The following is a 230,686-nucleotide window of genomic DNA, read 5'->3' as shown; positions in this document are numbered from 1 at the left end:
TAATGCCGGCAATTTTCATATAAATCGTCCAAGGATAACGTTTGGATGACCTTTAACTCTTTCACCGCTCTACTCAAAACCGGCAATACTTGTGAAAGAGCCGTTTCTAACTCTGCTTCGTCCTTTTTTCCGTTATATATAAAGATTCCACTTTGATAACGAGGCATAGAATCCCTTCCTTCCTCTTATCATAATTGACTAAATGTCTTTCTTTGAAACCGGTCGTGCTTCAATTAATGTTTGTAAAAACCTTTCTGGTTCATCGACAGTCAGGAATATTTTCATCACTTTACGTTTGAAACCATATACACGATACCCCTCCACCGCTTCGCTCAACCGGATTTCGAACTGCGGGGGCACCTTTTCAAGCCCAGCAAGCATCAAAGTGAAGGAATGACGTTCCTCAGGCGAGGCTTCCCCTTCATACCGACGAACCTCCGCCACTTTTTCTAAGGGGACCCCCATGTGGAAACGAAGCCCTTTTTGAAAATGAAGATGGTTATTCTGGATGACGACAGGACTTTTACGAATCGCTTGATAATCAGCGATTAGGAAGACGAGTGCATACATATCAAGGAGGGTCGCAATCCATGCGATCGTGTGGCTGTACTGCATGAGCATGACGTGGACAGCAATGATTTCAATGAGCATCGCATGAACAAACATGAGAAAAACACCGAAGTATTCACTATTTTTGTGATAACTGAAGGTATGTTCACCAGCAAGCTTATCATCCAGATGCGGGAAAAAAACATAGCGGATGGCGGAAACATCTGTGGCTATCACTCCGATCAGCCGTTCCAACTTGGGATAACCTCCAAACGTCTGTTGGTTCGCTATGGAAATTCTTGAAAGTAAATGCGGAATTGTGTGTTTTGAAGCTTTGAAGTTATTTCTCCACGTCTTCAGATTCTTGATGAAAATAACAAGTAGGAAAAGTTCTAAGAGGATGAAACCTGCCTCAACGAGGATAATGGATACGTTCATGTATTGCAGATGTTCTTTAGCATATGCAGGAACAATCCAGTGGACGAATCCTGCTCCTAAAAGCCAGAGAGGAGCAAGCAATGACAATGTCGCCTTTCTCCGGAGGACAAATAAGAAAAGAACGACCGGGAGAATGATCATGACATCAAGGACGGTCGCCAACACAAGAATTGGTGGAACTTGGCCTGTCACTTCCATTTTCTGAATAAAAAAGTTTGAAAGCAGTAAGGCAGCAATGAAAAGCACGCCTCCGTAAAACGATTTCGGATGCGTTTTTACTATTTGAACCATAACGACCCACCCCTTCTTTTCCTTTATTTTACTATAAAGCAGCAGATGTGATTGAGCTTTGATGGTAAAAAGTTCATGTAACAGATAATAGTTCATAAGTTCGCCATAGCTCCTCTTATGTGAAACACTTTCGTTTACTTCTAAGCGAAGTCGTATTATACTATAATTTGTTTAGGGGGCTAAGTAAATATGAAACAAAACATAGATCAAAACTTAGGTTACAACATCAATATGGTCGCGCATTTTTTACAAAATATATATAACCAGCGATTAGGAGAGTACGGATTGACCCACTCACAGGCGAAAGTCATCTACTTCCTGGCAAAAGCGGGCGAGCAATCCCAAACGGACCTGCAAAAGCAGTTGCACATTAAAGCCTCATCGATGAACGGCTTGATTGAAACACTCTTAAAGCATGAACGTATCATGAAAAGGTCCTGCCAAAAAGACAAACGGACAAAGCTTGTGAAGCTAACGGATAAAGGACTAGAGTTGCATGCAACCATCCTTAAGATCATCGAGGATATTGAAGCAGAAGCGACTCAGGGGCTGTCAAAAGAAGAACAGCAAGTCATGGTGTCCTGGTTGAAAAAGATGCAAGACAACTTAAAACCTAAAACATCAAGGAGCGAAGCTAAATGAAACAACAAAGTCAGCGGTTAGGGACCGAACCCATCCCGAAATTGTTAACGAATTTATCAGTTCCCGCTATGATCGGCATGTTCGTCATGGCCCTTTACAATGTCGTTGACACGCTGTTCATCGCGCGAGGTGTCGGGATTTTAGGCGTTTCCGGTGTCAGTATCGGCTTCCCCGTGATGATGATTATCATGGCCATTGCCGCAGCCGTCGGTATTGGTGGTGCCTCCGTCATCTCAAGACGTTTAGGAGAAAATAAACAGGAAGAAGCCAACCAAGTTTTCGGAAACATCCTTTTTACGATCGTTGTCGTCTCAAGCTTCGGCTTCATCGGTGCCTTCACCTTTCTTGAGCCTTTGCTGAAACTGTTCGGAGCAACGGACAACATTATGCCTTATGCAACGGACTATTTGTTCCCGATCATGCTTGGATCGTTCTTCTTCTCTTTCGCCTTTACGACGAACAGTATCATCCGTTCAGAAGGAAACTCCAAGTTTGCGATGATGACGATGATCATCCCGGCTGTTTTGAACATGATCCTGGACCCGATCTTCATTTTCGGTTTGGATATGGGTGTGCAGGGTGCTTCCGTTGCCACCGTCATATCCCAGGCGACCGTAACGATCGTCGTCTTGAATTACTTCTTAAAAGGAAAATCATCACTCACGGTCAAAGCTACCTACTTGAAACCGCAGTGGTCTGTCATCCGTGAAGTGTTAACCATTGGTATGCCGGCTTTCATTCGACAAGTATCTGGAAGCGGGATGATGATCGCCATCAACCTGATGCTCATTAAATTCGGCGGTGAATTCGAAGTCGGCGTCTTCGGAATCGTCCAGAAGCTTGCGATGTTCACCATCATGCCGATGATCGGCGTCCTTCAAGGCATGCAGCCGATTATTGGCTATAATTACGGAGCCAATAATTACGACCGTTTGAAAGAAACGGTTATGCTCGGTATGAAAGTCGTTACGATCATATCCGCGGGCATTTTCATCCTGATGATGGCCTTCCCAGAGGGTTTGATGAACATCTTCACTGGAGATGAAGCGACCATTGAAACAGGGGCTTATGCTATCCGCATCATGTTTGCTCTTGCCATTCTAATCGGAGCTCAGGTGGTCAGCGGCGGCCTGTATCAGGCATTAGGAATGGCAAAGCCAGCGCTTATCTTGTCTATGGCGCGCCAAGTGCTATTCTTAATTCCGCTTGTATTGATTTTGCCGAATTTCTTCGGAGTGACAGGCGTGTGGCTCGCCTTCCCTCTTTCTGATCTGTTCGCTTTCGTTCTATCCATGATCTTCCTTTATAAAGATCGATCGCTATTTTTTAAAGAGAAGAATCAAGACCCGCCCTACCAAGCGGCGCCTTCTCAAGGCTAAATGAAACGCACGGTGCATCCAGCACCGTGCTTTATTTTTGGCTCTGCAAACGGTGACGTTAATGATTAATTATTAAAGAATATGGCAGGATTGTTGAAGAATCGATTTCGAGACTTTTGTGGAATTTTAGGGGCTGCGGGAAACAGTTCGCTTTCCATGGGGCGGGCGCTGAGCCTCCTCAGGCTACGCCTTCCGGGGTCTCAGCTGTCCCGCACACCCCATAGGAGTCTCACTGTTTCCCTCCGCCCCTTAACCATATTCAGTGACTCGAAACCATTTTTCGGATAAGTAGCTATCCCCCTTGATGTGAGTGTAAGGTTAAACTCCCCATTTCTAGGTTCATGAATCCAAGCTTGATACAGAGCGCTTTATGCTTCTAACAACCGGATAGTGGAAGACAATTCAACTTGGTAAAGGGGTTCGTGTCTCCTTACATGGAATGGGGTGGTTGGGAAGCAGCGAGACTCCCGTGGGAGAAGGAGATAGGCGAGATCCCGCAGGACGTAGTCCGAGGAAGCTCGGCGCTCCCCCACAGGAAAGCGAGTTGCTTCCCAGCCAGCCCTGATGCTCAACCAGGCAACGAACCCCGGAAACCGGAAACATCTCGAAACTGAGTCTTCCACAATCGAGAGCTTATATGAAAAACAACATCGGAATTTATCCACCTAACTTTTTCCAACTAGTTTGCAAGGTAATTATAGCAACAACTGACAATTTCCGTTAGAATAAGACAGAGAGTTTTATTTTCTATATTAAAGGATGGAACGCATGACATACTCGATTCATTTAATAAAGCTATTTACAAGCCGGGAAGACCATTTGTTCAAACTGAACGAAGCGGAACGGCTCAAAAACGTTTGGAATCTATTATTCTTTTTATTAGGTTTGACGATTCTTACATATGTCTGGACAGCGTGGCTTGGTCTCGGTACGGATGCGATTTCTGCCAACATGTCTGACCTGAACAGAGTCGAATATGAAATGAGGAAAGCCTGGTTCTTAATTGGACGCGCTGGTTTCGCGATCCTTTTATTCTTGTTCACGCTTTTCATTTCATCTTTCTTTTTCTGGTTGTTCAACAACGTGTCTTATAAAAAACTCTTTATTCTGCAGATGAATGTATTGCTGATCATGCTGATCGAACGGATCACCTGGATTCCGCTAATGGTTTATGCAGGTATTGATTGGTACGTCTCTCCCTTTTCTTTCGGAGTGATCGCCTCTTATTTCACTAGCATTGATTGGGTCATTTACTTATGCGGAGCCATCTCCATCTTCCAACTTTTCATCATTTGGTACCAGGTGAAGTGTATCTCCTGGCTTTCTAAAACGAAAATTGGCTGGATCTGGATCGGTGTTGTTTTTTGGCACATGTTGTTATGGGCAGGTACGGCCGCCCTATCTAAATTCGATTTGTATCTCCTTTATTTACTCAGATAAGAAAGCAGCAGGTGTAAAGATCTATGAAAAAAATCAATGTTAAAGGCAGAATCCTCGGAATCTTGATTGTCGCCTTCGTTACGACCAATGCTTTCCTCATCTTCCTTGATGAAGGAGAACAAGTGGATCGCAAGTCTTATATCAATGAATGGTCCAAGACAATCACCTATGATTTATTTGAAAAAATGGATACAAAAGCTGTGTTCACGTCTGAAGAAACAGAGCCTGTCTATTTCAATGAAGATGTTGGATCGTTCAATGAGTTCCTTGTTGAAGAAGGAGACACCGTCAGTGAGGGTGATGACCTCTACACGTACGATGTCTTGAACTATTATCAGGAGGAATCCCGTCTTGAGTCTGAAGTCAGCCGATTAGAAGAAGAAATTGACGCGATTGAAGATTTAATAGACGAAATTGAGAGCTATCGCGTACCTGATCCTCCCGACACAAACGATAACTCAAGTCTGTTCAACAATAATTCCGATACAAGTGACGCTACTCCCCCTTCCTACGTAGAAACCGAGTACATGAAAGAAGAGAAGATTGCCGAACAAGAAGCAGAACTCGCAAAACAAGAAGCCATGCTCGAAATGGTGGAAGACCAACTGGACCAGCTTCAGGACGAAGGTGATCGAATCACCGTTACAAGCGCTTTTTCAGGAACGGTCAGCGAAATTTCTGAAGACCTCGATGCCCCTCTTCTTACATTGGAATCTACGAACCTAGTATTAGAAGGAACCATACCTGAACAAGAACGGAAGGAAATCGAAGAAGAAATGGTCGTCGAAATCCATGTTCCCGAACTGGAATATGAAACGACAGGTACATTGACGTCTGTGGACGATTACCCAGAAGAAGTCGAGGTCCATCGCTCAAGCCGCTATCCTTTCAAAGTTTCCGTGGAAAACCCTTCAGAAGAATTGCTGGCTGGCTATCATGCGGATCTGAAAATCATTACTGATGATGCTTTAGGTGTAGTTACTGCTGTTGAAAAGGCGTTAGAGACTGAAGAAAACCTTTATGCATGGGTGATGAATGAGGAAGGAATTCTAGAGCGCCGTGACATTGAAACAGGAATTGAAGAACAAGGCCTCGTCGAAATCATATCAGGTCTTGAAGATGGCGAATGGCTCGCTGTAGAGCCGAAAGATGAATTTAGAAATGAAGCGATCTTCTTCACACCACTACATACCGATGATCTCAGAGTACGCCAGATGTTCAAGATGGAACGTCAGTCCATCCTGACTTACGGTTTACTAGGCATCCTATCCAGATAACTCTAAAGAAAAACCGGCTGTCCCCCAGACAGCCGGTTTTTCTTTGTTCCCCCAACAAATATCCTTTTAAGATATATTAAAGAATATGGCAGGATTGTGTAAGACTCAATTTCGAGACTTTTGTGGGTATTTAGGGGCTCCGGGAAAAGGTTCGCTTTCCGTGGGCGAGTGATGAGCCTCCCGCGGAAAGCGAGCTATTCCCCGCAGCCCCCATCCACTCAACAAAAGTGTCGAAACTGAGTCTTCCACAATCGGGAGCTATAGTTAAGATTCGTTTGGAGAAAAGAAGGAAAAGAATTGTTTTACATTTGCATCTGCACGTGGCACATGGGACGATAGTAGTTAGATAGAATGACAACGAACGAAGTAAATGGGGTATGAAAATGAAATTAAGTGTATTGGATCAATCCCCTATCTTAACAGGGACAGACCCAAAAGAAGCCTTACAACAAACAACAGACCTCGCAAAGTGGACGGATAAGCTGGGATATCACCGTTTCTGGGTGTCTGAACATCATAGTACAAGCAGTCTTGCAGGGTCTGCACCTGAGATACTCGCGGCCCACCTGGCTGCCCATACAAAAAACATCCGAATTGGCACAGGAGGCGTATTACTTCCCCACTACAGCTCCTATAAAGTCGCGGAAGCCTTTCGAATTCTCGAAACCCTCCACCCTGATCGCATTGATCTTGGAGTGGGCCGGGCTCCTGGTGGGATGCCTAACGTCAACTTAGCGTTAAACCGTGGAAAAGTGCCAAGTATCGAAGACTATCCATCCCAAGTGGAAGAGTTGATCGCTTATTTACATGGACAGGACCCACACGGTATGGACGTGTATGCAACACCAAAAGGAGAAACGGCACCACCCGTGTGGATGCTTGGCTCAAGCGGAACAAGCGCTCGCTTGGCTGCAGACTTAGGCGTCTCTTACTCCTTCGCCCACTTCATTAACGGACGTGGTGGAATTCGGGCAATGGATCGCTATCAAGATTATTTCACAACCTCTATGCAGCAAAATAAGCCCATAGGAAATGTCTCTGTTTTTGTCGTCTGTGCAGAAACTGATGAGCATGCGGAGTATTTGGCTTCAAGTCTGGATCTTGCTCTTTTACAAATTGAACAAGGCGGAAAGCGCACACACTTCCCCACTCCCGATGAAGCACTCAGCCATTCGTACACCATTTTTGAAGAAGAACGAATCCAGGACAACCGAAATCGGATGATTGTCGGTTCTGTTGAAAAAGTAAAGGAAGAGATTGAGCAGTTGGCGGAGAGCTACAACGTAGATGAAGTGATCGTCAACACGATCGTCACTCCATTCGAAGATCGATTACGCTCCTACGAACTACTCGCCGATGCTTTCCAATTAAGCCATTCCACAACCACGATGACCTAACGTCATCGTGGTTTTTTCTATTTCACCACTATTCAACATAATGGCAGGATTGTGTAAGACTCGATTTCGAGACTTTGGTTGAGTGAATTGGGGCTGCGGGGAATGACTCGCTTTCCGCGGGAGTCTCGCCATTCCCCTCCGCCCCTTTACCATATCAGTGTCTCGAAACCACTTCTCGGATAAGTAGCTATCCAGCTTGATGGAAGTGTAAGAATAAACTCCCATGTCCAGGTTCATGAATCCTGAAAGCTTGATACAGAGCGCTTTATGCTTCTAACAGTAGGGTAATGAAAGACAATTCAACTTGGCAAAGGAGTTCGTTTCTCACATTCAACGAATCGAATGGGGTGGTTGGGAAGCTGGGAGACTCCCGCGGAAATGGATTGGCTGGAGAGACCCCGCAGGAAAGCGAGCGGCTTCCCAACCACCCCTGATTCCCATACGGCAAACGAACCAATCCCGGTTATCTCAAAACTGCTTCTTCCACAATAGGGAGCTTTAGTGAGATAAAAGAGGATATTAAGTCTTCCTTCCTATTTAAATTGTCCTGGTTATTTCCGATATTTATAGATGTCAGACATCATAACAAGGAGTGGTGATTTTGCAACGTCTATACATACCTTTCGTCCTCCTTTCCTTACTTGTAGGATTGGTTGGATGTGCGAACAATGAAACGAAAGCGAATACAGAAGATCCGATAAGCGCTGGTCTTATTGTCACAGACAGCGGACTGGGGGATGATTCTTTCAGTGATTCTGCTTTTCAAGGCCTTGAAAAAGCTCGTGATGAGTTAGGCATCACTTTCGATTATCGGGAGCCGTTCGATCAGGATTATGAAAAGAATGCCCAAGAGCTGTTGGCCCAAGACCATGATGTCATAATAGGACTTGGATATAATTCTCAGGAAGCCATTGAGAAATTAGCGAAAGAAAACCCGGACCAGTCATTCGTGATGATTGATGCTGTTTCTGAACTTGAGAATGTAACATCCATCACCTTTAAGGAAGATGAGGGCAGTTACTTGATCGGGCTCATTGCTGGAATGAAGACGAAAACAGGTACCGTCGGATTTATTGGTGGCGAAAAAATCCCGGTCGTAGAACGTTTTGAGGAAGGATTCAAAGCAGGGGTAAAAGAAGCGAATCCAGACGCACAGGTCTTGTCTGTTTATGCAGGAACGTTTGATGATGATGAACTAGGAGCTTCTATCACGAACGACATGGTGACAGAAGGTGCTGACTTCGTATTTCCTGCCGCAGGTTTTACAGGCATCGGTGTTCTAAAAGAAGCTCAGAAACAAGAGATCTACGCGTTCGGTGTGGATAGCGACCAATTTTTCGTAGCTGAAGAAGCTGTCGTCTCTTCCATGCTTAAAAATGTCAACGTCGCCCTTTATGATGTGATGAAACTCTTGAGTGATGGACAAAAGCTCGATGGAGGTACACAAACGCTCGGCATTCAAGAAAATGGTGTAGGTCTTGCTCCGATCCGCTTGATTGAATTGAATTCAGAGGAACAAAATCTATTAAATGAAGCGACAGGAAAGTAAGGGGGAAACGTGATGACTATCGGAAAAAGATTGTATACAATGACTCTCATTCCATTACTTTTATGCCTGGCACTCATCAGTTTCATCGTTTTTCAAATGATGGACTTACAACGTTCATCCAATCAAGATGTCCAAATTTTACTTGAAGGTAAAGAATTGCATGGTCAACTCGTCAGTGTGGAACAGGCTTTGACCACCTACGGATACAACCCGTCAGAAGCTTCCCGCAGCGAAGCAGAAGTTCTAATCGAACAAACTGCCAGTATCTTCGGGGATATGGAACCTCTCATTGCAACGGAAGCTCAGGAACAATGGTACAACCAGGCACAATCGAAATTTGAAAATTGGACAGAGCTTGCTTCAGGGGCTCTGGCAAGCAACGATACCAATGAAGTACAACGTCAAGCCGCCCGTACTGGAGGAATCATCAACGATATCTATATGCTTCAGCAAGAAACCCAATCCTGGTATGACGCTCAAATGACGGACCAAAAACAGACGATTCAGAACTTGATCCTGTTCACCATCATCGCAGCTGCCGTCCTGGTAGTTTCTACGATTCTATCAACGACAAGACTTACGAAACTTATCGCGCGCCCGATTCGTGATCTTGCTGAAAAAGCATCTGAAGTAGCCAATGGAAACTTAAAAACTTCGATTGAAGTGAGTGATAAAGAGAAGGACGAAATTGGTCAATTGAAGCGATCGTTCCGTACGATGATCGGTAACTTAGAAGGAACCGTCCAATCCGTTCATCACATTGGACAAAATGTACAAGACTTCAGCTCCCGTCTTCACAATGAGATGGGTGGTCTTTCTGAAATATCGAGTCAAGTAGCCAATTCAACCGATGAACTTGCTCAAGGGAGCCAATCCATTTCTGAAGATGTTCAGGATGTGGCAAATCTAATGGATGATCTCCATCAAGGATTTGAATTGAACCGTGAACACGGACAATCCTCCAGGAAGGCCAGTCAGCAAGCCCTCACTTATGTGGATGAGGGGCAGACGAGCATTACAGACCAACGGGCGCTCATGGACCGAAGTGCGGCGTCGATTGCGAACGTAGAAAAGTCCGTTAATCACTTCATCCAATATACGGATCAAATTGAATCAACCGTCAAACTCGTCAATGATATCGCAGAACAGACGAACCTTCTTGCTCTGAATGCTGCCATTGAAGCAGCACGTGCTGGTGAACATGGAAAAGGCTTCGCTGTCGTCGCTGAAGAAGTTCGCAAACTTGCTGATCAGTCCACCTCAGCCACTGGACACATCACAGAAATGGTGACGCAGATCAGAGATGGCGTTCAAGTCATCGAACAGGAAATGCAGGAGACCATCCAAATTTCTGAACAGCAAAACCATTCTGTAGATACATCCAAGACAGCTTTTGAAAAGATAACAGCTCAAGTGAAGTCCATCGATGAACAGCTGGGAGCCCTAGTCACTGGCCTGGATGAATCTAAAGATAAGAGTGCGAATGTTTATGTTTCCATAGAAAATGTGAGCAGTATCGTTGAAGAGACAGCGGCAGGCACAGAAGAAATCTCTGCGTCTACCGTCGAGCAGCAAGCCGCCTTCCAACAGATGATCAAAGAAACCGATCACCTGGAAAATATGGTGGCCGACTTGAACGAGCAATTGCAACATTTTGAATGGAATCAACGAGTGGAAGAACAACAAATAGAAAAAGATCTTGAAGTAGATTTCGAAGATGATGATGAAGAACCATACACCGCTTCAGCTTAATGAAGCGGTGTTTTTTTACCTGCGTGTCGGTTTACCAGCTGGGCGTTCGAGGGAACGAAGATCTTCATCGACGTTCATAATCTTCTGTTCTACCATCTGTCTCGCGTCTGCTACTCCTTTGTTATAAAAGAAGGGGCCCATCTCTTCTGCTAGCTTATGTACCCATTGTTCAGCTGCAAGGTCACCGATCACCTCTCCCCGTTCTAGTTCAAAGTATTCTTTGACCTGATCCACCATATATTCTCTTTCACCTTTTTTTAATTTCATATGCTTTCCTCCCTTTTTCCTTATCCTATCATATCGTTTTTCATTCCTGTCACACAGACCGCATCGTTGGGTTTTTCTGATTTGTAATGGATCCATACATTTCGAAACCCTGCTTTCACAAGAAGGTTTTGCATTTGACCACCCAGCACTTCCGTTGTGTCATCAGTGGCTTCTTTTTCATGCGGAACAATCGTCAGGGCGATTTTCCCCTTTTCACTGAGCAACGTCCGCAAGTGGCGGAGAATTTCTACGGGCCGGTCCCAAAACGTGATATTGTTGACGGCATAGATTTTATCTAAAGGTTTGTGAAAATGAAGCAATTGACAGGCGTCGCCATGAAAAATACCAATCTGCTGTGAACACGCTTGATCATTTAACTTCTTTAATACCATTTCAACCATCGCCTCTGAAGGATCGATTCCATACAAAGCCTCCGGTTCCAAGGCAGCTATTTTTTTCAGAGCTGATCCAGAACCAAATCCGACCTCTAAAACGCGGTCATCCTTTTCTATATCCAGAAAAGACAAGGTCCAGTCGTTCAACTCCCTGTTCTCTCTTTCCATAAACATTCCGGCAAACTTGCCAGCTAGTCCTTCTGGTTTCGCGAATTGATTGTAAATCATATATCCGTCCTCCTTTTCCCTCCCTTTACCCGTATCTTTTTAGGTTCACGCATTACGAAAGTAGTATTAGTTTTTTTCTTTTCGGTTTGTTTGTATGATAAATGACAGAGGGATTTTTGTAGTACCCATATAATGAGAATCATAGGGGGAGATTCGGTTGAAGAAGTTTATACCATTTTTCCTGCTGGCGATTCTGTTTTTGACAGCCTGCAGTGAAACATCCACAAATAATAAAGATTGGACAGAAGCTTCGTGGGAAGAGATCGAAGCAGCGGCAGAAGGAACAGAAGTCCGCCTGTACATGTGGGGTGGGGATGAAGGAATCAATGCCTACATTGATGACTATGTCGCACCACAGCTGGATGACCAATACGGAGTCTCGCTGAAACGCGTCCCCCTCGACACGCCGGAGATTTTACAGAAGCTCCAAACAGAAAAACAAGCGAATAAACAAGACGGCTCCATTGATGTGATATGGATCAATGGAGAGAATTTCAAAAACGCGAAAGAAAACGAATTGCTGATGGGTTCTTTTACAGAAGTTCTGCCTAATTTCAATGATTACTACAATACGGAAGATCCAGCTTTCCAAACGGATTTCGGGACAAAAGTGGAAGGAATGGAAGCACCCTGGGGCAAAGTCCAGTTCGTGTTTCATTATGATTCAGAAAAAATCACCAATCCTCCCGCTACATTCGAAGAATTACAAACGTGGGTGGCTGAAAACCCTGGTAAGTTTACCTATCCGACAGCTGAAGAATTTACAGGCAATGCGTTCTTAAGACACGTCTTATACGCTCAAGCAGAAAAGCCTTCGGATATTTATGAGCAATCCTTGGAGGAGAACAACATCACTCCAACTGCTGAACGTACGTGGTCCTATCTTAATGAAATGGAAAACGACCTATGGCGCTCAGGAGAACATTACCCAAACAGCCTGACAGAATTAGACCGGTTGTACAGCCAGGGGGAAGTATGGATGACGATGGGATATAACGAATCACGGGCCGAATCATTGATTGAAGAAGGCGTATTCCCTGAATCTACACGTTCGTTCGTCATGGAACCAGGATCCATCGGAAATACGCATTTTCTCTCTATTCCTTTCAACAGCCCGAATCAACCTGGTGCGTTGGCGGCCATCAACTTCATGCTTTCGCCAGAAGCCCAACTGGAAAAATATAAACCGGATGACTGGGGAGAGAATACGCCGATCAGCTTTGACCAATTACCTGAAGACATAAAAGAGGAATTTAAAGCTGTCGAACGTGGGGAAAGCGTGTTATCAACAGAAGAACTTGAAGAGAGCTTCCTGCCGGAGTCAGAAGCCGCCTATGTCGACTGGATGAAGGAACAGTGGTTCAATGAAGTTGTTCAAAAATAGAACCTTCCTTCTCTTTCTTCCTGCGGGCATTTTTTTGATCATCCCTTTCTATGGATTCATCCACGCGGTCATCCAAAGCTTAGGTGGAGAAGGGCTCGCCCATTACGAAGAGATTTTAAACTCAGAACGGTTTCTTTCTTCAATGTGGTTTAGTATTCGAACAGCAGGAATAGCTACGATCGTTTCCATTATCCTTGGTCTTGGTTTCACAAAGTGGTTTCACCCATTGTTAACCAAAACCTCTCCCAGGCTGATGGTTTGGATCCCGATGCTTTTCCCACATTTCGTATGGGGGTACATGGTCATCCTCATACTCTCAGAAACAGGTTGGACGACCCAAGCCTTTATAGCTGCCGGCTGGCTTGAAGATACATCACACTTTCCCGTCTGGACCCGGGATCCGCAAGGCATAGGGATCATCATCACGTATGTATGGAAAGAAATCCCCCTTGTTATACTGCTGCTTCTTCCTGTGTATGCATCCATCCACCCTGAGTATTACGCTCTTGTAGACAGCCTTGGGGGAAACGCGTGGCATCGATTTACTACGGTCGATCTCCCAAACCTCCTCCCTGTTCTCGTGGAGTCATTTTTGATCATCTTCTCCTTTACTCTGGCAGCCTATGAGGTTCCAGCTCTGATCGGCACCACTTTCCCGGAGATGTTATCGGTGCTCGGGTATGAGTGGTTTTATGGAAGCTCTTGGGAAGACAGGCCATTGGCTTTTGCCGCCATGGTCCTGACTAGTTTATTTCTCCTGGTGCTGACCTTGATGAGCTACTATGGGTTAAGCAGGCCCAAATGGAGAGCGATGAGGAGGGATCGACCATGATTCGAAAAAAAATGTTGTTTTTTATTTTGACCTTGTTTTTTTTCATCATTCCGCTAACCGTTTTGCTATTGCAAAGCATAAGTGCTCCTTGGCGCTTCCATACGGGACAAGGCATAGACTGGGGATGGCAAGGGTACTCCACCCTCTTTCAGAATCCTCAATTGTGGGAAGCGACATTCATATCCATCGGGATTGGGTTTGCTGTACTGTTCATCAACGTCGCGATAGGTTTGTTTACAGGAAAAGCTCTAACCTCCTACGCTTATCGTGGAAAAGCCTGGCTGGAGGCTCTGCTTTTATCACCGATTTTGATTCCATCCTTAGCCATTGCGATGGGACTCCACCTGTTCATGATTCGAGTCGGTCTTGCAGACACTATTTGGGGCGTGATGCTCATCCATTTAGTTCCAACCGTGCCCTACAGCACCAAGATCTTTCATAACAGCTATCAGCAAATCGGAAAAGCGATGATGGAGCAGCCTCACATTCTTGGAGCAGGATTTTGGACACAGGTCTTTACGGTAGAACTCCCTTTACTCAGACCTGCAATCCGGAGTGTCACCTTTTTAACGATCGTGATCAGTTTGAGCCAATATGCCATCACCGCCATTATCGGTGGCGGCCGGGTGCTGACATTGCCATTGGTCTTTTTTCCGTTTCTCGAAAATGCCAACACGTCAATCATGGCTGCATTCTCGATCTGGTTCGCACTCATCCCAGTTTTCATGTACATCATCATTGAAGCTTTGATGATGTTTCTCCCCTACTCTCGATTGCCATGGAGGAATCATCGATGACACAGACGAAATTAGAAATGATAAACATTACAAAAACCTTTAATCATGACAAGATTTTGAATGAACTGACCTTCCACCTTGAGAAAGGTGAAATCATGAGCATTGTCGGACCTTCAGGCAGTGGAAAAACGACCCTGCTCCGTATACTTGCAGGGCTTGAGAAGCCGACCGATGGCGAAATTATCATGAATGGAAGAGACATTACGAAACAGAAAGCGAACCGGCGCAGCATCAGCCTTGTCTTTCAGCAGCCTTTGCTTTTCCCGCATATGACCGTAAAAGAGAATATCGTTTACGGAGCAAAAGTTTCAAAAAATTATAAAGAAGAAAAGATTGAATCTTTACTGGAAGCGATCGGGATGGCACGTTTCCGTGACCATTATCCTTCTGAGATTTCCGGCGGACAGCAGCAGCGGACAGCCCTCGCCCGTGCGATGGCTACGGAACCTGAAGTAATTCTGTTTGACGAACCCTTCAGTAGTCTGGATCCATCTTTAAGACAGGATCTTAGATACTGGGTGCGTGACTTCCTTGCATCGAGAGAAACGACCGCGGTTTTCGTTACACACGATATGGAAGAAGCGATGATCATGGGAGACCAAATCGCTGTCTTTGAAGACGGGAACTTCCAACAGATTGGCACAGCTGAAACGTTACACAAGTCGCCTGCCAACATGAGAGTCGCTACCTTTTTAGGGGGCCATCTCATTTTGAATGATCACGAATTCGCCCCTTTACATGCCGTACGAGTAGGGACTCAAAAAACATCAAAAAATGAGGTTAGCTTCCACGCAACTGTCGAGCACATCACTTACCAGCATGGGCGGCCGGTGGCACATTTATATGTCAACAATCTTGAGAAGAAAATATCAATACCTATCGACGAAACGTTCCCCACACGGGAAGTCCAGGTAACCATTCCGGCTGGTTCCATCCAGACCTTCAGCGGAGAAATTCTATGAACAAGAAAAACATATTACGGACCGCTTTGTTCCTTGGCCTATTTATTGCTCTTGCTTGGTTAGTTCGCTCCCGGTTTGACGTAAGTGCGGATAACATCCGCTCCTATATTCTATCTTTCGGCGCCATAGGACCACTCATTTTCATGGGGCTGTATGCCATCGGCCCCATCGTCGTGTTTCCTACCTCCGTTCTCTCGCTCGCCGCGGCTTTCGCCTATGGGATCTGGCCAGGAATGCTATATATCGTCATCGGAGCTACAGGAGCCGGTGTCACCGGGTATATCATGGGGAGATTTTTCGGAGACTCTGTACTCAAATTCCACCAGTCGAAATGGGCAGGGAACATATACGAGCGGATGCAGGGACAAGGTTTCCTTTATGTATTCATCCTGCGTCTTATTCCCCTTGTCGGATTCGATATATTAAGCTATCTAGCAGGAATGACGAGAGTGAAGTTTCTCTCTTTCGTCCTGGCTACGGTGATCGGGATGCTTCCCGGAACATTCGCTTACAGCCTGGTCGGAACAAGCCTTGCAAGCGGAGACCGTACACTGATTCTCGTCGCCTTCAGTGTCTTCACCCTCCTCCTCGTCACCACCTACCTCTTCCGCAACAAAGTACGAACCTGGCTAAAACTATAAGCATTATTCAACTATTTGGCAGGATTCTTGAAGACTCAGTTTCGAGATTTTTTTGAGTGGATGGGGCTGCGGGGAATGACTCGCTTTCCGCGGGAGCGCGGTGAGCCTCCTCGGACTGCGTCCTGTGGGGTCTCACCATGCACTTTTTTCCCGCAGGAGTCTCCCCATTCCCCTCCGCCCCTTTGCCATGGAAGATTCTCGAAACCACTTCTGGAAAAATCAGCTTGTATGATTGAGGGAAGTGGATAATATAACCCCCTCCACAGCGGGCATTCACAACGTAAATGCTTGATACAGGGCGCTTTTATTCCTGCTTAGGCGGGAAGAGTGGGAGAAACTCCTTCTCGGTATAGGGATTCGTTTCTCCCTTACATGGAATGGGGTTGTTGGGAAGCTGCGAGACTCCCGTAGGAGAAGGAGATAGGCGAGATCCTGCAGGACGAAGTCCGAGGAAGCTCGGCGCTCCCCCACAGGAAAGCGAGTGGCTTCCCAACAACCCCTGACTCCAAATATGGCAAACGAACCCCGGTTATCTCGAAACTGAGTCTTCCAGAAAAGGGAGCTTTAGTAAAAAAAGAAAGAGTCTTTGAGAGTATCCTGAGGGGACGGTTCAAAGACTCTTTTTACTTGTATTTAGCCATGAATTCACGATCAATTTTATTTTTCAACTGCCACGCCTTCTTATTGTGCGAACTGACCGGTCCATATACAAGAAACCCTTTCTTCCCGCCTGTTGATAGAATATAAAGGGCATTCTTTTGTGGAACGAACGAGTCCAGTGGTAAACCGGAAAGGTAGCTTTTCAAGTTCTGCCAAAGGACCGGCCCCTGTCTTACGGCATACACACCACTTTTCGGAAGGCTCGGGTAATCAATCATTGTGACACAATCACCAGCACCAAAGATGTAATCATAGTCACGAAATTGCAGGGTCGATCGTACAAGTGCGAAGGAACGTTCATCTATAGCGAGTGACGACTTTTCAAAAAGTGGATCACCAATGGCTCCCCCCAGCCATAATACACCCGTATGGCGAACTCGATTTCCGTTGTCCGTTTTGACGAATTCTTCAAAAACCTCTTCGACACGTTCGTTCTGCCAGACACGGACCCCTTTTTTCTCCAGTAACTTTTTCAATCTTGCTGAGACCCACTTCGGTCCATCAGCAAGTATTCGATCAGACGTGATTACACGAACTTGGCCGGGGGTTTTGTGTTTATCCTTATAAGCTTGGATCGACATGGCAAGCTCTGTTCCAGCCGCACCACCCCCAACAATCAACGGTTTTGTCGTCTCTCTCAACGTTCTAATCTGATCTGTAAATTCGTAATTCGGCTTAATTGTTCGTGCAGCTGAGTCCTCAAACGATAAGGGTAAACTTTTAGAACCAATATCGAAACTTACGACATCAAAGGGATAAACGGATCCATCTTCACACACGATCTTTTTTTGTTGCGGTTTTATAAAGGCTGCTTTCTTCGGAATCCAATGGACGTTGGCCACATTCGCTAACTGACGAATATCAACACGAATATCCTCTTCAGAATAAAGACCTTCTGTGTATCCTGAAAACATTCCTGAATAGTACTGATAAGGCGAAGGTGTAATCATACAAACATCGACCTGCCTCCAACTTTCATTCCGCAATCGATTTAATATTTCCAAGTGAGCATGACCTGCGCCAACGAGCAATAACCTTTTTGACAAGAGAGCACCTCCTTACAGAAAACGTCCACATGGCAGGACCATGTGGACGCGTACTTTAAAGACTTGCTTGTAAAAACTCCTCTACTTCTTCTGGAGTTTTAGCATTCGCACTATGAAGATGGGCTTTTTTGTTGCCATCTTTAAAAATGAGGATGCTTGGAATCCCCATCACTTCATACTTTTCTGCGATCTCTGGAAGTTCATCGCGATTGACATTATACCAATCGTATCCATTATATTCCTCTAGGATGTCTCCGATAAACATATCCATGCGTCGGCAATCCGGGCACCAGTCCGCTTCGAATTTCACGATGACCGGACGGTCGCTTGCAATTGTTTCGTTGAACTTATCCGTTGTATGAATGGCTTCCATCAAACTCAATCTCCTTTATAAATAACTACTTCTTATCATACCCAAAATGTATGCATTTGTCTTTCGTCAGGCTTACTTGTATTCCACCCTGCCCAATAGCCATGCAGCAAGCAGACCTCCAAGGAATGCAACGATACTGACAAGCATCATCACTCCCGTGCCAGGCACTCCAGGAAAAATAACGAATACAGAACCAATAACCAGACCAATAATGACCGCGAAGGTCCCAGACGTATAATTTTCAAGGAAAAACTTCACAATCTTACTCATCACAACGATACCACAGACGATTCCTGCACCTACAACGGCGATGATATCAATTCTGAAATCAGAAATTCCTGAAGTTACGGTCGTATATACTCCGATAATCAATAGAATAAATGAACCGCTGATTCCAGGTAGAATCATAGCACTGCTGGCAATCCATCCGGAGAAAAACAACAGAATATATCCGGCAAACGATAAGTTTTGCATTGGTTCAGACTCTGCTGTCTGGAAAAATGCCATGGAGGCAACTAAGACAGCTCCGATCAGTAGTAACAAAAAGTGTTTTGCTTTAAAATTATGCTTTACATCTGCTTTATGTGTTAAGTACGGCAACACTCCGATAATCAGGCCCAGGAAGAAAAACTGGGTCGGCCCCGGGTAGTGTTCAAATAACCACTCGATCAAGTTGGCCATCAAACCGATGGCGATAACCACTCCAATTCCAAGTGGCAATAAAAATTTCAGATGTGTTTTCCATTCTTTACTAAAAAAACCGTTAATGGCTTCAATCAGACGGTCGTAAATGCCGAGAACGACTGCAATCGTCCCTCCACTTACACCTGGAACGACATCACTCGCTCCCATCAGCATCCCACGATAAATATTTCTCCATTCCCACATATCTCTGGCTCCTTTTATATCTAACCCATTTCCTTTTTATTCTATCAGATTCCTCTAAGCTTTTATGATACATTTTCATGAAAAAAAACACAAAGAGTTCAAGCCTGGATCCATTCCTTTGTTATCGACACTTCTTAAATAAAAAGGCATCCAAGGAATCTACCACTCTTAAAATGTAATACGATATCTATCAATGAGGAGATTAATGGAAGAAGGAACTTCCGCTTCTTGACGCGAAAGTTCCTTCTGATTAGGCTGATGTTTTTTCTTCTTTATCCTTACCTCGATCAAGCGCGATTTTATCTGCTCGAATTGCCTTGTACAAGGATACGACCATCAAAATCATGATGAAAGAGAATGGAAAAGCAGCGGATATGAGCGCGTTCTGCAGCGCCTGTAGTCCACCGGAATATAATAGTACAGCGGCCATGGACGACTGGACAATTCCCCATACGAATTTAACCATCGTAGGTGGTGTTAGGGAACCATTTGTCGTCTGCATCCCCAATACAAAGGTTGCAGAGTCTGCGGATGTAATAAAGAATGTCCCGATCAATACCATCGCGATAATCGACAGGATCAAACCTAATGGGTAATTATCAAATGTTCCGAACATCACTTGTTCTGTAGCTAGATCGGAAAGCCCGCCTTGATCTTGTTGGACTTTGATCGCAGAAGATCCGAAAGTTGAGAACCATAGAAAACCTACAGCAGACGGCACGAGTAGAACACCTGATAAAAATTCCCGGATCGTACGTCCTTTGGACACACGCGCGATAAAGATTCCTACAAATGGGGACCATGCGATCCACCATGCCCAGTAGAAAACCGTCCAGTTGTTAATCCATGTACGGTTTTCTTCATTGTTCGGTGCAAGACGGAAACTCATGGTCGGCAAGTTTTGTAAGTAAGCACCGATCGTATCTGTAAACATGTTCATAATAAAAAGCGTCGGACCCACAATCAACATTATGGCAAGCAAGGCTAAAGCTAGAACCATATTTGTATTACTTAAATAACGAATCCCCTTACTCAATCCCGTATAAGCGGAAATCATAAACAAAACGGTAACGACGGCAATGATGAGCAACTGAATACCGAATGAATCTTCAAGCGGTGTTAAGAACGTCAACCCGCCATTGATCTGTGCTGCACCAAATCCAAGGGTCGTCGCTACACCGACAATGGTCGCAAACACGGCTATGACATCGACGACTTTCCCCCACGGCCCATTCATTTTATCTCCGAATAAGGGCTCAAGTGTTGAACTAATTAAAGCTGGTGCTCCTCGACGGAACTTGAAATAAGCGAGGACTAGAGCAACGATTGCGTAGATTCCCCATGCATGAACTCCCCAGTGGAAGTACACGAATCGCATGGATTCATTCAGAGCGGCTGCTGTCCCTGTCTCTGCGGTCGGGGCATTATTGGCATAAAAGTAGATCGGTTCTGCTGCTCCCCAGAAGACGAGCCCGATTCCCATTCCGGCACTGAAAAGCATCGCGAACCATGTTGCGTAGTTATAATCAGGCTGGTCCGTAGGCTTTCCAAGTTTCATTTTTCCATAAGGACTGAAAATCATATAAAGACAGAAAATCACAAAACCAGTAACGATCAGTAAGTAATACCATCCAAAGTGAACAGAGATATAAGATTGGATACTTCCTGTAATACTTTCAAGATTTTTGGGGGCAACCGAACCCCAAACGACTGCAAATAGTGCAATGGCTAATGTAACCCAAAAAACAGAAGTGACTTTTTTCATTGTTAACTCCTTTCCAGAACTTGTGCGTATTTTTGATACAAGGGGATGTTCATTCGAGGGGGTAGCGTTCGATGTATGTTTATCGAATACCCAAACCGAGAAAAAATAAACAATTCGTCGAATATTCCCTACATAAATATAGCCCAAAAGACGGATGTCTCCTGGGCTTTTATCATTTTATAAGTTTCTTAGAATGAACGTTCAATAGAGTAAAGCTTCCAGCCACGGGTGTTCAGGCTGGTGATGCATCAACGCCTGTTTCAACCACTCCTTCTGATGATCATTCATGAAAGGGAAGACGTGAAGAAAGTCCTCCTCGTCTTTCTCTGTTGTATAGGTTGATTTATAAAGAAGCACAATTTCAGGGTTCAAATACGAATGCCCATGTTCTGACTGCAGATGCATACGACTGATTTCGAATGTAATAGAGGGATCTCTTCTAAATTGCCAACGATGCTTGTTTTTTTCATTAAGGAGAATTTCTAATCGATGGCCCTCTTGAGAAAAGGCATGAATTTCATGGTCAGGAAGTGTAAGTGTCTCTCCTTCCCAACGCTTGATATCCTTCTTTTTGACGACATGTAAATCCCACGATTTCAATGCTTCGTATAATTCGTGTTGGTCTTCACGGAAAATGACGACTTCCACATCTTCGTGATGCCTCGTTTCTTCTCCGATATGAAGGTCAATGGCCCATCCTCCTGCAAACATCCATTCACTATCAAATTCACGTAACCATTGGCGGACTTCTGTACATTTTTCAAACATGCGAAACCTCCTCTTCATCATTTTGTCCGAGATTAAAATCTCATAACCACAATCCTGCGACAACTCTTTCTTTTGGAAAAGTTTTCTTATACGATGGAAAATAGATTAAAACATGGGGGAATGGATATGCTGAAAGGAAATCTTGTTGAACTCCGTCCTGTTTCAAAGGACGACTTGAAACATTTATTTAAGTGGGCGAATGATGAAGAAATAGCGAACCTTGCACATGGGAGCGACTCCGCCTATCAAAATAACAACCCGCAAGAAGATATAGAAGCTTCCTATGAAAAAAACCTCACCGCACAACCTCTTTGGGAAAATGGCCGTGTTTTTATTGTCTATACGATGAGTACAGGAGTGCCTATTGGAAAATGCAGCTACAGCAACCTCAATCCAGTGACAAGGGCAGCAGAAATCGGTTTGAGCCTCGGGGAAAGAGAATATTGGGGACGTGGATATGGCAGCGACATCATTCAAACATTGTTGAAACACCTCTTTTACACATTGAACCTTGAACGAGTTCAACTGGACACATGGAGCGGCAACACACAAGCGCTAAGACTTTATGAAAAAACAGGCCTCCAGACAGAAGGGCGACTCAGAAAAAATGAATATGTGGATGGCGCTTATTATGACACCATTCTCATGGGAATGCTTCGTTCCGAATTCAAGTTGTAAATGTTTTTCATAGAAAAATGTAGGGAATAACTAAATCGATCATTAAATTCTTGTTCATCTACTATCCATGTTTCAGGAAAGGAGTCCACGATGAAAGATCAACTTAAAAACCCTGTTTTTCTCATCTCCGCTACCGTCATCACCGTCCTAGTCATCGTAGGAGCGATCAACCCTGAAGGCTTCGGTACAGTCGCTGGTGCCTTATTTGAATTTACTACTGTTAATTTCGGCTGGTTTTATCTCATATCCGTCTTCGGCTTTGTCATATTCTTAGCTGCTCTCGGACTGAGTAAATACGGAAAAATCAAAATCGGGCCTCAAGATTCAAAACCTGAATTTCCTTTCTTTACGTGGATTGGAATGCTATTCTCCGCTGGATTCGGGGTAGGACTCGTATTCTGGGGAGTCGCAGAACCGATGAGCCACTTTTTCGAAACCCCCTTCTCAGATTTGGATGCCCAAACCGAGGATGCGGCGCGTGTGGCCATGGGCTATTCATTCTTCCACTGGGGGATTAACCAATGGTCCGTTTTCGCCATTGTCGGGCTGCTTATTGGCTTCTTGCAATTCAGAAAGGAAAAGAACGGGCTCGTATCTACAGCTCTTGAACCCGTGCTCGGGAAATCAAAGCCTGTGAAGTACACCATCGACTCATTAGCGGTCATCGCTACAGTGATGGGAATCGCGACTTCCCTTGGACTGGGAATCCTTCAAATGAACGGTGGATTAAACGCGGTATTCGGCATTCCGAATAGTACATCGATCCAGCTTATCATAACAGGCGTACTGCTCGTCTTATACTTAACTTCATCCAGTACTGGATTAGAAAAAGGGATTAAATGGCTTAGTAACTTGAACCTGGCCCTTTGCTTAGTTTTACTTTTATTCGTCTTCTTCGCCGGTCCGACTGTCTTTATTTTAAATAGTTTCACCTTAGGAATCGGGGATTATATTTCGAACTTTGTGGGGTATAGTCTAAGGTTGACCCCTTATGAAGGAGGAAGTTGGCTCCGGGATTGGACGATTTTCTATTGGGCGTGGGTTATTGCATGGTCTCCATTTGTCGGGGCCTTCGTTGCCCGCGTTTCCCGCGGCCGAACGATCAGGGAGTTCATATTCGGCGTCCTTGTCGTTCCACCGCTGATTGCTTGTCTATGGATCGCCGTTTTCGGTGGAACCGCCTTGAACAGTGACTTGAACAATGGAACAAAGATTGCTGAAGCCGTCAACAATGATGTGACGGTCGCCCTCTTTAAAGCCTATGAATACCTGCCTCTTACAGGGGTTTTATCCTTCTTATCGATTTTATTGATTGCAACGTTCTTAATCACATCTGCTGACTCAGCCACATACATTTTGGCAAGTATGACAACCAATGGCAGCCTAACCCCTGCCCTTGCCATTAAAGTGATTTGGGGTATCCTGATGGCAGCCATCGCGGGTGTGCTACTGGTCGCCGGTGGACTGGATGCCTTGCAGACGGCTTCCCTCGTTTCTGCTCTTCCATTTACAGTGATTATCATTCTCTTCGTTTATGCCTTTACAAAAATGATACGAAGAGAACCATTGCCCGAACAACGCAAAAGAAAGAATAATTGAGAACGAAAAAGGTGTCCTTTTCCAATAACGGAAGGACACCTTTTCTGTTTCATCCCAACTTTTAGATTTCTGGATTCTCTATACTCCAATAACCTCCGTCACCTGGGTCGTGGGTGGTCTTCATTTCTCCCATTCCCCATGCACCTGCGAGGGTCAAAAAAAGAACGAGAAATAATCCGGCTAACCTTTTCATAAAAGAAAACCTCCATTTATTTTTATATTCTTTCTAAATATGCTAGTGGAAGTTGGGCAAAGAAGTAATCCCCTTGTTCATGGATGAAACGATAATAGGAATGTTTGAGCATCTCCCTGTTTCCTTTAGCCAGACCCAAGTAACTTTCTTGAAAGGGCGTGAGTGATGGCAGGGAATGCAGAATATCCTGAGTCTTTTTATAATCTCCTCGTGCTAAAGCAAGGTGAGCTTGCTCTACTGGATCTGTGGTAGATATCCCTTCTGTTTCGTGATGAAAAGCAGATATGAAAGGAAGCGAGCGATTTTTCACTGTTTGCAAAAAACGTAAATGCCCATGTTTTTCAGCAATTTCCATAGACTTTAATAACGATTCCATAGAAGAATCATAGCCATTAAAAAGCTGGCATAACGCCAAATCATGATGCATGCGGCTTTTCCTTCTTGGAGATACTTCAGTGTTGATCATTTTATATGCATAACGACTCGCAAGAATGGAGTTATTGGTCTTCCAATAATGATAAAAAAGCAGCTCTTGATAACGTTGATTCAAGTAATAATACATCAAAGGCTCGTCTACTTGCTGAAGCGCCTGATCGCATTCATCCAAATACTTGTCCAAGGCTGTAAATACTTTCAAATCTTGATAAGAATAAACGAGGGTGAACAAATGAAGACACCGTAACGATGGATGCGTAAAATGGAGATCTTTTAATTCATCCAGATAATTTTTCTTTTTATCTCTACCCATCTGAGACAGGATCACCTGATACAAGTGCCCCGTCTCTTTATTTATGTAAGGGGAAGCAGTAATGACAGACAACTCTTCAAAAAAATCATTCATATAAAAAAATTCCATACAGACAATTTGTTCATCGATCGATGTGGGGAACTGGGAGAGGATGTGGTCTTTCGTCTGTAAGACAGCATCTTTTCGAGGGTACTTCCTTAAGTAACCCAGGTATACATCATATAAAGAGGAAGTGCGACTCATTTGAAGCTTTCGCAATGGGCTCGGTTCAATTAGTTGATAATCTGTCAAAACACTCGCCCTCCTTATCTATCTTTCTTCTATTTTATTGAATTTTCGAAAATATGTCTATACAAAACTTAAAGATATTGAAATATTTTTGGATTATATTTCCTTTTACCCACCTCTTCATATTCCATATCCGCTCCCGATTGTGGAAAACTCAGTTTCGAGATAACTGGGGTTCGTTTGCCGTATTTGGAGTCAGGGGTGGTTGGGAAGCTACTCGCTTTCCTGTGGGGGAACTGGCGAGCTTCCTCGGACTGCGTCCTGCGGGATCTCGCCTATCTCCTTCTCCCACGGGAGTCTCGCAGCTTCCCAACCACCCCTTTCGATGTATGTGAGAAACGAACCCCTATACATACCAAGATGGGGGTCTTCCACCCCAACGCAGGAGCAGGCATAAAGCGCTCTAAACCAAGCTTTCACGCTCGGAATGACCACTGCGGAAAATTTCATATTATCAACTTCGATTGAGAATACAAGCAGAGTTTCCGGGAAGTGGTTTCGAGTCACTCACATGGTAAAGGGGCGGAGGGGAATGGCGAGACTCCTGCGGGAAAAAAGTGCATGGTGAGACCCCGCAGGACGCAGTCCGAGGAGGCTCAACGCGCTCCCGCGGAAAGCGAGCCATTCCCCGCAGCCCCATTCACTCAACAAAAGTCTCGAAACTGAGTCTTAAACAATCCTGCCATATTGTTTAATAAGTGGGTATAGAAAAAAGACACTACTAGAATGTAGTGTCAGAAAATGTTTGAGGTGAGGTACCATACGTTCCATAAAAGCAGGCTGTAGACAATGAGACGCTCGCTGTTGGATCCTGTTCGGAAGGTAAAGATGAACTGTAAGTATTTCTTGGAAAAAGGATAAGCCAATGGGATGCCTTTTTTCGTTATGTAATCCCCGAACAAATGGGAAACCACTCCTATGATCAATCCTCCGATATACATACGGGGGATGGCGAAAGCTTGTTCAAGGATAATGCCGTATCCGATGAGCAAACCGACAAACAACACGGAGTGGGTCATTTTTCTATGTCCACGAATCATAATGAGGATGGGTAAAAGCAGCATGACGAATATTTTAAGTTGTTCTCGATATGTATCCAAATATTCTGGAACAAACAAATAACATAGAAATGCGACGGTAAAGACCGTCATAAGTCCTCGCCAAAACTTGTGGCCGAGGGTAGATGTCGGTGTGTCGATATCCGGCAAAAGCGAGCCGAAAAGGACGAACACAAAAAATAAAACCGTTTGGAGAGGCTGTTCAGGCATCCACTCGAACGTAGGAAGTAATGTCATTGCCCCCACTCCGAAAGTGAAGCCCACAACCTGGTGTCCTGATGCCATCATGATGTGTAGCGATCCCCTCTTTTCTTATGTATATTTCACCATGGAGAGTCCCATTTCCGGGTCGTTCTCCTATAAAAATAAACCCACAAAACTGTGGGCATCTATTCAACAGTCTTTTTCGGGAAGTCCAAGCAACTGAAACTTCGGTCCTTCCATTGTCTGCTTACCTTCAATTGTCAAAGTTTCCGTCATATGGGCAATTCTACTGTCTATGGCCACGGGAATAGAATTGATGTGATGAAGTTCATCATCCCCTTCCGGTTCACCAATCGTCATACCGATATCTGGCTCCCCACACCCGTAACCAGCAAAAAACAAGCGCAGGCATCCTGCATCTTCATCTTCTAAGATTTGATTCAACAAATCTCTCGCTTGGTCGGTGATCTTCATCGACTTCACCCCTTCGACTATAAAATACCATAATTACCAGCACGCCTGGTAGTGATACGAATCGCATCTCATACGCTTTAACTATTCTTCCCTTCAGCTAAATAAAAATCCCTGGTGGATTTTCCACCAGGGATGAAGAGGTTATTTATTATACCGCGCTCGCATTGATTTCAACGTCGATGTTTCCACTTGTCGCTTTAGAGTATGGGCATACTTTGTGAGCTTCCTCAGCAAGTGATTCCGCTTCTTCCTGAGAAACGCCTTTCACTTTCACATTAAGGACAACGCCTACTTTAAAACCATTGTCCGATTCATCTTTCAAAAGGCTGACGTCAGCAGTGATTTCAGATTCGATATCTTTCTTCTGTTTACTTGCAACCAAGTTTAATGCTCCATCGTAGCAAGCGGAATAACCAGCAGCAAACAATTGCTCTGGGTTCGATCCTTTTTCATCACCTTCACCAGGCATGGAAAGGTTCAAATCAATTAAACCGTCATCTGACTTAACATGGCCATTTCTTCCACCTTGTGCTGTTGCATGTGCGGTAAACATTACATTACTCATTATCCATCACTCCTTGACTAATAATTGGATCTACTACAGTTACATTCCTCATCTTGCCGTTGATTAAACATTTCTATTCATCATAGACGCGGTACTCCTTTTGCAAGTCCGCAGGTGCCATCTTCACCATCCATTGCATAATGTAAGTGAAAACAGCAAGGTCATCGACAAGACCGAAAAATACGAGGAAATCCGGGATGACGTCCCATGGGAACAGAAGATAAGCCACTAAAAGTATAACGGAAAACCCTTTTTTTCCGGTACTCACATCTTTTGATTTGAAAAATCGCACAAGAAACGGCACCGATTTTCTGACATTGAACAGAAACTTAACTCTTCGCCATAAACGGATCATCGCCTTCCCTCCTCCCCCTATTATACCCTTCTTATATCGACATAAAGCAAGCAGAATCCTCACAATTGCTTAAATAAGACGTATACTTTACCATAAAAAGAAAAGAGACTATTCCACATATACTCCAACCGTTACGGTGATTCACGCTTACCCGCCATGAAGGAAGACGGTTGAACTTCGAGCTGTTCCCGCCATGCAGAATTTCATAAGATAATCGGGCCATCTCAACACATACTACCATTAGCTACATAGCCCATTTTATTAATTTCTGCATACGATAACATAGCTCAAAGAAAATTGAAGGGGAGAAAGTTGTCATGAAGATCCTACTATTGAACGGAACCATCGTCGGGAAAAAGACCCGGACGCTCCTTGATGAAATCGAAAAATATATACAACAGCTGCCAACGGACCACACCACAAAAATCGTTGATCTCGAGGACTACGAGCTTCAATTCGTAGATGGCCGCCCAGCGGAAGAGTACAATGATGATATGAAGAAATTAATCCATGAAATTGAAGAAGCCGATGCTTATGTCCTGGCTACTCCCGTTTTTCAAGGATCGATCCCAGGTACTTTGAAAAACGTATTTGATGCAGTATCGCCCCTTGCCATGCGTTATAAACCCGTATCGATTGTCGCTAATGGGGGAACTTTGCAACATCACCTCGTTGTAGAAAATCAATTAAAACCGATCCTGAATTATTTCCGGTGCATGGTAACACCGAACTACGTATATACACACACGAATCACTTTTCAACACAAGGAGAGCTCATAGACGAAGACGTACGGAACCGCCTGAAAGAGATGACGGTCGTCTTTAATCAATACATGCAGATGAGTCGGGAACTTGAACCAGATAAGTAGGCAATACCGTTTTTAAGTTAATCAGGCTGATATTCCTTTCGATATAAAAAGGCGCGGGCTCTTTTATAAGACCCCGCGCTCCTTTATGCTCTTCCGAGTATTTTAGTTATGTAATTTTGCGTTTCCCGGAAAGGGGGTACACCCTCATACTTGTCTACATTGCCAGGACCAGCATTATAAGCAGCAAGCGCTAACTCGGTATTGCCATCATAACGATCGAGCATTTGCCTTAAATATTTTGTCCCGCCCATTAAGTTCTGCTCAGGGTCAAATGGATCTGTAACCCCAAGGCCCTTCGCTGTAGCGGGCATAAGCTGCATCAACCCTTGAGCTCCTGCATGACTGACAACACCAGCATCAAAGTTTGATTCAGCCTTCACCACGGACCTTACCAGTTTTTCATCGACGCCATAGCGCTCTGAGGCTTTCTTTATGAGCTGATCTACACCCGCGTTTCCACTAGTTACATCCGCAATGTTATTCCCTTCCTGGCTTTTCTCCACAGGGACTGGTACTTGCTGAGCTGTAAGGCTGCTCACTGGTTGTGTAAGGCGGTTTGGCACAGAAGGCCCGCTCGCACGAAACGATTGATCCATCGCTGCATTCAACAGGCTTTGAAACGTCATATCCTGCATTCCGCCTGAAAAAGTGTTCGAATTCCGATTCACTAACATAGACATGGCCTGCATTTGAATCATTAGTTGGATTTTACTGACATCCATGTGCTCCACTCCATATAGTTGATAGTTCAAGTGTACAAGATTCATGCTTTTTCAACAATCAATCTTCTGAATATATTTTACAATTTACCAATAGTAGACAAAACTTGAGAAAATCTTTTCTTAAAACCTCTATTCAGTTATCATTTTTGAACGTTTTTTTCCCAAAGCAGCAACAAGGGAAAAGGTGATACAATAAGGAATAGCAAAAGAGATACTGAATCGTGCTCGTGCGCTGTCGTGCTGGTTGTCCACGACTTTGCACATGGTTTATTTGTTTATTTGTATTCATTTCTTACTAAAGTACTCTCTTTTGTCTCTTACGTCGAATCACCCTATTATTTTTCCCCGCCAGGAAAAATAACCTGTAGATTTCATGGTCTGTCTCCCTTCAATGAAAAGACACGTACCATCACCCCCTTTTGCCCATTCAAAAGGGGGCTTTTTTTATCCTCTTTTATCTCACTAAAGCTCCCTATACTTGAAGACTCAGTTTCGAGATAATCCGGGGTTCGTTTGCCATATTAGGAGGCAGGGGTGGCTGGGAAGCAACTCGTCTAGCTCCATCGCCCAGACACTCGCGTCATAAGCAGAACAGCAAAGGAATGAAAAAACACATTCCTTTGCTGTTCTGCTTATGCCAGTCGTGTCTCCCAGGGCGATTCCGCATTTGAACACTTTCCTGTGGGGGAGCGCCGAGCTTCCTCGGGCTGTGCCCTGCGGGATCTCGCCTATCTCCTTCTCCCACGGGAGTCTCGCAGCTTCCCAACCACCCCATTTCATGGAGGAGAGAAACGAACCCCTATACCAAGATAAGAGGTTTTCCGTCCTCAATCAGAAGAAGGCATAAAGCGCTCGATATCAAGTTTTTGTGCTAGAAATGACTACTGTGAAGAGTTTTATATGAACCAATTTTCTTGAGCAATCACGCAAAGTTTTCAAGAAGTGGTTTCGAGGCACTCGCATGGCAAAGGGGCGGAGGGGAATGGCGAGACTCCTGTGGGAAAAAAGTGCATGGTGAGACCCCGCAGGATGCAGTCCGAGGAGGCTCACCGCGCTCCCGCGGAAAGCGAGCCATCCCCCGCAGCCCCCATCCACTCAACAAAAATCTCGAAACTGAGTCTTCAACAATCCTGCCAAATAGTTGAATAAGGACTTCATTTTAGACAGGATCCGTGCTTTGTGTGGACAAGCCGGCAAATTATTTTTTTAAAAGCTAAATATTCCACGTTTGTACATCATATATTGGAAGTACAAAGGAGGTGGAATAAAGATGGATTTCAACAACCGTGTGTTCTTGTTTTTAGCTGCTCTTCTTTCCGGGTATGCGCTTTACAGCATCGGTGACACTGCTGGGAACTTTTTCGATCAATTCTTGTTCTACGCCGGCTACATTGCAATGATACTTTTTTCTTTTGCTATTATTATCGTCGGGCTGGCAAGATTCTTGAATCAGTACAAATAAAATTGGCCTCTCTATGCTAGAGGGACGTGTGAAAAAAGGCTGCGGATATCCGCAGCCTTCCTTTTATTTTGATGGTTTAAAAAGAGACTTGAAAAAGTCTGTCCACCCGTTCTGCTCAGATGACTCTCCTACTTCCTTTTGTTCTTCAATCCTTATATGCTCTTTTTCAATCGCATAAGCCAATGTGAGGACAGCCCCGAATTCTGAATGTGTTTCCTGGTTCGAAACGGTCGAATGATGAATGTTATGCTTCTCGGCTAAATCCATGTAGGGAGATAAAAACCGGTAGCTCACATCTCCGTTCAAAAGCAGGTTGGCATCTTGATAGCTTTTCATCAGAGCCACCAACTCTTCCTGCCCCTTCTCCTGCATCACCTGACCCTTCGTCAGAGCGATCAAGACTCGTTCTCTTAACGTACCAAGGTATTGTTTTCTTTCTCCTGGTTTTGTTTGCCGGCTTCCATAAATGCCTTCCTGTAAGTAATCTTCCATATCTGGTTTCTTCATAGATGCACCTCATTCACTCCTAGTATGGCACAGAAAAAAGGCTGTACACATGACAGCCTTTACTTATTTTACAACGACGGATATATGAGATGGAAGAACGGACAACTCCACAGGAAGGGAATCTCCTTCTTCTCCATCGACGTTCGTGACCAGGTTTTCTTCCGATGTGATACGGATATGATCCGCTTTGAAGTATTCCACGTCCTGCTCATCCTTAAGTCCACCTCTAAGAATGGCTGAAACGATGGATGCAAGACGAATCATATTCACTTTAGGTACGATATACCCGTGAATTTTCCCGTCATTCACTTTCGCTTCCGGAGATAATTTTTCAAATCCACCTGCTGAATTCGTTAAAGCTGCTAGGAAAAGAAAAGATTCCCCTTCCCATGCCTTATCGTCATATTCAATCCGCATGGGATAACTGCTATGCTGGGTCAAGGTTTTCATCCCTTCCATCATATACGCAAGCGGACCAAATTTCGTTTTTTGTTCAGGTGTCACTTCATATGTCGCTTCAGCAAGGGCCCCCACTGCCACGATGTTAACAAAATACTGGTCATTAAACTTCCCAATATCCACAGATTTTGTCTGATCGGAACGGAGAACATCAATCGCCTCTTCAACCTTCAGTGGAATATCGAGGGCTCTTGCAAAATCGTTGACTGTCCCAAGTGGAATGATTCCCAAATGCGGGCGATGATTTTCGTCTACCATCCCATTGATTGTTTCATGGAGGGTGCCATCTCCCCCCATAGAAACGACGAGATCGAACTCACCTCTGCAGGCGTTCTGGCAGTACTTTGTCGCATCCAACTCTTTTTCTGTTTGAGCAACTTCCACTTCGTATCCTTTTTCCGATAAAATGTGCTCGATTTGTTCAACATGATCGACGGCTTCCTCTTTTCCTGAAGAAGGATTGACGATCAGCATAGCCTTTTTCATTCTCTATCTCCTCTCCAATACATCCTTTATCCTTCTGCTTGATATTCATAAAGGGTGCTGACAGAAGAAAAACCGATTTTGCGGATGAATTCACTCACCCCATTCTGATGAGGTCTAAGGCTTACCTGGATGACTTTTGCTTCCTGTTCATACATCCACTGGACTAGTTCATCACACAGTTCTGTACCAATGCCTTCCCGCCTGTAAAATTCATCCACAAATACTTCCCTGACATATCCATACACATCCTCTTCCCCATGGGACTCGATAATGCCAAGGACATATCCGATCATTCTTCCATTCATATCAGCAACCAGCAGCTTCTGTTTTGGGTTCTTTGCTAAAAATTGATCTGCCGCCCAATACTTACGATTCCTCACTTCTTCATTGGTCAGCCTTTCTGAGCTCGTCCCATGTAGAAAGTCGATGCTGTACCTTGTAAAGTGCATCAAATCCTTTTCCTCAGGTTCCCTGATTTTCACCATCAGAAACTCCCCCTCTAAGCTTTTAACACCACTTGATATTCCGGTGTTTTTTCAATAACTTCCCGGGCGAAGGAGCAGACCGGGTCTATTTTTAATTTATGTTTGCGTGCGTAGTTCACGGCATAATCAATTAATTCTGCACCCAAACCTTTTTCGCGCTCAGACGGGGCAACGAAAGTACTTGTAATGACCATTGTATTATCATTCTCTTCAAATAGAAGCTGAGCTTTCGGTTCCTGTTCTTCTCCTATATAAAATGTTCCTTGTTTCTCTTGGATTTCTTGTTCCACAACAATCTCTCCTTTCCCTATAAAGGATACCCTTTCATCTCCAAGAAAAACATGACCTTCCCATACGAGGGGAGAAGATAGTGATTGTATTAGTTGAGTATTCGGCAGAGATAATGAAGAATTCGACAACGCTATTTTAGAATTCGACACCGCTAATTGAGTATTCGACCATGCTATTTAGGAAATCGACATCGTTCATTGAGTATTCGACATAATAGAGATGCTCAACATTCAACTCTCCTTAATAAATGCCTATAGAAAAAAGAAGAACACCTACTTTTATAAAAGTAAGTGCTCTTTAACATTAGGCCGTTTGTTTCAAATCTTCTTCTAATGGAATATCCTTCTGTAATCCGCGGCGGGCGGCTATGATGAAGGCAGTGACAACAGCAACGGTGCCGATGGCTGCAACAACGTAGGAAACATTCAGAGCCAGGCCGAATCCGATCGGCGCGTTCAAGATATAGGTGAATGTGGCCATGGTCATGAACGTTGCAGGCACGGCGGCAATGAAGTAATTTTTACGGGATAGGAACAAGTACATCGCTCCTACCCAAAGCGCGATGACTGCTGTCGATTGGTTCGCCCAGGAGAAGTATCTCCATAGAAGTGTGAAATCGATCCGTGTCAATGCAAATGAGATGACGAACAATGGAAGTGCAATCCAAACACGACTCATGATTTTCTTTTGTGGAACTTTAATATAATCCGCAATAATCATACGGGCGCTTCGGAATGCTGTATCTCCGGATGTGATTGGCAGTATGATGACACCAAGGACAGCAAGTGTACCACCGACAGCGCCTAACATAGCGATGGAAACTTCACTGACAACAGCTGCTGGTCCTCCACTTGCAAGGATTTCATTCAGTCCTGCAGAACCGTTGAACAAGCTCATGGCTGCCGCTGCCCAGATCATGGCAATAATACCTTCGGCAATCATCATTCCGTAGAAAATACGACGTCCTTGTTTTTCCTTTTGTGTCGTTCTTGAGATAATAGGAGTTTGTGTCGCGTGAAAACCTGACAAGGCACCACAAGAAATCGTTAAGAATAACAGTGGGAAAATCGGTGCGTTATCCGGGTGCATATTTGTAAAAGTCAATTCTGGGATGGGTGCTCCTGTTACGATAAGAGATACTCCGACTCCAATTGCGCTGATGAGTAGAAGGGCACCGAAAATTGGATAAAACCGTCCGATGATTTTATCGATCGGAAGCATCGTCGCTAACAAATAGTAAGCGAAAATCACAAGCAGAATGACAGGAAGAGCAAGCCAGCTGCTCGTCATGTTGTGTAAAAGATCTGCAGGTGCTGTAACGAAGACAGTTCCTACAAGGACAAGCAAAAGAATCGCAAACGCATTGACTACGTGCTTCATGACTTTCCCTAAAAACTTCCCTGCAAGCTCAGGCAGGTGGGCGCCACGGTTACGTATGGAAATCATTCCCGTTAAATAATCATGGACAGCGCCCGCAAAAATGGCTCCAAACACAATCCACAGAAAAGCGACAGGTCCATATAAAGCTCCTAGAATAGGACCGAAAATAGGACCTACCCCCGCGATATTCAAGAGCTGGATTAACGCATTCTTTTTTTCTCCCATCGGCAGGTAATCGACACCGTCACCATGAGAATAAGCAGGCGTTTCACGACCTGTGTTGACGCCAAACGTTTTTTCAACATATTTACCGTACGTAAGATAACCGACAATTAAAAGTGCAATACTCACTAGAAAAGTAATCATTGTATTTCCTCCTTTTCGCGTTCGTCTGTAATCGCTTACATAAAATATATCAAGAGAACGCTTCCAGAAGAGGGTTTTCTGTTTAACATGTCAGGATTGATGTCCAAGATGTCGTATAAGAGGATTGAAATACAATGATAAATTACAACTCCAGCTTCTTTCGTAATTCCTTCACATAGTTCCGGCTGACGGAAAGCTTCTCCTCCGTCTCCTGCAGTTCCAACTGATAGGCCCCATTGAACCACGGAGTTAACCTGTGGACGTAATCCAAGTTCACGAGATAACTTTTATGAATTCGGAAGAAAGAGAAACCTTGGAGTCGCTTCTCCACATCTTTGAGCGCGTCTTTCGTTTCATAGACCTTCTGTTTGCCGACGATTTTTGTAATCCGATCCTCCCTGTGTACGTACATAATTTCAGAGGGGTCCAGATATTCAATCGTATCCTCCACTTCAACTGCCAACTTAGAAGGAGGTTTAACGACATTTTCTTCTACCGGCTTCAATTTCTTCTCTATTCTTTCCACGGTTTCACTCAACTGTTCCTCATCAAAAGGTTTGAGCAAGTAATCGATCGCCTTCTGACGAAAGGCTTCGACCGCAAAATCTGGATACGCGGTTGCAAAAACGATCTCTGGAACCTTCTTGAGCTCTTGAACTGCCTTCGCTACCGCCATCCCATCCATCTTCGGCATTTCCACATCTAGAAAAAGGACATCCGGCTGAAGCTTCAACGTCTGCATGACTGCTTCATCTCCTGATCCCGCTTCCCCTACAACTTCAATGCTCTCGTAAGGTTTTAGCAAAAAATTCAATTCTTCCCGACTGAAGCGCTCATCATCAACGATGAGCACCGTAATTTTTCCGTTCATGACCCTTTCTCCTTTTCATGAAGAGGGACCGTAAATGCAATGGTTGTCCCCTTTCCTTGCTCGCTCATAATTCTTAGCTTCGCACTCTTTCCGTGCATGTATTCTAAACGTTTGTTGACGTTATATAACCCGAACCCCGTCCCTCTTTCTGACGTGACTGATTGTTCTCCCAAGTTGCGTAACCTCATCGGTTCAATTCCTTTTCCGTTATCCGCTACGCTGATGTTGACGTTTTCTTTATCTCTACGGACACAAATCGTAATTTCCGCTCCCCCTTCCTGGTCTTTAATCCCATGTTTGATGCTGTTTTCGACCAGGGGCTGTAAGGTTAAAGGCGCGATTCGTGCTGATAATGCTGATTCATCAACATCATAGTGAACATGGAGGCGATCGACAAAACGCGTTTCTTCGATGAGAAGATAGGACTTTACATGTTTCAACTCTTCTTTTAAAGACGTCCAGGTTTTGGTGGTCGCCCCTAGGTTTTGCCTAAAGAACTTGGAAAGAGCAATAAGCAGCGCTCTTGCTCGATCAGGTTCCGTACGAGTCAATGAAACGATGACATTTAACGAATTAAATAAAAAATGTGGATTGACTTGTGCCTGCAGGGCCTTCACTTCCGCTTTACGAGCTAGTTCTTGTGCTTTTTCAGCATCAGCAAGCTCAAGCTGCTGACTAAGGAGGGCACTCAATCCCTGGATCAATTCCAATAGAACATTCGAGATTTCTTTTTGTGACGAAACGTAAAACTTCATGGTTCCGACCACTTCTTGACGCTTCTTCAATGGAACGATGACGGCTGCTCCAAGTGGACAGTCCGCCTGTTGGCATTGAATCTCTTCATGACTGACTACAACACGCTCTCCTGTCTCAATGACATCACGAGTGGCGTCCGTTTGAATCGGCTCTCCCGCCTTATGATGGTCATCGGCCTGTCCAACATGAGCAAGGATTCTTTGTTTATCCGTCATGGAAATCGCACTCACTTGAACTTCCCCATAAATGATCTGGCACGCCTTTTCTGCAGAATCCATCGTCAACCCTTTTCGCAGGTGAGAGACCGTCGATTCTGCCAATTTCAGTGCTTTTTGTGCCTGCAAAGCTCCGACTTTCTCTTCTTCATGAAGAACATTGCGGATGATTAATAAGAACAATGCGGAACCGACACCGTTCGCTACAATCATGGGGGCTCCGATCTCCTGGACAAGGGCCCACGCACGCGGAAATGGATCAGAGATAAGAAGGATGATCCCCATCTGCACCGTCTCTGCAAGGGCCCCAACAAATAAAGCTGTCTTCAGTTTTAAAGACTCCTCTTTTTTATGGAAGTAACCCGCAATGATTCCTGCTACCACAGCAGATATCCCGCAAGCGACCCCCGTGAATCCTCCAAGGGAAAAACGATGCAAACCAGCAATGACCCCGGCCCCTATGCCAATGCGGTAACCACCGAAAAGACCGGCTGCTACGATTCCAATCACTCTTGAGTTCGCCAGTGCTTCCGATTCGACAAGGTTATAAGCCCAGCGTCCATAATCAAGGGAACTTGTATTATAAGTGATACCTGTATATGTACCAATGATTCCGAACAACCCGAAAAAAGCGATCGCCATGTACCGCTGACGTTGGTCCAGCGTTTTTTGATCGATCAGCTCTCGGAAAAAACGGAAGCGAGTAATAATGAAAGCAACCGTTACGATAATTCCAAGCCTTTCAAGCATCGGAAGAAACAACTCAAACATAATCCCACTTCCTTTTTCATACCTCTTCGCTTTTTTTCATAAATGTTTTCGATTGTTGACGGCTCAGTTTCGAGACGTTTGTCTGAAGGGATGGTGGTTGGGAAAACGGCTCGCTTTCCGTGGGCGAGTCATTCCCCGCAGCCCCATCCACTCAAAAAACATCTAGAAATCGAGTCTTTCACAATCCTGCCATATCGTTGAATAGCGGTTTATGTTTATTGTAGCATGGGCGGTTTGTTTCGATACACAGAATGAAGGCAAGAGATGAAATCTCATCATCCAGGTAAAATCCTAATCGAAAATATTAGGGAAACGTCAGAATTTTTTGATACACTAAGAAGAAAATGAGGTGATAGGATGACAACAAAAATAGCAATTATTCAAATGGACATCGTCTTCGGTAACCCTGAAGAGAACCGTAAACTTGCAAAGGAGAAAATAAAAGAAGCTGCCGCACAAGGAAGCGAGGTCATCTTGTTGCCTGAATTGTGGACGACAGGCTATGATCTTTCCCGTTTTGAAGAAATAGCAGAAACACTCGAGGGTCCGACGCATCAGCTCTTGATTTCTTTAGCAAAGGCACTCAAGGTCACCATTGCAGGATCCATCGCTGAAGAAGAAAACGGTAAGTTTTACAACACCTTCGTTGCCTATAACGCTGAAGGTGATCGGCTGTTCAACTACCGGAAAGCCCATTTGTTCCGTTTGATGAATGAAGAAAAGTTTTTAGAATCAGGGAACCAAAAAGGGAATTTCAATCTTGGTGAGGTGCCTGTGGCCGGTGTCATTTGTTATGATATCCGTTTCCCTGAATGGATGAGAACACACATGCTGGATGGTTCGCGCGGGTTGTTTGTCGTTGCAGAGTGGCCAAAACCCCGGGTTGAGCATTGGCGGAATCTATTGATCAGCCGGGCGATTGAAAATCAATGCTTCGTCATCGCCTGCAACCGTGTAGGTGCTGATCAAAACAATGAGTTTGGAGGCCATTCAATCGTTGTAGACCCGTGGGGCAACGTATTGGCTGAAGGTGGTTTTGATGAAGAAATCGTGTATGCCGAAGTCGACTTCACAGCTGTCGAGGCAATTCGCGAGCAGATCCCTATTTTTCAAGACCGACGTCCGGACTTGTATGAATGAGTTCTTACTAGATCATCGAATGGATATTTATCATCTTTAGTTGATATATCTTGTATTTAATTGATTTATCGCATTTTTAATTGATATATCCGTTATTTGATTGATATATTTCATATTCAGTCGATACCACCCACAAATAAGACAAAAAATCCTTCCGAATCACTCGGAAGGATTTTTTTCATAGGCCGGAGTTTGGTAGAAATAGTTCGGTGTGTCCATCCGGTTTTCGTATGCCGAATGAAAGATGTGTGTCGCTGCTGGCGAAACGGGCGGGATGAGCCATGTCCAGTCACCCTTGACCTCACGTCCGCACGACTGTTCTTTTTTCTCAAACTGATGGAACTGTTGAGCAGCTGTATGATGGTCGACAAGACTTACCCCAGCGGATTGATAAGAAAACAGGACAGCCTGATTAAGCTCAATCAAAGCGCGGTCCTTCCACAAGGATGAATTCCGTTTCGTATCAAGCCCCATGGCTTCCGCTACGGCGGGCAAAAAATCATACCGAAAGTCATCAGCGAGGTTACGGGCCCCGATTTCTGTTTCCATATAAAAACCGTTGAACGGGGCGGCTGTATAATCAAGTCCACCGATTTCAAGTCGCATATCAGAAATCACCGGGACGGCATACCACTGCATGCCTAAGTCTTCAAACCAAGCATATTCGGGATGACGAAGTGGTACTTCTAACACCTTGTCTGAAGGGATTTCGAACCACATGGGTTCCCGTCCATCCATTTGGACGACAAGAGGCAATACATCAAACGACGTGCCTCCCCCTTTCCAGCCGAGTTCCTCACATTCCTTCGTAAACGCAACAGAAGCGGGGTCTCCAATTACACTTCCATTCTCTTCATAACCGGCGTAACGGACCAGTTGATGATTCCAAACCCGCACTTCTCGCTCCGAGGTTTTGGGTTTGAAAATAGTAATCGTCGAGCGGATACGCCCCCCGTTCGTGGCATAATCCAAGTGTTCAAAGAGTACATCGCGCATGTCTTCTTCTGTATCGACATGCCTGGCATCAAACACCTTCAAGCTGTTCCAAAAGAGACGTCCGATGCAGCGGTTGCTGTTCCGCCAGGCGACTTTGGCGCCATATTCAAGCTCGGGATAGGTGTGCGTATAGCTTCCCTTCTCACCAATTTCCTGCTCGATTTCCTTGAGCCTCTCATCTGTACCAGAAAGCTGTTGCTCCTGATGGTATTGGCGAACGAATGCTTCCGCCTTTTTATATAAATCTGTATTCACAGCATGAATCCTCCTGTATGGTGCTTCATTCCTATCCTACCATACACGAAGAACTTCCTACACGATTCAGTCTGCTTTACGGGCTGCTTGCTGCACAGGATCCCACACGCTGTTATAAGGAGGTGCATAAGCAAGATCCAAGTCTTCTAATTCATCGATCGACATTTCATGGAATAGAGCAGTGGCCAGGACATCGATCCGTTTATCAGCTCCCTGACCTCCAATGATTTGAGCCCCGAGCAACTGACCGGTTTGCTCATGATAAATGATTTTCAATGTCAGCAAATTTTGCTTGGAATAATAGCCGGCGGCATGTGTGGATTCAATCGTGATTTTTTTAAATGGAATCTTTTCGTTCTTAGCCTCCCGTTCAGAAAGACCTGTGCGGGCAAGCGTTAAATCAAAGAATTTCAATATCGACGTACCCACAATCCCTCGGAACGATCTTCTATGATCAATCATGTTCAGTCCTGCGATCTGCCCTTGTTTGTTGGCATGTGTGCCTAATGGAATATAATCATCCTTTTTCTTGATCCGGTGATACTGGGTGGCGCAATCCCCGGCAGCATAGATGTCCAGGATGCTTGTCTCCATAAAAGCATTCACGGCAATCGCGTCGTTTATCCCTTTGTACACGCCCGTATCTTTCATAAAGGAGGTGTTCGGCGTCACTCCTACGGCGACAAGGACAAGGTCGGATTCATATTCACCTTTATCCGTGATAACCGATTGAACATGCTGCTCCCCTTTGAATCCTTCGACCGATTCACCGAGGTGTAGTTCCACACCGTTCCGTTCGGCTTCTTCATGGACCATCTCCCCCATATCCTCATCGAAAATTTTCGCCAGTTGAGGTCCGCGGTCAATCAAACGTACTTTCTTTCCAATCGACACAAAGCTTTCCGCCATTTCAAGCCCTATGTACCCACCGCCGATAATGGTCACATGTTCCTTCTCCTTTGTAGTCGCTGTCATAATCTCCTTCATATCGGGAATGGTCTTTAGTGTGTAAATCCCTTCAAGCTCCCGTCCTTCCCATGGAGGCATGACCGGTGCTGCACCGGAAGCTACGAGCAGACGATCATAGGACAACTCAAATCCCTGATCCTCATGATCTTTTCCGTATACGACTTTATGATCGCAATCCACTTCCGTTACCGTGTGATAGGTGCGGACATCAATGCCATACTTTTCGCGAAACGTTTCAGGGTCACGCGCGATGAGGTCTTCTGTAGACTCGACATCCCCGCTTAATACATACGGCAGGCCACACTGTCCATAAGAGGTGATCCCTCCATGTTCCAACACGGTAATCGAATGCCCCTCACTATTCCTTACAATTTGCATCGCTGCACTCATCCCTGCAGCATCTCCTCCGATAATAACGAAATCCATCCCAATCACTCCTTTTACGTACCTTCTATTCTCTTATTCTTTGCCTATATGGTTCCCACTCAAACTTCTCTCATGTTAAACTAACGATATTATCTTTTTGTACGACTTTTCAAAAAAATCATTTGAGGTGAAGGACATGAAGCAATTCCAAACATCCAAAGCCATACAGAGGCTTCCGGACCAATTTTTCGCAACTATGATCGATAAATTAAATCTTTACAAAAATCGTGGTTATGACACCTTGAACTTAGGGCAGGGAAACCCTGACCAACCCACCCCCTCCCACATTGTGCAGTCCTTACAGGAGGCGGCTGAAAACCCGGATTTCCACAAATATCCCCCCTTCCACGGTTATGAGTTCTTAAAGGAAGCCGTAGCTGAATTTTACAAGCGCGAATACGACGTAGACATTGATCCTGAAACAGAAGTCGCCATTATGCCTGGAAGCAAAACAGGGCTCGTTGAGCTTAGCCAGTGTTTCCTTGATCCGGGGGATGTCGCGCTCGTTCCCGATCCCGGTTACCCGGATTACTGGTCCGGCATTGAAATGGTCGGCGCAGAAATGAAGTCGATGCCCCTTCGCGAAGAGAATGGCTTTTTGCCTGACTACAGTGAAATTGATAAAGAGAGCTGGGAAAAAGCAAAGCTCATGTTCCTAAACTATCCCAATAACCCGACAGGAGCTATGGCTGGTGAGGACTTTTTTGTAGAAACCATCCAGGAAGCAGAAAAGAACGATGTCTGTGTCGTTCACGACTTCGCCTATGGGGCCATAGGATTTGATGGGAACAAACCGCTCAGCTTTATGCAATTCGAAGGTGCGAAAAATGTCGGTGTTGAGGTTTATACAATGTCTAAAACTTACAATATGGCCGGCTGGCGTGTCGCTTTTGCTGTCGGTAACCCAAGCGTCATCCATGCGCTTGAGGTCATCCAGGATCACTACTTCTGCAGTATTTTCGGCGGATTGCAGAAAGCATCAGCCACCGCCTTATTGAGTTCCCAACAATGTGTCACAGATCTTGCCGAAACCTATGAAAAAAGACGTGACCTTCTCGTTCATGGTTTAGAAGAAGCAGGGTATCATGTCGCCCCCTGCCAAGGTTCCTTCTTTACATGGCTGCAAGTACCTGAAGGCTATACCTCCCAAGGCTTTGCGGATGATTTATTGGAATCGACAGGGTTGTTCGTTGCCCCTGGAATCGGCTTCGGTACGCACGGAGAAGGTTATGTGCGCATCGGGTTGAACAATTCGGAAGAAACATTGCGGGATGCCGTGAAACGATTCAAAGCATTTAAGCAGAAGTAAGATCAAGGGACCGTACTTTCCAACTCGAAAGTACTGTCTTTTTATTCTTTCACTATAACAAGTGCTTCCATAATTCAATCATAAAGCGCAAGCGTATACTAATCTCCTGCTTCTGTCGAAACAAGTCTGATCGTTGGATAATTTTTTTAAAAATAAAGATTGAATACTTGTTCAAAATGTATTTTAATTATCTTATACAAATATCCTACGCGGACTGTACAGGAGGGATTCACATGTATACGCTTATTAGAAAAGATGATCGTTTATTAGAAGTTTTAAAAGACCCCATTGATCGTAGAGACAAGGTTTTCCCTCAAGAAGAAGAAGCTGTGAAGTATGCTGAAAAATTGAATGGATATATACAATCCGGACCGAAATGGGAAGTACAGGAATATTTGATAAATGAACTTAAAAAAAGCAGAAGCTCCATTTCCTGAGCTTCTGCTTTTTCCTATTCGATTTAAAAAGGAAACTCGCGATAACCGTTCATCACGCCGATCCATTTTACGGTTGTGAACTTATCCAAAGCCCATTCGCCTCCGAAACGTCCGAGACCGGATTCTTTTTCACCACCAAAAGCGACGTGTGCTTCATCATTTACGGACTGATCATTCACATGAATCATCCCCGTCTCCACACGTTTGGCTACTTCCACCCCTCGATGGACATCACGAGTGAATACAGAACCGCTCAATCCGTATGGAGAGCTGTTCGCCGCTTTGATCGCTTCTTGTTCAGATGAAACTTGGATCACAGAAGCCACAGGGCCGAAGACTTCATTCTTTGCAATCGGCATATCGCTCGTTACACCCGTCAAAACGGTCGGCTGCATGACACTGCCATCTGTCTCCCCACCTGTGAGAATTTCAGCGCCTCGGCCAACACTTTCTTTTACATCTTCCTGAATCCGCTCTATGGCATCCTTGTTAATGAGTGGGCCAATGACAGTATCTTTCTCCGAAGGATCGCCAGCTTTCAGGCTCTCAACCTTCTCTTTGAATTTTTCGATGAACGAATCATGAACACTCTCTTCGACGATGATTCTGTTCAACGACATGCAAATCTGCCCTTGGTGCAGGAACTTTCCGAAAGCCGCCGCTTCCACTGCTTGATCAATATCCGCATCCTCAAGGACGATCATGGCATTGTTCCCGCCTAGCTCCAGGGCTGTCTCCTTAATATATTTCCCTGCGAGTTCACCAATATGGCTGCCGACTTCCGTCGAGCCTGTAAATGAAATCAGCTTCGCTGCCGGGTGTTTCACAAAAGCATCTCCGATTTCTGATCCTCGACCGACGACCACATTGATCACACCCTCTGGGAAACCTGCTTCTTCGAACAGATCGGCAATTAACAACCCTGATGTAACAGGTGCATCAGACGCCGGCTTAACGACGACGGTATTCCCGGTCGCTAAAGCTGGAGCAATTGACCTCATCGCTAGATGAAAAGGGAAATTCCAAGGGCCGATGACGCCGATGACACCTTTCGGAGAACGGTACACCCGGTTTTCCTTGCCTGGTGTGTTGGACGGTAAAATCTGGCCGCTCATCCGCGTCGGAAAACTGGCCGATTCCCGAATGATGCCGACAGCTGCCTGATATTCTACCTCTGCTTTGACAAGCGTGCTGCCCGCTTCTTTCACGAGCCAATCGATAATTTCATCTTTCCTCTCACGGACCACTTTCAATAGTTGATCAAAATACGTCTGCTTTTTAGCAGGAAGAGTCGTCATCCATGACTCCTGAGCATTTACAGCTGCCTCGTAGGCTTCGTTAAGATCATCTTCATTTGCAGAAGGGATCGAAGCAATCGTTTGCTGTGTATAAGGGTTGACATTATCTACATATTTCTCACTGGAACCGCTCTTCCACTGACCATTGATGTATTGTTTAGTAAATGTTTGCGGACTCATTTCAAAACCTCCATTCGGAAACTTTTCACAAAGTTATCATTCCCGGTTATAGAGGAATCGAAACGATTTAGACTTCCATCAGCATATCCACGTGCGGGATCCCATCTTCAAGGTAGACATCTGAAACCTCTTTGAATCCAAAAGAACCGTAGAAATGGCGCAAGTGCTCCTGGCCGTGGAGCCAAATGTGGTGGACCTTATAATCTTCCTTCAACACATGGATTGCACGGTCCATCACTTGACGGGCATAGCCACACCCTCGATGCCCTTCTTTAACGAGCACACGGCCTATACTATGGTACTGCTCATCTTCTTCTGGTGGGACAATGCGGCAGTAAGCTACCATCTCCTGTTCTTTTTCCATCCATATATGTAAACAACCTTCGTCTCTTCCATCGACTTCAGGATAAGGACATTCCTGTTCAACGACAAAAACCTCGACCCTTTTTTGCAAAATCTCATATAATTCCTGCTTTGAAAGTTCAGCGAACGTTTTATGTACCCAGTTCATGATGGATCCCCCTTTTCCATAATTATTCTCAATATACCTCACCGTTCTTGAGCTGACAAAAATTCAGTCTATGAAAGTGAACGAAATGACACCCTTCATGTCCATCTTTCTGATGATTGGATCGTAACAGCGGAATGGCTAATTCTTTTTAAATCAGAAAGTTTTTGTAGAAAAATATCCTATTCTCGTTTTATTGATTCTGACAAAGGGGAAACTACGATTATAATTCTTAGTCAGAAAGGAGGCCCCCTATGTTTTTAAAGTTGTTACCTGTATCGATACAAAAGTATGCGAAAATGTCTAAACGGCAGCGTAAGCATGAAATGCAGATGACCTTATGGTACATGCCTTTTTACTATATATTATTGTCCATATTTTTTGTTGTGGTCACCCTGTTGTTGGATATCGTTTTTCAAATCGAACAGTATACGTTTGAAGTGTTCAGAATCAACGCAGATATTACCCGGATGCTTGTCAGTACACTCATTGGTGGTATTCTGACTCTGAGCGCATTCACATTGAACTCCTTGCTCGTCGTCTTGACAACATTCAGTGGTCAGTTCTCACCAAGGATGCTTCTCAACTTCGTCGCAGACCGCAGGACACAGCACGCACTTGGGATATTCAATGGTAATTTTGTTTATGTTCTGCTCGTGTTCCTATTTATCGGAAATACAAGGCACGAATTCTTCGTAGCGGTGCCGATCGTCACAATTTTCCTTGCTTTCACATCTTCCGTTACATTCATTTATTTTATCAACCATGCAACAACTTGGATGCAAGTGCACAATATCACAGATACAATGAAACATTCTTCCGAGAAAATCATCAACCAGACGCTGAGGAAAGACCTTGAACAGTATCGAACGAAAGAACCAGGAGACTTGATGGAAGCAGAGCGCTCGAAGGCCGAACCTATTGGGGCTATTAAGTCTGGATATATCCAACTCGTCGATTATAAGAAAATGATTGAAGAAGCAAGAAAAGATGACATCATCATTCAATTTCATGCCCAAGTGGGCGATTATATTTTGAAAAGCAACAATATGATCAGCTACTGGGGACCTGGTGCTGAAAACATTGATGAAGAAAAATATTGCAAGATGGTCATTATTGATTACAAAGAAACAGAACTGCAAGATATTCAAATGGGTATGCACAAACTAGCCGAAATCGCGATTAAATCTCTTGGAAATGACGATCCGAAAACCGCTACCAACACCATCCACCAGATGGCCGAGTTGATGCTTACCGTAGAGGATTACATTACATTCACTCCTTACCTGATGGATAACGAAAAGCAGGTCCGAGTGGTTCTGCTTTCTGAATCCTTTGAGTCCTACATCTACCGCGGCTTTGGCTATATCCGGCACTATGCTCGTGACAATCATCTGATTATCACGGAGCTCGTCGACTCCATTGCGATGGTTGCCGAATCGATCGACAGCTCTAAGCACCAGATGCTATGGGAATTCGCCTGCAACACCATCGACCATATCGAAACAAAAGTCATCTACGAGTTGGACAAAACCTTCCTGTTGGAGGCACTGGAGAGGTTATCAACGGTTACAGGCAACAAGCTCGATTATTACTCGATCCATCGTAGGTTCTATCCTATCGATTAAAATCAATCCATTAAATAAAGTTCAGGGCTAGTGTCCCTGAACTTTATCATGAGCGATGAATGATCTAATGGAGGGTCATAGTCTTCCTTATGCAGGTAAAACCTAAAAGGATTGACAATACTCTTCATCTTTCATACGTTATATATATGAGCATATAATCATGTATTGAAAAAGGGTGAGCACTATGGGACATCATCATCACCACCATCATATCGATTCAACTACCGGTAAAATCAAAACCGCTTTTTTCCTGAATTTCTTTTTTACCATTATTGAATTTATCGGTGGTTTACTAACAAATAGTATGGCGATTCTTTCCGATGCTTTACACGACCTCGGGGACTCTCTTTCTCTCGGTCTCGCCTGGTTTTTACAGAAGTTTTCCCGAAAAGAACAATCGGATCATTTTTCTTTCGGGTATCGGCGTTTCTCTCTTTTAGCGGCCTTGATCAACAGCGTGGTCCTGATTGTCGGGTCCATTTTCATTTTGACAGAGGCCGTACCCAGACTCTTAAACCCCGAGCAGCCGAATGCAGGAGGAATGATCGCTCTTTCCATCTTAGGAATTCTCGTTAACGGCGCAGCCGTTTTCCGGCTTAAAGGCGGGGACTCCATGAACCAGAAGATCATGACATGGCATCTGCTTGAGGATGTCCTTGGTTGGATAGCCGTCCTTGGAGTCAGTATTGTTATGCTGTTTTTTGATGTGCCGATTTTGGATCCAATCGCTTCCATTGGAATCACATTATTCATCTTATATAATGTGGTGAAAAATCTCATCCAGACGATGCGTCTTTTCCTTGAAGGTGTCCCATCTGGGGTTGACCTTGAGGGGCTTTCACGAAAAATTAACAATTTGCCTGATGTTCAATCCACTCATCACACCCACCTGTGGTCAATGGATGGAGAAAATCATGCCTTTTCCACTCACATCGTTGTGCGTGCAGAAGCGACAAAGGAAGAGATATGTAAAGTGAAAGAGGAGGTCAAAGAAATCTTACATCCGATTTCACTCGAGCACATCACTCTGGAAATCGAATATGAAGACGAACCTTGTTCCCTCCAATAAAAAGAGTGGTCAGCCCTAGCAGCTGACCACTTTTTGCTTTTTACATATCAAGACGTTCAGGTGTTTCCTGACCCTGATTCATATAGCGTATATTTTCCGGCATGATTTCAAGTACCACATACTCAGGGTCATCTTTGCCATCAAACCAGCGGTCCATGTGATCGTTCCATAACTTATCTTTGATCTCCTGATCTTCACGAATCTTCGCCTGTCCCTCGACTTCTAAATACGAATCCCCATAGCCTTCCCCTTCGTATCCGAGAAGGATATGGACATGTGGGTTCGCTTCAATTTCATCCGCTTTATGAGTCTCTCTGTTTGTTGGGGTATAGAAAGTGAACTCATCATCATTCCAAAACGTCATATAACGCGAATGGGGTTTATTATTTTTCACTGTGGCAAGCGTACCAACTTTATGTTGCTCCATGACTTCGTGGATTTTCTTTTTCAATTCTTCTTGATTCAATGGAAAGCTCCTTTCCGTAATCCAATCTTTTTACAATTTCAGTTTTCCCCGAAAAATGGGAGATAAACCCTTCGATGTCCATTGACAGATCCGGGTATGCTAATGATATCTTCGACACATTGTCATTCTTTTTTCATAAATATACCAGGAAGCGACACGCGTTAGCCGTTACACTATTCATAGATCTGTTTTTCAGGAGGAAAACGTTATGCTATGGAAAAAATGGGCGCCGATTTTGATGGGCTCCCTTCTGATCGGCCTGCTCTTTTTTATGATCAACTCAAGACCCGGAAGCTCTGAACCCGTGGACCGCGAAGATCTTGTACCCACATTGTTCGTGCATGGCTTTAAAGGTGGCCCGCGAAGCTTCGAAACGATGATGGACCGGATGCAGAACTTACAATGGGGACAGAAACATATGACGGTTTATGTCTCCAGCCGTGGGCATGTCACCATCCGAGGTGGTTTTGCTGAAACACACAATCCATTCATCCAAGTGCTTTTCGAAAACAATCGTGCAAGTATCTATAACCAGACCCATTGGCTTTCTGAAATCATGCGGCGTTTAAAAGCCGATTACAACATTCAACAAGTGAACCTCGTCGGCCACTCGATGGGAGGGATCGCATCGGTCAATTACTTGCTGAGCGACCACCAATATTCTGTTCCTCGAGTAGAGAAATTGTCCGTCATTGCTAGCCCCTTTAAAGGCATTGAAAAAGAAGGCTACTTCGCATCCAATTACGGAGCGGCAACAACTGACCTGCGGCCGAAGTCTGAAGCTTTAAAGCAGATGGTGCAGAATAAGGATCAGTTCCCGAATGATGTGGAAGTGTTTGCTATAGCTGGTGTCATCAATGCCGATGACCCTGAAGCCGAGCATTGGGACGGTCTTGTCCATGCCTCGAGTGTGAGTGGATTGGAAAAAATCGTCCCCTTTGGACAGTATGAGGAAAAACGCCTCTACAACCCGCTAGCCACACATTCCGGCCTCCACGAACTCGAAGAAGTCGACCAATTACTCAAAGAATTCCTCTGGACCGAGGAAGGAGAATAAAGGAATGACCTGTTCATACATTTATTTACATCTATGTATTTATCTGGTGTACCAGGTCATACATTTATTCCCAAACAAAAAGCACCCGCTTATCGGGTGCTTTTGTTGTTTATTGTTTTTCAAAGATGAAGATCCACATGAAGGTTAAGGCTTGTTTTAATTCTTCATCCAGCTGCGCGATGTGATGGTCTTCCACCCCACGTTTATACACTCCTTGACCTTCTACATAGGTCCAGCCGGTTTCTTCTGCCATTTTTTGAAGTTCCCATGGCATCATCGTGTTACAAATGACCTCTTCCCCATATACCCTGCGATAACTATTGATACGCGGCATCGCTGTAGGTCCGAGTAGGCCGACACATAATCGGCCGCCCGGCTTCAAAATCCGCTTCATTTCTTCCAGGCCCTTGTACGGGACTTCTGTCCATTCTAATGAATTGATCGCCATCGCCGCGTCAAACGATTCATCTTTAAACGGCAGGTCTGTCAAATCTCCTTGAACAAATGAGATCCGCTCATCATTCACTCGTTCATTCGCTCGCGTGACCATGTCTTCTGACAAATCGAGTCCTGTAACATTATAGCCTGCTTTGTAAAGCAGATACGATCCATAACCATCTCCACACCCAAGATCAGCGATTTTCCCTTTAGTTACACGCTTTGTCAAAAAAGGGACAATCGTACACCGGCTCCCGTCGTCCCACATCTCACGACTTTTTGAGTTCCACATTTCCGCACGATCATTCCATTGCTTTTCCGCTTCCTTATGCCAATTAAATGTTTGAGCCACACCATCATCCCTTTCAAATATATTTCCTATCCTCCATTATAGCGGAACACAACAGAGATGATAGCTCTATTCTTGTCGAAGTTCGATAAAAAAGAGTTGCATGATTCCTTCTTCAGCGTTATGATAGAAACACAATATAAGCTAATATAAACTTAAATAAACACTATATATAGTATCTACGAACAGAAGATGCCACAAGGCTTAATAGGGAATCCGGTTAAAATCCGGAGCTGCCCCCGCAACTGTCATCACTCGCGAAATGGACATTCCACTGTGCTTTGCACGGGAAGGACCAGAGTAAGATCGAGTGTCAGCCAGGAGACCTGTCTTCGTTCGTCGCAGTTTCAACTTCTTCGGGGATTGAGAAGATGAAGCGATGGAACGAAGGCTCTCGTGTCTTCTCTTCGTTTCATGGTTTCATCCGCTCAATTTTCGTTGAGCGGATTTTTTTATTTTTCCGAACCCTGACTATTCATGATCGTACACCTTCATTTTCAAGGAGTGAAAAATAATGGAAACCTTAACAAGAAACACGTCCTGGCAAGAGAGAATTCAACAATGGCAAGCAGATTTTTCCCATTTAAATGTGCAACGACTCATTGATAAGTCCCCCACCCTCAAGAATGACAAAGATGCATTCATTTTAGAGTGTCTGGCGGAAATCGATGAATCGAATCCAGATTGGACGTATGTAGCAAGCCGCATCCACCTGGAAGACATGTACGAAAAATCTGCTCACAATCGATCCACACCTGGACCTTATGAAGACTTTTACGGGCTGATCCAAACATTGATTGAAAAGAACATTTACAGCAGGAATCTTCTAACATATTACACAAAAAAGGAAATAGAAGAATTAGAGGATTCTATCGCACCTGATCGCGATCATCTCTTCACTTATATTGGTTTGAAGACATTAAGCGACCGATATCTTGCGAAAAGCAAAGCGAAAGAGGTTTACGAACTCCCGCAAGAACGTTTCATGATCATCGCCATGGTGTTGATGGCGGAAGAAAAAGCATCGAAGCGCCTTCCTCTCGTCAAAGAAGCGTATTGGGCGCTCAGTCATTTGTATATGACTGTAGCTACTCCTACCCTCGCAAATGCAGGAAAACGGTATGGACAGCTGAGTTCCTGTTTCATCGACACCATCGATGATTCCTTACAGTCCATCTATGACAGCAATACCGACATCGCCAACCTGAGTAAGCACGGTGGGGGCATCGGAGTTTACTTAGGTAAAATCAGGAGCCGCGGCAGTGACATCCGTGGATTCAAAGGCGTCTCGTCAGGGATCCTCCCATGGATGAAACAACTCAACAACACCGCTGTCAGCGTGGACCAACTGGGGCAGCGCCAGGGAGCTGTCGCTGTATATTTAGATGTATGGCACAAAGATATCTTCCCTTTCCTCGACAGCCGATTGAACAACGGGGACGAACGCCAGCGGACTCATGACCTTTTCACTGGGGTATCCATCCCTGACCTCTTTATGGAGGCAGTGGAAAACCGTGAAGACTGGTACTTGTTCGACCCTCATGAAGTCCGCAGCATCATGGGCTACTCGCTGGAAGATCATTTTGATGAAAAAAGAGGGTCTGGATCCTTCCGGGAGAAATATGCCGCCTGTGTCGCCCATCCAGACCTTTCTAAAGAGAAAGTCCCAGCGATCGAAATTATGAAGCGCATCATGATCGGTCAGCTTGAAACAGGAACGCCGTATATGTTTTACAGGGATGAAGTCAACCGCATGAATCCGAACAGTCACGCGGGTATGGTTTATTGCAGCAATCTTTGTACAGAGATCACCCAGAATCAAAAACCGACCATCCAGGATGAACAATACGTGGAAGACGGTAAAATCATATCTGTGAAGACACCAGGAGATTTTGTTGTCTGTAACCTGTCGAGCATCAATCTCGGTCGTGCCGTCACGAACGGTGTTCTGAAGCGCTTGATTTCGATTCAAGTTCGTATGCTCGATAACGTCATCGACAGAAATACCATTCCCGTGTTACAAGCACAGCTCACGAACCAGTCTTACCGTGGCGTTGGGCTCGGCACCTTCGGATGGGCCCACCTTCTTGCCAAGAAGAAGATCGACTGGGAATCCCAGGAAGCGCTCGACTATACGGAGGAAGTGTATGAAGCCGTCGCCTATCACGCTATTGAGGCTAGTGCTGATTTGGCTGCCGAAAAAGGAAGCTATCCTCTATTCGAAGGATCAGACTGGCAAACAGGAGATTTTTTCATTAAACGAACGTTTGACCAAGAGGGCACATGGAACTGGAAAGCCTTGCAAGACAAGGTTTCCAAGAATGGAATGAGAAATGGATATTTGATGGCTGTAGCACCGAATTCAAGTACCTCCCTCATTGCAGGAAGTACGGCCAGTATTGATCCGATTTTCAAAAAGTTTTATTCCGAAGAGAAAAAAGATTACAAGATTCCTGTTACCGCACCTGATTTAACCCATGAAACCTATGGGTATTATCCATCCGCCTACGATGTAGACCAACACGCATCCATCAGGCAGAACAGCATCAGACAAAAATATATCGATCAATCCATCTCGTTTAATCTCTATGTACGGAACAACATCCAGGCGAAAGAGTTGTTGAATTTACACTTGTCTGCATGGAAACACGGATTGAAAACGACCTACTATACGCGATCAACATCCAGTCAGGAAGAATTTGATGATTGTGAAGTCTGCTCATCATAAAAAGGAGGAAGCCTAAATGACGGCATCGATACAAAAAAGAAAGCTCGTCGATTATGAAGCACCAAATGCCTCGACAGGTGTCATCAACGGAAGAAGTTCGAACATCTTAAATTGGGATAATACCCGCTATTCGTGGGCGTACCCGATGTACAAGACCATGCTTGCAAATTTCTGGATTCCTAATGAAATCAATATGAGCAACGACTTGAAGCAGTGGCCGGATCTTTCAGAGCAAGAACAGACCGCATTCAAGAAAATCATCGGTCTGCTCGCTTTTTTGGATTCTATACAAACCGATTATTCAGGAAAAATCGCGGACTATTTAACAGACTCGAGTCTATCTGCCTTAATGCAAGTGCTCGCCTTTCAGGAAGTCGTGCATAATCAATCTTACTCTTACGTTCTGTCCACGCTTGTCGATCAAGGAGAACAGGAAAAGATTTTTGATTACTGGAAGCATGATGAAGTGCTCAAAGAACGCAACACCTTTATTACTGATGGATATCAGGCATTCGCCGATGATCCTTCCGTGGACAGTTTTCTGAAGTCGATTGTTTATGATGTCGTGCTCGAGGGACTCTTCTTTTATGCCGGTTTCGCCTTTTTCTATAATCTTGCGAGAAATCAAAAGATGGTCTCCACAAGTACGATGATCAACTACATCAACCGTGATGAACAAATCCACGTCAGTTTGTTCGGGCATATATTTAACGAAACATTACATGAAAACCCCGCGTTGGATCACGATTACTACCGGACGTTCGTGACCGATACGTTCAAACAAGCGGCTGATTTAGAAATCAAATGGGCACGTAACCTAATCGGGAACCAATTCCCAGGCATTCCGATTCAGGACCTGGAAGACTATATCCGTTACATTGCCAACAAACGCTGCAGGCTTCTTGGAGCAGAAAAGCCGTTCCCTTCTTATACAGAAAATCCATTGAAATGGATCCGTGCTTACCAGGAAGTCGATGAAGGAAAGTCCGACTTTTTCGAACAAAAATCACGTCAGTACACCAAAGTGTCCGAAACCAACGGCTTCGACGACCTCTAATACAGTTTTATACCAATTATTACCTATTACCTGACCAGGTCATCCAGAATATGGATGACCTGGTCTTCTTTTTTAAACAAGAAAACGCTTTTATGTCAACTTTTCTAACATACTATCAAAAAGTGTATTGATTTTTCAGAATATTTATTTTATAGTTAGATTTAATTACTTACTCATTGTGTTAAGAAACCTTACACAATGTAAAAAGGAGGACTATAGTCATGAAAAAGGTGGAGGCAATCATCCGTCCCGAAGCATTCCAGGATTTGAGGCAGAGCCTGGATGAACTAGGCGTGAAAGGACTAACGGTATCAGAAGTTGCCGGATGCGGTCAGCAAAAAGGCCAGGAAGGAATCTTCAGAGGCAGTCGTTTTGAAATTAAGCTCTATCCAAAAGTAAAGGTAGAAATGGTCGTTGAGAACAGTGAACTAGGTTCAGTGATTGATGTCATCATCAATACCTGTGCTACAGATGAAGTCGGCGACGGAAAAATATTCGTTTCTACGATTGATGAAGTGTTCCGCATCCGAACAGGAGAAACTGGCAAACAAGCACTAATCTAATACTTTATTCGAAAGGAAGAATTCATTTATGAAAAAAATCGCCCCTCTGCTTCTATTTGCTCTTCTAGGATTCCCAGTTGTCGCAAGCGCCGAAACAGCAATCTCTGCAGAGTCCGTTCTGCAATCCGTCGACATGGTATGGGTCATGATTGCCGCTTTCTTAGTATTCTTCATGCACGCAGGCTTCGCCATGGTCGAAGCCGGATTCACCCGTTCAAAGAATGCACTGAACATCCTGATGAAGAACTTCATGACGATGTCCATCGCTGCAGTCCTTTATTTTGTCGTTGGTTACGGTATCATGTTTGGTACCTCCGGCGGTGGGATCATCGGAATTGACGGTTTCCTCTTAAGCGGCCAAGAAGATCAAATCGGGTTCTTCGTTTTCCAAGCGGTATTCGCAGCTACGTGTGCCACGATCATTTCCGGCGCCGTCGCTGAACGTATGAAACTAGGATCCTACCTTCTCCTTACTGTGGTTATGACCGGCTTCATTTACCCTGTCGTTGGACACTGGGTCTGGGGTGGAGGTTGGCTTTCCGAGCTAGGATTTGTTGATTTTGCCGGTTCGACAGTCGTCCACTTAACAGGCGCGCTCGGCGCCATCGTCACTGTCATGTTTCTGGGACCACGTCTTGGTAAATACAGTGGTAAGAAGGTAAACGTCATTCCAGGTCATAACATTCCTTTAGGCGCTCTTGGTGTCTTCATCCTATGGTTCGGGTGGTTCGGATTTAACGGCGGAAGTACACTAGCTGCCGATCCGTCTCTTGTTCCTTCTGTTATCGCAACCACTCTGTTGTCTGCATCAGCAGGAATTATCAGCTCTGCCTTTTATTCTTACGCTAAGTTCAAACGCATTGACGCTTCTCTTACGTTGAATGGTGCTCTCGCAGGCTTAGTAGGGATTACAGCAGGAACAGCAAACGTTTCTTTAGCCGGGGCTCTTGCCATCGGTTTAATCGCTGGTATTATTTTAGTAGAAGCCGTCCAGTTTCTTGATCGAGTCGTTCGCATTGATGATCCCGTCGGTGCCATCGCTGTTCACGGAATTTGCGGCATTTGGGGTACGATCGCTGTCGGTCTTTTCGCTGTGGAAGGTGGTCTCTTCTACGGTGGTGGCGCAAGCCTTCTAGGCATTCAGGCCATCGGTGTCCTATCTGTCATTGCCTGGACAATGCTAACAACCGCAGCCGTTGTCTTCATCGTTAAAAGCACTGTTGGCATCCGCGTTTCCAGACAAGAGGAAATATCCGGACTCGACTTCTCCGAACACGGATCCCAGGCCTACGAAACAAGCCGTGGAATCTTCAACGAGAACATCAATCCAAGCACAGGTAACGATTTCGGTGTCGGATTGCTCCACCGACTCGACGGTTTGAATTCTGAGTCTGAACAAAAAACAAAAACACCTTCAGAGACAAAGACAGCACAATAAAGTCCACCGCGGATTCACCTTGGTTCCCCCTACTATTCCAAGGTCAATCATATAAAAGACTCCGGCTCATCTTAAGGTGAGCCGGAGTTTTTAGTTCCTTCTGTCTATTTTACGAACACACGTTCTTATTTTTCGCAAAATATGGTATCCTTGTAGATAGATACCGTTCTCTATTTGAAGATAAAGACTGTGATAGAAAGGGTGTGAGGCCATCGATGAGCACATATGAATCTCTGATGATCATGTTAGCGTTCGGAACGTTCATCATTACGCTCCTTGCGCTCATCATAAAAATGAACAATAAAAAATAGACCTCCACACGTAGCGAAGGCCTAAAATCCATGATATACGAACGGTATCTTGGCGACAGTTGCAGCTGTCGCCGTTTCACTTTTATTATAGCATAAATCCATGATAACTGAAGAGGAAGCTTCAGCTATTCTTCATAGCAGAACATGGAAAATATCGACAGAATGATCCAAGTTCCACGTGAAACTTTTTCACCCCACTAATCACTCTCGGGCAGGATTCGCCGTGGTTTATTTACACCCCTCCACGCAAAAACAATCAGCCAAGAAAAGAGTAAGGCAGAAAAGAATCCATACGGCGGAATGGTCGCAAGCATCCCCACACTACTCAAACGGCCGATACTCAATCCCTTCCACAACGCACTGCCAACGATACTGAATCCCATAAAGCTCGTCAAAATTAACGCCGTCTGTACCCAAGGCTTAAACTCAACCGATAACCAGAACCACCACAGGCACATCCAAACGAGCAAAAATGAAAAAATAACAACCGAAAGAATAATGGCTTCCGTTTCATAAAAAAGACTGAAAAAACCGATGAATGGACTGACGAGAACCGTAATAACTAAAAAACGGTAAGGACGATCGACTTGCTTTTTCGGCTTAACTGCCATCTCTTTTCGGTACCGACCAAAGAAACCGGTGATCACCGCCAATAAAAAAACGACTCCATGAAAAAACAAAGCCAAAACAATCCATTCCCGTGTCGAAAATGAACCGAAATTTTTTACAGGGAGACGGGAGAAGAAAAGGAAAAGGCCAGCGAAAGCTAAATATAGAAAACCAGCATCAATGCTCAGCTCTTCCACTCTTGCCCCTTGACGCAACCGGAAACGCCAAACGCCTCCCACTGCCACGGATAATGTATAAATGAACCAAATCAATCCCCAAGCCGCCGCTTCCCATCCCGACGGCATGGATAAAGATAGAACACCTGATATGGAAAATGGGAGCAAACATACGAGACACTGCCACAACCAATGATCCGCTCGATTTTTCCGAGAATCTTTGACTGCTTCTTCAAGTAAAAGTGGAACAAGGACAAATAAACTAAAACCTATCGAAAATTCCAGCCACTCAATAGAAAAGGAGAATTTCCATATCAGCCATAAGAAAAACCCTACAACAGCAAGCCAACGTCCAGGTCTTTGCATTCCATACCCCTCCGATAATCGCAGAGGATCGCATACACTCACGATCCTCCCTCTTTATTTTATAAAGGAAAACGGTGATGTCTATCGAATACATAGATAAGATCATAAGAAATCAAGCAAAGCAAAAACTTATTCTCGGGGAGTGTCGTCTAAACAGATGAGGTGGGAAAAATTGATACACAACCAACGCTCACAATCTACATATGAACCCGAAGAACATGATGAGGAACGGCTGGAAGAATGGATTCAAGAATACGGCCATGATTTAAAATGGCTCGCTTATTCGTATGTAAAAGATTATGCGATTGCCGAAGATATCACTCAAGAAACATTTATTAAAGCATACCAGAAATATACCAGTTTCAAAAAAGAATCCACCATTAAAACGTGGTTGTACAAAATTACCATTAACTTGTGTAAGGATCATTTAAAAAGTTCTTACATGAAGAGGGTCGTCAAAAAAGGCACGGAACTATTCCGTTCCATCCCCTCAACAAAGGAGACGCCGGAAGAATTCGTGTTGCAGCAGGACGAGGATGAAACCCTGCTGGCACATGTCCTCAAGCTTGAAGATAAATACAGAGAAATCATCATTCTATATTACTTTGAAGAGTTCGACATCAATGAATTGGCGAACGTGCTGAATACAAGTCCGAACACAGTAAAGACTCGCTTAAGACGCGCACGCCAACTACTGCAAGAAAGGTTAACATCGGAAGGGAGTTCCCAGAGTGAGTGATTTGATTGATCGTAAATTGAAAAAAATGGACCAGAAAGTGAAATATGATCAGGTCCCCTTTGACGAAAGACATATGAAAAAAATGGTCTTGAAATCTTCCCAAAAAAAGATACAAAAGCAACCACACACGGGCACGAAGACTTTCCTCATCCCAACGGCAGCCCTTCTCCTTTTTACAGGCTGGCAACTTTCACAAAACCAACAACCACCGGAAACAGCTGGTTTGTTGATGACCAAAGACACCGTTCCCGAGCTGAAAACAGCAGCTGTAGAGCCACCATCTACTTTTGTAAAAGCAGATAATTCCAAAAAACATATGACGTCGATGATGGTCAGGGAAACGTACGTCATTCACGAGGATGAGCAGTTTTTCCAAACGGCAAAGAGAGTAACACCTAAGGAGCTCGGAGAAGTAATCGGAACCATCAACCACAAAAATCCCGGGGAGGAGTCTGACGCTTTAGAGAGCGTAACCGCTTTTCTCCCTGAAACGAAAATTTACAAAATCAAAGGAGAAGAAGACAAAAACCGAATCGCCATCCGCAGCTGGAGAAGCACAGGCATAGGATCTGTAACGGCCAGCACACAAGGCTACTTTGTATTTGAAAAAGTTCAGATGAACCACAAAGAAGACAGTTGATCCCTTATACGGAGGGCCACTGTTGCTTGCAGATCTCCTTTATATTAAAACTCACAATTGCTGAAGAATATGACTACCTATCACGCTCCAAATAATCTTTCAAACGATCAAGTGACCGATAGATATCCTCCTTGATTTTCGGATTATAAAAAACGGCCGCCGGATGATAGAGGGGAACAATGGTATATTCTTCCTTAGACTTTCTATATCCCCCTTCTTCTTCCTTCTGGACAGGGGTACGGATGGCTTCACCAACGACATCACTGATTTTCCCTTTGTCACCGGTCAACCGTTCATAAGCCACTCCTCCAAGAGCGATAATGATGTCAGGCTTCATTTGTTCTATTTGATAATCGAGAAGTTTGGCATGAGCATAGATTTCTTTTTGGTTTGGTTTGCGGTTAGCTTTCCGTTGGCCCCCCATCCCCTTCTTGGTCGTCTTCACCCATTTGTAGGGCCGGCTTCTTACTACACTCGTGATATAAACATCTTCTCTGGCCATACCGAGATAGTCGAGCTGTTTGTCCAATTCATCGCCCGCCCTTCCAATAAAGGGCTCCCCTTTAATCGCTTCATTTTCACCAGGCGCTTCACCGACAATCATGACCCTGCCACGATCATCCCCTTTGCCAAGAACGAAACCTTCTACATCATAAGGTTCCATCCTCTTTTTTGCTTCATTTACTAACCGTTCGGGCCACTCCATCCACTCCCCCACCTTTCGCTTCACATCTCCCTCTTCTATTTCGTTGGTCTAGAGTCGAAAAAATTCTAATCCAATGGACAAACAACTTCCTCTAATCCAGGGAGCCAATTCTTATCATTTCATTTGAAACGCTAGATACGTAGTGACAAAATAGCTCACAATAATTAAGAAGGAAGGAATCAAGTAATTCCATGCACGAACATTCTTGCGTGTAATACTGTAGATGATTAATAGAATGAACACGATGGACGTTATCCCTGTGATCATGTTTGCAGGAGACGATTGTTGTAAAAGATTCCCTTTAAAATAAATAAAATCTGTTATCGCAAGAATCATCAGGTTGAAGGCGTTACTTCCGAGCAACGAGCTGATTCCGAGATTGAAGTTCCTGAGCTTGAGCGCTGTCCCTACACTGACAGCATCAGGTAATGACGTGCTGATCGCCACTAAAAATGCACCGATAAAGGACGCACCGATCCCCGTTATGACGGATATCCGCTCAGCCGTAATGGTCAATACGCTGCCAATAACCATAATTAGAAAAGCATATAGAACAAAGCGCCAAAGCACCTGTTTGTATGAATAATCCTTGTATCGTTCATTTTGTCGTTTCACTTTTCTACCCTGGTATTCTGTCCGGTCATTGATGAATTTTGAACCAACAAAGTAAAGAACCACAATGACAATCGACGTGTAACTAATGTGGAAAACATGGGTCGGTAAGGTCAAACTCAAACCAGCCATGACGATAAGTGTCATAAAGATCACAAGCCAGCCATATAACTTACTTTCCACCGTTGCATGCGTCAATATTTGATAGCGGCGATAGACAATGTCAAAAATCGCAAGACCCATGATGTTGAACAGGTTGCTTCCGATCAAGTTTCCAACAGCCAAGTCAGGGCTGTCGATGACAATCGCCGTAACACTTGAGGTTAATTCAGGCAGCGAGATGGCTATACCAATGATCGCTCCCATGAAAGCGGAAGATGCTTTCGTTTTTTCTTTTACCGCATCCCCAAATATTGCAAGCCTTGAGGCTATGAAAAATGTTAAGATTCCTGATATAAAAAACAGAGCAAAAATCATCCAGTCGCTCATAAAAAAACTCCTTCAAATCAACTTCAATATGGCATTTTTCAACCATTCCCTTCCCTCTGCCCCGGTAAACAGTAAATGAATGGAACGCGAGAAGTCTTCCCCCTTTCTCATACAGAAAGCTCAGTGCCTCCGCGGCGCTGAGCTTTCTTTTACTGGTGAACGGGTTCTGTTTCTCTCTCTTTAATCAAGTCAGCAGTCAGCTGTCCCGACAATGTTACCATCGGTACACCTCCACCCGGGTGAGTAGAGCCACCGACAAAATAAAGGCCGTCGTAAATTTGACTCTTGGATGGTATCTTAAACCCACCATTGGACTTGCGGTCAGCCGCTATCCCGTAAATAGAGCCACCATTCGGGCCATATAAGGTCTCGAGATCTTCAGGAGTAAAACGATACTCAAACTCGATCGAATCACGCAACCCTTCCATGCCCATGCGCTCTAGCTTATCCAACACCGTTTCGCGGTACGCATCCCAGTCGATCGGTTTACGCTTTTTGTTTTCAAGCGGCGGAACGTGCGTCAGTACAAAAAGATTGTCTTTCCCTTCAGGCGCTTGCGTTTCATCAGACCTTGCCGAAATTCCGATATAGATTGTCGGATCATCCGCAGGCTTCCCTTCTTCAAAGATCTGTTTGAATTCTTTTTCCGGATCTTCGGAGAAAAGGAAGTTATGATGCTTTAAGTTCTCGAATTTACGATCCGTTCCAAGCAATAGCACAAGTCCTGATACGGTCGGGTCGAACTTTTTCTCGAGAGCTTTTGTTTCTTTCTTCACTTTGGATGTTTGTGGAGCCAGCTTCCGATATGCCGGGATGACCTCAAGGTTAGAGATGACAACATCCGCTTCGTGAATCGTTCCCTCAGCCGTTTCTACACCAATAACACGATCACCATCAACGACAAATCGCTGGACTGGAGTATTCAATTCCACATCGATACGCAGCTCTTCCATAAGACGTCCCATACCTTCAGCAATTTTGTACATGCCGCCTTTAACATAATGGATGCCAAGCCCAAGCTGAACATAGACAAGCTGATTCAAAATAGCCGGTGTAGCGTAAGGATTGGATCCTACATACATCACAAAATAATTGAACAACTGCTCCAAATATTTGTTATCAAAGTGCTTGTGCGTCGCTTTCGCTACCGTATTCATCGGATCCATCTGGAATAATTCACTTAATTTATGATGTTTCTTCAAATCTTTCAAGTCTTCGATACTATATTTATAAAAACTCTTCATACAGAGTTCATACATATCCTGACTGTAGGACAAGAAATCGGTCAGCTTTCGGTTCGGCCGTTCGGTAACCTTGGCCATCTCCTCAAGCATATTAGGTAGATCGCTCGTTACGTCGAGTTGTGTGCCATCTTCGAAAAATGTGCGCCACTGCGGTTCGACACGTTCTACAGTGATATAGTCCTCAAGACGGCGATGCACACTTTCAAAAAGCTGCTCAAGAACCCAAGGCATCGTCAATATAGATGGTCCAGTATCAAACGTGAATCCTTTCCCCTCTCTGCGGTTCAGCTTTCCACCTATGTTGCTGTTTTTTTCAATGATTTTCACATCATAACCATCTGCTGACAGTCGAATCGCTGCTGACATACCACCTAAACCTGCTCCCACTACAACCGCTGTTTTCTTTTTCAAAACCATCCACCTCCAAAATTAATAGACAAAAGGAATCAGCCGGTACCTCGAACGGCACCATTTCCTATACCTTTCTCCATGCTGCTCCACGAGCATCGCTTCTTCGAGCTTAATTCTATGTAGTAATGCGATCGTCATGAAAATTCCACATAGGAGTGCCGCATACAGGTTGCCGAGTCCTGAACAAAACCCAATAATGATGAATAAAAGCCCTGTATAAAGAGGGTGTCTGAGCAGACGATAAGGACCACTACTTACGAGGCGGTCGCCTTCTTGAACTGAGACATTGCGCGTAAACTGATCTTTCAGATGGAGAATCCCCCAATATCTCAGACCTACTCCAATCGCGTACACCACCAATCCTATCCACCAGACTCCTCGATAATAAATAATCCCAATGTCCCATTCCTGCATTAAGAGAGAAAATACGAGCGTCACGACCACGGCCGCGAGGATCAGCAGAAAAGAGCGGCGTTCATAAGAACCACTTTCACCCGACCGATCATTTCTGAAGATAAAAAACTCTGCCAGCCAAAAGACCGTCACTACTAAAAACAATCCATCAAACAGGGTCATGGAGCACCCATCCTCTCTGGATACTATCTTCCATTGTTCCCTTTCTAGCTTGCAGGTAAACCGCAGCTACCCACTCAATTCCAAACATTCCATCCTCTCCCTCGCATAATTGTCCCGTATCCATTACAATAGCAACAATAACCAAGAAAGGGGTTAAAGGAGTTGGGCATATTTTATAGTGTTTTTATCATTTCCGCTGTCATCGCCACTTTCTTCGTGGTCTTTAAAAAAATTACGAAGGGTACATACTGGACCATGGCGATTGTAGGCGTCTTATACATAACCATTCTATTATTCAGTGTTTTCTATGATTCCCCTTAAAGGTTCTTGTTTTGTTTATTGATGGCTTCACGGATATGATAGAGTTCCGCGTACATGGCCGTCGTATAAACACTGATGATACTCAAGAACATAGAAAGGACAAAAACAGAACCATCAAGACCGAATCCGAGAACAGAAGAAAAACCGATGATGGCACCGATAATAATACCGATTCCTGTAAGAAAGATTATTTTTTGTAACGTCACTGAATAAAACATCGTATCACCTCTTCCAAGTTATCTATCTGTTACTATACCCATCAGAGGCTTTGGATACACGTCACCCTCTCTCATTCTTCCTTACTTATATTCTGCTTTCTCAAACGAAACCCTTTGTGTCCAATCAACAAATCTAGTGGCATTCTATAAAAAAGTCCAGCTGCTTGAATCACACAGCCAGACACATCTGAATTTCATTTCCCTCCTCCTTCACAAACGCTCCCTATTGTTGGATACTCAGTTTCGAGACTTTTGTTGAGTGGATGGGGGCTGCTGGGAATGACTCGCTTTCCGCAGGAGTCTCGCCATCCCCCTCCGCCCCCTTGCCATATAAGTATCTCGAAACCACTTCCAGGAAAGGGAAGCTTTTACTCCTAAGGAAAGTGAAGCAACATGGATTCTCCAACCGCATTTTGAATGTATAAATCCTGTTATAGAACGCTTTATTACTATAGAATCAGGATTTGTGAAAGACACGCATACCAGGCAAAGGGGTCGTTTCTCACCTTTATTGTATGGGGTGGTTGGGAAGCTGCGAGACTCCCGTGGGAGAAAGGAGATCGGCGAGATCCCGCAGGGCGTAGCCCGAGGAAGCTCGCCACTCCCCCACAGGAAAGCGAGTTGCTTCCCATCCACCCCTGACTCCCATTTTGGCAAACGAACCCCGAAAACATCTCGAAACTGAGTCTTACACAATCCTGCCATTTAGTTTAATAACTTATATAAGGAAATGGATGATTGGGAGACTTCATTTTAAATAAAATAAAAAAAGTGCAACCAAAAAGGTTGCACTTTTGTTTATTATGCTTTATGCTTCCATACGTTTGGCATCCTCATCAATGCCGTGTTTTCGTTCAGATTCAGCGACTACGACGGCACATGCTGCGTCTCCCGTGATGTTCAAGGATGTACGTAACATATCAAGCAGTCGGTCGATACCGATGATTAGCGCGATCCCTTCGACTGGCAGAGATACTTGGTTAAGAACCATCGCAAGCATGATCAGCCCTACACCAGGAACTCCCGCGGTACCGATACTCGCAAGAACCGCCGTCAGAACGACCATTACAAGTTGCGCAAAAGAAAGATCAGAACCGTAAACTTGAGCGATGAAGATCGTCGCTACCCCTTGCATAATGGCTGTACCATCCATGTTGATGGTTGCACCCAATGGCTGGACGAAACTACTGACAGGCTTCGGCACATTCAAGTTTTCCTGAGCTGTTTTCATGGAAATCGGTAGCGTTGAACTACTGCTTGACGTACTAAAACCGACCGTCATCGCAGGGAAGAACCCTTTGACGAACTTGATTGGATTCATCTTTCCAAGGAAAGCGACCGCAGAACCGTACGTGACGACCCCATGGATAATCAATCCTAAGATGACGACAATCATGTACATAGCCATTCCTTTCATGCCGTCGATTCCCATCGTTCCTATTGCAGAAGCAAGGAGACCGAAGGCACCATAAGGAGCAAAGCGCATGATTAGATTTACAAGGAACATCATGATTTCATTTCCTTGTTCGACAAGCTTGTAAATACCTTCCGTCTTCTTACCAAGCATCGCTAGTGCGAAACCGATAAAGATAGCGAAGGCAATAATTTGAAGCATGTTCCCTTCTGTCATTGCCTGAATCGGGTTTGTTGGGATGATGTTCGTAAATGTTTCAACGACACCAGGTGCTTCTTGAGCTTCATACTCTGCACCTGCAGGGTTGATATCAACATTTCCCGGTTGGAAAAGGTAGGCTAGAGAAATCGCGATACTAATTGCAATCGTCGTTGTAACAAGGAAGAATGCAATGGTCTTCCCACCGATCCTACCTAATTTCTTAGGGTCGCCAAGAGAAGCGGTACCTAGGGTGATAGAAAAGAATACGATTGGTACAACTAGCATTTTAATAAGATTTAAGAATACCGTACCTAAAGGACCGAAAACATAAGCATCTAACGTACTGAACAGATCCGGTGCAGCTAAATGCAGACCCAAGCCTACAATCGCACCAAGAATCAAACCTATAAAAATCTTGGTTGTTAGTTTCATGAAGTAACCTCCTACAACATTATGAAAACGCTTACTTATTATTTTGTTTAAAAAGTGAAAAATTTCAAAGACGACATGTACCCAGTCATGTCAAAAAAGCATTAAAAAAAGACTTACTTACATTATGGGGTTCGGTACCTTTGAGCCTTGTTCAGGCTCGTCATAGATGGTTGCAACCAGCGCGTGTGGAAATGTGCTTTATAAATTATAACATAGAATGAGTGAAAATTGAATAGAATTTGCTGGTAGTTTCTAAAACAACTATGTACCATACGGTGTTGTACAACTTTCAGTGGCCACTGAAACCGCGAGATTCATAGTTATTTCTAGATTATGAGAATGTTTAGAATTTATTACATATTCATGGATTCCGCTTTTTCCATGCATATAATATTATTCCGTTGCATAAAAAAACGGCCGTCACACAGGCGGCCGTTCTTTATTAAGAATTCACTTTTTCCCACTTCTTCAATTCTCTTCGTAAAACTTTCCCACTGATTTGTGTTTTTGGTAGCTCTTCGATAAATTCAATTTCCTTTGGTGTGCAGTGGGCAGCAAGCTCTGTTTTCACAAAACGCTTGATGTCGATCAAAAGGTCTTCTCCCTTTTCGTACCCATCATTCACAACAATAAATGCTTTCACGATTTCTCCCCGCACCGGGTCGGGCTTCCCAACAACTCCCGATTCACGTACAGCAGGGTGTTCAAGTAGCTTGCTCTCCACTTCGAAAGGACCAATACGCTCTCCGGAAGAATTGATCATATCATCACTTCTCCCTTGAAAGAAAACGTAACCATCCTCATCCACGTAAGCTAAATCGCCAGCTAAATACCATTCTTCTCCAAACGGAAAGTACGAGTCGAATTTACTCGGATTCTTCCACACTTCTTTCATTAAGGACGGCCAGGCAGAACGAATGGCTAGATGCCCTGTTTCAAACGGGGGGAGGGGCTGTCCTTCTTCATTAAGGATCTCAATCTCAATTCCAGGAATCGGTCTTCCCATGGATCCGGGTTTGATCGGTCGTGTGGGAAGGTTGGCAATGAGCTGCGCCCCTGTTTCTGTCATCCACCATGTATCATGAATTCTCAAATTCCACGTTTGGTAGGCCCAGTGAATGACTTCCGGGTTGAGTGGTTCTCCGACACTTAAAATATGACGTAAAGAAGAAAGGTCATAGTTGAAGTGCATGTCTTCGGGCTGAGCCTTCAGCATCCTGAATGCCGTTGGAGCACTATACCATACTGAAACTTTAGCCTTCTCCAAAACTTCATACCACGCTTTTGCTGAAAAACGCCCTCCATGAATGACTGTAGTTACCCCGTTCAGTAAAGGAGCGAATACTCCATAGACCGTCCCTGTCACCCATCCCGGGTGTGCGGTACACCAGTACACATCATCGTCTTTAAGATCCAATACCCATCGGCCCGTCTGATACTGCTGGATCATGTTTCGGTGGGCATGGACGATTCCTTTCGGTTTGCCCGTCGATCCGCTCGTATAATGAATGTTCAGCCCGTCATCAAGGTCTACCCACACCGTTTCCAGTTCATCGCTCGCCTTCTCCGCTTCCCTGGTAATAGAAGGGTTCGCTCCCTCTGTTTTATTCGTGGTAAAAATGGTTGTCAGGCTTGGAATCTCTTCTCTATGCACTCGATTCAGAAACGAATCCTCTGTAATTAAGTATTTCCCTTCACAATCGTTGATGCGGTCCTTTACCGCATCTGCCATAAAAGCCTCAAATAACGGACCGACCACCGCCCCAATTTTGATCGCTGCAAACATAGCGATGTGACAATGCGGATGTTTCGGTAAAAAGACGAAAACGAAGTCGCCTTTTCTCACACCATGATCAAACAGCACATTCGCCCAGCGGTTCACTTCTTTTTTAAGTTCAGAAAAAGTGTAGGTGAATTCCTCTTCTTCTGAGATGTAATGTAAAGCAATCCGGTCCCCTTTCCCTTCATCAACGTGTCTGTCGATACTTTCATAAGCCATGTTCACTTCACCTGTCACATTCCATGTAAAACGAGCGTGTACAGTACTCCAGTCAAAAGGTTTCCCTTCCAGCCATTCTTTCTCAATGTTGTAATCTGCCGATTGTGGTGGGATGATCGTTGCTGCCATGATCCTTGATCCTCCTTATGATTTGGTGAAATCCAATTCCTTCAATACTTCTTCTTTCAACTCTGCAAGATGGGCATCTCCTCTTTTTCGAGGTTTCGGCCGGTTGATGAAAATTTCAGATTCGATCTGCCCCGGCTGCCCGCGCATGATTACGATACGGTCACATAAATAAAGCGCCTCATCAATATCGTGAGTGACGAGCAATGTCGTCGTCCTGCGCTTTTCCCATATCGCCAAAAGTAGATCCTGCAGCTGCATTTTTGTAAATGCATCGAGGGCGCTGAACGGTTCATCGAGGAGCAAGATATCCGGTTGACTGAGCAGAGATCTGGCAATCGCTGCCCGCTGGGCCATTCCGCCTGACAGGTCTTTCGGGTAATGTTTTTCAAACCCCTGCAGCCCTACCGTTTCAATCAACTCCAAAGCCTCTGATTTCTTTTCCTTCTTAGAAAAACCGAACGTCACATTATCCAAGACGGTTAACCAAGGCATGAGTCTCGGCTCCTGGAACATCATCCCGAAAGCTTCTTCCGGACGCTCCGCTTCTGTAAGAATGCTCCCTTCAAATTGTGTGTCCAGACCGGAGAGGACACGCAGCAGTGTACTTTTACCGCACCCACTGGTCCCTAAGACTCCGACAACCTCTCCTCTCCGTAACTGCAAATCAATATTTTTGAATCCTGCTTTTCCGTTTTGGAAGGTACGGGATACGTGATCGACAGCTAACATAGACACCCTCCTTTATGACGCATTTTCCAAATTATCCTGCCATTTCAATGTCTTCGATTGAATACGCTTTAAAATTTCATCTGTGATCTTACCGAAGATGGCAAACAGAATGATGCTTCCAATTACGAGTGATGGAGCTGATGTATTCTGTCCGTATACCATCAAATATCCAAGGCCCTGGCTAGCACCGAGCAATTCAGCTGCAACCACGAACATCCACCCAAGACTCAGTCCACTTCTTAATCCGACAATGAAAGAAGGCAAGGAGGCTGGTAGAATGATTTTCTTGATTTGCTGCAAACTCGAAAAGTTATAGATTCTACCCACTTCGATCAGTTTCCGATCAATCCCCTGTATGCCCGCAGTCAAATTCAAATACACTGGAAAGAAAACCCCCACAGCCACGAGCGTGATTTTGGAAGCTTCTCCAATGCCGATCCACAAGACGAATAAGGGAACCCAGGCCAGAGACGGAATGGCTCTTAGTGCTTGCAACATAGGATCAAGCAACTGATGGATCACTTTCACATAACCTGTCGCCGCACCGAGAATGACAGCAGCCAGGGCTCCTGCCAGAAAGCCAGCAAAGACTCTATAGAGAGTAATGGTGATATGCCCCAACAGCTCCCCTTCCTGGGCCATGGATGACATTTCATCCACGACGGTCGTTGGAGAAGGAAGCAAGTGGGGAGCCACCCACCCCGCCCTTGAAGCATACTCCCACAAAAGGATGATGAAAGCAGGCAGGATCAGACCCAGCCATGAACCGGATAGGCTCCCCTTCACGGAAACACGTGTTTTCTTCCCCTTGGATGCCGGACGGACGGTTGCTTCTGTACGACTGGACATAAACGTGTTTCCTCCTTCTATTCAATCACTTCTTCCGCGTATTTCGGATTGATGAGTTCTTCTGTAATTTTTTCAATATCCACGTCTGCCTTGATGACTTCTTCCTCCTGAAGCACTTGGCCCGCTCCGAGCACGGTTTCTCTCAATTCATCCCCTGGCACAGGATTCGATAGGTCATTCCTTTCCAGACTCTTCTTCGCTACTTCCAAATCCAGTCCCGCTTCTTCGGCAAGGATTTCAGCTGCTTTGTCCGGATTCTCAATTGTCCATTTTCTCGCTTTTTCATAAGCTTCAATCACTTGTTTAACGACTTCTGGATGATCTTTGGCATAGTCCGACCGTACGTTCAATGTTCCGTAAGTATTGAATTCCGGCTTCCGGTAGAAAAGTTCCGCCCCGCCTTCCAATTCATTACGAGCCATATGAGGATCCAGCCCTGCCCATGCATCGACGTTGCCATTCGTCAGTGCCGATGCTCCTTCAGGGTGCTGCAGATTCACAAGCTCAATGTCTTCTGTAGAAAGCCCGTGATCCTTCAGGGCGCGGACTAAGAAAATGTAAGGATCCGTCCCGAGCGTCGCCGCTACTTTTTTCCCTTTCAAATCTTCCACGGACGATATTCCGGAATCAGGATTCGTAACGAGCGCCGTCCATTCGGGCTTGGAATATAAATAAACAGATTCTACAGGGGCATTATTTGATTTCGCCATCAGAGCCGCTGCACCGGCGGTCGAACCGAAGTCTACACTGCTTGAATTCAAGAATTCGAGGGCTTTGTTACTCCCCTGGCTGAGGACCCACTCGACTTCTATCCCCTCATCTTCAAAAATTTCTTCAGCCAAACCCTGTTCTTTCAGTACAAGGCTCGTCGGGGAGTAATACGCATAGTCGAGCGTCACTTTTTCTGGTGATGCGCTCTCCCCTTCTGCATCCCCTGAACACCCCACCAAACCCAATGTCGCAAGTAACCCTAAAGTGATGAACGTTTTCTTTAGTCCCATGATACACTCTCCTCTTTTTTCGGTTTTTAGATTTCACATGCGTACGTATCGATGGTTCCTCGCAACCGCTGGGCCTCTTTATACGTACAACGGTTATGGACCACTTCAAGCCCTGCTTCACTTGCGATTTGGGCCGCCTTCGGTGCGATGACACCTTCTTGCAGCCAGAAAACGTCCGGCCGGATTTCCGCTGCTTCCTTAGCAATTTCAATGGCTGCTTCCGGACTGCGGAACACTTGCACGACATCAACTTTGAATGGGATCGATCTTAGGTCTGGATACGCCTTCTCTCCAAGCACTTCCGTTTCTCTTGGATTTACAGGGACGATTTGATAACCCAGCCTCTGCATTTTTCTCGCTAGACGATGGCTCGGACGTGAAGGCTTCCCGCTCAATCCGACGACCGCCAAACGTTTTGGACGCGTTTCCCCATCTTCTTCGGTTTTAGAGGAGCTTAAGGCCCACTTGATGACACCTTCATCATTTTCGGTGATCGCTGTTTGTTCCGGCGCTCTTCCTGTCGCTTTCGCAATGGCACGATCAAGATCATTAATCAAATCCTTGCTCGACTCAAGTCCAATGGATAAGCGGATTAATTCTTCCGTCACTCCACTTGCAGCAAGATCTTCGACAGACAATTGCTGGTGTGTCGTTGATGCAGGGTGGATGATCAATGATTTGGCATCTCCAACGTTTGCTACATGGGACCAGAGCGATATATTATTGATCACTTGTCTTCCGGCTTCCCGTCCACCTTTGATGCCAAAGTTTACGATCGAACCATACCCTCCATTAAGGTAACGGTTGGCTAGTTCATGGGCTGGATGTGTAGGGAGCCCTGGATACGATACCCATTTCACATCAGGATGACCTTGTAAGTATTCTGCAATTTCCTGGGCGTTGTCTCCGTGACGGGCGACACGCAAATGCAGCGTCTCTAACCCTTGTAACAACAAGAAAGCATTCTGCGGGCTCAAACACGATCCAAAATCCCGAAGCAGCTGGACACGCAGTTTCGTAATATAAGCAAGCGTTCCGAAGTCGGCGGTATAAACGATTCCGTTGTAACTACTATCAGGCTCTGTGAAAACCGGATACTTGCCGTTTCCCCAGTTAAACTGTCCTCCGTCTACGACCACTCCTCCAATGGCCGTCCCGTGGCCCCCGATCCACTTCGTCGCGGAGTGGATAACGATGTCGGCTCCGTGCTCAATCGGCCGGCATGTATAAGGGGTCGCGAATGTGTTGTCGATTAGAAGTGGAAGGTCATGATCATGCGCGATGGCCGCTACCTTTTCAATATCCAGCACGTGCAAGCTTGGATTTCCGATCGTTTCAGCGAAGACAGCTTTCGTTCGATCTGTAATCGCTTTTCGGAAGTTTTCCGGCTCCTCCGGGTCGACAAAATGGACTTTAATGCCATATCGCGGTAAAGTGTTAGCGAATAAATTATAGGTCCCGCCATAAAGGTTCGACGCGGCAACGACTTCGTCTCCAGATCCTGCGATGTTCAGAATGGATAGAGCAATGGCTGACATTCCGGAAGCTGTCGCAACAGAAGCGACTCCTCCCTCCAAGAGGGCCATCCTTTTTTCAAAAACATCGACGGTCGGATTTCCGATTCGGGAATAGATATTTCCCGGCTCGTCAAGCGCAAAAAGGCTCTGGGCATGTTCTGTGTCGTGGAAAACATAGGAAGTCGTTTGGTAAATCGGCACCGCACGAGATCCTGTGGTCGGATCCGGGGACTGCCCTCCGTGTAAAGAAATCGTATCTACATCATAGCTTTCAAATGAATTAGTCATGATTCGTTCCTCCTCGTAAAGGTTTCTATTCTTATAGATATAGTTGGCTTTGTGCATACAAAATGTCCATGGAACTTTCTTCCGAACAGCAAAAAACCCTCTTCCAAATAAGAAGAGGGTTTGTCATTTCGTTTCCTCCTCTTATCTACCAGACCTTTTAGATCTGTAGGACTTGGCACCTTTTCAAACCGATGTTTGAAGGTTGCCGGGCTTCACAGGGCCTATTCCCTCAGCCTCTCTTGATAAGAGATGTATGCAGTTAATTGATCATGTTGTGAATTATAACGGATAACAAACAGAAAAGTCAATCATTTTAGAAAATTCAACTTTTAGAATCTACAATCGCTTTTTTCAGCTGTTCTATGATATCTTCATGATCTTCGATTCCGATTGACAGTCGAATCACATAATCATTGATGCCGATCTTCTCGCGCTCCTCATCCGATAACGCACGATGGGACGTACGTACAGGATAAGAAACCGTCGTTTCGACTCCTGCCAACGTAGGGGCGATTTTCACCCAACCGAGCGATCGAAAAAACGCCTCTATGTCAATCGAATCATTAAGCTCGATGGTCACAATGGCACCGTTCCCTCTTTCCGATACCTTTTCGGGATAATAGACGGTACGGACGGCATCATGCTCATCCAGGACTTTTGCTACCTGCTTTGCATTGTATGATTGTTTCTTCATTCTAAGACCTAACGTTTTGGCCCCTCGTTGAGTCAGCCATGCTTCAAATGGGCTGAGATTTGCACCAAATGTGACAATCTTCTGGGTAGCAGCCTGAACCAATTCCTCACTCCCGACCAGCACACCACACGTCACGTCACTGTGCCCACCAATATACTTCGTCCCACTATGTACGACAAGGTCGACGCCACGCGTGTACGGCTGCAATAAGTATGGGGTCGCGAACGTATTATCAACCATCGATTTCACATTCTTTTTGCGAGCAAGAGCGACGAGGCCTTCAAGATCTTCCACCCGTAAAAAAGGATTTGAAATCGATTCCGTATAAAGCAGCTTCGTTTTGTCTGTGATCGCCTCTGAAACCTCCTCCAGATTTGAAAAAGAAACCATCGTTACATCAATCCCGAACGTGGGCAGCTCTTTGGTGATCAGCTTGTGTGAACCTCCGTAAACATCCTCTGCGGCAACGATATGATCCCCGGGTTTTGCAACTGCGAGAATGCCGGCAAGGATGGCTGACATTCCGGATGAAGACGCTACTCCGGCTGGTGCTTCTTCCAGTTCAGCAACGGTTCCAGCAAGTTCATCAGTATTGGGGTTACGCTCTCTCGTATATAAATAAGGGCTGTTTCCCTCATAATAACTTTCCAAGTGATCCAAATCTTTGAATGTAAAGGCGGACGTCTGGTAAATCGGTGTACTCTTGCTATTCGGTACAAGACTTTGATCCGCCTTATGGTGGACTATTTTCGTATCAAAAGATGTATTCGTCATCGTTCGTCTCCTCTCTCTATCACTTAATCAGAAATTATATAGAACAAGTTGGAATATTGTCAAAGTTTTGCGACATATTCTCGAATCGCTTGGAAAACATACCGCTCATATCCTTTTTCATGTGGGACAAGATTTTTACGATTCACTTCTTTTTCTTCACCATTAAGAATAGAGACCCCCTTCACGCTCCGTGGTATATCCATCAAACCTTCCATATCTTCCAGTGGCACAGAAACGATGTCCTTCACCTCTTCTCCAATCGTAAAGGTCTTGTCATTTGTCCATGGTAAGAGGTAAATACGGCAAATTTCCCGGTCTACGCGAACCCCTTCCTTCAGTTCCTCCTTGTAATCGCCTTGAGGGATTAAATCTCCAGGCACAACCGTCAAACCGACTTCCTCATCAATTTCCCGGACACCAGCCAGAAGTACATCCTCCCCCGCTTCTACATGTCCCGCAGCGGTAATATCAAACAAGCTCGGGAAGTCCTTCTTGTGATCAGCTCTTTGTTGAAGCAATAAATGGATCGTTTCACCTTCCTTGTGGAACATCCAACAATGGAACGTTTCGTGCCAATCCCCGTCCAAATGCACCTTCTCCCTTTCTTTTATTCCAATTGGCTGCTCATTTTCATTATAAATGGTTAGCATTTCTGCCATAAGAATCCCCCTATACTCCAAATCCATTTGAATCGCTCTTCCTTTAATAGAAAGCATACTTGAAATAGACCTTCCCTGCATAAAGAAAATGCTCAGAGCCTGATACTCTGAGCATGGGTCGACCGTATGCTTTCTTGCTAAAATGAATACCGTCCAAAAGAAGTCACGGATCATGGACGGTTTTTTAAGAATGGTAAATTTGATCACTCATGTTAATTGTGTACAAGACTTGCCGGTACAGGTTTACTGAAGTAATAGCCTTGATATTCATAACAGCCTTTTTGTTTTAAGTAAGCAATATGTTCACTTGTTTCCACACCTTCAGCAATGACTTGCAGGCCGAGACTTTTCGCCATACTGATGATGGCATTGACGATCGGCACCTCTTCCCCTCGTTCACCAATTTGATTAATGAAAGAACGATCGATTTTTATCGCATCCACAGGCAAACGGTTCAAATAACTGAGGGAAGAAAAACCGACACCGAAGTCATCCAGATGTACTTTAATCCCCTTTTCACGCAAACTGTTCAACGTGTCTGTGCTGCGGTCGAAATCTTGAAGGACCATCGTTTCCGTAATTTCGAGGATCAAGCTGTCAGGAGAAAGCCCTGAACTTTTGAGGGCTTCAAGCACTTTTCTCGGAAGATTTAAATCTTTGAACTGCTGGGCAGACAAATTCACCGATATTTTCAAATCCGGTCTACGATCTTCCACCTGCCATCTTTTTGTTTGCTGACAAGCTTCCTTCAATACCCACTCACCAATTTCTATGATCATCCCTGATTCTTCAGCAAGGCTGATGAAATAATGCGGAGATAACCTACCGTAATCCGGATGGTTCCAGCGGATGAGTGATTCATATCCGATCACCTGCGATGTTCTCCCGCACACTTGGGGTTGATAATAAAGCTCAAACTGATTGTTATCAAGAGCATGATGAAGGGATTGTTTCAAGTGAAGCTCTTCTCTCATCTGCTCACTCATCTTTTCTTCATAAACCGCATAGCGATTCTTTCCGCTTCTCTTCGCTTTATGCATCGCTGCATCCGCATGGCGTAAAAGAGTTTCTCCATTATAATGATTTCGAAGATGGGCCGGGGTGAACGTGACACCGATACTCACGGTATTGTAGAACTCTTTTTCTCCAATAAGAAAAGGGCGTCGCATTGAATGAATAACGTAGTCACTGACTTCCCTTAGTTCTTCAATGCTTCTGACATGTTTGAGGAGGACAATAAATTCATCACTGCTGATCCTGGAAATCACCGCATCATGCTGAGCGAATGTCTGCCTCAAGTAACGGGAGAACTGACGAAGCAGCTCATCCCCTTTCGTGTGCCCCCATGAATCATTGATCATTTTAAAATTATCAATGTCGATGAGTAAGAGCGCAATGTTGCTATCCTTTTCATTCATGGACTGAATTTCGTCTTCAAGGATTCCTGACAAATAGCTGCGCGTGACAAGCCCTGTCAAAGGGTCATACTGAGACAACATCTCCAGCTTCTTTTCCGCCTGCATCCGGGAAAGCTCATTCGCTGTCCGATCAGCAAAAATTTGAAAAAGAGCCTTGCTCAATGGCCCGCTCGTCTGTGTCCGGTTATCCATAATCGCAAGAATTCCGATCACTTCACCATCTGAATTAAGTAAAGCTTTCCCGTGATAACTCTCCACTCCATAATCGTTGATCGTGATATCTTCAGGGAAAAGTCTCCCTACATCATTAGGATAATAACATTCATGAGTCAACGTTACTTGCTCACAAGGCGTATCTTTTAACGCGTATTGCAGCCCTGAACTAATCTCCCCTTTGTGAGACAAGGAGATCGCTGTCACTTGATCTTTGGCTTCTCCAGTCAATTCTCCAACCAGTACGGTTTCTACACCAAGCACAGAAGATAAATATTTCACAAGAAAGTCAAAGAACTCCTGCCCATTGTAGGAAAGGAAAGCATCTCCGATTTCCACAATCGCTTTTTTAATCCGGCCCAATTCTTCAATGTAAGCAGAATCAGGAGCACCTATACCTGTGTATCCCATAATCTTTCCATTTTCATCAAAGAAAGGCGTGACGATATCCTTCCTCCATTCGTACTTTCCATTGTTCAACACACGATAATTCAAATAAAAAAAATGACGATCTTCTCTCGTCATCGCATGATGGTCCAAATATGCTAAATCATCCTTATGTATGAGTCGCATTAAATCATGCCGGTCCAAGATGGTTGAATCCAGCTTCCATTGATCTTGCAACTTTTCACTCACATAGATGTTCTCTTTTTCTATATCCAAGAACCATATAGGGATGGAAAGCTGCTTTAGTGTATCCCATGGATGTTCAATGATCCGAGCCATTCCGTTCACCTACTCCAAAAATTTTATTCCCTCTTCCTAAATATCGGAAAATTAGAACTAAAGTTTAATCCTTTTTTCACGAGGAAAACTACCTAAAAAGGAGGAAGTTTCTATGAAGCAGAAAAAACAAAGACGAGGTACTGTCGAGCAGACCAATGAAATGGCGCAAGTGTTCAACCGAAAGTTGAGCTACAACCAATCCTTCTCCCATCAGGCAGATGATTCGGAAGTCCATTCTGAAAGCGAAGCTCTCTACCACCACTATTCCGATGATGAAGATTAAGAAAGTGATCTCGAGTGCGAGATCACTTTTTTAGTGCTTCCCTCCCTTAATGACCGAAAATTCTGTTATCATATGATTGACACACCTACAAATTTTTACAAGAATCTCTAGAACCCTGTGATGTTTTATATAGTTTATTAAAGAATATGCCAGGATTGTGGAGACTCGATTTCGAGATGTTTTGAGGTTCGTTGCTGAGTTGCGCGTCAGGGTGGCTGGGGAGCAACTCGTCTAGCTCCATCGCCCACGGGAGTCTCGCAGCTTCCCAACCACCCCATTCGAGAGATGAGATAAACGAACCCATGTACACAAATGGAGCGTCTTCCATAATAACTGCTTTCTAGTTGAGAAGCGCTCTATAGCAAGCGTTAGGGTATAGTTTTCTGCTTGTTTGAGAGTTGAATACACCAACCCCCAATACGATGGAGGGCTGCTTATTCTGGAAGTGGTTTCGAGATACTCTTATGGTCAAAACGGTGAGACTCCTATGGGACGTGTGGGACAGCTGAGACCCCGGAAGGCGTAGCCTGAGGAGGCTCAGCGCCCGCCCCATGGAAAGCGAACTGTTTCCCGCAGCCCTAAACTCCAATAAACATCTCGAAACAAAGTATAGGGAGCTTATGCGAAAGAAGATAGAGATTTAATGAAGGAATTTAGAAACAAATAAAAAGAAAGGGTTATTTACATATGAAGAAAGGCACCAATAAGAGCAAGTGGATTTTAATCGTGGTTTCTTTGATGTTTTTTGCTATAGGGGCCTATTTTTTCACGGACAGCAGTGAGGAAAAATTGGCTGTGAGTACAGATTCTAAACCAATGCGAAAAGCAAAAGCGGTGGATCTAGAGGAATTCCCTCTTCAGTGGCGTGAAGTCGATACATTTGAACAGGTGAATGAGTTTTATGAAGAACGCATTCACGGTTTATCATTAGCCCGGGAAAAGGAGTTAACTGTCCGACCGCAGGAGTCTACACCAATTCCTGATAAAGATGGACGAATGCAGATCAACGAGGTGTGGCACAGCGGGCCTACCATCCATGTTTTATACAGCATCGACCTTTCTGCATTGACGAGAAAAGGTGGTGATGATAAAGAAACCAAGTACCTCGTTCAGCCTCCTTCTGTGGAGAGCATAAACATTGAGTCCATGAATGGGAGCGACAAACAATCGTTCCAGCACCATTCACAACCCCTTCACCCCCGGGATACAGTTGTGTTTGAAAATCGAGTGTACGGTCTCATCCAGCTCCCTCCCATTACGGAGAAATGGGGGTATAATTTTGACCCCCATGATATAAAGGATTATGATCAAGATTTTTTAACTTCCTTTAGTCTGCGGATCGATCACCGTACGATCGAAACTAAAGGAATGCCTGTCCGTTATTTCCATGACAAGGATGGACATGTGCTTCAAAGTTATATAACAGACGAGGTGTACTCAGATGACCTAGTCACAGTGGAACCGACATCCATCAATATCGGCGTTGCATCCAGTTACGTAAAAATGAAAATAGAGGCGGATGGGGAAGAAATTGGCCAATCTGTACATGCCGTTATAAAAACAGAGGAAGGATCCGAACACCCTGTCAGGCTTTATCTGAACGAGACGGAAGAAGAAAATGTGTATGAGGCCTGGTTCCAGCCGCCATCAGAACCACTTACAGAAGCAGTGAGCCTTGAACTTGAGTCTCTTCACATCCATGATGATACACCTTATTCGTTCACCATCGATATGACTCAGTTTAAAGATCATTCAAACGAATCTGTGGTGTTGAATGAAAAAGTGGGAGAAGCTTACAATACAGATATCATCCTTGAGCAGGTCGATTCATTTTCCGGAACCAATATGAATCTTCTACTCAAGTATGAACCCCATGAAGCGGATCAAGAAGAAAAATTGGTCGGTGCTCAACTCGCCCCGATGAACAGCCTCCAGGAAGAACGGGAGAAATTTGTAGAAGTCGTTACGAATGAAGGCGAAACCACAGAGGCTAATATTTGGGGGCATGATAATAGAGGAGACATCCACTTCCAGTCTCCTGCACTAAGAAACGCAAAGGAAATCACCGTTACTGTGAATAAGATGGTCTACGCCCACAAATTGGGCCATACCTTCGACTTGAACAAATAGGAAAAAGCAGAGGATTGCCGCTCCTCTGCTTTTTTATATTTCTTCATGAACAAAACGAGTTAATGCATCATTGAAACGATCATAGTGGGTGGCCGGCGTCTGGTGATAAGCATGCTCGATCACTTCCATCTTCACCTTCGGGCAAACATTGTAATATTTGGAGTGTTCATTGATCCAAAATTCTTTGTTGCCGTAAACGAGTAACAACGGTTGAGTAAGCTTGTCTAACCGCCCGCTGCAATCAAAAGACAGGGCTCGATTGTAATAGGTGTACCAGCATTCCGGATCGGACTTCGCCATATGTTCATTCAATTCACGTTTGATTTCGACATCTTTGAAATGGGAATGGCTGAGTAATTTGGAAAGCGTCTCCGGACTTTTATCCACCCAGTACATCCCTCCTAAAAACTCAAACCGCAGTCCACCTGTGGCCACCTTCGGGAAACCTCCTGCAAGAATAACCGCTTTCGTCCGTTCAGGAAAAGTGAGTGCGAATTCCTGGGCGATCATCCCTCCGCACGAATAGCCGACGACTACGATTTGGTCGAGGTTCAAATGATCAATAAGCTGGACGACTTCTCTTGCGTACATGGATACATCAGGCGCATGAGAAATCACTTCCGAATCCCCATTTCCACTGAGGTCAGGAAAAATGACACGAAACTCCCTGGCGAGGGAGTGCTGCATTTTAAATACTTTCCTCCCCATTCCAGGAGGGTGGATAAAAACAATGGCTTCCCCATTCCCTCGATCATCATAAAATAATTTCGCCCCGGATTTTTCTATAAAATAAGGCATGTCTCTTCATCCCCTAACCGATATTCATGGAACCTTAGCATTCCCATAGGGACTGAAAATATGTCCATTTACCGAATATATTAAGGTTCGATTGACCTTGCTCTCATGCAGGCGTAAACTAGACCTGTATCATAATGTCCGGAAGGGGAAACATAATGAAACGTTTTCTATTACTTAGCCTATTCGCAGGAATTGTCGTCTTTTTAGCTGCTTGCGGATCGAATGAACTTGAGAATACGCTGGATTGGGAAGTCCAGTCTTTTGAAGGAACAACACAAGAGGGAGAAAGCTTTTCCACCGATGATATGGAAGGAAAAGTTTGGCTTGCGAACTTCATCTTTACCAACTGCAATACGGTCTGTCCGCCCATGACCCGTAATATGGTGAAAATTCAAGAGCAGTTAAAAGAAGAAGGGGTCGATGCTGAAATTGTATCCTTCAGTGTAGATCCGACGGTAGATTCACCTGAAGTATTAAAAGAGTTTGGCAAAAAGTACGGTGTTGATCATAGCAACTGGTCCTTCATTACCGAATACACGCAGGAAGAAATTGCTAAGTTCGCTCAAGAGAGCTTCAAAACTTCTGCTGTAAAAACGGAAGGAAACGACCAGGTCATTCATGGAACAGCCTTTTACCTAATCAACGAAGAAGGAATGGTCATGAAGAAATATAAAGGGGACACAGAAGTCCCGTTTGAACAAATTGTGGAAGATACCAAAACCATCACTAACTAAAAGAATCTCCCCTCCACCAAAGGAGCGGGAGTTTTTTTAAAAAGAAAAACTAAACCAGATCATCCACGATGGATGACCTGGTTTGGCGATAATTATTAAAATTATTAAAACCTTTACTAGTTGAATAGTGAGTTGATGAAGTTACTCAGAGATTTGAAGAAGTCCTGCACGGCATTCCGCAAGCTGTTCCAAAATCCATCGTCATTAATTAAATCCTGGATACTTCCTGTCAGATCTTCCAACTGGTTTTGAACCTGATCGAAGTTGATATTCAAATTGCGCATTTGCTCAAACAAATCGATCAATCGCTGACGGTCTTCTTCACTCAGTTCAATATTCAAAGATTGCAGTTGATCTTGGACAATCTGCTCCACTTCTTCCCGTGTAGCTGGGTCCTGCTCAGCAATCTGCTTCTTGATTTCGGTCAAAAGTTCACTGATTTTATCCCGATCGACACCTTCCTTTTCAGCGATATCTGTTGCAATATCAAGCTCATCACTCGCGACTTTCATCCGTTCTTCATCAAGCTTCACACCTTTAGCATCGTATGCTTTATAGATACCTGTAAGCGCAGAGTGGCCACTGACTTTGACAGAAGAAGCCACCAGCACATCCGCATTCTCCACACCGGCGGTCAGCAAAGCATTTGTATACATTTCTTTCGTCACCTGTGTTATGTTATCAGGTGTTACGATTTCAATATTCAATCCTTCAGCATTATCCTGGTGAATGATTTTGACAGATGAGTACATATTCGAATTCGGGTTTCCCCCGATATAATTGGCAAGATCCTGGCCATTGACAGTAAACTCATCGACCTGGTCATGCTGGTTAACTTCAAGCAGCTCAGACACTTCAGCTTTCTGTGCTTCAGACAAGGCTTCTCCATAAACGACAATCGGCAGACCCAACTTTTCATTGATGCCCTGATCCCCTGTCGAAGCGGAAATGCTCGAAGGCAAAGCGAACGCTGTAAACAAAACGACGATCAACATCCATAGACTGACACGTGTTTTCATGTTCTCGACCCCTTGTAAAAATGGTAGATTCCCACTTACGTTATGCGGAACCTCCCATCTATTATACCCGACAAATAGATGCGCGGGTTGTCATAATAGACGTACGAGAGGGAGAAAAAGTTTCAAACTCAGCATACATTTCTTTTTTACAGATCTGAGTGAACTTTCATAAAAAGTTATTCAATAATATGGCAGGATTGTGGAAGACTCAGTTTCGAGATGTTCTTTGAGAATGGGGCTACGGGGAATGAGTCGCTTTCCTGTGGGGGAGCGAGCGGCTTCCCAACCACCCCTGACGCCCAACACGGCAACGAACCCCGAAAACATCTCGAAACTGAGCCTTCCACAATCGGGAGCTTTTACGCAACTATTTTATAGGATGGATAAACGAAAGAAAGGATGGACGTTGTTATGAAGATTGCACGCCAAATCGGACTTTATGTATTTGCTCTCGCACTGTTTTATGCAGGAATCACCCACTTCATGTATGATCATGGATTTGCCCGAATGCTGCCTTCCTGGGTACCGCTTAAATTAATTATCGTATATGTTACAGGAATTACGGAGTGGCTCCTTGCCCTTCTGCTTGTTTTCCCGCAAACGCGGAGAGCGGCTGGGTTCGCTACGGCTGCTTTTCTATTCATCGTCTGGCCTGCTAATTTTTATGCTGCCATTTATGGCATACCAGCTCCTTGGAGCGAAGAAACCAATCAGACCGCTTTATGGATACGCCTCCTCTTCCAACCTTTGCTTATTTGGTGGGTTCTCGTCGTTTCCAAAGATTCGAAAGAGGTGTAACCATCTGATAAAATGGGGATAGTGAAAAGGACAAGGAGGTTGTATATGCGATTAGAAGGAAAGAAAGTCATCCAATTGGTCAGTAAAGATTTTGAAGATCTTGAACTATGGTATCCGGTGCTTCGCCTCCAAGAGGAAGGAGCTACCGTCCACCTTGTGGGTGAAAAAGCAGGCGAAGAACATCCAGGGAAATATGGAGTTCCTGCAACGGCGGATTATGCATTCGAGGACATCAATCCAGCTGATTACGATGGAATTCTTGTACCAGGGGGATGGTCTCCCGATAAGCTCCGACGTTATGATAAAGTCATTGAAATGGTCCAGCACATGGACAACGAACGCAAACCGATCGGTCAAATTTGTCATGCGGGCTGGGTGCTTATTTCTGCCAACATCTTGAAAGGACGAAAAGTCACAAGTACTCCGGGAATAAAAGATGACATGATGAATGCTGGTGCAGAATGGTTCGACGAAGCGGTCGTCCAAGATGAACACATTGTTTCTGCCCGTCGTCCACCTGACCTGCCTCCATATGCAAAAGCGTTCGCAGACTTACTCGCTGATTAATCATAAATAAAAACCAGAGCTACTAAAGCTCTGGTTTTTTAATCGTCTTCGGCAATAGCTTGCTTAGCAAGCATCGACACAACCGCATCATCCATCGGTGGATTATGCAATCCAGCCCGTACATCACGGTAATATTTTTCAAAGGCATAGGTTTTGGATAACCCACGGCCCCCTGCAATCCTCATGGCTAGATCGACAACTTCATTAGCTGTGTTCGTCACCGCCAGCTTTACAGCAGCAAGTTCTGCTCCCATATGACCCCGTTGTTCAGGCTCTTCATCCCATTTTCTCGCAATTGAATATAAGAAAGAATGTGCTTGAAGCAGTTTCCACTCCATTTCCCCAATCTTATCTTGAATGTGCGCCACTTCAGAAATCGGAGTATCAATACTATTCGGTTGGAAGTCTTTTGCAAATGCAATCGCATCGTTTCGAGCGGCTACGGCAATTCCTAAATAACAGGCAGGAATGTGAAGCAGCCATCCCTTTGGCGAAGGTTTGCTCCCATTTTTCAGTTCTACAAGATCGGATTCCTGAAGCTCGACATCGTCCATCACAAGGTCATCACTCGCTGTCCCTCTCATTCCAAGCGTATCCCAAGTTTTATCAACCGATATCCCTGGCTGATGTCGGTCAATTAAAAACCAACCAACCGTATCCTTGTCTTCTACATAAGCAGACACAATGTAATAATCTAAATGTTCTGCCATGGAAGTGAACGATTTCCTTCCGTTCAAAATGTATTCATCTCCACTTCGAACCGCTTTGGTTTCCGGTATGCCTCCCCGTGTCGGACTTCCGGTTGCCGGTTCTGTCGCCGCTCTGTTTACCACTTTTTGTTCTGAAACAACTTCACTCACAAGGCGGTCATACGAATTTTTGTCCCACAATTGCTCCTGAGAAAGCTCCATCATGATCCCCATGTGCCATCCGATCGACAAAGCGACAGCACCATCACCTTCTGCAATCTTCTCCTGCATCAGTAAGAATTCGTATAAAGATAATCCTTCTCCACCTTCAGATTCTGGTAAAGACATCGACGGGTATTTCTCATCTTTAATGACTTTCAGCGTCTCATAAGAAAAAGATGCTTCACGATCCGTGTCTGTAATATGTTTGCGCGCCTCTTCCGCGATTCGATCCGCCTTTTCAAACAATTCCTGCTGTCGGACGTTTTTTATCCAACGTTTCCATACACCTGCCAAACCAACCACTCCCGATTCTTTATTATAACTAAATCATACCTGACAACTCGGGATGAAGCCAATGCCATGCTTGTCTGATTCACTCCCTTACAACATACCCTATGTACAAAAATTCATTCTGTATCAGCAAATGTCTTTTCGGATGTAACTTTTTGTCCGGTACACCCGCTTAACAAATCATTCCCACGACATTTCCCGGGAAATGTCGAAATACGGATCATCTGTTCACATAGACAAAGACCATAAAAACTAGGAAACGGCCGCTATTAAATTATCAGCTTTACCATTCCTTTTTTTGTTAAGGAGCACCTTTTACGATCTTTCTTAATAGACAAATAAACGAATGCAACACTGATAAGAAACATGAGCGTCCATTGAGTCACTCCTTTTTCAGTATCGCCTTGCTAAGATGACCATCGTTAAAAATACCGCCACAATGTTTAATGCTAATAGGACACTGAGTAAATAAACAGCGCTGAGCAAGACCACTTGCAACGAAATCATAAGGTGGAAGACCCCCATTACCCCCATTATAATAAAGAAAGAGTAAAACACAGCCTTATGCCTGATCCATTTCATGCGTTCATCCTTCTGTTTAAACTGAGGGTATAAGTAGCTCATACTGAAAGATAAAACTCCTAAAGAAACCATGGTCCAAATCATAGACGGCCATTCGCCCGCCCATCGTCCCCACAACAATTAAGAAAACTCCTATTAGAAAGAAGAATCCACCGATGACTTTAAAAGCGTTAGAAGTGTAATCCATCCTCATTCCCCCTCCTTTAATTCATAAATAAAAAGATCTTCAATTCGTACACCAAATACGCGCGCAATTTCAAATGCAAGCGGTAAGGAAGGGGAATATCTGTTCTTTTCAATCGAAATAATCGTCTGCCGTGATACCTGCAATTTTTCTGCTAATTTGTCCTGTGACAAACCATGCTTTTTTCTATATTCCGTAAGCCGGTTTCTCATACCACCCCTCCAATTACTTCCAGTATAATGTAAAGCAAACTTTACGTAAAGGTTGCTTTACATTATATATTTTATTGTTTTATTCGCTGTCCCCAGGGGAAGAAAAGGGATATGAATAAAAGGAGGATCTATCATGGTTGGAATAGCTTCGGAAAACAGTATTCATTGTGACACCGAATATTCGCCGCTGAAAAAAGTCGTAGTCGCCAAACCCTCTTATATGAAAATCACTGATATCATCAACGAAACTCAAAAACATTACAAAAACCAAAACATAAATGTCAAAACAGCTCTTCAGCAACATGAGTATTTCGTGAAGATTTTAGAGGATCATCAAATTGAAGTCATACAACTCCCAAGTCAGCCGGACCTTTATGAACAGGTGTTTACAAGAGATATCGGATTTACAATTGATCATCACCTGTTTATCGGCTCTATGAGTGAAAAGGTTCGTAAACAGGAAACGGATGTCCTGCGGAGATGGGCGAGAAGAAATAACATCGAGGTAGAAGAGGAACTTCCTTCATCGATTGAAGGCGGAGATATTGTGTTAGACGGGGCCACGGTGTGGGTCGGAGAAACTAAAAGGACATCCCGTCAAGCAATCCGTGAGCTCCAATCGCATCTTCCTGATCATCAGGTTGTACCTGTTCCTTTGAGAGGGGATATCCTTCATTTGGACTGCGTATTCAACATGATCGATGATTCTACTGCCATCCTTTATCCTCCTGCTTTTACAAAAAACAGCATGGAAGCCATCACCGCACGTTACAAGGTGATTGAAGTCACCGAGAAGGAACAGTTTACCATGGGACCGAACGTTCTTTCCATTGGAAACCGTAAAGTGATCAGCCTCCCTCAAAACGAGCGACTAAATACACAGTTAGAGAAATATGGGTTTCATGTGATTCCTGTCGACCTTTCAGAAATCATCAAATCCGGAGGGTCGTTCAGATGCTGTACTTTGCCATTAAAAAGAACATAAAAGCAGCCCGCTTCTTTTAGAAGGGGCTGCTTTTTTTTGAATGGAAGAAGTCCACACAACTATTATAAGACATCATCTAAAGTATGGGGTCTGTGGATTTGATTACTCGTTTTTAAAACATTAAGTATCTGTCATCTAAGCGCCGGTCTGCTTTTTCGATGTTCCCTCCTGGATGGAGCCGTTTCAAACAATCGTTTGTCTTCCTCTGTCTCGGGGGAGATGGGCGGTACCGGTGTCGGTTTCCCTTCAGCATCTACAGCGACCATCGTTAAAAATGATTCTGTCGTCATCACTTTTCGCCCTTGCAGTAAGTCATCAGCAAAGACTTTTACATAGACTTCCATGGATGTCCGCCCTGTGCTCGTCACACAAGCTTCTAACGTCAATGCGTCCCCCACCTTAGCAGAAGATAAAAAATCCACCGAGTCTATCGAAGCAGTAACAACAACACAGTTTGAATGCTTCATGGCGGTCAGTGCTGCAATTTCGTCGATATAAGAGAGAACTTTCCCTCCGAAAATGGTGTCCAGGTGATTCGTATCTGGTGGCAGCACTAATCTTGTTTGCGTCATTCTAGAATAATGGACAGGTAAAGGTTCCATGAATGGGTTCCTCCTCTTTGAAAATGATTAGCCCGCGAAGGGAGAAATACAAATAAGATTCTCCCTTTGATTCATGGAACCGAAAAAAGCTCTTGATAGATCCAATACACGTAACATCCTCCTATCTCCCGTAGGAAATCATGTTCTTCCTTATGGCAGGTCTCCTGGCTCAGGTTCATCAGCACACAGCCCTTCCCATTTATGAAACAGTGGGTCATCTATGCACCTCCCCATTACAGTGGCGGGACCGCGTTGGCATTTCACCAAACTTCCCTTTTCAGCTTCTATGACGAAGCCACCATAAGGCGATCATTTTTTCTATGGAAAAGAGAAACTCTCTTCCCATCCACTATCTCCTAAACATCCACCCCTGTCAACACGAACAAAACATCGAATATAGATCGATAAATTCTTAAAAAGGGGTTGATTACGAACAATAAACTGATATACTATCCATATCATTCGAATATAAGTTTTCATATAATCGCGGGGATATGGCCTGCAAGTTTCTACCGGTTTACCGCAAATGAACCGACTATGAAAAGCAGTACAAGACACCGGGACTTTCCTGTCCACGGTTTCATTGTTTTTGTCTTCGTCCAGCACGAAAAGACTTGCTTTCCATAGAGGAAACAAGCTTTTCGTGCTTTTTTGTTTCTAACGTTCCCTGAGCTCTAATTGTTCAACTAAATGGCAGGTTTGTGGAAGACTCAGTTTCGAGATGTTTATTGAGTGAATGGGGCTGCGGGGAATAGCTCGCTTTCCGCGGGAGCGCGGTGAGCCTCCTCGAGCTTCGCTCTGCGGGGTCTCACCTAGCACTTTTTTCCCGCAGGAGTCTCCCCATTCCCCTCCGCCTCTTTACCATGTAAGTGTCTCGAAACCACTTCTCAGAAACTCTGCTTGTTTGCTCAAGTGAATGGGATAATATAAACGATCCCCAGTGATCATTTCGATCATGAAAGCTTGATGTAGAGCGCTTTATACTTCTTAAAGTGGGAGGGTGGAAGACAATCCAACTTGGTAAAGGGGGGGCGTTACTCACATACATCGAATGGTGTGGTTGGGAAGCTGCGAGACTCCCGTGGGAGAAAGGAGATAGGCGAGATCCCACAGGGCGGTAGCCCGAGGAAGCTCGCCACTCCCCCACAGGAAAGCGAGTGGCTTCCCAACCACCCCTGCCTCCTAATATGGCAAACGAACCCCGGATTATCTTGAAACTGAGTTTTCCACAAACGGGAGCTTTTATTGAACAGCAGTAATTGAGCTTACATAAATACTTAACCTAGAAAGGTGTGTTGGATATGGATCAGTTGAAAAAGAAAATCGTAGAAGAGGGGAAAGTTTTATCTCCGTCCGTCATTAAAGTCGATGCTTTTTTGAATCATCAAATAGACCCTGTACTCATGAAAGAAATTGGAGAAGAGTTTGCGAGCCGCTTTAAAGAGTTGGGGATTACGAAGGTGCTGACATTAGAGTCCTCAGGTATCGCACCCGCTCAAATGACAGCACTCAGCCTAGGTGTTCCTGCAATTTTTGCAAGGAAGAAAAAATCATTGACCATGAAAGACCACCTTTACACATCAAAGGTGCATTCATTTACGAAGCAAGAAACAAATGAAATCTCCATATCGAAAGACTTCATGACTGAAGATGATCATGTCTTGATCCTTGATGATTTTCTAGCGAATGGTCAGGCTGCGAAAGGGCTGATTGACCTTATAGAACAATCAGGAGCATCCATCGCCGGTGTGGCGATCGTTATAGAGAAAGGGTTTCAAGATGGGGGCCGCCTTTTACGACGCCAAGGAATAAAAGTAGAATCACTTGCTACCCTTTCATCACTTGAGGGCAGTACGATTACGTTTGAAACACAGGAGGTATCCTCATGAAAACAACTGCTTTAGCCATTCAACATTTGTTGGCGATGTATGCAGGAGCGATTCTCGTTCCATTGATTGTCGGTGGAGCCCTTGGGCTGAATTCAGAACAACTCACTTACCTTGTCGCCATTGATATATTAATGTGCGGGGTGGCTACCATTTTGCAAGTCGTCCGCAACCGTTATTTCGGTATCGGTCTTCCTGTCGTCCTTGGCTGTACGTTTACCGCTGTCGGTCCGATGATCGCCATCGGGGGTCAGTATGGGGTTTCGGCGATTTACGGTTCTATTCTCGTTTCCGGATTGTTCGTCATCCTGATCAGCCGCTTCTTCGGGAAACTTGTCCGATTCTTTCCACCTGTCGTTACTGGGACCGTTGTAACGATTATCGGAATTACATTAATTCCTGTTGCGATTAATAACATGGGTGGTGGCCAAGGGGCTGAAGATTTTGGTTCACCTGCCAATCTTGCTCTTTCCTTTGGAACGCTTTTATTCATCATCCTTCTATATCGTTTCACAAAAGGATTCATGCGCTCCATAGCCATTCTGATCGGTATTTTAGGAGGCACCCTTGTGGCTGCTCTCTTTGGGAGGGTCGATTTCTCAGCTGTCCATGAATCTGCTGTCTTCCATATGATTGAGCCTTTCTACTTTGGGACACCGAGCTTTCATTGGTCTGCCATTTTGACAATGATTTTAGTGGCCATGGTGTCTCTCGTTGAATCTACTGGCGTTTACTTCGCATTAAGTGAAATGACAGAGAAGAAATTGAATGAAAAAGATCTAGCCAGTGGTTATCGTGCAGAAGGAATAGCGATTCTATTCGGAGGTGTGTTCAACGCTTTTCCTTACACCGCTTTTTCTCAAAATGTCGGTCTCATGCATATGACAGGAGTAAAATCCCGCCGCGTTATTTTCGTTATGGGCGCGATGTTGATAGCCCTTGGCTTCATTCCGAAAATTGCTGCCTTTACGACCATCATCCCTACCTCTGTGTTAGGGGGTGCGATGATCGCGATGTTCGGAATGGTCATCTCCCAAGGCATTAAAATGCTCAGCCGTGTCATGTCCGAATCTCATGAAAACTCCATGATTGTCGCTTGTTCTGTGGGCATGGGTTTAGGTGTCACAGTTGTACCTGAATTGTTTGCCAAACTGCCCGAAAGCATACAAATCCTTACTAGTAACGGCATCGTTGCAGGAAGCGTAACAGCCATCGTGCTCAACATCGTTTTCCACATGCTCCCCAAACGCACGACTAAAGAAGTTCACTTATTACACGAAAAGAGCGCTTAGTACCTGACCAGGTCATACAGATATTGGAAGACCCTTTTCACTGCTCAAACAAAAAAGCAGCACGGCCATTTAATCATTGGCCGCGCTGCTTTTACTTTTCTTTTAATATTGTTCCCTTAATACTTCCAAGGCTTGTTTCACTGTAGCGTATGTCTGAAGGGACAGTTCACTAAAGTCTGCGTAAGGGGCACTTTGAATGGCAAATGTTGGTTTGATTCCTGTGATAACGAGTTTTGTTCCCATTAAATCAAGAAGCTGATTCATCTGATAAATACCCATATGAACCGCTTCGTTATAAGAGTGCACAGCAGACATGTCCAGGATCAAGTAATCCTCTTTCGTTTCTTTCACATGGTGGCTGACCGCTTCAAGCATTTGCTGAAGCCTTTCATCATCAATGGTTCCGACAAGCGGGAGCACAGAGATGTTATCCTGTACGGGCACAATCGGCGTCGATAATCTTTTTACCTCTGACAAGTAATGCGCAATCAGTTCTTCCTGTTCCCGACGCTTTGTTACATCTTTTTGCACACCAACGAAATACATCTGATCCATCTGCTCGATGTACACCGGAAAAATATGTAGTTCATTCCAGAACATCGTACCGTCCTTACGATAGTTTCTTATTTCTACTTGCACAGGCGTTTGTTTGGAAAGACCTTCACGAAGCCGCTCCACATGGTTCGGGTTTGTTTCATCCCCTTGCAGGAAACGACAGTTACGTCCTAGAATCTCCCATCGTTCATAACCAGTCAGATCCAAAAACCCCTGGTTGCAATAAATCATCGGGTTATCCTCTTGCTCTGGATCCGTTATAACCACTCCAGCACCGACATGATCAATGGCCGCTTTTATAAATTCATTTTGTTGAATCTCTTCTAATCTAGCAAACATGAGCTCTTCCGACACGGTAGAACATCCCCTTCAAGATTGGAACGAATTACTTTAATAATAAAATGAATTCTACCCATCGTGCAAGTGCCACCCTTTTACCATGATAGAACCGTAAGCTCCGGCCAGCGCTTTTTCCATCTCTCAGCCTTATTCCAATAAACTTCTTCTGGTATTAAACGTTTATTCGGACGGATGATTCCTAGAAAAAGATCTTCTAAACCGAAAGGAGCATAAACTTCATACTCACCATTTTGCTTTCGTTTGACCCCGACAGAGGAAGCGGTCGTCGGCCACGTATTAATGGCATCTTGGACAGATGTGTACGGCTTGATCGTCTGATTGAACTTTTTCTCATACCACAGATGAACAAGGGCCTCGTTCGTTACATCAATTGAAAAAGGCAGGTCCATGCAGTCATCATTCCATTGTTTTTCGAGATTCTTTTCTTCCTCAAGCGTCCCGGAAGCGTCAAAATAAAGGATATCTGCATCCCTAATGCCATAGTCTGCGGAATAACCAAATTGATTGTTCCATACGCTTTGAGTGATCACACCAGCACCGATCCAATACTCGTTGCCAGACGAGGGGGAAGCGTCGAAAAGCGGACGGACATAAGGGGTCCACTCATCGATTACCTCGACCAATTGCTTTTCTCTCTTATTCATTCACTCACCCCGTTTCGAATGTGTTCAAGGAACGCTTCAACCTGGGGCAATGCTCTACCTCCCGGCTTCACACATGCCCAAGTTTCCCTGACGATCGCTTGCCCCTCCGTCTCTAATGGCAAACAACTGTAGGCGTCCTTTTCTTCTTTGATGATGCTTTCAGGAAGGACCGTCATTCCGAGCCCACGCTTCATCATTTGTTTGGCTGTTTCAAAATGATCAACCTTGATTGAACGTTTGACCAACACGCCAGGATCCCTTGCCATCCAAGTTTCAATGAGCTTCTGAAAACCTGGATCACTTTTGAATTCAATTAGAGGCCGCTCCCCTTTTCCCATAGGTACGGTATCTAAGAGAAAAAGAGGATCACTCAATAGATGGAAGGATTCGTAGTCTTCGATTGGTCCCCCTCTTACAATGGCAATATGAAAGGAGGAGGCAGATTGTCGTATTTCTTCACTTACTCCTGTGACAAGATCGATCGTCACTTCAGGGAATGCTTGTGTGAAAGATTGTAAGACATCAGGAAGAAAATGTTGGCTGTATAAGGAAGAAGCTCCGAGTGAAAGCGTACCGGCTACTTTTCCTTCCACTTGTGCCAATTTTTCTTTCAACACATCCTCTTGATAGAGCACATGCTTGGCATGAGCAAGGACAACTTCCCCGAAAGGCGTTGGAAGCAATCCTTTCGGTGTACGGAGGAAGATTTGCCCGCCCAGGTGTTCTTCTATGTATTTCAAACGGTGTGTAATCGCAGGTTGGGAGATTAAAATAGATTTTGCCGTTTTTCGGATGGTTCTAAATTGATTTAAATCGAGTAAAAGATGATAATCATTGACCTTCATCGACAGCCCCCCATAAAGATTCCTTATCACTTTTTATTATAATACAATATTATCCAAATCACTAAAAAAAGAGTACGATAAATGTAGATAGAGGAGGGAGAACATGGACAGAGCAAATACAAGAAAACTGATGAGTGGTTATTTTTTATATGAAAGTGGTCGCGCGATGTACTTCGTCCTTATTACGTGGTTTTTATATCAATGGACGGATGATGCTTTGTACACAGGGTTGTTCGTAAGCTTCGGATTCATTCCCGGACTTTTTTCAAATGTCATCTTCGGAGTTCTGGTCGATCGCAGCAACCGAAAAAAACTTGCGGTCCTGGCGGGTGTTATAAGCACCATCTGTTTGGTTTTGTTAACAGGAGCATTTTGGGGAGGGGTCGAACATCCATGGTTGATGATTACCGCCCATATGATCATGCAAACGGCTGGATCATTATTCCGCCCGTCATTACAAGCTCTTGTGGCTGAAGTATTTCCAAAAGACTCCCTTCCTCGAATCTTTTCCTGGTCAGGCTCCTCTACTGTTGCAGGAAGTTTAACAGGAGCGGCTGTCGGCGGGGTGTTGGCCGGACTTGCAGCCGTTGAAACCTCGTTGTCTGTTGTCATCCTTTTATATTTGGGTGCTACAGTAACGACCCAGATGATTCGTTACACGCCGGTCGAATGGAAAAATCGCAGTGACTCTTCCTCCTTTTGGGATGAGATGAAAGAAGGATTCGTTTATGTACATCAAAACCGGATACTTTATGGATTGTTCATCATGCTTATGCTCGGACAGCTCACCTTCCACACGACTCTAGGATTTTTAAGCGTCTATACGAGTTCACATTTAAAGCAGTCTGCGCTCGTCTACGGAATGCTCGACAGCACGTTCTCCATCGGCGGCATAATTGCTGGACTTATTGGAACATGGTGGTGGGCAAAGTGTCAGAACCGCATCGGGATATGGTCGCTCCTGCTGATCGCTGCAGGGCTTGCAATCGTCAGTTTTACTACCCTCGTTCCTATGGCTTTTCTCGGCTTTCTTTTCATCGGCATGGGTACATCATTTGTGCGTGCACTTTTGCAGTCTGTACAGCAAATGGCAACAGATTCCCGTTTTCATGGCCGCATGTCCAGCTTGCGCATGCTTTGCAATCAAACGTCAGTCGTGGTGGCCGGCCCCATCTTCGGTGTTCTTGCCTCTTCCCATGGAGCCCCTGCCGTTTTCCTCTGCCTGCTCATTCCGGTGACAGGCGGGGTCTTTTGGGCACATATCCAATCCAAACAGCCGATATTCAAACAGATAACGAAACCGGCTTAAAAACGCCCAGCAAAAAGGTATGCTTCTCTATGTAGGAGCATACCTCGAGTGGTGTTATTCAGCTCTGCTTATCTCGTCTCTTCCTTCGGTGCGCGGTATACCTTCTCGACTTCAACTCCCAGCGTCTTCAAATAGTCGACAATCTGGTCTAGTCTCTTCATTTTTTCACCTCAGTATTTGAAATAAGATTTGGCACAGAAACACATCCATCTTCATTACGAACGGGACTGTACAAACGTTTCAACTTTTTCTATAAAAGACGATACCCGTAGTTCCTACTACTTATGCACCTTTTTGAACATTTGCACATTTTTTATCGATATTCCTCGAATCCATTTCACCTGTTCCTTCTTAATGGCATATTCTCGCTTTTGAAAAAACGGTCTCGCGACGGCACTCGCTTCGGTCGTAAGCACCTTCACACCTTCTTTCATTGCCTGTTCCTCTAAAAGGTAGAGCATTTGAGTGGCCACACCCTCCCCCTGCCTTTCTGAGGCTACATACAAAAAATCGATGTGAGGACCAACAAGGCTGGCAAAACCTATAATGTTGTTGGAAGTGTCCTTTGCGACAAGTGCGTAGGCATTAAGAAAACGTTCATGAAAATGGGGATGATTTTTAACCACTTCCGCCCAAGCTATCAACTGCTCTTGGGTGTAAAACCGGGGAGAAATGTTTAAGATCGATGTTTTAACCATCCTAACCACATGACTAAGATCTTCGTTCTGTAATCGTTCGATGGACCAAACCAAACTTCCCTCTCCCTTCTATCATAACAAAGCCCCGTCCAAATGAATGTAATGTTTTATGACAATTCATATAAATCCATGACGTGCTGAATGAAAACTTGAGCATCTTCTGTGATTTCTTCTTCATTGGAAGGGGTGACGATGGAAAAGGATCGCGTTGTCGAGTGAATATATGGAAGGTTCATGATCAACTCAGCAGCATCCGTGTGTTCCACGACTGTTTTTGAAATAAAAGAAAGGCCCAGACCTTCCTTCACTCCTTGGACGACTCCATGGTTGCTTCCAATCGTAATCGTCTTTTTCGGTCGGATGTTCGATGATTCCAACATATAATCAAGCATAGCTCTTGTCCCCGATCCCCCTTCACGGGTGATCCACGTGTGGTCCTGTAGATCTTGAAAAGACACCTCTTTACACTTTCTTAAAGGATGGCTTTCAGGAACAATCACGACCATTTCATCTTCCACGAATGGAATGGAACTCAACCCCTGCTCCGTCACTTTTCCTTCCACAAGTCCTAAATCAAGCTCATGCTGCTGCACTTCCCTGTTGATTCGTTTAGAATTAGCAATTCGCACCTGCAATTCGAACGCTGGATACATGTCATCAAAAGCTTTTAAAATCGAAGGAATGATATATTCTCCCACTGTGTAACTCGCACCAATATGGATATTCCCGCCCACCTGCTCGTGGAATTGCTTCACTTCATTCTTGGCTTTGTCCAGCAACCCGAGCACCTGTCTCGCCCTCCGGTAAACCATCTCCCCTGTAGGCGTCACTTCAAAATGTTTCGGTGAACGATCAATCAGCGATGTTTGAAAAAAACGTTCCAGATTTTTGATATGCGCACTAACCGTAGGCTGCGACAAATTCAAAAGGGCAGATGCTTTCGTGAAACTTTTTTCGTCAATGGCTGTGATGTAGGTTTTCAATGCTTCTATATCCAACAGAACCGCTCCAATCATCAGTTTTTTCTATGATTAACATTATAAAGTTTTATTTTACGAATAACTAGCCGGAGCGTATGATAGATGAAGGAAACAAAGGAGGTACATCAATGAATCACACTTCTTATCAACCTCTTCTAAAAGGAATCGGATTTACAGCCATCGTTGCAGCTGTAGGATTTCTACTCGCAATGCTTCCTCTGTTGAATCAAGTCGGTCCTCTTGCGACAGCCATTCTCCTTGCTGTTTTGTACCGCCATTTTTTTGGTTATCCAGAAAGCATTCGCACAGGAATCCATTTTTCAGCAAAAAAATTATTGCGACTTGCGATTATTTTGTTCGGATTAAAATTAAATATCAATGTTATCCTTCAAGAGGGCTTTCCTCTTTTATTAAAAGGAACGGTTGTCATCGTGTTTGCGATCGGCCTTATGCTCTTTTTAGCAAAACTCTTTAATGCCGACCGCTCGATGATGGCACTGCTCGGAATCGGAACAGGTATATGCGGTGCATCAGCTATTGCTGCGGTCACTCCCATTTTGAAAGCCAAAGAAGAGGACACAGCCATCAGCGCAGGTGTCATATCCGTAGTCGGTACGTTATTCGCCATTGTATACACCCTCATCCGCCCCCTTCTCCCGGTAGATGCAGAAGCTTACGGCATGTGGGCGGGAATCAGTTTACACGAAGTAGCGAACGTTGCCCTTGCCGGAGAACCGGCTGGAGATGAAGGTCTAGGAATGGCGCTTGTCGCCAAGCTCAGTCGTGTCTTTCTTCTTGTACCGTTCAGTCTGCTTTTGATTTGGTTTATGAAAAAGAAAGGAACAGAAGAAAGCCGTTCATCCATTGTTTTCCCATGGTTCCTTGTTGGTTTTATCCTGATGAGCCTATTCGGAAGCTTTGTGAATGGATCCGTTTTTACGATGCCTTCAGAAGCCATGAATGCCATATCCACACTAACTTCTTTCATTTTGACGATGGCCATGGTTGGTCTCGGTCTCAGTGTAAGTTTACATGATGTTAGACACCGGGCTTTAAAGCCAATGCTCTTATTGATTGTGACATCCATTTTGCTCTCCGTTCTCACATACTGGATCATTTGAAAAAGTCTAAGGATTCCTTAGACTTTTTTTTATTGGCCGACACTTCCTGTCTAACGATCAGAATATTCGTCGAAAAAGTGTCACTCCACAATCGTTTTGTTACGATAGAATAGAGTCTCGGAGTCTCATGCTTGTCCTTTTCCCGCATATAGTGAAAGGAGACTATATGAGGAAAGGACACGGTCTATGAGTTCCCCATCGCGAATCGGCGCTTCTCTCTATGCATTTCTCTCCATTACCTTCTGGGGTGTGTCTTTCGTTTCCACCAAAGCCGTTTTAGGAAAATTGGATCCCTTTTCCCTGCTTGTCATCCGATTTGGAATTGGGTCGATCTTTTTATTGATGATGATACTTCTATTCCAATACCCCTTGAAAATACATATAAAGTATCTTCCGCATGTACTCATCTTTGGGGTCCTCGGAGTATTTGTTCATCAAGTGGTCCAGGCGACAGCCCTGCTGACCATACACGCATCGGATGCAGGATGGCTGATTTCGTTCTCCCCGGTGTTTACCGTCTTTCTGTCCTTCATATTCTTGCAGGAAAAGCTTACCCTGAAGAAAGCTTCCGGAATCACGATAGCCGTCACAGGCGTTTTGATTATCACAACCATCGGGAGCAGTCATGCTTTTAGTTTTTCCTTAAGCCTCGGCTATTTTCTTATGATTTTAAGCACTGTGAACTGGGCTGTCTATTCCGTGCTCCTAAAAAAATTATCTGTCCCTGTACCTTCTCTTGTCCTGACCTTTTATATGAGCACCACAGGGTTCTTTTTGACGCTTCCTTTCTTCATCAGGAACCATGGGCTGGACCAAATACGTTCACTCTCACCCGAACACTGGGCTCATCTACTTTTTCTCGGCATTTTCGTATCGGCCATCGCCTACTGGTATTGGGCGAAAGCATTAGAGGTGATGCAAGCAACACAGGTCTCTGTCTTTCTCTATTTTGAACCATTGGCTACACTAATCGCTGCCATCATTCTGCTGAATGAAAAGTTCATTGCCTCCTCTCTTTTTGGAGGCCTTTTGATCATTGCAGGTGTGATGCTCGTCCAGGGGAGATTTTCATTTAGGAAACATTTTTAATAAGGAGGATGTCTATGAGGATGATCAACCGTGTCGAGGAAGCGTTCAGAAATCTTGATGAATACTCACCCGAAATACTGAAAAAAACATTGATCGATCTTGGAGTTACGTTAGATGAGTTAGCCCCCTATTTGCAGGACCCTGAAGGCAAGCCCTATTACCGCCAAATGATATACGAGGATGATCACGTGGAAATGATCGTCATGAATTGGGCAGATATTGAGTGTGCGCCTCACGATCACGGTCATTCCACAGGTTGGATCCAAGTCATGAATGGTACGACTAAGCAAACGGTTTATCAGGCTCACGGCGAAGCATTGCCTTCTCCTCTCTTCACAGAATTCAAGGACAATGGGAGTCTTTTTTTCGCTCCTAAGAAAGGGATTCACAAAATGGGCAGAGAAGGTACAACACCACTTGTGACCTTGCACGTCTATTCTCCACCCATCCGTGGCATGCGCGTTTATGACCTCGAAACCTGTGCTGCCTGCGTCGTATCCAGTGACTGCGGGGCATGGTGGCCGGAAGAACAGAGGCAGCGTTTGAAAGAAATTAAATTACAAAAATAAAGAAGGAAGTGACTGAGCTCACTTCCTTCTTTATTGAATCTTATATTGATTCTCTTCCTCTACAAACCGGTTATACCGCTTTTGGAACCAGTAATAGAGGTGTGATACGACCACCTTCAAAATCGCGTAGCCAGGAATAGCTAAAATGATCCCGACGATTCCAAATAAATGACCTGCCGTCAATAAAACAAAGATGATGGTGACGGGATGAATGTGCAAACTTTTCCCCATGATTTGCGGGGATATGAACTTCCCTTCCAACAACTGTACAATCGTCCAAACGACGACAAGTTTCACAACCATAAAGGGTGAAGTCACAATAGATATAATCAACGCAGGTGTAATCGCTATGACAGGCCCTAAGTATGGAACAACACTTGTCACACTAGCGATAGCCGCGAGTAACAAAGCATACTCCAGTCCGATAATCAGAAAGCCGATGTACATCATAATACCGATGCAAAAGCTGACGATGATCTGTCCTTGAATATAAGCCGACAGTTGATGGTCAATGCCTTTAAATACACTGGATACTTCCGGACGGACCTTCGGCGGGAACATCCTTATGATAAATGACGGGAGACGATGCCCATCTTTCAACAAATAGAAGAGAATGAACGGCAATGTCACAAGCGCTACGACTACATTCGTCACGGTTGAAATGATATTCGTGATTCCTTCTACGGTCTCAGAGGCATAAGAAGAAATATAATCAGGAATCTGATTCAACATTCCATCCACGTCTTCAAATAGATTCGTATAATACGCTGAAAAAATTGAATTCCTCAACCACTCATCAATTGTATTAATCAAATCTTGTAAATAACGAGGCAACTCTTCAGCCAGACTGATCAACTGCTTTTCAAGAAAGGGAATAATAAGGACTACAAGCATGGTGATGATCCCCACCAGCGCTAGAAGGGTAATCAAAATCCCCCATATCCTTTTTATTCTCCATGATTCAAGCAAATTGATGATCGGCCGAAGTAAATAATAGACGACAATAGAAAGAATTAACGGCAAAGCTACCGTTTTAACAAAAACTAAGAAAGGATCGAAGATAAATCCTACACTTGAAAAGACGAGGATGTTCAACCCAATCAGCAAGAGTACTCCTAAGATGAATAAAAGTTTCCGACCTCCGAAAAAGCGGATGACCGGTGTGGAATCCCAACGGTTCATAAGCATTTCCCCTCAACTGCATCGTTAGTCACATTCTATCACACTCATAAAAAAACGAACCTTAACTTGCTTTCTTCCCTACAAATGAGCGACTCACACGTTTCTTCCTCGTAGACAGATATACACCTGCAAAAATCACACCAAGACCAATAATCAACTGACTTGTGACCGGCTCACCAAGAAGCAGGTGCCCCCAGAAAAGAGCGGTCACCGGAACAAGGTAAGTAACCATACTTGCAAACTCGGCACTCCCTCGATCGATCATATAATAGAAAAGTAGATGAGCGATTCCAGAACCCACACAACCTAAACCGATCACGCTGATTGTAAAGGTAACGTTCATATTTTGCCCGATAGAGATGAGCAGTGCAGGTTGTGTCCATAGAATACCTGTTAGACCAACCATCGCTCCTACGAGGAGGGCAATGCTCGTCAGAAGAATCACATCGAATCCACGTAAGTGCCTTCGTGTAAAGTGTGAAACAAACCCATAGCACGAGGTTGCAAGAATCATTGTCCCAATACCGATGAAGTTATCGGGGCGTATATTTCCAAACTCAAAACCGGTCAATACCAGGATGCCGATAAAACCGATAACAATTCCACTCCACTGCCATCTGTTTAACAAAACCGAAAATACAAGAAAACCAATCAAACCTGTCATAATTGGAGTCGTTGCATTGAGAACTGCCGCGGTATTACTGGTCACCACGGTCTGACTCAAAGCAATCAGACCCCAGGGAAGACCCGCATTGAATACACCGACAATAATCAATACGCCCCAAGGGATTGATTGGGGAAGCTGATGTTTCCTCCACTTAATAAAAACCAACGGAAGAAGAATCACAGCTCCAGCAAGACATCTTAAAAAAACAGTGCCCCACACCCCGGCTGTGCCGATCAGAGTTTCTATAAAAACAAAAGATAATCCCCATATCAAACTTAAGGAAAGTAGAGCTCCGTACAGTTTCATCGTTATCATCCCCTTCCGCTCATGTCAATATTTCTATACTTTACCAAATTCAAACGAAACGCACAATACAAAAATAACCCTTCAGGATTATTCCTGAAGGGTTACGAAATGATGTGGCGGCGTCCTACTCTCACGGGGGTAAACCCGACTACCATCGGCGCTGAAGAGCTTAACTGCTGTGTTCGGCATGGGAACAGGTGTGACCTCTTCGCCTTCACCACCACATCAATATAAAGTTTGAGGTGAACCCTCAAAACTGGATAAGGAAACATCTTGTTTGAAAAGGTACGCTTTTTTCACGAATGATTTTCATCAGATAGATAAGTCATCGATCCATTAGTATCCGTCAGCTCCACGTGTCACCACGCTTCCACCTCGGACCTATCAACCTCATCGTCTCTGAGGGATCTTATTTGCTTAAAGCAAAGGGAAATCTCATCTCAAGGGGGGCTTCATGCTTAGATGCTTTCAGCACTTATCCCGACCACACGTAGCTACCCAGCGATGCTCCTGGCGGAACAACTGGTACACCAGCGGTGTGTCCATCCCGGTCCTCTCGTACTAAGGACAGCTCCTTTCAAATTTCCAACGCCCACGACGGATAGGGACCGAACTGTCTCACGACGTTCTGAACCCAGCTCGCGTACCGCTTTAATGGGCGAACAGCCCAACCCTTGGGACCGACTACAGCCCCAGGATGCGATGAGCCGACATCGAGGTGCCAAACCTCCCCGTCGATGTGGACTCTTGGGGGAGATAAGCCTGTTATCCCCGGGGTAGCTTTTATCCGTTGAGCGACGGCCCTTCCATGCGGAACCGCCGGATCACTAAGCCCGACTTTCGTCCCTGCTCGACTTGTAGGTCTCGCAGTCAAGCTCCCTTGTGCCTTTACACTCTGCGAATGATTTCCAACCATTCTGAGGGAACCTTTGGGCGCCTCCGTTACCTTTTGGGAGGCGACCGCCCCAGTCAAACTGCCCACCTGACACTGTCTCCGGACCGGATCACGGTCCTGGGTTAGAATGTCCGTACAGCCAGGGTAGTATCCCACCAGCGCCTCCACCGAAGCTAGCGCTCCGGCTTCTAAGGCTCCTACCTATCCTGTACAAGCTGTACCAACATTCAATATCAGGCTACAGTAAAGCTCCACGGGGTCTTTCCGTCCTGTCGCGGGTAATGTGCATCTTCACACATAGTATAATTTCACCGGGTCTCTCGTTGAGACAGTGCCCAAGTCGTTGCACCTTTCGTGCGGGTCGGAACTTACCCGACAAGGAATTTCGCTACCTTAGGACCGTTATAGTTACGGCCGCCGTTTACTGGGGCTTCGGTTCAACGCTTCGCATAAGCTAACGCATCCCCTTAACCTTCCAGCACCGGGCAGGTGTCAGCCCCTATACTTCGCCTTACGGCTTCGCAGAGACCTGTGTTTTTGGTAAACAGTCGCTTGGGCCTTTTCACTGCGGCTCCTCGGCAGAGGAGCACCCCTTCTCCCGAAGTTACGGGGTCATTTTGCCGAGTTCCTTAACGAGAGTTCTCCCGCTCACCTTAGGATCCTCTCCTCGCCTACCTGTGTCGGTTTGCGGTACGGGCACCTCTTTCCTCACTAGAGGATTTTCTTGGCAGTGTGAACTCAGGAGCTTCGGTACTCTATTTCCCTCCCCATCACAGCTTGACGTTGCCGGACGGATTTGCCTATCCGACCGTCTCACTGCTTGGACGCGCACATCCAGTGGCGCGCTCTCCTTATCCTCCTGCGTCCCCCCGTCGTTCAAACGGAAAGGAGGTGGTACAGGAATATCAACCTGTTGTCCATCGCCTACGCCTTTCGGCCTCGGCTTAGGTCCCGACTAACCCTGAGAGGACGAGCCTTCCTCAGGAAACCTTAGGCATTCGGTGAAAGAGATTCTCACTCTTTTTTCGCTACTCATACCGGCATTCTCACTTCTAAGCGCTCCACCAGTCCTTACGGTCTGACTTCACGGCCCTTAGAACGCTCTCCTACCACTGATCATAAGATCAATCCGCAGCTTCGGTGGTGTGTTTAGCCCCGGTACATTTTCGGCGCAGAGTCACTCGACCAGTGAGCTATTACGCACTCTTTGAATGATGGCTGCTTCTAAGCCAACATCCTGGTTGTCTAAGCAACTCCACATCCTTTTCCACTTAACACACACTTTGGGACCTTAGCTGGCGGTCTGGGCTGTTTCCCTCTCGACCATGAACCTTATCACCCACGGTCTGACTCCCAGAACAAAGTCTATGGCATTCGGAGTTTGACTGAATTCGGTAACCCGATAGGGGCCCCTCGTCCAATCAGTGCTCTACCTCCATGACTTTCTATTCTGAGGCTAGCCCTAAAGCTATTTCGGAGAGAACCAGCTATCTCCGTGTTCGATTGGCATTTCACCCCTACCCACACCTCATCCCCGTAATTTTCAACTTACGTGGGTTCGGGCCTCCAGTCAGTGTTACCTGACCTTCACCCTGGACATGGGTAGATCACACGGTTTCGGGTCTACGACCGCATACTCACTCGCCCTATTCAGACTCGCTTTCGCTGCGGCTCCGCTTCTGCTGCTTAACCTCGCATACGGTCGTAACTCGCCGGTTCATTCTACAAAAGGCACGCCGTCACCCATTAACGGGCTCCGACTACTTGTAGGCACACGGTTTCAGGTTCTCTTTCACTCCCCTTCCGGGGTGCTTTTCACCTTTCCCTCACGGTACTGGTTCACTATCGGTCACTAGGGAGTATTTAGCCTTGGGAGATGGTCCTCCCGGATTCCGACGGAATTCCTCGTGTTCCGCCGTACTCAGGATCCACTCCGGAGAGAGAAAGATTTCGACTACAGGGCTGTTACCTGCTCTGGCTGACCTTTCCAGATCGATTCGCCTATCTTCCTCTTTGATAACTCCAATGGAGTGTCCTACAACCCCAGAAAGCAAGCTTTCTGGTTTGGGCTGATTCCGTTTCGCTCGCCGCTACTTGGGAAATCGCATTTGCTTTCTCTTCCTCCGGGTACTTAGATGTTTCAGTTCCCCGGGTGTGCCTGCCTATACCTATGTATTCAGTATAGGATACTGTTCCATTACGAACAGTGGGTTTCCCCATTCGGAAATCTCCGGGTCAAAGCCTACTTACGGCTCGCCGGAGCATATCGGTGTTAGTCCCGTCCTTCATCGGCTCCTAGTACCAAGGCATCCACCGTGCGCCCTTATTCACTTAACTATCTTCGTGAAAAGACGTTTACAATTTCAATTAGATGTCTTGTCATCAATTGTCTCATCGTTAGATGAAGACAATGATTCCTTATCCAGTTTTCAAGGTTCACAAGTTGAAAGATCGTTTGATCTCTCAAAACTGAACAACCAACACAGTACGTTTCCGATTGTCTAGCTCCAGCTCCTAGACCCAAGCGCTCTAAGCGATATCTCTCCAAGACTTTGACAAGTCTTTACGTGATCTCACTTAGTTCGTCGGGTCTGTACAGTCGCTTTCGCCTTTCAATATATCCTTAGAAAGGAGGTGATCCAGCCGCACCTTCCGATACGGCTACCTTGTTACGACTTCACCCCAATCATTGGCCCCACCTTCGGCGGCTGGCTCCAAAAAGGTTACCTCACCGACTTCGGGTGTTGCCAACTCTCGTGGTGTGACGGGCGGTGTGTACAAGGCCCGGGAACGTATTCACCGCGGCATGCTGATCCGCGATTACTAGCGATTCCGGCTTCATGCAGGCGAGTTGCAGCCTGCAATCCGAACTGAGAATGGTTTTATGGGATTTGCTACACCTCGCGGCTTCGCTGCCCTTTGTACCATCCATTGTAGCACGTGTGTAGCCCAGGTCATAAGGGGCATGATGATTTGACGTCATCCCCGCCTTCCTCCGGTTTGTCACCGGCAGTCACCTTAGAGTGCCCAACTGAATGCTGGCAACTAAGATTAGGGGTTGCGCTCGTTGCGGGACTTAACCCAACATCTCACGACACGAGCTGACGACAACCATGCACCACCTGTCACTTGGTCCCCGAAGGGAAAGCCCTATCTCTAGGGATGTCCAAGGATGTCAAGACCTGGTAAGGTTCTTCGCGTTGCTTCGAATTAAACCACATGCTCCACCGCTTGTGCGGGCCCCCGTCAATTCCTTTGAGTTTCAGCCTTGCGGCCGTACTCCCCAGGCGGAGTGCTTAATGCGTTAACTTCAGCACTAAGGGGTGGAAGCCCCCTAACACCTAGCACTCATCGTTTACGGCGTGGACTACCAGGGTATCTAATCCTGTTTGCTACCCACGCTTTCGCACCTCAGCGTCAGAAACAGACCAGAGAGTCGCCTTCGCCACTGGTGTTCCTCCACATATCTACGCATTTCACCGCTACACGTGGAATTCCACTCTCCTCTTCTGTCCTCAAGTTCCCCAGTTTCCAATGACCCTCCACGGTTGAGCCGTGGGCTTTCACATCAGACTTAAGGAACCGCCTGCGCGCGCTTTACGCCCAATAATTCCGGACAACGCTTGCCCCCTACGTATTACCGCGGCTGCTGGCACGTAGTTAGCCGGGGCTTCCTCGTTAGGTACCGTCAAGGTACCGCTCTATTCGCACGGTACTTGTTCTTCCCTAACAACAGAACTTTACGATCCGAAGACCTTCATCGTTCACGCGGCGTTGCTCCGTCAGACTTTCGTCCATTGCGGAAGATTCCCTACTGCTGCCTCCCGTAGGAGTCTGGGCCGTGTCTCAGTCCCAGTGTGGCCGATCACCCTCTCAGGTCGGCTACGCATCGTCGCCTTGGTGAGCCGTTACCTCACCAACTAGCTAATGCGCCGCGGGCCCATCTGTAAGTGATAGCAAGAAGCCATCTTTCAACTTTCCTTCATGCGAAAGAAAGTATTACCCGGCATTAGCCCCGGTTTCCCGGGGTTATTCCGATCTTACAGGCAGGTTGCCCACGTGTTACTCACCCGTCCGCCGCTCGTTCCACGAGCTTCACCTCAGATGAGGATCCACTCGCTTCCCGCGCTCGACTTGCATGTATTAGGCACGCCGCCAGCGTTCGTCCTGAGCCAGGATCAAACTCTCCATAAAAGTTAAGTTTGACTTGCTCATTTGCACACCGAATGTGCTTGTTTCAAATCTCTTCTATAAAGAAGAAATGTTTTGACGTACTGGTTGGTTCGTTCAGTTTTCAAAGATCAAATGTTTGTTTGCCGCTTCAAAACAGCGACTTAATTAATATATCATATGCAGTCGTTTTCGTCAACAACTTTTTATGATTTATTTTGTTAAGCCGTTTGCGGCTGGCCGCTCTGTTAATGCGACAAGTAATAATATATCATGGCATTTCGAATGACACAATAGGTTTTTCAATACTTTTTTTAGTTTTCTAGAACACTAGAATAGGATTGATCTTTTTCTTCCTTATTATATAGACGAGAAATAAAAAGCGAGCAGATCTCTGCTCACTTTTAGTACCGTCCTTTTCGTTTCCTCATGAATTTTTTTATGATCGGATATACCATCGGTCCATATTTGAACACTCGTTTTAGTAGTCGTCCCATGTTGCACTCTCCTTATTGGTTGTTGGTTTATGTATTCCCTTTTCTCTTCCTATACAAACTACATTAACCACCTACGATTTTATGATACAACGTTTTTGCTTCCTTTATATCTTTTGTCCCGTGAATCAACACGCGGCCATCCCGAAAGAAAACCATACGGTACAGCGAATTTTTATAGGATAACAAGAAAGGATTCTCCTGAATCTCTCCATTTGGAAGTCGATTTTTCAACTCCTCCAAATCTCTTTGTTCCTTATTATTTGGACGTATCTGCACGGTGTCCCTTCCGCATAGAACAGCAACCTTTGTCATTTCATTTCCAGATAGAAAAGGATAAGATGGTTCTTCCCCGCAAGATGGGCAGTCTTTTCTTTGAATGCGTCCGGTTTTAATCGATGTATAGTCGTTCGTCCAAAGATCGAAGGTTACCAGTCCTTTACGTATGGAATGAACATCTCCTACAAGGACTTTCAACGCCTCCGTCACCTGATGGGCGGCGACCATTTGAACAACCGGACTGATCACGCCTACCGTATCACAAGTGGCCGCACCGAGGGGAATGCTTCTCATCAAACATGACAAACAAGGGCTCGTGCCTGGTATAATCGTATAACTCATCCCATGACTCCCTACGCAACCACCATAAATCCAGGGGATTTGGTGTTTTTGTGTGAAATCGTTGATGAGCATACGTGTTTCGAAATTATCCGTTCCATCTATGATCAAATCGATGTCTTTTGAATATTTTTCAAGTTCTTCTACTTGTACATCATCCACTATTGCATGAATGTGCACCTCACTATTTACTTTTTCCAAACGTTCTTTGGCTGCCACCGCCTTAGGCATACGGTTTTCAGCATCTTTTTCTGTGAATAGTTGCTGTCTCTGCAAGTTACTGAATTCCACATAATCCCGGTCAATAACAGTTATTTTTCCGATTCCTGCCCGCACAAGCTGCTCTGAACTGCTTGTCCCTAGTGCACCAGCCCCTATGATGAGCACGTGCGATTCTTTCAGACGACGCTGCCCTTTTTCTCCTATTGGTTGGAAGAGCTGTTGTCTTGAATATCGTTCTCCTGTCAAAGGGTCTACCTCCTTTTTTCCTTAACGCATGACGCTTCCTCCGGATATTTTCAAAGATTCCCCGACAATATTGGTCGATCCCTCCGATAAAAGGTAGACAATGGACCTGGCCACTTCATCAGGTTCACTCAGTTTTCCAGAAGGAATCCCTTCTTCGGCTGCTTTTCTTTGTTCTTCATAATTTCTACCTTCACGCTTTCCTTTTGAACGAATGGCTTCCTGCCCCATAGCTGTGTCTACATAGCCTGGACATACGGCGTTGACACGGACACCATGCTCAATAGCTTCATGAGCAAAAGACTGCGTGAATCCTGTAATCGCAAACTTTGAAGCGCTGTAAGCCGTACCAGAATGCGTACCTCGCAATCCAGAGAGGGAAGATAAATTGACAATGCTTCCCCGCCCATTTGCTTTCATATCTTTATAGACTTCCTGAGTGAAAAAGACGGTAGAAAAATAGTTGAGCTCCATCACTTTACGCAAGTCTTCTTCTTTTAGATCTTCAAGGGGACCTCCACCGATGATCCCAGCCGAATTGACGAGTCCTGTCACAGAACCTATCGCCTTCCTGGCGTCCTGTACTACTTTTACACGATCCGATTCATCGTTCAAATCAGCAGCACTTATGAAAACTTTCATCTCTCCGTTTATCGTAGCACATTCCTCTTTTAACAAGGCGAGTTTCTCTTCGTTCCTGCCTGTGATGGTCACATGACCTCCAGCACGGACGATTTCCTTGGCCGTTTCATATCCAATCCCGCCTGTCGCCCCCGTAACGAGGATGTGTTCGCCTTTTAATGCTTCACCTGAAAAAATGTTCATGTTTTCGCCTCCTTAGCGAATACGATAACCGAACCCTTCTATATGTAAACCTTCTGGATATAAAAAATCAGCGCTTCATGACTGATCTTGTCAATGAAACGCTGATCCACGGGACAACTTGTTTTAAATAGTCGACCATGTTGATTCTTTTTTTGTTACTTCTCATAGCTACCTCCACGACTTCTAATGCTATTTCCGTTTGTTGGTCTGCTTACGGAAAGAGAATAGAACCTTTCCACTCCGTGTGCGCTTCACGCCTTTACCCTTTGATTGGACTTGGGCTTCCGGACTGTTTTTGTAATCCTGATCGAACAGCTCACGAGCTTTTGAGTATAGCAGAGTCATCGTGGTGTCCTCCCTTCTTTTTTAGTATAAAATACGATTCCCCTTGATATTATTAGTAAAACTTCGTAAACGCAAGAAAAAATTATGTTTTATACGTTTTTTTCTAACGATAGAGCTTATTTAAAGGATCATCGTTTCTGAACAATATCCGCGCGGGTTGATTTTCAAACCTATTTATGTAGAAAAATGTCGCTTTCTATACTTTTCCCACGATGGGCAACCAATACAAAAGATGAAACTTTTTAATAGATATCCTTTTTAAAAAGAATAGTTTTAAATTGCACACCAGCGAAAAAACAAAAAGAGACGACCCCTCAAAGGATCGTCTCGATCTATATTATTCATAAACTTTTACTTCTACACTTTTACGTCCGAAGTCAAGAGCATCAGAACGATCTGCCATGAATACATCGATGCGGTTGCCTTGGATGGCACCGCCGATATCGCCGGCGATCGCTTTACCATATCCTTCTACATAAACCTCAGAACCTAGTGGAATCACGTTCGGGTCTACGGCAATAACTTTTTGATCTGGATTTGCTCTCAAATCAATACCTGTATAAGTTGTACCGGAGCAACCTTCACAGAATGCTGTATACGCTGTCGCTTCCATATTCAATGTTTTAACGACACCATCTTCTGCTGGTTGGCTGGATGTTTGCTCTACTTCTGCTTCTTCATTGCTTGAGCTCTTTTCAGATGTGGACTGTTCAGCAACTGCTGCTCCATCAAGGGTTAATTTCTCTCCAGGATAGATGAGGTTGGAGTTAAGGTTGTTCCAAGCTTTCAGTTCTTGCACGCTTACGTTATTTGCTTGTCCAATGCTGTAAAGCGTGTCCCCGGATTGAACCGTGTGAACACTGCTAGACGTTTGCGCCTGAGCTTGTCCGTTCTGTCCCTCGTTAATAGAAAGTACTTGATTAGGGAAAATCAAATTAGAGTTCAAACCGTTCTCATCTTTTATATCATTCACAGATACTCCATTGTTTTGAGCAATGCTCCAAAGAGTATCTCCTTTTTTTACTTTAATTTCATCTGCACTTACTGCTGTTGCTGTTACTGCCGAAACCGATGCGACCGCCGCCAAAGAAACAATTGTTTTTTTCATCATGTTTAATTTCCTCCTTGGTAAACAGCTCTCGCTCAGCCCTCGGCTAAGCGCTGTCTCAAAATCACAATTCCTACTGTAACACGTACAGCTCATATGCCAATAACAGGAACACAACAATAACTTTTCAAACATTACATCATCTTTACTTCAGTGTAATAATCCGGTTGTAATGGATAAATGTACCTAAGAAATCATAAAATCTGTTTTGTTGAGGTTATATGTACAGACCACACATAGCCTTTTGGGAATATTTGTATGACCTGGTACACCAGATGATGTAAGACCTGGTCATACAAAAAAGGGTATTTCTAAAGAATGACTAACATTGTAAACGTTTACATAAACGGTTATAGTTGTACTAAATGATATGGAGAGGTGATCGATCCATGTTAGGAGAAGCTGTGGTCAAGGATTCAAGGATACCTAAGCCCTATAGTGAAGAGCATATGGGCGAAACGTTTTCCCATCCGCAATACCGTGTCGACCTTAGACGTTATTCAGAGAAAGAGTATAACAAGTTTGTTCGTTTAAACACGGTTTCTGATTGGTCCCATTTGTCATGGAAGGATGTAGGTAAACCTTTTGAGGTCACGAATTATTCGAAAGAACGAACTGAATGGGAGCGAGAGAATGATCAAATGATGGATCCGCACACTTCATGGACCTATTTCAACAAATCCTTTCATGAGTGGTTCATCAAAGATGTTCCTCAGGAAAAGAACCAGAGTAAAAAACAGTTCATGCGAAGCCTAGCTGCATTGAATCCTGGACAAGTAAAACAAGCGATTGGTAATCTTGTTCAATTGCAGTTATGGAATTATGTTCATAGAATCCAAGATGGAATTTGGGACCCTCGCGGAAAGAGAGCCCTTTTTGAAGGGTTGCATGTAGACCGCCCCCGTATTCTCTTTTTAGGAGCTGCGGAAGGTTATGAAGCCATGCAGCTTGGAGCCATGTACCCAGGAGCAGAGATTGTCATGGTCGATTATGATGAATTTTGCAAGACAACACGGTTCGGTGAATTCCCAGAACATTATCCATTCTTAGGTGAAAATCCTAAAACAGGACAGTGGAAAGTCATCTATAAAGATGACTTGAACATTGAATATGTGGTTGAGGATATTCGCAACCTTGATTTCGGAAAAGAATTCGATATTGTCCTCTCCGTCGGCCTGTTGGAACATTTTCCTGATGAATACAAAACGGAAGTCGCTGACTGGCACCGACGCTTTTTAAAAGAAGGGGGCTTTGCGATTCTGACCACCCCACGGAACCAGCTCCGATCCCGCCTCTACTATCATGTCATGGCCGATGTGATGAACCATACCTACCGGGAACTCATGACTGTTGAACAAATGGGACTCTATATGTATGAAGCAGGATTCGACATCCTGAGACACGGTTACATCAAAGTACACAATGGACTCATTTGCCAGCCACGTTAATATGGGAAAAACTGTATGACCTGGTAAGGAAGAAAAAGGAACAAAAGGTTTTATGTTTAATGGAAATAATTGTATGACCTGGTCATGCAGTTATTCCCTTCCTCTAAAAGAGTTTTAACTTTCTTCCTGTTGATCGCAGTAAATGTGCATGGCTCTTTTTAGGAACTCGGCGTATCCTTCTTTCCATTTGTCGATGTTTTTCGTAAAGCGAGGGTCGTTAACATACAGGTCCGCCAACCCTCTGAAAATTTGCAGATTGCACTCATAAAAGTGACCCGTGATGTGCTGACGTTTTTTATCAATCAACTGCTGAACATCTGGATCAGAAGGGTCACGATCCATTAATTTTACAAGCGCGCGGTCAATTTTGTCCCCCTCTTGTTGAATCTTCTTCCAATCTTCCTTCGTATATTGGGATGTTTTCTGTTTGGATTGTTTGTAAGCGTCCGTATTTCCCCAGCGTTCTTCCACCTCCTTCTCATACTTTTTCTGATGGGCTTCAATCTCGCTTTTATCAAACGGACGGAAACGGTCTTCATTTTTCATACGATCTTCTCCTTCCAACGTTTGGAGCGTCTGATCCACCGAACGAATTAATCGCTCCAACCGTTTTTTCTTTTCTCTTAATATCTCACGGTGGCGTTGCAATGCATCGGCTTCATCAAAATCAGGGTCATCCAGAATCTCCTTGATCTTCTTCAAAGAGAAATCCATCTCTTTAAAGAAAAGAATCTGCTGCAGACGGGCCAACTCTTTTTCACTGTATAAACGATAGCCTTTTTCACTTACATAGCTCGGTGACAACAGATCGATATGATCATAATGGTGCAGTGTGCGCACACTGACCCCTGTCATCTCCGCCATTTCTTTCACCTTATACATCGGTGATCACCTCACAATTAAAGATAATCTATAACGTAACGTCAGAGTCAACTCATCGTCTAAAAAATTCACTAAGCATCTTTGAATGTAGGTCTTTTTATGCGGGAGTCAAACCAAACCTTAGGGCGAATTTCGTCGTTTCATGTAGTTTTTCGCTTGGGAAAGGGATTTAGTCGAACGTCGGAGAATAAGAGGAGGAATAACAATTTTAATAAGGTTGTGTTCCTATGAATATGTACTGTCAGAGCGCTTTTCATCAATTAGAAATCGTTATTGCATCCATTTCCGAAATGGTCGGTCAGTTATCAGAAGAAGATTTGACCCTGAGACCGACGGAGGGAAAGTACTCCATCGGGGAATTGCTCGAACACATTGCAGCAATCCCTGCTGCTGATGGGCACATCACAGAAGGGGCTTCTAAAGCAGAGATGGAGCACTTCTATGAAACGGTATCAATGAAAACAAAAGATGAAATCTTAGAACGTCTATTTGACAACTTTGCGCAATTAAAAGCTCAATTTGAAAACTACACCGAAGAGCACTTATACACAGAAACCACGTCCTGGTGGGGTGTGACGAATACACGTTTTGAATGGCTCATCCAAACGGTCGCCCATATGTATCACCACCGCGGTCAATTGCACGCCATGTTGGTGCACACGTATAAAAAAGATCCGGAGATTCTGCTGTTTGAGTAAATCACCTCAAAAGAAGTCCCTTCTCAACATGTGAGAAGGGACTTCTTTTACAACGCTACATATTCTTTTTTCAATAAGTTTTTCACCATTTTCGCCGCTTTCACTTTTGTGTCGATGGCCGGGGATATGAACACGGCATAATCGCCTCTACGAATGACTCCCTTTAAATCCTGAATGGTTTCACAATCCGGAAACTCATTGACCACAGAACCATATTGCAACAATTGGTGGGTATCACTGCCGCCTACTGCCGAAGTACCGAATTGCTCAGCAAGTTCTTCGACACGCTGTTTCATAGCTAACCCATACTTATGCAAATCTTTTCCGTTTATATCAAAAGCATCAAATTGTGTAAGCACATCCTCCTCATGATGCGTCCACGGAGTTGATTCCCTGAACGGATGGGCCCCTATTTTCAGTACATCGTAAGGATGAAGCAGATCAATTAATTCACGAACAGGAAGGAAATCCGCTTCTTCCAGGTGATCACTTAACTTCCTCCGAATCGCTTTTATATCTTCACGATCCCCGACGACGAGAAAGTGACCTATTTCTTTCACGTCAATTTCAATGCCGGGGAATACTTTCACACCATTTACCATATAGTAATTTTTTCGATATTCGAAGTGACGGTCCAGCATCTCGTATAATTCAAAAAAGTTCATCGCATTAAAATGCTCAGTAAGAGCAATAGCTGTGAGCCCGTTCTGCTTTGCTTCTTCCATTTTCTCAATGAATTCTTCTACTGTGACGGGAATTTTCTTGGATAAATTTCCGTGCGTATGAAAATCTATGTTCATTGTGTTCCTCCTTAGAAATGGTAATAGTAGCCTAGTGTATGAATGGTAATAAGAATAACGGCGCTGAGCATGATAAATCGGTATTCTTTTGGACCGATCTTTAAATGCGATAGTTTTTGCTTTTTCGCTTCATCACTATGGATGGCATAGGAAAACCCTCTAACTTCCAGAGCTTCTACGGTTGTTCTTGTACGCTTAGCAATGTTCAACATCATCGGATAAAACGCTTTGACGATAATTTTGGTGTAATAGAGAACAAGCTTCCATTTTAACCACCCATGCTTTTGAGGGGCTTTCCCCCTCATCCGGTAAGACTGGATAATTTGTTGGTACTCATCCATCAAAATCGGCAGCATACGATAGCCATAAGATACGGCAAAGCTGAATTGGGCCGGCACACCGAAGCTGAGCAGAGCATCACTCAATTTTTCAGGATCCATACTCGCAAATGCTGCTATACTCGCAATCGACATAATGACGATTTTCATAGTCAGCGTGATTAGAGCTGAATACGCGGCAAGGTCTCCTCCCAGGAAAAAGGCGACAATAAAAATATAGCCAAGCTCACCGACAATACCAATGCTCAACAGAAAGATGATTAAGGGACTAACTCTTGTCACAAGGGCCATGATCGATGTATAAACAGCAAGGCCGATTAAAATTACGTAGTTAAAGGTGAACCACGGAAGTAAACTGACAATCAAGTACCAAACGATGATGACTCGAGGATCAAGCTTACCAAGATACGTTTCTTTCTTACCGTAAGCCGTCTTCAAAAGTTCCATCTTCACCCATTCCAGATTAATACTCCCTCTTAATTTTTCAACGAACTGCAAGAGTTTCCACCTCCTTGATACACCTTAAAAACTCTTCGACAGATAACGCTGCTGGAATCAGGCCAAGCGCTAAGGATAGTTGGACAATTTGAGGCGGAATAAGTCCTGCCTGCTTCCATACGTGTTCTTGACTAAACATCATCCTGGGCTTCCCATCATAGATGATTTCTCCCTGGTCCATGACAAGGACCCGGGTCGCCCATTCGGCAACCAGCTGCATGTCATGAGTGGCAATAAGGACGGTGGAGACACTCTCCATTTCTTTTAAAATTTTTGTCAGCTCTTTCCTGCTTTGAACATCCAAACTTGCTGTTGGTTCATCGAGCATAACGAGGCGGGGGTCTGTTGCAAGACCAATGGCCATAGACGCTCTACGCTGCTGACCTCCACTTAGGAGACGGCCATCTTTATGGAATACTTCCTGCAATCGAAAGGAAGAAACAAGCTGATCCAAAAATTCTTTGCGGTCGATTCCGCGTGAACGGTCGTAAAACTCAAGGTCATTTTTAATAGAATCCTGGATGAACATTTCTTCTGGATTTTGGAATATATAGGACACTCGCTCTGTCGTTTCTTCAAAGGTTAAATCCTTCGTCGATTCTCTATCTATGAATACCTCTCCAGCATCAGGCTTCACCATCCCAGTGAGACATTTCATCAAAGAAGTTTTCCCTGCTCCATTTGTTCCCACGAGGGCAATTCGCTCACCTTCAAAGAAACAGGTAGACACTTTATCCAATATTTTCTTTTTTCCACCGGAAATCGTGCGCCCTGTATATGTGATATTTTCTAAACTCACTACTTCTTTGCCAATTTCAAGGTCCTGATCTTTTCTTGTATCCATTAAAGAATAACCTTTAAAGTGGTTGGTCCCTTCTTTAATTGTCAAAGGATAGGGTGCGTCTATTTCTTCCCGCATCATCGCTGCTTGAGTCACTTGCGGAGGGAAAATATCCCGTTGAATGAGATCCTCCACTTTGTTCAAACCCTCCTTCACCGATTGTTTCCACGCTACTCTCCCGTGGTCTACGAGCAGTACATTCGTACAATACTCTGCAATGAATTCGGTATGATGTTCTATAACAATGATGGTTTTGCCGTAATTCTCCTGCAAATCTTTCAACCGTTCATAGATATCTTTCGCATGGTGGGGATCGAGTTGTGCCACAGGTTCATCTATAATCAATATTTTGGGATTCAGTGCAAGAACTCCAGCAATGGCAGTTAAATGCTTCTGACCTCCACTCAGCTGCCATATGCTATGATCTTTTATATCAGTGAGGCCTAGTACTCCAAGTGCCCATTCTGCTTTTTCATGAAAATCCGGCAGACCAAAATTCAAAGGGGCAAAAGCTACATCATCGAATACGGTCGGTCTCATCAATTGATTTTCAAAATCCTGATACACATAGCCGACTTCATGACTCATTTGTGATACCGTTGAAGCGGAGACATCTTGTCCATTCACCACAATATCTCCTGAAAACTCACCAGTATAATAATTCGGTATCAAACCATTAAACGTCTTACATAAGGTCGTTTTCCCACTTCCATTTCCACCGATGACAGCAAGAAATTCACCTTCATCGATCGTAAGGGAAGCCCCGTGCAATACTTTCTCTTTAGAGCCTGGATATTTGAAGTGAACATCTTCTAGTTGTATAAGTGGATTCATGCGGTTTTGTCATTCTTTCCGAGCCTGCGTGCACCTGTTACTTTCTTCGCTCCTGCAACGGCTACAATAAACAGGATGGCTGCAGCCGAGATTGGAAGCCAGATATACCCTTCGCCGAATTGCTCAAGAAATTCCGGTTCCCAAACAGCGAAATTAATGTCCATTTCGGCCATGAATTCAGATACCAATCCTACAAAGACAAGAAAGATCGAGGCAATCACAAACCTCACAGATACCCATTCAGTCATTGAGGCATTGACACGGCCTTCCCGAGGCTCAATGCCAAGCAAAGGTTCAATTTTTCCATACAAACGAGGAATTAAATAAAGAGCGGGGATCAAGCCAAATAAAACCCCGGAAATCACCATCTCTGTAAGGAAGCTGACTCCTTCAATAGCCAGGATGGACGCCGGGAGGCCTGAGACAGCTTCAAGTTCTTCAATCCCAAACCATACCTTTCCAACATCGACAATGGTACTTAACATCTGGTCAATCATAACCCCGACGAGAGCAGCGACAGCGATTTGTCTTCTACTATTCAAGTTCGTGACAAGTAAACCAGCAATATACATGGCAAGTGTAAACTGTATAAATCCTTCCAATTCACCAAGTCCACCAAAATCTCCTAGTAAAAGGTCTCCGAAAATGATCTCACCTACGGAGGCCCCAAACGCTGCATAAAGGGGATTAAATAACATAACCAATGTCAATGGGATGAAAGCCAAGTAAGAAATTGAAATTTCTACAGGACCTAAAGTGAACTCAGGTAGTAATTCTGTAAATAGATTGGCAAGCCCAAACAAAGACATCGATAAAATAAAGACCATCATCTTCTGCGACTGCGTGTACTCATTTCTCTTCATAGTGCTCATTCTCCATTTCCTCCTCGTGTGGTTTGTTCAATTTCATAGTAGAAAATGGAGATTAAGCACACATCTGTTTCATGTATAGATCGTGTAAACAAAATTAACTTTTTATAAAGAATGAAAAGAAATTTACATCTGTAAGAGAGAGGGTTTTATACTGAAAAACAAAGGAGGGAAAACATGCGAAGAAACCTACTGGATTTAGACAAAAAAAAGATGACCCGGAAACAAAGACAAATCGCCGATGTTATTGAAAAGAAGGATACGTCGGTTGTATATGCGACCGAACAGGAAATTGCAGACGAAGCGAAGGTGAGCATAGCGTCCGTGTCGAGATTCTGGTTATTCATGGGGTATAAAAACTTCAGGGAATATAAACAACTGGTTAAGAAAAAGATGGACCGGTCCCCTGAAAACAAAATGCGAAATACGGTCGAGCAATTTAATGATGACAACATCTTCAGTCAATTGACCGAACAACATTTTAAAAACCTTGTCCTCACCAGCAAACATTTCGACCAGGAATCCTTCCAGCACGCAATCCAAACGGTCATTGAATCGGAAAAGTTATTCATCCACGCCCCCGCATCGTCTGAAGGTCTTGGGGATTTATTGGAATATCGTCTAAAAAGGTTCGGGCTTAGAGTCGAACGGTTTGCCAAAAGTGGTTTTGAAATTTATGAATCCATGGTGCACATGGATGAACAATCGACCATCGTCATCTTCCAATTTGTCGATCTCCTCCCTGAAACAAAAGTTATATTCGATTATGCTGCAAACATAGGCGCACGTACGATTCTGATTACAGATCGACTTGTTACAGATATGAAAGAACTGGCTGATTATACACTGTACGCCCACAGGGGAGAGATGTGGGAATTTCACACCATGGTTTCACCAGTCGCTGTCCTTGAAGCTCTTGTAATGGGGGTCGGAAAACAGCTTGAAGAAGACTCGATCACTCATTTACAAAAACTATCAAACATCCGAAAAAAATATAAAGAAATCATCCCAAAATAACCCCACTACACCTTATGTAGTGGGGTTTGTTTACTTGCTTAAGTTCTCCATATCCAATTCATTCTCTTCGACTTCACCATCTTCTACTCTCACATAATAGCCCTTAGCCCCTTCACGGGAAATTACATATTTTACTGGTTCCGTATTTATAAAGTGAACGGCCGCTCCGTCATCGAGCGCATAACCTGGACGAATCGATCCATCCTTTATAAAAGATGTGTACGCAGGCTTCCGCTTTTCCTCCCCATCATAATGAGGGCAGCAGCTTCCCGGGAGAAATCCTAGGCATTCCAGTGGTTCCAACTGGTCACCGTAGGAATCCGTCACCCCTTCATCAAACCAGCAAATGGCCCCTGCACTGATGCCGGCAAGGACGACTCCTTGCTCCCATGCTTCTTTCATGATTTCATCCAAACCCCATTCCCGCCAAAGAGCGAGTAGGTTTTTCGTCGATCCTCCACCTACGTAAATGATGTCCTGTTCGAGCAAAAATTTTCTTAAATCTCTCGTTGGGAGCTTGAACAGGGATAAATGGGTCGTTTCCGCTTTCTCTTTGAACGCTTCATAAAAACGTTCGATGTAACTGTCCGCATCCCCACTAGCCGTGGGAACAAAACAGATTTTTGGTCTCTCCTTCTCCACTTGATCCAACACGTAAGCATCCAACAGAGGGTTTTCAGGCTCCATCGAGAAGCCTCCTCCCCCCATAGCTATGATTTGTTTCATCATCGTTCAGCCCCCTTCTTATTCTTTTTCCTTCCCAGGGAGGTTTGAATGTCCTCTTTGTAAGCATAAGAGAACAACAAGGATACTAAAATTGCTCCTCCAATCAGGTTTCCAATACTAGCAGGTACAAGGTTGAAAAAGATATATTCATACCACGTGTATTTATCAGAAGCTAAAATGCCCATACTGAAGTACCCCATATTTGCAGCACTGTGCTGGAAATTCCCTGCTACAAAAAGCACAACAGGTAAGGTTGTTCCGAGAATTTTACCTGTTAAATCACGGGCTGAGGTCGTCAGAAAGGCCGCCATTCCGATAAGCCAGTTTGCAAGTACACCAGATACCAGAACCTGAAACCATCCTTTGACTCCATGATCCATGAATTTCATTTTATGGTCCAAATACATGTCAAGCTCAGGATAGAATGTACTTGCAAATGAGCCTGACCACTGAATCAATACTGCGACAAGAAAGGCTCCAATGATATTCCCAACGTATGAGGACAGCCAGAATTTATAAATATTCTTCTTCATCAATCCTGCTTTGTTAAACAAGTAGGATGGTAAAAGTACATTGATTTCCGTAAACAGGACCGCCCCTGATATGAAGACCATCGAGTAACCTGCTGCGAACCCAAGACCTGATAAAAGGTGATAGATCCCTTTCGTCTCGACTCCGACAGCAAGCAGTACTGAAAAAACAGCTCCGAAAGTCATGAAGGAGCCTGCCGTGAGCGCAAGTAAGAATTGAGCGCGGAATGGTTTGTTTAAGTGATCCCTTCCCTTTTCACCAAATTCATCTACGATTTGGGACGGAATATAAAACTGCCGTCCAGGCCGATCTATTTTCTGATTTGAATTATTGTTTTCATTTACATCTGTTTCCTGATGATTTTCCTCATTTGCCACGGTTATCCCTCCAATGATTCTCACATTCCCGATTCTTTAAAAATATAATCTCCCCTGTATAACCTGAAGCGTTTGAGAAATGGTAAGAAAAACAAGGAAAAGAGGAATGAAGATGGCTAGAGATGAATTCTGCCTCGCTTGCGATGGAGAAGGTCTGCTGATGGATGATGAAGAGTGGCGCTATACTTGTAAGGTTTGCGGCGGCAGTGGTCTCCGCCCACAGGAAGGAAGTGTCTATGACCGTCAGAGTGCGGATGTGGATGCAATGAATCGATACTTGGATTAACCGCCGGAGTTTTATCTCCACTAAAAAGCGCTCAGCTTCAGCCGAGCGCTTTTTTACGTGTGTCCTCTCTCATTTCCTCTAAAAACAAATCCGAAAAATACGGATCCCACTGTGTTCCTTTTCCTTCTTCAATAATTGCCAGCGCTTTTGAAAACGGCATCCCCTGACGATAAGGGCGGTCTGATGTCATCGCATCAAAGGCGTCCGCCACGGCCATCAGTCGACCAAACACGGGGATGTCTTCTCTTGCAAGTCCATCGGGGTAACCGTTTCCGTCGTAACGCTCATGATGATGACGCACTCCAGTCAAAACAGGGGCGAGGGATTCCGGCAACTGAACTTGTCCAAGGATCTGAGCACCAATGACCGGGTGCTCCTTAATCTTCGCGAATTCTTCCTCGCTCAGGCGTCCATCTTTCAGCAGTACATCATCACCAATCCCGATTTTACCGATATCATGAAGAAGCGCTGATTTTTTCAACAAGTCCAATTGTTTCTCATCAAAACCTGCTTTCCGTGCAATAAGATCCGAGTATTCAGCCACACGCTTGGAATGACCAGCGGTATATGGATCCCGTGCATCAAGCGTCGCAGCAAAAACGGTGAAAAAGCTTTCGAGAAGTCGTTTGTTTTCTTCATCTCTTTCTTTGATGCCTGTGACCATATGGTTGAATCCTGCGACCAATTGCGAAAACTCATCCACATACAAGTTTTCCATCGGCTCCGTCTGCCCTTGACGCACATCAAGGAAACGCTCGCTCAGCTGCTCCATCGGCTTTTGGATACTTCTGTATAGTAAAAGCGCGGCGAGCGCTCCGATTCCCATGACAACCACACCGATAATAGATGCCCAGCTCCAATAACCATCCACCCCTCTCCCTTCGATCAAGCGTATTTGGGACGCCAACAAAAAGAGAACGACAGGGAAAACCGCCGTAAACATAGAGGTCACGAACAACTTCGTCTTAATACTGATTGATGTGTCCCTTTTGTAATCGATGAAACCGCCTTTCTCATAGATCGAAGGCAGCAATAATTGAACCGCCCGGTCTGTTAAAAAGAATTCAATCAATGCATGCATGACAGCGATCAAGACAGCGCCCATCCATGCAAAGCCTATGTAATACAGCGGAAGGTTTACAAGTCCGCGTTCGATCGCCCACCAAGCAAAGAGAGAAGCAGGAATCGAAAGGCCTAATAAATGCGGGCCTAGAATCCGCTTTACAGTTAACTGTGGGAATTGATGCGCTCTCAACAAAGCTTCCTTCACTTGCTTGGTAGAATGCAGTTCTTTAGTGAACAGTTGTTGAATGGGACGGACATGGTGCTTGTACATCATGATCTCACCGGTTAACATGACCCCAGCAGAGCTTATCATGATAAAAATTAAATACATGATTTCTGTCGGTTCAAGCTGCAGTGTGTAGAAAATAAACAAGCTGCCAACACCGCAAACAGCCACAGCCGATCCCCATATATAATTCATCAGCATCCGTCTTTGGAAAAAGGTGAATGGTTCCATCCGTTAAACTCCTTCAAATCATTCGTTTCTTTTATTCTTAATTATTCAACAAACTCCGACGAATTCCTACATGAGCAGCCTCTATTTTATGAACTTTTCGTTACAGAAGATTGTTAGTCACATGTCGTTTAAAAGCATGTCTACACTTTTGGTGGATGACAAAAAAAAGACGCGGCTTTAGAGCCACGCCTTTTCCCATCTAATAACTGATTGCTTCGTCGGTTGCGGTCTTCTTCGGTTTACGGACGAGCGCAACGATTCCGGCAATCAAATACGCCACACCTCCGAACAGCCCCATAAAGACCGTAGCAAACGTAAAGATAATGGCGGATATGATCAAAATGATTCCTGCTGCTTTCGGCTTCTTATTCCCTTTAAGGAAGACAGCTGCCAGAATACCTAACCCGATCGCAATCAATGAGGCGATCAAGACGAACATCGCGAATGACCCCATCATTTCGAACATCTGGGTCATATCTGTGGAACTCATTTCCCCTTCCATCTGCACTTCCGGCGAGTTCATGAAGTTTTCAATTTCTTGTTGTATTTGCGGATTATCTGCAGAGTTTAACAACACACCACTCAACAGAACGGGAAGTCCAAAAAGAACAATTCCAATAATGGTAAGAACGATTTCTACCGTACGTTTCATTTCCTTCTCCTCCTTTTTTATGCTCCTGCTACGTCACGTTTTGTAAAAAAGCCCCATGCTAAAGCCATGAATAGTACATAATATACCGCTAAAACTGCGATGGAAAACCCAAGAGAAGTTCCTGATACGAATGGTGTCCCGGACATGTATTGGCTCAAGTCCGTATTCGCAAACAAGATATATTTCGCCCACTCTTTTTCCATGAAGAAAACGATGATTGAGCTTCCAGCCATCATGAGGAAGATCGCCAACCCGATAGCAAGGGATGTATTCCTGAATACAGCAGCGATCATGAACGCGAACGTAGCCATCATAATTAATTCTACAAAACTCAATAAGTATTGTGAAACAGTAAATGAAAAGATACCGCCATCTTTGATTTCACCAGCCTGAGTATATACATACGTCTGCGAAAAGCTGCCCATTCCAAATAATAAAGATCCCACTAAAAAGGACAGGATGTATAAGGCAAGAAGCATAGTCAACGCATACATCACAACGGAGACATATTTCGCAAGCAAGATTTTCGACCTTGATATCGGGCGAATCAATAAGAGCTTGATTGTGCCCCAGCGAAATTCATTCGCTGTAATACCTGCTGCAACTATAATTGTGAATAAACTCACCAGCGCGACAAATGTCCGGTTGTCACGGACAAAATCCCAACTATTATAGGCCGTTGGTTTCAAGTCATTCTCAATGCGATATTGATTCATCTCAACATTTGTGTATGCCGGGTACTCGATCTCTGGCGGCTGTTCTCGCGCGGCCATCAATTGCTCATTCTGCTTCTGAAGTTCCTGTTTCCAATTGTCACCCGTCGGAGGTTCTCCACCCGTAATGGCTGCATCGACTTTAAGCAGAGCCCCTATGCCTACAATTGAAACCACTAACAGAATAGCCATGATCCACGTCGCCTTTTGATTATAGAGCTTCATATGTTCATTTTTGATCAGTTGAAAAAAGTTACTCAATGGCTCCCTCTCCAATCAAATCCAAGAATTTATCTTCTAGCGTTGAGCGGTTGACGTTCACACTGTAAATTTGGATTCCTTTTTGCACGAGATTCGCAACAACGGATGGAATCTTTTCTTTTTCTACTGTGAAGGTCAGAAGCTCTTCCTTTCGGCTCACTTCCTTGCCTGTCATCTCTTGAAGAGCGACCATTGTTTGATCTACAGGTGTCGCTTCAATGGACACTTCTTTTTCATCTGTTTGCTGAAGCGCATCGCGAACCGTCTGAATGGATATCAATTCTCCATTTTTGATAATGCCAATCCGATCACACATCATCTCCATTTCAGAAAGAATATGACTCGACACAATCACAGCTACCCCTTCCTCTTCCGCCAGCCTCCGGATGTAAGCACGTATTTCCCTGATTCCGGATGGATCCAACCCGTTCGTTGGTTCATCAAGAATAAGGACGGATGGTTTATGTAAAAGGGCTTGAGCAATTCCAAGACGCTGACGCATCCCAAGTGAATATTTGCCCACTTTTTCCTTCATCCGTTTTTCCAACCCAACAAGCTTGACGACTTCTTTTATCCGTTCCTCTGTAATCCCAGGCATCATACGGGCATAATGGACGAGATTTTTCCATCCGCTCATGAATGGGTACATTTCCGGGTTCTCTACGATTCCGCCTACATGACGAATCGCTCCTTTAAAGTTGTTCTGCACACTTTGCCCCTGGATGATCACATCCCCATCCGTCATCTCCATCAACCCGACCATCATCCGGATGGTTGTCGTTTTCCCAGCTCCGTTAGGCCCAAGAAAACCAAACACTTCACCGCCGTAAATATCGAAATTCAAACCTTTAATGATCGATTTATTGCCAATTGTCTTTTTGACATCCTTCAACTGCATAACAGGTTCCGACATTCTTCCCCCTCCTTTTTATCAACACACCTACTCTACGACACAAAACCAATCTGGTTTCATTATTTATGAAAAATTTTACAATGTTCAAATGTTTGGCAGAATTGCGAAAGACTCGATTTCAAGACTTTTGTTGGAGTTTAGGGGGCTCCGGGAAAAGGTTCGCTCTACCCCTTTACCAAATGAGGTTCTCGAAATCCCTCTTAAAGTACCCTGCCTAGTTCTGTTGTAAATTCCTGCTTAAGCCGCGTCGATATAGGGTTCTTAACCATAAAAGCTCTTATTACTGGAAGGTAGTTTCGAGAATCTCTTCCGGCAAGTGGGCGGAGGGGAATGGCGAGACTCCTGCGGAAAAAAAGTGCATGGTGAGACCCCACAGGACGCAGTCCGAGGAGGCTCACCGCGCTCCCGCGGAAAGCGAGCTATTCCCCGCAGCCCCATCCACTCATAAAGTCTCGAAACTGAGTCTTCAAGAATAGGGAGCTTTAGTAGAACAATGGAAGGCGGGGGCGGATACGTGGATGAGCTTGGGAATTTTTGATAAGATGGAAGCATGGAATGAGGGTAGATCCCTCGGAACCGGATGGAAAGATGATCAGACCGTTAGGGGGTTATACTCAGTGAAAATCGTATCCATTGAACCGACGCCTAGTCCGAATTCAATGAAAATCAATGTGAACGAAACTTTGCCGGACCGCGAAACTCACAATTATAAAAAAGATGATGAGCTTAAGGACGCGCCTGACTTTGTCCAACACCTCTTCGAAATCGAAGGTGTCAAAGGACTTTACCACGTGACTGATTTCATCGCTTTGGAAAGAAATGCACGTGTCTCCTGGGAAGCGATTCTTCCTGAAGTAAGGAAGGTTTTCGGATCGGAAGCAGCTGAAGAAGCACCTTCACACAAAAAGGAAGAACCGGATGAACACTTCGGGGAAGTCCGTGTGTTCGTGCAGATGTTCCGTGGCCTTCCGATGCAAGTAAAGCTTGAGGAAGGCGAAGAGGAAACACGCGTAGGGCTTCCTGAACGTTTCATGGAAGCGGCAATGAAAGCAGCTCCCGCATCTCCGAACATGATCATGGAGCGTAAGTGGATGGAGCAGAACCCACGCTATGGTGACGTCGCTGAAATCGGGGAACAAGTAAAAGAGGAACTTTCGGCAAGTTATGACGAAGAACGACTGGAATCCCTTGTTAAACAAGCGTTTGACCAAGAATCGGTTGATGTCGAACCGAAGGAAGAAAAGACGAAAATCAGCTTGGAAACGTTGGATCATGACGATTGGAAAGTTCGCTATGCGGCTTTAGACCGCATGGATCCGACGGCAGAGGATTATCGCCTGCTTGACAAAGCTCTGGATGATGAGAAGGCATCGATCCGACGTCTGGCAACGGCCTATCTTGGTATGATTGAAGAAATTGAAACACTGCCGTATCTCTACAAGGCGCTCAATGACAAATCAGTTACCGTACGTCGGACAGCCGGCGATTGCATTTCGGATCTCGGTTTCAAAGAAGCGATGCCGAGAATGATCGCGTCGCTTTCTGATTCCAACAAACTCGTTCGCTGGCGTGCAGCGATGTACTTGTATGAGCTTGGCGATGAAACAGCCCTTCCTGCATTGAAGGAAGCCGCTGATGATCCGGAATTCGAAGTTCGTCTGCAAATCAATATGGCAATCGAAAGAATTGAAGGCGGCGAGGAAGCGAAAGGATCTGTGTGGCATCAAATGACTCAAGCGACGAAGAAAAAACAACAATAGGAGGCTACGATTATGAACCCATATGAAGCATATATGAAAGAAATCTCTCAGCCGATGCGTGATGAATTGACGAACGCCGGCTTCACAGAATTGACGACCCCGGAGGAAGTGGACACGTTCATCAGCGAAGCGAAAGGCACGTCACTTGTGGTCATTAACTCCGTCTGTGGATGTGCTGCTGGACTTGCACGTCCTTCTGCCCGCGAATCGCTCGACAACGAAAAACGTCCCGATAATATTGTAACTGTTTTTGCTGGCCAGGATCGCGAAGCAACATCACGCATGCGTGACTATTTGGAAGGCTACGAGCCATCCTCCCCTTCCATGGCTCTTTTGAAAGATGGCCAGGTTCTCCACTTCATCCCTCGCGAAGAGATCGAGGATTATGAAGTAGAAGAAATTGTAGCCAATCTCACGAACGCTTATAACCAATACTGTTAACAAAAGCGCCTTCCATCTGATGGAAGGCGCTTTTTTCATGCGGTCTTGGTTTGATCCCCGTTTTTTTCCGGCTTAATCAATACGAGAACAATCAATAGGAGAAGTCCACCTAAGGCACCGCTAGCGATATAACTGATATTCAAATATTCTTTCATAAGCAGCGACATCAACGGAGGACCTGCGGCTACACCTATAAATCTTGAGGAGCTGTAAAACGATGTAATCGTTCCACGCTCTCCTTTTTCAATCCCTTCTGTAATGAGCGCATCAAGGGTCGGGAGCATTCCACCGATTGCCGTCCCTAATATGCTCGTCACGACTAGAAGCAGAAACAACTTCTCATTGACATAACCGACAAAAATAACGCTTGCCGACATCATGATCAATGCAATGACAAGTACCCATTTCATGACGGTCGTATCTCCTTTGATTTTCTTACCGGTCACAAAGGCCGCCACACATAACGTGAACAGCGGGATGGCAAGAACGAATCCTTTTTTCACCCCTTCGATGTTATGAGTCTTCTCTAAGATGTCGGACATAAAGAACAATACCGCAAACAAAACCAGCATCGCATAAGCCCCTAATAGAAAAACCGTATACAGCCATTTCCCTTCTTGTTTGAAAATCTTTTTCGTCTTTTTCAGAAATTGCTTGAACGGCTGTGGTTCTTCCTTTTTACCTTTAGGAACTTTTATAAAAAAGAAAACGAGAACAATGGAGATCAAACTGAAAAAAGAGATAGAAAAAAACGGCAAAAACCATAAGAACACAGCAAAGAGAGAACCCAGGATTGGACTGAGTACTTTTCCGAATGTATTTGATGTTTCAATGATGCCAAGGCATGAGCTCGCTTTTTCATCATCGTCTTTATATAAATCTCCGACGAGAGGTAGAATGATCGGGGTCGCCCCGGCTGCGCCCATCCCCTGCAGGATTCGTCCAATTGTAATCCAGAGAAAGGGGTCTTCTAATTTCCATGAAGAAAAACCGGCGACCAGCCCTCCAATGAAAGCCAGGACTAAACTCGGAAGGATGATTAACTTTCTGCCGAAACGATCGGATAAGTAGCCGGCAACAGGAATAAGGATAATGGCCGCTATGGAGTAGCTGGTGATGATTGTGCTTGATTGAAAAGATGTGATGCCTACCTTTTTTTCGAAAATCGGCAATACTGGAATCAGCATTGAATTTCCGAGCGTCATCACAAGGGGAATCGAAGCCATACTAACCAGGCACCAACGGCTTACTTTGTTTTCCAATGCAATTCCTCCTACGTATTCATAAACGTAGGATGCCCTTTTTCACTGGATTCACGATGAGAAAAATATGGATATACTCACGTCGCTTTTATGTAAACTTTTATGGACTCACCAGATATGCCAAAGGCTTCCCCTTCCTGTTTCCATCCATACTTTTCATAGTATCCTTCAAGGTCTGTAGCCAGATGCAGATCATCGTAACCTATCCTGCTCGCTTCCTCAATCGCATGGCTGAGCAACTGTTCCCCAATCTTTCGCCCTCGATGATCCGGGTGAACATAAAGGCACGCAAGCCATGGGCAAAGATCCTGGCGACTGTTCATATCATTTCTGAGCAGAGCATACGTGCCGATGATTTCGTCCTCATTCAACAGGATATAAAACAATGGGAGCTCATCTTCGTTTTTCAATGATTGACGGATGCAGTCTTCATACAGCTTGAAGTTATCCTCACTCCCCCACTGTTCCCAAAAAACGTCGATGGCAAGGTCAATCAAATCGGACCTCTCTTGCAAGCGTATGATTTTCATTCCTTTATCCCCCTCCTTTGACCAAATTTATCTGTTAGGAAAATAGCCATAATGATAGGCAGAACCACCGAAAGCGCAGGCATGGCTTTTACAAAAAATGAAGGGTCTTCCCCGCCATTTACGATCCATGGATCAGAGTCATGAAGAAAGGTCAAAACCAAACCTGTTCCCCAAGAAACGAGCCCATAGCTTAGAATCAACGTAAAAATGAACACGATAGATTTCTTCACAAAATCACCTCTATCTTTTATACGAAGACAATAGTCTCAAGTTTCAAACTTTCGTTTCATAGATGTCATCCCCGGGGATAAGGGTTACAAATAGGAAGGAGTTGGAAAAATGAAAAATTGGTTAATGGTACTGGGTATGGCCACTGTATTCACTTTAGCCGGCTGTGGTGGAGAGGACGGCGGGGACATGGAAGAAGATCAGAACGAAAACCAGGAAGAAATGGAAGACACAGAAGAGAATTCGAATGATACAGAGAGTGATATGAGTGAAGATGGTACAGAATCCGAGGATAACATGGGTGAAGAAGATGGAGGTACAGAAGGAGATGGTTCCACAGATACCGAAGACAATGGTCAAGATGATGATGCCATGGATGATGAAGAGCAATAACAGCTGATTTCATTACCATAAAATTACACTAGATTCACTTCCCCTTAACAAAGGACGGGTATCTTTTATACGTAACTCACTTTGGAAAGGGGATTTTTTACATGTTGAAGAAATGGATGTTAGCGTTAGGTTTGGTATCTGTTTTGACCCTTGCTGCTTGTGGTGGAGAAGAAGACGGTGAAATGGAAGAAGAACAAACAGAAGAGCAGGAACAAAGTGACACAGAGAGCGAAGACAGCGCAGAATAATACATGAAAGCAAAAGGCGGATCCTCTTTAGGATTCGCCTTTTTTATTTGATTCGCCATTTCGTCTTCACTTGCTGGCGCGGAGAGGGATTGGTTTCAAGTGAAGATGAACAATTCGGGCAGATGATCGCCTGAGTCGGAATCGGCATACAGCAATAAGGACACTCCTTTTTCGTCATTCCATGCAAAGGGTGCTGATGAGGCTTTTTCCAGCGGTTGATTTGGCGGACGACGAGAAAAACCGCAAACAAGATGATGATAAAACGGACAGAAGCTGTAACGAAAAGACCATAATTGATGGTAGCCGCTCCCGCTTCTTTAGCGGCTGCAAGCGAAGGGTAAACCGATCCATCCAGACTTAGAAACATGTTCTCAAAGTTCATTCTTGTATACAAAACACCCACGGGCGGAAGTAAAATATCAGTCACAAGTGAATCAATAAATCCACTGAAAGCGGCACCCAGGACCATCCCGACTCCCATATCGACAGCACTTCCACGGACGGTGAACTGTTTGAATTCATGCAACAATCCCAAAACCAAGCTCCTCCTCTCACCCATCATCCTATGAGCGAAAAGGACAAACTATGATTCAGAACAATGACCTCCATACCTGGCACTACTTTTCCTTTCTTTGGTACCAGGTACAGTTTTCTTCCTGATGGTACCCGGTACGGATGGGAAACATTGTGTACCGGGTACGTTTATTCAAAAGCTCGGTGCCAGGTACATGAAGGTCCTTAAATGCATTTACCGAACCACGGTTGGCTTGCGTAATCCACTCAAAAACAGGGCAAGTTTCTCCACCTGTTCACTGGTCTGATGATGACTGAAAGAAAGACGGATGAAGGACTTGGCCTCTTCAGCATCATAGCCCATGGCGAGCAATGTACCCGGCGGCTCGTGATTACCTGTACTGCAGGCACTGCCCGTGGAAAAATGAAACCCCCGTCGATTTCCTTCAAGCATGGCCCATTGTCCTTCTATTTCAGGTAAAAGCAGACCAATAATCGGCACAGCACTCGCTTTGTCTCCGATCAGATTCCACTCTCCGGCTTTCAGAAACGTTTGTTTCAGTTCCAGAATCTTCGACTCGACACTTTTCCTTTCTTTCATCATTTTCTCAGCGGCGACCGTAAATCCCGCAATACCGGGTGTGTTGACGGTCCCCGCTCTGACTCCCCCTTCATGCGTGCCTCCCGGAATTTTTGGTGGAAACGAAAGTGACGGCCGAATATAAACCGCTCCTACTCCCTTCGGTCCGTAAAGTTTGTGTGCACTGACCGAGAGACTATCGACGTAAGTAGCCACTTCCTCCACTGGCATTTTCCCAAAGGACTGGACACAATCACTGTGAAAAAGAATGCCGTGCGCGCGGCAAAGTTCAGAGAGATTCCGAATTGGCTGTACTGATCCGATATCGGGGTTCACGTGCTGGATTGCCATGAGGACAGTATCTTCTTGAATTGCTCTTTCAATATCTTCCACATTGATGATTCCTGCTTCATTCAGAGGCACCCTTGTCACCTTATAACCTTCTTTCTCGTATCTGCGAATAAGGTTCCGCACAGAAGAATGCTCAGCCTCCGTAGTAATGATGTGCTCCCCTTTCCCCGCTCTCAAAAGACCATCGATCGCAAGTTCATTACTTTCCGTGCCTCCGCTTGTAAAATAAACCCCTTCCTGTTCGACCCCCATCAGTCCTGCCATTGTATTACGGCAATGTTCAAGCAATTCATGAGCCTTTGTCCCAGGATCATGTAAGCTTTTCGTGTTGGCAAAATAGTTATGAGTCGCATGGATGTATGCCTCTATCACATCCTCATCCACTGGGCATGTCGCCGCATAATCAAAATATCCCTCCACATTTCTCTCTCCTTTTTGAACCAAATCTCTTGTCAATAGTTTAACAGTATGTAAATATAAGTGTAAATACACATGTATAGTTATGGAGAGTGAATTCATGATACGCACCGCAGATATCATCATCATCGGTAGTGGCGTAGCGGCCTTACAACTCGCCCGACAACTTGCTTCGGGCAAAAATGTGATTCTTATCACAAAGTCCTCGCTTGGTCACGGGAATTCTCGTTTAGCTCAAGGTGGAATTGCTGCAGCCATCGGTGACAGCGATCATCCCTTTTATCACTTTGTCGATTCAGTCATCGCTGGGCGTTCGATGAATAATCATCAAGCCACGCTCATGATGACTAAGGAAGCCCCTCAAATTATCAGGGAACTGGAAACGGATGGTTGCGCCTTTGATTATGATGAAAAAGGAAAACTTGCTCTTGGAAAAGAAGGCGCCCATACACAGAACCGCATCATCCACGGGGGTGGAGATCAAACAGGAAAAGTTCTTATGGATTACTTGACGCAATCCCTCCCCCCGCATGTTGAAATTTTTGAGAACCATTATGTATTTGAATTGATGACAAATGAGGAAGGTCGCTGTTTTGGAGCAAAAAGCAAGGATGCCTCGGGTATTCATGAATTCCATGCTCCCCATACCGTCCTTGCGACAGGAGGATGTGGACAATTGTTTGCATCCACATCCAACGATTCTTCTGTAACCGGCGATGGAATGGCACTCGCCTATCAGGCAGGCGCGGAACTTACAGACATGGAATTCATCCAGTTCCATCCCACCCTATTGTACATACAAGAAAGACCGGTCGGGTTGATCTCTGAAGCGGTGCGCGGTGAAGGTGCGGTTCTTGTTGATAAAAACGGAACGCCAATCATGGAAAACGTCCATCCTCTGAGAGACCTCGCCCCGAGGCATGTGGTTTCTCAAACGATTTATCAAAAAAGGAAAAACGGTGAAAACGTCTATTTGGATATAAGAGGCGTAGACGGATTTCAAAATAGATTCCCTCATATCACAAATCTATGCCTGGAGTACGGTGTGGATATGAATAAAGGACGGATTCCAGTAGCGCCTGGCTGCCATTTTTCTATGGGTGGAGTGAAGACGGATATGGTCGGAAGGTCAACGGTTGAAGGTTTGTATGCGATCGGAGAAGTCGCTTGTACGGGTGTGCACGGAGCCAACCGGCTGGCAAGCAACTCACTCCTTGAAGGACTCGTGTATGGAAAAAGGCTGGCCAAACATTTACAAAATGGTTCGGCCCTTTCCTTTCAATCAAAGGAAACGAGCGAGAAAAGGAATTCCCTCCCTTTCCACCTCCCCGCTAAAACCGAGATCCAGGAGCGAATGATGGAAAACGTCGGTATTGTGAGGGATGGACAAAAATTGGTCAACCATCTGCAGTGGTTGGAATCGTTCGTGCAACCTTCTGAATGGAGAGAGTATGACTTAAGTATGCTCACATTCGAGCAAATGGAGAAAATGTTCATGCTGCAAACGTGCTGGTTGATCACCCGATCCGCCCTGGAGCGCGAAGAAAGCCGCGGCGGTCATTACCGCAGCGATTTTCCTGAAGAACAGTTAGAGTGGCAAAACAAACAAATCATCAGACAAAGAATATTAGAAATGAGGGAACCTCATGAATCAGTGGAGACGTAAACAACAGTTAGAGGCCTTTTTCACGGAGGATATTGGTGAGCATGATTACAGTACCGACTTTTTATTCCCGAAAGATCACCATGGCAGACTGACCTTCACATCTAAAGCAGAGGGTGTTTTTTGCGGAGAGGACGTCATCACTGATGGCTACCAGCTGCTGGACCCTACCATTACGGTTGAACTCTATATTCATGACGGTGATCGGATGAGTGAAGGAGAAACGATCGCCACCATCGATGGACCTGTAGGTGAGCTATTAAAAGGAGAACGCGTCATCCTCAACCTTATTCAACGCATGAGCGGAATTGCAACGCTGACGAAAAAAGCCGTTAAAGCCTTAAATGATAAAAACATTAGAATTTGTGACACACGTAAAACCACCCCTGGATTACGCTCTTTTGAAAAGTATGCTGTTCGGACTGGAGGCGGCTACAACCATCGTTACGGACTTTACGATGCTGTCATGCTGAAGGATAACCATATAGCTTTCTTTGGTTCAGTCTATGAAGCAATCGCCCGAGCGAAAGCAGCGATTGGTCATACCGTCAAAATTGAAGTGGAAACAGAAACGGAAAGCCAGGTCGTGGAGGCTGTAGAAGCGGGTGCCGATATCATTATGTTCGATAACCAGACCCCCGCAGAAATCAAACACCTCGCCACATTGGTTCCTTCTTCGATCACAACAGAGGCATCCGGAGGAATCACGCTCGAAACCTTACCTGATTACCGCGGTCTTGAAATTGACTATATTTCCCTCGGATTTTTGACCCATTCCGCCAGAGCCCTTGATATAAGCGCCCGTGTAGCCACAACAAAGGAGGAAGTACGATGAACCTTTTTGAAACGATTGAAAAGAATACGCTGCCTGATCAGTATAAGACGATGGAAACGACAGAACTTGAGCAGAAAGTACTTCAGGTAAAGAGGGAAATGGGAGAGAAACTCTTCTTACCTGGACACCATTACCAAAAAGATGAAGTCATCCAATTTGCCGATGCACGTGGAGATTCTTTGAAACTCGCTCAGCTGTCCGCGTCCCAGCATGAAGCGGAAGCCATCGTTTTTTGCGGCGTCCATTTCATGGCAGAGACAGCAGACATACTGACGCGCGAGGACCAGCATGTCTACCTTCCTGACATGCGTGCAGGATGTTCGATGGCAGATATGGCGAATATCCAACAGACGGAGAAATCATGGGATCGCCTCATGGAGCTTTTCGATGATACCATCCTGCCTCTCACCTATGTGAATTCCACAGCGGCAATCAAAGCTTTCGTAGGAAAGAATGGCGGAGCAACCGTCACTTCTTCGAATGCCGCAGATATGCTGAAGTGGGCGTTTTCCCAAAAAGAACGGATTCTTTTCCTTCCCGATCAGCATTTAGGACGGAATACCGCGTACGACCTCGGCATCCCGCTCAATCAAATGGCGGTCTGGGACCCGATTGTAGAAGAACTCCTATATGACGGTCCTCTGGAAGCTGTCAAAGTGATTCTATGGAAAGGACACTGCTCCGTTCATGAAAACTTCAGGGTCGCCAATGTTGAACAAGTTCGTACGGACCACCCGAACATGAAAATCATTGTCCACCCGGAATGCAGCCGTGAAGTCGTGGAGCTTTCCGATCTCTCAGGATCAACGAATGCCATCATCCAGGCGATCGAAAACGCTCCGCCTGGAAGTGAATGGGCCATTGGAACCGAAATGAACCTCGTGAACCGAATCATCCAGGAACATCCAGAGCAGCACATCATTTCGTTGAACCCAAGGATGTGTCCGTGTCTGACGATGAACCGGATCGACCTTCCACACTTAGCCTGGTCGCTTGAATCATTAGCAGAAGATCGGCCACAGAACGTGATACGAGTGGAATCTTCCGTTGCTTCTGATGCGCGAAAAGCATTGGACCGGATGTTGGTGCGGGCGTAATAAGAGATGAAAGTGCCCTAAGGGACCGGAAAAGTGACTTAACGTTTTTTACGGAGAATACTGCACCCCTTTCTTGAGAATATTACGTTTAAAAGGAGGGGTTGCTGAGATGAACAAAGAACGCGCAAAAGAAATATTCAAATCTGAAGACATGATCCCGGTTATGCACGAAGATCGTGAAATTTACATCGAAGAGGTTATTGAACGTAACGAAATGGCGCGTATTCACCCGACAGATCAGCCGAATATCGTGCAAAAAGTTCCGTTATACGAATTGAAAGAGCAAGAATAAGTTAGAAGCCGCACTCAAAACTGAGGCGGCTTTTCTTTTTAAGGTATGTACATCCTTCTTCACTTGCACGATAATGGAAATATAAGGGAGTCAAATTACATAATAGGCAGGAGGATTATATGAAGAAATTATTGTGGTTGTTGTCCTTACTAATTGTAGCCGCTTGTTCTGAAGGGGAAACAGAAGAACCTTACACGGTTGAAGATGCAAGAGAAGATGGACATGTTATTGTTGAACATCAATCGGAGCAATTTGATCAAATAAAAAATGGGGCACTGGGGGTCGAAAATATTAAAGAGATGACCGCTTTCATTAAAAATGTAGAACAAGGAGCGGAAGACGATCTTGACGTCTCCATCTTCAATCCTGACGGTTCCCATTATCAAAACTCCTTTTCCTACGATGGAGAGGCCATCCGTTTCGTCAATAATTATGGTGCCTATCCGTCCTCCCCTGCTGGGACATTCAGTTGTGAATACATGACTCGACGCGGGCCTATGGTGTATGTGAGCAACTGCCAATCAGAGCAAGGGAAAGATTTTTCCACTTTGCTGAGCTTTGTCGCTACCGAAAAAGCGTTCCGAGAAACTGGGAATTAAAGAAAACCCGGATCAGCTCATTAGCATGATCCGGGTTTTCTTTAATTCTGGATATACTTCTCAAACACACCATCAAAGTCTTTGCGTGTATTCTCTTTGTATTTTTGTGTAAACCAATCATAAGCAAAAGCAGCCGCTTCACTGAACTCTTTCGAAATATCATTCTCATGAAACCGGTTGTCATGTATGAGATCCTGGGCCATTCCAATGCTGTCTTTCGCAAAAGCCGCCTGCCGCTGATTTTCTTCCTGGATTTGAGAAATGGATACTAGGGATTTATACAAATCCGCAATCGCTTCCCCTTCATCCTTGGCGATATCGATGCTCAAATACTGATCGCCGATGTAGAACTTGATTTCTAAGTCCAAATCAATCGTCCCCGCCGTTTCCACCGAGACCTTTCGGATGGGATGCTGATAATAGTCATAGCGGTGGATGTTGCGTTTACTGCTTGTCGCTTTTTCACCATCCAGGTGGATGAGCGCACGGTTCGTAAAGCAGTATTCATCACTTTTTGATTTAATTAGAAAATGAATTTTCTCCCCGTCTTCCGTCAATACAAAATCATCGGACTGGGCTTTATCAAAGTCTTCTTTTCTGATAATCTTTCCAATGTCACTTAACCCTAATGCATCACTTGCCATTTTCTTGAACATGGTTATACCTCCTGTATGATTCTATTCGTTGTTAATTTCTATACAACAACTACAAATCCTTCTTCTTTATGAAGTCTCAATAAACTAAGAAAAGCCTGAGCACAAGATGCTCAGGCTTTTCTTCTTTATTTTTGAAGCGCTAGTTTCAGCTGGTGGTCACCGACTGTGTACTCTTTCATCGCTTCTTTTTCACCGACCGTCAAATCATTCACAAGAACATTCTCACGGATCAGCTGTTCATTTTGCTGGATTGCTTCTTTTACGTCTGCGTCTCCATCAAGAGCAATGTCGACACGAAGATCGATTGGAAGATCCTGCTGTTTACGTTCATCCTGGATGACACGGATCACTTCACGCGCGAGGCCTTCAAGACGAAGCTCTTCAGTAATGTTCGTATCAAGCACAACGTGGAAGTCCTGGTTGGATCCCATAGAAAGTCCAGCATCCGCGACGCGTTCTACGTTCAAGAGATCCATCGTCACTTCGACTTCTCCGTCTCCTGTCGGTACAACGACTTTTTCGTCCTGGACGATTTTCGCTGCTTCTTCGTCTGAAAGCTTCTCAAGGTACGCTTTCACGACGCCGACGTTTTTCCCTAGGACAGGTCCTGCCGCACGGAAGTTCAGCTTCACTTCATAGCGGACAAGATCATCAGAAGATTGCTTCACGACAACTTCCTTAACATTGATCTCATCACGGATGATGCTGCTGTACTCTTCGAGTGCTTTCCCTTGATCAGGGTTGACCGGGATGACGACAAGCTCTGATAGTGGCTGTTTCGTCTTGATGGTTTCCGTATTACGGACACCACGAGCAAGCTCAACGACTTGCAGTACGGCATCCATATCTTTTTCAAGCTGTGTATTTACAACCGTATCGTCCACTTTCGGGAAGTACGCCAAGTGCACACTTTCACCCGTCAAGTTTTGATAGATGTCATCAGCTAGGAACGGTGTGTAAGGAGCCATCAGCTGACTGAGCTGTGCCAACACTTCATGAAGCGTGTGGTAAGCCGCTTTCTTGGACTCTGTCATGCCTTCTTCCCAGAAACGGTCACGTGAACGACGGATGTACCAGTTACTCACTTCATCGACATACTTCTCAAGGGCTTTCGCAGCCTTCGTGAAGTCATAGTCGTTCAACGCTTCTTCTACGACACCGGTCACACTGTTCAGGCGGGAAAGAACCCAGCGGTCAAGCAGTGTCTTTTCGCCTTCTTCATTCTTATCGAATGTGTAGCCATCGATATTGGCATACAACGTATAGAAACCGTGGGTGTTCACAAGGGTGTCGATTACTTTTGATTTCGCTTCGATAACGACACGTTCGGAGAAACGCTTGTTGTTCCATGGTGCACTGTCAGCAAGCAGCGCCCAACGGAAGGCGTCGGCACCGAATTTCGTTACAAGGTCTGTCGGGTTCAAGGCGTTCCCTTTACTCTTAGACATTTTGCGTCCTTCTTCATCAAGGATGTGACCTGTGGAAAGGACACGCTTGTATGGCGCTTTACCCGTGAACAATGTAGAAACAGCCAGCAAGCTGTAGAACCACCCACGCGTCTGGTCAATTCCTTCACAGATAACGTCCGCAGGGAACTGCTTCTCGAACTGATCTTTGTTTTCAAACGGATAGTGCTGCTGGGCAAACGGCATGGAACCAGAGTCGAACCATACGTCGATGACTTCTGGTACACGGTTCATCGTGCCATTACACTTCTCACACGTCACCTGGACACGGTCGACATAAGGCTTGTGAAGCTCGACATCACCAATATCGCCGATCGCTTTTTCTTGAAGATCCGCTTTGCTGTGAGGTGCGTACTGATGGTCACAAGAATCACACATCCAGATTGGGAGCGGTGTTCCCCAGAAACGGTTACGACCGATGTTCCAGTCAACCATGTTCTCAAGGAAATTACCGAAACGGCCATCTTTGATGTGGTTCGGGTGCCATGTGACTTCCTGGTTATTCTTGATGAACTGATCTTTCAGTTCTGTTGTCTTGATGAACCAGCTCTCGATCGCGTAGTAAAGCAACGGAGAATCACAACGCCAGCAATGCGGGTAGCTGTGCTCGTATTTTTCTTTATGGAAAAGCAATCCTTCGTTCGCAAGATATTTCACGATGTCAACGTCACAATCTTTGACAAAACGACCTTCAAATGGAGGGATATCCTCTGTATAACGGCCTTGACCATCTACGACGTTGAAGAAGGACAAGTTGTTTTCCTTCACCAGGTTGTAGTCATCTTCACCATAAGCCGGTGCGATGTGAACGACACCTGTACCGCTCTCTGCATTGACGAATTCTGCTTCGACAACAAAGTGACCACGCTCAGGCTTCACGAACGGGAACGGTGGTTGATATTCGACATCTTTGAATTCGCTCCCTTTATGCTTGGAAACGACTTCGTACTCTTCTCCAAGGTTCTTCTCAGCAAGAGCTTCCGCAACGATATATACTTCGCCATCTTTCTTCGCCTTGATGTAGTCAAGGTCCGGATGAACGGCTAGTGTTACGTTGGCAGGCAATGTCCAAGGCGTCGTCGTCCAGCCTAGGAAAAATTCATTTTCAGAACCCTTCACTTTGAACTTCGCTGTTGCAGAAAGATCTTTGACATCTTCATATCCCTGCGCCACTTCGTGTGAGCTTAGTGTCGTCTGACAACTCGGGCAGTATGGCGTAACACGGTGACCTTTGGAAAGCAGGTTACGCTTATGAAGGTCACTCAAGATATACCAGACACTTTCGATATAACGGTCCTGAAGCGTCACATACGGATCATCCATATCCAGCCAGTAACCGATGGATTCCGTAAATTCGCGCCATTCTTTTTCATAGTTGAAGACACTTTCCTTACATTTCTCGATGAACTTCTCTACTCCGTACTCTTCAATCTGCTGTTTTCCGGAGATGCCAAGCTGTTTCTCCACTTCAAGCTCTACCGGCAAACCGTGTGTATCCCAGCCGCCCTTACGGAGAACATGATAGCCCTGCATCGTTTTGTAACGTCCGACAAAATCCTTGATGACACGGCCAAGCACGTGACCGGCGTGAGGAAGGCCGTTGGCTGTCGGCGGTCCTTCATAAAAAACAAATGTTTCTGCACCTTCGCGCTCGTTCATAGAGCGACGGAAGACATTCTCTTTATTCCAGTAATCTTTGACACGATTTTCGCGGTCTAATGCCGCTTCTTTCGTATTGACACTGCGCATTTCTTCCACCTCTTACCCTTTGATTTTTTGTATAGAAAAGTATTACGAACATCCAATGACGGCAGGAACAAAATAAAAATCCGCCCCTGCTGTAAAAACAGGGACGGATTTGATTCCGCGGTACCACCCATATTCCGCACACGATGTGCACGGCTCTCGGTTCACATAACGGATAACGGCCGCCCACCGGTTCCACTTACTCTGTATCATTTCAGCAGAACTTCTCAGAGATGATCTTCAGCTATCACCCGTCATCGCTTCACACCTGCCAGCGACTCTCTTGAGATCGGAATAAAAGCCTACTCTTCTCGTCAACGAAACTATACGTATCTTCTCCATATCCTACAATGTAATCTTTTGTATGTCAAAGCTTTCTTACCCTCATCCTCGCCCATTTTTCAAAAGCTTATACGTATTCACTTTATCTTATCGCTTTCTATAAAAATCTCATATTATCACAAATCACCCCTTTTGCTTAAAATAAACATAAGCCCTGTTAAATATCGAAGATAAGCTCCAGATTGTGGAAGACTCAGTTTCGAGACTTTTGTTGAGTGGATCGGGGCTGCGGGGAATGGCTCGCTTTCCGCGGGAGCGCGGTGAGCCTCCTCGGACTGCGTCCTGCGGGGTCTCACCAAGCACTTTTATCCCGCAGGAGTCTCCCCATTCCCCTCCGCCCTTTTGCCATAAAAGTATCACGAAACCACTTTAACCACTTCCGGAATAAGCTGCTTTTATACCCATGGTAATTGGAGGGGAATAAACTCCTAAACACGCTATTCTGACATACGAAAAGCTTGTTATAGAGTGCTTTATGCTTATAACACCAGGATAGTGGAAGGCACCCTCCCACAGGAAAGGGGTTCGTTTCTCACCTTCATGGAATGGGGTGGTTGGGAAGCTGCGAGACTCCCGTGGGAGAAAGGAGATAGGCGAGATCCCACAGGACGAAGTCCGAGGAAGCTTGCCACTCCCCCACAGGAAAGCGAGTAGCTTCCCAGCCACCCCTAACGCTCAACACGGCAAACGAACCCCGAAAAGTCTCGAAATCGAGTCTTCAAGAATCCTGCCATATACTTTAATAACTGCAAAACACAAACAACATTTAACAGAAGCGGAATATTAGGAAAGAAGGGGTTATGGATGTCAGATGAAGCGAAGCGTCACGTGCAGGAAGTATTTTCGAAGAACAAACAGGCTTATGTCGATAGCTCGACACATAAGAAACAATCCGACCTTGATGCAATTACCGAGTGGTTGAAACCTTCCCCATCCGATAAAGCACTGGATATCGCTACAGGAGGTGGTCATGTTGCGAAAGCCTTAAGTCTTCATTGCGGTACTGTTTTTGCCACAGACCTTACAAAAGACATGCTGCAAAACACCGCCCGTCACTTGAATTCTCAACAAAATATTGAGTACGTGGTCGCTGATGCCGAGCAACTCCCTTTTATTGACGACAGTTTCGATCTCGTCACTTGCCGTATCGCTCCCCACCACTTCCCTTCCCCGCACCATTTCATAGAGGAAGTGGGTCGTGTATTAAAAGAACGGGGCAAATTTCTAATGATTGATAACGTGGCACCTGAAGAGGACGAACTGGATAAATTTTATAATCGCTTCGAAAAAATGAGAGATTACAGTCACGTCCGCGCTCTGAAAATCAGTGAGTGGGAGAAGCTTTTCCGCAACAATCGTTTGACCATCAAGAAACAAATGATCCGGAAAAAGGCCATGCCTTTTCCAGACTGGGTACGACGTACATTAGACCATGAAGCAGACCAAAAAGCTGTAGAAGAATTTTTCAAACAAGCTCCCGCTGAAGCTAAACACCACTTTTCCATCACAGAAGAAAACGGGCGCGTGCAATCTTTCGCGATTGATGAGTATATGGTATTCGTAGAAAAACATTCCTCCTGACGAATAATCCACCATCACATTGGAAAAATAAGCGAGGTATTGAATTCGTATGTGAGGTGGAGATCAATGGATATCGTCGTAATGGCCCGGGCTTTGTTCGGAACGTCGCTTGGGTTTCATATTATTTATGCAACGATCGGTGTTGGACTTCCAGTCATGATCATCATCGCGGAAGTCCTGCACTTTATAAAAAAAGACCCGGATTATGCATTGATGGCGAAACGATGGACGAAAGGTTTCGCTATTTTATTGGCCGTTTCGATTGCCTCGGGAACAATTGTCGGCGTCATGATCTCACTCTTATTCCCTGACTTCATGGAAATCGTCGGACAAGTCATCGCGCTCCCGTTCCAAATGGAGATCTTCGCTTTTCTTATCGAAGCGGTGTTCATGTCGATTTATTTGTATGCGGCCGACCGTCTGCCGCCGACATTGAGACTTGTCAGCATCATTTCCGTCGCGCTTGGAGCGACAGCCTCGGCAATCTTAATTACTGATGTTCACGCATGGATGAACACACCGGCAGGTTTCAACATTACCCCGGATGGTGAGGTCACAGATGTAAATACGTGGGCCGCCTTTTTCAATCCAAGTTTCGGAGTCACCGCCATTCACGTGACTTTGTCTGCTTACATGACGGTTGCCTTTCTTGTCGCATCGATTGCCGCTCTCAGGCTCATGAGAAGGAAAATTACTAAAGCTGAACGTGCTTACCATAAAAAGGCTCTCACAATTGCCCTTTACTTTGGTGCTCTCATGTCTCTTGCCACAGCGATCAACGGGCACGAAACAGCTCAGATGCTTCATGAATACAACCCGCGTAAATTGGCAGCTGCGGAAGGGTTGTTTGAAACTCAGCGCTACGCTCCATTATCCGTCGGCGGTTATACTTCTCTTGAAGATCAACGGGTGAAATATGCGGTAGAAATCCCCTACGGACTCAGCTTTCTTGCTGGTGATCGATTGGATACAGAAGTGATGGGACTCAATGAATGGCCCGAAGAATTATGGCCGCCGCTCTATGTCCACATCCTCTTCAATGTCATGGTCGGAATCGGCACGGTTCTCATTCTGATTGCGTTCATCGCTTTGTTCTGGAAACACGTCCTGAAAAAAGAATTTCCAAGCTGGCTCCTCGCTACACTCGTTGTCAGTGGACCGCTTGCAATGCTTGCCATTGAAGCAGGGTGGTGCTTCAGCTGTATCGGACGCCAGCCATGGACAATCAATGAAGTGCTGCGGACAGATGAGGCAGCGACCAAATCAAACAGTGTCGGCTTTCTTTTCTACCTGTTCATGACTCTTTACATCACGTTGCTCTTTGTAACCGGATTTGTCATGCGATACTACTTTAAGCGGAACCCGGTCCGTAAAGATTTGGATGCACGGGAAGCGTAAGAAAACATCATCCCAGAAAGGACGTACAACCTATGGAAGCATCAACATTAGCGATAACGATTTTGTGGAGCTTGCTTTTCGTCTATTCCATCCTCGGGTCTCTCGACTTCGGCGCCGGCTTCTGGGGCATGATTTACGGAAAGAATGAAGAGAAAAGCGCCTCCCAAATCGCCAACCGTTTTCTTTCTCCCACATGGGAAGTGACCAACGTCTTTCTCGTCATTTTCGTCGTATCTGTCGTCACCTTTTTTCCGTTCGCTACGACCCTGCTAAGTAATGTACTGCTCGTCCCTGTCGGACTCGGGGTTCTCCTTTTGACGATTCGGACAACGTTCATGGTTTTCCAGCATCACGCCGATCGATACAAAGACTTGCTCCGGTTGACTTCCGGTTTTACAGGATTGATCATTCCGGCACTTCTCGTCAGTATTTTACCGATTACTTTAGGCGGTTTCGTCAGTTTTGAAAATGACTATCCGCGCCTGCAGTACGGAGAATTGCTCACCCACCCGACCTTGTACATGCACATCTTATTCGGTTTATCGACCGAACTTTTCATCTCCGCCATTTTCCTGATGGACTATGCTAAGGAAGCGGAAGACTGGAACGCCTATGACACATTCCGCAAACATTCCCTGTGGCTTGGACCTGTAAGTATCGCTATTGCAATGCTGACAATCGGCACATTCCCTGGAGAGGCTTCGTGGATCGTCGCTAACATCCAGGAACACTGGGTGGCATTCGGTTTGTCCCTTCTGTTCTTTATCATCGGTTATGCATTTCTCTTCATCAGGAAAAAAGACGGCCGACGCGGACTGGCACGTCCTGCTGTTATCATGGTTGGCTTACAATATGCTGTCGCGATTTATGCCTACGGAGCCGCGCACTTACCTTACTTGATTTATCCGGATATCACCATTGCAGAAGGGTTTACAAATCCTGATACGTTCTATCAGATGCTGATCGTCTACGCTGTCGGATTCGGTATTCTTATCCCAGCCTTCTTCCTTTTCTGGCGCCTCTTCCTCAAAGACCGCCGCTACTTGAAACAGGAATAACACATAACGGCACCCCCTCGTGGGTGCTGTTTTTCATGCTCCGGAATGGGTACAACCTTTTGTTTATCCCCTTTTCAAAAAAGGTACATAACTACCATATTCCATTAAATTTATAGAAACTTCTTATAGAAAAGGAGCAAAGATATGCAGGAATTGACGAACGATTATCTCGAAGAAGCTATTCAAGACAGCCGTCCATTCGCTTCATCCGGGAATGTGAACATGAGCCTTCCTGAATACGACGAAACGATCAAAGATTACCTCGGAGTGACCATTATCACCACAGACGGGGAGTGCTTTTCAGCCGGTGATAATGACAAATATATTCCGATGCAGAGCACCTCGAAAATCATCGGCCTTATGCTCGCTTTACAGGATTTCGGAAAAGAGCGTGTGTTCCAAACGGTTGGCATGGAACCGATGGGGGACTTTTTCAATTCAATCAGCCAGTTGGAGTCTTACGATACGAGTAAACCTTTCAACCCAATGATCAATGCTGGAGCCATCGCTGTTTCTGCTTTGATCAAAGGACAAACCGTCGATAAACGCTTCAACCGCTATATGGATTTTTTACGTAAGGTGACGAATAATGAACAGCTTGAAATGAGTGAGGAAGTGTACGAAGCTGAAAAGGCGAACGGTGCACGGAACCGATCCCTCGCCTACTTCATGCAAAGTACCGGGACATTGGTTACTGATGTGGAAGAAGCGCTCGATCTTTACTTCCGGATGAATTCCGTCATGATGTGCTGCCACGATTTCGCCCGTGTTGGTCTGTTTTTAGCCAAAGGAGGGCTGGACCTTGAAACAGGAGAAAAGCTCATCCCCTCCCACCACTTACGCACGGTGAAAGCGATCATGATGACCTCAGGGATGTATAATTCATCCGGTCATTATGCAGTAGAAGCCGGTTTCCCTTGTAAAAGCGGGGTATCTGGAAGCATCATCGGTTCATCACCTGGTCGGATGGGGATCGGCGTCGTAGGCCCAGCCATCGATGAAAAAGGGAACAGTACGGCCGGAGGCGCCTTGATCAAAAAGCTCTCCCAGGATCTTGAACTCAACATGTTCGGTGTTGAGAACACAGAAAGGAAGTATAAAGATGGCGTTTGATTATGACCTCGATTTTGATAACACTGATTTTCGCAAAAATCCCGAGAAGTACCGGGTTGGACGCGGAGAACAAGGCGTATTGCTCGTAGAACCTTACAAAAGTGAAATCCTGCCCCACTGGCGCTTCAAGACACCTGAGATCGCTAGGGAATCATCAGAAAAAATCTATCAAATGTTCCTCGACTATAAAGACGCGGATGACTTTGTGGGTATGGATATGGCGCGGAAGTTCCTGCAGATGGGCTACACCCGTTCGCGAAGATACGCTAATTATAAGGGTGGGAAGAAGTACGACGATAACGGTGAGGTGAATGATCGTGACATCAACCAGGAGAAAGCAGAATCCGCAAAGATTTTCGAAAAGAAATGGATTCTGGCTAGGGAAGACGAAGAATATTTGAAGAAAAAGAAAGCCCATCAAAAAGAATACGGATAAAACGTTGACAATTTTGTTGGTTGAACGTAGGATATCATTAACCCGAGTAAACAAATCGGATTAATGATACGAGAGGTGTACGCGTGAAAACATACCCACTTCTAATTAACCTGCTGTTCATGATGATCTCTTGGTCCTTCGGGGTTTATTTCCTATCTGTCATTTACACCCCAACGATTATCATCCCCCTCTTCAATGACTTCATCTGGATTCGCGACTACCAAGGACTTCTCGGCTTGACGGCTATTTTTACCGTCCTGACCATTCCCTTGGTGGCCTTCCTATATAAAAAACGCGGGCAAATGAAGAAAAAGACAACCTGGTACGGGATGAATGCAGTCACACATTTGCTCTGGATCGGTACGCTTGCTCTACAAGTCAAAACGGTTCTCTACAATTTAGGAATCTGTCATTAATTGACAGGATTTCCACCTTCTCTGTTGAACCATTCTGTATAGAGGAGGAATAGACTTGGATTTTCAAACCTTTTATGAAGAGTACAAACGTAGAGCCAGCCAACATGATTTGGTTTACTTAAAAAAAGTGACATCTCGAAACCTCGAAGCAAGAGAGATCCGCCACGGCGAATTGGTCGATTATTCTTATGAAGAGTCGATTGAAGGATGGCATCAAGCTTTCGAACATTTCAAAGATCAAAATATGGACTGGATCTACACCGACCATTCTGTGACCCAACTCAATGAAAACACACAGCTTGCCGCCTTCTGGGTTTCGATCCGGTTAAACGGAGAAATCCTGGGGACATCCAACCTCTTTTTTGATACGTTCGAAAAACGGGATGGAGAATGGCAGCTTGTCCGCTGCTACATCGAAGCTGGAGTACAGAATCCATCCATCTAAGCCTGCTTTTCAAAAGGAGGCTTTTTTCTCAACCCAAAAAAATTTCCACAAAATTCTTCCAGCATATTGTCAAAACATTCTGAGTAGTGTAGAGTAATCAGCAATTAGAAAAAAATACAATTGAATCTCTTATCAAGAGAGGCAGAGGGACTGGCCCGACGAAGCCTCAGCAACCACTGGTTTGACCAGAAAGGTGCTAACTCCAGCAAGTTGTTTTACCAACTTGGAAGATAAGAAGAAGAACCGTACCCACAAAAGTCTTCTTCTTCAAGAAGGCTTTTTTTATTTTCATTTTAGATGTTGCTGATTCGTTATTAAAGAATATGGCAGGATTGTGGAAGACTTGATTTCGAGATGTGCACGGGTTCGTTGCTTAGTTGAGCGTCAGGGGTGGCTGGGAAGCAACTCGCTTTCCTGTGGGGGAGCGCCGAGCTTCCTCGGACTACGTCCTGCGGGATCTCGCCTGTCTCCTTCTCCCACGGGAGTCTCGCAGCTTCCCAACCACCCCATTCGATGCAGGAAACGAACTCGTTCACTGTGAGAGGGTGCCTTCCACTATCCTGGTGTTTTAAGCATAAAGCTCACTATAACAACTTTTCGCATACGTAATAGCGTCCTTGGGAGTTGATTCCCCTCCAATTACCATGTGCATAAAAGCAGCTTATTCCGGATGTGGTTTCGAGATAATTATATGGCAAAGGGGCGGAGGGGAATGGCGAGACTCCTGCGGGAAAAAAGTGCTTGGTGAGACCCCGCAGAGCGAAGCTCGAGGAGGCTCACCGCGCTCCCGCGGAAAGCGAGTCATTCCCCGTAGCCCCCATTCACTCAACAAAAGCCTCGAAATCGTGTCTTCCACAATCCGGAGCTTATGCGGGATTGGTAAAGGATTTTATTTAAACCATTAATTTACAAAAAAGGATGTGTTGTTATGTGTCCGCATACGGATACGAAATTCGTTCAGACCGGAAACCAGCGGAGTGAACCTACAGGGGCTATTAACCCTCCTGTTTATTTTTCCACTCCTTACCGGCACCCTGGTTTAGGGGAGTCAACTGGGTTCGATTATACGCGAACCGGTAACCCCACACGTCAGATTTTGGAGTCATCGATCGCTGATATCGAAGGTGGTGATGCAGGATTTGCGTTCAGCTCCGGGATGGCTGCTATCCAAACCGCCCTATCCCTTTTTAAAAAAGGCGATGAAATCATCGTCTCTGAAGACTTATACGGCGGGACGTTCCGCTTGTTTGAACACATGGAAGAGCGCTACGACCTCCGCTTTCATTACTGTGACAGCAACAACCTTGATCGAATCCATGACTACATCAACGAACGGACGAAAGCCATCTATGTGGAAACGCCTACGAATCCACTGATGCATACGGCAGACATCAAACAAATTTCAACGGTCGCGAAAGCACACGACCTTCTGCTGCTTGTCGATAACACGCTGTACACTCCGGTGTTGCAACAGCCGATTACAGAGGGTGCAGATGTAGTCATCCATAGTGCTACGAAATATTTGGCCGGACATAATGATGTTCTTGCCGGCATCCTTGTGAGTAAAGGAAAAGCCGTAAGTGAGAAGCTTGCTTTTCATCAAAATACATCCGGAGCTGTTCTCTCTCCTTTCGATTCATGGCTTGTGATGCGCGGGATGAAGACCCTCCCCCTTCGGATGCGCCAGCATGAAGCGAATGCAAAATCTGTGGTTGCCTTCTTGGAGGACCACCCGCACGTGGCGGATATATTTTACCCGGGCAAAGGCGGCATGGTTTCGTTCAGACTACAATCCGAAGATTGGGTCGATCCATTCTTGCGGAACTTGAACTTGATCAGTTTTGCCGAGAGCCTCGGGGGTGTGGAGAGCTTTATCACCTACCCCGCGACCCAGACTCACGCCGATATTCCTGAAGAAACCAGGATCAGCTACGGGGTCTGTAACCGCCTGCTCCGTTTCTCTGTCGGTGTCGAACATATCGATGACTTGATTCAAGATCTTGACTATACCCTCACCCAACTACCAAAGGAGGAATCTATACGATGACCGATCATTCTTTGCAGACCCGGTTGTTGCACAGTGACTATAAATTCGATCCGCACACAGGAGCCGTTAGTGTTCCGATCCAACAGGCATCCACCTTCCATCAACAGGATTTCGACAATCCAGGGGTCTATGATTACAGCCGCTCCGGTAACCCCACCCGAAAAGCACTGGAAGATACCATTGCGGGACTGGAGAGTGGAACTCACGGCTTTGCTTTCGCCTCTGGAATGGCTGCGATTTCTACGGCCTTCATGCTTTTATCGAAAGGCGACCATGTCGTTATCACCCAGGATGTTTACGGGGGGACTTTTCGTATGATTCACGATGTTCTCGTCAGATTTGGAATCGATCACACATTTGTTGATATGACGGACCTCCATGCGGTAGCAACTGCGATCCAGCCGAATACGAAACTTTTATATATCGAGACACCTTCCAATCCGACGCTTGAAATTACAGATATTCGTGCTGTAGCAAAGTTAGCGAAAGCGAACGATTGTTGGACTTTTGTCGATAACACGTTCATGACACCTGCCCTTCAGCGTCCGCTCGAACTTGGTGCGGACCTTGTCCTGCACAGTGCGACGAAATTTATCGCCGGTCACAGCGATGTGGTCGCAGGTCTTGCCGCTACCAAAGATGAAAAACTCGCAGAGCAGCTGGGATTTTTACAAAATTCATTCGGATCCATTCTCGGCGCACACGATTGTTGGCTCGTGCTTCGCGGCTTGAAAACCCTGCATTGCCGAATGACGCAATCTTCAGCTTCTGCGGTCAAGATAGCAGAAAATTTAAGCGCTCATCCACTCGTGGAGCAGGTCTACTATCCGGGCTTCCGTTTTCATCCGGGAAGCTCGACGCAAACGTACCAGGCCCAGGGATCCGGAGCGGTATTGTCCTTCCGTTTACGAGATGAAGAAGCGGTAAGACAGTTTACGAAACATGTGGAACTCCCTGTGTATGCCGTGAGTCTCGGAGCAGTAGAATCGATCCTGTCCTACCCCGCCCGCATGTCTCATGCCTCCATGCCAAAAGAAGAGCGCGAAAAGCGCGGCATCACAGATGGATTGCTACGCTTATCGGTCGGCCTTGAAAATCCGGACGACTTAATCAAAGATTTTCATCAGGCATTAGGAAAAACCGAATCCGAAGCATTCTTACAAACAGGAGGTTGAACGATGGATTTACGCGAAGCTTTACAAAACCGGACACTGATCGGGGACGGAGCTATGGGAACCCTCCTCTACTCCTATGGCATCGATCGATGTTTTGAAGAACTGAACCTCTCCCACTCCGAAGAGGTATTGAACGTCCACCGCGCTTACGTGAACGCCGGTGCCGATGTCATTCAAACGAACACCTATGGCGCGAATTATATAAAACTGGAACGCTACGGCCTTCAGGACCAGGTGAAAGAAATCAATACAGCTGCCGTAAAGCTTGCCAAACAAGCGGCGGGAGAGAATCAATATGTCGTCGGAACAATCGGAGGCGTCCGCGGAGCCCGCAAACAAGCGATATCAACAGAAGAGATCAAACGCAGCTTCAGGGAGCAATTGTACTGTCTTCTTTTTGAAAAAGTCGACGGCCTCCTGCTTGAAACCTTTTATGATTTAGAAGAGCTGACGACCGTTTTGAAGATTGCGAGAAAAGAAACAGACCTGCCAATCATTGCTCAAGTATCCATGCATGAGGCAGGCGTATTGCAAGACGGCACCCCTCTTCCGGACGCGTTGAAACAGTTGGAGGGGTTAGGAGCTGATGTTGTCGGTGTCAATTGCCGGTTGGGACCTTATCACACGATACAATCATTAGAGGACGTTCCACTTCCTGAACAAGCGGTCTTGTCAGCTTATCCGAATGCCAGTTTACCAGCCTACCAGGATGGGAGACTCGTCTACCCGACAGATCCGGCGTATTTTCAAAAAAGTGCCCAGTCGCTCTTTGATCAAGGGGCACGCCTGATCGGTGGCTGTTGCGGCACTACCCCTGAGCACATAGAAGCGATTGCCGCTCGAGTGAAAGGCAAGCAGCCGATTCAAGATAAAGTCGTCCCGATCAAAGCAAGAACCGAAGTGCGTGTTTCCGAGACGAAAGATGATCGCCACCATCTACACGAGAAAGCCAAAAAGGGGCGTTCCATCATCGTTGAACTTGATCCGCCGAAAAAGCTGAAGACGGAGCGCTTTTTAGAAGGTGCAAAAGCCTTGCACGAAGCAGGTGTGGATTCGGTCACCCTTGCAGATAATTCCCTCGCTTCCCCGAGAATCAGCAACACGGCGATGGCCTCGATCATCAAACAACAATACGATGTCGACCCCCTCGTTCACATCGCTTGCCGTGATCGTAACTTACTAGGGTTGCAATCCCACCTAATGGGGCTTCACGCCCTCGGCATCCGTCAGCTGCTTGCCGTAACAGGCGATCCGACGAAAATCGGGGATTTCCCTGGTGCCACATCGGTGTATGACTTGAACTCTTTTGATTTAATCCATTACATCAAGCAAATGAACAAGGGAATTTCATTTTCCGGAAAGAATCTAGGGGAAAGCACATCCTTCTCAGTAGCCGCTGCATTCAACCCGAATGTACGCAACTTGAACCGCGCGGTTGGACGACTGGAAAAGAAAATGAAATACGGAGCCGACTACTTCATCAGTCAGCCCGTGTTCAATGAAGAGCAGATCATCGAAGTTTATGAAGCGACCAAACATATCGATGCACCAATTTATATCGGAATCATGCCGCTGACAAGCGCGCGGAACGCTGAATTTTTACACAACGAAGTACCTGGAATCACGCTTGCTCCTGAGGTTCTTGAAAAAATGGAGCTTGCCGGTTCAGACAAAGAACAAGCACAGGCAGAAGGTCTCAGCATCTCGAAATCTCTCATTGATACAGCCCTCGACCTGTTCAACGGCATCTACTTGATCACACCATTTTTACGCTATGAAATGACCGTTGAATTAACGAACTATATTAAACAGCAAACGGCAGAAGGAGAAAGGAAGATTTCCAATGGCATCCACATTGTTTAACGAACAGCTCAACCAACGCATTCTCATTCTCGATGGCGCCATGGGGACGATGCTGCAGGAAGCCGATCTCTCCCCCGACGATTTCGGTGGAGAAGAATACGACGGCTGTAACGAATATTTGAATCTGACCTACCCTGACCTCTTAGACCAGATCCATTCCCGCTATCTTGAAGCAGGTGCGGACATTATTGAAACGAACACCTTCGGGGCGACCGACCTCGTCCTTGACGAATATGATCTTGGACACCTGGCTGAAGAAATCAATATCGAAGCCGCAAAGATTGCTAAAAAAGCCGCTGCCCGCTTCCATACATCGGACCGCCCACGCTTCGTTGCTGGTGCCATGGGTCCGACAACGAAAACTCTTTCTGTAACCGGCGGGACGACATTTGAAGCATTAGCTCATGCCTATGAAGAACAAGCACGAGGGCTCATCAAAGGCGGTGTCGACCTCCTTTTATTAGAGACATCCCAGGATATGCTCAACGTAAAAGCCGCTTTTCTCGGTATTACACGTGCCAAAGAAGAACTGGGAAAAGATCTACCCCTCATTGTTTCCGGTACGATCGAACCGATGGGGACGACACTCGCCGGTCAAAGCATCGAAGCCTTTTATCTTTCGCTTGAACATATGAAACCAATCGTTGTCGGCCTCAATTGTGCGACAGGACCTGAGTTCATGCGTGATCACTTACGTTCGTTATCTGATCTCGCGACATCCGCTGTCAGCTGTTACCCAAACGCAGGCCTTCCAGATGAAGAAGGTAATTATCACGAAACACCAGAATCACTGGCTGCCAAAGTAGCTGGTTTTGCTGAAAAAGGCTGGCTGAATGTCGTCGGTGGCTGCTGTGGTACAACACCGGATCATATCCGTGCCATTGCAGAAGCGGTAGAAGGTTTCAAGCCGAGAGAAGCACCTTCCGGCCATGCCCACGCCGTTTCCGGTATCGAACCATTGATTTACGATGACCCCGGCGATCGCCCGATTCTCGTCGGGGAGCGTACGAATGTCATCGGTTCACGGAAATTCAAGCGCTTGATTGCAGAAGGCAGCTTTGAAGAAGCTTCTGAAATCGCGCGTGCCCAAGTAAAAAAAGGAGCGCAGGTCATCGACATCTGCCTCGCCGACCCGGACCGGGATGAGATTGAAGACATGGAAGCTTTTATGAAGCAGGTCGTCAACAAAGTCAAAGTACCACTCGTCATCGACTCGACCGACGTGGATGTCATTGAAAAAGCGCTCACCTACTCTCAGGGTAAAGTCATCATCAACTCCATCAATTTAGAAGACGGTGAAGAACGCTTTAAAGAAGTTCTTCCTCTTGCCAAACAATATGGAGCCGCTCTTGTCGTCGGAACAATCGATGAAGAAGGGATGGCCGTAACGGCGGAAAGAAAACTTGAAATCGCCAAGCGGTCTCACGATATTCTCGTAAAAGAGTACAACATCAACTCACAGGATATTATTTTCGACCCGCTCGTCTTCCCTGTCGGCACGGGTGATGAGCAATACATCGGTTCAGCAGAAGCGACCATTGATGGAATCCGGCTCATCAAGGAGCACCTGCCGCTCTGCCAAACGGTGCTTGGAGTCAGCAATGTTTCTTTCGGCCTCCCGCCGGTCGGCCGCGAAGTGTTGAACGCGGTTTATTTGTACCATTGCACAAAAGCGGGGCTCGACTACGCTATCGTCAACACCGAAAAGCTTGAGCGCTATGCCTCCATCGATCAGGAAGAAATCGACTTGGCGGATGAGCTGCTTTTCAAAACGGATGATAAAACACTCGCTTCTTTCACTGCTTTTTACAGGGGTAAGAAAAAAGAAACCAAAGTGCCGACATCGACGATGACTCTCGCTGAGCGCCTCGCTCATTACGTGGTAGAAGGAACGAAAGAAGGCTTGCTGCCTGACTTGGAGCAGGCACTGTCAGAATACGATGCTCCACTCGCCATCATTAACGGGCCCTTGATGGACGGCATGGCCGAAGTCGGCCGCCTTTTCAACGACAACCAGCTGATCGTAGCAGAAGTTTTACAGAGCGCGGAGGTCATGAAGGCATCCGTCGCTTACTTGGAACCTCATATGGAAGCAGACGATTCCTCGAACAAAAAAGGGAAAGTCCTACTCGCTACTGTAAAAGGCGATGTTCACGACATAGGCAAAAACCTCGTGGAGATCATTTTAAGCAACAACGGCTTTGAAGTCGTCGACTTGGGCATCAAAGTGACGCCTGCTGAACTGATCCAGCAGATTAAAAAAGAACAGCCGACAATTGTTGGACTATCCGGATTGCTCGTAAAATCCGCCCAACAGATGGTGCTGACCGCCCAGGACTTGAAACAGCAGAACATTTCGCTGCCGATTCTCGTCGGTGGAGCTGCGTTGTCACGGAAGTTTACTCATACGAAGATCTCACCAGAATATGATGGCCCTGTCCTGTATGCGAAAGATGCGATGGATGGCCTTTCGATTTCCAACCAGCTCAGCAACGATGAGCAGCGGGGTCAATTTTTACAAGAACAGGAAGAAAAGAAAGCAGCTGCCCTTACCCGTGCGGCGAGCGCCGCTCCCAGGGACCGTGGCGGGACGGCGGTGGCTGTGAAACCGAAATCTACGGTGTCCACAACGGTACCCGTATTCAAACCGCATGATTTCGATAAGCACATGATCCGGAATCACCCGGTCGCCCATATTGAACCGTATATCAATATGCAGATGCTGATCGGGCACCACCTCGGTTTGAAAGGAAAATTCGATAAACTGCTCGCGGAAGGAAACGAGAAAGCGGTTCACCTAAAAAACGTCGTGGATGGCTTGCTCACACACGCGAAAATGGAAGGATGGATTCAGCCTTCCGCCATGTACCGTTTCTTCCCGGCCCAGTCCGACGGCGATGATGTGCTCATTTATGATCCACGAGATCATCAGACAGTAGTTGAGCGGTTCACCTTCCCCCGCCAAAACAAAGAGCCGTTTCTATGTCTTGCGGACTACTTGCGTTCTGTCGAAAGTGGCGAAATGGATTATGTCGGATTCTTTGCGGTTACAGCAGGAAAAGGCATCCGGAAACGGGCGGTGGAACTGAAGGAGCAGGGACACTACTTAGAAAGCCATGCGCTGCAGGCCCTTGCTCTCGAGACAGCGGAAGGTCTCGCTGAGCAGGTCCACCAGAAGATCCGCGACAAATGGGGATTTCCTGATCCTACGGACTTCACGATGCAGGAACGCTTTTCTGCTAAGTATCAAGGACAGCGGTACTCTTTCGGTTACCCGGCCTGCCCTGAGCTTGAGGATCAGAAGAAATTGTTCCAGCTCATCCGTCCGGAAGAAATCGGTATCGAGCTGACGGAAGAATGCATGATGGAGCCGGAAGCATCGGTTACAGCGATGGTTTTCGCTCATCCGGAAGCGCGTTATTTTAATGTGATGTGAGGGTTAAGCTTGGATTCTAGGTTTATCAGTGGGTTTTGGTCAATTATCGGTGGGTTGGCTGCTTTTATCGGTGGCTTTTAGTCATTTATCGGCGGGTTGGATGCTTTTATCAGTATCCCCTTGGAAACTTATTAGCGACTTTCTAACTTTTATTAGCACCCTCTGGACTTTTATTAGCGACTTTTCAGCTTTTATTAGAAGCTTTTGAACATTTATTAGCTACTTCGCGCATTTTATTAGCATCTGAACATTTCGCCGCCCCCATCTATAGAAAAACGCCCAACGACAGCATCAGCTGCGTTCGGCGTTTTTCTTATTTATGCTTATAAATGACAGTGCTGTACACTTGTGATTTCGCTTTCGGATCCAGATGCTTGGCGGCACTGTTCACCGCTGCCATCGCTTCATTGAACCCAGAAGCAATAAGCATCGTTTTCGCTGGATATACAGCGGCGTCACCAGCAACAAAAACCCCTTCCATGCTCGCACACATATCTGTCGAAACAGGGATTCTTCCTTTGTCCGTTTCCAGCCCCCATTCGTCATATAAGCTCTTATCAATCTGCAGGCCTTCATACACGAGAATATGATCGACCTCGAGTACGGTTCCGTCTTGAAGAAGCGCTTCTTTCAACTCTTCTCCGCCTCGCAGCTCTTCAATCTTCTTATTTTTATGGATGTGAACGGAAGAGGCCTCCACCTTCTCGACGTCCTGTTCATACACCGCTTTGAATTCATCGCCACGATTTAAAAGGTGGACCTCGTCTGCAACCCCTTCAAGAGCGAGCGACCAGTCAATGCCGACACGGTTTTGCGAAACGACCGCAACGTTCTGCCCGCGATACTGTTCAAGGTTTTGGATGGTGTAGTGAATCTGCTTTCCGTCATAATGCTCGCTGCCTTTCACATCAAGCGGCTGCATGTCGAACGTGCCGAGGCCAGAAGCTACAATCACCGTCTTCGTATGATGCGTTTGACCATCATCTGTTTCCAACAATATGGTTCCATCTTCCTTTTCTTCAAAAGATGTCACTTTCACACCCGTCACAAAATCAGGATCGACCATCTCCGCCTGTTCTTTGACATTCGTGACCAGGTCTTCACCCGTAATGCCCGGGAATCCGCCAACGTCATAGATTTTCTTTTCCGGATAGAAAAAGGAAACCTTGCCCCCGACCTGTGGCTGGTACTCGATCACTTTTGTCTTAAAATCTCTCATTCCACTATAAAAAGCAGCATATAAACCTGTCGTTCCTCCACCAATTACTGTTACATCGTACAACTCTTCCATGGACGCGAACTCCTTTTTCTATTGGGTTTTCATAAGCAAATAGACAAAATACGGGGTACTGACAATCGACACGACGATCCCCACAGGAATCTCTGCAGGAGCGATGATATTTTTTCCAATCGTATCCGCTACGACTAAAAATATGGCTCCGATCAGTGCAGCGGCGGGAATCATCCGTTGATGTCCGGGCCCGACAATTCTGCGGGCGATATGCGGGGCAACAAGGCCAAGAAAAGCGATTCCTCCCCCTGCAGCCACAGATAAACCAGCAAGACCGACAGCAAGCAGTAAAAACGTCCGACGCGCTTTTTCCACTGGAATGCCGAGTCCCATCGACATCGCATCTCCTAAATTCATGACGTTCAGCGTTCGAGATTTATAGATTGTCCAACCGATCATCAAGAGGATGGGCGGCACAATGACAAACACAAGATTCCAATTGCCCATCCACAAATCCCCTGCTAACCAGACGAGCGCCTGATTGAAATCCTGTGGGTTCATTTTCACTTGAAAAATGATAAGTATGGCGCTGAAACCAGCATTCACACCGATTCCGACAAGGATGAGGCGAATTGGGTTGACTCCTTTTTTCCAAGCCAGCGCATACACAAGAAAAGCCGCAATGAACGCACCGATGAGGGCAAACAATGGCAAAATGTAAATGCCGAAACCGGTCACCATCGACATCGACTGTTGGAAAAAGAAAATATATAAAATGACAGCAAATCCTGCACCTGTATTAATTCCGAGAATGCCCGGGTCGGCAAGGTCGTTTTGCGTCACTCCTTGAAGAATCGCTCCAGACACGGCAAGGCCTGCGCCTACAAATAAGACAAGGACCATGGATGGAAGCCTGAAATTGAAAAGCACCAATTCCTGGCGGTCGGTCCCTTGTCCGATGAATGTTTTCAGAACATCCAGAGGAGCAATTTTAACGACACCCATATTCAAACTGATGAGGACCATGAAGCTTAGGAAAAGAAACAGCACAGCCATCACGAAAGAAAAACGTGTCTTTTTCATAAGGCCCCCCTCCCTTCACCACGAGCAAGGTAAAGAAAGAATGGGACACCAATGCAAGCCGTAATCGCTCCGACCGGTGTTTCGTAAGGAGCGTTGACGAGCCTCGCTCCTATATCTGACAGCACAAGCAGCAAACTGCCGAGCACCGCAGAGACGGGGATGATCAGCCGGTAATCGGACCCTACGAAAAAACGCGACACGTGAGGGATAACAAGGCCGATAAACCCGACCGTTCCCGCTACAGAAACAGCCGCTCCAGTTAAAACGAAAACAACGATGACGCCGAGGGCTTTAACAAGGAATGTGTTTTGACCAAGGCCTTTGGAAACCTCATCACCGAGACTCAGAATCGTGACGGATTTAGAAATCAAAGCAGCCAGGGTCAATCCAATCGCTCCCGCAACGAGCAAGATCTGCACAGATATCCAGTCCGTTGCAGCTAGTCCACCGGCATACCAGAAGCTCATTTGTTTTGCCACCTGAAAGTGTAAAGAAATGGCCGAGGACAGTGAACTCAGCATGCCGCCAATGGCGACACCAGCAAGAGCTAACTTTGCCGGTGTGAGACCACCTTTAGAAAAGGACCCTACCGCAAAAACGAGGATCACCCCGAGTCCTGCCCCAATAAAAGCAGCTGCTGTCATTCCGATGTTACTGACGGCAGGGAAAAAGACGATCGTCAAAATTAAGGCAAACGCCGCCCCATGCGTAACCCCCATAATGGATGGGGAAGCAAGAGGGTTTCTCGTCAGCCCCTGCATGACCGCACCGGAAACAGCTAAAAACGCACCGACAAGGGCACCCGCTAAAGCCCGTGGCATGCGCAGCTCACGAATGACGGCATGGTTCGTAGACTCTGGGGAAAAAGCGACAAGCGAATTCCAAACCGTGTAGATGGAGATTTCAGTTACCCCGACAGAAATCGATAAGGCCATCGCGACAGCTAATAAGATCATGCCGCCTGTAAAAAGAACGGCCGCTCGCCATACTTTTCTCGTTACTTCATTCAACTCTTTGTTTGCTTCTCTCGTTCGTTCTTCCACTGCCAGCGACCCTCTCTACCTATGTATCTACTATAATGAATTGACACATTCAATGATAATGATTATCATTATCTTATCACATATTTCTTAGGAGGAACAAACAAATGTCGAAAAAAGTAACCCTTTACATAACCGGTTTACTGCTTCTCGTCCTATTAGCGACAGGGTGCAGCAGTGACGGTGAAGATACATCATCCGCAAATGGCGAGTCTGATGAAGCCACGAGCGAAGAAAACAGCGAGGAAACAAGCGAACGTAAACTTACACATGCGATGGGTGAGATTACACTAAAAGAAAAGCCTGAGCGCATTCTTGCTCCTTATCTAGAAGATTCACTCGTGGCTTTAGGTGAAAAGCCTGTTGCTCAGTGGTCCATTGGTGAGACGGTCCTGAATTATTTGCAGCCACAGCTTGAAGGCGTACCGAAAATTGGCTGGGATCTGCCAATTGAACAAGCCATTGAACAAAACCCTGACCTCATTATCTTCAGTGCTCCTACCGCTTTGCAAAACGGAAGCTATGAAGACTATTCCAGCATCGCCAAAACGTATGTCTTTGATGAAGAAACAGGTACCGATTGGCGGAAACAGCTGACAACGATGGGCGAAATCCTGAACAAACAGGACAAAGCGGAACAAGTGCTGTCTGATTTTGACCAAAAAGTAGAAGAAGCATCTGCGACAATCAAAGAAAACATCGGCGATGAATCCGTCGCGTTCGTCTGGACGATGGGCGAGCAGTTCTATGTGTTTGATGAAAACCGTTATGGCGCAGACATTTTCTACAATGAGATGGGAATTGCTAAACCGGAATTCCTGCAAAGTCTTCCGGAAGAAGGCGAACAATGGAACCCTGTTGCCCTTGAAAAACTTGGGGAATTGGATGCTGATCACGTATTCCTCATCGGAAACGAAGGCGAGCCGGGATTCGAAATCCTTGAAAACAGCTCCGTATGGCAGAACACTCCTGCTGCTCAAAACGGCCAGGTGTACGAGGTGAACGACCCGAGTCACTGGACGATTGACGGTGTCATCGCCCATGAAATGAGTATCGATCAAATGGTAGACACGTTAAGTAAATAGAACGTAAAGATTCGCGCAAACTTCGTAAAGTTTGCGCGTTTTTTATTGTTTTTCTTTCTACAATATCGTATATTGATATCGGAATTCGATACAGGAGGTGCTTCCCGTGCTGAGAGACTTTTTCTTAGGATCGATTAAAATCCACATTCTCTATCACGCAAGCATTGAACCAATCTATGGAGCGTTCCTCATGGAAGAGCTGGCTTCCCACGGCTATGACATCAGTCCAGGGACCCTTTATCCTACACTGAAACAGCTCCACAAAGACGAATTGCTTGAGAAATACGAAGAAAAAGTGGAAGGAAAGATCAGAAAATATTACGTCATTACGGATAAAGGCAGGCAGGTGCTTGCTGAAGGAAGAGAACAAGTCCGTGAACTGGCGGAAGAAATTTTAGGAAAAGATTGGAGGAATATCGATAATGAGTAAGCCAAAAGGTTCTCTCTTGGAAATTTTCAAAGCATCAACGAAGCTTGGATTAACATCGTTCGGTGGCCCTGTGGCCCACCTCGCTTACTTTAAGGATGAGTACATCGACAGAAGAAAATGGCTCGATGACAAAACGTATGCGGACATCATCGCCCTCTGTCAATTTCTACCCGGACCTGCAAGCAGTCAAGTCGGAATTGCGATTGGTATGCTTCGTGGCGGATTGCTCGGCGGCATCATCTCATGGATCGGTTTTACAGTACCATCGATCATTGTTCTCGTTCTTTTTGCACTGTTATACCAATCGTTTGACCTCGCAGATGCGAACTTCATTCACAGCTTGAAGGTCGTAGCAGCTGCTGTCGTTCTGCACGCCTTGATTGGCCTTGGGAAAAAACTGACCCCTGACCGTCCGCGGATTGCCATAGCGTTAGTGTCCGCCCTTATCTTACTCCTATATCCATCTGCCTGGATGCAGCTATTGATCATTCTCGCTGCTGGATTATTCGGTTGGAAAATGTTCTCAAGCATGGTGGAATCTAAGATCCAGCCATTCCCTGTGACGTTTTCCAAAAAGGTCGGTGTCGCATCTCTTGGCGTACTTGTTGCCCTGCTTGCCTTTTTACCGATTCTTGCAAGAAACACCGAAAGCATGCTGATTCAACTCTTCGATACGTTCTTCCGTGTCGGTTCCCTCGTATTTGGCGGCGGGCATGTCGTCTTGCCGATGCTTGAACGTGAAGTGGTGCCGACCGGATGGCTGACGGCGAATGAATTCCTTGCTGGTTATGGAATGGCGCAGGCGGTTCCGGGGCCATTGTTCACCTTCTCTAGTTACCTTGGGACGATGATTGAAGGCATTGGAGGCGCCCTTGTAGCAACTGCAGGCATCTTCCTGCCATCCTTCTTGTTTTTGATGGCGGCTCTGCCATTTTTGAATGAATTGAGAAAGCGTCCAGCCTTCCAAGGTGTCCTTACAGGAGTGAACGCAAGTGTTGTTGGCATTCTTCTTGCAGCTTTTTATGACCCTGTGCTGAAAAGTTCGATTATGGAGGGTGCAGACTTTGCACTTGCTGCCATTCTTTTCGCTCTTTTACACTTCTTCAAAGTCCCAGCCTGGGCGATCGTATTGATTGGTGTCGGTGCCGGCGCTATTTTGAATTTATTGTAAGAAAACAGGCGCAAAAGTCCCCTTTTGTGCCTGTTTCTTTGTTTTTTTGTAAAAGTTACGCTTCAAATGCAGGAAGTTCGTTATAATAGTCGAACTTTATCAAAATATGACAACTATGGAGGTTTTTCAATGGCTGAAGAACAAACTAGATATTCTCGTCTCGCTCAAATCACACAGCTCATCAATACCGAGCATGATTTACGCGATGTATTAGAACACGTGGTCACAGCCATATCTGAAGAAATCATGCGGTGCGATTCTGTCGGCATTTACCTGCCTCGTGAGGATGGTACCTATCAAGGCTATGTCGGAAAACCGGCCTTGATCAATGGAATGACCCTTGATATGCACATCGTGGACCCGGAATATGACCTCCTCGCTAAAGAGGTCATCGAAACAAGAAAAACCATTTACATACCGGATACATCCAAAGATGACCGTCCCGATCAACGGGCCATTCAGGCGTTTAAAATCAATTCTCTGCTCGTCGCCCCGATTTCATATGAAGATGAACTCTACGGCCTCGTGTTTTTATTTGATTATGGGACACCGATGAATTTGACAGAATCGGAAATCGAATCCGTGAAAGCTTACGTCAACATGGCCGCTGTAGCGATCAGAAATGCAAACAACCTGACACGTAAAGAGAAATTGATCAGCGAAAAACAACTGCTGCTCAATGTCACACGTGATCTTTCCTTATGTTCCTCTTTACAAGAAGCGCTGGACAAATGCTTCTATTATCTTGGAGAAGTCCTGGACAATCCGAATATCGGCGCCCATTTCATAGACCCCATTGCAGAACACAAGCTGAAGCCTGCGAGTCTTAGTAAAGAAAGTGAGTGGACAGAAGAAGACTGGAAAGAAACCCATCAGAAAGCTCAGTTCAACCATAGAGAGGATCCGATATTCCAGGAAGTCACCCATACAAAGACATCCATTCTGATCCCGGACGTTTTTGAGGACCCTCGGACGAATAAGGAAATATGCGAACGGTTCGGGATGAAAGGCTTATATATGATCCCCCTCGTCTCCCTCGGTGAAGTGCTTGGTGCGATTGCGGTCGTGAACCTTAAAGAACCCGGACATGTTTACACTGACTCTGCCTGCCAATTGGCTGAATCGATCGTGGATACAACAGCCCCTGTCCTTTTCAACCTGTTGTATATGGAGAAACAGGAAATGATCATTCAAGACCGTACCTCAGAACTGATTCAGAAGAATGACGAGCTTGAAGAAGCCATTTCTGAACTGACTCAGATCAGCCGTGATAAGGACCTTATTTTGAATTCAGCAGGAGAAGGTATTTTCGGAATCGATTTGGATGGCCATATCACCTTCGCTAACCCTTCAGCAACACAATTATTAGGTTATGAGAATGAAAAGGAGATCATAGGTGCTCCTTATTCTCAAATCTTTGATGATCAACAAACGTTTTTGGAACATTACGAGCAAAAAGTTGACCATACGGACAAGGATCATTTCTTTTATAAAAAGTCCGGGGAGAACTTCCCCGTGGAGTATGTCATCACTCCTAAACTAGAAAACAATCTCACCATCGGGTATGTTGTCACTTTCAAAGATGTAACTTCGAGGAAGCAAATGGAAGAAAAAATAAAATACCATGCTTATTATGACAGTGTTACAAACGTGCCAAACCGGGTGCTGTTCCAAGACAGACTGAACCAGGCCCTTCAATATGCAGAACTGACGGATAAACCTTTAGCTATTCTTTTCCTCGATCTTGATCGATTTAAGAAAATCAATGATACCTTTGGACATAGTTTTGGAGACAAGGTCTTGCTGAATGTGGCAGAGCGCCTGCAAAAAGCTGTGCCTAACGGAGCGACTGTCTCGAGACAAGGCGGAGACGAGTTCATCATCCTCCTGCCGACGATTGACCGGGAAGAAGGAGCCGTGAAATGTGCGAAAAGAATCCTTGAAGCCTTCAATGATTCTTTTGTAATCGGGGATCAGGAGATTTCCATCAAAACAAGTATCGGCATCAGTCTTTTCCCGGAAAACGGGGATACCGTCGAGACGTTGATTAAACATGCGGATGTCGCTATGTACAAAGCGAAAGACCTGTCTGGCAATCAATATCAGCTGTTTTCACCGGAAATTGAGAGTCGCACGTTCGAACAAATCCAGCTTGAGAATGATCTTTTCAAGGCATTACAAAGAAATGATGAATTTGAACTGTATTACCAGCCTAAATTCGATGTACGTACAGAAAAGCTCATTGGTATGGAATCACTGATCCGGTGGAATCACCCACAGCTTGGCACTCTACCTCCCGGCCATTTCATTCCTCTCGCAGAGGAAACCGGTCTCATTACAAACCTTGGAGAATGGGTCATACGAGCAGCGTGTCAGCAAATGAATAAATGGGTGTCCTTTGGATATACAGACTTGACCGTATCCGCTAATTTATCTCCTCAACAATTCAATCAACAGAACCTTGTGCTTACGGTGGCTGACATATTAGAAGAAACCGGCCTCCCCGCTAAGCACCTTGAACTTGAACTAACGGAGAATTTAATCATCCATAATACGAATCACACATTAAAAACAATCGGGCGATTGAAAGAACTCGGTATCCAAATTTCCATCGACGATTTCGGTACGGGGTATTCTTCCCTTGGCTATTTAAAAGATTTCCCTGTCGATACTTTAAAAATCGACAAATCCTTTATTAACGACGTCACAACAAATCGGAACAATGCGGCGATTACAAAAACCATCATCACCCTTGCTGACAGCCTGCAGCTCAACGTGATCGCAGAAGGGGTTGAACGAGCAGATCAGGCCGCTTTCCTTGCAGAGCACGGTTGTCATTGGATCCAGGGGTTTTATTACAGTCATCCGTTACAAGCGGAAACATTTGAAGATCATTTTTTAAAATCATTCATAAAAAGGGGATAAGGCTATGAAATCTGTTCGTGCTGTGTTGGATTACTTGGTTGCTGGTGAGGTATCTTATATTTTCGGAATACCGGCAGGATCTGTGAATGCTTTCTTTGATGAACTTTACGATACTCCTTCGATCACACCAATTGTTACCAAACATGAAGGGGCCGCGTCTTATATGGCAGCTGCTTACGCAAAGTATTCGGACTCCCTCGGTGTATGTATTGGAAGCAGCGGCCCTGGAGGAACAAACCTTGTGACAGGGGCAGCGAATGCCATGCGTGAACACCTCCCTGTACTATTTTTAACAGGAGCGGTTCCTGTAGACACTGTCGGTTTGAACGCTTCTCAAGAGTTACATGCCGACCCGCTTTACCACTCTGTCACGAAATACAGTCAGAGAGTCGACCGTGCAGAAGACCTGCTTCCCGAAATTCACAAAGCCGTGGAGATCGCTATGACAGGAGTCCCCGGTCCCGTCCACATCGCCATGCCGATTGATGTTCAATTGACAGACATTCTGGAACCAGCCATTCCGACGTTCCCCCAACGAACGCCATTGCTTCCAACGGATGAGGTGGTCTTAGAAACAGCCAAAACGCTCGCATCAAGTGAAAGTGGCTTCCTATTCGTAGGACAAGGGATTCGTGGGGCAGTAGATGATGTTCTTGAACTTGCCGAAACATTGAACTGGCCGATTGTCACAAGTCCTCAAGCCAAAGGGTTCATTCCCGACCATCACCCTTTGAAGAGAGGAATCTTCGGTTTTGCCGGACATGAAGAGGCTTCTGACCTGATCAATCATGGAAGTGAAGAAACCGTACTTGTGCTTGGCTCAAGTCTTGGGGAAACAGCCACAAACAATTGGAACCCAAATATTACGAAGAACCGGACACTTATTCAAGTCGATTATGACGCGACCGTTTTCAACAGGAAATATCCCGTGGACCATCCGCTTCATGGAGACATCGATGTAACGGTATCCTCTTTAATCACAGCATTGAACGGGTTAGGTGTTAAACGGGCACCCTTCCCGGCTATGGATTCTGCCGTTCCAGATGTGACCGAAGAGTTCAACTCACAAAACGTCTTATGGTCCTTGCAGGAAAAGCTTCCTGCCGATACTCGTTTCACAATCGACATCGGTGAATTTATGGCTTACGTCGTCCACTACATGGGTGTAAAAAGTGAAGATTCCTTTGATATCAATGTCCACTTCGGAGCGATGGGAAGCGGAATCGGAAGTGCCATTGGAGCAAAACTTGCTGACCCAGAACGTCCAACCGTAAGCATTACGGGGGACGGCTGTTTCTTCATGCACGGCATGGAACTTCTGACAGCGAAAGAATACGACATCCCTGTTTTATTTATCGTCATGAATAACTCCAGACTCGGCATGGTCCATCATGGGCATACGCTTCAATACAAACGCGCACATGAGCGCTTTGGACAGGAAGAAGTCAATATCTCCCAGATGGCTGCATCCCTCGGCGTGCCAAATGCGCGTATTGAATCCATGGAAGATCTCAATGATGAGAACTTATCAGCCATTCTAAACGCAGAAGGTCCAGCTGTCTTAGAGGTATCACTCGTTGATGATAACGTCCCTCCTATGGGCGACCGCGTGAAATTCCTATCTTCGTTCGGAAAATAAATGTGACTGATGAACGAACTTTATGGAAAAGCATTGAAACTTCATGCCACCCTCTTTATGATAAAACTATCAATATGAAGAGGGTGCCTTTTTATGAAAAAATCATTATTCCTTATCCTTACGCTTTTGATCGGTACCGTCCTTGCCGGGTGCTCTTCCGAATCCGAAGAGGAAGCCCATATCGAACACGTCAATGGCGATATTAGAGAAGAGACAGCATCTGTGAAGACACTTCCATCATTCATGGATGAAAAACCACAGGAAATGCACGACATCTATATGGCTGCCGCCCAGAGTAAAGAATTGCTGGAGAACATCCCTTGCTACTGCGGATGCGGCGACAGTGTAGGGCATCGGGACAATTATGACTGCTTTGTAAACAAAACCAATGAAGATGGCAGCATCGTTTGGGACGATCACGGCACAAAATGCGGCGTTTGTATGGAGATTGCTGCACAGTCCATCATCGATTATCAGGATGGTAAATCAATAAAAGAGATTCGCGAAAAGATTGATTCTACGTACGAAAACGGCTACGCAGAACCAACACCAACACCAGCTTTATAATCTAAAAAAGACCAGAATACTCTGGTCTTTTTTCAATTCCTCTATGATTCATTTAAAATCCCATATTACTTATTTTCCATAACAGCAAAATACTGATCTTCATTGTCCGCAAAGTTAAATACTCTGCCCGTCGGCATATGAACAATTTCTCCTACGGTCACTTTTCTGTTTAACAAATCACGATGAAGCTGCTCAAAATGATCCGTAAAAAACATTAAGGAAGGTGGATCAAGGTTGAGGTCTGGAGACATTTTTGCAACCACTTCTTTATTGTGAAGGACAATAGTTGTTTCCACTCCCTCGTCTGGAGCAACCTCAATCCATCTCATTCCTTCCCCGTTATTTTCTTCAGAAATTACTACGAACCCTAATTTCTCTGTCCAAAAATTTACGGCTTCATCCTGGTCGTTCACATACAACATAATTTGACCTACTTTACTAAGCACCATTCTTCACTCTCTGACAGTGATACTTAACTATTCGCTAGTTGGAGTGGGAATCCCTCTTATTATAGAAGCCTCTAAACGATGTCTCCCGCAATCTTGTCATTTTGCAGAAAAACTTTTAGCAGACCGGTTTTATGTAAAGAAGAATAGCCTGATCGCCATGGCAATGACGGCGACGATAAGGAACCTTTGGATCCACTTGTCCCCATGCTTGACCGCAAATTTGCTGCCTAAAAAAGCACCGAGGCTCGTACCGATGGCCAGCGTAATTCCATACCCCCAATGAATTTGGTCATTGACGACGAAAACCACCAAGGCCGACAATGTATAAACGGCAACGACAAAAACTTTGATGCTATTAATCTTCACTAAAGACATGCCAGTCACTAAGGTCAGCGCTGCTATGATCACAAAGCCTACACCTGCTTGGATGAACCCTCCATAGATGCCTATAAAAAAGAAGATAAGAACCAAACCTATGTTTTTCATCCGAGAGTTCTGGCCGCTTGCCGTTGCCGCGGACAGGTTTTTGTGAGGTTTCCATATCATGATCACTAAAACCACAATCATGACAATGGATAGAATACGATTGAATAGATCATCCGGGATATTCACCGCAATTTGTGCACCAACGATCGAACCGATGAGAGCCGGGATCGCTAATAGGAGACTGAACTTGCCATCAAAATAGCCGTCTTTACGATAAGAGGCGATAGCGACAATATTCTGTGCCATCAACGCAATTCGGTTGGTACCATTGGCTACGGCGGAAGGCAGTCCGAAGAAAATGAGTATAGGCAGTGTTAAAAGAGACCCTCCACCTGCGATGACGTTAATAAAGCCTGCTCCAATCCCTACCCCTAAAATAGCGAGAAAAGATAGAATGGTCACGATCTCCCCCCCCCCTTTCTATTTAATTTAATCTGGTGCGCCTGCACGATCTATATATTCTGCTACTTCATCCAAGTTCGTCGTCTTCAACACAATTCCTTCTCGATTTAAAATGAAATAGGTCGGGAAACGAACAATTTCTTCTCCATGCGCTTGTATAGGGGCTTCTTTTTTCACTTGAACGTCCACCTGAGTAAGGTCGATCGCTTCATTCGCTTGCATTTTGGCTACAAGATCATACATCCGTTCATATTCTGGATCCGACTCTCCTTCAGTCGGCACTTCCTCGACAAAGGCCTGAAAGTGGATGTCCCCTTCCCTCTCAGGTAATGGCAGGGACTGTTGTTTATTTGTACACCCCGTCAATATGAACAGTAAAATGATCAAACACCAAAGATACGTATTTCTCATATCATTCACCTCCTTCTTTCTATCTCCTCATACAAAAAAATATAACATCCACCGATAAAAAAAGCAGAACCTCCGATTTGAGGTCCTGCTTTTGAACTATGCCGTAGAGTAATGGTGTATTACTTCTCCCAGCTTCCCTTTCATGGCCTGCCTTGCCCGGTGAAGGCGTGATTTAACGGCCGCTTGTGTGATATGAAGCGTTTGCGCGATTTCCTTTTCTTGCAGTTGTTTATCGTAACTTAATTGAAACACCGCACGAAGCTTAGGGGACAATGTGCTGATCCGCTTCTTGATGTCTTCTTCAAGATGACGGCATTCACATATATGTTCGACATCAGATGCAGCATTCTCGTAGAAAGGTTGAGGTACCGGCATTTCCTCTATCGGCAAAAGGACCGCCTTCTTTTCTTTGCGCAGAAGGTCAATCGCTTTCCGGTGGGCGATGGTGGAAAGCCATGCTCCCACCTTCCCTTCTTCACGGACTTCATCGAGTTTATTGTACGCTTTTATAAAGGTTTCTTGAAGGATATCCTCGGCTGAACTAGGGTTCTTTGTCACTTTTAAAGCTGTGTAATAGACACGATGATAATATTGTTCATACATCTCACAAAAGTCCATCTTCCTGTATCTCTCCCTTTATTCGAAGTGTTCCTTTATAAAGTTCGGCGCGTCACCTTCATCGAAACTTAGGACCTCGTAAGGTTCAGGGTCGTTTTTATCGAAATAAAAAGCTACAAGATAAGCTCCCTCTTCTTTATTTGCTTTTCCTTCGAAGAGCGTTTCGATTTGCGCATTCTTTGTAACTTCAAGAGGTTCAATGTCATCTCCTCTTAATCGTTCAAACACAAATCGAGGTCTGCTATATCGATCGTCTAGACTTTGAGGCCAGCTGTAGACTTCAGCACGCTGTACGTCTTCGGCCTGGGTCATCACTTGTTCGTACATGCCCTCTTCTTTCAACCACTCCATCGTATTTTCATAGGATGGGTAAAGGCGAACATAATATGGATTCTCACGTGTACCATTCACGGTAAAGGTAACCCCTGTATCCAATCCTTTTGGTGTAACCATTTCGTCATATGAAAGTTGTTCAAGGTCCTGTTTTAACACTTCCATAAATGCAGAGATTTTCTCCGGATCGTATAAATCCTTTCCGACCTGACCTGAATAAGGGTGCATCAACAATTGATTAATTTCAGAAACATCCAATGCAAGCACAGGATATTGAATACTTTTGTATTCTTGTGTTTCATAAACAGATTTCTTCTCATCCCTCACTTTTTTTTCATCTATACGATACTGGCGATAGATCTCACTTCCGTCCTCCATTTGATAGACAAAGAAGAAATAATCTTCCCCTTTCTTTAAAGGGTTACTCACATTGATTAGCTTCTCATGAAGGTTTATCGCAGATTGTATTGCCGCTTCAGAAGTAATGTAAGGAACTTTCATATCGTGATCAGCAAGTTGTTGATATTCCCAATATCCACTACTGATATAGACCTTTTCTACTTCATTCTGTTCAGGGACATAGGATTCATAATTCTGCCAAAGGAGTGGAATAGCAGCAATCAATACACCAGCAGCCACACCATAACCCAGCCACCCCTTTAAGTTTTTCAAGTTGAAAACTCTCCAAGTTTTTTCAAGCAGCATGGTAGCTGCGGCAAAACCGAACGTTCCGCCAATGACATAACCCGTGATCATCCAACTATAAGTATTTTGGGCAACACTGAAATACATACCTCCAAACAAAGCGAAGCAGAAGGTTACCCCCAGTTTGAAAACCGGGTTCAGGGCGCTTACCGCTAACGCACGGCCTGCCGCTTCCAGAGGACGTTTTTTATACAGCCACACGGAAGCCACGTAAAAGAGAATGGCTATGCCCCCATAAATGAATAGGGATAGAACCTCTACAGGGACACTTACCTCCTCCGGACCATAGCTCCGATATTCTAAAAGGTCCACAAGTGGTGAAAAATACTGAACGGAACGGTCCAACACCATGTCACCTGAATACCCTTTGATATAAGAGGTTAGGTGAAAAGCAATCAACCCATATAACCCCACAGGTAAAAATAGTAGAATGAAAGTCAAAACTCCTTGCACAGCGGATATTCCGGTTAAAGTTCCGACAAAAATGCCTGCCGCAAAAATAAGAAGGGTCATCGTCGTAAACAGCCACAGCCAGTAACTAGCATTTGCCAAAGTATAGTACTCTGTGACATCCGTTACTCCAGCCGTAATAACGAGAACCAAATAGTTCAGTAAAATCGGCAAGATTAATAGAATCATGCCTGAGAGAATATGGTGGTGAAATAGTTTCCCTCTCTTCATTGGAAAACTGTGAGCAAAATCTGAAGCTCCTTTGACATGCAGGTAACGGAATAAAAACACCGCCATCAGCACAGGCATCACAATTAATAATAGGGACTGAAGCTCATAAGCAAATATACCGCCAAATAACCCACGATCATCTGTGATACGAGGTTCATCTCTACCGAATTCCATGAATAATTGCATCGGTACAATGAAGAACAATCCTAAAAAGTAAACGATACTGACCCATCCGACATTTCGGAAATCCTGCTTGATGATCTCTTTATTAAACGAGGATGTTTTCGAACGCATACCCGACACCTCCCATTTCATAAATAAAGATCTCCTCAAGCGTAAGTGGAAGCCTGTCATATACGAGAGGCCGGTGCTCTTTGATTTCAGCTGATATGTCAGCTTCACTTCCGCGGACAATCAGCAGCCAGACACTGCCACGCTTTTCTTTGTGAAGAATATCCAGATTCGCTTCCTCCGGCTGAAAGGAATCGTCATTGAAAGCGACCTGGATTTTATGAACATCGGCTTTTAAATCATCCAAATCACGTTCAAGAAGGATTTCCCCTTTATGTAGGATTCCGACATGATCACAGATGTCTTCGACTTCCCTCAAGTTATGGGAAGAAATTAATACCGTCATCTCCCGTTCAGCCACATCCTGAATGATCAAGTTCCGGACTTTCTGCCTCATAACAGCATCGAGTCCATCGAATGGCTCATCAAGAATCAAAACATCAGGCATAGCCGACATCGCCAACCAAAAGGCGACCTGACGCTGCATCCCTTTGGAAAACTGACTGATTTTCTTTTTTTCATCCAGCTGGAAGACTTTCTTTAATTTTTCATATCGTTCTTCGTTCCAACTGTCGTACATAGACCGGTTATAATCGGCCATTTGACGGGTGGTGTATTGGGGAAGAAAGTAAAGACTGTCGGGGATGAAGACCATCCTCTGTTTAACGGATTCGTTCTCAAACACGTCATCCTCCAAAATATGAACCTGGCCATTATTCTGTTTGAGAATACCCGTTAGAATTCTCATTAATGTTGTTTTCCCTGCACCATTAGAACCAAGAAGACCATAGATGGATCCTTTATTCACACGAAAAGAAACGTCATTCAAAATCTTGGTTCGATCAAACGATTTGCTGACCGTATTGACTTCAATCATCCTGCTGACCCCCTTCAACTTCACGGAGAAGAGCTGCGATCTCTTCTGAAGTCATCCCTAAATAAATCGCTTCCGCAAACAGCTTCTTCAACTCTTCTCTCACTTTTTTCAACTCCTCTTCATTGTCGACTTTTCCAGAAGGATGCACGAAGCTGCCCTTCCCCTTCAACGAGTAGATATACCCTTGCGACTCTAACTCCCGATATGCTTTCTGAATCGTATTCGGATTGATTGTCAACTGTTGGGCAAGTTCCCTCACAGAAGGCAGTTTTTCATCTTCCTTCAGAACGTCATTAATAATCAGTTGCTTCAGCTTTTCCACGAGCTGCTCGTAAATCGGCTTTCGGCTCCTGACGTCCAACTCAAACATCCAGCCACCTCCAACGGTGTGTTCTATCTGTATTAACTGTATTATTACTTCTAGTACAGTAGTATATAGGAGGATCTTCCATTTGAGAAGCCCTTTTTTTATTTTTTCCAAAGAATCTCAAATTCTGCCTTGGGAAACATGACTCTTTCATGAAGAAAACAATGAGTGAATAGAATGGAAAGGATGACCTACAAAAAAGGGTGATGAACGTGAAGAACTATGCTGAACAAGCGAATTTTGAGCATCTGTTCTGGTTACAGATTCTAGGAGACCACGCACGTTTTATACGGGATTCTTTGTACGCCTCCGAAGAGGAAACTTTAAATCAAGCACGGAAATATGTCACACAATGGGATGATCTTTTAACGAAAGTACGTGAGGGTAACATTCAGGACATGGTCGACTTTTCAAAGAAAGTTGGTGAAAAAGCCCGAAAGTTTCACAAATTTAAACTCAACTTGATCGAGCGTTCCCTGTTTGGAAAAGTAAAGATCCATTTGAGCCCGACCTTCCTCAACCATATGGTCAATGAAGTAGAAGAATATTTGCTTGTGCTTGGTTTTTTAGGAAAAGGGGATGTACCTCCGTTATTTCATGAGCTGCACCACCATATGCTGTGGTTGATGGATGCTTCAGGCCATGCTGGAGCCATTCATGATGAAATGGATGCGGTGGAAAAGAGACTCAAAGAAAAAAGTGATACGTTCCGGAAACATTTCGATCAGTTCTACATAAAAGCCGTCGAAATGAAAGGATACCTCAGAACGAATCAGCACTCCTTCCCTGCCCTGAAACGGTTCAACGATGAAGTCGATTTAGAAATGAAGATTTTCCGGACGTTCTTGAAAGAATTAGAGGAAATGGAAATGAATGAAGTCATACTCGGCACATTCTCCACCCTCATGGCTGACCATATGGCAAGGGAAGAATGCTACTACCTTTACAAATTGGCAGAAACCACAAATGGCGAATATCCCACGTGCGACCCCACCAAACCACGGGTGGAGTGAATTACCAAATAATGTATGACCTGGTACACCAGTAAATGTAAAAAAGCCGCAGGGCCTTTGCTAAAGGTCCTGCGGCTTTTTTTCATTTGGGTAGGTGGTCGTTGGGGAGTGGGAAGAAGTCCCGGATGTAGCTGTAGTCTCCGGCCATCCGTCCGACAGGTTTCAGTTTGTGCGGATTCACTTTGTCTGTTTCTTCGTAAACGTCATCTTGAATGTGGTATCCAACCAACTTTCCTAAAACTAGATTCCCTTCACCGATTTCGATGACCCGATCGAGCTCACATTCCATGTGAACGGGTGACTGTTTCACCCTTGGCACGGAAACGAAATCGCCTTCTTCAAATTCTGTCCCCGCCATCTCAAATTCATCGACATTAGAGTCATATTCTTTACTGCTTTCATGCATCTGGTTAGCCAGAGGTTCCGAAACGACATTGATAATGAACTGTTTTGTCTCTCTTATGTTTTTCAGTGTATCTTTATCTTTGTCCACACTTCCTACAGAAAAACAAAGCGTAATCGGACTCATGGAGGCTACCGTAAAGAAACTGAACGGAGCCAAATTGCGGATGCCATCCTGACTTACTGTCGAAACCCAGGCAATCGGACGCGGCACCACTGCTCCTTTAATTAACTTGCTCATGGAATGGTTTTGAAAATTCTCTTCGCTAATAATCACATGACCCCTCCTCTATCTTTCTTCTAGTGTACGTCTTTTTCCCTTAAGTCTCACCTTCTTCATTTCAAAATTGATGGGTTTAACATTATACGAAAAGGGAATATATGGGTATCTTACAGTTTGTCGAAAGGGGATCTTTCATTGGGAGATTTATGGAATAGTATTAAAGAGGGGATCACAACGATTTCCGACTTTTTATGGACGTATCCATTAGCGATTATTTTAATTCTGGGTGGAATCTTCCTCACCATCCGAATAAAGTTTTTCCAATTCCGCTTTTTTGGACATGTCCTCCACCAAACCATCGGACAAATTTTCAAGAAAACAAAAAAGAAAGGAACCATCACCCCATTCCAGGCTTTCACTTCAGCTTTAGCTTCTACAGCAGGGGCAACAAATATCGTCGGTGTGCCTATCGCGATCTCTTTAGGTGGACCAGGTGCTTTGTTTTGGATGTGGCTTGTCGCTTTAATCGGAATGGCTACAAAGTACAGTGAAATTTTATTAGGCATGAAATACAGGGAAAAGAACGACAAAAACATTTGGGTCGGCGGGCCTCAATATTACATAAAAAAGGCCCTTGGATGGAAATGGGTCTCAACAGCCTTCGCCTTTTTCCTAATGATTGAATTAATCCCCAGTACGATGGTGCAATCAAACTCCATCGCTACCCAAACAGAGGGGGCCTTCGGATGGCCGGTTGAAATTACAGGGATGGTCATGTGTGCGGCAATCGCCATCGTTGTTTTCGGTGGAATCAAGCGAATTGCCAAGGTCACAGATAAGATGGTACCAGGCATGGTGCTCATTTATCTAGCTGTCTGTTTTTACGTTATTTTTGCCAATATCGATCAAATCCCTAACGTATTCGGGTTGATCTTCACCCATGCTTTCACACCAATTTCGGCAACTGGAGGGTTTGCCGGGGCAGCCGTCGCTCAAGCGTTACGCTGGGGAATTGCACGTGGCCTCTACTCTAACGAAGCGGGGCTTGGAACAGCATCGATTGCCCATGCAGCAGCAAAAACTGACCACCCGTCCCGCCAAGCGTTATGGGGAATCTTCAGTGTTTTCGTAGATACAATTGTCATTTGTACTGTATCCGGTTTGACCGTCCTCGTGACGGGTGCTTGGCAGGAAGTAGGTGGAAGTGATGCATCGAATATGATTAACGTTGCCATCGGTTCCGAATTCGGGGATGCGTTCGGAGGCAGTTTCATCACGGTATTTTTACTCTTTTTTGTCATTACGACCATCGGTGTCCTCGTCTTTTATGGTGAAAAACAAGCGGAGTACCTCTTTGGTTTACGGGCGGCCAAAATCATGCGTATTGTCTACATCGTTGCCGTATTCGTAGGAGCGATTGGAGGACTTCAATTCGTCTGGCAGTTCCTCGACTTGATTTTAGCCTTCGTCCTGCTCACAAACATCATTCCTTTACTGTTTTTGCACAAGGAAATCGCTGCGTTAACGGATGACTATGTAAACCGTGTGTACAAAAAACGGACGAAGAAAAGGAAAGTCCAGCTGTTTGATGAAGAAGAAGATGCGAGTTAAACCGATAGCATTAGAAAAGGAGATTCCTGTCTAGGAATCTCCTTTTCCTTTTTCCCATTTCCCCTCTTTGACCAATTGTTCCTTAAGTACATGGAATAGATTGTCATGAACGCGTGCGTATGGAGCACCATTGGCCTTCGTGCGTTCTGGGTGTTTTGAGGAATGCTCAATGGTTGTTACATGATGGGGCTTTTTTCCTTCTTTCACATTCAATACATAAACTTGGATCGTATGTTCATCCCTCTGATGAATGTTCATTTCCATACCATAAATCATTTGATTGCTCATAGCTCTCTCCTTTGCTTATGTAGACATGCTCCTTTATGAGTACGATACTCCGTAAAAAAAGTTACAAAAAAAGCACCTGCATGAGGTGCTTTTCAAAATTTATTATCTCAAGAAAACGTGGTCGCCAATGACTGTGGTCACTTCTTTACTGCTCAAATAGTCACTTTGAGCTTTATCAGGGTTATAGAAAAATAGAGACTCGCGGTCATACCCTTGATAAGCAATGGCTTCATTGACCGCACGTTTGGACTCAGCGCTTGCCGCCTGATTAATCGTACCATTCAGAACAGGAGAGAACTGAATGCCGTCATAGATTACGCCTTTCAAGGAATCTGGGAAAAGGTCACTATCTACACGATTCAAAACAACCGTAGCCACCGCAACTTTACCCGCGTAGCTTTCACCCTTAGCCTCTGCTTCTACTAGACGGGCGAGTAAATCTTTTTCAGATTCATTAAGAGCAACAGGAAGCTGCAACTGCTCCCCAGGGTGGATTTCTGCATTGGACTTATTGTTCATCGCCTGCAATTGCTGGGCAGAAACGCCATGTTCCATAGCAATTTTATAAATAGAATCGCCCTTTTGGACGGTGTGAGTATTGGCATGTGCAAAACTTTCGACAGGGAAGGAGAAAGCAAGCAAACTAACTGCAGCTGTTCCTGTCAGCAAGAATTTTTTGAACATTTAAAATCTACCTCCTTATCTGGTTCTCTAATAAAGTAACATAGGAGGAATGAGAGATTCATTATTAATTCTTTCCATCGTTTCCATGGAAATCTCTTAACAAAAAAAGAGGCCCCCTAAGGAGCCTCATCGTATTTGTTAGGCTTTCTGCCAGTCTACATTCAAAGTAACGCCCGCTGCTTTCAGCGTTGTGAACACAGGACAGCGCTGGTCTACGGTTTCCCGAAGTTCTTCAATGCGATCCTGGGACTCTGAAGTTTCTACTTCCGCTTTGATGTTCACCGTATCAAAATACGGTTTTACATCTGCCGTTCCCATCAAACCACGCATATCCAAGGTTCCATTAATATCAAAGGAAATGCTCTGAAGATCGAACTTCATTTCCTTTGCCACCATATTCGCAATCACCGTTTCACAGCCTGCGAGCGAACCTAACATGGTCGCAAGTGGATCAGCACCTTCATCTGTCCCGCCCATTTGTTTCGGCTCATCAATCGTCAATGAATGCTTACCAGCTTCGATTTCCGATTTCATCCCTTGGGACTTACTCGTAATTGCTACTTTATGTTCTGACATGTCTGATACCTCCTTGTTGTGGGTTACAGGAATACTATACACCCTGTTCTTTTTTTACAAACCTCATGTGCTCAACAATGTAATCTGCCTTACATTAAAAGCAGAGTGATTCTATTTGCGCGGAACGTATGCTATCGTCTAAAGGAAGATTAAATAGGGTAAAGTGGTAACAAGACGTTGTTATTATTCGCTAAAGCAGGTGTTTTTTATGCTCGATACGCACGCAAGAAAATTCGTTCAACCATCCATAGACCGTACCGCTTCTTATTTGTTGGAAAAAGGACGTACAGCAAACGAAATTACAGTGCTCGCTTTGTTTGTCGGGGTTGGTACAAGTGTACTCTACGTTTTGGGATTTCCTATTTTAGCGGTTGTATTTTTGTGGCTATCCGGATTTTTAGACGCCGTGGATGGGACGATGGCCAGGAATACAAAAACATCGCCCTTCGGAACCGTAATGGACATTACATTCGACCGAGTTGTTGAAATCGGAATGATCGTCGCCATTGCTTATGTCCATCCAGAGGTTTTATGGCCGCTGCTCCTTCTCAGCGTTTCCATCATCGTTTCGATGACGATCTTTTTAGTCGTAGGGGCCGTGTCTGAAAAAGCAGGAATTAAATCCTTTTACTATCAGGCTGGACTTGCGGAGCGTACAGAAGGCTTCGTTCTCTTCAGTGTGATGCTCTTATTTCCTTCATTCCTTTTCTGGTCAACGCTGTTATTCTTTGCTGTGGAATTGTTTACAGGAATCCAGCGCTTCATGGAGGCCAAACGGATATTAAAATAAAACCCACCTCGGCTTATGTAATGACTAAGCCGAGATGGGTTTTTGCTTTTTCTGCATCAATGGATAAGACTTGGTCCTTTTTTAAATAGCCTTCCTTTTTTAAACGACTGATTTCTGCACTTGTTGTTTCCCTCGTCGCCCCGATCATGGTCGCGATGTCCTGGTGGGTCAATTTCATCTCAACGGTCTGCCAACCATAATGACGACGGCCGCTTTTCTCACTGAGCATTAGCAGCAGATAAAGAATTCTTTCCCGTACCTCACCTAGCGCAATCTTCTCACTTCTCCTGTAAAAATCGTTCAACTTGGACGAAAGCAACTGAACGAGACGAAGGGTGATCTTCGGGTACTTTTCCATAAATCGTTCGAACTCCTCCCGACTCATCAAACAAACATATGTATCTGTCATCGCCTCCGCGTACATCTCATAATCCGTCAGGGTCAGCGTAGAGGCTTCACCAAATAGATTCCCGTCTTTCAAAATGTCCAGGGTGAACTGCTTCCCTTCCTGGTTTGTACGATATAATCGGATTTGTCCTTTTTTCAATATATATAAATGCTCAGCCGGATGTTCAGGGGAAAGGATGACTTCGCCCTTCCCTACTTTTTTCATTTCACTGATCGCATCTACATCCATCAGTTCTTCTTTTGTTAACTCTTCAAACAAATTGACTTCGGATAAGAGGGTCTGTTTATCCATCATTCCACCCCTTTCACTACCAACAATATACTTGATTCGAGGGCGCGCACGCAAAGCTAAACGTCCAAAGTCGCCTCTCCTACTCGTTTCACACCACGAATATTCGAGAAGTCTTCGACAAGCTTCAAAAGGGCACGGTCCTTTTCTTTCGCTTCAATCATAAAGTCTACAGGGGTGTCGAGTGCCTTCAATTCTTTAAGGAGAGGACGAATGAAATCCGCATCCACAAAACCGGCGTGACTCCTGTACGCCTTTTCCGACTTTGGCGAAGAGATATGAATCTTCGGTGGGAGACCCAGCCTGTCCCACGTTTTATAAAAGCGCGGCAGAATTTCAGACAGCGGTTCATCTTCCGTGTGATTGGCCATGTAATGATGGTAATCAAACATCATGGGGACCTCCTCTTTTTCGCAGACATCGAGCGTTTCCGTTGTCGTATAGGTTTTATCATCGTTCTCAAGCGTCATCTGCTGTTTAATTGGAGTCGGCAATTTATTTATATTTTCATGAAAACGAGCCACGGCTGCTTTTTTATCCCCATACGCTCCTCCCACATGCAAGTTGATATGAGATTCATTGTGAAGCCCCATCGCTTCAAGCATCGCATAGTGATACTCCATATCTTGTACGGCATTGTCTGTCACATGAGGACGGTCACTTGTAAAAAGCGTGAATTGGTTCGGGTGAAAACTCGTACGCATATGATGCGCCCGTACCAGCTCGCCAATTTCCTCGAAAAGATGACGAAAAGGCGTGATATAATCCCACTCCACCTCATCATGTGTTGCAAGCGGAATGATCGATGAAGAAAAGCGGTACAAATGGATTTCCCTCGCAATGTTGTAGTGGATGATCCGACGAGTGCGCTGCAAGTTCATTTCCGCAATTTTGTGAAGCTGCTTTATGGCTGCTTCATGGCCTAATTTTTTATAACGTGCAAATGTCATCGTTTTAGCCGGGGTCGCTTCCCATAAATTGAGCGCATGCGATACGTAACCGAACCGGATGATCATACAAAAGCTCCTTTACCGAAAAAATTGATACCTTTATGTTCCCCAGATTTGGTGGGAATAACATAGGAGTCGGTTTGTGGAGTTCTGCGTGGCTCTCTTACGCTATCCTACGAGCATTCCTCACTTTCTTGCGTGCGATCCTCGCTTCTTGCGTGCGTATCTCACTTCTTGCGTGCGTTCCTCACTTCTCGCGTGCGTATCTCAGTCCAACCACCTGGCAAGAGGTTACATGTGCTATTTCGCTAGAGGAGATACTTGATATATTTCCCACCTCCAGTTGTACTTTCTGCATATGCAGACAGAATCCGATAGACAACATACCTGGAAGTGATCCTTAAAAAATCCTGAGCTTCTTTATTACTAATTATCTTCGATACCAACACAGCATATTCTCTTAATGCTTGTTCATGAGCATCATAAGAATGGTGGTCACAGACCGTGCATATCCATCTTTTTTTCGCTCTTCTCATAAAATACTTTCCACACTCCGGACACCTCACACCTTTCTGCAGATCAGAGTGATTCAGATTGAACCGCTTCATATAATCAGGGACAAGCTCTTGATGAGCATCCGCAAACGCATGCCCAACACGCATCATTTCAACACGAGTCAGAACTTCTTCCTGATAAAACTCATTCTTCCTTTCAATCGCACCAACCAACGATGTGGCACGTATCACTTTTTCATGGATACGAGAGTCAAATGAATCAAATTCGAGGGTACACCTTCGATTTGTAAAAACAACTAGGAAATCCACGGGCACGGTAAGACCCATATGTCGCAGTAACCACTCTTCTAGCAAATCTCTCTGCCGCTCCGCCTGCTCCACGGGGTCCTGAAACCCTTCCAGGTCGCGGCGCATTTCTTTCTTCGAGCGGTGAATGGATATCTGACCTTTCATATTCTTTGCTTCAATAATTAGAATGAACGTAGGAAACAAGATTAAAGTGTCAATTTGGAAAAAGTGATGGCCATCATGAAGGCGGAGGTTGTGAAGAATGGAATGAGGTTCTTTCAAGTAGTCGAGGTGAAAATCGAGGGATTTTTCGCCGTTCCAGCCGGCTTGTTTGGTAGAGAGCATTTCTTCCACTTGGGGAATAACAGGATGGTGAGCTTTGAGGCGTTTCAGCAATATTTCCAGATGATTAATGTCAGGTGGGATAACGCGGGGTTTTATGATCATATATTCGCTCCTTTCTCCTCTATTAAAATTCATCCTCCCCCTTTTGTCCACAAAAAAAGACTGCCAACTAAGGGCAGTCTTCCTCTATTTTATCGTACGTTCATTTCAGATGGTTTCGGGCCTTTACGCTCACCGCGGTCCAACTTGTTGATGGCAGCCATGTCGTCAGCTGTCAGGTCAAAATCAAACACGTCGAAGTTTTCTTCGATGCGGGATGGCGTGATAGACTTCGGAATAACAACCGTGTCGTTCTGCAGGTGCCAGCGGATGATGACTTGCGCTGGCGTTTTGCTGTGCTTTTCAGCGATGGACTGGATCGTATCGTTTTTCAATACTTCTCCCCCTTGCATCAGCGGGCTCCATGCTTCAAGTAGAATGCCATTGTCGCGGCAGAAGTCTTTCAGCTCGTTTTGTGCCAAGTATGGGTGGCACTCGACCTGGTTGACCGCAGGCTTCACTTCACACTCGTCAAGCAGACGCTGCAGGTGATCGATATCGAAGTTACATACGCCGATCGCTTTGACTTTGCCGTCTTTTTGCAGCTGTTCAAGCGCTTTGTATGTTTCCACGTATTCATCATATTCTGGTGTCGGCCAGTGGATCAAATAAAGGTCCACATAGTCTAACCCAAGTTTATCAAGGCTCGTTTCAAAAGCCTTCAATGTGTTTTCGTACCCTTGGTCTGTGTTCCAGACTTTTGTCGTAATGAACAATTCGTCACGAGCTACACCACTCTGGCGGATCGCTTCACCGACTTGTTTTTCGTTCCCATAAATCGCAGCTGTATCAATCGAACGGTAGCCTGTTTCAATCGCTTTTGTAACGGCTGGAACCGCGTCTTTTTCTTCGACTTGCCAAACACCAAAGCCTAGTTGAGGCATTTCAATGGTGCTATGTAGCGTAACTGTCTTCATTGATCATTCTCCTTTTCTTGTAAAGGTTTTACATGGATAAGTGTAGCACAGCAAGTCCTCACAAGCTTTTATTCTGCTCATAGACAAGAGAAAAACTCCCCGTAGAAGCGGGAAGTCATTTTTCAAAAAGAATGATCCAATTCGATCCTGTGCGTATATTGTAAGCCCTGGCAAACGACCCTTGGTTGATGGCCACCGCTAAATTATCGAGGCTGTTCACATAAACGAGTGGCTCGCCTTTATGAGTATCTGCAAACGAACGGCCGAAAGTCATAGAATTATGATAAACCTCATCTCCATTATGCAAAATGGAAACGTTCAGAGTATCACCATATTCAATGTCCATCTTCTTGAAAAAGTCTCTGGGTATGTTCGTCCAGAGGTTGCCGAAACGGATATCCAGGATGTCAATGATACCCGAGACCGTTGATTCATCGACGGCAGGCTCTTTCACAGAAATCCGTTCAATCGAGTCAGGATCAAGCGCAGGTCCAACTTCTTCAAAAGTGATAACCCCTGCAGCCAAACGCGCCCCGGTATAGGCATATATATCACGTCCGTGAAAAGTATAGGACTCCCCTGACCGTGGCAGACGGTTCACTTTTTCATCAATTTCCCTGACTTCAACGATGCCCTCCGTGCGGGCGATATGGGTCAAGGTTCCATTATCCGGGGTAATGACAAAATGACCGGAACCTGTTTTTACACCAATGCTTTTTCGTGTTGATCCTACTCCAGGGTCGACGACAGATACGAATACTGTCCCCTCAGACCAGTAGGCCATCGTCTGCCACAGCCGGTAGGATCCTTCCCAAATATTGAAAGGTGGGATGTCGTGCGTCAAATCGAAGATCGACAATTGATGATCTACAGAATGCGCCACCCCATGCATGGCACTTACGGCTCCATCACTGATTCCAAAATCTGATTGCAAAACTAACGCTCTCGTCATCATATCCCCCACCTTTTCATTAAATAATGAATATTCTAACATATAAAAAAGGCAAATAGAAAAAGTACCTGCAAGAACTCAAGGTTTCGCTGGTACTTTTGGATAAACCGTAATCATCCGGTACATGTAGTAAACAAAGATCGCCATAAAAATAAGGGCGCTGATGGCGTTCGGTACGGTCAAATATTTTAATAATACGCTCAGAATCAAAGGCAGTGTACAAGCATAGGCGGTCAATTTCCACAGCTGCTGGTACGTAAGCTTCCGCGAAAGAACTTTTCGCATGAGGAGACTTCCGCCGGCAAGAATGGATACTCCGACAAGGATGAGAAAAACGATCAGCAAAGGGTAGAAAACGAGAAACTGCGCAATGTACATCCCTCGTGATACCTCTGTCAGGTTCGTCTCTAAATACAAGATCGATGCGATCATGTCCGGTGAAAAGAGGAGCAGAAGCAATACGAACAAATAACCGATCGTATGGGTGATGCCTTTCCGGTTTAAGTGGAACATCGCTTCCTTTTTCGGCAAACGCAAGCTGTTGATCAGTGAATCAAAAAACCCCATGGTCTTCCCCTGCCTTATTCAGCGTAAATCGCTAATTCTTCTTCGATTTTTGCACGGATTTTCTGCAATGCTTCTTCGGGTGTTTTTCCAAATACCCGCTGATTATTGACAAGGGCGTACGGACGGAGAGCACACATGCCGCAGAAGGATAGGCATTCACTAATGAGTACCGCCACTTCCGGGTATTCGGATTCAATGATGCTTTCGATATCCATTTCATTGATCAAGTTTCCATCACAAACTTCAACAACGACGATTCCCATGGTGCTTCCTCCTTTCTAAGATGTCAGTATCGTTTATAAGCCTAAAATCGCGCGTGCATTCTTTTCATCCTGATGCATTTGTTCAATCAATGCATCCATCCCGTCGAAATTCTCTTCATCGCGCATGTGACGCAGGAATTGGACGGTTACTTTTTGGTCGTACAAGTCTCCGGAAAAATCCAAGAGGTAAGCTTCGACCTTATACGAATCTCCATTGACCGTTGGACGATAGCCGGCACTAATCAACGTATAATAGTATTCCGGTGCTTCCTGAACTTTTTTCACGAGCCCGAGGTAGACCCCTGGCTTCACTTTGACATATTCATCAATTCCTCCGACGTTCAATGTCGGAAAGCCTAATTGTCTGCCAAGCTGCTCGCCTTTTTCCACGACCCCTGTGATTTCAAAAGGTCGTCCAAGCATCGCCTGAGCCGCTTCCATCCGTCCTTGTGTTACATGCGTTCGGATATCCGTACTGCTCACTTTTCTGTCGTGAAGCTGGACACCCGGGACGATCGAAACACCGGCACCGATTTGCTGACATAGCTCTGCCAGTCCTTCAGCGTCCGATCCTCTCCCTTTACCGAAACGGAAATCCTCACCGACGATCACATGGCGGACGTTCAACCGGTTCAAGTGCTGAAGCACGAATTCTTCAGGAGATGTCTTTGCATATTCTTTTGTAAAATGGACGTGATAATAACGATCGACACCGAATTGCTCCAAACGGGTTTGGCGATCTTCAATCGCCGATAGTGAATATTTGAATGATTCATCGCCTCTCAGCACCCATTTCGGGTGATCAGAAAAACCGTACACAGCGATTTTATCTTCCTCTGTCGCCAGTCTTTCTGCCTCCTGGAGGAGAGACTGATGTCCTAAATGAACACCATCCATTTTCCCGATGATTAATACGACGGGCTCTGAGTTGTGAGGCGGTTGTCCTTGTACTTCAATCATTTCCATTTGCAAAGCATCCCCTTCAACCTGTTGATTAAACCTATTAATTATATAATATCCATTCTTATTTAATCAACCTTTATCACTTTTTGCAATCATTCTGCCCCTTTATTTGTTATGATGAACAAAAAAAGGGGCGTGTAGTCGATGATTGAAAAAGCGAAAGCATTCGCAGCCAAAGCCCATCAGGGGCAAAAGCGCAAAAACGCTTCGGAAGACTATGTGGTCCATCCTATCCGGGTGGCGGATCTCTTAAAACAGGCCGGATTCCGTGAAGAGCTGATTTGTGCCGGCTACCTCCATGATGTGGTCGAAGACACCAGCTACACCCTCAAGGATATTGAAAGTGAATTCGGTAGGGACATCAGAGATCTCGTCGCTGCTCATACGGAAGATAAAAACAAGTCATGGCAAGAAAGAAAACAACATACAATCGACACCGTCAGGGAAGCTTCGCTTGAATTGAAAGCGTTGATTATAGCTGACAAGCTGGATAACTTACGCTCTCTGCAACAAGACATCGAAACCTATGGGAACGAGGTTTGGAAAAACTTTAACGCGGGTCCCGATGCACAGAAATGGTACAATCAATCCATCGCTGCCGTGATGACAAACGGACTGAATCCTGAAGAGGTCCCGGATTACTTTTGCGAGTACAAACATTTCGTTGAACAAACGTTTGATTAACAGAAAAACATCCAGTCTCAGGGGGACCGAGACTGGATGTTTTATTGAGCGACCGATGGGTAAAAGCTCTCGATAATTTTTTCATCCGAGTGAGGAATCTCTTCACCTTTGACGATTTGCGAATTGTTGATGCAGCCACTCGTCAAAAGAATAATATCTCCTTCCTCACCTAACTGCATGGATTTACGAACACCTTCTTCTCTCGTGAGTGTTGGATGAATGTTCGAAGCATTTGGATTAGTAAAGCCAGTCATCACTTGATCGACCACGGATTGCGGGTCATGATAGCCAGGGTGATCGACCGTGACGATCACTTCATCCGCTTTTCCTTCAATCGTTTTTGCCATCTTGGGCATTTTGTTGAAATCCCGGATGCCAATGCCTGCAATCATGACAATTAAACGTCTGTGGTCAAGCTTCTTGACCTCCTCCAGCAACCTGTTCAAGGCTACGGGTGTATGCGCGTAATCTAAAATCACTGTTTGCTTCAGCGGCGTATCAATGACCTGGAATCGCCCTTCCGGCCCTTCCATATTTGGAAGCACGTCCAACACTTCCTCCCAAGAATAGTTCAGATGAAATGCTGTAGCGATCGCGGCCAGTACGTTCGCGACATTGTAAGTGCCATAGACGGGAACGTAGACTTTTTTCGTGTCTCCCTTATAGGTGAGGTCGAACAGAGACCCCTTTTTCATAACCTCAATGTTTTCTGCTGACAAATCAGCCTGTGGGTGACCTTCGATACTGTATGTCAGAAGACCATCCTTCCCCATCGCTAACAGCTCAGGAGCCATTCCTTCATCATCGATATTGACAACACGGTGGTTCGCCTGGTTGAACAAACGCATTTTACATTCCCTGTAATGATCAATCGTCCGGTGGTATTCCAAATGCTCTTCAGAAAAATTCGTATGGACAGCCACATCATATTGAATGCCCTCCACCCTGCACTGATCGAGAGCAATGGAAGATACCTCCATCACTGCCCCTTCATCGTCCAAGTTTCTGAGGTCACGGAAAATCCGGTGTAGATCCAGGGATTCAGGCGTTGTTGGCGTACTTTTCTTATATTGTAATTTCCGTTTTGATGACCATATCCCCGTCGTGCCAATCGAACCAGTCGGAAGGCCAAGCAAGGTCAATAGTGACCGGATATAGGCTGTGACTGTCGTCTTGCCGTTCGTTCCTGTTACCCCAATGGTTTTCAGTTCTTCATCTGCAAAGCCGAAGAAATCCTTTGAAAAAACAGACATGACGGAACGGACATTGTCTACAAGTAAGAAAGTTGTACGGTCATAGATTTGTGAAAGCTCCTCCAACACCTTTTCATCACTGCCGATGATTGTGGCAGCTCCCAGGCCGATGGCTTCTTCAATATATTCATGACCATCAAAATTCTCCCCTTTCAAACAAAAAAAAGCGGCTGCTGGTTCGACTCTTTTTGAATGAAAAGCAAGAGTTCTCACCTCTTGTTGAAGGGGGCCGTAAATATGTTTGATATGAAGTTTTTTTATATTTTCGAATTGGATCTTCATAGCCATTATCCTCACTCATTATATATGGTTTATCGTCGTCTTTTCGTAGCAAAAGTATGTATGGAAGGACGGGTGGTTTTGACGGAAACAAAGCCACTATTTACCGTACGACCATGACATACGTTTCCCTTTCCTCACCTAGCCGCAAACGCAAAAGACCCACACACAACAAAAACGGTCCACTCAGCCTACATATCTTCCAAATAAAACCACACCAGGTCATCCATTATTTGGATGACCTGGTGTGGAAGATAAATCCATATGAGTCACTCATCTTTCATAAGAAGGATGGTCAGACTGATGAGCGTGACAAGAATCGTTGCTCCCATATCAGCTAGAATGGCGAACCAAAGGGTGAGCCATCCTGGAATCGTGAGAAGAAGGGCGATCACTTTCAAGCCGAGGGCGATACCAATATTCCATTTGACGACGGCATTCACCCGTTTCGCAATTCGGAATGCATTCGGCAGTTTGCCGAGGTGGTCCTGCATGAGAACGATATCGGCAGTTTCAATCGCACTGTCCGTTCCTTTCCCCATCGCAATCCCTAAATCAGCCATCGCGAGAGCAGGCGCATCATTGATCCCGTCTCCAATCATGGCGAGTTTGGAGTTTCTTTTTAATTCGTCGACTTTTTCTACTTTCTGATCTGGCAAGAGCTGTGCATGGACATCGGTGACACCGATCTCTGCAGCCACTTTTCCAGCCGTCTTCTCGTGGTCACCGGTCAACATGATCGTATGTTTGATGCCTAAGGAATGGAGACGTTTCATAAGCGTACGGCTTTCTTCCCGCACTTCATCCGCTACTCCGAACATCCCGAGTACTTCTTTTTCGTCAGAAATGATAACAAGGGTGAATCCATCTTCTTTCAGCTTGTCGATGTCTGCTTTTACATCCTCTGAGACAGTTAAATGCGTCAATGTCTGTTCGCTTCCCACATAGTACGTCTTTTCTTCAATGACCGCTCGAACGCCTTTCCCAGGAATCGTATCAACAGAGGAAGGTTCCAAAGAATTCGCCTGTTGAACACGTGAATCTTCTAAGATCGCTCTCGCAATCGGATGGGAGGAATTTCTTTCAACAGCTTGAGCAACTGAAAAGAAACGCCCCTCTTCATAAACATTCACTGCGTGGACCTTAGGTTCTCCTTTTGTCAGCGTACCCGTCTTATCAAAAGCAATGCTTTCAATTTTTCCAAGCTGTTCAAGAAAAGCTCCACCTTTGACGAGAATGCCATTCCGCGCATTTTTCGTAATTCCGGAGAGAATCGCAATGGGAGAGGACAAAATCAATGCACATGGGCAGCCGACAATAAGAACCGCCAGTCCCTGATAAAAAGAACCTCCCCAGGTTGCAGAGAAAAGTAATGGTGGAAATACCATGACAAGACCGGCAATGACCATGATCAACGGTGTATAGTATTTAGCGAATCTGTTGATGAAAAGCTCTGTCGGTGTCTTCCTCTCCTGTGCTTCTTCCACTAACTGAAGAATTTTAGCGAGGGAAGAGTCATTGTAGGCCTTGGAGATTTCCACCTTCAACAACCCTTCGTTATTAATGCTGCCACCAAATAGCTTTTCACCAGGCTTCTTGTCTACAGGCAGAGACTCCCCGGTGATCGCTGCTTCATTCACAGAGCTGTAGCCAGCCGAGACCATACCGTCTGATGGGATTTTTTCACCCGCTTTTACAAGGACAAGATCTCCCTCTTTTAAATCTTCAATTCCTACGACTTCTTCCGTTCCATCTGCGAGAAGACGGGTCGCTTGTTTAGGCGCGACCTTCAATAACTGCTCCATCGAGCTACGCGCCTTTTCCATTCCGAGGCCTTCCAAATATTCATTCAGCCCGAACAAAATGGCTACAAGGGTCGCTTCTTTCCATTCCCCGATGGCCACCGCTCCGATGAGAGCAATCGTCATCAGCGTATCGATGTTAAACTTCAGCCGGGTTAAATTTTTCAAACCTTTCCAGAATGTCTGATACCCACTGATCGCAATCGCGGCCAAATACATCCCGATCATGACGAAAGGGGCAACCATTCCTTCCAATAAAAAGGTCGCACCGAAGATGAGCGAGGAAATAATGACGAGCTGCTTCATGTTCGGACCATGACTATGATCGTGGGCGTCTTCATCATCGACAAGAGAAGCGCCGTCGGATTTCAAAATCCGGCGTACTTTCTCCATATCGACGCCGTCTTGAACTCTTAATTTGCTCGATGAAAACTGAAGCTCGGAGTCTTCCCCGTGGTTGAGCTTGCGGATTTCCTCTTCCATTTCTGCTGCGCAATTCGCGCATGATAAACCTTGCAGTTTGTATTCCTTCATTCTCTTTCTCCCCTTTAATGGTGAAGAGCGTGATTGATGGTTTGTTGCAATAGATCGATGACGTGTTCATCATCGTGGGAATAAAATAATGTTGTACCCGCTCTTCGATACTTCACCAAGCGTAGATTTTTTAGAAACCGCAGTTGGTGGGAAACGGTCGATTGGCGAAGTTCTAATGTATCGGCAATTTGATTGACGGACATTTCTTGTTCACATAGTAAATGTAGGATTCTGATTCGTGTCGGATCGGACAACGCCTTGAATGTCTGGGAAACAACGAACAATGTCTCTTCATCCAGTTCATTGACGTGGTTTTTCTCCTGATCTTCTCGTTTATTTTTGTCTTCACTCATGAAATCGACACCTTCCTTATATGCGCATATATTCATATATACACTTATCGTATGCTTTAGCCTTCCATTTTGTCAATGTATGCTCGCCTATGTTTTATACATTTCAAAACGGGAAATTCAATCTATGTGCGACAAAGCAGAATGTTTGTCACAGTTAATTTTCACATATTAAAATAACATTCACTACCAAAGGAGGAGTACAATCATGTCTAAAAAAGTACTAATGGTCGTTACGAACCACGAAAAGATTACGGATGAGCAGCCGACAGGGATTTGGTTATCCGAATTCGGCGAAGCTTATAACGAGTTCCAAAAACACGGCTACGAAGTGACAGTAGCAAGCCCGGAAGGCGGCCGTTCACCTGTCGATCCAGGTAGTGTCAGCGAAGATGAACCACAAGAGATCTTAGATACAAAACCACATTTAGAAAATACAACACCAATCGCAGACGTCGAAGCGGAAGACTACGATGCCATTTTCCTACCGGGCGGTCACGGAACGATGTTCGACTTTCCGGATAATGAAAAGCTGCAAAAGCTGCTTCGTAACTTTTATGAAGCGGATAAAATCGTCGCAGCCGTCTGTCATGGTCCCGCAGGCCTTGTTGGAGCTACCCTGTCTAACGGTGAACCACTGGTCAAAGGAAAACGCGTCAATGCATTTACCGACGCCGAAGAAGTGGAAACAACGCTTGATCAACACATGCCATTCCTGCTTGAGAGCAAGCTGAATGAACTGGGCGCAACATTTGTGAGCGGCCCAAACTGGTCGGAGCATTATGAAGTGGACGGCAACCTGATTACCGGTCAAAACCCACAATCCACAGAAGTCGTTGCCAAAGAAGTCGTCAAACAACTGAATTAATATGTAAAGGGGTCCTGTGCCACAGGATCCCTTTTTCATTATTCATCGTCGTCTTTCCAACGGCCGAACAAATACGCGTACAGCTTTTGGGCAGCACACACAAATGAAACGAGCCAGAGAACCAACAGACCGATGACGATCAACCCTTTTACCCACGTCAATCCAGTTACAATTGTAAAAATCGCTGCACCAATTAAACCTAGGGTTACAACTACATGCAGAACAAAGGATGACAGGATTTTAAAGCTGTTGCTGATCCAGGCAGGCATAGAAAATCACCTCCTGCTCTACTTTATGTGATAGAGACAAATCAGCTTGTACGTTTTGATAGATTCTGTAAAAAAGGGCTTTTATTGAGGACCACAAGAAAGCTTGATGGGCGTTCATATGTTAAAATGAGTCTCAGAATTGCAGCAGAGGAGAATGAACGTGGAAAAAAGACTGGATCATATTGGAGTCGCTGTCCGCAATATCGAAGACAGCATCACTTTTTATACCAAAGTCCTTGGCGGAACCTTGATTGACCGTTATCGAAGTGAAGCAGAAGGAGTAGAAAGTGAAATCGCAATTATAGATATCAAAGGCGATCGTACAGAATTATTGATGCCAACGAATAATACAACCTCCCCCATCGCTCGCTTCATTAAGCAAAAAGGAAAAGGGGTCCATCACATTGCCTATGATGTCGGCGATTTGGACGCAGCGTTGAAAGAATTAGAGGAGCAAGGCATCCGGACTCTGGAATGGTCATTACGGACAAATAAACACGGACGACGTCTCATTTACTTGAATCCGGCTGATACAGAAGGAACGATCATCGAGTACTGTGACTATCCGGAGAAATAATGAAAAATCCTTGCAGCTTAATTAAGCTGCAAGGATTTTTAGATGGAGACATTCACTCAGAACCAAGCGCTTCTGACACGTCATAATCCTCCGGGGCAAGCTCGGTTTCTTTTCCAAGGACCAGACGAGCAAGTTCTGCGCCAACATAAGGGCCGGATGTAAGTCCAGAAGCTCCAAGACCATTAGCGACATATAAATTTGACCACTCAGGAATACCACCAAAAACAGGCAGGGACCCGGGCGTAAACGGTCGGAATCCTACACGCGTTTCAGCAAAAGTGCTGTCATGAAGACCAGGAGCCACTTCAAGCGCCTTATCAAACACATAATGAAGGCCGCCTACGGTTGAACGTCCATCGAAACCGGCATCGGTTTCATGCGTGGCACCAATGACAACACGGCCGCCCCCAAAGGAAAGCATGTACTGATTGTTCGGTGGCATAATAACAGGCCAATCTTCCGTTTCCGTATTCGGCAGATCCAAGTGGACGATTTGTGCTTTTTGAGGGTAAACGAGAAAATCAATGCCGAGCGGCTTGAGGATCGGTTTCGCCCACGCACCAGCTGTGACAATCACTTCATCCGCTTCATGGCGTACGCCGTCCACTTCGACAGCGGTCACCTTCTGTCCTTCATGAATAAGGCTCGCATCTCCATACATCCTCTGTACCCCATATTTCTCTGCTACACGAAGAAGGGCATCTCTCAACTCACGGCCATTGACGCGTGCCGCACCACTGACATGAATCGCGTCGTATCCATCCGCGAGCGGTGGAAACATCTTTTTCGCTTCTTCTGATGAAATCCTTGTGATTTCACCGATTTCAGGAGCGCCACCTTCTCTTCGCTTCAACGCTCGCTCAATCGTTTTTTCTAATTTAGCTTCATCCCTTTGGAGACTGATTGCACCGACACGACGGTAGCCTGTCCGTGTTTCTCCTTCCGCTTCAAGCTGACGGATCAGTTCTGGATAGTAACGGGCGCCGCCTTTGACGAGACGGTACCAGCGCTTGTTGCGGCGCTGAGCGAGCCACGGGCAGACGATTCCAGCAGCTGCTTCTGTCGCCTGTCCCTCATCTTTGCGGTCGATGATTTTCACGTCGACGCCTTCTTTTGCTAAGTGATATGCAGTGGATGCGCCTAGCACTCCCCCGCCGACAACGATATATCTCTTCATAGGTAAAACACCTTTTCATTCGTATTTTCATTTCCATGACCATTGTATAGAAAAAGAAACCTCCACTCAAATCCCTATTCAACAATATGGCAGGATTGTGGAAGACTCAGTTTCGAGACTTTTCTGGGTTCGTTTGCCGCATTGAGTGCCAGGGGTGGTTGGGAAGCTACTCGCTTTCCTGTGGGGGAGCGCCGAGCTTCCTCGGACTTTGTCCTGCGGGATCTCGCCTATCTACTTCTCCCACGGGAGTCTCGCAGCTTCCCACCCACCCCATTCGAGAAATGAGATAAACGAACCCACGCACACGAATGAAGCGTCTTCCATAATAACTGCTTTCTAGTTGAGAAGCGCTCTATAGCGAGCGTTAGAGTATAGTTTACTGCTTGTTTGAGAGTTAAATACACCAACTCCCATTACGATGAAGGGCCGCGTGTTCTGGAAGTGGTTTCGAGATACTCTTATGGTCAAGGGGCGGAGGGAAACGGTGAGACTCCTATGGGACGTGTGGGACAGATGAGACCCCGGAAGGCGTAGCCTGAGGAGGCTCAGCGCCCGCCCCATGGAAAGCGAACTGTTTCCCGGAGCCCCTAAACTCCAACAAACATCTCGAAACTAAGTCTTCTACAAAAGGGAGCTTTAGTGAAAGAAGAGGCACAGGTAAACCCCGGAGTGCGGACTCCGGGGTTTGAGTTTAAGGTTATTTACTTAGGTTACATAAATAGGTGTAACAGGATTCGATGTCGCTGACGCAATCATGAATGCCGTCACTTTCAATTTCAATTAAAGCAAAAGGATTCATTGTGATGGTATAGGAGGCGATGCGTATGCTCGGGTTCTCCTTCGTTAAATTCTGCAGTTCTTCATAAACTGGATCCCGCTCTTTTTCAACGAAATCAAACCAGCTCGCTTGCTCCATACCGCCACTCCTTCACGAATGTTCTATTACTAAGAACTATTCGCCACAAGGAAGAAAAATCCTCTTATCCCGTGATCACTTCTACTTCCCACTGATCGTTCACATATAATCCGATGACGTCTACATTAAAGCCCCATGATTTCACAAGATCTACTGATTTTTTAATTTGACCTGCTTTTTCATCGCGATCAACAGGGTTACCGGCGCAATTGTAGTGGCCGACAATGGCAACGACGCCTGATCCGTGCTTGTCTACGGATATATCAATTTTCGTTTTGACAGCGGCCAGCTGATCTTCAGAGCCTTCCAATAAGAACTTGGTCGGGCCTGCTTCTGTAATCATGTCGATGTATTCCGTTCCGTAACGTTCCTGCATCCAATGGATGACGGGAAGTTGCACACGTCCATCCATACAATTAATTGCTGTCGCAAATGTTTTTTCTGCCATAAAAAATCCCTCCAACTTAAATTTATCTATTTATTTTATCATAACAAAAAAACAGCAGGAGCGGGTGCCCTGCTGCTTCTCATCAATTGATGCCTTGAATTTGCATTGATTCTACTGTGGCTGTGCCATTATCGCGGATACGTGCCTGCATATTCACTTGATCTCCCTCTTTCAGGAAAATGGCGAGAGGGGCTTTGCTTGTGTTGACCGTATAGATGGTCGTCTCCCCTTCTAGTAAGAATTGAACAGACTGTCTGGAATCGGTAGAAGTGACAAGAACGCGGTTGATCGTTCCTGACTTCTCCGTCAACTCGACACCCTGACTTCCCTCCACACTACTGGGATCCTGGGCAATTTGCAGACGGTATGCGTTTAACGTCTGCTTGGCTGTATCTCCGAAAACTGCAAAGTCTGAATCTGCTGCCTTAATGTATGCATATTGCTTGAACAACCCGTTTGGATCAAGGACGTTTACGATCCATGTCGGGTGGCCGTCCACGTTATAGAGAACCGGCATCGTTCCTGTCCAGTTCTTTTCAGGATACTGTTTGTTGACGATCTGCACAGCTCCTTTACTGTCCATGATCCCCTGATTTTTCTGGCCGTTGTAATAAGTGAGGGCTCCTGTCCGTGCATTAATCAACGTATAACCAAGGGCAGAATCAATATTTTCTTTCGGTGAAGCCATATCTGTGAAATAGAACATTTCACCCGCTTCATTGAAAATCGGCGTGACACTGCTCTCAGTCCCTGACTCATTCGGAATCTTTACATCTTTTTTCCCAAAGATCGAATTCAACCATCCATTCACATATTTACCAAAGTACTCGTTTTCAATGGCTGCAAGTTCTGAACTTACCGATCCTTCAACGAAATCGGGAGCATTAGAAGAATCATAGGTCTCGATGTCCCCTGAAACCGGATCGACAATGGCCACTTTGATATCATTCATGTCCGGGCGGTTGGAAAACAGCAGCGGCTTATAAATCGTTTGGACATACCACGGTTTCCCTTCATCATCGACTTCAATCTGTGCGTCTCCACTTTGGACATAATTCGGATGCTTTCCATAAACGACACGCTGCACATTATGATTAAAGAAGCTTGAGTTGGTGTACCTCATTTTGCTCTCAACAAACTCCGGCTGTGCATTGATATTCGTTGCCGTAATTGTAAAGTACCCTTCCGTCTCTTTTCCTCGCAAATAACGCCAGAAGCTCGAGAATTCTACAGGCGCCACATAAGCGATTTCGCCATCAATCTGCTGGGCCTGCAGTTTTCCTAAATCATAGAATTGTGTATTCGGAACCACACTCATCGCTTTTTGCACTTTGTTCCTTGCTGACTCAGGCGCGACAGATATCGGTGTGTTCTCCTCATTCAAAGGACGGGCTTCCTCTTCCTCTGATTTCGAAATACTGTCATAGCTGTCCTGCAAAGCTAGAATGCTGTAAATGAAAACACCTATGACCGCGACCGCTACGCCTAAAATAATAATCCCTGACAGTGAGCGATGCATCGTTTGATATTGCACCGGCACTTTGGCTCCTCCGTACACTAACGGAACAAAAAGAACAGCGACGATCACATTGAGAATCAGCATATTCGGCACCGTAATCGTCGGCATGAATGCGTAAACGACGAAGAACATTACGATGATACCGAAAATCAGGACACCCAGTGTCGTTTTCATGATTTTCTTTCTTCTCATTCGATTTTTCACATAGACGATGATGGACAACGTCAAAAATAATAGAAATGATAATACCGTTGTCATTACTATTCCAATCATTATGTATCCCCCTTCTTTCTCCATATTCCATACGTTTGAATACATTGTTATGTTTCAATTATATGTGCAATCACGAGAAAAAGCAGAACAATTACGTTCTGCTTTTCTTCTTCAGGTAGTCGGCAAGCCCCATGGAACAAACGTCTATATCCAGTTTCAGAATCTCATAGACCTCATGATTCTGCGGAATTCCTTTATCCTCTAAATAGGACGATACACGATTATGAAGCCTCTGTTGAACGCCCTCCAACCCTTGTCCTTGCTCTAAAGCATCCTTCGCTTCACTCACAAAAACAGGAATCCAACTACTGACTTGGTCAAACGTTTGATCAGGATCTTTTGTCTTCCCAAAATGTCCGAAATAGAGACAAGAAGGATTCATATCGCGAAAACGATTGATGCAATCGAGCATCGCGTCCGGATCGAACTGATTCGGTGAAGTCGTTGGCAAATAAAAAGTTAGTCCATGATCTTCAGTCTGATGATATCGAATCCCTGCCGTATCTCCTGTGAAAATCCCGTTACTCAGTGAATCATGAATGCCAAGATGGTGCTTCGCATGTCCGGGAGTGTCATAAAACGTGAGTTTACGGTTCTTTGATAGCGTAAGCTTGTCTCCATCTGTCTTTGTTTCCAGTCTCTCTTCCGGTATAGGAAGAATCGGATCAAACAATTCATCAAACGCTTCTCCATAAACCGCCTTCGCTCCTTGAATCAAACGCGAAGGATCTGCGAGATGCCGCTTTCCTTTTTCATGAACGATGACCTGTGCGTTCGGGCACTCTTGCAAAAGCAGCCCCGCTCCACCTGCATGATCCAAATGGATATGCGTCAAAACCACGTACGCTACTTTTTCTTTCGGAATCTCCAACTCTTCCAAACCTGCCAGCACTCTCGGCACAGAAGGGCTCGGGCCTGTCTCCACGAGAGTAATGTCATCCCCTAACAAAACATATGTACCTGTCCGTCCTTCAAACCCCATATCATAGCCATCAATCAAAAACACATCATTACCTAAATCCATCGGCTCTCTCTTCTTCAATTCCTTCACCTCACCTTATGAATTATCTCTAGTGTACTAGAATTTAACAAATAATGATAACGCTTTCTTTAATCTGCATGTTTATTAAGATTGCTGGATTATTGAAGACTTGATTTCGATATGTTTGTGAGATTCTAGGGGCTACGGGAAAAGGTTCGCTTTCCATGGGGCGGGCGCTGAGCCTCCTCAGGCTACGCCTTCCGGGGTCTCAGCTGTCCCGCACAGCCCATAGGAGTCTCACCGTTTCCCTCCGCCCCTTTACCATATGAGGTTCTCGAAATCTCTTTTATAGTCCCTGCCTAGTTCTGTTGTGAAATCTTGCTTAAATCGCATCGTTATAGGATTCGTAACCATAAAAGCTCTAGTTGCTGGAAGGTAGTTTCGAGACTCTCTTACGACTAGGGGCGAAGGGGAATGGCGAGACTCCTGCGGGAAAAAAGTGCTTGGTGAGACCCCGCAGAGCGGAGCTCGAGGAGGCTCACCGCGCTCCCGCGGAAAGCGAGCTATTCCCCGCAGCCCCTATCCACTCACCAAAAGTATCGAAATCAAGTCTTCCACAATCCTGCCATATACTTTAATAAATCAAAAGAGATGGATTGTCACACTTTTGGGCTGGGTGAATATCATGGATTCTGAGGAGTTGGTTAAAATGACAGAAGACCGAAAGATGCACCAACAAGGTCATACGCAGCCTTCCTATGAGCAATGCAATAAGATGAAGTACTACCATGTCATGGTCCAAACGAAGGATGGACGCAGCTTTGATGGAGTCATCACTGATGTGAATCATGATAAGATGACGATCTTAGTCAGTGAAGATGTGATGGTCGACGAGGACGGGAACGCAATGGATGACCAACGCCAGTACGGATATGGCCGCCGTCGCGCTCGCCGCTTCCGTCGCGAAGTATTGCCACTAGCTGGTCTTGCTACATTAGCGCTGTTCCCATACTTGGCAAATCCGTACCCCTATTACTACCCATATCCGTACGGCTACCCTTACTACTATTAAGGGATTATCACGATCTACGAAACCGGATGTACACTTATCTCAATTACATGGAATAAATTACCGTACCAGGTCATCCATATTATGGAATATCCGGTACGGCATTTTTTATGTGCTGAAGATGTTTTTTTCGATTTGTTTCATTTCGTAGAAGTGTCCTTGTTTTTGCATGAGTTCGTCATAAGAACCTGCTTCTGCGACTTCCCCTTCAGCCATGACGATGATTTGGTCCATCTTTTCGAGGCCGCTCAAACGGTGGCTAATGAGGACGACGGTATCTTGAGACGCGCGTTCATACAGGTGATTGAATATCATTCGTTCGGTGAGAGCATCGACGGAAGATGTCGGTTCATCGAGCAACCAGAGACGCTTTCCTTTCAGAAAAGCTCTTGCTATGGACAAGCGCTGACGCTCTCCACCCGAAAGGTTCTCCCCTTTTTCGAAAACCGGTTGGTCCAGGTCAAACTCCAATCCAACCTCTTCCAGCACGAGCTTCATCTCTTCATCTGAGAGGTCTTCCCCGGCAAGCTGGAGGTTTTCACGTATGTTCCCGTAAAAATAATGATTCTCCTGAAGGACGACGTTGCTGTTTTCCCAAATGCTCTCTTCTGATATTTCCGTTATGTTCTTACCATTGACCATCAGCTCACCCATAGATGGGATTTGGAATTTCATGAACAGCTGCAGGAGTGTTGATTTTCCGGATCCACTTGCTCCGACAATGGCGGTTTTACTGCCTGCCGGTATGGACAAGGTGACACCTGTAAGTGCCTCTCTCTCCTCGTCCGGAAAACGGTAACTGACATCACATACTTGCATACTAGGAGCCAGCTTTCCATCAAGGTTGTACGTTTCTGTTCCACGATTTTCTTCCTCTACAATGGAAAAAAGCCGCTTCGATGCCCGTTTGCTATCATCAAGGTGACTGGGCAGAACAGCCATCGGTGCTGCATTTTCAAAGACTGTCAACGAAATCATCACCAGCATCGCTAGAAACAGCCCGTTCAGATCTCCTTCAGCCACAAGAAAAGCACCAAGGCCTGTGACGATCCATGAGACGAGGAGTGTCGCAAACGTGTTCCAGGAATGACTGGAAAGCATCTGACGACTGTCACGCTCACTCTCTCGAATATAATCATCGGAAGACTGATGAAGCATTTCTTTTTTGTCTTCAAGCTGCTGATAGATTTTAAGGTCACGGAAGCCGTACAGCCATTCCGCAGCTTCGGTCGATAACTCTCCGCGCGCCTCTCTTACACGGCTGGCTAGTTTCCGTTGTTTAACGGTGTACCAGGCTGGAATCAATAGCCCCGTAACGACAAGACCCAAGAGAAGAACGATGGCTATGGAAATAGAGAAGATGGATGCGAAAACGACTGTCCCTAAGAAGATGATGACAAGGACCACCGGTGGATAATACACACGCAAAAAGAAGTTTTGCAGACTCTCCACGTCACCGACGATTCGTGATAGCAAATCCCCACTCCTGTATTTCTGAAAAATCCTCGGTGCATGCGGTTCTAATTTTTTGTAAAAAGCAAGCCGTAAGTTACTTAAAATCGTAAAGGTCGCCCTGTGGGAAAAATACCTTTCCGCATAACGGCCGAGCGCCCTCGCAAACCCGAACAGCTTTAAAAAAGCGATAAGCACCGTCAAGGCATACAACGGCGGGATGAGCGCCGCCCTGGATATTAAATAGCCACTGGCGCCAAACAGCCCGACCGCTGACATACCAGCAAGAAAACCGAAGACGATCGAAAGCACGATATCCCTTTTTTCCAATACAACTAACCGGATGACTTCCTTCAGTTCCTTCATGCGGAGTTCCCTCCTTGCTGGACGGTCACCATATCCCTATACTCCTTCACCGTTTCCAACAGTTCTTCGTGTGTACCTTTTCCTATAAGATAACCGCGATCGAGCAGCAGAATTTGATCAGCCTTTTTGATTGTATGCAAACGATGGGCAACGGTGATGATTGTCGCTGTTTTCGCAAGCTTTTCCATGGAGGCTTGCAACACCCGCTCCGTTTTCAGATCCAGACCTGTCGTCGGTTCATCAAACAGGATGACAGAAGGTTTCTTCAAAAATGTACGCGCAAGCGCGAGGCGTTGTTTCTCTCCTCCAGAAAGTCCGCGTCCTGCTTCACCGACCGGGGTGTCGTACCCTTTTTCCAAAGATGCAATCAGCTCGGCGATTCCCGCTTTCTCCGCGGCCTCCTGAATTTCTTCCTTGGAATGATTCCCTCGCCCGCCAATCGCAATGTTTTCAGCAATCGTTCCGGAAAATAAATACGGGTGCTGAGAGATGTAGCTGACCTGAGAAAACCATTCTTTTTCTTCATAGTCAAAAAGGGAGCGATCATTAACTTTGATCGTTCCAGAGGACGGTTTAGTCAGGCCGGCTAAAAGGTGCAGGAGCGTCGATTTTCCCGCACCACTTTTACCAACGATGGCTACCTGGTTATAGGAATGGATGGTTGTCGTCAACCCTTCCATTGCAAACCCTTCCTCATAATGAAAACTCATTTGATCGAGCTTGATCTCAGGGGGCTGTTTACCTTCAAGCTTTCCACTTCCCCACTGAATGTGTTGTTCTTCTTTTTCAAGCTCTTCCGCCAACAGGTTGGAAGCACCTGTTGCGCCTCTCCCTGTATGAAAAGCACTCCCGAAGTCTTTCAGCGTCAAATAAAATTCAGGGGCAAGAATGAGAATGAAAAAGGCTGTAAAAAAGGAAACACTCTCATATACAACGAGCCGAATCGCAATTTCCAATGCAATCAGCCCGATGCTGAGCATGGAAATGAACTCAAGCATCAAGGATGAGACAAAGGCGACTTTCAAGACTTCCATCGTCGCATCACGGAAACCTAGACTGCTCGATTCAATCTCTTCCTTTTGCTGCTTGGAACGTCCAAAAAGTTTTAATGTTGTTAAGCCTTGAAGCGTATCAAGAAACTTTCCGGAGAATGTGTTTAACTTCTCCATCTGCTCTTCTGACTTCTTTTTTGTCATAACACCGATGATGGCCATAAATAACGGGATGAACGGAGCTGTAATAATCATGATCAGCCCTGAGTAGAGGTGCTGGGTAAACACAACGACAAGAATCATCAGCGGGATGATCATCGTCTGGATCATTTGTGGAATATAACTGCTGAAATAACCGTCAATCTCGTCGACGGAATCCATCAGCACACTGACTTTCCTTCCCGATTGTCCTTGTAAAGAGGCTTGTACGGGATTTCGCGCGTATTTATCAATTATGGACTGACGGAAATAAAGTTTTGCTTTGGATGCAAGCTTAATGCCTGTCCGGCCGTTCAGCCATGTAAACAGCGTCCGTCCAGCGAGCACCAAAAGCAATCCCGCGAGAAGTGGGAGGATATCCTGAAAACGTCCCTCACCAAGGAAGATCCGGTCGACGATCGCAACGAAAAAATAAGATTGACCAATAATCGTGGCACCAATCAACACGGAAGTGAGGACCAACAGCATGAAAACTCTTCGATCTGAGAAAACTAGTCTGCTGAGGTGCTTCATTTATATAAAACTCCTTATAAGCCATTTTGTGAAAAAATTCACATTACCATTATTATAATTCATGAAGCGGATCATTGCTAAAAATAAAACTGATGATTCTATGACAATTCTATATCATCGTCTCCTTAATAAACAGCTATCATACGTTATCCTAGGGACACTGATTAAAGGGACAAAGGGATCTTTTCTATATCATTTCCCTCTATGTAAAGTTGAAGACATTGTAATAGGTATGAAAAACCATTCGTGATTCTCTGCTTTTTTTTGAATCAAGAGTTTATAAATTTGTGCCCTTCGACTCTACCGAAGAAATGGGAGAAGCACATTTTATGCAGGTCTTAGGGAATTAATGAAATGAAAAAAACCCACAGGATTCATTTCCTGAAGGCTTACATGAGAGCATTATAATGTGGAAGCAGCGCTTGTACAGTTTGTTTACTGTTGATGTTGCCGTCTCATCTACAGTCATATCTCATGAAACGTCCCCTGAGTTAACCAGTGGTTTTGTATAAGGAAAAAAGTCCTGTACAAATAAAAGGGCTTGTTATTCAGCTTGAGTATTATTCCAATCATTAAATGTTCCCGCTGCTTTAACGTCGGGTTAATGTCCTGTAACTCGTGTGTAATGTCTTCTTCTTACCCAAAAACTCTCAGGGTTCTTGTATATAAAAGTCGTATGCAATAACTTCCGAAACGGATCTTTCCTGCTACAAATTTTGTTTTTTCGCGGTTGCCTGACCGGTGAGAACCAGCCAGATCATATATAGTAGAGTGAGCAAACAAAACGGCCTCCTCTTTACTTTAAATATTCCAAACGTCAAGACAGAGAACATGTCTTCTAGAACGATATAAGTGATACTTAGGTAGTCCATTGGGAGGAAACGTTTGAGACCTCTCCCCAAAGGTTTCCTTCGACTTTCATCTCTTCCACGTCATCATAATTTTCATCAGTTATCCTACTCCTAACAGGAGCGACTGAATTCAATGCTTCACGCAAAGCGGTCACGGCAGCAGTTTCGAATCATTTACTACCCCAATGATATTCTTTCCGATTAAGAAGTGACGGAATCCATCCCCCTGAATAATTTCTTCTCCGACATCGTTAATTTTGTTAATAAAAAATTTAACTTTTTGAATACTTTTAACGTTAACAAGCCTTTGGAAGCTTGTCAAAGTGAAAATTTTTTTAAATCGGCTATAACCTATGAGATGATAGGGCTTAAGGCGATTTTTTTCTAAAATGGATTTTGACAAGCGATTTTTATTCGTTAAGATAAAGTCTGTAAAGAAAAAATTTAATAAAGTTAATTGCTTTTACGCCTGTGAGGAGGTTTTTAATGACAAATCATCATGAAGAAGGCTCCCGACAGACCATTGAGCACGCGAAAGGACTTGTGATCGATTCCATTGCGGAAACGATGGATTTGTATGGAGTGACCCGAAGTGCAGGGACTTTATATGGGACGATGTACTTTGAAGAAGATATGACGCTGGATGAAATGCGTGAAAAACTAGGAATGAGCAAGCCGAGCATGAGTACAGGAGTGAAGAAGCTTCAAAATTACAACATTGTGAAGCAAACGTTTCGAAAGGGAACGCGCCGACAGACTTTTGTAGCTGAAAAGGACTTCTTTAAATTCTTCTCCAATTTTTTTACGAAGATGTGGATAAGAGAAGCTAAAATCAACTTGGACACAGTTAAGCAAGCCCAGAAGGAATTGAATAAGCTTATAGAGGATTCCGAAGTTGACGAAAAGATTAAGCACGAAGCGCAGCAAGTCTATCAGCAGTTGGAAGCGTCCATTCCATATTACCATTGGTTACAGAAGCTCGTTGACTCTATTGAGAGTGGGGAAATTTTCGAATTTCTTCCTGTCGACCAAGAAAAATAAGATACCGCCTCTCTGAATAACATTTTATCTGTTATTCAAGGGAGACGTGTGGACTTTATAATTTACAGAATATTCAGATAATATTAAAAGGAGTGATGTCATTGCAATCGAATCAACAAACATCTTTTTTCGCTAAGAACAAAGCCGCTATCATGCTCGGGACACTTCTAGGTGTTTTCGTCCTCTACATGGCCTTCACAAATGAAAACATTCAATGGGGCGGATTTATCGCCATGATTGTTTTCTATGCCCTCGTCTATTACATCGGTGCCGTCTTCGCTACAAATAAATCCGGAACTTTAGCAGACATGATGGTCGCAAACCGCAGTTTACCACTTGGAATCGCGATGTTCACTATGGCTGCTACATGGGTTGGTGGTGGTTATGTGAATGGTACGGCAGAATTCACATACAGCGATGGTCTCGTATGGGCTCAAGCCCCGTGGGGATACGCATTAAGTCTAATTATTGGTGGTATTTTCTATGCCCGTAAAATGCGCCGCTATGAATTCCTCACGATCATCGATCCCCTGGAACAACGTTTTGGTAAAAAAATGGCCGGCGTCCTTTACATTCCCGCTTTGCTAGGGGAAATGTTCTGGAGTGCTGCAATCCTTACGGCACTCGGTACAACATTCGGAACCATCCTGAACATTGACTTTACTACATCCATCATCCTTTCAGGAATTATCGCCATCGCCTATACCGTAGCCGGAGGCATGTGGGCGGTTGCCTATACAGACGTTTTCCAAATGGCCATCCTATTAATCGGACTCATTTTAGTGGTGCCATTCACTTTAGGTCATGTTGGTGGTCTTGAAAACGCGTGGAGTAATTATTCAGTAGAATTCGGCTCTTACGCCAATCTGTTTCCTCCACTGAACGGGTGGCAGGATCCTGCCTGGGGCAACTGGTTCTGGAACTGGATTGACTATGCCCTTCTTCTCATCTTTGGTGGTATTGCCTGGCAAGTATATTTCCAACGTGTCCTTTCCGCCAAAAATGAAAAAACCGCGATGTGGTTATCCATCACAGCAGGAGTCATCTGCATCATTGCAGCCATCCCTGCCGTTCTGATTGGAATTGTAGGCGTGAATATGGACTGGGCAAGCATGGGACTTCCGACTCCTGAAAACCCAGCGGTTATTCTTCCGCACATCCTGAGGTATTTGACCCCTGAACTCGTATCCGCGATTGGTCTCGGAGCGCTTGCAGCGGCGGTCATGTCCTCCATGGACTCTTCCATTCTTTCTGCCTCTTCCATGGCATCCTGGAATGTGTATCGTCCATTGCTTAAACCGAACGCAAGCTCTGAGCAATTGAAAAAAGTGATCAAGCGCACGATCATCATCGTCGGTGTCGGAGCTATGATCATCGCATTGAATGTCAAAAGTGTGTATACGCTGTGGTATTTAGCATCCGACCTTGTGTACACGATTCTTTTCCCACAGCTTACGATGGCTCTCTTTTATAAAAATGCGAACCTCTACGGATCGATCGCCGGATTCTCTGTGGCGTTATTCCTTCGTTTAGGAGGCGGAGAACCAGCAATGGGACTACCGGCGTTCCTGCCGTATCCAATGATCAACCCTGACGGAATCGTCCTGTTCCCGTTCCGTACACTTGCTTGTATCGCTGCGTTCATTATGATCTTCGTTGTATCCGAATTGACGAAGAAAAAATGTCAGCCTCAGCCACTTCTCATGCCAGAAGAAAGAGAGCAAGAGGAAAAGGCTTCCTAATAGAAACAAAAAGCGCTCCAATTGTTGAATTGGAGCGCTTTTTTATGTAATGATTCGATTCCCCCAGTCTATTCGGGAACCGCGCACCTATGAAATGTGATCAAGAAACTTCTGTATATCTTTTTTGGACCTTAATTGAATGACCTGCTTTTCACGGCCGATTTCTTGAAACGATAGAAGTCTTTCCTGCATGTTCTTTTTCCGTTTTCGATAGGTCGTCACGATAAATTTTAAAAAGTCTGCTTCCATTCTTTCACTGCACCCTTCCCCGAGGTCCGGGCGTGTGCTCCCCCGGTGGGTCCACCAGCGCTTCAAGACCCGAAATAGACAGGTCCTTAAAGGCAATTCCAAGTAGATGATCGTATCAGCCTTCTCTGCGCGTATCTCATACGTATTTCTATAATTCCCTTCAATAATCCACTGCTCTTTTCCTACAACGTTTCTCTGCCTCTCTGAGAAATCCTCCAGTGTCGCTTCCTGCCAGCCCGGCTCCCAATAAAAACGATCCAGATGATACACGTCGATATCGAGCTTCTCCCCTAGTTTCTTTGCAAATGTCGATTTGCCTACACCTGCCGAAACACCAAGCACCATGATTCTCTTCACAGGTCTACCTCCTTTTCGATTTTCCGATTGAAAATCCTTCGAAAAACCGGCCTCCGTATGGATTCAAAACCTCATCCACTAATTCAACGACGCCTTTCTTCTCCCCACTTTTGTAAAAATGGACAAAGCACTGAATCAACCGTTCTGCAAAGGCAGCATCATAGTTTCGCAGTGACCGAGCGATCCATTTCGATGAGCCGCTCCACTGTCCATTCGCTCGCAAATAAAACTCACTCGTCTGCTCTGCTAGTTTCGCTGCAATAAAAAGAGCTTCCCCCCGTTCTGTACAACCAACGAAATCGTCCAATGCATCCGTAAGGAAATACCGCTTAAGCAAGAGGGTTTCCTTTGACCAGGGGGGTGGACCCTTCTTCAGTAAGTCCGCTGCTTCATGTTTGACAGCTTCCAAACGATCATCCCACTTAAGGACATGCCCCTCTGCCACCATTCGTGGCATCGAAGGTTGTCCCCGCTCACAATCACTATCGAAAAACACACGATAGGAGGACCAATTATGTACAAAAACCTCGACCGGCCATTGGCCCGCATAAAAAGACTCACGAAAAGAAGACGTTACTTCCGAATCGAAAATCACAATATCCAAATCGGATGTGCTTGTCGCCTCTCCCCTTACGACACTCCCTGCAAGAAGAGACGCATCACAGTCCGGAAACCGCTCTGCGATCACACCTTTTGCCGCCTCAAAAGCCTTCATTCGCTCACCTTTTCCAGAATGATTCGTGCCCTCTTGTCCATGTTCTCAGGGAGGGAATCGCGGCTGAAATACCTCAAATCCGAGGTTTCTTCATGGTCTACTCTGAGTTCTCCACGAATCTCGGGAGCTATAAAACAAGCAATGACATTATAGACCTCATCCCCATTCGGGTATCTGTAAAAAAAGTCTTCCCCCGAAAACGTGGCAACTTGCCGCACGTCTCCAGCCACAAGTCCCGTTTCTTCTTTCAGCTCCCTGACCGCCGTCTGCTCGAGTCTCTCCCCAAGCTCCATCGCCCCACCAGGGAGCCCCCATTCTTTCGTATCCACTCGATACTGGAATAGCAGCTCTCCCTGCTCATTCTCAACAAGAACCGTGGAACCTGCAACGACAAGCGGCTGTGTATCAATCATTCTTCTCATTTTTTGTACGTAGTCCATCTCACGCCCCCTAACTCTGAATAATCAGTATATCAAAAAAACCACCAAATCTTGCTAATAAACTTACCAATATTGATGAAGAACCTGAATAGCTGGTGAGATAAGATTCAAGTATAGGGCAGGATAGTTGAAGACTTGATTTCGAGATGTTTGTGTGATCTTAGGGGCTGCGTGAAGAGATTGCTTGATGAAACCCCGCAGGACGGCAGTTCGAGGAGGCTCATCGCGCTCCCTCGGAAAGCAAGTCATCCACCGACGCTCTATCCACTCATCAAAAGTCTTGAAACCGAGTCTTCCAATCGGGTGCTTTACTGTAAAAAGGAGGAATGTTGATGTATCGACCTTTATGGAAGCAGAAGAATATACGGTATTACTTGTTGGGAGGTGGCGTTTCGAGACTTGGGGATGTGCTGTCTGCGATGGCTTTTCTTTTCCTCGCTTATGACATGACAGGATCCAACGTCCATACGACTGGAGTGGCACTCGCAGAAACCGTTCCGTACTTGCTCTTCGGTTTGATCGGCGGAGTAGTCGCTGACTCTTTCCCGCGAAAAAAATTACTTATCCGGCTGGATTTGCTTCGCGTGCCTTTCCTATTGTCGGTTAGTCTCTTACACGGACTCGACCTGCTTACCTACCCCGTGTTGGTGATTGTCAGTTTCTTAGTTCAAACGATTGGGTGCTTCTTTAATCCTGCTCATCGGGCAGTGCTTCCAATGGTTACAACTGAAGACGAACGGTCAGCGGCTAACAGTCTCTACGACACGATCACACGTGGGGTAACAATTCTGACTCCGCTCATCGCTATTACTCTATTGAACACGGTGGGTGTCATCCACTTTTTCACTTTGGATGCGCTCACGTATTTGATTAGCGTTTACTGTTTGTCTCAACTCACCCTGGAGGACCCCTTGAAGAAAAAGCAGACGATTCAGTTCATTTTTCTGTCCATCAAAGAATTCTTTCTATGGATGGTTGGACAGACAACGATTCGGAAACTTTTTTTCTTCACGTTTTATACGGTTTTTCTTAATACCTGGGTGTGGCAGGTAGGGTTGTTGTTAGCTCTTGAAGAAATGACCACGAAAAGTGAAGAATGGTACAGCGGGATACAGGGTGTGTTCGGAGCCACGGTCATCATTACGAATATGGTGCTGCCTTTTTTCATTAAAAGATTCTCGCTCCACCATTATGTAATGGGGGCAGCGATATGGGGGGCTGGAATCGCTTATTACGGCTTTTTTTATGGAGTAGGACACTTTTTCATCGGCTGTATCATTGTGGGAATCGGTATGCCGGTTGCAAGTCTTGCTCGTGTGTTCATCATACAATCTGATGTTCCGGAAGAAAAAATGGGGAGAGCGTTCAGCACGAATGCTGTCCTTTTATATGCTTCCAATACACTTTCCTTAATGCTTTACGGGTTCTTATCCGCCTACATTCCAATCCGGTGGCTGATGTTTTCAAGCGGAGCGATGATCATCGCGGGCTGTCTAACTTTAACGACGGTTCATTTTATAAAACTCTCGAAACTGCGTCGGCGTTTTCTGATAGATTCTTTTAAATAGATGATTGTATGTCGTCATACTGGAAAATCCATGCTCCAAGGCAATGGATAAGACGGAATCCTCGGTATCCATTAGAGAAGACTGACTTCGGAAGAGTCGATAAACTTGCAGCCACGAGTAAGGGGAGACGCCGGTTTCTTTTTTAAAGGCATGAGAAAACTGATACTTGTTCATACGGGCGACGGCAGCCATGTCATCTAAAGACCAAACTCCTGAATAGCTTTCTCTCATCGCGTTCATTGCCCTATGAAGAGGGTCCCGTCCCTTAACAACCGGCCATTCTACCTGGTGAGAACCTGGACCATATTCCATCAATAGAACAGCGAGCTGCATGAGACTATGATCCAGAAAGAGATCCAAGCCCTCTCCCTTTTGATAGAAAAAGAAGTCTCGCACGAAATGAGCCCACTGGTTTAAGTGTGGGTGTTTGTAACTTAAAGTAGCGAATTCGACCGGTGAACCTGTGCCAGATCGTTGCGTCCCCGCTTCCTGCAACAATTCAGGACGCATTTCCACGAGGAACTTTTCCTTCGTCGCACTGAGCTGTTTATGTTTATGGTCAGGATTGAAAAGAAGAAACCCCTCTTTCTCTATCGAAACATCTCCTTGTGGCGTCTGATAGAGACCTTTCCCAAAGGGAGAAAAAATCAGCTTATAGCAATCATCCATCCGCCAATCCCTTTCCCAAAGAAAATCCGTTCGTTTCAATATTAACCCTTTATCATGACTCCAAATCAATGGGTTCCCTCCTCTCCATCTATCTTTTTCAATGAAGGGTGTAAGTAAATGAAAGAAGCAATGGTGGACACACTCCCTCCAATAGCAATGGTCATGGATGTACTTATGTATTCACCGATGATCCCAGCGACCAACGCACCTACCGGCATCAACGCCCACGTCATGAACCGGCTCGTCGCCTGCACCCTTCCAAGTAAATGCTCCGGCGTCAGCTTTTGTCTTAACGTTACAATACACGGACTGCTTATGGAAGCACAAATCGTCCCAACAGCGTTCAAAAGTGCGAGAGCAATAAAAGATTGATAGAAACTGAACAGGAAGATGGAAAGGCCTCCGAAGGCGCCACACCCAAACAATAGTGTACGATAAGCAATTCGGCTCCCTAGAACAGGAGAAAGCACCGCTCCCCCAATAGCACCTAACCCGCCAGCGGAAAGAAGCCAACCGATCGAGACCCCCGAAAAACCAATCTCAGCTTTTAAATGAACAATCAACATCGTCAAAAAAAGAGTCGTGCCAAATACAGAAAAGAACATGGCGATATTTGTATAGAGTAGAGGTTTCTGATGGATCACAAAGCGGAATCCTTCGCTCATGTCCTGGGTAAACGAACGCTTTCCCCCTTGCTTCTGCTCACTTTCCAACCGCAAACTCCAAACGACTAGAAAGCCGATGAAGAATGAAAAACTATTTAGGATCATGCCAACTCCAGGATTATAAATGGCCACAATCCAACCGCCAAGCCCTGGGGCAAGAAAGACAGCCGTATGAAACATCCCTGTGTTCCATGCATTCACTAAATCTAGATCCTGCTTTCTTACGAGTTTCGGAATCGATGCAAACTGAGAGGTTTGATAAAGTTGTCCAAGCACACCAATAACGAAGGCCGCCGCGTAGAGATAATAGATGGTAATCATTTCATAAAAAAACAACACCCCTATGCTCCCTAGCAAAAGAAAACGGAAAAAATCACAAAACAATAGAATCCGCTTCCGATCCAACCGGTCAGCAAGCACCCCTGCGAGCGGTTGTAACAAAACAGGCACCCGCTCAACAGCAGCGACAATTCCCATACTGAGCGGTGAACCGGTAAGAGCAAGTACCATCAAAGGAAGAGCAATCAAATAGATTTGATCCCCGAAAAAGGATACTAGATTTCCTCCAATGAAACGGAAGGCCTGTCGGTTGGACTTGAACGACGGTTTCTCCTCGGTCTGCCATACTTCCGCATCGTTCATTTTTCCTCTCCCAAGAATAACTCCAATTCTTTTGGCAGCATTTCCCAAGCCCGTGGGCTGACATGATACCGTGGACCATAAGCGACGATGAGCCTTGCGGATTTCAACAGCTTCAAATGATGGTAGACAGTGGTTTTACCCATACCGATCTCCTCGGTCATCTCTTTCAGGGTGCGCCCTCCCCCCATCAAAATCTTGAGCATACGCAAACGATTCTCATCTCCAAGCGCCTTGAATTTCTGAACGAGCATTTGATCCGGAACATACGGGTCATTCGGCTGGATACTTTCATTGGCTACAGGGTAGTAGAAGATTTTCGCCCCTTCAATATCGGCTTCCACATTCCACGGACGATAAATAAATTGGGGGATCATGATGACTTTATAGACACTAGGCTCCGGCATGTAACGGATTCCATGTGTCGCCCACTCCACAAAATCCTCCGCCTCCAGTTTTTCAATCCGCTTCTTCTTGGAAAAAGCATCTTGTTCCAGAATTCCTTTGAACATCGCCTCATCCGTCTGAATAACCGCTTCATACCAGCCTGTCATTACCTCTTGGATATGACTTTTTAAGTGATGCGCATCCACCTGGCTAATGTAGGCAATGTAACGTGGAAAGAACGCATTATCTTTAGATACATCTTGAAGCCGCGCCACAGCCTCCTGATCTCCTTGAGAAGCAAGCCTACGATCTTCTTGATGTTTTTTCCCTAGATAAGGAATAGCGATATAACGCAACTCTTCTTCATCTAAATGATCTACAAAATCATTGAACTCCTCAACAGAACCCATATCCTTCTCATGAAGCAACAGCAAGATCGTTTTCCATGTATTCTTTTCCTGGACCATTTCTAAATGATCCAGCATTTCCGTAGACAACGATTTTTTGATTGTCTGCCATTGTTTTTTTGTATAGTCCAGCGTCTCCAGCAGCCGTTCGTTCGTAATAGCAGCGATTCCCAGTGCCGCTTCCCACAACAGGGAATGCTTCACTTCCACTTGGTATGTCTCTCTTTTTCTCGAACTCATAGAAAATACTTCCATTTCATCACCTCTTGCAACTATTCTATACTTATAGAATGATTAATTCAATAAAAATTGAATTAATTTTCAAAAAATACACTTAGAGTCAAATTGACGGTGATTTCCAATATATGTATGACCTGGTACACCATTATTTGGTAAATGCATCAATGTAACCTAACTGATGTGCAAAGTGCCCGTTCTCTCTTTGTAAGTGACCTAATTCTATTAAAAGTGACTTAACGCCAGGGGAAAGTTCCCTAACGCCCGTCCAAAGTGACCTAACGTATTTCTGGTACAAAAAAGCATCGATCTGTAAAAACAGACCGATGCTCACTCAAGTAATTAGGATAAGTTTTCGCTCCAGTCGATCGTCGCTTCTCCTTCAAGGAAACGCTCCGTATCCATCGCGGCCATGCAGCCTGTGCCTGCCGCTGTAATCGCTTGGCGGTATTTCTGGTCCTGCACATCGCCACACGCGAAAATGCCTGGAATATTCGTGTTGGTCGTACCGGGATCAACGAGGATATAACCTTTATCGTCCATATCCAGTTTCCCTTTCACAAAATCCGTGTTCGGGTTGTGACCGATCGCAACAAATATCCCATCCGTTTCAATGACTTCCTCTTCTCCAGACTCGTTGTCACGAACCTTGATGCCACTGATCTTCATGCCATCGGACACCATTTCGACCGGTGTTTTGTTCAGTGCCCACGTCACTTTATCATTCTCCTGCGCTCGTGTCTGCATGATTTTCGAAGCACGGAGCTCATGACGACGGTGGATCACTTGGACTTCGCTCGCAAATTTCGTAAGGAACGTCGCCTCTTCCATCGCAGAGTCCCCTCCACCGATGATGACGACTTTCTTTCCTCGGAAAAAGAAGCCATCACAAGTCGCACATGTGCTGACACCTTTTCCTAAGTTTTCTTTTTCACCCGGAATGCCGAGCATTTTTGCAGAGGCGCCTGTAGAAATGATTAATGTTTCCGTCTCCACTTCACCTAAACCATCAACTTGAAGCTTGAATGGACGTTCTCCCACCTCTACATCGGTCACCCATCCACGCTTGAAAGTCGCACCAAAGCGTTCCGCCTGCTTTTTCATGTTATCCATGAGTTCCGGCCCCATGATGCCATCAGGGAATCCTGGGAAATTCTCAACTTCCGTGGTTAGGGTCAATTGCCCGCCCGGTTCCGGCCCTTCGATGACGAGCGGTTCCATATCTGCTCTTGCTAAATAAACGGCCGCCGTTAACCCTGCAGGCCCTGTGCCTAAGATGATCGATTTATAAGCCATAGTGAATCCTCCTTTAAGTTGTCTGCCCCTCTAGGAATATCTTCTCCTGCCATGGGATTCTAGCTACTTTGGGGACGTGCTCAACCGTATGCAGCATCCACTTTTCCTCCATATGCGCTTTCGCTTTCAAAACAGGATCTGTGAGGGATACACCTGAAAACGTCTGATTGATTACCCACCACTTCGGATGGAGACCTGCCCGCTTTAAGTCTGCTTCTAAACGTTCTGCTTCATACACAGGCGTTGCTTCCGCTAAAGAGACGATAACTACATGGGTGTATGTTTCATCTCTCAATTTCGGTAAAAGGTTTCTTACTGACTCCGGTACATGACCAGTCGTTCTCTCTATTTCACGATGATAAGATTGAGCAGCATCTAATAAAAGCAGGGTATGCCCAGTAGGAGCCGTATCAATGACGATATACTCTTCTTCTGAATGTTCCACAACATCTGCAAAGGCTCTGAATACAGCGATTTCCTCCGTACATGGGGAATCAAGATCTTCTTTTAAGTAGTTTAGTTCATCTTCATTTAAATCGTGACTCGTCTGATCAAGAACCATCTTCTTATAGGCATCCGTTTCCTTTTTCGGATCGATATTTGATACCCGCAGATTCTCATGTAATTGATCTTCGAAAAGGGAACTCAAGTGATCCGCCGGGTCTGTGGTCGTCAAATGGACCCTGTATCCTTGTTCAGCGAGTTCCACTGCCATAGAGGCAGCTGTTGTTGTTTTACCAACCCCGCCTTTACCCATCGTAAAAATAAGTCCCTGCTTTGTTTTCAAAAATTCCTGCACCAAATCTGAAAGTCCTGACACATCCGTTGAGCTTCCGATCGTATCACCTTCCAAATTCATACGATCAACCACATTCCCCTCAATCCATGCCCTCAAGTCATTCACTCCCGTCAATGATAAAGGCGCAAAAGGCAGATGATATGACCTTAAGTTTCTTAGATGATCTGACATCGTATCCAGTGCGTTCACCTGCTTCAAGAGAAAGGCTTGGGCGATGGGGTCTTCCGAATCTACCGGTTGATATAGTCCGTTTACAACAAGCCGTTGATTTTGAATGCCTATTTTGAAAAGCTCTTTTGAGGAACGGTCCGCTTCATAAAATGCAGTCTCTTCCGGACGGCTCACCAATAGAAGTAACGTCTGCTCCTGATCTGACAATGTCCGCACCGCTTGTTCATATCTGCCCTTCTTATCTGCAAGAGCAGATAATGGGCCGAGACAGGAAGCTCCATCCGGATTGGTTTCCATAAAGCCACTCCACGCTTTCGGTAGTTGCAGCAAACGTAAGGTATGTCCTGTCGGCGCAGTATCAAAGATGATATGGTCAAATTCATTTTTCACTTCATCATCACAGAGGAAAGATGTGAACGAATCAAATGCGGCAATTTCAGTCGTGCACGCCCCTGACATTTGTTCTTCCATGGAGTGTAGAACTGTTTCCGGAAGTTTACCTCGATAAGGACCGATCGCTTCCTCCCGATGTTTGGCTGCCGCTTCTTCCGGGTCAAGGTTCACAACAGCCAAACGAGGAACATCTCTCAAGTAGCGGTGATTCTGACCAAACTCCTCTTGAAAAATGTCTTGCAGATTAGAAGCAGGGTCGGTACTAATTAGCAATACCCGTTTCCCGTTATCTGCTAACGATACCGCCGTCGCACACGCCGTAGAGGTCTTTCCGACTCCACCTTTTCCAGTTAAAAATAGAAAATATGGAAATTCCATTACATTCGGCTGATATAGAGATTCCACGTAAAAAACTCCTTAATCCAAAATCGTAAAACGAGCGTCTGCCTTTGTCTTATTCTCTGTCAATAAACTTTCTTCTACGCCACACCACTCGGCGAACTCACTTTCAGTAGGATAAGCTTTCGTCTTCTTTACTTCCCCATCAACGATCGTCAAAGGTAAAGCTAATTCGCCTTCTTTTTGAAGATGAGCACTTACCTTTTCATTCTCAACAAAAACTTGTGTATCGTTGGAAAGATTATAACGTTCCACCTTTAAGCCATTCGCTTCAAGAACCGCCAGCTGCTTCGCTACTTTCGTCAGCGCCGGATCGACAGATGGACCGCAAACGCCAGTAGAACAGCATATCGCTGGATCGTATACTTCAACCTTTTTCATTACAATCCTCTCCTTTGGTTAAATTTACCCTTATAGAAAAAGCCGAGATTGTATCTCGGCTTTTTCGTTTTACTCCCCAGTTTCAGCGAACTTCTGGATACGTGCTTCGATTTCGTCACGTACACACTGGAAGAATGCCCACTTCTCTTCTTCCGTACCTTCCGCTTTCGCCGGGTCATCGAATCCCCAGTGGAAACGGGTAACATGTGGAGGAGTCATTGGGCACTTATCGTTCGCATCTCCACAAAGAGTAATCGCATATTCAGCATTATTCAGGATATCCGGATCGATGATGTCAGATGTTTGATCTGTAATATCAACATCGACTTCATTCATCGCTTTGACCGCATTCGGGTTCAAGCCGTGCGCTTCAATCCCTGCAGATTTCACCTCAAACTTGTCGCTCAAGTATTTCTTTCCGAACCCTTCCGCCATTTGGCTGCGGCAAGAGTTTCCTGTGCATAGAAAATAGATGACTGGTTTGTTAGACATGTAGCATTTCTCCTTTTTTGTGTAAAAATTATAGAATTAATAACCATAGATAAAGTCCGACGAGTGTAATGAATAAGGTCGGCACAGTTAATATGATTCCTACTTTAAAGTAGTACCCCCATGAAATTTTGAAGCCTTTCATGGATAAAACGTGGAGCCATAATAAGGTCGCTAGAGACCCAATGGCTGTAATCTTCGGCCCAAGGTCTGACCCGATGACATTGGCATAAATGAGGGCTTCCCTCATCGTTCCTGCTGTATTCGTATCAGCAATGGCAAGAGCATCAATCATTACGGTTGGCATGTTATTCATGATGGAAGAAAGAATGGCCGCAATGAACCCCATAGAGACTGTCGCTGTGAACAAGCCTTGATCTGCCGTGTACTGAATGACATTCGCAAGGATATCGGTCAAGCCGACATTCCGAAGTCCGTAAACGACGACATACATTCCGACAGAGAAGAAGACAATCGCCCATGGAGCTCCTTTGACCACTTTTCCTGTCTGCACAGCCGCGCTTCTTCTCGCCATCAATAGGAAAAAGATTGCGACAATTCCGGCAATGATGGAAACAGGAATCCCCAAAGGCTCACTTGCAAAGTATCCGATCAACAGAACAGCAAGAACGCCCCACGACATGCGGAACATCTTATGATCCTGGATCGCTTCCTTCGGTTTTTTCAACTGAGATAAATCGTAATTGTCCGGAATACTCTTACGGAAAAATAAGAATAAGACAAGAATACTTGCAGTAAGTGAAAACAAGTTCGGAACGATCATCCGTGACGCATACTCTACAAAACCAATATCAAAGAAGTCTGCAGATACAATGTTCACGAGGTTACTGACAATCAGCGGCAAGGAAGTCGTATCGGCAATGAAACCACTGGCCATAATGAACGGAAGAATCATGGTTTCCTTGAAATTCAAATTCCTGACCATCGCAAGAACAATCGGTGTTAAAATCAATGCCGCTCCGTCATTTGCGAATAGCGCAGCAACTACAGCTCCGAGCAAGGTCACATAAACGAACATCCGCTTCCCGTCACCTTTAGCTACACGGGCCATGTGAAGGGCTGCCCATTCGAAAAAACCAATCTCATCTAGTATCAATGAAATAATGATGATGGCAATAAAGGCTAATGTTGCGTTCCAGACAATATCGGTAACGGCAAGCACGTCTTGAAAATCGACGACACCAAAGATCAAAGCAAGGATCGCCCCCGCACAAGCGGACCAGCCAATCCCGAGATTTTTAGGCTGCCAAATGACAAAGACGAGCGTAAGTATAAAAATAATCGTAGCAATTAGTGCTAAACTCAAAACCAATCCCCCTAACTATCGCATTGGATCCGCAAGCCGGCTTCTTCCAATGCGGTCAATTTCTCTTTTTGGTCCGGAATTTGTTCCAGAACCTGTTGAATGATGGGATATGTCGCATGTTCTCTGTTCAAGGAATAAAAAATCCACTGCCCTCTTCGTTGTTCTTTTACAAGTCCAGCATCACGCAGTTTTCTTAGATGCTGACTGATTGAAGGCTGGCTCATTTGTAACACTTCCACAAACTCACATACACAACATTCACTATCTTTTACCAAACCAAGAATGGTCAGCCGCGTTTTATCTCCTAAGAGCTTCAACGTCTGTGCGGCTTGTTCCAACTCAATGATTGTCATTTCCATCAGAATCACCTCACCCTCCATCATGATATAAGTATATGCTTATATATGCAAGAGAAAAATTCAAACCCACTTCGAACATTCAGATGGAGACTTACACCAAATCCTTCCTGAGACGACCTTTATGTCCATTTGAAACACTTCCGAAATCTTATTCATTAGATAGGAAGAAGGATATATCTTTTCGCTTTCCAACCGTTCAATGAAGCGGACGTCCTCTCCCAATAAAAAAGCCACTTGCTCCTTACTCATCGATTTGGATTCTCTTAATCGGAGAAAATCTGCCCCGTAACCCTGACATGGATGAGAATCAATCATATCCGTCACTCCTCTATGTTTCGTATATAAGAATATACTTATACAGTAATCCTTCAATGTAAATTCTACATTAAGAGAAGATGTTTTAAATGTTAAATCAAAAAAAATTGATGAAATACTTGCTTTTCAGAAAATTAACCCTTACGATTGTAATTAATCAAATAATATTGATTTAAGGAGGATCATTAAATGAAAGAAATACCCGTTCAGGATTTGTCCTTGTCCAAAACTTTTCAGACCTACCAGAAAAAATTTAAAGCCTTAGCTGATGAACGCAGGTTACAGATCATGCATCAAATCACTCAACAAAAAGAAGTGTGTGTCTGTGATCTTTCTGACACCATGGCTCTGCCTCAATCGAAACTTTCCTACCACCTGAAGATTTTACTGGATGCATCCCTGATCAAGAAAGAAACAAGAGGAACCTGGAGCTACTATTCCTTAAATGAAGAAGAAGTGAATCACTTGTTGTCCGAAGAGTTGTGCTGTCTATTCAGACACGATTAATACAAAGGGCATAAGCCTTTGCGCTTGCCCTTTTGCTGGTTAATTGATCAAAAAAACTTGATTTAAGGAGACGATATTATGTTTACGACAGAAGAATGGAAGCTTAAAAATAAAGAAATTTTACTAAATGTAAAATCTTTCAAAAAGCAGTCCGCCTCCCGTATTAAAATAAGGGATTGGAACTTTCCAACTCGTCAAAGAAAACCAGAAATCTGCTGTACCTGTTGCTAACCACCTACAATAAATCAACTTTTTTTGATGAAAGGTGCAGTGATGATGATACAGGATACATTATTTAGTTTTATTACCATCGCCACAGAATTAACCATTCTCTTTTTAGGTATCTCTTTTCTTATTTATCTTTTCCAAGGGTTTATACCTTATGAGCGCATGGAATCGCTCATGGATAAAAGCCACCCGCTTATAAGTGCAGGAATCGCTGTACTTTTCGCGTTTGTAACCCCTTTCTGTTCATGTTCAACAATTCCAATTGTCGTTCACCTTTTAAGAAATCACATCCGCTTCCCTATCATCATGATTTTCTTATTTGCATCTCCTGTCTTAGACATCACGATCCTTACTCTCATGACAGCCATCCTGGGGTGGAAGGTAGCGCTGTTTTACACACTTATCACGACCACTCTATCTATTATCGTAGGGTTCTCTTTGCATGGGTTAGGATTTGAGAAGCAACTCAAACCTGTAATCATGGAAAATTACAACCCACCAACATCTACAAACAAAGTGAATGTGAATCGTGCGATTTCGGAAACATGGGAACTTATGAAAAGTGTTTATCCATTCTTGCTCATTGGAGCAGCCATTGGTGCCTTCATACATGGAGTCGTGCCTGAAGAATGGATCGCTCGTTATATGGGAGGCGAACAGTGGTGGCTCGTACCCATTGCTGCGGTCCTGGGTCTTCCTTTATACATTCGGTTATCTACCATGATTCCAATCTCACAAATGATGATTGCTAAAGGAATGGCCCTTGGACCCGTAATGGCTCTGATGATCAGCTCAGCAGGTGCCAGTCTCCCAGAGGTGACTCTGCTTCACAGCATTTTCAAAAAGAAATTAGTCTTCACTTTTGTAGGTTCAGTCATTGCCATGTCTACCCTATCAGGATTTCTTTTCTACTTGATTTAAAGGGGGTGAACCCATGAATTTGTTAGAGAAACTTTTTAGACAGAAAAAAGAAAAAACTTGTTGTACAGTCGTAATCAAAGAACAAAAGGAAGAAAAGTGCTGTGCAAAGTAAAAAGAGCGGCCTCTTAATCGCGAGGCCGCTCTCATCAATTATGCTACCTGCTTACAAGCTTCCGCACATTCATAGCAAGCTTTGGCACAATCCTGGCAGTGCTGATGATCATGTTGCTTACATTCATCTCCACAAGCCTGGCAGATCTTCGCACAAACCCCTGCCAATTCAGATACAAACGGAGAGTTTCTTGAAATTGCTTGTTCTAAGTATCCGCAAATATCGGCACATTCACGATCGGTACGAATACATTCCGCCATCATTTTTACGTCTTCCTCTTTCAAACAAGCATCGTAACAATGGTTACATGCTTCCATGCACACATGTAGCTTTTGGATAAGGTCTTGATATTTTTCGTGTGACATAAAGTCTCCTCCTTTAAGGTGTTAGTTAGTATGTATCTCATGAAAGGGTTTTATAAACATAGGAAGGGTATGTGACCAAACAAAATCCATTCCTTGTCATAAACTATTCTTAGCCAATCTTTTTGATGGAGGAGAACCACATGTATAGAAGAAGAGGACCGGTACGCAGACCCGGGTTCTGTGTCTTTCCCGGATACAAGTACTGTGGACCAGGATGCAGCGGCCCTGGCGAACCCGTCAACGCCGTAGATGCCGCCTGCAAAGCACATGATGAATGCTATCGCTATCACAGAGATTACTGTGCCTGTGACCTTGCTTTCATCAATCAGCTTGAAAGATTACAAAATCCTTATACCTCAGAAGGTCGTCATGCAAGAAAATTATATAAATACATGAGAATCCAGCGACTCTTCACCTGTTTCTAAAATATGCACCAACCAATCACCGTTCTTTTGGAGATTTTTTATTTGAATTTGAATGATGTTGAATGAGAATTATTAAGCTATATGGCAGGATTGTGGAAGACTTGATTTGGAGACTTTTGTGGTAATTTAGGGGCTCCGGGAAAAGGTTCGCTTTCCGTGGGCGAGTGATGAGCCTCCTCGAGCTAACGCTCTGCGGGGTCTCATCTACCACGCATTTCCCACAGGAGTCTCACCGTTTCCCTCCGCCCCTTTGCCATATGAGGTACTCGAAACCCCTCTTATAGTAGCCTGACTAGTTTTTTGTGAAATTCTGTTTAACTGCATCGATATAGGATTCTTAACAATAAAAGCTCCTATTACTGGAAGGTAGTTTCGAAAATCTCTTCCGGCAAGTGGGCGGAGGGGAATGGGGAGACTCCTGCGGGAAAAAAGTGCTTGGTGAGACCCCACAGGACGCAGTCCGAGGAGGCTCACCGCGCTCCCGCGGAAAGCGAGCCATTCCCCGTAGCTCCCATCCACTCAACAAAAGACTCGAAACTGAGTCTTCCACAATCGGGAGCTTATTTGATACATAAGTGTTACATTTTCATGTCCATGACCGAAAAGATTGCTTTATAATTGAAGAATAAGGAAGAGTTTACTTTTCAAACGTGTTACATGTGCTTATAATAGTCAACAGCACGCTTTTTTGCTTCGCCAACATGAGAGGATGTATAACCAAAAATGAAATTCGAAGAAAGATTCGATTGGCAGCTCTTTTTTATTATGTGTTGTTTCATAGCCGTCAGTGCAGTCGCTCTTTTCAGTGCTCAGCAAAGCACACAATATAATGATAACTTCGTACTTAAACAGTTGGTCTGGTATGGCCTCGGTGGCATCGTCATCGGCTTTATGCTCCTTGTGGATCCTGAAGATTTCAAAAAAATCAGCTGGTACTTATATGGATTCGGCATCATTCTTTTGATTGCCCTGATCGTCGCACCACCATCCATTGCTCCTGTCATCAAAGGGCAGAAGAGTTGGTTCGCCATGCCGGGATTATCTTTACAACCTGCAGAGCTTGTAAAGATATTCACCATTCTTGCTCTCGGAAGGATTGCCGTTGATCATAATCAAAAGCACCGTTCATCAATGAAAATGGATTTGTTCCTGTTGCTCAAATTAGGAGCGGCTACCGGCCTGCCGGTTCTCTTGATCATGCAGCAGCCCGATTTAGGGACAAGCCTTGTGTTCATCGCCATCTTAGCAGGATTCGTCCTGATCTCAGGCATCTCATGGAAAATCATTTTACCGATTTTCACCATCATCTCAGCTATTGGAACAGGATTGATCTGGCTTGCACTAAAAGCGCCTGAACTCCTTGACCGCTATTTAGGTGTGAAGGAGTATCAGCTCGGTCGTATCTACTCCTGGTTCCAGCCGACCAAGTATGAAGACTCTTCCGGATACCATCTCGTCAAAGCGATGAGAGCCATTGGTTCCGGACAGCTGTATGGAAAAGGGTTCGGCGAACGGGAAGTATACTTACCAGAGGCACAAACCGACTTCATTTTCAGTATCATCGCAGAAGAATACGGTTTTCTCGGTTCTTGTATCGTCATCATCCTATTCTTCCTATTGATCTATCGCTTCACGACCATCGCTTTTAAAGCGAACAGCAACTACAGCTCTTATGTAATGGTCGGAATCATCAGTATGATCGCATTCCACGTATTCCAGAATATCGGAATGTCTGTGCAGCTGCTTCCAATCACGGGAATTCCGCTACCGTTTATCAGTTATGGGGGAAGTGCCTTGCTCGGAAACTTGATGGCGCTTGGAATTGCTTTTTCAATATCCTACCACCATAAGACCTATATGTTTGGAGAATAGAAAAACAGCATACCAAAAAGGGGGCGTCATGGAACGCCTCCTTTTTGTTTAACCTTGAAGCTATACCAATCCTAACCGATTACTCGCTGTCGATGGTATTGGCGATTTCCACTAATTCATCAGGATAAAAGTGATCAGATACGCGTTGATCCATACTCAACCTGTACTGCCAATGCTCCGTTTCAAAAATGAAAACGTGAAAACCCGGGACTTTCACGAAAATTCCTTTCCCCCCAGTCTTCAACCTCACCTGTTCTATGATTCGCTTCTCATGAATAAATAGCTTGTTTTCTGCAGGCCGTATATCCACATTAAAATGATTTTCAGGTACGTGCTCATTCAAGTACTCAACATTTAATTCCACATTTTCGTTCCCACCTAACCGATTAACCTTGGCCAAAACGTGTGTAAATGCCAAGGACGGAAGTTTCTTAGGAAGAGATACTTTCATTTTCATTTGCTGTTCAAATTCTTTGACTGCTTCTTCCAAAGACTTATATCCATATTCAGCATAGAACTCTTCAAGGGGTTTGGACTGATCCACTTGGGCATGAACGGGCGTATGGACACCCAACATGCAGGTTATGAACAATAAAGACATTAAACATTTCTTCATACGAACACCTCTAACTGCATCGAATAGATGTATTTTCCCCAGGTTTTCTTTCCCCTATCCAAATGCAGGAAAATAAAAAAGCTGACATCCTTAAACGGATGCCAGCTTTCCAAATCTTTATTCTACCGTAACACTCTTCGCAAGGTTACGTGGTTTATCAACATCACAGTCACGGTGCAGCGCTGCATAGTAAGAAATCAGCTGCAATGGAATGACAGAAACAAGTGGTGTCATCAGATCATGCACTTGTGGAATGACGAAAGCATCGCCATCTTTGTTCAAACCTTCCATACTGATGATCATGCTGTTAGCGCCACGTGCTTCTACTTCCTGGACATTTCCACGAATGGAGTAGTTGACGTTTTCCTGTGTTGCAAGAGCGATGACAGGTGTGCCATCTTCAATTAGAGCGATCGTGCCGTGCTTCAATTCACCACCAGCGAAACCTTCCGCCTGGATGTAAGAGATCTCTTTCAACTTCAGAGAACCTTCCAATCCGACATAATAGTCAATGCCGCGGCCAATAAAGAAGCAGTTACGAGTCGTTGATAGATACTCGCTCGCCAAGTCTTCTAACTTCTCTTTTTGATCAGTTAAAGCTTCCATAGCAGTTGCCACGATTGCAAGCTCCTGCATAGGATCGAAATCAAGTTCAATGTCCTTCGCACGTGCTGTATCAACAGCTAGAATGGCAAGAACAGCCATTTGTGCTGTATAGGCTTTTGTAGAAGCTACAGCGATTTCAGGTCCTGCGTGCAGGTGCATCGTATAGTCTGCTTCACGGGAAAGGGTGGACCCTGGCACGTTCGTAACCGTCAGTGCCGGATGACCAAGTTCTTTGGTCTGGACAAGGACAGAACGGCTATCTGCCGTTTCACCACTTTGAGAAATGTAAACAAACAACGGTTTCTCAGAAAGAAGTGGCATGTTGTAAGAGAATTCACTAGCTACATGAACTTCTACTGGAATGTTTGCGAGTTTTTCAATAAACTGTTTACCTAGAAGTCCGGCATGGTAACTCGTACCTGCGGCGATGATGTAAATACGGTCGCACTCTTTCATCGCTTGGCGGATTTCAGGATCCAGCTTGATCTCGTCATTCTCATTTTGATATTCTTGAATGATTTTACGGATGACGAACGGCTGTTCATCAATCTCTTTCAGCATAAAGTGAGGATACGTTCCCTTTTCGATATCAGTTGTATCCAATTCTGCTGTGAATGGTTCACGCTCAACCTTTTTGCCATCGGGCTTTTGGATTTCAACACCATCGCGACGAACGATGACGGTTTCTTTATCCATAAGCTCAAGGAATTGATCCGTTACGTGAAGAGCCGCCATAGAATCACTGGCTACAACGTTGAAGTCATCACCGATTCCAACTAACAGTGGACTCTTATTCTTAGCGACATAAATCGTATCGTGATCTTCACGGTCGATCATTGCAATCGCATAAGAACCAGTTAAAAGCTCGACAGCTTTACGGAAAGCTGCAGCTACATCGTTCATTTCATTATTCAGGACTTCCATCAATTGAACGATGATTTCCGTATCTGTTTCACTCTTGAACTCCACGTCGCTCAAGTACTCGTCACGAACGTCCACATAGTTCTCAATGACGCCATTGTGAACGATTGTAAAGCGTCCGGAAGTGCTTTGGTGCGGGTGAGCGTTTTCTTCGCTGGGAGCGCCGTGTGTAGCCCAGCGTGTATGTCCGATGCCGTGCGTCGCTTTGACACTTTCATCTACAGCTTCTCTTAAAGAAGCGATACGCCCTTTTACTTTCGTCACTTCCACACCATTTTCGTTCAATGTTGCAATTCCAGCTGAATCATAACCGCGGTATTCAAGCTTTTCCAAACCATTCAATAAAATCTCTTTTGTATCATTCTGTCCGATATATCCTACAATTCCACACATAATTGTTGTCCTCCTGTTATCAGAGAAGGGCAACGAATGCTCCGTAGATTTCAAGGGGCTTTTCGCTGCCCCTCTCCCGTTATACTTTCTTTGATCACTTCGTCCTGAATGTTTTGTTCGGAAAGTCACCTTTCCGTTTTACATTCGGACATGCGGTTGAAGTGTGGCAACCGGGAGGCATCCGCCGAATACTCGATGAACCTCCACCTCGTCAACTGTGTTCATTTTAAGACGTAGCACACAGTCCTGGCGCTTTATAAATAAGGAATGACCTCGATCCTCCTTAACTATTTCAAAATAAAATCCTTTTGTCTCATTTCCGAATGAAAGTCTTTTCAAACATGAAATTCGACAATTTTTTAAGGACATGTTCAATTGTACACAGCCCTCTCAGATGGGTCAATAAAAATTGTAACCGTTACAAAAATGTAAGGGGCCTGTAATAGGATATGCGCAGATCACCCCCATGTGCGACCTGCGCAAGCCCTGAAACTACTCCTTCAAACCAAGCTCTTCTTCAACAACTTGGACAACTTTATCACAATACTCTTCGCATTGTTCTTCCGTAGGTGCTTCCACCATGATCCTTACTAAAGGCTCTGTACCGGATGGGCGTACAAGAACTCGTCCGCTTCCACCCATTTCCTCTTCTACAGCCTGGATGGCTTCCTGAATTCTAGGATGGGTTTGAACTTTATTTTTATCAATGACACGAACATTTTTCAATACTTGAGGGAACTTTTCCATTCCACTCGCAAGCTCTGAGAGTGGTTTGCCCGTTTCTTTCATGACATTGACCAATTGAAGAGCCGACAACATGCCATCTCCTGTCGTATTGTGATCAAGGAAGATGATATGTCCGGATTGTTCCCCACCAAGGTTATAACCACCGCGACGCATTTCTTCCATGACATAACGATCCCCTACGGCCGTCTTATCACTCTTCATTCCATTTGCTTCTACTGCTTTATAGAAACCAAGGTTACTCATAACCGTAGAGACCACTGTCGAGTTATTCAACGTACCGTTTTCATTCATGTGCTTGGCACAAATGTACATGATTTTGTCTCCGTCTACGATGTTCCCTTTTTCATCAACTGCAATCAGACGATCGCCGTCTCCATCAAAAGCAAGTCCTACATCCGCTTTCTTCTCTTTCACAAGGTCTTGTAACGGCTCCGGGTGTGTAGAACCGACGCCGTCATTAATGTTCAGACCATCCGGCGATGACCCGATCGAAGAAATGTCGGCTTCAAGATCTGCAAACAAGTGGGAGGCCAGTGATGAAGTCGCTCCATGAGCGCAATCGAGTGCGATGTGAAGTCCTTCAAAATCATAATCAACGGTTTGCTTCAAGTGTTGCAAGTACTTTTGCCCGCCCTCGAAGTAATCATTGATCTGACCAAGATCCGATCCTGAAGGCCTTGGAAGGTCATCTTGCTCTGCATCAATTAATGCTTCAATTTCCTGCTCTTGATCATCGGTCAATTTAAAACCATCTGGACCGAAGAATTTGATGCCATTATCTTCGACAGGGTTGTGGGATGCGGATATCATAATTCCCGCTTCCGCTTGCAGTGCTTTTGTTAAAAAGGCTACGCCTGGTGTAGAGATGACACCGAGACGCATGACCTCTGCTCCAATCGACAATAACCCGGCAGCCAATGCGCCTTCAAGCATCTCACCAGAGATTCTTGTGTCACGTCCAATCAAAACCTTCGGACGCTCGACACCTTTTGTTACGACATAACCGCCGTAACGGCCAAGTTTGAATGCAAGTTCTGGTGTTAATTCCTTATTCGCGACGCCTCGTACGCCGTCCGTGCCAAAATATTTACCCATAATCATTCGACCTCTCTTTCTATACTTTCCATTGATCTATGTTTTCACGATTGATTCGTTTTGATTAATCTGTGCCGTTTCCGTCATCTCCCGCTTCGCCTTCAACAACTTCAATGTCCACTTCAATGGTTTCAGGTTGAACGGAAGTCACTCCTTCAGGAAGCGGAATATCGACTTCTACGGTTTGATCTTCTGTCACTTCTGATACATCAACAGGGATTTCAGGAAGCGCCTCAATGCCATCAAGTACTTCTTTCGGTCCGGAAATGGTGACTTCCTCTGTTTCCGTACGGACCGATTCAATCAGTACCCCTTCCGTATTCCCTCCACGAGCGGCAACATTTAATGGAACGCTTTTCGTGCGGGTGGAAATCGGAACAGATACATTTACAGTCGTTGGATCCACGAGGACATTCAGCTCATTCCCCTGATTATCATAAATCTTGACAGGAGCTTCCTGCGCTTCAATTGACTCTTTAGCCTCACCGACATCAATAATCGCTTTCACAGAGGCTACACGCTCAATGACCGATGAAGCCCCTGTAATGGCAACTTCAGAAGGTTCCACTTCTGGATCACCAAGCTCAAGCTCACTATCCAGGTTTCCTTGGTTGATATAATCAATGTTCACTTCATAATCTTCGGTCACTTTTTCCTCAATCGTCACTTCAATGATTTTTGGATCGAGCGTGACTGCAAGCTGGTTGGATATCCCTGAGTGCTGTAAGGACACCTCATGTGTGCCCGGACCAAGTCCATTCAAATCTACAAAAACCGTAAAGTTCTTCTGTCTGGAAACAGGAGCGACAGCAGAGGTCGGCCCCTCAACAGAGACGGATACTTCTTGAGGGATTCCGCTGACCACATATTCTTCACTATCAAACCTGATTTCAAGTGGAATGTTTTCCATCACTTCCATATCAGAGGATGACTGATTGAAGAATAAAGAATCTGAGTCCATATTGTTATCCACATTGACCGTCACCCAAAGAAGACCAGCAAGCATAAGGGATATAATTCTTATAAACCATACACTTTTGAACCAATTATCCATTCTTCTTCCCCCTCCAGTTCCAGCTTTTCACCGCAGGGGCGGAGTAATCCAATTCAGTACGCAAAATCTCTTCCAGTTTCACTTGATCAAGGTCTCGATGCAATTCCCCGTTCTTCGTACAGGAAATAGCTCCTGTCTCTTCAGAAACGACGATCGTTAAAGCATCCGTCACCTCACTGATTCCCATAGCCGCTCTGTGCCTCGTCCCGAGCTCTTTCGAAATAAAAGGACTCTCTGAAAGTGGGAGATAACAGGCAGCAGCGACAATTTCATCATTTTTAAGTATGACCGCTCCATCATGGAGAGGAGTATTCGGTATGAAAATATTCGTAAGCAACTCGCTCGACAAATGTCCGCCGACACGTATGCCTGTTTCTACGTAATCCCCCATACCTGTATCTCGTTCTATTGTAATCAATGCACCGATTCGGCGTTTGGCCATATAGTTACAAGACTTAATAATTGCCTGTAAGGTTTTCTCGGTGTCTTCTTCTTCTGAAGTATTCCTGCTGAAGAAACTTCCTCGTCCCAGTTGTTCTAAAGCTCTTCTAAGTTCAGGCTGGAACAAAATGATGATCGCGAGGAAACCCCACGTAATTGCTTGTGACATCAGCCACCTTAATGTGGTCAGTCCAAATAAATTACTCAATAACCATATACCCAGAATAACGAAAATACCTTTTAATAGCTGAACGGCTTTCGTTCCCTGAATCAGCATGATTAATTTATATACAACAAACCAGACAAGGGCGATATCCACAGTAATCAAAAAATAATCTAAAACATCCAATCCCCCATCAAGCATGCCTACACTTCCTTTTAGATATAATAAACCTTAAAAATTCACATTTACCATTATATCACATAACCTTTCCTGTATATATGGAGAACATACCGTCCTTGGGAGAGACCCATACATTTCTATACCATTTTGGTCGTTTCAGGGAGCCTTATGCTCCATTCTGTTCAAAAATAAAGCAAGGAAGCGTAAGCCTCCTTGCTTTTTTAATCCGATTCAAATGAGAAAATCGCCTTGAATGTCTTCTTCGTATGATACCAGATCCATTCGTAAACCTGGTTCACTTCGGTCAGTTCTCCTGAATATGCCCGGAGATTATTACGGTCAAGTTCATCATTCGTTTCTACTTGTCCAGAAGAATCATTAAGGATATCGCCATTGATAAGGGTAATGTCCCCATCGACTTTCCCGTCAATCCTCAAATCCCCATTTCTCACGACAAGATCTCCTTCAACCGTAACGCCTTCCGGTACAATGACCGTATGATCACGTATTTCCAGATTCTCCTGCTTGGATACCGTCACTTGCTGGTCCTGGTTCCATTCGGTAAATATTCCACCGAACATCAATAAGAAGAAGACGGCAGCAGCTGTAAGCAACGGATGCCTTTGGAGCTTACGGAGATAGTTCTTCCTTTTCTTCTCTTTTGGCAAATTCGCCATCACATTCGCAGTAAAACGTGGCGGCGCAGATACAGGCGTCGTGTTTTTAATCAGTGTCGTCGTTCTCTTTAGTTCATGAAAGTGATTTTGGCAGGATTGGCAGCTTTGTAAATGATCTCTCAGTCGTCTCTCTTCTTCTTTATTTAATTCGCCATCTAAATACTTATGCATGAGTTCAATGGCTTCTCTTTTGCAATTCATTCCCTCTCAACTCCTTCACACATGTCGAAGCCTCTTACGTAAAGCCTCTCTACCTCGATGGACCCTCGTCTTAACAGTCCCTACTGGAATATCCAACACCTCCGCGATCTCTTGAAGAGCAAGCTCATCTAAATAACGAAGCACGATAACGCTGCGATATTTAGGTGGAAGTGCTAATATCTCCTTGTGGATGTAGGATTGTAATTCAAGGCTTTCCACTTCTTCTTCAGGTAGAGCTTGGTCGGCAGCTAATTGCGAATACATGTCTAAGCCTTCCGTCCCCTTCACTTCTGCATCCAGATGATAGTCCGGCTTTTTTTTGCGGATTCGGTCAATCGACAGATTCGTTGCTATCCTATACAACCAAGTGGAGAATTTCCTGTTCTCATCAAACGTATGGAGATTCGTGTAGGCTCTGATAAAGGCTTCCTGGGCCAGGTCTTCAGCTTCATACGAGTTCCCAACCATTCGCAGACAAATATGAAAAACTTTATTCTGGTAAAAAGAAACAATGTCTTCGAAAGCGGATTGATTGCCCTTTTTCACTTCTTTTATTTTTTGCTTAATCATGGTTTCCATCTTCTAATACCTCCGCTATACGTGCGGTCGTTAACCTTTACGGATGACCTCGCCACAAAGTTTCATAAATTTAATATTTTTTTAGCTAATATAAGTTTAACTTTTTTTAGTATCGGTTATAAAGCTGTAAATGTAAAAAATTTCTTAGGAGGAAATTTAATATGAAGCGAGTGACCGCTTTGAAGAAAGAAATCGAAGCTTGTCGTGTGGAAATGATTCGTTTAGCCAGCCTCCATAAGTTGAGCTCGCCGGAAGTCATACGAGTGAGTGTGAAATTAGATCGCTTGTTAAATGAATATGATGAAATAACATATAAAAAACAGCAACCCACCTTACAAAAAGCGGGTTACTGCTAGAATTGTGCATTTATTTCAAGCTCTCACCAAATAGAGAACCCATCAAACCTACCGCTACGCTAGCGGTTTTATTTTTTTCATCGAGAATCGGGTTTACTTCTACGAATTCCGCAGATGTAATCATCTCTGACTGATGAAGCATCTCCATTGCTAGATGGCTCTCACGGTAGCTTAAGCCACCCATTACAGGTGTTCCTACGCCAGGAGCTTCATTAGGATCCAGACCATCAAGGTCTAAGCTTAAATGCACCCCATCGGTACGATCTTTCAAATAATCCACTGTCTCTTCCATCACTTGCGTCATGCCCATACGGTCAACTTCGTGCATCGTATAGACTTTGATGCCCTTCTCTTCAATAAGCACTCTTTCTCCTTCATCTAGAGAACGGGCTCCGATAATCACAATATTTTCTGGTTTAATCTTTGGTTCATAATCATGGATACTCGTCAGTTTCTCATGGCCGATTCCTAAGCTTACAGCAAGTGGCATCCCATGAATGTTACCGGAAGGCGAGCTGTCGGCAGTATTCAAATCGCCGTGAGCATCATACCAGATGACACCAAGGTTTTCATAATGTTTGGCAACTCCTGCAAGAGTCCCCATAGCAATACTATGATCTCCCCCAAGGACAAGTGGAAAACGTTTATTTTCTACTACTTCATCAACCGCCTTTGCAAGACGACGACTTCCCTCAGCAATTTCATTCAAGTTACGTAAATTATCTTCTTTCTCATCTGTATTTTGTTTTGGACGAGGAATCTCAATGTCCCCTAGATCTTCAATGTTATATTTCAATTGCTCTAGACGTTCAACCATACCCGCATAACGAATAGCACTTGGTCCCATATCCACGCCTCGGCGCATCTGTCCAAGGTCCATAGGTACACCGATAACTGAAAGCTGTTTATTCATCAAAGTTCCTCCTTTTTTCTCTACTATAATTGTATCCGTTTTTCCCGTTATGACTCAACTGGACATGTTTGTGCATATATATACGGGAAACAGTATGAAAACGTATGTAATCATGCATGTTTACAAGGTTTGAAACCTTTTTCCATATAATAGAAGAAGGACTGTTCATCGAGAGCAGCGTTACAAAATTCGATGAACATCAAAAACAAATGAGAATCTCAATAACTTTTAATCAATGGCTCGAAAACCATTAGAGATTTTCTTTGGGACATCAAAAAATCCTGGATGCAATAGGAAAAGAACATAAAAAACCTGACATCAACTGTTGATGTCAGGTTCATAGAGTGGAGCCTAGCGGGATCGAACCGCTGACCTCCTGCGTGCAAAGCAGGCGCTCTCCCAGCTGAGCTAAGGCCCCGTATGGAGCGGGAGACGGGATTCGAACCCGCGACCCCCACCTTGGCAAGGTGGTGTTCTACCACTGAACTACTCCCGCATATGAAAATGAAAGATGAGCCATGAAGGATTCGAACCTTCGACCCTCTGATTAAAAGTCAGATGCTCTACCAGCTGAGCTAATGGCTCGTATGAAAAATAATGCTCATTATTTTATAAGCAGTGTGCTCGTCACGTTGATAGATTTATCGGTGAAGCATACGCTCCTCGCAAAGCCTACAATGAAGAAAATTCAATGATGATTACGGCTTCTCTACCAGCTGAGCTAATGACTCATATAATAATATCCAGTATAACATCTTAAGAAAATGGCTGGGCCAGCTGGATTCGAACCAGCGCATGACGGTACCAAAAACCGTTGCCTTACCGCTTGGCTATGGCCCAACAGTTACAAAAATAGTATTTACCATCTAAAGATCATTATACAAGAAATGTTTATTTTCATAAAAAATAGCTGATCATGGATGTCAGCCGTTATAGTCAATGAAATAAATGGTGGAGGGAGTAGGACTCGAACCTACGAACCCGATGGGAGCGGATTTACAGTCCGCCGCGTTTGGCCAACTTCGCTATCCCTCCACTTTGACTAAATAAGTGGTGCCGGCCAGAGGACTTGAACCCCCAACCTACTGATTACAAATCAGTTGCTCTGCCAGTTGAGCTAGGCCGGCTTATGAATTTAATGGTGGAGGATGCAGGGTTCGAACCTGCGACCCCTTGCTTGTAAGGCAAGTGCTCTCCCAGCTGAGCTAATCCTCCGATAAGTGGTGACCCGTACGGGATTCGAACCCGTGTTACCGCCGTGAAAGGGCGGTGTCTTAACCACTTGACCAACGGGCCATGTGTTTGATCGTTTCTCAGAGCTTCCAGCCGGATTTGAACCGGCGACCCCTTCCTTACCATGGAAGTGCTCTACCACTGAGCTATGGAAGCAAGTGGCTCCAACGGTAGGATTCGAACCTACGACCGATCGGTTAACAGCCGATTGCTCTACCACTGAGCTACGTTGGAATAATGTTCATTCATCAAAAGCATTAATAAGGAAAGAGAATCAATGTGGCGGCGTCCTACTCTCACGGGGGTAAACCCGACTACCATCGGCGCTGAAGAGCTTAACTGCTGTGTTCGGCATGGGAACAGGTGTGACCTCTTCGCCTTCACCACCACATCAATATAAAGTTTGAGGTGAACCCTCAAAACTGGATAAGGAAACATCTTGTTTGAAAAAGGACGATCTTTTCACGAATGATTTTCATCAGATAGATAAGTCATCGATCCATTAGTATCCGTCAGCTCCACGTGTCACCACGCTTCCACCTCGGACCTATCAACCTCATCGTCTCTGAGGGATCTTATTTGCTTAAAGCAAAGGGAAATCTCATCTCAAGGGGGGCTTCATGCTTAGATGCTTTCAGCACTTATCCCGACCACACGTAGCTACCCAGCGATGCTCCTGGCGGAACAACTGGTACACCAGCGGTGTGTCCATCCCGGTCCTCTCGTACTAAGGACAGCTCCTTTCAAATTTCCAACGCCCACGACGGATAGGGACCGAACTGTCTCACGACGTTCTGAACCCAGCTCGCGTACCGCTTTAATGGGCGAACAGCCCAACCCTTGGGACCGACTACAGCCCCAGGATGCGATGAGCCGACATCGAGGTGCCAAACCTCCCCGTCGATGTGGACTCTTGGGGGAGATAAGCCTGTTATCCCCGGGGTAGCTTTTATCCGTTGAGCGACGGCCCTTCCATGCGGAACCGCCGGATCACTAAGCCCGACTTTCGTCCCTGCTCGACTTGTAGGTCTCGCAGTCAAGCTCCCTTGTGCCTTTACACTCTGCGAATGATTTCCAACCATTCTGAGGGAACCTTTGGGCGCCTCCGTTACCTTTTGGGAGGCGACCGCCCCAGTCAAACTGCCCACCTGACACTGTCTCCGGACCGGATCACGGTCCTGGGTTAGAATGTCCGTACAGCCAGGGTAGTATCCCACCAGCGCCTCCACCGAAGCTAGCGCTCCGGCTTCTAAGGCTCCTACCTATCCTGTACAAGCTGTACCAACATTCAATATCAGGCTAC

At 45.1% G+C, this 230,686-nt stretch carries 221 protein-coding genes, 10 tRNA genes, 5 rRNA genes, 5 riboswitches and 1 other annotated feature (2 of these 242 running past the window's edge); of the genes, 87 read left to right on the top strand and 149 right to left on the bottom strand.

The window, feature by feature from the left end; translation table 11 throughout:
• Positions 1-167 carry the beginning of a YegS/Rv2252/BmrU family lipid kinase gene (locus ACJA3J_RS02125; protein WP_115894380.1) on the bottom strand. It extends 757 nt beyond the left edge of the window, so 167 of the gene's 924 nt are visible here — the first part of the coding sequence; its start codon is at positions 165-167; its stop codon lies off the left edge, out of view.
• 31 nt (positions 168-198) lie between these two features.
• Positions 199-1,278: a hypothetical protein gene (locus tag ACJA3J_RS02120; protein ID WP_147296304.1), complete on the bottom strand. Its 1,080-nt coding sequence runs from the start codon at positions 1,276-1,278 to the stop codon at positions 199-201.
• Positions 1,279-1,467: 189 nt separating this feature from the next.
• Here ACJA3J_RS02120 and ACJA3J_RS02115 point away from each other — a divergent pair, with 189 nt between their 5' ends.
• The 7 genes from ACJA3J_RS02115 (at position 1,468) to ACJA3J_RS02085 (ending at position 10,714) form a co-directional block, all read left to right on the top strand.
• Entirely contained in the window at positions 1,468-1,920 is a 453-nt protein-coding gene (locus tag ACJA3J_RS02115) for a MarR family winged helix-turn-helix transcriptional regulator (protein WP_115894382.1), read from the top strand.
• Positions 1,917-3,299 carry an MATE family efflux transporter gene (locus ACJA3J_RS02110; RefSeq protein WP_406945402.1) on the top strand — a complete coding sequence of 461 codons (1,383 nt, stop codon included), beginning with the start codon at positions 1,917-1,919 and terminating at the stop codon, positions 3,297-3,299. Before ACJA3J_RS02115 ends, ACJA3J_RS02110 begins: the two co-directional genes overlap by 4 nt.
• A gap of 768 nt (positions 3,300-4,067) precedes the next feature.
• Positions 4,068-4,739, top strand: a complete 672-nt coding sequence (locus tag ACJA3J_RS02105) for a hypothetical protein (protein ID WP_089654539.1) — start codon at positions 4,068-4,070, stop codon at positions 4,737-4,739.
• A 23-nt stretch (positions 4,740-4,762) separates the two neighbouring features.
• Positions 4,763-6,016, top strand: a complete 1,254-nt coding sequence (locus tag ACJA3J_RS02100; RefSeq protein WP_406945401.1) for an efflux RND transporter periplasmic adaptor subunit — start codon at positions 4,763-4,765, stop codon at positions 6,014-6,016.
• Positions 6,017-6,399: 383 nt separating this feature from the next.
• Positions 6,400-7,413: an LLM class flavin-dependent oxidoreductase gene (locus ACJA3J_RS02095; RefSeq protein WP_089654537.1), complete on the top strand. Its 1,014-nt coding sequence runs from the start codon at positions 6,400-6,402 to the stop codon at positions 7,411-7,413.
• A 601-nt stretch (positions 7,414-8,014) separates the two neighbouring features.
• Positions 8,015-8,962 carry a BMP family protein gene (locus ACJA3J_RS02090; RefSeq protein ID WP_089654535.1) on the top strand — a complete coding sequence of 316 codons (948 nt, stop codon included), beginning with the start codon at positions 8,015-8,017 and terminating at the stop codon, positions 8,960-8,962.
• A 12-nt stretch (positions 8,963-8,974) separates the two neighbouring features.
• Positions 8,975-10,714 (top strand): methyl-accepting chemotaxis protein, encoded by a 1,740-nt coding sequence (locus ACJA3J_RS02085; RefSeq protein ID WP_406945400.1) that lies wholly within the window; start codon positions 8,975-8,977, stop codon positions 10,712-10,714.
• 15 nt (positions 10,715-10,729) lie between these two features.
• Here ACJA3J_RS02085 and ACJA3J_RS02080 read toward each other — a convergent pair whose 3' ends face one another.
• The gene (locus ACJA3J_RS02080) at positions 10,730-10,981 is read right to left on the bottom strand and encodes a DUF2164 domain-containing protein (protein ID WP_406945399.1); all 252 of its coding nucleotides are present in this window, start codon (positions 10,979-10,981) and stop codon (positions 10,730-10,732) included.
• A gap of 20 nt (positions 10,982-11,001) precedes the next feature.
• Positions 11,002-11,604, bottom strand: coding sequence for a class I SAM-dependent methyltransferase (locus tag ACJA3J_RS02075; RefSeq protein ID WP_089654532.1), 603 nt, complete (start codon positions 11,602-11,604; stop codon positions 11,002-11,004).
• A gap of 157 nt (positions 11,605-11,761) precedes the next feature.
• On the opposite strand from ACJA3J_RS02075, the gene ACJA3J_RS02070 reads away from it, so the two are divergent.
• The 5 genes from ACJA3J_RS02070 to ACJA3J_RS02050 are packed head-to-tail and all read left to right on the top strand — an operon-like array spanning position 11,762 to position 16,220.
• A complete protein-coding gene (locus ACJA3J_RS02070; RefSeq protein ID WP_244157278.1) occupies positions 11,762-12,988 on the top strand; it encodes an ABC transporter substrate-binding protein in 1,227 nt (408 codons plus the stop codon).
• Positions 12,969-13,820, top strand: coding sequence for an ABC transporter permease subunit (locus ACJA3J_RS02065; protein WP_406945398.1), 852 nt, complete (start codon positions 12,969-12,971; stop codon positions 13,818-13,820). The genes ACJA3J_RS02070 and ACJA3J_RS02065 overlap by 20 nt, the downstream gene beginning before the upstream one ends.
• Positions 13,817-14,617, top strand: a complete 801-nt coding sequence (locus ACJA3J_RS02060) for an ABC transporter permease (protein WP_406945397.1) — start codon at positions 13,817-13,819, stop codon at positions 14,615-14,617. Before ACJA3J_RS02065 ends, ACJA3J_RS02060 begins: the two co-directional genes overlap by 4 nt.
• Positions 14,614-15,579, top strand: coding sequence for an ABC transporter ATP-binding protein (locus ACJA3J_RS02055; RefSeq protein ID WP_406945396.1), 966 nt, complete (start codon positions 14,614-14,616; stop codon positions 15,577-15,579). Before ACJA3J_RS02060 ends, ACJA3J_RS02055 begins: the two co-directional genes overlap by 4 nt.
• The gene (locus ACJA3J_RS02050) at positions 15,576-16,220 is read left to right on the top strand and encodes a TVP38/TMEM64 family protein (protein ID WP_406945395.1); all 645 of its coding nucleotides are present in this window, start codon (positions 15,576-15,578) and stop codon (positions 16,218-16,220) included. The genes ACJA3J_RS02055 and ACJA3J_RS02050 overlap by 4 nt, the downstream gene beginning before the upstream one ends.
• 623 nt (positions 16,221-16,843) lie before the next feature.
• Here ACJA3J_RS02050 and ACJA3J_RS02045 read toward each other — a convergent pair.
• The 5 genes from ACJA3J_RS02045 to ACJA3J_RS02025 form a co-directional block, all read right to left on the bottom strand.
• Positions 16,844-17,926 (bottom strand): FAD-dependent oxidoreductase, encoded by a 1,083-nt coding sequence (locus tag ACJA3J_RS02045; RefSeq protein WP_406945394.1) that lies wholly within the window; start codon positions 17,924-17,926, stop codon positions 16,844-16,846.
• Between the two features lie 55 nt (positions 17,927-17,981).
• Positions 17,982-18,299, bottom strand: a complete 318-nt coding sequence (locus ACJA3J_RS02040) for a thioredoxin family protein (RefSeq protein WP_089654526.1) — start codon at positions 18,297-18,299, stop codon at positions 17,982-17,984.
• A 72-nt stretch (positions 18,300-18,371) separates the two neighbouring features.
• The gene (locus ACJA3J_RS02035; RefSeq protein ID WP_089654525.1) at positions 18,372-19,187 is read right to left on the bottom strand and encodes a DUF368 domain-containing protein; all 816 of its coding nucleotides are present in this window, start codon (positions 19,185-19,187) and stop codon (positions 18,372-18,374) included.
• A gap of 250 nt (positions 19,188-19,437) precedes the next feature.
• Positions 19,438-20,952, bottom strand: coding sequence for a BCCT family transporter (locus tag ACJA3J_RS02030; RefSeq protein ID WP_406945393.1), 1,515 nt, complete (start codon positions 20,950-20,952; stop codon positions 19,438-19,440).
• Positions 20,953-21,153: 201 nt separating this feature from the next.
• A complete protein-coding gene (locus ACJA3J_RS02025) occupies positions 21,154-21,720 on the bottom strand; it encodes a nucleotidyltransferase domain-containing protein (RefSeq protein WP_406945392.1) in 567 nt (188 codons plus the stop codon).
• Between the two features lie 126 nt (positions 21,721-21,846).
• On the opposite strand from ACJA3J_RS02025, the gene ACJA3J_RS02020 reads away from it, so the two are divergent.
• Together ACJA3J_RS02020 and ACJA3J_RS02015 are read left to right on the top strand one after the other, a co-directional pair.
• The gene (locus ACJA3J_RS02020) at positions 21,847-22,398 is read left to right on the top strand and encodes a GNAT family N-acetyltransferase (RefSeq protein WP_406945391.1); all 552 of its coding nucleotides are present in this window, start codon (positions 21,847-21,849) and stop codon (positions 22,396-22,398) included.
• Between the two features lie 90 nt (positions 22,399-22,488).
• The gene (locus ACJA3J_RS02015) at positions 22,489-23,997 is read left to right on the top strand and encodes a BCCT family transporter (protein WP_406945390.1); all 1,509 of its coding nucleotides are present in this window, start codon (positions 22,489-22,491) and stop codon (positions 23,995-23,997) included.
• 61 nt (positions 23,998-24,058) lie between these two features.
• Here ACJA3J_RS02015 and ACJA3J_RS02010 read toward each other — a convergent pair whose 3' ends face one another.
• From ACJA3J_RS02010 to ACJA3J_RS01985, 6 genes are all read right to left on the bottom strand, one after another.
• On the bottom strand, positions 24,059-24,190 hold the full coding sequence (locus ACJA3J_RS02010; protein WP_406945389.1) for a hypothetical protein: 132 nt from the start codon (positions 24,188-24,190) through the stop codon (positions 24,059-24,061).
• A 22-nt stretch (positions 24,191-24,212) separates the two neighbouring features.
• The gene (locus ACJA3J_RS02005) at positions 24,213-25,229 is read right to left on the bottom strand and encodes an AimR family lysis-lysogeny pheromone receptor (RefSeq protein WP_406945388.1); all 1,017 of its coding nucleotides are present in this window, start codon (positions 25,227-25,229) and stop codon (positions 24,213-24,215) included.
• Positions 25,230-25,960: 731 nt separating this feature from the next.
• Positions 25,961-26,569, bottom strand: a complete 609-nt coding sequence (locus ACJA3J_RS02000) for a metal-dependent hydrolase (protein ID WP_279629311.1) — start codon at positions 26,567-26,569, stop codon at positions 25,961-25,963.
• A 108-nt stretch (positions 26,570-26,677) separates the two neighbouring features.
• The gene (locus tag ACJA3J_RS01995) at positions 26,678-26,962 is read right to left on the bottom strand and encodes a hypothetical protein (protein WP_406945387.1); all 285 of its coding nucleotides are present in this window, start codon (positions 26,960-26,962) and stop codon (positions 26,678-26,680) included.
• A 148-nt stretch (positions 26,963-27,110) separates the two neighbouring features.
• Complete coding sequence (locus ACJA3J_RS01990) at positions 27,111-27,527, bottom strand: organic hydroperoxide resistance protein (protein WP_115825158.1); 417 nt, start codon at positions 27,525-27,527, stop codon at positions 27,111-27,113.
• Positions 27,528-27,600: 73 nt separating this feature from the next.
• On the bottom strand, positions 27,601-27,882 hold the full coding sequence (locus tag ACJA3J_RS01985; RefSeq protein ID WP_406945386.1) for a YkvA family protein: 282 nt from the start codon (positions 27,880-27,882) through the stop codon (positions 27,601-27,603).
• Positions 27,883-28,199: 317 nt separating this feature from the next.
• On the opposite strand from ACJA3J_RS01985, the gene ACJA3J_RS01980 reads away from it, so the two are divergent.
• Complete coding sequence (locus ACJA3J_RS01980; protein ID WP_089654712.1) at positions 28,200-28,751, top strand: NADPH-dependent FMN reductase; 552 nt, start codon at positions 28,200-28,202, stop codon at positions 28,749-28,751.
• Positions 28,752-28,834: 83 nt separating this feature from the next.
• Here the strand turns inward: ACJA3J_RS01980 and ACJA3J_RS01975 are convergent, their stop codons facing one another.
• Positions 28,835-29,473 carry a lytic transglycosylase domain-containing protein gene (locus ACJA3J_RS01975; RefSeq protein WP_406945385.1) on the bottom strand — a complete coding sequence of 213 codons (639 nt, stop codon included), beginning with the start codon at positions 29,471-29,473 and terminating at the stop codon, positions 28,835-28,837.
• A 1,270-nt stretch (positions 29,474-30,743) separates the two neighbouring features.
• Here ACJA3J_RS01975 and ACJA3J_RS01970 point away from each other — a divergent pair.
• The gene (locus ACJA3J_RS01970; protein ID WP_089654715.1) at positions 30,744-30,935 is read left to right on the top strand and encodes a hypothetical protein; all 192 of its coding nucleotides are present in this window, start codon (positions 30,744-30,746) and stop codon (positions 30,933-30,935) included.
• Positions 30,936-30,998: 63 nt separating this feature from the next.
• On the opposite strand, the gene ACJA3J_RS01965 is transcribed toward ACJA3J_RS01970, so the two are convergent.
• The 7 genes from ACJA3J_RS01965 to ACJA3J_RS01935 form a co-directional block, all read right to left on the bottom strand.
• Positions 30,999-31,442 (bottom strand): YueI family protein, encoded by a 444-nt coding sequence (locus ACJA3J_RS01965; protein ID WP_406945384.1) that lies wholly within the window; start codon positions 31,440-31,442, stop codon positions 30,999-31,001.
• A gap of 63 nt (positions 31,443-31,505) precedes the next feature.
• Complete coding sequence (locus ACJA3J_RS01960) at positions 31,506-32,387, bottom strand: diacylglycerol kinase family protein (RefSeq protein ID WP_089654717.1); 882 nt, start codon at positions 32,385-32,387, stop codon at positions 31,506-31,508.
• Between the two features lie 26 nt (positions 32,388-32,413).
• Positions 32,414-32,872 carry a GNAT family N-acetyltransferase gene (locus tag ACJA3J_RS01955; protein ID WP_406945383.1) on the bottom strand — a complete coding sequence of 153 codons (459 nt, stop codon included), beginning with the start codon at positions 32,870-32,872 and terminating at the stop codon, positions 32,414-32,416.
• 14 nt (positions 32,873-32,886) lie between these two features.
• The gene (locus tag ACJA3J_RS01950) at positions 32,887-33,162 is read right to left on the bottom strand and encodes a GNAT family N-acetyltransferase (protein WP_089654719.1); all 276 of its coding nucleotides are present in this window, start codon (positions 33,160-33,162) and stop codon (positions 32,887-32,889) included.
• 304 nt (positions 33,163-33,466) lie between these two features.
• Positions 33,467-34,909 carry a carbon starvation protein A gene (locus tag ACJA3J_RS01945; protein WP_115824929.1) on the bottom strand — a complete coding sequence of 481 codons (1,443 nt, stop codon included), beginning with the start codon at positions 34,907-34,909 and terminating at the stop codon, positions 33,467-33,469.
• 142 nt (positions 34,910-35,051) lie between these two features.
• Complete coding sequence (locus ACJA3J_RS01940; protein ID WP_406945382.1) at positions 35,052-35,780, bottom strand: LytR/AlgR family response regulator transcription factor; 729 nt, start codon at positions 35,778-35,780, stop codon at positions 35,052-35,054.
• Complete coding sequence (locus ACJA3J_RS01935; RefSeq protein ID WP_406945381.1) at positions 35,777-37,522, bottom strand: LytS/YhcK type 5TM receptor domain-containing protein; 1,746 nt, start codon at positions 37,520-37,522, stop codon at positions 35,777-35,779. The genes ACJA3J_RS01940 and ACJA3J_RS01935 overlap by 4 nt, the downstream gene beginning before the upstream one ends.
• 357 nt (positions 37,523-37,879) lie before the next feature.
• On the opposite strand from ACJA3J_RS01935, the gene ACJA3J_RS01930 reads away from it, so the two are divergent.
• A complete protein-coding gene (locus ACJA3J_RS01930; RefSeq protein WP_089654723.1) occupies positions 37,880-38,662 on the top strand; it encodes a carbon-nitrogen family hydrolase in 783 nt (260 codons plus the stop codon).
• Between the two features lie 159 nt (positions 38,663-38,821).
• Here ACJA3J_RS01930 and ACJA3J_RS01925 read toward each other — a convergent pair whose 3' ends face one another.
• Together ACJA3J_RS01925 and ACJA3J_RS01920 are read right to left on the bottom strand one after the other, a co-directional pair.
• Positions 38,822-39,913: a nitric oxide synthase oxygenase gene (locus ACJA3J_RS01925; protein ID WP_406945380.1), complete on the bottom strand. Its 1,092-nt coding sequence runs from the start codon at positions 39,911-39,913 to the stop codon at positions 38,822-38,824.
• A 66-nt stretch (positions 39,914-39,979) separates the two neighbouring features.
• Positions 39,980-41,308 carry an FAD-dependent oxidoreductase gene (locus tag ACJA3J_RS01920; RefSeq protein WP_115894248.1) on the bottom strand — a complete coding sequence of 443 codons (1,329 nt, stop codon included), beginning with the start codon at positions 41,306-41,308 and terminating at the stop codon, positions 39,980-39,982.
• A 136-nt stretch (positions 41,309-41,444) separates the two neighbouring features.
• Between ACJA3J_RS01920 and ACJA3J_RS01915 the strand changes: the two genes are divergently transcribed.
• The gene (locus tag ACJA3J_RS01915) at positions 41,445-42,617 is read left to right on the top strand and encodes a pyridoxal phosphate-dependent aminotransferase (RefSeq protein WP_115894249.1); all 1,173 of its coding nucleotides are present in this window, start codon (positions 41,445-41,447) and stop codon (positions 42,615-42,617) included.
• A gap of 233 nt (positions 42,618-42,850) precedes the next feature.
• The gene (locus ACJA3J_RS01910; protein WP_089654727.1) at positions 42,851-43,054 is read left to right on the top strand and encodes a hypothetical protein; all 204 of its coding nucleotides are present in this window, start codon (positions 42,851-42,853) and stop codon (positions 43,052-43,054) included.
• Positions 43,055-43,077: 23 nt separating this feature from the next.
• Here the strand turns inward: ACJA3J_RS01910 and ACJA3J_RS01905 are convergent, their stop codons facing one another.
• Positions 43,078-44,532 (bottom strand): aldehyde dehydrogenase family protein, encoded by a 1,455-nt coding sequence (locus ACJA3J_RS01905; protein WP_089654728.1) that lies wholly within the window; start codon positions 44,530-44,532, stop codon positions 43,078-43,080.
• A gap of 67 nt (positions 44,533-44,599) precedes the next feature.
• Complete coding sequence (locus ACJA3J_RS01900) at positions 44,600-45,043, bottom strand: GNAT family N-acetyltransferase (protein WP_089654729.1); 444 nt, start codon at positions 45,041-45,043, stop codon at positions 44,600-44,602.
• Positions 45,044-45,294: 251 nt separating this feature from the next.
• On the opposite strand from ACJA3J_RS01900, the gene ACJA3J_RS01895 reads away from it, so the two are divergent.
• Both ACJA3J_RS01895 and ACJA3J_RS01890 read left to right on the top strand, forming a co-directional pair.
• On the top strand, positions 45,295-46,668 hold the full coding sequence (locus ACJA3J_RS01895; RefSeq protein WP_406945379.1) for a DUF2254 domain-containing protein: 1,374 nt from the start codon (positions 45,295-45,297) through the stop codon (positions 46,666-46,668).
• 184 nt (positions 46,669-46,852) lie between these two features.
• Positions 46,853-47,737: a cation diffusion facilitator family transporter gene (locus ACJA3J_RS01890; RefSeq protein WP_406945378.1), complete on the top strand. Its 885-nt coding sequence runs from the start codon at positions 46,853-46,855 to the stop codon at positions 47,735-47,737.
• 40 nt (positions 47,738-47,777) lie between these two features.
• Here the strand turns inward: ACJA3J_RS01890 and ACJA3J_RS01885 are convergent, their stop codons facing one another.
• Positions 47,778-48,203: a pyridoxamine 5'-phosphate oxidase family protein gene (locus tag ACJA3J_RS01885; RefSeq protein ID WP_089654732.1), complete on the bottom strand. Its 426-nt coding sequence runs from the start codon at positions 48,201-48,203 to the stop codon at positions 47,778-47,780.
• Between the two features lie 208 nt (positions 48,204-48,411).
• Between ACJA3J_RS01885 and ACJA3J_RS01880 the strand changes: the two genes are divergently transcribed.
• Entirely contained in the window at positions 48,412-49,260 is an 849-nt protein-coding gene (locus tag ACJA3J_RS01880; protein WP_406945377.1) for an alpha/beta hydrolase, read from the top strand.
• A 109-nt stretch (positions 49,261-49,369) separates the two neighbouring features.
• On the opposite strand, the gene ACJA3J_RS01875 is transcribed toward ACJA3J_RS01880, so the two are convergent.
• Entirely contained in the window at positions 49,370-49,990 is a 621-nt protein-coding gene (locus ACJA3J_RS01875; protein ID WP_406946253.1) for a class I SAM-dependent methyltransferase, read from the bottom strand.
• Positions 49,991-50,220: 230 nt separating this feature from the next.
• Positions 50,221-50,396, top strand: a riboswitch (cobalamin riboswitch).
• A gap of 165 nt (positions 50,397-50,561) precedes the next feature.
• On the opposite strand from ACJA3J_RS01875, the gene ACJA3J_RS01870 reads away from it, so the two are divergent.
• The 5 genes from ACJA3J_RS01870 (at position 50,562) to ACJA3J_RS01850 (ending at position 56,144) form a co-directional block, all read left to right on the top strand.
• Positions 50,562-52,775, top strand: coding sequence for a ribonucleoside-diphosphate reductase subunit alpha (locus ACJA3J_RS01870; protein WP_406945376.1), 2,214 nt, complete (start codon positions 50,562-50,564; stop codon positions 52,773-52,775).
• A 16-nt stretch (positions 52,776-52,791) separates the two neighbouring features.
• A complete protein-coding gene (locus tag ACJA3J_RS01865) occupies positions 52,792-53,832 on the top strand; it encodes a ribonucleotide-diphosphate reductase subunit beta (protein WP_406945375.1) in 1,041 nt (346 codons plus the stop codon).
• A 221-nt stretch (positions 53,833-54,053) separates the two neighbouring features.
• Positions 54,054-54,395: a P-II family nitrogen regulator gene (locus ACJA3J_RS01860; RefSeq protein ID WP_089654735.1), complete on the top strand. Its 342-nt coding sequence runs from the start codon at positions 54,054-54,056 to the stop codon at positions 54,393-54,395.
• A gap of 28 nt (positions 54,396-54,423) precedes the next feature.
• Positions 54,424-55,833 carry an ammonium transporter gene (locus tag ACJA3J_RS01855; protein WP_089654736.1) on the top strand — a complete coding sequence of 470 codons (1,410 nt, stop codon included), beginning with the start codon at positions 54,424-54,426 and terminating at the stop codon, positions 55,831-55,833.
• 215 nt (positions 55,834-56,048) lie between these two features.
• Positions 56,049-56,144, top strand: coding sequence for a putative holin-like toxin (locus tag ACJA3J_RS01850; RefSeq protein ID WP_075037849.1), 96 nt, complete (start codon positions 56,049-56,051; stop codon positions 56,142-56,144).
• Between the two features lie 197 nt (positions 56,145-56,341).
• Here the strand turns inward: ACJA3J_RS01850 and ACJA3J_RS01845 are convergent, their stop codons facing one another.
• Entirely contained in the window at positions 56,342-57,295 is a 954-nt protein-coding gene (locus ACJA3J_RS01845; RefSeq protein ID WP_406945374.1) for a YndJ family transporter, read from the bottom strand.
• A gap of 172 nt (positions 57,296-57,467) precedes the next feature.
• Between ACJA3J_RS01845 and ACJA3J_RS01840 the strand changes: the two genes are divergently transcribed.
• Positions 57,468-58,034, top strand: coding sequence for a sigma-70 family RNA polymerase sigma factor (locus ACJA3J_RS01840; RefSeq protein WP_406945373.1), 567 nt, complete (start codon positions 57,468-57,470; stop codon positions 58,032-58,034).
• Complete coding sequence (locus ACJA3J_RS01835) at positions 58,027-58,674, top strand: hypothetical protein (RefSeq protein WP_089654740.1); 648 nt, start codon at positions 58,027-58,029, stop codon at positions 58,672-58,674. Before ACJA3J_RS01840 ends, ACJA3J_RS01835 begins: the two co-directional genes overlap by 8 nt.
• A gap of 73 nt (positions 58,675-58,747) precedes the next feature.
• Here the strand turns inward: ACJA3J_RS01835 and ACJA3J_RS01830 are convergent, their stop codons facing one another.
• The 4 genes from ACJA3J_RS01830 to ACJA3J_RS01815 all read right to left on the bottom strand — a co-directional run bounded on the left by ACJA3J_RS01830 (position 58,748) and on the right by ACJA3J_RS01815 (position 62,712).
• On the bottom strand, positions 58,748-59,404 hold the full coding sequence (locus ACJA3J_RS01830; RefSeq protein WP_406945372.1) for a uracil-DNA glycosylase: 657 nt from the start codon (positions 59,402-59,404) through the stop codon (positions 58,748-58,750).
• A gap of 90 nt (positions 59,405-59,494) precedes the next feature.
• Positions 59,495-60,481: a sodium:calcium antiporter gene (locus ACJA3J_RS01825; protein WP_089654742.1), complete on the bottom strand. Its 987-nt coding sequence runs from the start codon at positions 60,479-60,481 to the stop codon at positions 59,495-59,497.
• 149 nt (positions 60,482-60,630) lie between these two features.
• The gene (locus ACJA3J_RS01820) at positions 60,631-62,142 is read right to left on the bottom strand and encodes a phytoene desaturase family protein (protein ID WP_406945371.1); all 1,512 of its coding nucleotides are present in this window, start codon (positions 62,140-62,142) and stop codon (positions 60,631-60,633) included.
• A 12-nt stretch (positions 62,143-62,154) separates the two neighbouring features.
• Positions 62,155-62,712 (bottom strand): isoprenylcysteine carboxylmethyltransferase family protein, encoded by a 558-nt coding sequence (locus tag ACJA3J_RS01815; protein WP_089654744.1) that lies wholly within the window; start codon positions 62,710-62,712, stop codon positions 62,155-62,157.
• A gap of 162 nt (positions 62,713-62,874) precedes the next feature.
• On the opposite strand from ACJA3J_RS01815, the gene ACJA3J_RS01810 reads away from it, so the two are divergent.
• A complete protein-coding gene (locus ACJA3J_RS01810; protein ID WP_406945370.1) occupies positions 62,875-63,033 on the top strand; it encodes a hypothetical protein in 159 nt (52 codons plus the stop codon).
• Here the strand turns inward: ACJA3J_RS01810 and ACJA3J_RS01805 are convergent.
• The 10 genes from ACJA3J_RS01805 to ACJA3J_RS01760 all read right to left on the bottom strand — a co-directional run bounded on the left by ACJA3J_RS01805 (position 63,030) and on the right by ACJA3J_RS01760 (position 76,294).
• A complete protein-coding gene (locus ACJA3J_RS01805) occupies positions 63,030-63,251 on the bottom strand; it encodes a hypothetical protein (RefSeq protein WP_406945369.1) in 222 nt (73 codons plus the stop codon). The genes ACJA3J_RS01810 and ACJA3J_RS01805 overlap by 4 nt on opposite strands.
• Before the next feature lie 808 nt (positions 63,252-64,059).
• Positions 64,060-65,298 (bottom strand): dicarboxylate/amino acid:cation symporter, encoded by a 1,239-nt coding sequence (locus ACJA3J_RS01800; protein WP_406945368.1) that lies wholly within the window; start codon positions 65,296-65,298, stop codon positions 64,060-64,062.
• Positions 65,299-65,740: 442 nt separating this feature from the next.
• Entirely contained in the window at positions 65,741-67,426 is a 1,686-nt protein-coding gene (gene acsA, locus ACJA3J_RS01795) for an acetate--CoA ligase (RefSeq protein WP_406945367.1), read from the bottom strand.
• Positions 67,427-67,441: 15 nt separating this feature from the next.
• Complete coding sequence (locus ACJA3J_RS01790) at positions 67,442-68,155, bottom strand: ABC transporter ATP-binding protein (protein ID WP_406945366.1); 714 nt, start codon at positions 68,153-68,155, stop codon at positions 67,442-67,444.
• Positions 68,156-68,167: 12 nt separating this feature from the next.
• Complete coding sequence (locus ACJA3J_RS01785; protein WP_406945365.1) at positions 68,168-69,004, bottom strand: ABC transporter permease; 837 nt, start codon at positions 69,002-69,004, stop codon at positions 68,168-68,170.
• Positions 69,005-69,021: 17 nt separating this feature from the next.
• A complete protein-coding gene (locus tag ACJA3J_RS01780; protein ID WP_406945364.1) occupies positions 69,022-70,005 on the bottom strand; it encodes an aliphatic sulfonate ABC transporter substrate-binding protein in 984 nt (327 codons plus the stop codon).
• A 26-nt stretch (positions 70,006-70,031) separates the two neighbouring features.
• Complete coding sequence (locus ACJA3J_RS01775) at positions 70,032-71,810, bottom strand: PLP-dependent aspartate aminotransferase family protein (protein WP_406945363.1); 1,779 nt, start codon at positions 71,808-71,810, stop codon at positions 70,032-70,034.
• Positions 71,811-71,948: 138 nt separating this feature from the next.
• Positions 71,949-72,059: riboswitch (SAM riboswitch) on the bottom strand.
• Positions 72,060-72,132: 73 nt separating this feature from the next.
• Positions 72,133-73,278 (bottom strand): trans-sulfuration enzyme family protein, encoded by a 1,146-nt coding sequence (locus ACJA3J_RS01770; protein WP_406945362.1) that lies wholly within the window; start codon positions 73,276-73,278, stop codon positions 72,133-72,135.
• 59 nt (positions 73,279-73,337) lie between these two features.
• Positions 73,338-73,937 (bottom strand): NUDIX domain-containing protein, encoded by a 600-nt coding sequence (locus ACJA3J_RS01765; RefSeq protein ID WP_406945361.1) that lies wholly within the window; start codon positions 73,935-73,937, stop codon positions 73,338-73,340.
• Positions 73,938-74,149: 212 nt separating this feature from the next.
• Positions 74,150-76,294, bottom strand: coding sequence for an EAL domain-containing protein (locus ACJA3J_RS01760; RefSeq protein WP_406945360.1), 2,145 nt, complete (start codon positions 76,292-76,294; stop codon positions 74,150-74,152).
• Between the two features lie 112 nt (positions 76,295-76,406).
• Between ACJA3J_RS01760 and ACJA3J_RS01755 the strand changes: the two genes are divergently transcribed.
• Together ACJA3J_RS01755 and ACJA3J_RS01750 are read left to right on the top strand one after the other, a co-directional pair.
• Complete coding sequence (locus ACJA3J_RS01755) at positions 76,407-76,577, top strand: hypothetical protein (RefSeq protein ID WP_160917376.1); 171 nt, start codon at positions 76,407-76,409, stop codon at positions 76,575-76,577.
• Between the two features lie 687 nt (positions 76,578-77,264).
• Entirely contained in the window at positions 77,265-78,707 is a 1,443-nt protein-coding gene (locus ACJA3J_RS01750) for a hypothetical protein (RefSeq protein WP_406945359.1), read from the top strand.
• Between the two features lie 33 nt (positions 78,708-78,740).
• Here ACJA3J_RS01750 and ACJA3J_RS01745 read toward each other — a convergent pair whose 3' ends face one another.
• Positions 78,741-79,505 carry an alpha/beta fold hydrolase gene (locus ACJA3J_RS01745; protein ID WP_406945358.1) on the bottom strand — a complete coding sequence of 255 codons (765 nt, stop codon included), beginning with the start codon at positions 79,503-79,505 and terminating at the stop codon, positions 78,741-78,743.
• Positions 79,506-79,660: 155 nt separating this feature from the next.
• On the opposite strand from ACJA3J_RS01745, the gene ACJA3J_RS01740 reads away from it, so the two are divergent.
• Positions 79,661-80,239: an SCO family protein gene (locus ACJA3J_RS01740; protein WP_089654834.1), complete on the top strand. Its 579-nt coding sequence runs from the start codon at positions 79,661-79,663 to the stop codon at positions 80,237-80,239.
• Positions 80,240-80,355: 116 nt separating this feature from the next.
• Here ACJA3J_RS01740 and ACJA3J_RS01735 read toward each other — a convergent pair whose 3' ends face one another.
• The gene (locus ACJA3J_RS01735; RefSeq protein WP_089654833.1) at positions 80,356-81,258 is read right to left on the bottom strand and encodes a DUF1002 domain-containing protein; all 903 of its coding nucleotides are present in this window, start codon (positions 81,256-81,258) and stop codon (positions 80,356-80,358) included.
• A gap of 411 nt (positions 81,259-81,669) precedes the next feature.
• Here ACJA3J_RS01735 and ACJA3J_RS01730 point away from each other — a divergent pair, with 411 nt between their 5' ends.
• Positions 81,670-82,056 (top strand): hypothetical protein, encoded by a 387-nt coding sequence (locus tag ACJA3J_RS01730; protein ID WP_089654831.1) that lies wholly within the window; start codon positions 81,670-81,672, stop codon positions 82,054-82,056.
• Between the two features lie 45 nt (positions 82,057-82,101).
• Positions 82,102-82,623: a type 1 glutamine amidotransferase domain-containing protein gene (locus tag ACJA3J_RS01725; RefSeq protein WP_089654830.1), complete on the top strand. Its 522-nt coding sequence runs from the start codon at positions 82,102-82,104 to the stop codon at positions 82,621-82,623.
• Positions 82,624-82,661: 38 nt separating this feature from the next.
• On the opposite strand, the gene ACJA3J_RS01720 is transcribed toward ACJA3J_RS01725, so the two are convergent.
• From ACJA3J_RS01720 to ACJA3J_RS01710, 3 genes are all read right to left on the bottom strand, one after another.
• Positions 82,662-83,828 carry an acyl-CoA dehydrogenase family protein gene (locus ACJA3J_RS01720; RefSeq protein ID WP_406945357.1) on the bottom strand — a complete coding sequence of 389 codons (1,167 nt, stop codon included), beginning with the start codon at positions 83,826-83,828 and terminating at the stop codon, positions 82,662-82,664.
• 595 nt (positions 83,829-84,423) lie between these two features.
• Positions 84,424-84,594 (bottom strand): hypothetical protein, encoded by a 171-nt coding sequence (locus ACJA3J_RS01715; protein ID WP_406945356.1) that lies wholly within the window; start codon positions 84,592-84,594, stop codon positions 84,424-84,426.
• A 2-nt stretch (positions 84,595-84,596) separates the two neighbouring features.
• Complete coding sequence (locus ACJA3J_RS01710) at positions 84,597-84,803, bottom strand: helix-turn-helix transcriptional regulator (protein WP_406945355.1); 207 nt, start codon at positions 84,801-84,803, stop codon at positions 84,597-84,599.
• 133 nt (positions 84,804-84,936) lie between these two features.
• On the opposite strand from ACJA3J_RS01710, the gene ACJA3J_RS01705 reads away from it, so the two are divergent.
• Complete coding sequence (locus ACJA3J_RS01705) at positions 84,937-85,788, top strand: dimethylarginine dimethylaminohydrolase family protein (RefSeq protein WP_406945354.1); 852 nt, start codon at positions 84,937-84,939, stop codon at positions 85,786-85,788.
• 131 nt (positions 85,789-85,919) lie between these two features.
• Here the strand turns inward: ACJA3J_RS01705 and ACJA3J_RS01700 are convergent, their stop codons facing one another.
• The gene (locus ACJA3J_RS01700; protein ID WP_406945353.1) at positions 85,920-86,390 is read right to left on the bottom strand and encodes an acyl-CoA thioesterase; all 471 of its coding nucleotides are present in this window, start codon (positions 86,388-86,390) and stop codon (positions 85,920-85,922) included.
• Positions 86,391-86,526: 136 nt separating this feature from the next.
• A riboswitch (cobalamin riboswitch) is annotated at positions 86,527-86,708 on the bottom strand.
• A gap of 138 nt (positions 86,709-86,846) precedes the next feature.
• Positions 86,847-86,948, top strand: a riboswitch (purine riboswitch).
• A 743-nt stretch (positions 86,949-87,691) separates the two neighbouring features.
• On the opposite strand from ACJA3J_RS01700, the gene ACJA3J_RS01695 reads away from it, so the two are divergent.
• On the top strand, positions 87,692-88,279 hold the full coding sequence (locus ACJA3J_RS01695) for a xanthine phosphoribosyltransferase (protein WP_406945352.1): 588 nt from the start codon (positions 87,692-87,694) through the stop codon (positions 88,277-88,279).
• Complete coding sequence (locus ACJA3J_RS01690) at positions 88,276-89,568, top strand: nucleobase:cation symporter-2 family protein (RefSeq protein ID WP_406945351.1); 1,293 nt, start codon at positions 88,276-88,278, stop codon at positions 89,566-89,568. The genes ACJA3J_RS01695 and ACJA3J_RS01690 overlap by 4 nt, the downstream gene beginning before the upstream one ends.
• 102 nt (positions 89,569-89,670) lie before the next feature.
• Here ACJA3J_RS01690 and ACJA3J_RS01685 read toward each other — a convergent pair whose 3' ends face one another.
• From ACJA3J_RS01685 to ACJA3J_RS01675, 3 genes are all read right to left on the bottom strand, one after another.
• Positions 89,671-90,477, bottom strand: a complete 807-nt coding sequence (locus ACJA3J_RS01685; protein ID WP_406945350.1) for a PAS domain-containing protein — start codon at positions 90,475-90,477, stop codon at positions 89,671-89,673.
• An 80-nt stretch (positions 90,478-90,557) separates the two neighbouring features.
• Positions 90,558-91,127, bottom strand: a complete 570-nt coding sequence (locus tag ACJA3J_RS01680; RefSeq protein WP_406945349.1) for a nucleotidyltransferase family protein — start codon at positions 91,125-91,127, stop codon at positions 90,558-90,560.
• The gene (locus tag ACJA3J_RS01675; RefSeq protein ID WP_406945348.1) at positions 91,124-91,972 is read right to left on the bottom strand and encodes a LysR family transcriptional regulator; all 849 of its coding nucleotides are present in this window, start codon (positions 91,970-91,972) and stop codon (positions 91,124-91,126) included. The genes ACJA3J_RS01680 and ACJA3J_RS01675 overlap by 4 nt, the downstream gene beginning before the upstream one ends.
• 103 nt (positions 91,973-92,075) lie before the next feature.
• Here ACJA3J_RS01675 and ACJA3J_RS01670 point away from each other — a divergent pair, with 103 nt between their 5' ends.
• A complete protein-coding gene (locus tag ACJA3J_RS01670; RefSeq protein ID WP_406945347.1) occupies positions 92,076-93,281 on the top strand; it encodes an MFS transporter in 1,206 nt (401 codons plus the stop codon).
• 278 nt (positions 93,282-93,559) lie between these two features.
• Here ACJA3J_RS01670 and ACJA3J_RS01665 read toward each other — a convergent pair whose 3' ends face one another.
• Together ACJA3J_RS01665 and ACJA3J_RS01660 are read right to left on the bottom strand one after the other, a co-directional pair.
• Complete coding sequence (locus tag ACJA3J_RS01665; protein WP_406945346.1) at positions 93,560-94,033, bottom strand: GNAT family N-acetyltransferase; 474 nt, start codon at positions 94,031-94,033, stop codon at positions 93,560-93,562.
• Positions 94,034-94,086: 53 nt separating this feature from the next.
• A complete protein-coding gene (locus ACJA3J_RS01660; RefSeq protein ID WP_406945345.1) occupies positions 94,087-94,977 on the bottom strand; it encodes a LysR substrate-binding domain-containing protein in 891 nt (296 codons plus the stop codon).
• Between the two features lie 110 nt (positions 94,978-95,087).
• Here ACJA3J_RS01660 and ACJA3J_RS01655 point away from each other — a divergent pair, with 110 nt between their 5' ends.
• From ACJA3J_RS01655 to ACJA3J_RS01645, 3 genes are all read left to right on the top strand, one after another.
• The gene (locus ACJA3J_RS01655) at positions 95,088-96,080 is read left to right on the top strand and encodes a YeiH family protein (protein ID WP_406945344.1); all 993 of its coding nucleotides are present in this window, start codon (positions 95,088-95,090) and stop codon (positions 96,078-96,080) included.
• A gap of 186 nt (positions 96,081-96,266) precedes the next feature.
• On the top strand, positions 96,267-97,169 hold the full coding sequence (locus tag ACJA3J_RS01650) for a DMT family transporter (protein ID WP_406945343.1): 903 nt from the start codon (positions 96,267-96,269) through the stop codon (positions 97,167-97,169).
• Between the two features lie 14 nt (positions 97,170-97,183).
• Positions 97,184-97,738: a cysteine dioxygenase gene (locus tag ACJA3J_RS01645; RefSeq protein ID WP_406945342.1), complete on the top strand. Its 555-nt coding sequence runs from the start codon at positions 97,184-97,186 to the stop codon at positions 97,736-97,738.
• Positions 97,739-97,768: 30 nt separating this feature from the next.
• Here ACJA3J_RS01645 and ACJA3J_RS01640 read toward each other — a convergent pair whose 3' ends face one another.
• From ACJA3J_RS01640 to ACJA3J_RS01600, 9 genes are all read right to left on the bottom strand, one after another.
• Positions 97,769-98,920: an AI-2E family transporter gene (locus ACJA3J_RS01640; protein ID WP_406945341.1), complete on the bottom strand. Its 1,152-nt coding sequence runs from the start codon at positions 98,918-98,920 to the stop codon at positions 97,769-97,771.
• Between the two features lie 61 nt (positions 98,921-98,981).
• Positions 98,982-99,893: a DMT family transporter gene (locus tag ACJA3J_RS01635; protein ID WP_406945340.1), complete on the bottom strand. Its 912-nt coding sequence runs from the start codon at positions 99,891-99,893 to the stop codon at positions 98,982-98,984.
• A 111-nt stretch (positions 99,894-100,004) separates the two neighbouring features.
• A 5S ribosomal RNA gene (gene rrf, locus ACJA3J_RS01630) occupies positions 100,005-100,118 on the bottom strand.
• 91 nt (positions 100,119-100,209) lie between these two features.
• Positions 100,210-103,125: ribosomal RNA gene (locus tag ACJA3J_RS01625) — 23S ribosomal RNA — on the bottom strand.
• 290 nt (positions 103,126-103,415) lie between these two features.
• Positions 103,416-104,982 (bottom strand): 16S ribosomal RNA (locus ACJA3J_RS01620).
• The 16S, 23S and 5S rRNA genes sit together here, the layout of an rRNA operon.
• Before the next feature lie 536 nt (positions 104,983-105,518).
• The gene (locus ACJA3J_RS01615) at positions 105,519-106,538 is read right to left on the bottom strand and encodes a thiazole biosynthesis adenylyltransferase ThiF (protein ID WP_406945339.1); all 1,020 of its coding nucleotides are present in this window, start codon (positions 106,536-106,538) and stop codon (positions 105,519-105,521) included.
• Between the two features lie 21 nt (positions 106,539-106,559).
• The gene (locus ACJA3J_RS01610) at positions 106,560-107,360 is read right to left on the bottom strand and encodes an SDR family NAD(P)-dependent oxidoreductase (RefSeq protein WP_406945338.1); all 801 of its coding nucleotides are present in this window, start codon (positions 107,358-107,360) and stop codon (positions 106,560-106,562) included.
• A 189-nt stretch (positions 107,361-107,549) separates the two neighbouring features.
• Complete coding sequence (locus ACJA3J_RS01605) at positions 107,550-107,705, bottom strand: hypothetical protein (protein ID WP_167356080.1); 156 nt, start codon at positions 107,703-107,705, stop codon at positions 107,550-107,552.
• A gap of 337 nt (positions 107,706-108,042) precedes the next feature.
• A complete protein-coding gene (locus ACJA3J_RS01600) occupies positions 108,043-108,813 on the bottom strand; it encodes a LysM peptidoglycan-binding domain-containing protein (RefSeq protein WP_406946252.1) in 771 nt (256 codons plus the stop codon).
• 389 nt (positions 108,814-109,202) lie between these two features.
• Between ACJA3J_RS01600 and ACJA3J_RS01595 the strand changes: the two genes are divergently transcribed.
• Positions 109,203-110,261: a class I SAM-dependent methyltransferase gene (locus ACJA3J_RS01595; RefSeq protein ID WP_406945337.1), complete on the top strand. Its 1,059-nt coding sequence runs from the start codon at positions 109,203-109,205 to the stop codon at positions 110,259-110,261.
• A 114-nt stretch (positions 110,262-110,375) separates the two neighbouring features.
• Here ACJA3J_RS01595 and ACJA3J_RS01590 read toward each other — a convergent pair whose 3' ends face one another.
• On the bottom strand, positions 110,376-111,143 hold the full coding sequence (locus ACJA3J_RS01590; RefSeq protein WP_406945336.1) for a MerR family transcriptional regulator: 768 nt from the start codon (positions 111,141-111,143) through the stop codon (positions 110,376-110,378).
• 227 nt (positions 111,144-111,370) lie between these two features.
• On the opposite strand from ACJA3J_RS01590, the gene ACJA3J_RS01585 reads away from it, so the two are divergent.
• A complete protein-coding gene (locus ACJA3J_RS01585) occupies positions 111,371-111,841 on the top strand; it encodes a DinB family protein (RefSeq protein WP_115824553.1) in 471 nt (156 codons plus the stop codon).
• A 47-nt stretch (positions 111,842-111,888) separates the two neighbouring features.
• Here the strand turns inward: ACJA3J_RS01585 and ACJA3J_RS01580 are convergent, their stop codons facing one another.
• The 4 genes from ACJA3J_RS01580 to ACJA3J_RS01565 are packed head-to-tail and all read right to left on the bottom strand — an operon-like array spanning position 111,889 to position 116,024.
• On the bottom strand, positions 111,889-112,641 hold the full coding sequence (locus ACJA3J_RS01580) for a PHP domain-containing protein (RefSeq protein WP_406945335.1): 753 nt from the start codon (positions 112,639-112,641) through the stop codon (positions 111,889-111,891).
• 11 nt (positions 112,642-112,652) lie between these two features.
• Positions 112,653-113,477: an energy-coupling factor transporter transmembrane component T family protein gene (locus tag ACJA3J_RS01575; protein ID WP_406945334.1), complete on the bottom strand. Its 825-nt coding sequence runs from the start codon at positions 113,475-113,477 to the stop codon at positions 112,653-112,655.
• Complete coding sequence (locus ACJA3J_RS01570; protein ID WP_406945333.1) at positions 113,464-115,152, bottom strand: ABC transporter ATP-binding protein; 1,689 nt, start codon at positions 115,150-115,152, stop codon at positions 113,464-113,466. The genes ACJA3J_RS01575 and ACJA3J_RS01570 overlap by 14 nt, the downstream gene beginning before the upstream one ends.
• Entirely contained in the window at positions 115,149-116,024 is an 876-nt protein-coding gene (locus tag ACJA3J_RS01565; protein ID WP_406945332.1) for a cell division protein FtsQ, read from the bottom strand. Before ACJA3J_RS01565 ends, ACJA3J_RS01570 begins: the two co-directional genes overlap by 4 nt.
• Positions 116,025-116,198: 174 nt before the next feature.
• Here ACJA3J_RS01565 and ACJA3J_RS01560 point away from each other — a divergent pair, with 174 nt between their 5' ends.
• Entirely contained in the window at positions 116,199-117,038 is an 840-nt protein-coding gene (locus ACJA3J_RS01560; RefSeq protein ID WP_406945331.1) for a MurR/RpiR family transcriptional regulator, read from the top strand.
• 30 nt (positions 117,039-117,068) lie between these two features.
• On the opposite strand, the gene ACJA3J_RS01555 is transcribed toward ACJA3J_RS01560, so the two are convergent.
• Together ACJA3J_RS01555 and ACJA3J_RS01550 are read right to left on the bottom strand one after the other, a co-directional pair.
• Positions 117,069-117,764 (bottom strand): Type 1 glutamine amidotransferase-like domain-containing protein, encoded by a 696-nt coding sequence (locus ACJA3J_RS01555; RefSeq protein ID WP_406946251.1) that lies wholly within the window; start codon positions 117,762-117,764, stop codon positions 117,069-117,071.
• Complete coding sequence (locus ACJA3J_RS01550; protein ID WP_406945330.1) at positions 117,764-118,672, bottom strand: formate/nitrite transporter family protein; 909 nt, start codon at positions 118,670-118,672, stop codon at positions 117,764-117,766. The genes ACJA3J_RS01555 and ACJA3J_RS01550 overlap by 1 nt, the downstream gene beginning before the upstream one ends.
• A 112-nt stretch (positions 118,673-118,784) precedes the next feature.
• Here ACJA3J_RS01550 and ACJA3J_RS01545 point away from each other — a divergent pair, with 112 nt between their 5' ends.
• Entirely contained in the window at positions 118,785-118,958 is a 174-nt protein-coding gene (locus ACJA3J_RS01545; protein ID WP_167356081.1) for a hypothetical protein, read from the top strand.
• 37 nt (positions 118,959-118,995) lie between these two features.
• Here the strand turns inward: ACJA3J_RS01545 and ACJA3J_RS01540 are convergent, their stop codons facing one another.
• The 4 genes from ACJA3J_RS01540 to ACJA3J_RS01525 form a co-directional block, all read right to left on the bottom strand.
• Positions 118,996-120,480 (bottom strand): HD-GYP domain-containing protein, encoded by a 1,485-nt coding sequence (locus tag ACJA3J_RS01540; protein WP_406945329.1) that lies wholly within the window; start codon positions 120,478-120,480, stop codon positions 118,996-118,998.
• 199 nt (positions 120,481-120,679) lie between these two features.
• On the bottom strand, positions 120,680-121,132 hold the full coding sequence (locus ACJA3J_RS01535) for a DUF4064 domain-containing protein (RefSeq protein WP_115893298.1): 453 nt from the start codon (positions 121,130-121,132) through the stop codon (positions 120,680-120,682).
• Between the two features lie 17 nt (positions 121,133-121,149).
• On the bottom strand, positions 121,150-122,106 hold the full coding sequence (locus tag ACJA3J_RS01530) for an ABC transporter permease (protein ID WP_406945328.1): 957 nt from the start codon (positions 122,104-122,106) through the stop codon (positions 121,150-121,152).
• The gene (locus ACJA3J_RS01525) at positions 122,099-123,019 is read right to left on the bottom strand and encodes an ABC transporter ATP-binding protein (protein ID WP_406945327.1); all 921 of its coding nucleotides are present in this window, start codon (positions 123,017-123,019) and stop codon (positions 122,099-122,101) included. The genes ACJA3J_RS01530 and ACJA3J_RS01525 overlap by 8 nt, the downstream gene beginning before the upstream one ends.
• 617 nt (positions 123,020-123,636) lie before the next feature.
• Between ACJA3J_RS01525 and ACJA3J_RS01520 the strand changes: the two genes are divergently transcribed.
• The gene (locus ACJA3J_RS01520) at positions 123,637-124,779 is read left to right on the top strand and encodes a conserved virulence factor C family protein (RefSeq protein ID WP_406945326.1); all 1,143 of its coding nucleotides are present in this window, start codon (positions 123,637-123,639) and stop codon (positions 124,777-124,779) included.
• Positions 124,780-124,791: 12 nt separating this feature from the next.
• Entirely contained in the window at positions 124,792-125,220 is a 429-nt protein-coding gene (locus ACJA3J_RS01515; RefSeq protein ID WP_406945325.1) for a BrxA/BrxB family bacilliredoxin, read from the top strand.
• 35 nt (positions 125,221-125,255) lie between these two features.
• Here the strand turns inward: ACJA3J_RS01515 and ACJA3J_RS01510 are convergent, their stop codons facing one another.
• The 3 genes from ACJA3J_RS01510 to ACJA3J_RS01500 all read right to left on the bottom strand — a co-directional run bounded on the left by ACJA3J_RS01510 (position 125,256) and on the right by ACJA3J_RS01500 (position 127,242).
• Positions 125,256-126,446, bottom strand: coding sequence for an MFS transporter (locus tag ACJA3J_RS01510; RefSeq protein WP_406946250.1), 1,191 nt, complete (start codon positions 126,444-126,446; stop codon positions 125,256-125,258).
• Between the two features lie 113 nt (positions 126,447-126,559).
• Entirely contained in the window at positions 126,560-127,012 is a 453-nt protein-coding gene (locus tag ACJA3J_RS01505; RefSeq protein WP_406945323.1) for a GNAT family N-acetyltransferase, read from the bottom strand.
• A complete protein-coding gene (locus ACJA3J_RS01500; RefSeq protein WP_406945322.1) occupies positions 127,009-127,242 on the bottom strand; it encodes a hypothetical protein in 234 nt (77 codons plus the stop codon). Before ACJA3J_RS01500 ends, ACJA3J_RS01505 begins: the two co-directional genes overlap by 4 nt.
• A 109-nt stretch (positions 127,243-127,351) precedes the next feature.
• Between ACJA3J_RS01500 and ACJA3J_RS01495 the strand changes: the two genes are divergently transcribed.
• Both ACJA3J_RS01495 and ACJA3J_RS01490 read left to right on the top strand, forming a co-directional pair.
• A complete protein-coding gene (locus ACJA3J_RS01495) occupies positions 127,352-127,633 on the top strand; it encodes a hypothetical protein (protein ID WP_115893294.1) in 282 nt (93 codons plus the stop codon).
• 101 nt (positions 127,634-127,734) lie between these two features.
• On the top strand, positions 127,735-127,881 hold the full coding sequence (locus ACJA3J_RS01490) for a hypothetical protein (RefSeq protein ID WP_160917632.1): 147 nt from the start codon (positions 127,735-127,737) through the stop codon (positions 127,879-127,881).
• A 43-nt stretch (positions 127,882-127,924) separates the two neighbouring features.
• Here the strand turns inward: ACJA3J_RS01490 and mscL are convergent, their stop codons facing one another.
• Positions 127,925-128,416, bottom strand: coding sequence for a large conductance mechanosensitive channel protein MscL (mscL, locus tag ACJA3J_RS01485; protein ID WP_089652853.1), 492 nt, complete (start codon positions 128,414-128,416; stop codon positions 127,925-127,927).
• 213 nt (positions 128,417-128,629) lie between these two features.
• Entirely contained in the window at positions 128,630-129,745 is a 1,116-nt protein-coding gene (locus tag ACJA3J_RS01480) for an IscS subfamily cysteine desulfurase (RefSeq protein WP_406945321.1), read from the bottom strand.
• A 97-nt stretch (positions 129,746-129,842) separates the two neighbouring features.
• Between ACJA3J_RS01480 and nadB the strand changes: the two genes are divergently transcribed.
• The 5 genes from nadB to ACJA3J_RS01455 all read left to right on the top strand — a co-directional run bounded on the left by nadB (position 129,843) and on the right by ACJA3J_RS01455 (position 134,228).
• Positions 129,843-131,408, top strand: a complete 1,566-nt coding sequence (gene nadB, locus ACJA3J_RS01475; protein ID WP_406945320.1) for an L-aspartate oxidase — start codon at positions 129,843-129,845, stop codon at positions 131,406-131,408.
• Positions 131,389-132,240 carry a carboxylating nicotinate-nucleotide diphosphorylase gene (nadC, locus tag ACJA3J_RS01470; protein ID WP_406945319.1) on the top strand — a complete coding sequence of 284 codons (852 nt, stop codon included), beginning with the start codon at positions 131,389-131,391 and terminating at the stop codon, positions 132,238-132,240. Before nadB ends, nadC begins: the two co-directional genes overlap by 20 nt.
• Positions 132,237-133,337, top strand: a complete 1,101-nt coding sequence (gene nadA / locus ACJA3J_RS01465; RefSeq protein ID WP_406945318.1) for a quinolinate synthase NadA — start codon at positions 132,237-132,239, stop codon at positions 133,335-133,337. Before nadC ends, nadA begins: the two co-directional genes overlap by 4 nt.
• Positions 133,338-133,446: 109 nt before the next feature.
• Positions 133,447-133,629, top strand: coding sequence for an H-type small acid-soluble spore protein (locus tag ACJA3J_RS01460; RefSeq protein WP_115824538.1), 183 nt, complete (start codon positions 133,447-133,449; stop codon positions 133,627-133,629).
• A gap of 119 nt (positions 133,630-133,748) precedes the next feature.
• The gene (locus ACJA3J_RS01455; RefSeq protein ID WP_406945317.1) at positions 133,749-134,228 is read left to right on the top strand and encodes a hypothetical protein; all 480 of its coding nucleotides are present in this window, start codon (positions 133,749-133,751) and stop codon (positions 134,226-134,228) included.
• A 41-nt stretch (positions 134,229-134,269) separates the two neighbouring features.
• On the opposite strand, the gene ACJA3J_RS01450 is transcribed toward ACJA3J_RS01455, so the two are convergent.
• Both ACJA3J_RS01450 and ileS read right to left on the bottom strand, forming a co-directional pair.
• Positions 134,270-134,884 carry a PH domain-containing protein gene (locus ACJA3J_RS01450; RefSeq protein ID WP_406945316.1) on the bottom strand — a complete coding sequence of 205 codons (615 nt, stop codon included), beginning with the start codon at positions 134,882-134,884 and terminating at the stop codon, positions 134,270-134,272.
• Positions 134,885-135,009: 125 nt separating this feature from the next.
• Entirely contained in the window at positions 135,010-138,099 is a 3,090-nt protein-coding gene (gene ileS, locus ACJA3J_RS01445; RefSeq protein ID WP_406945315.1) for an isoleucine--tRNA ligase, read from the bottom strand.
• Between the two features lie 96 nt (positions 138,100-138,195).
• Positions 138,196-138,423, bottom strand: a binding site (T-box leader).
• Between the two features lie 819 nt (positions 138,424-139,242).
• Between ileS and ACJA3J_RS01440 the strand changes: the two genes are divergently transcribed.
• The 11 genes from ACJA3J_RS01440 to metH all read left to right on the top strand — a co-directional run bounded on the left by ACJA3J_RS01440 (position 139,243) and on the right by metH (position 153,406).
• Complete coding sequence (locus ACJA3J_RS01440; RefSeq protein ID WP_406945314.1) at positions 139,243-140,019, top strand: class I SAM-dependent methyltransferase; 777 nt, start codon at positions 139,243-139,245, stop codon at positions 140,017-140,019.
• 66 nt (positions 140,020-140,085) lie between these two features.
• Positions 140,086-141,417 carry a cytochrome ubiquinol oxidase subunit I gene (locus ACJA3J_RS01435; protein ID WP_089652862.1) on the top strand — a complete coding sequence of 444 codons (1,332 nt, stop codon included), beginning with the start codon at positions 140,086-140,088 and terminating at the stop codon, positions 141,415-141,417.
• Positions 141,418-141,449: 32 nt separating this feature from the next.
• Entirely contained in the window at positions 141,450-142,475 is a 1,026-nt protein-coding gene (locus ACJA3J_RS01430; RefSeq protein WP_406945313.1) for a cytochrome d ubiquinol oxidase subunit II, read from the top strand.
• A gap of 144 nt (positions 142,476-142,619) precedes the next feature.
• Positions 142,620-143,588: a glutaminase A gene (gene glsA, locus ACJA3J_RS01425; RefSeq protein WP_406945312.1), complete on the top strand. Its 969-nt coding sequence runs from the start codon at positions 142,620-142,622 to the stop codon at positions 143,586-143,588.
• Positions 143,578-144,024 carry a DUF4385 domain-containing protein gene (locus tag ACJA3J_RS01420; protein ID WP_115893289.1) on the top strand — a complete coding sequence of 149 codons (447 nt, stop codon included), beginning with the start codon at positions 143,578-143,580 and terminating at the stop codon, positions 144,022-144,024. The genes glsA and ACJA3J_RS01420 overlap by 11 nt, the downstream gene beginning before the upstream one ends.
• An 83-nt stretch (positions 144,025-144,107) precedes the next feature.
• Complete coding sequence (locus ACJA3J_RS01415) at positions 144,108-144,440, top strand: hypothetical protein (protein ID WP_115893288.1); 333 nt, start codon at positions 144,108-144,110, stop codon at positions 144,438-144,440.
• Between the two features lie 55 nt (positions 144,441-144,495).
• A complete protein-coding gene (locus ACJA3J_RS01410; RefSeq protein WP_089652867.1) occupies positions 144,496-144,885 on the top strand; it encodes a hypothetical protein in 390 nt (129 codons plus the stop codon).
• Between the two features lie 126 nt (positions 144,886-145,011).
• Positions 145,012-145,122, top strand: a riboswitch (SAM riboswitch).
• Positions 145,123-145,813: 691 nt separating this feature from the next.
• Positions 145,814-146,932 carry a methionine biosynthesis PLP-dependent protein gene (locus tag ACJA3J_RS01405; protein ID WP_115893286.1) on the top strand — a complete coding sequence of 373 codons (1,119 nt, stop codon included), beginning with the start codon at positions 145,814-145,816 and terminating at the stop codon, positions 146,930-146,932.
• On the top strand, positions 146,929-148,107 hold the full coding sequence (gene metC / locus ACJA3J_RS01400; RefSeq protein ID WP_089652869.1) for a cystathionine beta-lyase: 1,179 nt from the start codon (positions 146,929-146,931) through the stop codon (positions 148,105-148,107). Before ACJA3J_RS01405 ends, metC begins: the two co-directional genes overlap by 4 nt.
• Positions 148,108-148,110: 3 nt before the next feature.
• Complete coding sequence (locus tag ACJA3J_RS01395) at positions 148,111-149,970, top strand: bifunctional homocysteine S-methyltransferase/methylenetetrahydrofolate reductase (protein ID WP_115893285.1); 1,860 nt, start codon at positions 148,111-148,113, stop codon at positions 149,968-149,970.
• The gene (gene metH, locus ACJA3J_RS01390; protein WP_406945311.1) at positions 149,951-153,406 is read left to right on the top strand and encodes a methionine synthase; all 3,456 of its coding nucleotides are present in this window, start codon (positions 149,951-149,953) and stop codon (positions 153,404-153,406) included. The genes ACJA3J_RS01395 and metH overlap by 20 nt, the downstream gene beginning before the upstream one ends.
• 313 nt (positions 153,407-153,719) lie before the next feature.
• Here metH and ACJA3J_RS01385 read toward each other — a convergent pair whose 3' ends face one another.
• From ACJA3J_RS01385 to ACJA3J_RS01375, 3 genes are read right to left on the bottom strand one after another with little or no spacing between them, the layout of a single operon-like run.
• Positions 153,720-154,697, bottom strand: a complete 978-nt coding sequence (locus tag ACJA3J_RS01385) for an NAD(P)/FAD-dependent oxidoreductase (protein WP_406945310.1) — start codon at positions 154,695-154,697, stop codon at positions 153,720-153,722.
• Positions 154,698-154,715: 18 nt separating this feature from the next.
• Entirely contained in the window at positions 154,716-155,720 is a 1,005-nt protein-coding gene (locus tag ACJA3J_RS01380) for a FecCD family ABC transporter permease (RefSeq protein WP_406945309.1), read from the bottom strand.
• A complete protein-coding gene (locus tag ACJA3J_RS01375) occupies positions 155,717-156,676 on the bottom strand; it encodes an iron ABC transporter permease (RefSeq protein WP_089652941.1) in 960 nt (319 codons plus the stop codon). Before ACJA3J_RS01375 ends, ACJA3J_RS01380 begins: the two co-directional genes overlap by 4 nt.
• Positions 156,677-156,867: 191 nt before the next feature.
• Between ACJA3J_RS01375 and ACJA3J_RS01370 the strand changes: the two genes are divergently transcribed.
• The 6 genes from ACJA3J_RS01370 (at position 156,868) to ACJA3J_RS01345 (ending at position 164,577) form a co-directional block, all read left to right on the top strand.
• Entirely contained in the window at positions 156,868-157,845 is a 978-nt protein-coding gene (locus ACJA3J_RS01370) for an ABC transporter substrate-binding protein (RefSeq protein WP_406945308.1), read from the top strand.
• A gap of 106 nt (positions 157,846-157,951) precedes the next feature.
• Positions 157,952-158,275 (top strand): PadR family transcriptional regulator, encoded by a 324-nt coding sequence (locus ACJA3J_RS01365; RefSeq protein WP_244157193.1) that lies wholly within the window; start codon positions 157,952-157,954, stop codon positions 158,273-158,275.
• Positions 158,268-159,446 carry a chromate efflux transporter gene (gene chrA, locus ACJA3J_RS01360; RefSeq protein ID WP_089652876.1) on the top strand — a complete coding sequence of 393 codons (1,179 nt, stop codon included), beginning with the start codon at positions 158,268-158,270 and terminating at the stop codon, positions 159,444-159,446. The genes ACJA3J_RS01365 and chrA overlap by 8 nt, the downstream gene beginning before the upstream one ends.
• A gap of 129 nt (positions 159,447-159,575) precedes the next feature.
• Positions 159,576-162,371 (top strand): EAL domain-containing protein, encoded by a 2,796-nt coding sequence (locus tag ACJA3J_RS01355; RefSeq protein WP_406945307.1) that lies wholly within the window; start codon positions 159,576-159,578, stop codon positions 162,369-162,371.
• 4 nt (positions 162,372-162,375) lie between these two features.
• Complete coding sequence (locus tag ACJA3J_RS01350) at positions 162,376-164,010, top strand: thiamine pyrophosphate-binding protein (protein ID WP_115893281.1); 1,635 nt, start codon at positions 162,376-162,378, stop codon at positions 164,008-164,010.
• Between the two features lie 93 nt (positions 164,011-164,103).
• A complete protein-coding gene (locus ACJA3J_RS01345; RefSeq protein ID WP_115893280.1) occupies positions 164,104-164,577 on the top strand; it encodes a PCYCGC motif-containing (lipo)protein in 474 nt (157 codons plus the stop codon).
• Between the two features lie 65 nt (positions 164,578-164,642).
• On the opposite strand, the gene ACJA3J_RS01340 is transcribed toward ACJA3J_RS01345, so the two are convergent.
• The 7 genes from ACJA3J_RS01340 to ACJA3J_RS01310 all read right to left on the bottom strand — a co-directional run bounded on the left by ACJA3J_RS01340 (position 164,643) and on the right by ACJA3J_RS01310 (position 170,200).
• A complete protein-coding gene (locus ACJA3J_RS01340; protein WP_089652942.1) occupies positions 164,643-165,023 on the bottom strand; it encodes a VOC family protein in 381 nt (126 codons plus the stop codon).
• 132 nt (positions 165,024-165,155) lie between these two features.
• Complete coding sequence (locus ACJA3J_RS01335; RefSeq protein WP_406945306.1) at positions 165,156-165,914, bottom strand: sulfite exporter TauE/SafE family protein; 759 nt, start codon at positions 165,912-165,914, stop codon at positions 165,156-165,158.
• A gap of 27 nt (positions 165,915-165,941) precedes the next feature.
• The gene (locus tag ACJA3J_RS01330) at positions 165,942-166,325 is read right to left on the bottom strand and encodes a hypothetical protein (RefSeq protein ID WP_115893278.1); all 384 of its coding nucleotides are present in this window, start codon (positions 166,323-166,325) and stop codon (positions 165,942-165,944) included.
• 96 nt (positions 166,326-166,421) lie between these two features.
• Positions 166,422-166,943: an RNA polymerase sigma factor gene (locus ACJA3J_RS01325; RefSeq protein ID WP_089652882.1), complete on the bottom strand. Its 522-nt coding sequence runs from the start codon at positions 166,941-166,943 to the stop codon at positions 166,422-166,424.
• An 18-nt stretch (positions 166,944-166,961) separates the two neighbouring features.
• The gene (locus ACJA3J_RS01320; RefSeq protein WP_406945305.1) at positions 166,962-168,956 is read right to left on the bottom strand and encodes a DUF6449 domain-containing protein; all 1,995 of its coding nucleotides are present in this window, start codon (positions 168,954-168,956) and stop codon (positions 166,962-166,964) included.
• Positions 168,931-169,830 carry an ABC transporter ATP-binding protein gene (locus tag ACJA3J_RS01315; RefSeq protein WP_115893275.1) on the bottom strand — a complete coding sequence of 300 codons (900 nt, stop codon included), beginning with the start codon at positions 169,828-169,830 and terminating at the stop codon, positions 168,931-168,933. The genes ACJA3J_RS01320 and ACJA3J_RS01315 overlap by 26 nt, the downstream gene beginning before the upstream one ends.
• Positions 169,823-170,200: a GntR family transcriptional regulator gene (locus tag ACJA3J_RS01310; protein WP_089652885.1), complete on the bottom strand. Its 378-nt coding sequence runs from the start codon at positions 170,198-170,200 to the stop codon at positions 169,823-169,825. Before ACJA3J_RS01310 ends, ACJA3J_RS01315 begins: the two co-directional genes overlap by 8 nt.
• Before the next feature lie 209 nt (positions 170,201-170,409).
• On the opposite strand from ACJA3J_RS01310, the gene ACJA3J_RS01305 reads away from it, so the two are divergent.
• Positions 170,410-171,210 (top strand): DUF2935 domain-containing protein, encoded by an 801-nt coding sequence (locus ACJA3J_RS01305; protein ID WP_406945304.1) that lies wholly within the window; start codon positions 170,410-170,412, stop codon positions 171,208-171,210.
• Between the two features lie 82 nt (positions 171,211-171,292).
• On the opposite strand, the gene ACJA3J_RS01300 is transcribed toward ACJA3J_RS01305, so the two are convergent.
• Complete coding sequence (locus ACJA3J_RS01300) at positions 171,293-171,889, bottom strand: flavin reductase family protein (protein ID WP_181898525.1); 597 nt, start codon at positions 171,887-171,889, stop codon at positions 171,293-171,295.
• 141 nt (positions 171,890-172,030) lie between these two features.
• Between ACJA3J_RS01300 and ACJA3J_RS01295 the strand changes: the two genes are divergently transcribed.
• On the top strand, positions 172,031-173,446 hold the full coding sequence (locus ACJA3J_RS01295) for a sodium:alanine symporter family protein (RefSeq protein WP_089652886.1): 1,416 nt from the start codon (positions 172,031-172,033) through the stop codon (positions 173,444-173,446).
• A 30-nt stretch (positions 173,447-173,476) separates the two neighbouring features.
• Here the strand turns inward: ACJA3J_RS01295 and ACJA3J_RS01290 are convergent, their stop codons facing one another.
• The 3 genes from ACJA3J_RS01290 to ACJA3J_RS01280 all read right to left on the bottom strand — a co-directional run bounded on the left by ACJA3J_RS01290 (position 173,477) and on the right by ACJA3J_RS01280 (position 174,994).
• A complete protein-coding gene (locus tag ACJA3J_RS01290) occupies positions 173,477-173,734 on the bottom strand; it encodes a hypothetical protein (RefSeq protein ID WP_160917453.1) in 258 nt (85 codons plus the stop codon).
• Positions 173,735-173,836: 102 nt separating this feature from the next.
• On the bottom strand, positions 173,837-174,418 hold the full coding sequence (locus tag ACJA3J_RS01285) for a cell wall hydrolase (RefSeq protein WP_406945303.1): 582 nt from the start codon (positions 174,416-174,418) through the stop codon (positions 173,837-173,839).
• 138 nt (positions 174,419-174,556) lie between these two features.
• Positions 174,557-174,994: an OsmC family protein gene (locus ACJA3J_RS01280; RefSeq protein WP_089652889.1), complete on the bottom strand. Its 438-nt coding sequence runs from the start codon at positions 174,992-174,994 to the stop codon at positions 174,557-174,559.
• Positions 174,995-175,202: 208 nt separating this feature from the next.
• On the opposite strand from ACJA3J_RS01280, the gene ACJA3J_RS01275 reads away from it, so the two are divergent.
• Positions 175,203-175,784: a CDP-alcohol phosphatidyltransferase family protein gene (locus ACJA3J_RS01275; protein WP_089652890.1), complete on the top strand. Its 582-nt coding sequence runs from the start codon at positions 175,203-175,205 to the stop codon at positions 175,782-175,784.
• A 13-nt stretch (positions 175,785-175,797) separates the two neighbouring features.
• Here ACJA3J_RS01275 and ACJA3J_RS01270 read toward each other — a convergent pair whose 3' ends face one another.
• From ACJA3J_RS01270 to ACJA3J_RS01235, 8 genes are all read right to left on the bottom strand, one after another.
• On the bottom strand, positions 175,798-176,484 hold the full coding sequence (locus tag ACJA3J_RS01270) for a Crp/Fnr family transcriptional regulator (RefSeq protein WP_089652891.1): 687 nt from the start codon (positions 176,482-176,484) through the stop codon (positions 175,798-175,800).
• Positions 176,485-176,540: 56 nt separating this feature from the next.
• A complete protein-coding gene (gene uvsE / locus ACJA3J_RS01265) occupies positions 176,541-177,497 on the bottom strand; it encodes a UV DNA damage repair endonuclease UvsE (RefSeq protein ID WP_089652892.1) in 957 nt (318 codons plus the stop codon).
• Positions 177,498-177,739: 242 nt separating this feature from the next.
• Positions 177,740-178,681: a nuclease-related domain-containing protein gene (locus ACJA3J_RS01260; protein ID WP_406945302.1), complete on the bottom strand. Its 942-nt coding sequence runs from the start codon at positions 178,679-178,681 to the stop codon at positions 177,740-177,742.
• A gap of 89 nt (positions 178,682-178,770) precedes the next feature.
• Positions 178,771-179,595 carry an aldo/keto reductase gene (locus ACJA3J_RS01255; protein WP_089652894.1) on the bottom strand — a complete coding sequence of 275 codons (825 nt, stop codon included), beginning with the start codon at positions 179,593-179,595 and terminating at the stop codon, positions 178,771-178,773.
• A 115-nt stretch (positions 179,596-179,710) separates the two neighbouring features.
• Complete coding sequence (locus ACJA3J_RS01250; protein WP_208599176.1) at positions 179,711-180,550, bottom strand: S-adenosyl-l-methionine hydroxide adenosyltransferase family protein; 840 nt, start codon at positions 180,548-180,550, stop codon at positions 179,711-179,713.
• Positions 180,551-180,625: 75 nt separating this feature from the next.
• Entirely contained in the window at positions 180,626-181,114 is a 489-nt protein-coding gene (locus tag ACJA3J_RS01245; RefSeq protein WP_406945301.1) for a DUF1189 family protein, read from the bottom strand.
• Between the two features lie 14 nt (positions 181,115-181,128).
• The gene (locus tag ACJA3J_RS01240; RefSeq protein ID WP_089652897.1) at positions 181,129-181,377 is read right to left on the bottom strand and encodes a DUF1450 domain-containing protein; all 249 of its coding nucleotides are present in this window, start codon (positions 181,375-181,377) and stop codon (positions 181,129-181,131) included.
• 33 nt (positions 181,378-181,410) lie between these two features.
• Positions 181,411-182,343, bottom strand: coding sequence for a bifunctional riboflavin kinase/FAD synthetase (locus ACJA3J_RS01235; protein WP_406945300.1), 933 nt, complete (start codon positions 182,341-182,343; stop codon positions 181,411-181,413).
• Between the two features lie 141 nt (positions 182,344-182,484).
• Between ACJA3J_RS01235 and ACJA3J_RS01230 the strand changes: the two genes are divergently transcribed.
• The gene (locus tag ACJA3J_RS01230; protein ID WP_089652899.1) at positions 182,485-183,024 is read left to right on the top strand and encodes an HD domain-containing protein; all 540 of its coding nucleotides are present in this window, start codon (positions 182,485-182,487) and stop codon (positions 183,022-183,024) included.
• A gap of 41 nt (positions 183,025-183,065) precedes the next feature.
• On the opposite strand, the gene ACJA3J_RS01225 is transcribed toward ACJA3J_RS01230, so the two are convergent.
• The 3 genes from ACJA3J_RS01225 to ACJA3J_RS01215 all read right to left on the bottom strand — a co-directional run bounded on the left by ACJA3J_RS01225 (position 183,066) and on the right by ACJA3J_RS01215 (position 187,245).
• Positions 183,066-184,559 (bottom strand): UDP-N-acetylmuramoyl-L-alanyl-D-glutamate--2,6-diaminopimelate ligase, encoded by a 1,494-nt coding sequence (locus tag ACJA3J_RS01225; protein ID WP_089652945.1) that lies wholly within the window; start codon positions 184,557-184,559, stop codon positions 183,066-183,068.
• Between the two features lie 266 nt (positions 184,560-184,825).
• Entirely contained in the window at positions 184,826-186,892 is a 2,067-nt protein-coding gene (locus ACJA3J_RS01220) for a heavy metal translocating P-type ATPase (protein WP_406945299.1), read from the bottom strand.
• Between the two features lie 14 nt (positions 186,893-186,906).
• Positions 186,907-187,245, bottom strand: a complete 339-nt coding sequence (locus ACJA3J_RS01215) for a metalloregulator ArsR/SmtB family transcription factor (protein ID WP_089652901.1) — start codon at positions 187,243-187,245, stop codon at positions 186,907-186,909.
• Between the two features lie 205 nt (positions 187,246-187,450).
• Here ACJA3J_RS01215 and ACJA3J_RS01210 point away from each other — a divergent pair, with 205 nt between their 5' ends.
• Complete coding sequence (locus ACJA3J_RS01210) at positions 187,451-188,110, top strand: type 1 glutamine amidotransferase domain-containing protein (protein WP_089652902.1); 660 nt, start codon at positions 187,451-187,453, stop codon at positions 188,108-188,110.
• Positions 188,111-188,148: 38 nt separating this feature from the next.
• Here the strand turns inward: ACJA3J_RS01210 and ACJA3J_RS01205 are convergent, their stop codons facing one another.
• Complete coding sequence (locus ACJA3J_RS01205; protein WP_089652903.1) at positions 188,149-188,379, bottom strand: hypothetical protein; 231 nt, start codon at positions 188,377-188,379, stop codon at positions 188,149-188,151.
• A 160-nt stretch (positions 188,380-188,539) separates the two neighbouring features.
• Between ACJA3J_RS01205 and ACJA3J_RS01200 the strand changes: the two genes are divergently transcribed.
• Entirely contained in the window at positions 188,540-188,956 is a 417-nt protein-coding gene (locus tag ACJA3J_RS01200; protein WP_406945298.1) for a VOC family protein, read from the top strand.
• Positions 188,957-189,008: 52 nt separating this feature from the next.
• Here ACJA3J_RS01200 and ACJA3J_RS01195 read toward each other — a convergent pair whose 3' ends face one another.
• The 5 genes from ACJA3J_RS01195 to ACJA3J_RS01175 form a co-directional block, all read right to left on the bottom strand.
• Entirely contained in the window at positions 189,009-190,133 is a 1,125-nt protein-coding gene (locus tag ACJA3J_RS01195; RefSeq protein ID WP_406945297.1) for an NAD(P)/FAD-dependent oxidoreductase, read from the bottom strand.
• A gap of 697 nt (positions 190,134-190,830) precedes the next feature.
• Positions 190,831-191,049 carry a hypothetical protein gene (locus ACJA3J_RS01190; protein WP_115893268.1) on the bottom strand — a complete coding sequence of 73 codons (219 nt, stop codon included), beginning with the start codon at positions 191,047-191,049 and terminating at the stop codon, positions 190,831-190,833.
• A 64-nt stretch (positions 191,050-191,113) separates the two neighbouring features.
• Entirely contained in the window at positions 191,114-191,497 is a 384-nt protein-coding gene (locus ACJA3J_RS01185; protein ID WP_406945296.1) for a carbonic anhydrase, read from the bottom strand.
• A gap of 82 nt (positions 191,498-191,579) precedes the next feature.
• A complete protein-coding gene (locus ACJA3J_RS01180; RefSeq protein WP_406945295.1) occupies positions 191,580-193,289 on the bottom strand; it encodes a DNA-binding protein in 1,710 nt (569 codons plus the stop codon).
• A 91-nt stretch (positions 193,290-193,380) separates the two neighbouring features.
• Positions 193,381-194,331 (bottom strand): MBL fold metallo-hydrolase, encoded by a 951-nt coding sequence (locus ACJA3J_RS01175; RefSeq protein WP_406945294.1) that lies wholly within the window; start codon positions 194,329-194,331, stop codon positions 193,381-193,383.
• A gap of 649 nt (positions 194,332-194,980) precedes the next feature.
• On the opposite strand from ACJA3J_RS01175, the gene ACJA3J_RS01170 reads away from it, so the two are divergent.
• Complete coding sequence (locus tag ACJA3J_RS01170) at positions 194,981-195,343, top strand: hypothetical protein (protein WP_208599177.1); 363 nt, start codon at positions 194,981-194,983, stop codon at positions 195,341-195,343.
• Between the two features lie 105 nt (positions 195,344-195,448).
• Here the strand turns inward: ACJA3J_RS01170 and cydC are convergent, their stop codons facing one another.
• Both cydC and cydD read right to left on the bottom strand, forming a co-directional pair.
• Positions 195,449-197,158, bottom strand: a complete 1,710-nt coding sequence (cydC, locus tag ACJA3J_RS01165) for a thiol reductant ABC exporter subunit CydC (protein WP_089652911.1) — start codon at positions 197,156-197,158, stop codon at positions 195,449-195,451.
• A complete protein-coding gene (cydD, locus tag ACJA3J_RS01160; RefSeq protein WP_406945293.1) occupies positions 197,155-198,882 on the bottom strand; it encodes a thiol reductant ABC exporter subunit CydD in 1,728 nt (575 codons plus the stop codon). The genes cydC and cydD overlap by 4 nt, the downstream gene beginning before the upstream one ends.
• 1,337 nt (positions 198,883-200,219) lie before the next feature.
• On the opposite strand from cydD, the gene cudC reads away from it, so the two are divergent.
• Positions 200,220-200,774 (top strand): choline uptake/conversion transcriptional regulator CudC, encoded by a 555-nt coding sequence (gene cudC, locus ACJA3J_RS01155; RefSeq protein ID WP_089652914.1) that lies wholly within the window; start codon positions 200,220-200,222, stop codon positions 200,772-200,774.
• A 152-nt stretch (positions 200,775-200,926) separates the two neighbouring features.
• A complete protein-coding gene (locus ACJA3J_RS01150) occupies positions 200,927-202,516 on the top strand; it encodes a sodium:solute symporter family protein (protein WP_089652947.1) in 1,590 nt (529 codons plus the stop codon).
• An 87-nt stretch (positions 202,517-202,603) separates the two neighbouring features.
• On the opposite strand, the gene ACJA3J_RS01145 is transcribed toward ACJA3J_RS01150, so the two are convergent.
• From ACJA3J_RS01145 to ACJA3J_RS01135, 3 genes are read right to left on the bottom strand one after another with little or no spacing between them, the layout of a single operon-like run.
• Positions 202,604-203,122: a topology modulation protein gene (locus tag ACJA3J_RS01145; RefSeq protein ID WP_406945292.1), complete on the bottom strand. Its 519-nt coding sequence runs from the start codon at positions 203,120-203,122 to the stop codon at positions 202,604-202,606.
• 4 nt (positions 203,123-203,126) lie between these two features.
• Positions 203,127-203,837, bottom strand: coding sequence for a nucleotidyltransferase domain-containing protein (locus ACJA3J_RS01140; RefSeq protein WP_406945291.1), 711 nt, complete (start codon positions 203,835-203,837; stop codon positions 203,127-203,129).
• Positions 203,834-204,277 carry an NUDIX hydrolase gene (locus ACJA3J_RS01135; protein ID WP_406945290.1) on the bottom strand — a complete coding sequence of 148 codons (444 nt, stop codon included), beginning with the start codon at positions 204,275-204,277 and terminating at the stop codon, positions 203,834-203,836. Before ACJA3J_RS01135 ends, ACJA3J_RS01140 begins: the two co-directional genes overlap by 4 nt.
• Positions 204,278-204,609: 332 nt before the next feature.
• Between ACJA3J_RS01135 and ACJA3J_RS01130 the strand changes: the two genes are divergently transcribed.
• Positions 204,610-205,845, top strand: a complete 1,236-nt coding sequence (locus tag ACJA3J_RS01130) for an MFS transporter (RefSeq protein WP_406945289.1) — start codon at positions 204,610-204,612, stop codon at positions 205,843-205,845.
• Here the strand turns inward: ACJA3J_RS01130 and ACJA3J_RS01125 are convergent.
• The 10 genes from ACJA3J_RS01125 to ACJA3J_RS01080 form a co-directional block, all read right to left on the bottom strand.
• Entirely contained in the window at positions 205,777-206,583 is an 807-nt protein-coding gene (locus tag ACJA3J_RS01125) for a helix-turn-helix transcriptional regulator (RefSeq protein ID WP_406945288.1), read from the bottom strand. The two genes, ACJA3J_RS01130 and ACJA3J_RS01125, sit on opposite strands and share 69 nt — an antisense overlap.
• Positions 206,580-207,821: an MFS transporter gene (locus ACJA3J_RS01120; protein ID WP_406945287.1), complete on the bottom strand. Its 1,242-nt coding sequence runs from the start codon at positions 207,819-207,821 to the stop codon at positions 206,580-206,582. The genes ACJA3J_RS01125 and ACJA3J_RS01120 overlap by 4 nt, the downstream gene beginning before the upstream one ends.
• A complete protein-coding gene (locus ACJA3J_RS01115) occupies positions 207,818-208,867 on the bottom strand; it encodes an ArsR/SmtB family transcription factor (protein WP_406945286.1) in 1,050 nt (349 codons plus the stop codon). The genes ACJA3J_RS01120 and ACJA3J_RS01115 overlap by 4 nt, the downstream gene beginning before the upstream one ends.
• A gap of 324 nt (positions 208,868-209,191) precedes the next feature.
• Positions 209,192-210,145, bottom strand: a complete 954-nt coding sequence (gene trxB / locus ACJA3J_RS01110; RefSeq protein WP_089652919.1) for a thioredoxin-disulfide reductase — start codon at positions 210,143-210,145, stop codon at positions 209,192-209,194.
• Positions 210,146-210,158: 13 nt separating this feature from the next.
• Positions 210,159-211,913, bottom strand: coding sequence for an arsenical pump-driving ATPase (gene arsA, locus ACJA3J_RS01105; protein ID WP_406945285.1), 1,755 nt, complete (start codon positions 211,911-211,913; stop codon positions 210,159-210,161).
• 12 nt (positions 211,914-211,925) lie between these two features.
• Positions 211,926-212,288: an arsenite efflux transporter metallochaperone ArsD gene (arsD, locus tag ACJA3J_RS01100; protein ID WP_406945284.1), complete on the bottom strand. Its 363-nt coding sequence runs from the start codon at positions 212,286-212,288 to the stop codon at positions 211,926-211,928.
• A gap of 69 nt (positions 212,289-212,357) precedes the next feature.
• Complete coding sequence (gene arsC, locus ACJA3J_RS01095; protein WP_406945283.1) at positions 212,358-212,780, bottom strand: arsenate reductase (thioredoxin); 423 nt, start codon at positions 212,778-212,780, stop codon at positions 212,358-212,360.
• 28 nt (positions 212,781-212,808) lie between these two features.
• A complete protein-coding gene (locus ACJA3J_RS01090; protein ID WP_406945282.1) occupies positions 212,809-214,104 on the bottom strand; it encodes an arsenic transporter in 1,296 nt (431 codons plus the stop codon).
• An 11-nt stretch (positions 214,105-214,115) separates the two neighbouring features.
• Positions 214,116-214,463 (bottom strand): ArsR/SmtB family transcription factor, encoded by a 348-nt coding sequence (locus ACJA3J_RS01085; RefSeq protein WP_406945281.1) that lies wholly within the window; start codon positions 214,461-214,463, stop codon positions 214,116-214,118.
• 60 nt (positions 214,464-214,523) lie between these two features.
• Complete coding sequence (locus ACJA3J_RS01080) at positions 214,524-214,778, bottom strand: helix-turn-helix transcriptional regulator (protein WP_115893265.1); 255 nt, start codon at positions 214,776-214,778, stop codon at positions 214,524-214,526.
• 189 nt (positions 214,779-214,967) lie between these two features.
• Between ACJA3J_RS01080 and ACJA3J_RS01075 the strand changes: the two genes are divergently transcribed.
• Together ACJA3J_RS01075 and ACJA3J_RS01070 are read left to right on the top strand one after the other, a co-directional pair.
• Positions 214,968-215,285, top strand: coding sequence for a metalloregulator ArsR/SmtB family transcription factor (locus tag ACJA3J_RS01075; RefSeq protein WP_089652923.1), 318 nt, complete (start codon positions 214,968-214,970; stop codon positions 215,283-215,285).
• A gap of 276 nt (positions 215,286-215,561) precedes the next feature.
• A complete protein-coding gene (locus ACJA3J_RS01070) occupies positions 215,562-216,434 on the top strand; it encodes a permease (protein ID WP_406945280.1) in 873 nt (290 codons plus the stop codon).
• 150 nt (positions 216,435-216,584) lie between these two features.
• On the opposite strand, the gene ACJA3J_RS01065 is transcribed toward ACJA3J_RS01070, so the two are convergent.
• The gene (locus ACJA3J_RS01065) at positions 216,585-216,911 is read right to left on the bottom strand and encodes a four-helix bundle copper-binding protein (RefSeq protein WP_406945279.1); all 327 of its coding nucleotides are present in this window, start codon (positions 216,909-216,911) and stop codon (positions 216,585-216,587) included.
• 140 nt (positions 216,912-217,051) lie between these two features.
• On the opposite strand from ACJA3J_RS01065, the gene ACJA3J_RS01060 reads away from it, so the two are divergent.
• Positions 217,052-217,336 carry a phospholipase gene (locus tag ACJA3J_RS01060; protein ID WP_115893262.1) on the top strand — a complete coding sequence of 95 codons (285 nt, stop codon included), beginning with the start codon at positions 217,052-217,054 and terminating at the stop codon, positions 217,334-217,336.
• A 723-nt stretch (positions 217,337-218,059) separates the two neighbouring features.
• Positions 218,060-219,208 carry an FtsW/RodA/SpoVE family cell cycle protein gene (locus ACJA3J_RS01055; RefSeq protein WP_406945278.1) on the top strand — a complete coding sequence of 383 codons (1,149 nt, stop codon included), beginning with the start codon at positions 218,060-218,062 and terminating at the stop codon, positions 219,206-219,208.
• Positions 219,209-219,287: 79 nt separating this feature from the next.
• On the opposite strand, the gene ACJA3J_RS01050 is transcribed toward ACJA3J_RS01055, so the two are convergent.
• From ACJA3J_RS01050 to sigW, 7 genes are all read right to left on the bottom strand, one after another.
• On the bottom strand, positions 219,288-219,824 hold the full coding sequence (locus tag ACJA3J_RS01050) for a hypothetical protein (protein ID WP_406945277.1): 537 nt from the start codon (positions 219,822-219,824) through the stop codon (positions 219,288-219,290).
• Positions 219,825-219,941: 117 nt separating this feature from the next.
• Complete coding sequence (gene glmS / locus ACJA3J_RS01045) at positions 219,942-221,744, bottom strand: glutamine--fructose-6-phosphate transaminase (isomerizing) (RefSeq protein WP_406945276.1); 1,803 nt, start codon at positions 221,742-221,744, stop codon at positions 219,942-219,944.
• A 492-nt stretch (positions 221,745-222,236) separates the two neighbouring features.
• Positions 222,237-223,586 carry a phosphoglucosamine mutase gene (gene glmM, locus ACJA3J_RS01040; protein WP_406945275.1) on the bottom strand — a complete coding sequence of 450 codons (1,350 nt, stop codon included), beginning with the start codon at positions 223,584-223,586 and terminating at the stop codon, positions 222,237-222,239.
• 64 nt (positions 223,587-223,650) lie between these two features.
• On the bottom strand, positions 223,651-224,640 hold the full coding sequence (locus ACJA3J_RS01035) for a YbbR-like domain-containing protein (RefSeq protein ID WP_406945274.1): 990 nt from the start codon (positions 224,638-224,640) through the stop codon (positions 223,651-223,653).
• The gene (cdaA, locus tag ACJA3J_RS01030; protein ID WP_089652931.1) at positions 224,633-225,445 is read right to left on the bottom strand and encodes a diadenylate cyclase CdaA; all 813 of its coding nucleotides are present in this window, start codon (positions 225,443-225,445) and stop codon (positions 224,633-224,635) included. The genes ACJA3J_RS01035 and cdaA overlap by 8 nt, the downstream gene beginning before the upstream one ends.
• A gap of 200 nt (positions 225,446-225,645) precedes the next feature.
• Positions 225,646-226,302: a zf-HC2 domain-containing protein gene (locus ACJA3J_RS01025; RefSeq protein ID WP_089652932.1), complete on the bottom strand. Its 657-nt coding sequence runs from the start codon at positions 226,300-226,302 to the stop codon at positions 225,646-225,648.
• Between the two features lie 15 nt (positions 226,303-226,317).
• Positions 226,318-226,881, bottom strand: a complete 564-nt coding sequence (sigW, locus tag ACJA3J_RS01020) for an RNA polymerase sigma factor SigW (protein WP_089652933.1) — start codon at positions 226,879-226,881, stop codon at positions 226,318-226,320.
• 161 nt (positions 226,882-227,042) lie between these two features.
• Here sigW and ACJA3J_RS01015 point away from each other — a divergent pair, with 161 nt between their 5' ends.
• The gene (locus ACJA3J_RS01015) at positions 227,043-227,237 is read left to right on the top strand and encodes an aspartyl-phosphate phosphatase Spo0E family protein (RefSeq protein ID WP_406945273.1); all 195 of its coding nucleotides are present in this window, start codon (positions 227,043-227,045) and stop codon (positions 227,235-227,237) included.
• A 10-nt stretch (positions 227,238-227,247) separates the two neighbouring features.
• Here ACJA3J_RS01015 and rocF read toward each other — a convergent pair whose 3' ends face one another.
• From rocF to ACJA3J_RS00950, 13 genes are all read right to left on the bottom strand, one after another.
• Complete coding sequence (rocF, locus tag ACJA3J_RS01010) at positions 227,248-228,150, bottom strand: arginase (protein ID WP_406945272.1); 903 nt, start codon at positions 228,148-228,150, stop codon at positions 227,248-227,250.
• A gap of 345 nt (positions 228,151-228,495) precedes the next feature.
• Positions 228,496-228,568 (bottom strand) — tRNA-Ala (locus ACJA3J_RS01005).
• A 3-nt stretch (positions 228,569-228,571) separates the two neighbouring features.
• Positions 228,572-228,646: transfer RNA gene (locus tag ACJA3J_RS01000), tRNA-Gly, on the bottom strand.
• Positions 228,647-228,662: 16 nt separating this feature from the next.
• Positions 228,663-228,735 (bottom strand) — tRNA-Lys (locus tag ACJA3J_RS00995).
• A gap of 180 nt (positions 228,736-228,915) precedes the next feature.
• Positions 228,916-228,990: transfer RNA gene (locus ACJA3J_RS00990), tRNA-Gln, on the bottom strand.
• A 109-nt stretch (positions 228,991-229,099) separates the two neighbouring features.
• Positions 229,100-229,185 (bottom strand) — tRNA-Tyr (locus tag ACJA3J_RS00985).
• A gap of 16 nt (positions 229,186-229,201) precedes the next feature.
• Positions 229,202-229,277 (bottom strand) — tRNA-Thr (locus tag ACJA3J_RS00980).
• Between the two features lie 12 nt (positions 229,278-229,289).
• Positions 229,290-229,365: transfer RNA gene (locus ACJA3J_RS00975), tRNA-Val, on the bottom strand.
• Between the two features lie 6 nt (positions 229,366-229,371).
• Positions 229,372-229,446 (bottom strand) — tRNA-Glu (locus tag ACJA3J_RS00970).
• 21 nt (positions 229,447-229,467) lie between these two features.
• Positions 229,468-229,539, bottom strand: a tRNA-Thr gene (locus ACJA3J_RS00965).
• Positions 229,540-229,542: 3 nt separating this feature from the next.
• Positions 229,543-229,617: transfer RNA gene (locus ACJA3J_RS00960), tRNA-Asn, on the bottom strand.
• 43 nt (positions 229,618-229,660) lie between these two features.
• Positions 229,661-229,774 (bottom strand): 5S ribosomal RNA (gene rrf / locus ACJA3J_RS00955).
• Positions 229,775-229,865: 91 nt separating this feature from the next.
• Positions 229,866-230,686, bottom strand: a 23S ribosomal RNA gene (locus ACJA3J_RS00950); it runs 2,095 nt beyond the window's last position.

Source organism: Halobacillus sp. SY10, assembly GCF_045401165.1.
GTDB classification, from domain to species: domain Bacteria; phylum Bacillota; class Bacilli; order Bacillales; family Halobacillaceae; genus Halobacillus; species Halobacillus aidingensis.
Note: the sequence above shows the minus strand (reverse complement) of the source record. Positions and strands in the feature narration are given on the sequence as shown.

Coding starts and splice junctions, on each gene's coding strand:
- ACJA3J_RS02020 (WP_406945391.1), top strand. CDS start 21,847: ATGCTGAAAGGAAATCTTGTTGAACTCCGTCCTGTTTCAAAGGACGAC.
- ACJA3J_RS01775 (WP_406945363.1), bottom strand. CDS start 71,810: ATGACTAATTCATTTGAAAGCTATGATGTAGATACGATTTCTTTACAC.
- ACJA3J_RS01140 (WP_406945291.1), bottom strand. CDS start 203,837: ATGAAGGCTTTTGAGGCGGCAAAAGGTGTGATCGCAGAGCGGTTTCCG.
- arsC (WP_406945283.1), bottom strand. CDS start 212,780: ATGTCTAACAAACCAGTCATCTATTTTCTATGCACAGGAAACTCTTGC.
- ACJA3J_RS02025 (WP_406945392.1), bottom strand. CDS start 21,720: ATGTTTGAAAAATGTACAGAAGTCCGCCAATGGTTACGTGAATTTGAT.
- ACJA3J_RS01715 (WP_406945356.1), bottom strand. CDS start 84,594: ATGGATTACACTTCTAACGCTTTTAAAGTCATCGGTGGATTCTTCTTT.
- ACJA3J_RS01690 (WP_406945351.1), top strand. CDS start 88,276: ATGAAAACAACTGCTTTAGCCATTCAACATTTGTTGGCGATGTATGCA.
- ACJA3J_RS02050 (WP_406945395.1), top strand. CDS start 15,576: ATGAACAAGAAAAACATATTACGGACCGCTTTGTTCCTTGGCCTATTT.
- ACJA3J_RS01745 (WP_406945358.1), bottom strand. CDS start 79,505: ATGCCTTATTTTATAGAAAAATCCGGGGCGAAATTATTTTATGATGAT.
- glsA (WP_406945312.1), top strand. CDS start 142,620: ATGCAGGAATTGACGAACGATTATCTCGAAGAAGCTATTCAAGACAGC.
- ACJA3J_RS01740 (WP_089654834.1), top strand. CDS start 79,661: ATGAAACGTTTTCTATTACTTAGCCTATTCGCAGGAATTGTCGTCTTT.
- ACJA3J_RS01820 (WP_406945371.1), bottom strand. CDS start 62,142: ATGGTTTTGAAAAAGAAAACAGCGGTTGTAGTGGGAGCAGGTTTAGGT.
- ACJA3J_RS01825 (WP_089654742.1), bottom strand. CDS start 60,481: ATGAGCGACTGGATGATTTTTGCTCTGTTTTTTATATCAGGAATCTTA.
- ACJA3J_RS01170 (WP_208599177.1), top strand. CDS start 194,981: ATGACAGAAGACCGAAAGATGCACCAACAAGGTCATACGCAGCCTTCC.
- ACJA3J_RS01580 (WP_406945335.1), bottom strand. CDS start 112,641: ATGAACATAGATTTTCATACGCACGGAAATTTATCCAAGAAAATTCCC.
- ACJA3J_RS02015 (WP_406945390.1), top strand. CDS start 22,489: ATGAAAGATCAACTTAAAAACCCTGTTTTTCTCATCTCCGCTACCGTC.
- ACJA3J_RS01255 (WP_089652894.1), bottom strand. CDS start 179,595: ATGAAGACAGTTACGCTACATAGCACCATTGAAATGCCTCAACTAGGC.
- ACJA3J_RS01225 (WP_089652945.1), bottom strand. CDS start 184,559: ATGAAGATCCAATTCGAAAATATAAAAAAACTTCATATCAAACATATT.
- ACJA3J_RS01610 (WP_406945338.1), bottom strand. CDS start 107,360: ATGAACATTTTTTCAGGTGAAGCATTAAAAGGCGAACACATCCTCGTT.
- ACJA3J_RS01525 (WP_406945327.1), bottom strand. CDS start 123,019: ATGTCGGAACCTGTTATGCAGTTGAAGGATGTCAAAAAGACAATTGGC.
- ACJA3J_RS01995 (WP_406945387.1), bottom strand. CDS start 26,962: ATGAAGATCACCGACCAAGCGAGAGATTTGTTGAATCAAATCTTAGAA.
- ACJA3J_RS01150 (WP_089652947.1), top strand. CDS start 200,927: ATGCTCGGGACACTTCTAGGTGTTTTCGTCCTCTACATGGCCTTCACA.
- ACJA3J_RS01975 (WP_406945385.1), bottom strand. CDS start 29,473: ATGGATGTCAGTAAAATCCAACTAATGATTCAAATGCAGGCCATGTCT.
- ACJA3J_RS01595 (WP_406945337.1), top strand. CDS start 109,203: ATGTTAGGAGAAGCTGTGGTCAAGGATTCAAGGATACCTAAGCCCTAT.
- ACJA3J_RS01490 (WP_160917632.1), top strand. CDS start 127,735: ATGTTGAAGAAATGGATGTTAGCGTTAGGTTTGGTATCTGTTTTGACC.
- ACJA3J_RS01055 (WP_406945278.1), top strand. CDS start 218,060: ATGAAATTCGAAGAAAGATTCGATTGGCAGCTCTTTTTTATTATGTGT.
- ACJA3J_RS01765 (WP_406945361.1), bottom strand. CDS start 73,937: ATGGCAGAAATGCTAACCATTTATAATGAAAATGAGCAGCCAATTGGA.
- ACJA3J_RS01540 (WP_406945329.1), bottom strand. CDS start 120,480: ATGGAACCATTCACCTTTTTCCAAAGACGGATGCTGATGAATTATATA.
- ACJA3J_RS02035 (WP_089654525.1), bottom strand. CDS start 19,187: ATGTGGGAATGGAGAAATATTTATCGTGGGATGCTGATGGGAGCGAGT.
- ACJA3J_RS01700 (WP_406945353.1), bottom strand. CDS start 86,390: ATGGAACCTTTACCTGTCCATTATTCTAGAATGACGCAAACAAGATTA.
- ACJA3J_RS01180 (WP_406945295.1), bottom strand. CDS start 193,289: ATGATTGGAATAGTAATGACAACGGTATTATCATTTCTATTATTTTTG.
- ACJA3J_RS01375 (WP_089652941.1), bottom strand. CDS start 156,676: ATGATCTTATTAGCTGTCGCGATGGCCTTATCGATTTCTGTCGGGGTA.
- ACJA3J_RS01890 (WP_406945378.1), top strand. CDS start 46,853: ATGGGACATCATCATCACCACCATCATATCGATTCAACTACCGGTAAA.
- ACJA3J_RS01185 (WP_406945296.1), bottom strand. CDS start 191,497: ATGGCAGAAAAAACATTTGCGACAGCAATTAATTGTATGGATGGACGT.
- nadA (WP_406945318.1), top strand. CDS start 132,237: ATGAACCTTTTTGAAACGATTGAAAAGAATACGCTGCCTGATCAGTAT.
- ACJA3J_RS01450 (WP_406945316.1), bottom strand. CDS start 134,884: ATGTTCAAGAAAATGGCAAGTGATGCATTAGGGTTAAGTGACATTGGA.
- ACJA3J_RS01960 (WP_089654717.1), bottom strand. CDS start 32,387: ATGAAAAAGGCTATGCTGATCGTCAATCCTTCTTCAGGAAAAGAGGAA.
- ACJA3J_RS01945 (WP_115824929.1), bottom strand. CDS start 34,909: ATGATTACTTTTCTAGTGAGTATTGCACTTTTAATTGTCGGTTATCTT.
- ACJA3J_RS02040 (WP_089654526.1), bottom strand. CDS start 18,299: ATGGAAGCCATTCATACAACGGATAAGTTCAACGAAACAATTGCAAGC.
- ACJA3J_RS01235 (WP_406945300.1), bottom strand. CDS start 182,343: ATGGAAATGATTGAAGTACAAGGACAACCGCCTCACAACTCAGAGCCC.
- ACJA3J_RS01870 (WP_406945376.1), top strand. CDS start 50,562: ATGGAAACCTTAACAAGAAACACGTCCTGGCAAGAGAGAATTCAACAA.
- ACJA3J_RS01430 (WP_406945313.1), top strand. CDS start 141,450: ATGGAAGCATCAACATTAGCGATAACGATTTTGTGGAGCTTGCTTTTC.
- ACJA3J_RS01860 (WP_089654735.1), top strand. CDS start 54,054: ATGAAAAAGGTGGAGGCAATCATCCGTCCCGAAGCATTCCAGGATTTG.
- ACJA3J_RS01900 (WP_089654729.1), bottom strand. CDS start 45,043: ATGAACTGGGTACATAAAACGTTCGCTGAACTTTCAAAGCAGGAATTA.
- ACJA3J_RS01560 (WP_406945331.1), top strand. CDS start 116,199: ATGCGAAGAAACCTACTGGATTTAGACAAAAAAAAGATGACCCGGAAA.
- ACJA3J_RS01440 (WP_406945314.1), top strand. CDS start 139,243: ATGTCAGATGAAGCGAAGCGTCACGTGCAGGAAGTATTTTCGAAGAAC.
- ACJA3J_RS01120 (WP_406945287.1), bottom strand. CDS start 207,821: ATGAACGATGCGGAAGTATGGCAGACCGAGGAGAAACCGTCGTTCAAG.
- ACJA3J_RS01785 (WP_406945365.1), bottom strand. CDS start 69,004: ATGTCCAGTCGTACAGAAGCAACCGTCCGTCCGGCATCCAAGGGGAAG.
- ACJA3J_RS01280 (WP_089652889.1), bottom strand. CDS start 174,994: ATGTCAGAACATAAAGTAGCAATTACGAGTAAGTCCCAAGGGATGAAA.
- ACJA3J_RS01855 (WP_089654736.1), top strand. CDS start 54,424: ATGAAAAAAATCGCCCCTCTGCTTCTATTTGCTCTTCTAGGATTCCCA.
- ACJA3J_RS01640 (WP_406945341.1), bottom strand. CDS start 98,920: ATGAACCGTTGGGATTCCACACCGGTCATCCGCTTTTTCGGAGGTCGG.
- ACJA3J_RS01310 (WP_089652885.1), bottom strand. CDS start 170,200: ATGTTTGAGTTGGACGTCAGGAGCCGAAAGCCGATTTACGAGCAGCTC.
- rocF (WP_406945272.1), bottom strand. CDS start 228,150: ATGAATAAACAGCTTTCAGTTATCGGTGTACCTATGGACCTTGGACAG.
- ACJA3J_RS01650 (WP_406945343.1), top strand. CDS start 96,267: ATGAGTTCCCCATCGCGAATCGGCGCTTCTCTCTATGCATTTCTCTCC.
- ACJA3J_RS01245 (WP_406945301.1), bottom strand. CDS start 181,114: ATGGGGTTTTTTGATTCACTGATCAACAGCTTGCGTTTGCCGAAAAAG.
- ACJA3J_RS01750 (WP_406945359.1), top strand. CDS start 77,265: ATGAAGAAAGGCACCAATAAGAGCAAGTGGATTTTAATCGTGGTTTCT.
- ACJA3J_RS01920 (WP_115894248.1), bottom strand. CDS start 41,308: ATGGATTTCGTTATTATCGGAGGAGATGCTGCAGGGATGAGTGCAGCG.
- ACJA3J_RS01730 (WP_089654831.1), top strand. CDS start 81,670: ATGAAGATTGCACGCCAAATCGGACTTTATGTATTTGCTCTCGCACTG.
- uvsE (WP_089652892.1), bottom strand. CDS start 177,497: ATGATCATCCGGTTCGGTTACGTATCGCATGCGCTCAATTTATGGGAA.
- ACJA3J_RS01655 (WP_406945344.1), top strand. CDS start 95,088: ATGAATCACACTTCTTATCAACCTCTTCTAAAAGGAATCGGATTTACA.
- ACJA3J_RS01645 (WP_406945342.1), top strand. CDS start 97,184: ATGAGGATGATCAACCGTGTCGAGGAAGCGTTCAGAAATCTTGATGAA.
- ACJA3J_RS01250 (WP_208599176.1), bottom strand. CDS start 180,550: ATGATGACGAGAGCGTTAGTTTTGCAATCAGATTTTGGAATCAGTGAT.
- ACJA3J_RS01935 (WP_406945381.1), bottom strand. CDS start 37,522: ATGTTTGAGTTGTTTCTTCCGATGCTTGAAAGGCTTGGAATTATCGTA.
- ACJA3J_RS01270 (WP_089652891.1), bottom strand. CDS start 176,484: ATGGATAAACAGACCCTCTTATCCGAAGTCAATTTGTTTGAAGAGTTA.
- ACJA3J_RS01850 (WP_075037849.1), top strand. CDS start 56,049: ATGAGCACATATGAATCTCTGATGATCATGTTAGCGTTCGGAACGTTC.
- ACJA3J_RS01345 (WP_115893280.1), top strand. CDS start 164,104: ATGAAAAAATCATTATTCCTTATCCTTACGCTTTTGATCGGTACCGTC.
- ACJA3J_RS01060 (WP_115893262.1), top strand. CDS start 217,052: ATGTATAGAAGAAGAGGACCGGTACGCAGACCCGGGTTCTGTGTCTTT.
- nadB (WP_406945320.1), top strand. CDS start 129,843: ATGATACGCACCGCAGATATCATCATCATCGGTAGTGGCGTAGCGGCC.
- ACJA3J_RS01800 (WP_406945368.1), bottom strand. CDS start 65,298: ATGAAACTAACAACCAAGATTTTTATAGGTTTGATTCTTGGTGCGATT.
- ACJA3J_RS01770 (WP_406945362.1), bottom strand. CDS start 73,278: ATGACGAATACATCTTTTGATACGAAAATAGTCCACCATAAGGCGGAT.
- chrA (WP_089652876.1), top strand. CDS start 158,268: ATGAGTAAGCCAAAAGGTTCTCTCTTGGAAATTTTCAAAGCATCAACG.
- ACJA3J_RS01695 (WP_406945352.1), top strand. CDS start 87,692: ATGGATCAGTTGAAAAAGAAAATCGTAGAAGAGGGGAAAGTTTTATCT.
- ACJA3J_RS01990 (WP_115825158.1), bottom strand. CDS start 27,527: ATGAGTAATGTAATGTTTACCGCACATGCAACAGCACAAGGTGGAAGA.
- glmM (WP_406945275.1), bottom strand. CDS start 223,586: ATGGGTAAATATTTTGGCACGGACGGCGTACGAGGCGTCGCGAATAAG.
- ACJA3J_RS01355 (WP_406945307.1), top strand. CDS start 159,576: ATGGCTGAAGAACAAACTAGATATTCTCGTCTCGCTCAAATCACACAG.
- ACJA3J_RS01670 (WP_406945347.1), top strand. CDS start 92,076: ATGGACAGAGCAAATACAAGAAAACTGATGAGTGGTTATTTTTTATAT.
- ACJA3J_RS01545 (WP_167356081.1), top strand. CDS start 118,785: ATGGCTAGAGATGAATTCTGCCTCGCTTGCGATGGAGAAGGTCTGCTG.
- sigW (WP_089652933.1), bottom strand. CDS start 226,881: ATGGAAACCATGATTAAGCAAAAAATAAAAGAAGTGAAAAAGGGCAAT.
- ACJA3J_RS01380 (WP_406945309.1), bottom strand. CDS start 155,720: ATGAAAAAGACACGTTTTTCTTTCGTGATGGCTGTGCTGTTTCTTTTC.
- ACJA3J_RS01460 (WP_115824538.1), top strand. CDS start 133,447: ATGAACAAAGAACGCGCAAAAGAAATATTCAAATCTGAAGACATGATC.
- ACJA3J_RS01135 (WP_406945290.1), bottom strand. CDS start 204,277: ATGGACTACGTACAAAAAATGAGAAGAATGATTGATACACAGCCGCTT.
- ACJA3J_RS01330 (WP_115893278.1), bottom strand. CDS start 166,325: ATGAGAAATACGTATCTTTGGTGTTTGATCATTTTACTGTTCATATTG.
- ACJA3J_RS01980 (WP_089654712.1), top strand. CDS start 28,200: ATGAAGATCCTACTATTGAACGGAACCATCGTCGGGAAAAAGACCCGG.
- ACJA3J_RS02080 (WP_406945399.1), bottom strand. CDS start 10,981: ATGAAATTAAAAAAAGGTGAAAGAGAATATATGGTGGATCAGGTCAAA.
- ACJA3J_RS01735 (WP_089654833.1), bottom strand. CDS start 81,258: ATGAAAACACGTGTCAGTCTATGGATGTTGATCGTCGTTTTGTTTACA.
- ACJA3J_RS01875 (WP_406946253.1), bottom strand. CDS start 49,990: ATGTGGAACTCAAAAAGTCGTGAGATGTGGGACGACGGGAGCCGGTGT.
- ACJA3J_RS01115 (WP_406945286.1), bottom strand. CDS start 208,867: ATGGAAGTATTTTCTATGAGTTCGAGAAAAAGAGAGACATACCAAGTG.
- ACJA3J_RS01350 (WP_115893281.1), top strand. CDS start 162,376: ATGAAATCTGTTCGTGCTGTGTTGGATTACTTGGTTGCTGGTGAGGTA.
- ACJA3J_RS01070 (WP_406945280.1), top strand. CDS start 215,562: ATGATACAGGATACATTATTTAGTTTTATTACCATCGCCACAGAATTA.
- ACJA3J_RS01065 (WP_406945279.1), bottom strand. CDS start 216,911: ATGTCACACGAAAAATATCAAGACCTTATCCAAAAGCTACATGTGTGC.
- ACJA3J_RS01680 (WP_406945349.1), bottom strand. CDS start 91,127: ATGAATAAGAGAGAAAAGCAATTGGTCGAGGTAATCGATGAGTGGACC.
- ACJA3J_RS01985 (WP_406945386.1), bottom strand. CDS start 27,882: ATGATCCGTTTATGGCGAAGAGTTAAGTTTCTGTTCAATGTCAGAAAA.
- ACJA3J_RS01420 (WP_115893289.1), top strand. CDS start 143,578: ATGGCGTTTGATTATGACCTCGATTTTGATAACACTGATTTTCGCAAA.
- glmS (WP_406945276.1), bottom strand. CDS start 221,744: ATGTGTGGAATTGTAGGATATATCGGACAGAATGATACAAAAGAGATT.
- ACJA3J_RS01495 (WP_115893294.1), top strand. CDS start 127,352: ATGAAAAATTGGTTAATGGTACTGGGTATGGCCACTGTATTCACTTTA.
- ACJA3J_RS01215 (WP_089652901.1), bottom strand. CDS start 187,245: ATGAGTGAAGACAAAAATAAACGAGAAGATCAGGAGAAAAACCACGTC.
- ACJA3J_RS01590 (WP_406945336.1), bottom strand. CDS start 111,143: ATGTATAAGGTGAAAGAAATGGCGGAGATGACAGGGGTCAGTGTGCGC.
- ACJA3J_RS01755 (WP_160917376.1), top strand. CDS start 76,407: ATGAAGCAGAAAAAACAAAGACGAGGTACTGTCGAGCAGACCAATGAA.
- ACJA3J_RS01905 (WP_089654728.1), bottom strand. CDS start 44,532: ATGAGTCCGCAAACATTTACTAAACAATACATCAATGGTCAGTGGAAG.
- ACJA3J_RS02055 (WP_406945396.1), top strand. CDS start 14,614: ATGACACAGACGAAATTAGAAATGATAAACATTACAAAAACCTTTAAT.
- ACJA3J_RS02030 (WP_406945393.1), bottom strand. CDS start 20,952: ATGAAAAAAGTCACTTCTGTTTTTTGGGTTACATTAGCCATTGCACTA.
- ACJA3J_RS01895 (WP_406945379.1), top strand. CDS start 45,295: ATGTTTTTAAAGTTGTTACCTGTATCGATACAAAAGTATGCGAAAATG.
- ACJA3J_RS01260 (WP_406945302.1), bottom strand. CDS start 178,681: ATGATCATAAAACCCCGCGTTATCCCACCTGACATTAATCATCTGGAA.
- ACJA3J_RS01505 (WP_406945323.1), bottom strand. CDS start 127,012: ATGAAAATCATACGCTTGCAAGAGAGGTCCGATTTGATTGACCTTGCC.
- ACJA3J_RS01025 (WP_089652932.1), bottom strand. CDS start 226,302: ATGAATTGCAAAAGAGAAGCCATTGAACTCATGCATAAGTATTTAGAT.
- ACJA3J_RS02075 (WP_089654532.1), bottom strand. CDS start 11,604: ATGATTTACAATCAATTCGCGAAACCAGAAGGACTAGCTGGCAAGTTT.
- acsA (WP_406945367.1), bottom strand. CDS start 67,426: ATGGCAGCAACGATCATCCCACCACAATCGGCAGATTACAACATTGAG.
- ACJA3J_RS01190 (WP_115893268.1), bottom strand. CDS start 191,049: ATGGAGCAAGCGAGCTGGTTTGATTTCGTTGAAAAAGAGCGGGATCCA.
- ACJA3J_RS01635 (WP_406945340.1), bottom strand. CDS start 99,893: ATGAAACTGTACGGAGCTCTACTTTCCTTAAGTTTGATATGGGGATTA.
- ACJA3J_RS01675 (WP_406945348.1), bottom strand. CDS start 91,972: ATGAAGGTCAATGATTATCATCTTTTACTCGATTTAAATCAATTTAGA.
- arsD (WP_406945284.1), bottom strand. CDS start 212,288: ATGAAAAAGGTTGAAGTATACGATCCAGCGATATGCTGTTCTACTGGC.
- ACJA3J_RS01210 (WP_089652902.1), top strand. CDS start 187,451: ATGTCTAAAAAAGTACTAATGGTCGTTACGAACCACGAAAAGATTACG.
- ACJA3J_RS01780 (WP_406945364.1), bottom strand. CDS start 70,005: ATGGGACTAAAGAAAACGTTCATCACTTTAGGGTTACTTGCGACATTG.
- ACJA3J_RS01570 (WP_406945333.1), bottom strand. CDS start 115,152: ATGAATCCACTTATACAACTAGAAGATGTTCACTTCAAATATCCAGGC.
- cudC (WP_089652914.1), top strand. CDS start 200,220: ATGACAAATCATCATGAAGAAGGCTCCCGACAGACCATTGAGCACGCG.
- ACJA3J_RS01050 (WP_406945277.1), bottom strand. CDS start 219,824: ATGAAGAAATGTTTAATGTCTTTATTGTTCATAACCTGCATGTTGGGT.
- ACJA3J_RS01325 (WP_089652882.1), bottom strand. CDS start 166,943: ATGGACTTTTGTGAGATGTATGAACAATATTATCATCGTGTCTATTAC.
- ACJA3J_RS01805 (WP_406945369.1), bottom strand. CDS start 63,251: ATGTTTTATTCAGTGACGTTACAAAAAATAATCTTTCTTACAGGAATC.
- ACJA3J_RS01085 (WP_406945281.1), bottom strand. CDS start 214,463: ATGGAAATGACAATCATTGAGTTGGAACAAGCCGCACAGACGTTGAAG.
- ACJA3J_RS02100 (WP_406945401.1), top strand. CDS start 4,763: ATGAAAAAAATCAATGTTAAAGGCAGAATCCTCGGAATCTTGATTGTC.
- ACJA3J_RS01555 (WP_406946251.1), bottom strand. CDS start 117,764: ATGAAACAAATCATAGCTATGGGGGGAGGAGGCTTCTCGATGGAGCCT.
- ACJA3J_RS01075 (WP_089652923.1), top strand. CDS start 214,968: ATGAAAGAAATACCCGTTCAGGATTTGTCCTTGTCCAAAACTTTTCAG.
- ACJA3J_RS01385 (WP_406945310.1), bottom strand. CDS start 154,697: ATGGAAGAGTTGTACGATGTAACAGTAATTGGTGGAGGAACGACAGGT.
- ACJA3J_RS02110 (WP_406945402.1), top strand. CDS start 1,917: ATGAAACAACAAAGTCAGCGGTTAGGGACCGAACCCATCCCGAAATTG.
- ACJA3J_RS01915 (WP_115894249.1), top strand. CDS start 41,445: ATGAAGCAATTCCAAACATCCAAAGCCATACAGAGGCTTCCGGACCAA.
- ACJA3J_RS01585 (WP_115824553.1), top strand. CDS start 111,371: ATGAATATGTACTGTCAGAGCGCTTTTCATCAATTAGAAATCGTTATT.
- ACJA3J_RS01705 (WP_406945354.1), top strand. CDS start 84,937: ATGGTTGGAATAGCTTCGGAAAACAGTATTCATTGTGACACCGAATAT.
- ACJA3J_RS01035 (WP_406945274.1), bottom strand. CDS start 224,640: ATGGATAATTGGTTCAAAAGTGTATGGTTTATAAGAATTATATCCCTT.
- ACJA3J_RS01195 (WP_406945297.1), bottom strand. CDS start 190,133: ATGAAGAGATATATCGTTGTCGGCGGGGGAGTGCTAGGCGCATCCACT.
- ACJA3J_RS01395 (WP_115893285.1), top strand. CDS start 148,111: ATGGATTTACGCGAAGCTTTACAAAACCGGACACTGATCGGGGACGGA.
- ACJA3J_RS02060 (WP_406945397.1), top strand. CDS start 13,817: ATGATTCGAAAAAAAATGTTGTTTTTTATTTTGACCTTGTTTTTTTTC.
- ACJA3J_RS01955 (WP_406945383.1), bottom strand. CDS start 32,872: ATGGTGAAAATCAGGGAACCTGAGGAAAAGGATTTGATGCACTTTACA.
- ACJA3J_RS01435 (WP_089652862.1), top strand. CDS start 140,086: ATGGATATCGTCGTAATGGCCCGGGCTTTGTTCGGAACGTCGCTTGGG.
- metH (WP_406945311.1), top strand. CDS start 149,951: ATGGCATCCACATTGTTTAACGAACAGCTCAACCAACGCATTCTCATT.
- ACJA3J_RS02010 (WP_406945389.1), bottom strand. CDS start 24,190: ATGAAAAGGTTAGCCGGATTATTTCTCGTTCTTTTTTTGACCCTCGCA.
- ACJA3J_RS01790 (WP_406945366.1), bottom strand. CDS start 68,155: ATGTTAGCTGTCGATCACGTATCCCGTACCTTCCAAAACGGAAAAGCA.
- ileS (WP_406945315.1), bottom strand. CDS start 138,099: ATGCGCAGTGTCAATACGAAAGAAGCGGCATTAGACCGCGAAAATCGT.
- ACJA3J_RS01130 (WP_406945289.1), top strand. CDS start 204,610: ATGTATCGACCTTTATGGAAGCAGAAGAATATACGGTATTACTTGTTG.
- ACJA3J_RS01275 (WP_089652890.1), top strand. CDS start 175,203: ATGCTCGATACGCACGCAAGAAAATTCGTTCAACCATCCATAGACCGT.
- nadC (WP_406945319.1), top strand. CDS start 131,389: ATGAATCAGTGGAGACGTAAACAACAGTTAGAGGCCTTTTTCACGGAG.
- ACJA3J_RS01815 (WP_089654744.1), bottom strand. CDS start 62,712: ATGACCCTGTTTGATGGATTGTTTTTAGTAGTGACGGTCTTTTGGCTG.
- ACJA3J_RS01845 (WP_406945374.1), bottom strand. CDS start 57,295: ATGCAAAGACCTGGACGTTGGCTTGCTGTTGTAGGGTTTTTCTTATGG.
- ACJA3J_RS01080 (WP_115893265.1), bottom strand. CDS start 214,778: ATGATTGATTCTCATCCATGTCAGGGTTACGGGGCAGATTTTCTCCGA.
- ACJA3J_RS01565 (WP_406945332.1), bottom strand. CDS start 116,024: ATGAGCACTATGAAGAGAAATGAGTACACGCAGTCGCAGAAGATGATG.
- ACJA3J_RS01240 (WP_089652897.1), bottom strand. CDS start 181,377: ATGGGAATCGTCGTTGTTGAAGTTTGTGATGGAAACTTGATCAATGAA.
- ACJA3J_RS01535 (WP_115893298.1), bottom strand. CDS start 121,132: ATGAAACGTACGGTAGAAATCGTTCTTACCATTATTGGAATTGTTCTT.
- ACJA3J_RS02115 (WP_115894382.1), top strand. CDS start 1,468: ATGAAACAAAACATAGATCAAAACTTAGGTTACAACATCAATATGGTC.
- cdaA (WP_089652931.1), bottom strand. CDS start 225,445: ATGCTTGATGGGGGATTGGATGTTTTAGATTATTTTTTGATTACTGTG.
- ACJA3J_RS01725 (WP_089654830.1), top strand. CDS start 82,102: ATGCGATTAGAAGGAAAGAAAGTCATCCAATTGGTCAGTAAAGATTTT.
- ACJA3J_RS01965 (WP_406945384.1), bottom strand. CDS start 31,442: ATGAAGAAACCAGATATGGAAGATTACTTACAGGAAGGCATTTATGGA.
- ACJA3J_RS01205 (WP_089652903.1), bottom strand. CDS start 188,379: ATGCCTGCCTGGATCAGCAACAGCTTTAAAATCCTGTCATCCTTTGTT.
- trxB (WP_089652919.1), bottom strand. CDS start 210,145: ATGGCTTATAAATCGATCATCTTAGGCACAGGGCCTGCAGGGTTAACG.
- ACJA3J_RS01285 (WP_406945303.1), bottom strand. CDS start 174,418: ATGTTCAAAAAATTCTTGCTGACAGGAACAGCTGCAGTTAGTTTGCTT.
- ACJA3J_RS01320 (WP_406945305.1), bottom strand. CDS start 168,956: ATGCGTTCGAAAACATCCTCGTTTAATAAAGAGATCATCAAGCAGGAT.
- cydC (WP_089652911.1), bottom strand. CDS start 197,158: ATGAAGGAACTGAAGGAAGTCATCCGGTTAGTTGTATTGGAAAAAAGG.
- ACJA3J_RS02120 (WP_147296304.1), bottom strand. CDS start 1,278: ATGGTTCAAATAGTAAAAACGCATCCGAAATCGTTTTACGGAGGCGTG.
- ACJA3J_RS01600 (WP_406946252.1), bottom strand. CDS start 108,813: ATGAAAAAAACAATTGTTTCTTTGGCGGCGGTCGCATCGGTTTCGGCA.
- ACJA3J_RS02085 (WP_406945400.1), top strand. CDS start 8,975: ATGACTATCGGAAAAAGATTGTATACAATGACTCTCATTCCATTACTT.
- ACJA3J_RS01510 (WP_406946250.1), bottom strand. CDS start 126,446: ATGGCTTCGATTCCCCTTGTGATGACGCTCGGAAATTCAATGCTGATT.
- ACJA3J_RS01930 (WP_089654723.1), top strand. CDS start 37,880: ATGACAACAAAAATAGCAATTATTCAAATGGACATCGTCTTCGGTAAC.
- ACJA3J_RS01710 (WP_406945355.1), bottom strand. CDS start 84,803: ATGAGAAACCGGCTTACGGAATATAGAAAAAAGCATGGTTTGTCACAG.
- ACJA3J_RS01865 (WP_406945375.1), top strand. CDS start 52,792: ATGACGGCATCGATACAAAAAAGAAAGCTCGTCGATTATGAAGCACCA.
- ACJA3J_RS01290 (WP_160917453.1), bottom strand. CDS start 173,734: ATGAGCAATCAAATGATTTATGGTATGGAAATGAACATTCATCAGAGG.
- ACJA3J_RS01230 (WP_089652899.1), top strand. CDS start 182,485: ATGATTGAAAAAGCGAAAGCATTCGCAGCCAAAGCCCATCAGGGGCAA.
- ACJA3J_RS02000 (WP_279629311.1), bottom strand. CDS start 26,569: ATGGCATCAGGACACCAGGTTGTGGGCTTCACTTTCGGAGTGGGGGCA.
- ACJA3J_RS01880 (WP_406945377.1), top strand. CDS start 48,412: ATGCTATGGAAAAAATGGGCGCCGATTTTGATGGGCTCCCTTCTGATC.
- ACJA3J_RS01970 (WP_089654715.1), top strand. CDS start 30,744: ATGGATTTCAACAACCGTGTGTTCTTGTTTTTAGCTGCTCTTCTTTCC.
- ACJA3J_RS01315 (WP_115893275.1), bottom strand. CDS start 169,830: ATGATTGAAGTCAATACGGTCAGCAAATCGTTTGATCGAACCAAGATT.
- ACJA3J_RS01605 (WP_167356080.1), bottom strand. CDS start 107,705: ATGACTCTGCTATACTCAAAAGCTCGTGAGCTGTTCGATCAGGATTAC.
- ACJA3J_RS01760 (WP_406945360.1), bottom strand. CDS start 76,294: ATGGCTCGGATCATTGAACATCCATGGGATACACTAAAGCAGCTTTCC.
- ACJA3J_RS01015 (WP_406945273.1), top strand. CDS start 227,043: ATGAAGCGAGTGACCGCTTTGAAGAAAGAAATCGAAGCTTGTCGTGTG.
- cydD (WP_406945293.1), bottom strand. CDS start 198,882: ATGAAGCACCTCAGCAGACTAGTTTTCTCAGATCGAAGAGTTTTCATG.
- ACJA3J_RS02065 (WP_406945398.1), top strand. CDS start 12,969: ATGAAGTTGTTCAAAAATAGAACCTTCCTTCTCTTTCTTCCTGCGGGC.
- ACJA3J_RS01370 (WP_406945308.1), top strand. CDS start 156,868: ATGTCGAAAAAAGTAACCCTTTACATAACCGGTTTACTGCTTCTCGTC.
- ACJA3J_RS01220 (WP_406945299.1), bottom strand. CDS start 186,892: ATGAAGGAATACAAACTGCAAGGTTTATCATGCGCGAATTGCGCAGCA.
- ACJA3J_RS01515 (WP_406945325.1), top strand. CDS start 124,792: ATGAACCCATATGAAGCATATATGAAAGAAATCTCTCAGCCGATGCGT.
- ACJA3J_RS01455 (WP_406945317.1), top strand. CDS start 133,749: ATGAAGAAATTATTGTGGTTGTTGTCCTTACTAATTGTAGCCGCTTGT.
- ACJA3J_RS01910 (WP_089654727.1), top strand. CDS start 42,851: ATGTATACGCTTATTAGAAAAGATGATCGTTTATTAGAAGTTTTAAAA.
- ACJA3J_RS01405 (WP_115893286.1), top strand. CDS start 145,814: ATGTGTCCGCATACGGATACGAAATTCGTTCAGACCGGAAACCAGCGG.
- ACJA3J_RS01940 (WP_406945382.1), bottom strand. CDS start 35,780: ATGAACGGAAAAATTACGGTGCTCATCGTTGATGATGAGCGCTTCAGT.
- ACJA3J_RS02095 (WP_089654537.1), top strand. CDS start 6,400: ATGAAATTAAGTGTATTGGATCAATCCCCTATCTTAACAGGGACAGAC.
- metC (WP_089652869.1), top strand. CDS start 146,929: ATGACCGATCATTCTTTGCAGACCCGGTTGTTGCACAGTGACTATAAA.
- ACJA3J_RS02105 (WP_089654539.1), top strand. CDS start 4,068: ATGACATACTCGATTCATTTAATAAAGCTATTTACAAGCCGGGAAGAC.